224 protein-coding genes, 2 tRNA genes, 2 pseudogenes and 1 riboswitch (2 of these 229 cut by a window edge) are annotated in these 228,496 nt (G+C 52.6%); of the genes and pseudogenes, 83 read left to right on the forward strand and 145 right to left on the reverse strand.

Annotated elements, in window-relative coordinates; genetic code table 11:
* The 4 genes in view from B9Z46_RS03435 to polA are tightly spaced (at most 32 nt apart) and all read right to left on the reverse strand, a layout consistent with a single transcriptional unit that may run on beyond the window.
* On the reverse strand, window positions 1–200 hold the 5' end (the start) of the coding sequence (locus B9Z46_RS03435; protein WP_055360185.1) for a Crp/Fnr family transcriptional regulator. It extends 505 nt beyond the left edge of the window; only the first 200 of its 705 coding nucleotides appear in the window; its start codon is at window positions 198–200; its stop codon lies beyond the left edge, outside the window.
* A gap of 21 nt (window positions 201–221) precedes the next feature.
* Window positions 222–962, reverse strand: a complete 741-nt coding sequence (locus B9Z46_RS03440) for a sulfite exporter TauE/SafE family protein (RefSeq protein ID WP_108254528.1) — start codon at window positions 960–962, stop codon at window positions 222–224.
* 32 nt (window positions 963–994) lie between these two features.
* Window positions 995–1,879 carry an NUDIX hydrolase family protein gene (locus B9Z46_RS03445; protein ID WP_055360183.1) on the reverse strand — a complete coding sequence of 295 codons (885 nt, stop codon included), beginning with the start codon at window positions 1,877–1,879 and terminating at the stop codon, window positions 995–997.
* Window positions 1,879–4,662 carry a DNA polymerase I gene (gene polA / locus B9Z46_RS03450; RefSeq protein WP_108254529.1) on the reverse strand — a complete coding sequence of 928 codons (2,784 nt, stop codon included), beginning with the start codon at window positions 4,660–4,662 and terminating at the stop codon, window positions 1,879–1,881. The genes B9Z46_RS03445 and polA overlap by 1 nt, the downstream gene beginning before the upstream one ends.
* Window positions 4,663–4,801: 139 nt before the next feature.
* On the opposite strand from polA, the gene B9Z46_RS03455 reads away from it, so the two are divergent.
* Window positions 4,802–5,758 (forward strand): homoserine kinase, encoded by a 957-nt coding sequence (locus B9Z46_RS03455; RefSeq protein WP_108254530.1) that lies wholly within the window; start codon window positions 4,802–4,804, stop codon window positions 5,756–5,758.
* Complete coding sequence (locus B9Z46_RS03460) at window positions 5,755–6,543, forward strand: BPSS1780 family membrane protein (RefSeq protein ID WP_055360180.1); 789 nt, start codon at window positions 5,755–5,757, stop codon at window positions 6,541–6,543. The genes B9Z46_RS03455 and B9Z46_RS03460 overlap by 4 nt, the downstream gene beginning before the upstream one ends.
* Window positions 6,544–6,587: 44 nt before the next feature.
* On the opposite strand, the gene B9Z46_RS03465 is transcribed toward B9Z46_RS03460, so the two are convergent.
* Together B9Z46_RS03465 and B9Z46_RS03470 are read right to left on the reverse strand one after the other, a co-directional pair.
* Window positions 6,588–7,064, reverse strand: a complete 477-nt coding sequence (locus tag B9Z46_RS03465) for a peptidylprolyl isomerase (protein ID WP_055360179.1) — start codon at window positions 7,062–7,064, stop codon at window positions 6,588–6,590.
* 24 nt (window positions 7,065–7,088) lie between these two features.
* Window positions 7,089–9,386: a UvrD-helicase domain-containing protein gene (locus tag B9Z46_RS03470; protein ID WP_055360178.1), complete on the reverse strand. Its 2,298-nt coding sequence runs from the start codon at window positions 9,384–9,386 to the stop codon at window positions 7,089–7,091.
* Between the two features lie 179 nt (window positions 9,387–9,565).
* Between B9Z46_RS03470 and B9Z46_RS03475 the strand changes: the two genes are divergently transcribed.
* Entirely contained in the window at window positions 9,566–10,543 is a 978-nt protein-coding gene (locus tag B9Z46_RS03475; protein ID WP_108254531.1) for a GMP reductase, read from the forward strand.
* A gap of 4 nt (window positions 10,544–10,547) precedes the next feature.
* On the opposite strand, the gene B9Z46_RS03480 is transcribed toward B9Z46_RS03475, so the two are convergent.
* Both B9Z46_RS03480 and B9Z46_RS03485 read right to left on the reverse strand, forming a co-directional pair.
* A complete protein-coding gene (locus B9Z46_RS03480; RefSeq protein WP_108254532.1) occupies window positions 10,548–11,960 on the reverse strand; it encodes a sensor histidine kinase in 1,413 nt (470 codons plus the stop codon).
* 2 nt (window positions 11,961–11,962) lie between these two features.
* Entirely contained in the window at window positions 11,963–12,679 is a 717-nt protein-coding gene (locus tag B9Z46_RS03485) for a response regulator transcription factor (RefSeq protein ID WP_108254533.1), read from the reverse strand.
* A gap of 91 nt (window positions 12,680–12,770) precedes the next feature.
* Here B9Z46_RS03485 and B9Z46_RS03490 point away from each other — a divergent pair, with 91 nt between their 5' ends.
* The 3 genes from B9Z46_RS03490 to B9Z46_RS03500 all read left to right on the forward strand — a co-directional run bounded on the left by B9Z46_RS03490 (window position 12,771) and on the right by B9Z46_RS03500 (window position 15,871).
* On the forward strand, window positions 12,771–13,730 hold the full coding sequence (locus tag B9Z46_RS03490) for a tripartite tricarboxylate transporter substrate binding protein (RefSeq protein WP_108254534.1): 960 nt from the start codon (window positions 12,771–12,773) through the stop codon (window positions 13,728–13,730).
* A gap of 97 nt (window positions 13,731–13,827) precedes the next feature.
* The gene (locus B9Z46_RS03495) at window positions 13,828–14,355 is read left to right on the forward strand and encodes a tripartite tricarboxylate transporter TctB family protein (protein WP_108254535.1); all 528 of its coding nucleotides are present in this window, start codon (window positions 13,828–13,830) and stop codon (window positions 14,353–14,355) included.
* A 16-nt stretch (window positions 14,356–14,371) separates the two neighbouring features.
* Window positions 14,372–15,871 (forward strand): tripartite tricarboxylate transporter permease, encoded by a 1,500-nt coding sequence (locus B9Z46_RS03500; RefSeq protein WP_108254536.1) that lies wholly within the window; start codon window positions 14,372–14,374, stop codon window positions 15,869–15,871.
* A gap of 4 nt (window positions 15,872–15,875) precedes the next feature.
* On the opposite strand, the gene B9Z46_RS03505 is transcribed toward B9Z46_RS03500, so the two are convergent.
* The 4 genes from B9Z46_RS03505 to dcd form a co-directional block, all read right to left on the reverse strand.
* A complete protein-coding gene (locus B9Z46_RS03505; RefSeq protein WP_108254537.1) occupies window positions 15,876–16,748 on the reverse strand; it encodes an alpha/beta hydrolase in 873 nt (290 codons plus the stop codon).
* Window positions 16,749–16,760: 12 nt separating this feature from the next.
* Window positions 16,761–18,959 carry a TonB-dependent siderophore receptor gene (locus B9Z46_RS03510; RefSeq protein ID WP_108254538.1) on the reverse strand — a complete coding sequence of 733 codons (2,199 nt, stop codon included), beginning with the start codon at window positions 18,957–18,959 and terminating at the stop codon, window positions 16,761–16,763.
* 91 nt (window positions 18,960–19,050) lie between these two features.
* A complete protein-coding gene (locus B9Z46_RS03515; RefSeq protein ID WP_108254539.1) occupies window positions 19,051–20,520 on the reverse strand; it encodes a DEAD/DEAH box helicase in 1,470 nt (489 codons plus the stop codon).
* Window positions 20,521–20,540: 20 nt separating this feature from the next.
* A complete protein-coding gene (dcd, locus tag B9Z46_RS03520; RefSeq protein ID WP_055360172.1) occupies window positions 20,541–21,110 on the reverse strand; it encodes a dCTP deaminase in 570 nt (189 codons plus the stop codon).
* Window positions 21,111–21,297: 187 nt separating this feature from the next.
* On the opposite strand from dcd, the gene B9Z46_RS03525 reads away from it, so the two are divergent.
* Window positions 21,298–22,269, forward strand: a complete 972-nt coding sequence (locus B9Z46_RS03525; protein ID WP_108254540.1) for a tripartite tricarboxylate transporter substrate binding protein — start codon at window positions 21,298–21,300, stop codon at window positions 22,267–22,269.
* 7 nt (window positions 22,270–22,276) lie between these two features.
* Here B9Z46_RS03525 and B9Z46_RS03530 read toward each other — a convergent pair whose 3' ends face one another.
* Window positions 22,277–23,389: a BMP family ABC transporter substrate-binding protein gene (locus B9Z46_RS03530; RefSeq protein ID WP_108254541.1), complete on the reverse strand. Its 1,113-nt coding sequence runs from the start codon at window positions 23,387–23,389 to the stop codon at window positions 22,277–22,279.
* A gap of 156 nt (window positions 23,390–23,545) precedes the next feature.
* Here B9Z46_RS03530 and B9Z46_RS03535 point away from each other — a divergent pair, with 156 nt between their 5' ends.
* Entirely contained in the window at window positions 23,546–26,311 is a 2,766-nt protein-coding gene (locus B9Z46_RS03535; RefSeq protein WP_158268390.1) for a pitrilysin family protein, read from the forward strand.
* 60 nt (window positions 26,312–26,371) lie between these two features.
* On the opposite strand, the gene B9Z46_RS03540 is transcribed toward B9Z46_RS03535, so the two are convergent.
* The 12 genes from B9Z46_RS03540 to B9Z46_RS03595 all read right to left on the reverse strand — a co-directional run bounded on the left by B9Z46_RS03540 (window position 26,372) and on the right by B9Z46_RS03595 (window position 37,431).
* On the reverse strand, window positions 26,372–26,836 hold the full coding sequence (locus B9Z46_RS03540) for a hypothetical protein (protein WP_108254543.1): 465 nt from the start codon (window positions 26,834–26,836) through the stop codon (window positions 26,372–26,374).
* A gap of 72 nt (window positions 26,837–26,908) precedes the next feature.
* Window positions 26,909–28,279, reverse strand: a complete 1,371-nt coding sequence (locus B9Z46_RS03545; RefSeq protein ID WP_108254544.1) for an ATP-binding protein — start codon at window positions 28,277–28,279, stop codon at window positions 26,909–26,911.
* A 3-nt stretch (window positions 28,280–28,282) separates the two neighbouring features.
* Window positions 28,283–28,939, reverse strand: a complete 657-nt coding sequence (locus B9Z46_RS03550; protein WP_055360167.1) for a response regulator — start codon at window positions 28,937–28,939, stop codon at window positions 28,283–28,285.
* A 14-nt stretch (window positions 28,940–28,953) separates the two neighbouring features.
* On the reverse strand, window positions 28,954–29,631 hold the full coding sequence (locus B9Z46_RS03555) for a cytochrome b/b6 domain-containing protein (protein WP_158268391.1): 678 nt from the start codon (window positions 29,629–29,631) through the stop codon (window positions 28,954–28,956).
* 34 nt (window positions 29,632–29,665) lie between these two features.
* The gene (locus tag B9Z46_RS03560; protein ID WP_158268392.1) at window positions 29,666–30,142 is read right to left on the reverse strand and encodes a diheme cytochrome c; all 477 of its coding nucleotides are present in this window, start codon (window positions 30,140–30,142) and stop codon (window positions 29,666–29,668) included.
* Window positions 30,139–30,555 carry a DUF1924 domain-containing protein gene (locus tag B9Z46_RS03565; RefSeq protein ID WP_108254547.1) on the reverse strand — a complete coding sequence of 139 codons (417 nt, stop codon included), beginning with the start codon at window positions 30,553–30,555 and terminating at the stop codon, window positions 30,139–30,141. The genes B9Z46_RS03560 and B9Z46_RS03565 overlap by 4 nt, the downstream gene beginning before the upstream one ends.
* Window positions 30,556–30,678: 123 nt before the next feature.
* Window positions 30,679–31,800: a BMP family ABC transporter substrate-binding protein gene (locus B9Z46_RS03570; RefSeq protein ID WP_108254548.1), complete on the reverse strand. Its 1,122-nt coding sequence runs from the start codon at window positions 31,798–31,800 to the stop codon at window positions 30,679–30,681.
* Window positions 31,801–31,843: 43 nt separating this feature from the next.
* A complete protein-coding gene (locus B9Z46_RS03575; RefSeq protein WP_108254549.1) occupies window positions 31,844–32,764 on the reverse strand; it encodes an ABC transporter permease in 921 nt (306 codons plus the stop codon).
* Window positions 32,764–33,828: an ABC transporter permease gene (locus B9Z46_RS03580; RefSeq protein ID WP_108254550.1), complete on the reverse strand. Its 1,065-nt coding sequence runs from the start codon at window positions 33,826–33,828 to the stop codon at window positions 32,764–32,766. The genes B9Z46_RS03575 and B9Z46_RS03580 overlap by 1 nt, the downstream gene beginning before the upstream one ends.
* The gene (locus B9Z46_RS03585) at window positions 33,815–35,335 is read right to left on the reverse strand and encodes an ABC transporter ATP-binding protein (protein WP_108254551.1); all 1,521 of its coding nucleotides are present in this window, start codon (window positions 35,333–35,335) and stop codon (window positions 33,815–33,817) included. Before B9Z46_RS03585 ends, B9Z46_RS03580 begins: the two co-directional genes overlap by 14 nt.
* Before the next feature lie 70 nt (window positions 35,336–35,405).
* On the reverse strand, window positions 35,406–36,032 hold the full coding sequence (locus B9Z46_RS03590) for a Crp/Fnr family transcriptional regulator (RefSeq protein WP_108254857.1): 627 nt from the start codon (window positions 36,030–36,032) through the stop codon (window positions 35,406–35,408).
* A gap of 55 nt (window positions 36,033–36,087) precedes the next feature.
* Window positions 36,088–37,431, reverse strand: coding sequence for a glycerate kinase (locus B9Z46_RS03595; RefSeq protein WP_108254552.1), 1,344 nt, complete (start codon window positions 37,429–37,431; stop codon window positions 36,088–36,090).
* Between the two features lie 59 nt (window positions 37,432–37,490).
* On the opposite strand from B9Z46_RS03595, the gene B9Z46_RS03600 reads away from it, so the two are divergent.
* Window positions 37,491–38,906, forward strand: coding sequence for an 8-oxoguanine deaminase (locus B9Z46_RS03600; RefSeq protein ID WP_108254553.1), 1,416 nt, complete (start codon window positions 37,491–37,493; stop codon window positions 38,904–38,906).
* Window positions 38,907–38,943: 37 nt separating this feature from the next.
* On the opposite strand, the gene B9Z46_RS03605 is transcribed toward B9Z46_RS03600, so the two are convergent.
* Together B9Z46_RS03605 and xdhC are read right to left on the reverse strand one after the other, a co-directional pair.
* Window positions 38,944–40,164: a urate hydroxylase PuuD gene (locus B9Z46_RS03605; RefSeq protein ID WP_108254554.1), complete on the reverse strand. Its 1,221-nt coding sequence runs from the start codon at window positions 40,162–40,164 to the stop codon at window positions 38,944–38,946.
* A 40-nt stretch (window positions 40,165–40,204) separates the two neighbouring features.
* The gene (gene xdhC / locus B9Z46_RS03610) at window positions 40,205–41,023 is read right to left on the reverse strand and encodes a xanthine dehydrogenase accessory protein XdhC (RefSeq protein ID WP_108254555.1); all 819 of its coding nucleotides are present in this window, start codon (window positions 41,021–41,023) and stop codon (window positions 40,205–40,207) included.
* An 85-nt stretch (window positions 41,024–41,108) separates the two neighbouring features.
* Here xdhC and B9Z46_RS03615 point away from each other — a divergent pair, with 85 nt between their 5' ends.
* Entirely contained in the window at window positions 41,109–41,624 is a 516-nt protein-coding gene (locus B9Z46_RS03615) for a hypothetical protein (protein WP_199220536.1), read from the forward strand.
* A gap of 6 nt (window positions 41,625–41,630) precedes the next feature.
* Here the strand turns inward: B9Z46_RS03615 and xdhB are convergent, their stop codons facing one another.
* The 3 genes from xdhB to uraH all read right to left on the reverse strand — a co-directional run bounded on the left by xdhB (window position 41,631) and on the right by uraH (window position 45,906).
* Complete coding sequence (gene xdhB, locus B9Z46_RS03620; protein ID WP_108254556.1) at window positions 41,631–43,985, reverse strand: xanthine dehydrogenase molybdopterin binding subunit; 2,355 nt, start codon at window positions 43,983–43,985, stop codon at window positions 41,631–41,633.
* Window positions 43,986–45,461 carry a xanthine dehydrogenase small subunit gene (gene xdhA / locus B9Z46_RS03625; protein ID WP_108254557.1) on the reverse strand — a complete coding sequence of 492 codons (1,476 nt, stop codon included), beginning with the start codon at window positions 45,459–45,461 and terminating at the stop codon, window positions 43,986–43,988.
* Between the two features lie 91 nt (window positions 45,462–45,552).
* The gene (gene uraH, locus B9Z46_RS03630; protein ID WP_108254558.1) at window positions 45,553–45,906 is read right to left on the reverse strand and encodes a hydroxyisourate hydrolase; all 354 of its coding nucleotides are present in this window, start codon (window positions 45,904–45,906) and stop codon (window positions 45,553–45,555) included.
* Window positions 45,907–45,968: 62 nt separating this feature from the next.
* On the opposite strand from uraH, the gene B9Z46_RS03635 reads away from it, so the two are divergent.
* The 10 genes from B9Z46_RS03635 (at window position 45,969) to B9Z46_RS03680 (ending at window position 56,655) form a co-directional block, all read left to right on the forward strand.
* Window positions 45,969–46,643: a GntR family transcriptional regulator gene (locus tag B9Z46_RS03635; RefSeq protein WP_108254559.1), complete on the forward strand. Its 675-nt coding sequence runs from the start codon at window positions 45,969–45,971 to the stop codon at window positions 46,641–46,643.
* Window positions 46,640–47,596, forward strand: coding sequence for an allantoinase PuuE (gene puuE / locus B9Z46_RS03640; RefSeq protein WP_055360150.1), 957 nt, complete (start codon window positions 46,640–46,642; stop codon window positions 47,594–47,596). Before B9Z46_RS03635 ends, puuE begins: the two co-directional genes overlap by 4 nt.
* Window positions 47,593–49,356, forward strand: a complete 1,764-nt coding sequence (uraD, locus tag B9Z46_RS03645; protein ID WP_108254560.1) for a 2-oxo-4-hydroxy-4-carboxy-5-ureidoimidazoline decarboxylase — start codon at window positions 47,593–47,595, stop codon at window positions 49,354–49,356. The genes puuE and uraD overlap by 4 nt, the downstream gene beginning before the upstream one ends.
* Before the next feature lie 15 nt (window positions 49,357–49,371).
* Entirely contained in the window at window positions 49,372–50,646 is a 1,275-nt protein-coding gene (locus tag B9Z46_RS03650) for an ArgE/DapE family deacylase (RefSeq protein ID WP_108254561.1), read from the forward strand.
* A 155-nt stretch (window positions 50,647–50,801) separates the two neighbouring features.
* Complete coding sequence (locus B9Z46_RS03655) at window positions 50,802–51,836, forward strand: ABC transporter substrate-binding protein (RefSeq protein WP_108254562.1); 1,035 nt, start codon at window positions 50,802–50,804, stop codon at window positions 51,834–51,836.
* 34 nt (window positions 51,837–51,870) lie between these two features.
* Window positions 51,871–52,689 (forward strand): ABC transporter ATP-binding protein, encoded by an 819-nt coding sequence (locus B9Z46_RS03660; RefSeq protein ID WP_055360146.1) that lies wholly within the window; start codon window positions 51,871–51,873, stop codon window positions 52,687–52,689.
* A gap of 11 nt (window positions 52,690–52,700) precedes the next feature.
* A complete protein-coding gene (locus tag B9Z46_RS03665; protein ID WP_055360145.1) occupies window positions 52,701–53,468 on the forward strand; it encodes an ABC transporter permease in 768 nt (255 codons plus the stop codon).
* A gap of 137 nt (window positions 53,469–53,605) precedes the next feature.
* Complete coding sequence (locus tag B9Z46_RS03670) at window positions 53,606–54,175, forward strand: hypothetical protein (RefSeq protein ID WP_108254563.1); 570 nt, start codon at window positions 53,606–53,608, stop codon at window positions 54,173–54,175.
* An 11-nt stretch (window positions 54,176–54,186) separates the two neighbouring features.
* Complete coding sequence (locus tag B9Z46_RS03675) at window positions 54,187–55,812, forward strand: ion transporter (RefSeq protein WP_108254564.1); 1,626 nt, start codon at window positions 54,187–54,189, stop codon at window positions 55,810–55,812.
* Window positions 55,813–55,824: 12 nt separating this feature from the next.
* Window positions 55,825–56,655, forward strand: a complete 831-nt coding sequence (locus B9Z46_RS03680) for an urease accessory protein UreD (RefSeq protein WP_108254565.1) — start codon at window positions 55,825–55,827, stop codon at window positions 56,653–56,655.
* Here B9Z46_RS03680 and urtE read toward each other — a convergent pair.
* From urtE to urtA, 5 genes are all read right to left on the reverse strand, one after another.
* Window positions 56,652–57,359, reverse strand: a complete 708-nt coding sequence (urtE, locus tag B9Z46_RS03685) for an urea ABC transporter ATP-binding subunit UrtE (RefSeq protein ID WP_108254566.1) — start codon at window positions 57,357–57,359, stop codon at window positions 56,652–56,654. The two genes, B9Z46_RS03680 and urtE, sit on opposite strands and share 4 nt — an antisense overlap.
* An 11-nt stretch (window positions 57,360–57,370) precedes the next feature.
* The gene (gene urtD, locus B9Z46_RS03690; protein WP_108254567.1) at window positions 57,371–58,249 is read right to left on the reverse strand and encodes an urea ABC transporter ATP-binding protein UrtD; all 879 of its coding nucleotides are present in this window, start codon (window positions 58,247–58,249) and stop codon (window positions 57,371–57,373) included.
* The gene (gene urtC, locus B9Z46_RS03695; protein WP_369907408.1) at window positions 58,246–59,355 is read right to left on the reverse strand and encodes an urea ABC transporter permease subunit UrtC; all 1,110 of its coding nucleotides are present in this window, start codon (window positions 59,353–59,355) and stop codon (window positions 58,246–58,248) included. Before urtC ends, urtD begins: the two co-directional genes overlap by 4 nt.
* Window positions 59,356–59,365: 10 nt before the next feature.
* The gene (gene urtB / locus B9Z46_RS03700; protein ID WP_369907409.1) at window positions 59,366–60,976 is read right to left on the reverse strand and encodes an urea ABC transporter permease subunit UrtB; all 1,611 of its coding nucleotides are present in this window, start codon (window positions 60,974–60,976) and stop codon (window positions 59,366–59,368) included.
* Between the two features lie 72 nt (window positions 60,977–61,048).
* Complete coding sequence (urtA, locus tag B9Z46_RS03705) at window positions 61,049–62,320, reverse strand: urea ABC transporter substrate-binding protein (RefSeq protein ID WP_055361884.1); 1,272 nt, start codon at window positions 62,318–62,320, stop codon at window positions 61,049–61,051.
* A gap of 337 nt (window positions 62,321–62,657) precedes the next feature.
* Between urtA and ureA the strand changes: the two genes are divergently transcribed.
* The 8 genes from ureA to B9Z46_RS03745 all read left to right on the forward strand — a co-directional run bounded on the left by ureA (window position 62,658) and on the right by B9Z46_RS03745 (window position 68,170).
* Window positions 62,658–62,960 carry an urease subunit gamma gene (gene ureA / locus B9Z46_RS03710; RefSeq protein ID WP_055360138.1) on the forward strand — a complete coding sequence of 101 codons (303 nt, stop codon included), beginning with the start codon at window positions 62,658–62,660 and terminating at the stop codon, window positions 62,958–62,960.
* A gap of 10 nt (window positions 62,961–62,970) precedes the next feature.
* Entirely contained in the window at window positions 62,971–63,294 is a 324-nt protein-coding gene (locus tag B9Z46_RS03715; RefSeq protein ID WP_055360137.1) for an urease subunit beta, read from the forward strand.
* A gap of 2 nt (window positions 63,295–63,296) precedes the next feature.
* Window positions 63,297–65,039 (forward strand): urease subunit alpha, encoded by a 1,743-nt coding sequence (gene ureC / locus B9Z46_RS03720; RefSeq protein WP_108254569.1) that lies wholly within the window; start codon window positions 63,297–63,299, stop codon window positions 65,037–65,039.
* Window positions 65,040–65,058: 19 nt separating this feature from the next.
* The gene (ureE, locus tag B9Z46_RS03725; protein ID WP_108254570.1) at window positions 65,059–65,610 is read left to right on the forward strand and encodes an urease accessory protein UreE; all 552 of its coding nucleotides are present in this window, start codon (window positions 65,059–65,061) and stop codon (window positions 65,608–65,610) included.
* Complete coding sequence (locus B9Z46_RS03730; RefSeq protein ID WP_233245898.1) at window positions 65,561–66,274, forward strand: urease accessory protein UreF; 714 nt, start codon at window positions 65,561–65,563, stop codon at window positions 66,272–66,274. Before ureE ends, B9Z46_RS03730 begins: the two co-directional genes overlap by 50 nt.
* On the forward strand, window positions 66,268–66,924 hold the full coding sequence (gene ureG / locus B9Z46_RS03735; protein WP_055361883.1) for an urease accessory protein UreG: 657 nt from the start codon (window positions 66,268–66,270) through the stop codon (window positions 66,922–66,924). The genes B9Z46_RS03730 and ureG overlap by 7 nt, the downstream gene beginning before the upstream one ends.
* Before the next feature lie 91 nt (window positions 66,925–67,015).
* A tRNA-Ser gene (locus B9Z46_RS03740) sits at window positions 67,016–67,103 on the forward strand.
* An 83-nt stretch (window positions 67,104–67,186) separates the two neighbouring features.
* Window positions 67,187–68,170: a tripartite tricarboxylate transporter substrate binding protein gene (locus tag B9Z46_RS03745; protein WP_108254860.1), complete on the forward strand. Its 984-nt coding sequence runs from the start codon at window positions 67,187–67,189 to the stop codon at window positions 68,168–68,170.
* Between the two features lie 25 nt (window positions 68,171–68,195).
* Here B9Z46_RS03745 and ccmI read toward each other — a convergent pair whose 3' ends face one another.
* From ccmI to B9Z46_RS03795, 10 genes are all read right to left on the reverse strand, one after another.
* Window positions 68,196–69,479, reverse strand: a complete 1,284-nt coding sequence (ccmI, locus tag B9Z46_RS03750; protein WP_108254572.1) for a c-type cytochrome biogenesis protein CcmI — start codon at window positions 69,477–69,479, stop codon at window positions 68,196–68,198.
* Complete coding sequence (locus B9Z46_RS03755) at window positions 69,476–69,967, reverse strand: cytochrome c-type biogenesis protein (RefSeq protein WP_233245899.1); 492 nt, start codon at window positions 69,965–69,967, stop codon at window positions 69,476–69,478. Before B9Z46_RS03755 ends, ccmI begins: the two co-directional genes overlap by 4 nt.
* Before the next feature lie 18 nt (window positions 69,968–69,985).
* Window positions 69,986–70,573: a DsbE family thiol:disulfide interchange protein gene (locus tag B9Z46_RS03760; RefSeq protein ID WP_108254573.1), complete on the reverse strand. Its 588-nt coding sequence runs from the start codon at window positions 70,571–70,573 to the stop codon at window positions 69,986–69,988.
* Between the two features lie 18 nt (window positions 70,574–70,591).
* Complete coding sequence (locus tag B9Z46_RS03765; RefSeq protein ID WP_108254574.1) at window positions 70,592–72,517, reverse strand: heme lyase CcmF/NrfE family subunit; 1,926 nt, start codon at window positions 72,515–72,517, stop codon at window positions 70,592–70,594.
* 65 nt (window positions 72,518–72,582) lie between these two features.
* Complete coding sequence (gene ccmE / locus B9Z46_RS03770; protein WP_108254575.1) at window positions 72,583–73,029, reverse strand: cytochrome c maturation protein CcmE; 447 nt, start codon at window positions 73,027–73,029, stop codon at window positions 72,583–72,585.
* A complete protein-coding gene (gene ccmD / locus B9Z46_RS03775; protein ID WP_108254576.1) occupies window positions 73,026–73,220 on the reverse strand; it encodes a heme exporter protein CcmD in 195 nt (64 codons plus the stop codon). Before ccmD ends, ccmE begins: the two co-directional genes overlap by 4 nt.
* Window positions 73,217–73,975 (reverse strand): heme ABC transporter permease CcmC, encoded by a 759-nt coding sequence (gene ccmC / locus B9Z46_RS03780; RefSeq protein ID WP_055361880.1) that lies wholly within the window; start codon window positions 73,973–73,975, stop codon window positions 73,217–73,219. The genes ccmD and ccmC overlap by 4 nt, the downstream gene beginning before the upstream one ends.
* 18 nt (window positions 73,976–73,993) lie before the next feature.
* On the reverse strand, window positions 73,994–74,662 hold the full coding sequence (ccmB, locus tag B9Z46_RS03785) for a heme exporter protein CcmB (RefSeq protein WP_108254577.1): 669 nt from the start codon (window positions 74,660–74,662) through the stop codon (window positions 73,994–73,996).
* Window positions 74,659–75,273, reverse strand: a complete 615-nt coding sequence (gene ccmA, locus B9Z46_RS03790) for a cytochrome c biogenesis heme-transporting ATPase CcmA (protein ID WP_108254578.1) — start codon at window positions 75,271–75,273, stop codon at window positions 74,659–74,661. The genes ccmB and ccmA overlap by 4 nt, the downstream gene beginning before the upstream one ends.
* Before the next feature lie 81 nt (window positions 75,274–75,354).
* Entirely contained in the window at window positions 75,355–75,825 is a 471-nt protein-coding gene (locus tag B9Z46_RS03795) for a hypothetical protein (protein WP_108254579.1), read from the reverse strand.
* A gap of 136 nt (window positions 75,826–75,961) precedes the next feature.
* On the opposite strand from B9Z46_RS03795, the gene B9Z46_RS03800 reads away from it, so the two are divergent.
* Window positions 75,962–78,301 (forward strand): xanthine dehydrogenase family protein molybdopterin-binding subunit, encoded by a 2,340-nt coding sequence (locus B9Z46_RS03800; protein WP_108254580.1) that lies wholly within the window; start codon window positions 75,962–75,964, stop codon window positions 78,299–78,301.
* Between the two features lie 70 nt (window positions 78,302–78,371).
* On the forward strand, window positions 78,372–78,728 hold the full coding sequence (locus B9Z46_RS03805; RefSeq protein ID WP_231717691.1) for a hypothetical protein: 357 nt from the start codon (window positions 78,372–78,374) through the stop codon (window positions 78,726–78,728).
* Window positions 78,729–78,792: 64 nt separating this feature from the next.
* Here B9Z46_RS03805 and hemW read toward each other — a convergent pair whose 3' ends face one another.
* From hemW to rph, 3 genes are read right to left on the reverse strand one after another with little or no spacing between them, the layout of a single operon-like run.
* Window positions 78,793–79,998, reverse strand: coding sequence for a radical SAM family heme chaperone HemW (hemW, locus tag B9Z46_RS03810; RefSeq protein ID WP_055360123.1), 1,206 nt, complete (start codon window positions 79,996–79,998; stop codon window positions 78,793–78,795).
* 3 nt (window positions 79,999–80,001) lie between these two features.
* A complete protein-coding gene (gene rdgB, locus B9Z46_RS03815) occupies window positions 80,002–80,604 on the reverse strand; it encodes an RdgB/HAM1 family non-canonical purine NTP pyrophosphatase (RefSeq protein WP_055360122.1) in 603 nt (200 codons plus the stop codon).
* Window positions 80,605–80,608: 4 nt separating this feature from the next.
* On the reverse strand, window positions 80,609–81,370 hold the full coding sequence (gene rph, locus B9Z46_RS03820; RefSeq protein ID WP_108254581.1) for a ribonuclease PH: 762 nt from the start codon (window positions 81,368–81,370) through the stop codon (window positions 80,609–80,611).
* A gap of 117 nt (window positions 81,371–81,487) precedes the next feature.
* On the opposite strand from rph, the gene B9Z46_RS03825 reads away from it, so the two are divergent.
* From B9Z46_RS03825 to B9Z46_RS03840, 4 genes are all read left to right on the forward strand, one after another.
* The gene (locus B9Z46_RS03825) at window positions 81,488–82,405 is read left to right on the forward strand and encodes a YicC/YloC family endoribonuclease (protein ID WP_108254582.1); all 918 of its coding nucleotides are present in this window, start codon (window positions 81,488–81,490) and stop codon (window positions 82,403–82,405) included.
* Window positions 82,406–82,424: 19 nt separating this feature from the next.
* The gene (gene gmk, locus B9Z46_RS03830) at window positions 82,425–83,045 is read left to right on the forward strand and encodes a guanylate kinase (protein WP_055360119.1); all 621 of its coding nucleotides are present in this window, start codon (window positions 82,425–82,427) and stop codon (window positions 83,043–83,045) included.
* A gap of 20 nt (window positions 83,046–83,065) precedes the next feature.
* On the forward strand, window positions 83,066–83,266 hold the full coding sequence (rpoZ, locus tag B9Z46_RS03835; protein WP_055360118.1) for a DNA-directed RNA polymerase subunit omega: 201 nt from the start codon (window positions 83,066–83,068) through the stop codon (window positions 83,264–83,266).
* Window positions 83,267–83,504: 238 nt separating this feature from the next.
* Window positions 83,505–85,736: a bifunctional (p)ppGpp synthetase/guanosine-3',5'-bis(diphosphate) 3'-pyrophosphohydrolase gene (locus B9Z46_RS03840; protein ID WP_233245927.1), complete on the forward strand. Its 2,232-nt coding sequence runs from the start codon at window positions 83,505–83,507 to the stop codon at window positions 85,734–85,736.
* 41 nt (window positions 85,737–85,777) lie between these two features.
* Here the strand turns inward: B9Z46_RS03840 and greB are convergent, their stop codons facing one another.
* Together greB and B9Z46_RS03850 are read right to left on the reverse strand one after the other, a co-directional pair.
* A complete protein-coding gene (greB, locus tag B9Z46_RS03845; RefSeq protein WP_055360116.1) occupies window positions 85,778–86,341 on the reverse strand; it encodes a transcription elongation factor GreB in 564 nt (187 codons plus the stop codon).
* Between the two features lie 103 nt (window positions 86,342–86,444).
* A tRNA-Arg gene (locus B9Z46_RS03850) sits at window positions 86,445–86,521 on the reverse strand.
* Between the two features lie 216 nt (window positions 86,522–86,737).
* Here B9Z46_RS03850 and B9Z46_RS03855 point away from each other — a divergent pair.
* Genes B9Z46_RS03855 through B9Z46_RS03870 form a run of 4 tightly spaced genes read left to right on the forward strand, consistent with a single transcriptional unit; the run spans window position 86,738 to window position 89,603 of the window.
* A complete protein-coding gene (locus B9Z46_RS03855) occupies window positions 86,738–87,538 on the forward strand; it encodes a transporter substrate-binding domain-containing protein (protein WP_108254584.1) in 801 nt (266 codons plus the stop codon).
* A 6-nt stretch (window positions 87,539–87,544) separates the two neighbouring features.
* Window positions 87,545–88,207, forward strand: a complete 663-nt coding sequence (locus B9Z46_RS03860) for an amino acid ABC transporter permease (RefSeq protein WP_108254585.1) — start codon at window positions 87,545–87,547, stop codon at window positions 88,205–88,207.
* Window positions 88,208–88,219: 12 nt separating this feature from the next.
* Complete coding sequence (locus tag B9Z46_RS03865; RefSeq protein ID WP_055360114.1) at window positions 88,220–88,873, forward strand: amino acid ABC transporter permease; 654 nt, start codon at window positions 88,220–88,222, stop codon at window positions 88,871–88,873.
* Complete coding sequence (locus tag B9Z46_RS03870; protein ID WP_055360113.1) at window positions 88,866–89,603, forward strand: amino acid ABC transporter ATP-binding protein; 738 nt, start codon at window positions 88,866–88,868, stop codon at window positions 89,601–89,603. The genes B9Z46_RS03865 and B9Z46_RS03870 overlap by 8 nt, the downstream gene beginning before the upstream one ends.
* An 8-nt stretch (window positions 89,604–89,611) precedes the next feature.
* Here B9Z46_RS03870 and B9Z46_RS03875 read toward each other — a convergent pair whose 3' ends face one another.
* A complete protein-coding gene (locus tag B9Z46_RS03875; protein WP_055360112.1) occupies window positions 89,612–90,631 on the reverse strand; it encodes an aromatic ring-hydroxylating dioxygenase subunit alpha in 1,020 nt (339 codons plus the stop codon).
* Window positions 90,632–90,724: 93 nt separating this feature from the next.
* Here B9Z46_RS03875 and B9Z46_RS03880 point away from each other — a divergent pair, with 93 nt between their 5' ends.
* From B9Z46_RS03880 to B9Z46_RS03920, 9 genes are all read left to right on the forward strand, one after another.
* Window positions 90,725–91,228 (forward strand): nucleoside deaminase, encoded by a 504-nt coding sequence (locus tag B9Z46_RS03880; RefSeq protein WP_055360111.1) that lies wholly within the window; start codon window positions 90,725–90,727, stop codon window positions 91,226–91,228.
* A gap of 202 nt (window positions 91,229–91,430) precedes the next feature.
* Window positions 91,431–92,018, forward strand: a complete 588-nt coding sequence (locus B9Z46_RS03885; protein ID WP_108254586.1) for an NAD(P)H-dependent oxidoreductase — start codon at window positions 91,431–91,433, stop codon at window positions 92,016–92,018.
* Complete coding sequence (locus B9Z46_RS03890; RefSeq protein ID WP_108254587.1) at window positions 92,015–93,250, forward strand: amidohydrolase family protein; 1,236 nt, start codon at window positions 92,015–92,017, stop codon at window positions 93,248–93,250. The genes B9Z46_RS03885 and B9Z46_RS03890 overlap by 4 nt, the downstream gene beginning before the upstream one ends.
* Before the next feature lie 20 nt (window positions 93,251–93,270).
* Window positions 93,271–93,720 carry a RidA family protein gene (locus B9Z46_RS03895; RefSeq protein WP_108254862.1) on the forward strand — a complete coding sequence of 150 codons (450 nt, stop codon included), beginning with the start codon at window positions 93,271–93,273 and terminating at the stop codon, window positions 93,718–93,720.
* A gap of 27 nt (window positions 93,721–93,747) precedes the next feature.
* Window positions 93,748–94,605: a creatininase family protein gene (locus tag B9Z46_RS03900; RefSeq protein WP_108254588.1), complete on the forward strand. Its 858-nt coding sequence runs from the start codon at window positions 93,748–93,750 to the stop codon at window positions 94,603–94,605.
* A 138-nt stretch (window positions 94,606–94,743) separates the two neighbouring features.
* Entirely contained in the window at window positions 94,744–95,688 is a 945-nt protein-coding gene (locus tag B9Z46_RS03905) for an ABC transporter substrate-binding protein (protein WP_108254863.1), read from the forward strand.
* Window positions 95,685–96,482 (forward strand): ABC transporter ATP-binding protein, encoded by a 798-nt coding sequence (locus B9Z46_RS03910; protein WP_108254589.1) that lies wholly within the window; start codon window positions 95,685–95,687, stop codon window positions 96,480–96,482. Before B9Z46_RS03905 ends, B9Z46_RS03910 begins: the two co-directional genes overlap by 4 nt.
* Complete coding sequence (locus B9Z46_RS03915) at window positions 96,479–97,303, forward strand: ABC transporter permease (protein ID WP_108254590.1); 825 nt, start codon at window positions 96,479–96,481, stop codon at window positions 97,301–97,303. Before B9Z46_RS03910 ends, B9Z46_RS03915 begins: the two co-directional genes overlap by 4 nt.
* Before the next feature lie 25 nt (window positions 97,304–97,328).
* Window positions 97,329–98,705, forward strand: coding sequence for an FAD-binding oxidoreductase (locus B9Z46_RS03920; RefSeq protein WP_108254591.1), 1,377 nt, complete (start codon window positions 97,329–97,331; stop codon window positions 98,703–98,705).
* Window positions 98,706–98,729: 24 nt separating this feature from the next.
* Here the strand turns inward: B9Z46_RS03920 and B9Z46_RS03925 are convergent, their stop codons facing one another.
* On the reverse strand, window positions 98,730–99,845 hold the full coding sequence (locus B9Z46_RS03925; protein WP_108254592.1) for a VWA domain-containing protein: 1,116 nt from the start codon (window positions 99,843–99,845) through the stop codon (window positions 98,730–98,732).
* A gap of 62 nt (window positions 99,846–99,907) precedes the next feature.
* Here B9Z46_RS03925 and B9Z46_RS03930 point away from each other — a divergent pair, with 62 nt between their 5' ends.
* The 5 genes from B9Z46_RS03930 (at window position 99,908) to B9Z46_RS03950 (ending at window position 104,580) form a co-directional block, all read left to right on the forward strand.
* Entirely contained in the window at window positions 99,908–100,840 is a 933-nt protein-coding gene (locus tag B9Z46_RS03930; RefSeq protein ID WP_108254593.1) for a S1C family serine protease, read from the forward strand.
* A 94-nt stretch (window positions 100,841–100,934) separates the two neighbouring features.
* Complete coding sequence (locus B9Z46_RS03935) at window positions 100,935–101,894, forward strand: MoxR family ATPase (protein ID WP_108254864.1); 960 nt, start codon at window positions 100,935–100,937, stop codon at window positions 101,892–101,894.
* Window positions 101,884–102,777: a DUF58 domain-containing protein gene (locus tag B9Z46_RS03940; protein ID WP_108254594.1), complete on the forward strand. Its 894-nt coding sequence runs from the start codon at window positions 101,884–101,886 to the stop codon at window positions 102,775–102,777. The genes B9Z46_RS03935 and B9Z46_RS03940 overlap by 11 nt, the downstream gene beginning before the upstream one ends.
* Window positions 102,778–102,808: 31 nt before the next feature.
* Window positions 102,809–103,762, forward strand: a complete 954-nt coding sequence (locus B9Z46_RS03945; protein ID WP_158268393.1) for a VWA domain-containing protein — start codon at window positions 102,809–102,811, stop codon at window positions 103,760–103,762.
* A gap of 59 nt (window positions 103,763–103,821) precedes the next feature.
* Window positions 103,822–104,580 (forward strand): tyrosine-protein phosphatase, encoded by a 759-nt coding sequence (locus B9Z46_RS03950; RefSeq protein ID WP_108254865.1) that lies wholly within the window; start codon window positions 103,822–103,824, stop codon window positions 104,578–104,580.
* On the opposite strand, the gene B9Z46_RS03955 is transcribed toward B9Z46_RS03950, so the two are convergent.
* The 10 genes from B9Z46_RS03955 to pstS all read right to left on the reverse strand — a co-directional run bounded on the left by B9Z46_RS03955 (window position 104,572) and on the right by pstS (window position 114,312).
* Entirely contained in the window at window positions 104,572–105,324 is a 753-nt protein-coding gene (locus B9Z46_RS03955; RefSeq protein WP_108254596.1) for an ABC transporter substrate-binding protein, read from the reverse strand. The genes B9Z46_RS03950 and B9Z46_RS03955 overlap by 9 nt on opposite strands.
* A gap of 35 nt (window positions 105,325–105,359) precedes the next feature.
* Entirely contained in the window at window positions 105,360–105,737 is a 378-nt protein-coding gene (locus B9Z46_RS03960) for a hypothetical protein (protein WP_146179216.1), read from the reverse strand.
* A 53-nt stretch (window positions 105,738–105,790) separates the two neighbouring features.
* Entirely contained in the window at window positions 105,791–107,746 is a 1,956-nt protein-coding gene (locus B9Z46_RS03965) for a PhoX family phosphatase (RefSeq protein ID WP_108254598.1), read from the reverse strand.
* A 68-nt stretch (window positions 107,747–107,814) separates the two neighbouring features.
* Window positions 107,815–109,182, reverse strand: coding sequence for a phosphate regulon sensor histidine kinase PhoR (gene phoR, locus B9Z46_RS03970; RefSeq protein ID WP_108254599.1), 1,368 nt, complete (start codon window positions 109,180–109,182; stop codon window positions 107,815–107,817).
* Between the two features lie 7 nt (window positions 109,183–109,189).
* Window positions 109,190–109,912: a phosphate regulon transcriptional regulator PhoB gene (phoB, locus tag B9Z46_RS03975; RefSeq protein ID WP_108254600.1), complete on the reverse strand. Its 723-nt coding sequence runs from the start codon at window positions 109,910–109,912 to the stop codon at window positions 109,190–109,192.
* Window positions 109,909–110,607: a phosphate signaling complex protein PhoU gene (gene phoU / locus B9Z46_RS03980; RefSeq protein ID WP_055360095.1), complete on the reverse strand. Its 699-nt coding sequence runs from the start codon at window positions 110,605–110,607 to the stop codon at window positions 109,909–109,911. The genes phoB and phoU overlap by 4 nt, the downstream gene beginning before the upstream one ends.
* A gap of 16 nt (window positions 110,608–110,623) precedes the next feature.
* Window positions 110,624–111,400, reverse strand: a complete 777-nt coding sequence (pstB, locus tag B9Z46_RS03985) for a phosphate ABC transporter ATP-binding protein PstB (RefSeq protein WP_055360094.1) — start codon at window positions 111,398–111,400, stop codon at window positions 110,624–110,626.
* Window positions 111,401–111,416: 16 nt separating this feature from the next.
* The gene (gene pstA / locus B9Z46_RS03990) at window positions 111,417–112,274 is read right to left on the reverse strand and encodes a phosphate ABC transporter permease PstA (protein ID WP_055360093.1); all 858 of its coding nucleotides are present in this window, start codon (window positions 112,272–112,274) and stop codon (window positions 111,417–111,419) included.
* On the reverse strand, window positions 112,271–113,251 hold the full coding sequence (pstC, locus tag B9Z46_RS03995; RefSeq protein WP_108254601.1) for a phosphate ABC transporter permease subunit PstC: 981 nt from the start codon (window positions 113,249–113,251) through the stop codon (window positions 112,271–112,273). Before pstC ends, pstA begins: the two co-directional genes overlap by 4 nt.
* A 38-nt stretch (window positions 113,252–113,289) precedes the next feature.
* A complete protein-coding gene (pstS, locus tag B9Z46_RS04000; RefSeq protein WP_108254866.1) occupies window positions 113,290–114,312 on the reverse strand; it encodes a phosphate ABC transporter substrate-binding protein PstS in 1,023 nt (340 codons plus the stop codon).
* 261 nt (window positions 114,313–114,573) lie between these two features.
* Between pstS and ppx the strand changes: the two genes are divergently transcribed.
* Window positions 114,574–116,091: an exopolyphosphatase gene (gene ppx / locus B9Z46_RS04005; RefSeq protein ID WP_108254602.1), complete on the forward strand. Its 1,518-nt coding sequence runs from the start codon at window positions 114,574–114,576 to the stop codon at window positions 116,089–116,091.
* On the opposite strand, the gene B9Z46_RS04010 is transcribed toward ppx, so the two are convergent.
* The 7 genes from B9Z46_RS04010 to B9Z46_RS04040 all read right to left on the reverse strand — a co-directional run bounded on the left by B9Z46_RS04010 (window position 116,070) and on the right by B9Z46_RS04040 (window position 122,794).
* Window positions 116,070–116,531 (reverse strand): histidine phosphatase family protein, encoded by a 462-nt coding sequence (locus B9Z46_RS04010; protein WP_108254603.1) that lies wholly within the window; start codon window positions 116,529–116,531, stop codon window positions 116,070–116,072. The two genes, ppx and B9Z46_RS04010, sit on opposite strands and share 22 nt — an antisense overlap.
* A gap of 17 nt (window positions 116,532–116,548) precedes the next feature.
* Complete coding sequence (gene ppk1, locus B9Z46_RS04015) at window positions 116,549–118,633, reverse strand: polyphosphate kinase 1 (protein WP_108254604.1); 2,085 nt, start codon at window positions 118,631–118,633, stop codon at window positions 116,549–116,551.
* A gap of 127 nt (window positions 118,634–118,760) precedes the next feature.
* A complete protein-coding gene (locus B9Z46_RS04020; protein WP_108254867.1) occupies window positions 118,761–119,798 on the reverse strand; it encodes a glycosyltransferase family 1 protein in 1,038 nt (345 codons plus the stop codon).
* A complete protein-coding gene (locus tag B9Z46_RS04025; RefSeq protein WP_108254605.1) occupies window positions 119,795–120,676 on the reverse strand; it encodes a UDP-2,3-diacylglucosamine diphosphatase in 882 nt (293 codons plus the stop codon). The genes B9Z46_RS04020 and B9Z46_RS04025 overlap by 4 nt, the downstream gene beginning before the upstream one ends.
* On the reverse strand, window positions 120,676–121,515 hold the full coding sequence (locus tag B9Z46_RS04030; RefSeq protein WP_108254606.1) for a GNAT family N-acetyltransferase: 840 nt from the start codon (window positions 121,513–121,515) through the stop codon (window positions 120,676–120,678). Before B9Z46_RS04030 ends, B9Z46_RS04025 begins: the two co-directional genes overlap by 1 nt.
* Window positions 121,516–121,664: 149 nt before the next feature.
* Window positions 121,665–122,096, reverse strand: coding sequence for a DUF3237 family protein (locus tag B9Z46_RS04035; RefSeq protein WP_108254607.1), 432 nt, complete (start codon window positions 122,094–122,096; stop codon window positions 121,665–121,667).
* Complete coding sequence (locus B9Z46_RS04040) at window positions 122,093–122,794, reverse strand: DUF599 domain-containing protein (protein ID WP_108254608.1); 702 nt, start codon at window positions 122,792–122,794, stop codon at window positions 122,093–122,095. The genes B9Z46_RS04035 and B9Z46_RS04040 overlap by 4 nt, the downstream gene beginning before the upstream one ends.
* A gap of 109 nt (window positions 122,795–122,903) precedes the next feature.
* On the opposite strand from B9Z46_RS04040, the gene B9Z46_RS04045 reads away from it, so the two are divergent.
* Window positions 122,904–123,419, forward strand: a complete 516-nt coding sequence (locus B9Z46_RS04045; RefSeq protein ID WP_108254609.1) for a hypothetical protein — start codon at window positions 122,904–122,906, stop codon at window positions 123,417–123,419.
* Entirely contained in the window at window positions 123,419–124,231 is an 813-nt protein-coding gene (locus tag B9Z46_RS04050) for a hypothetical protein (RefSeq protein WP_233245901.1), read from the forward strand. Before B9Z46_RS04045 ends, B9Z46_RS04050 begins: the two co-directional genes overlap by 1 nt.
* Before the next feature lie 36 nt (window positions 124,232–124,267).
* Here the strand turns inward: B9Z46_RS04050 and B9Z46_RS04055 are convergent, their stop codons facing one another.
* The 5 genes from B9Z46_RS04055 to B9Z46_RS04075 form a co-directional block, all read right to left on the reverse strand.
* A complete protein-coding gene (locus B9Z46_RS04055) occupies window positions 124,268–125,752 on the reverse strand; it encodes an amidase (RefSeq protein WP_108254610.1) in 1,485 nt (494 codons plus the stop codon).
* Window positions 125,753–125,754: 2 nt separating this feature from the next.
* Window positions 125,755–126,762 (reverse strand): tripartite tricarboxylate transporter substrate binding protein, encoded by a 1,008-nt coding sequence (locus B9Z46_RS04060; protein WP_233245902.1) that lies wholly within the window; start codon window positions 126,760–126,762, stop codon window positions 125,755–125,757.
* Between the two features lie 12 nt (window positions 126,763–126,774).
* On the reverse strand, window positions 126,775–127,911 hold the full coding sequence (locus B9Z46_RS04065; protein ID WP_108254611.1) for an FAD-binding oxidoreductase: 1,137 nt from the start codon (window positions 127,909–127,911) through the stop codon (window positions 126,775–126,777).
* A gap of 97 nt (window positions 127,912–128,008) precedes the next feature.
* Window positions 128,009–128,860 (reverse strand): alpha/beta fold hydrolase, encoded by an 852-nt coding sequence (locus B9Z46_RS04070; protein WP_108254612.1) that lies wholly within the window; start codon window positions 128,858–128,860, stop codon window positions 128,009–128,011.
* A 2-nt stretch (window positions 128,861–128,862) separates the two neighbouring features.
* A complete protein-coding gene (locus tag B9Z46_RS04075) occupies window positions 128,863–129,855 on the reverse strand; it encodes a tripartite tricarboxylate transporter substrate binding protein (RefSeq protein ID WP_158268394.1) in 993 nt (330 codons plus the stop codon).
* 88 nt (window positions 129,856–129,943) lie between these two features.
* Here B9Z46_RS04075 and B9Z46_RS15040 point away from each other — a divergent pair, with 88 nt between their 5' ends.
* On the forward strand, window positions 129,944–130,906 hold the full coding sequence (locus tag B9Z46_RS15040) for a LysR family transcriptional regulator (protein WP_158268395.1): 963 nt from the start codon (window positions 129,944–129,946) through the stop codon (window positions 130,904–130,906).
* Here B9Z46_RS15040 and B9Z46_RS04090 read toward each other — a convergent pair.
* The 6 genes from B9Z46_RS04090 to B9Z46_RS04115 form a co-directional block, all read right to left on the reverse strand.
* Window positions 130,903–131,628 (reverse strand): FadR/GntR family transcriptional regulator, encoded by a 726-nt coding sequence (locus B9Z46_RS04090; protein ID WP_108254615.1) that lies wholly within the window; start codon window positions 131,626–131,628, stop codon window positions 130,903–130,905. The two genes, B9Z46_RS15040 and B9Z46_RS04090, sit on opposite strands and share 4 nt — an antisense overlap.
* Window positions 131,629–131,696: 68 nt before the next feature.
* Complete coding sequence (locus B9Z46_RS04095; protein ID WP_233245903.1) at window positions 131,697–132,674, reverse strand: Bug family tripartite tricarboxylate transporter substrate binding protein; 978 nt, start codon at window positions 132,672–132,674, stop codon at window positions 131,697–131,699.
* A gap of 39 nt (window positions 132,675–132,713) precedes the next feature.
* Window positions 132,714–133,820, reverse strand: coding sequence for a phosphotransferase family protein (locus B9Z46_RS04100; RefSeq protein ID WP_108254616.1), 1,107 nt, complete (start codon window positions 133,818–133,820; stop codon window positions 132,714–132,716).
* 41 nt (window positions 133,821–133,861) lie between these two features.
* Window positions 133,862–135,049, reverse strand: coding sequence for an ROK family transcriptional regulator (locus B9Z46_RS04105; RefSeq protein ID WP_199220538.1), 1,188 nt, complete (start codon window positions 135,047–135,049; stop codon window positions 133,862–133,864).
* A 23-nt stretch (window positions 135,050–135,072) separates the two neighbouring features.
* Entirely contained in the window at window positions 135,073–135,513 is a 441-nt protein-coding gene (locus B9Z46_RS04110) for an RbsD/FucU family protein (RefSeq protein WP_055360079.1), read from the reverse strand.
* Window positions 135,507–136,289: an ATP-binding cassette domain-containing protein gene (locus B9Z46_RS04115; RefSeq protein WP_055361868.1), complete on the reverse strand. Its 783-nt coding sequence runs from the start codon at window positions 136,287–136,289 to the stop codon at window positions 135,507–135,509. Before B9Z46_RS04115 ends, B9Z46_RS04110 begins: the two co-directional genes overlap by 7 nt.
* A 185-nt stretch (window positions 136,290–136,474) precedes the next feature.
* Between B9Z46_RS04115 and B9Z46_RS04120 the strand changes: the two genes are divergently transcribed.
* The 3 genes from B9Z46_RS04120 to queC are packed head-to-tail and all read left to right on the forward strand — an operon-like array spanning window position 136,475 to window position 139,160.
* Window positions 136,475–137,440 (forward strand): sugar ABC transporter substrate-binding protein, encoded by a 966-nt coding sequence (locus B9Z46_RS04120; protein WP_055360078.1) that lies wholly within the window; start codon window positions 136,475–136,477, stop codon window positions 137,438–137,440.
* Between the two features lie 19 nt (window positions 137,441–137,459).
* Window positions 137,460–138,404 carry an ABC transporter permease gene (locus tag B9Z46_RS04125; RefSeq protein WP_055360077.1) on the forward strand — a complete coding sequence of 315 codons (945 nt, stop codon included), beginning with the start codon at window positions 137,460–137,462 and terminating at the stop codon, window positions 138,402–138,404.
* A 33-nt stretch (window positions 138,405–138,437) separates the two neighbouring features.
* Window positions 138,438–139,160: a 7-cyano-7-deazaguanine synthase QueC gene (gene queC, locus B9Z46_RS04130; protein ID WP_108254618.1), complete on the forward strand. Its 723-nt coding sequence runs from the start codon at window positions 138,438–138,440 to the stop codon at window positions 139,158–139,160.
* Here queC and fdhF read toward each other — a convergent pair.
* The 3 genes from fdhF to B9Z46_RS04145 are packed head-to-tail and all read right to left on the reverse strand — an operon-like array spanning window position 139,145 to window position 144,643.
* Window positions 139,145–142,003, reverse strand: a complete 2,859-nt coding sequence (gene fdhF, locus B9Z46_RS04135; RefSeq protein ID WP_108254619.1) for a formate dehydrogenase subunit alpha — start codon at window positions 142,001–142,003, stop codon at window positions 139,145–139,147. The two genes, queC and fdhF, sit on opposite strands and share 16 nt — an antisense overlap.
* On the reverse strand, window positions 142,004–143,734 hold the full coding sequence (locus B9Z46_RS04140) for an NADH-ubiquinone oxidoreductase-F iron-sulfur binding region domain-containing protein (RefSeq protein WP_233245904.1): 1,731 nt from the start codon (window positions 143,732–143,734) through the stop codon (window positions 142,004–142,006). It lies immediately after the preceding gene.
* Window positions 143,735–143,758: 24 nt separating this feature from the next.
* Window positions 143,759–144,643 carry a LysR family transcriptional regulator gene (locus tag B9Z46_RS04145; protein WP_108254620.1) on the reverse strand — a complete coding sequence of 295 codons (885 nt, stop codon included), beginning with the start codon at window positions 144,641–144,643 and terminating at the stop codon, window positions 143,759–143,761.
* 92 nt (window positions 144,644–144,735) lie between these two features.
* Between B9Z46_RS04145 and B9Z46_RS04150 the strand changes: the two genes are divergently transcribed.
* From B9Z46_RS04150 to yghU, 6 genes are all read left to right on the forward strand, one after another.
* Window positions 144,736–145,524: a class III extradiol ring-cleavage dioxygenase gene (locus B9Z46_RS04150; RefSeq protein ID WP_108254621.1), complete on the forward strand. Its 789-nt coding sequence runs from the start codon at window positions 144,736–144,738 to the stop codon at window positions 145,522–145,524.
* A 9-nt stretch (window positions 145,525–145,533) separates the two neighbouring features.
* Window positions 145,534–146,088, forward strand: a complete 555-nt coding sequence (locus tag B9Z46_RS04155) for a cytochrome b (protein WP_108254622.1) — start codon at window positions 145,534–145,536, stop codon at window positions 146,086–146,088.
* The gene (locus tag B9Z46_RS04160; RefSeq protein WP_108254623.1) at window positions 146,085–146,657 is read left to right on the forward strand and encodes a YceI family protein; all 573 of its coding nucleotides are present in this window, start codon (window positions 146,085–146,087) and stop codon (window positions 146,655–146,657) included. The genes B9Z46_RS04155 and B9Z46_RS04160 overlap by 4 nt, the downstream gene beginning before the upstream one ends.
* A 23-nt stretch (window positions 146,658–146,680) precedes the next feature.
* On the forward strand, window positions 146,681–147,259 hold the full coding sequence (locus B9Z46_RS04165) for a YceI family protein (RefSeq protein ID WP_108254624.1): 579 nt from the start codon (window positions 146,681–146,683) through the stop codon (window positions 147,257–147,259).
* A gap of 76 nt (window positions 147,260–147,335) precedes the next feature.
* Complete coding sequence (locus B9Z46_RS04170) at window positions 147,336–148,562, forward strand: DUF4010 domain-containing protein (RefSeq protein ID WP_108254625.1); 1,227 nt, start codon at window positions 147,336–147,338, stop codon at window positions 148,560–148,562.
* A 76-nt stretch (window positions 148,563–148,638) separates the two neighbouring features.
* Window positions 148,639–149,511 (forward strand): glutathione-dependent disulfide-bond oxidoreductase, encoded by an 873-nt coding sequence (gene yghU, locus B9Z46_RS04175; protein WP_055360067.1) that lies wholly within the window; start codon window positions 148,639–148,641, stop codon window positions 149,509–149,511.
* Between the two features lie 42 nt (window positions 149,512–149,553).
* Here the strand turns inward: yghU and B9Z46_RS04180 are convergent, their stop codons facing one another.
* Window positions 149,554–150,420, reverse strand: coding sequence for a sterol desaturase family protein (locus B9Z46_RS04180; protein ID WP_108254626.1), 867 nt, complete (start codon window positions 150,418–150,420; stop codon window positions 149,554–149,556).
* On the reverse strand, window positions 150,421–150,663 hold the full coding sequence (locus tag B9Z46_RS04185; protein WP_108254627.1) for a glutaredoxin: 243 nt from the start codon (window positions 150,661–150,663) through the stop codon (window positions 150,421–150,423). It abuts the gene before it with no gap.
* A 133-nt stretch (window positions 150,664–150,796) separates the two neighbouring features.
* On the opposite strand from B9Z46_RS04185, the gene B9Z46_RS04190 reads away from it, so the two are divergent.
* Window positions 150,797–152,041: a hypothetical protein gene (locus B9Z46_RS04190; protein ID WP_108254628.1), complete on the forward strand. Its 1,245-nt coding sequence runs from the start codon at window positions 150,797–150,799 to the stop codon at window positions 152,039–152,041.
* A gap of 15 nt (window positions 152,042–152,056) precedes the next feature.
* Here B9Z46_RS04190 and B9Z46_RS04195 read toward each other — a convergent pair whose 3' ends face one another.
* Genes B9Z46_RS04195 through flgB form a run of 13 tightly spaced genes read right to left on the reverse strand, consistent with a single transcriptional unit; the run spans window position 152,057 to window position 163,526 of the window.
* On the reverse strand, window positions 152,057–152,752 hold the full coding sequence (locus B9Z46_RS04195) for an OmpA family protein (RefSeq protein WP_108254629.1): 696 nt from the start codon (window positions 152,750–152,752) through the stop codon (window positions 152,057–152,059).
* A gap of 6 nt (window positions 152,753–152,758) precedes the next feature.
* Window positions 152,759–153,637: a flagellar motor stator protein MotA gene (gene motA, locus B9Z46_RS04200; protein WP_108254630.1), complete on the reverse strand. Its 879-nt coding sequence runs from the start codon at window positions 153,635–153,637 to the stop codon at window positions 152,759–152,761.
* Window positions 153,634–154,455 (reverse strand): flagellin, encoded by an 822-nt coding sequence (locus tag B9Z46_RS04205; RefSeq protein WP_108254631.1) that lies wholly within the window; start codon window positions 154,453–154,455, stop codon window positions 153,634–153,636. The genes motA and B9Z46_RS04205 overlap by 4 nt, the downstream gene beginning before the upstream one ends.
* Window positions 154,456–154,473: 18 nt before the next feature.
* Window positions 154,474–156,057, reverse strand: coding sequence for a flagellar hook-associated protein FlgK (gene flgK, locus B9Z46_RS04210; protein ID WP_146179218.1), 1,584 nt, complete (start codon window positions 156,055–156,057; stop codon window positions 154,474–154,476).
* 17 nt (window positions 156,058–156,074) lie between these two features.
* Window positions 156,075–156,446 (reverse strand): hypothetical protein, encoded by a 372-nt coding sequence (locus B9Z46_RS04215; protein WP_108254633.1) that lies wholly within the window; start codon window positions 156,444–156,446, stop codon window positions 156,075–156,077.
* Window position 156,447: 1 nt separating this feature from the next.
* Window positions 156,448–157,557, reverse strand: a complete 1,110-nt coding sequence (locus B9Z46_RS04220) for a flagellar basal body P-ring protein FlgI (protein ID WP_199220539.1) — start codon at window positions 157,555–157,557, stop codon at window positions 156,448–156,450.
* A 10-nt stretch (window positions 157,558–157,567) separates the two neighbouring features.
* Complete coding sequence (locus B9Z46_RS04225; protein ID WP_108254634.1) at window positions 157,568–158,287, reverse strand: flagellar basal body L-ring protein FlgH; 720 nt, start codon at window positions 158,285–158,287, stop codon at window positions 157,568–157,570.
* Complete coding sequence (gene flgG, locus B9Z46_RS04230; RefSeq protein ID WP_108254635.1) at window positions 158,287–159,111, reverse strand: flagellar basal-body rod protein FlgG; 825 nt, start codon at window positions 159,109–159,111, stop codon at window positions 158,287–158,289. Before flgG ends, B9Z46_RS04225 begins: the two co-directional genes overlap by 1 nt.
* Before the next feature lie 26 nt (window positions 159,112–159,137).
* Window positions 159,138–159,881, reverse strand: coding sequence for a flagellar basal-body rod protein FlgF (flgF, locus tag B9Z46_RS04235; protein ID WP_108254636.1), 744 nt, complete (start codon window positions 159,879–159,881; stop codon window positions 159,138–159,140).
* Window positions 159,882–159,911: 30 nt separating this feature from the next.
* Window positions 159,912–161,978: a flagellar hook-basal body complex protein gene (locus tag B9Z46_RS04240; protein ID WP_108254637.1), complete on the reverse strand. Its 2,067-nt coding sequence runs from the start codon at window positions 161,976–161,978 to the stop codon at window positions 159,912–159,914.
* 41 nt (window positions 161,979–162,019) lie between these two features.
* Window positions 162,020–162,697 carry a flagellar hook assembly protein FlgD gene (locus B9Z46_RS04245; RefSeq protein WP_108254638.1) on the reverse strand — a complete coding sequence of 226 codons (678 nt, stop codon included), beginning with the start codon at window positions 162,695–162,697 and terminating at the stop codon, window positions 162,020–162,022.
* 11 nt (window positions 162,698–162,708) lie between these two features.
* Complete coding sequence (gene flgC / locus B9Z46_RS04250) at window positions 162,709–163,113, reverse strand: flagellar basal body rod protein FlgC (protein ID WP_090129186.1); 405 nt, start codon at window positions 163,111–163,113, stop codon at window positions 162,709–162,711.
* Complete coding sequence (gene flgB, locus B9Z46_RS04255) at window positions 163,110–163,526, reverse strand: flagellar basal body rod protein FlgB (protein WP_108254639.1); 417 nt, start codon at window positions 163,524–163,526, stop codon at window positions 163,110–163,112. The genes flgC and flgB overlap by 4 nt, the downstream gene beginning before the upstream one ends.
* A gap of 247 nt (window positions 163,527–163,773) precedes the next feature.
* Between flgB and B9Z46_RS04260 the strand changes: the two genes are divergently transcribed.
* Window positions 163,774–164,898, forward strand: a complete 1,125-nt coding sequence (locus B9Z46_RS04260) for a flagellar biosynthesis protein FlhB (protein ID WP_108254640.1) — start codon at window positions 163,774–163,776, stop codon at window positions 164,896–164,898.
* Here B9Z46_RS04260 and B9Z46_RS04265 read toward each other — a convergent pair.
* From B9Z46_RS04265 to fliF, 12 genes are read right to left on the reverse strand one after another with little or no spacing between them, the layout of a single operon-like run.
* Entirely contained in the window at window positions 164,888–165,667 is a 780-nt protein-coding gene (locus B9Z46_RS04265) for a flagellar biosynthetic protein FliR (RefSeq protein WP_108254641.1), read from the reverse strand. The two genes, B9Z46_RS04260 and B9Z46_RS04265, sit on opposite strands and share 11 nt — an antisense overlap.
* Before the next feature lie 3 nt (window positions 165,668–165,670).
* Complete coding sequence (locus tag B9Z46_RS04270) at window positions 165,671–165,940, reverse strand: flagellar biosynthetic protein FliQ (RefSeq protein ID WP_108254642.1); 270 nt, start codon at window positions 165,938–165,940, stop codon at window positions 165,671–165,673.
* A 1-nt stretch (window position 165,941) separates the two neighbouring features.
* Window positions 165,942–166,703: a flagellar type III secretion system pore protein FliP gene (gene fliP / locus B9Z46_RS04275; RefSeq protein ID WP_233245905.1), complete on the reverse strand. Its 762-nt coding sequence runs from the start codon at window positions 166,701–166,703 to the stop codon at window positions 165,942–165,944.
* A complete protein-coding gene (locus B9Z46_RS04280) occupies window positions 166,700–167,089 on the reverse strand; it encodes a flagellar biosynthetic protein FliO (RefSeq protein ID WP_158268396.1) in 390 nt (129 codons plus the stop codon). Before B9Z46_RS04280 ends, fliP begins: the two co-directional genes overlap by 4 nt.
* Before the next feature lie 60 nt (window positions 167,090–167,149).
* Complete coding sequence (fliN, locus tag B9Z46_RS04285; RefSeq protein WP_108254644.1) at window positions 167,150–167,551, reverse strand: flagellar motor switch protein FliN; 402 nt, start codon at window positions 167,549–167,551, stop codon at window positions 167,150–167,152.
* Window positions 167,551–168,597, reverse strand: a complete 1,047-nt coding sequence (locus tag B9Z46_RS04290; protein ID WP_108254645.1) for a flagellar motor switch protein FliM — start codon at window positions 168,595–168,597, stop codon at window positions 167,551–167,553. The genes fliN and B9Z46_RS04290 overlap by 1 nt, the downstream gene beginning before the upstream one ends.
* A gap of 12 nt (window positions 168,598–168,609) precedes the next feature.
* Window positions 168,610–170,547, reverse strand: a complete 1,938-nt coding sequence (locus B9Z46_RS04295; protein WP_108254646.1) for a flagellar hook-length control protein FliK — start codon at window positions 170,545–170,547, stop codon at window positions 168,610–168,612.
* A 50-nt stretch (window positions 170,548–170,597) separates the two neighbouring features.
* Window positions 170,598–171,032: a flagellar FliJ family protein gene (locus B9Z46_RS04300; protein ID WP_108254647.1), complete on the reverse strand. Its 435-nt coding sequence runs from the start codon at window positions 171,030–171,032 to the stop codon at window positions 170,598–170,600.
* On the reverse strand, window positions 171,029–172,408 hold the full coding sequence (locus tag B9Z46_RS04305) for a FliI/YscN family ATPase (RefSeq protein ID WP_108254874.1): 1,380 nt from the start codon (window positions 172,406–172,408) through the stop codon (window positions 171,029–171,031). The genes B9Z46_RS04300 and B9Z46_RS04305 overlap by 4 nt, the downstream gene beginning before the upstream one ends.
* Window positions 172,409–172,434: 26 nt before the next feature.
* Window positions 172,435–173,148: a hypothetical protein gene (locus B9Z46_RS04310; RefSeq protein ID WP_108254648.1), complete on the reverse strand. Its 714-nt coding sequence runs from the start codon at window positions 173,146–173,148 to the stop codon at window positions 172,435–172,437.
* 13 nt (window positions 173,149–173,161) lie between these two features.
* Window positions 173,162–174,265: a flagellar motor switch protein FliG gene (locus tag B9Z46_RS04315; protein WP_108254649.1), complete on the reverse strand. Its 1,104-nt coding sequence runs from the start codon at window positions 174,263–174,265 to the stop codon at window positions 173,162–173,164.
* Complete coding sequence (gene fliF / locus B9Z46_RS04320; RefSeq protein ID WP_369907410.1) at window positions 174,262–176,025, reverse strand: flagellar basal-body MS-ring/collar protein FliF; 1,764 nt, start codon at window positions 176,023–176,025, stop codon at window positions 174,262–174,264. The genes B9Z46_RS04315 and fliF overlap by 4 nt, the downstream gene beginning before the upstream one ends.
* On the opposite strand from fliF, the pseudogene B9Z46_RS15300 reads away from it, so the two are divergent.
* From B9Z46_RS15300 to fliE, 4 genes and pseudogenes are all read left to right on the forward strand, one after another.
* Window positions 175,966–176,100, forward strand: a pseudogene (locus B9Z46_RS15300) (hypothetical protein); the annotation flags it as partial. The gene fliF and the pseudogene B9Z46_RS15300 sit on opposite strands and share 60 nt — an antisense overlap.
* Window positions 176,101–176,271: 171 nt before the next feature.
* Window positions 176,272–177,390, forward strand: coding sequence for a PAS domain-containing sensor histidine kinase (locus tag B9Z46_RS04325; RefSeq protein ID WP_108254651.1), 1,119 nt, complete (start codon window positions 176,272–176,274; stop codon window positions 177,388–177,390).
* Window positions 177,391–177,404: 14 nt separating this feature from the next.
* Entirely contained in the window at window positions 177,405–178,814 is a 1,410-nt protein-coding gene (locus B9Z46_RS04330) for a sigma-54 dependent transcriptional regulator (protein ID WP_108254652.1), read from the forward strand.
* Between the two features lie 20 nt (window positions 178,815–178,834).
* Window positions 178,835–179,161, forward strand: a complete 327-nt coding sequence (fliE, locus tag B9Z46_RS04335) for a flagellar hook-basal body complex protein FliE (protein ID WP_108254653.1) — start codon at window positions 178,835–178,837, stop codon at window positions 179,159–179,161.
* Window positions 179,162–179,170: 9 nt separating this feature from the next.
* On the opposite strand, the gene B9Z46_RS04340 is transcribed toward fliE, so the two are convergent.
* The 6 genes from B9Z46_RS04340 to B9Z46_RS04365 form a co-directional block, all read right to left on the reverse strand.
* Window positions 179,171–179,536, reverse strand: coding sequence for an EscU/YscU/HrcU family type III secretion system export apparatus switch protein (locus B9Z46_RS04340; RefSeq protein ID WP_158268397.1), 366 nt, complete (start codon window positions 179,534–179,536; stop codon window positions 179,171–179,173).
* A complete protein-coding gene (locus B9Z46_RS04345) occupies window positions 179,529–180,506 on the reverse strand; it encodes a hypothetical protein (protein WP_108254655.1) in 978 nt (325 codons plus the stop codon). Before B9Z46_RS04345 ends, B9Z46_RS04340 begins: the two co-directional genes overlap by 8 nt.
* Before the next feature lie 45 nt (window positions 180,507–180,551).
* Window positions 180,552–181,013, reverse strand: coding sequence for a flagellar export chaperone FliS (gene fliS / locus B9Z46_RS04350; RefSeq protein WP_108254656.1), 462 nt, complete (start codon window positions 181,011–181,013; stop codon window positions 180,552–180,554).
* 17 nt (window positions 181,014–181,030) lie between these two features.
* Window positions 181,031–182,296 carry a flagellar filament capping protein FliD gene (fliD, locus tag B9Z46_RS04355; RefSeq protein WP_108254657.1) on the reverse strand — a complete coding sequence of 422 codons (1,266 nt, stop codon included), beginning with the start codon at window positions 182,294–182,296 and terminating at the stop codon, window positions 181,031–181,033.
* 22 nt (window positions 182,297–182,318) lie between these two features.
* Window positions 182,319–182,702 (reverse strand): flagellar protein FlaG, encoded by a 384-nt coding sequence (locus B9Z46_RS04360; protein ID WP_108254658.1) that lies wholly within the window; start codon window positions 182,700–182,702, stop codon window positions 182,319–182,321.
* A 64-nt stretch (window positions 182,703–182,766) separates the two neighbouring features.
* Entirely contained in the window at window positions 182,767–183,834 is a 1,068-nt protein-coding gene (locus B9Z46_RS04365) for a flagellin (protein ID WP_108254659.1), read from the reverse strand.
* A gap of 157 nt (window positions 183,835–183,991) precedes the next feature.
* Here B9Z46_RS04365 and flhA point away from each other — a divergent pair, with 157 nt between their 5' ends.
* The 4 genes from flhA to B9Z46_RS04385 are packed head-to-tail and all read left to right on the forward strand — an operon-like array spanning window position 183,992 to window position 188,822.
* Entirely contained in the window at window positions 183,992–186,079 is a 2,088-nt protein-coding gene (flhA, locus tag B9Z46_RS04370; RefSeq protein WP_108254660.1) for a flagellar biosynthesis protein FlhA, read from the forward strand.
* Between the two features lie 13 nt (window positions 186,080–186,092).
* A complete protein-coding gene (gene flhF / locus B9Z46_RS04375) occupies window positions 186,093–187,385 on the forward strand; it encodes a flagellar biosynthesis protein FlhF (protein ID WP_108254661.1) in 1,293 nt (430 codons plus the stop codon).
* On the forward strand, window positions 187,385–188,143 hold the full coding sequence (locus B9Z46_RS04380; protein WP_108254662.1) for a hypothetical protein: 759 nt from the start codon (window positions 187,385–187,387) through the stop codon (window positions 188,141–188,143). The genes flhF and B9Z46_RS04380 overlap by 1 nt, the downstream gene beginning before the upstream one ends.
* 1 nt (window position 188,144) lies before the next feature.
* Window positions 188,145–188,822 carry a FliA/WhiG family RNA polymerase sigma factor gene (locus tag B9Z46_RS04385; RefSeq protein ID WP_108254663.1) on the forward strand — a complete coding sequence of 226 codons (678 nt, stop codon included), beginning with the start codon at window positions 188,145–188,147 and terminating at the stop codon, window positions 188,820–188,822.
* 11 nt (window positions 188,823–188,833) lie between these two features.
* Here the strand turns inward: B9Z46_RS04385 and B9Z46_RS04390 are convergent, their stop codons facing one another.
* From B9Z46_RS04390 to B9Z46_RS04430, 9 genes are read right to left on the reverse strand one after another with little or no spacing between them, the layout of a single operon-like run.
* Window positions 188,834–189,226, reverse strand: coding sequence for a hypothetical protein (locus B9Z46_RS04390; RefSeq protein ID WP_108254664.1), 393 nt, complete (start codon window positions 189,224–189,226; stop codon window positions 188,834–188,836).
* Between the two features lie 29 nt (window positions 189,227–189,255).
* Window positions 189,256–189,579, reverse strand: coding sequence for a flagellar biosynthesis anti-sigma factor FlgM (flgM, locus tag B9Z46_RS04395; protein ID WP_108254665.1), 324 nt, complete (start codon window positions 189,577–189,579; stop codon window positions 189,256–189,258).
* Window positions 189,580–189,587: 8 nt separating this feature from the next.
* Window positions 189,588–190,286 carry a flagellar basal body P-ring formation chaperone FlgA gene (gene flgA / locus B9Z46_RS04400; protein ID WP_108254666.1) on the reverse strand — a complete coding sequence of 233 codons (699 nt, stop codon included), beginning with the start codon at window positions 190,284–190,286 and terminating at the stop codon, window positions 189,588–189,590.
* On the reverse strand, window positions 190,283–191,419 hold the full coding sequence (locus tag B9Z46_RS04405) for a hypothetical protein (RefSeq protein ID WP_146179220.1): 1,137 nt from the start codon (window positions 191,417–191,419) through the stop codon (window positions 190,283–190,285). The genes flgA and B9Z46_RS04405 overlap by 4 nt, the downstream gene beginning before the upstream one ends.
* The gene (locus B9Z46_RS04410) at window positions 191,400–193,013 is read right to left on the reverse strand and encodes a hypothetical protein (RefSeq protein ID WP_108254668.1); all 1,614 of its coding nucleotides are present in this window, start codon (window positions 193,011–193,013) and stop codon (window positions 191,400–191,402) included. Before B9Z46_RS04410 ends, B9Z46_RS04405 begins: the two co-directional genes overlap by 20 nt.
* Complete coding sequence (locus B9Z46_RS04415) at window positions 193,006–193,437, reverse strand: hypothetical protein (RefSeq protein ID WP_108254669.1); 432 nt, start codon at window positions 193,435–193,437, stop codon at window positions 193,006–193,008. Before B9Z46_RS04415 ends, B9Z46_RS04410 begins: the two co-directional genes overlap by 8 nt.
* 14 nt (window positions 193,438–193,451) lie before the next feature.
* A complete protein-coding gene (locus B9Z46_RS04420; protein ID WP_108254670.1) occupies window positions 193,452–193,907 on the reverse strand; it encodes an NINE protein in 456 nt (151 codons plus the stop codon).
* Window positions 193,908–193,914: 7 nt separating this feature from the next.
* Window positions 193,915–194,607 (reverse strand): hypothetical protein, encoded by a 693-nt coding sequence (locus tag B9Z46_RS04425; RefSeq protein ID WP_108254671.1) that lies wholly within the window; start codon window positions 194,605–194,607, stop codon window positions 193,915–193,917.
* Window positions 194,600–195,319: an SURF1 family protein gene (locus tag B9Z46_RS04430; RefSeq protein WP_158268398.1), complete on the reverse strand. Its 720-nt coding sequence runs from the start codon at window positions 195,317–195,319 to the stop codon at window positions 194,600–194,602. The genes B9Z46_RS04425 and B9Z46_RS04430 overlap by 8 nt, the downstream gene beginning before the upstream one ends.
* 87 nt (window positions 195,320–195,406) lie before the next feature.
* Here B9Z46_RS04430 and B9Z46_RS04435 point away from each other — a divergent pair, with 87 nt between their 5' ends.
* A complete protein-coding gene (locus B9Z46_RS04435; protein ID WP_108254673.1) occupies window positions 195,407–195,628 on the forward strand; it encodes a twin transmembrane helix small protein in 222 nt (73 codons plus the stop codon).
* A 39-nt stretch (window positions 195,629–195,667) separates the two neighbouring features.
* On the opposite strand, the gene B9Z46_RS04440 is transcribed toward B9Z46_RS04435, so the two are convergent.
* The 6 genes and pseudogenes from B9Z46_RS04440 to B9Z46_RS04465 all read right to left on the reverse strand — a co-directional run bounded on the left by B9Z46_RS04440 (window position 195,668) and on the right by B9Z46_RS04465 (window position 200,627).
* On the reverse strand, window positions 195,668–196,549 hold the full coding sequence (locus B9Z46_RS04440) for a cytochrome c oxidase subunit 3 (RefSeq protein ID WP_055360060.1): 882 nt from the start codon (window positions 196,547–196,549) through the stop codon (window positions 195,668–195,670).
* Window positions 196,550–196,563: 14 nt separating this feature from the next.
* Window positions 196,564–196,776 carry a DUF2970 domain-containing protein gene (locus B9Z46_RS04445; protein WP_055360059.1) on the reverse strand — a complete coding sequence of 71 codons (213 nt, stop codon included), beginning with the start codon at window positions 196,774–196,776 and terminating at the stop codon, window positions 196,564–196,566.
* Window positions 196,773–197,318 (reverse strand): cytochrome c oxidase assembly protein, encoded by a 546-nt coding sequence (locus B9Z46_RS04450; RefSeq protein ID WP_108254674.1) that lies wholly within the window; start codon window positions 197,316–197,318, stop codon window positions 196,773–196,775. The genes B9Z46_RS04445 and B9Z46_RS04450 overlap by 4 nt, the downstream gene beginning before the upstream one ends.
* A gap of 29 nt (window positions 197,319–197,347) precedes the next feature.
* Window positions 197,348–198,979 (reverse strand): cytochrome c oxidase subunit I, encoded by a 1,632-nt coding sequence (ctaD, locus tag B9Z46_RS04455; RefSeq protein ID WP_108254675.1) that lies wholly within the window; start codon window positions 198,977–198,979, stop codon window positions 197,348–197,350.
* A gap of 100 nt (window positions 198,980–199,079) precedes the next feature.
* Window positions 199,080–199,886, reverse strand: a pseudogene (coxB, locus tag B9Z46_RS04460) (cytochrome c oxidase subunit II); the annotation flags it as partial.
* 72 nt (window positions 199,887–199,958) lie between these two features.
* A complete protein-coding gene (locus tag B9Z46_RS04465; RefSeq protein WP_108254677.1) occupies window positions 199,959–200,627 on the reverse strand; it encodes a c-type cytochrome in 669 nt (222 codons plus the stop codon).
* 198 nt (window positions 200,628–200,825) lie between these two features.
* Between B9Z46_RS04465 and cyoE the strand changes: the two genes are divergently transcribed.
* Window positions 200,826–201,707: a heme o synthase gene (gene cyoE / locus B9Z46_RS04470; protein ID WP_055361866.1), complete on the forward strand. Its 882-nt coding sequence runs from the start codon at window positions 200,826–200,828 to the stop codon at window positions 201,705–201,707.
* Window positions 201,708–201,823: 116 nt separating this feature from the next.
* A complete protein-coding gene (locus B9Z46_RS04475; protein WP_108254678.1) occupies window positions 201,824–202,564 on the forward strand; it encodes a DUF2189 domain-containing protein in 741 nt (246 codons plus the stop codon).
* Here the strand turns inward: B9Z46_RS04475 and B9Z46_RS04480 are convergent.
* Window positions 202,561–204,816, reverse strand: a complete 2,256-nt coding sequence (locus B9Z46_RS04480) for a cation-translocating P-type ATPase (protein WP_233245906.1) — start codon at window positions 204,814–204,816, stop codon at window positions 202,561–202,563. The genes B9Z46_RS04475 and B9Z46_RS04480 overlap by 4 nt on opposite strands.
* A 39-nt stretch (window positions 204,817–204,855) precedes the next feature.
* Between B9Z46_RS04480 and B9Z46_RS04485 the strand changes: the two genes are divergently transcribed.
* Window positions 204,856–205,053: a cation transporter gene (locus tag B9Z46_RS04485; RefSeq protein WP_108254679.1), complete on the forward strand. Its 198-nt coding sequence runs from the start codon at window positions 204,856–204,858 to the stop codon at window positions 205,051–205,053.
* On the opposite strand, the gene B9Z46_RS04490 is transcribed toward B9Z46_RS04485, so the two are convergent.
* Window positions 205,050–205,934: a LysR family transcriptional regulator gene (locus B9Z46_RS04490; RefSeq protein WP_108254680.1), complete on the reverse strand. Its 885-nt coding sequence runs from the start codon at window positions 205,932–205,934 to the stop codon at window positions 205,050–205,052. The genes B9Z46_RS04485 and B9Z46_RS04490 overlap by 4 nt on opposite strands.
* A 110-nt stretch (window positions 205,935–206,044) precedes the next feature.
* Between B9Z46_RS04490 and B9Z46_RS04495 the strand changes: the two genes are divergently transcribed.
* The 3 genes from B9Z46_RS04495 (at window position 206,045) to B9Z46_RS04505 (ending at window position 209,755) form a co-directional block, all read left to right on the forward strand.
* Complete coding sequence (locus B9Z46_RS04495; protein ID WP_108254681.1) at window positions 206,045–207,043, forward strand: tripartite tricarboxylate transporter substrate binding protein; 999 nt, start codon at window positions 206,045–206,047, stop codon at window positions 207,041–207,043.
* 2 nt (window positions 207,044–207,045) lie between these two features.
* The gene (locus B9Z46_RS04500) at window positions 207,046–208,221 is read left to right on the forward strand and encodes a M20 aminoacylase family protein (protein ID WP_108254682.1); all 1,176 of its coding nucleotides are present in this window, start codon (window positions 207,046–207,048) and stop codon (window positions 208,219–208,221) included.
* 10 nt (window positions 208,222–208,231) lie between these two features.
* Window positions 208,232–208,319: riboswitch (glycine riboswitch) on the forward strand.
* 158 nt (window positions 208,320–208,477) lie between these two features.
* Window positions 208,478–209,755 carry a D-amino acid dehydrogenase gene (locus tag B9Z46_RS04505; RefSeq protein ID WP_108254683.1) on the forward strand — a complete coding sequence of 426 codons (1,278 nt, stop codon included), beginning with the start codon at window positions 208,478–208,480 and terminating at the stop codon, window positions 209,753–209,755.
* Here B9Z46_RS04505 and B9Z46_RS04510 read toward each other — a convergent pair.
* Genes B9Z46_RS04510 through B9Z46_RS04540 form a run of 7 tightly spaced genes read right to left on the reverse strand, consistent with a single transcriptional unit; the run spans window position 209,689 to window position 215,758 of the window.
* Complete coding sequence (locus B9Z46_RS04510) at window positions 209,689–210,093, reverse strand: hypothetical protein (RefSeq protein WP_108254684.1); 405 nt, start codon at window positions 210,091–210,093, stop codon at window positions 209,689–209,691. The two genes, B9Z46_RS04505 and B9Z46_RS04510, sit on opposite strands and share 67 nt — an antisense overlap.
* Before the next feature lie 5 nt (window positions 210,094–210,098).
* On the reverse strand, window positions 210,099–211,019 hold the full coding sequence (locus B9Z46_RS04515; protein ID WP_108254685.1) for an SMP-30/gluconolactonase/LRE family protein: 921 nt from the start codon (window positions 211,017–211,019) through the stop codon (window positions 210,099–210,101).
* Window positions 211,020–211,040: 21 nt separating this feature from the next.
* The gene (locus B9Z46_RS04520) at window positions 211,041–212,015 is read right to left on the reverse strand and encodes a tripartite tricarboxylate transporter substrate binding protein (protein WP_233245907.1); all 975 of its coding nucleotides are present in this window, start codon (window positions 212,013–212,015) and stop codon (window positions 211,041–211,043) included.
* Window positions 212,016–212,039: 24 nt separating this feature from the next.
* Window positions 212,040–213,107 carry a cyclase family protein gene (locus B9Z46_RS04525; protein ID WP_108254687.1) on the reverse strand — a complete coding sequence of 356 codons (1,068 nt, stop codon included), beginning with the start codon at window positions 213,105–213,107 and terminating at the stop codon, window positions 212,040–212,042.
* 13 nt (window positions 213,108–213,120) lie between these two features.
* Window positions 213,121–214,062 (reverse strand): NAD(P)-dependent oxidoreductase, encoded by a 942-nt coding sequence (locus tag B9Z46_RS04530; RefSeq protein WP_108254688.1) that lies wholly within the window; start codon window positions 214,060–214,062, stop codon window positions 213,121–213,123.
* On the reverse strand, window positions 214,059–214,739 hold the full coding sequence (locus tag B9Z46_RS04535; RefSeq protein ID WP_055360042.1) for an RraA family protein: 681 nt from the start codon (window positions 214,737–214,739) through the stop codon (window positions 214,059–214,061). Before B9Z46_RS04535 ends, B9Z46_RS04530 begins: the two co-directional genes overlap by 4 nt.
* A gap of 23 nt (window positions 214,740–214,762) precedes the next feature.
* Complete coding sequence (locus tag B9Z46_RS04540) at window positions 214,763–215,758, reverse strand: tripartite tricarboxylate transporter substrate binding protein (protein WP_055360041.1); 996 nt, start codon at window positions 215,756–215,758, stop codon at window positions 214,763–214,765.
* 92 nt (window positions 215,759–215,850) lie between these two features.
* Between B9Z46_RS04540 and B9Z46_RS04545 the strand changes: the two genes are divergently transcribed.
* Window positions 215,851–216,618 (forward strand): IclR family transcriptional regulator, encoded by a 768-nt coding sequence (locus B9Z46_RS04545; protein ID WP_055360040.1) that lies wholly within the window; start codon window positions 215,851–215,853, stop codon window positions 216,616–216,618.
* Between the two features lie 57 nt (window positions 216,619–216,675).
* Here the strand turns inward: B9Z46_RS04545 and B9Z46_RS04550 are convergent, their stop codons facing one another.
* From B9Z46_RS04550 to B9Z46_RS04570, 5 genes are all read right to left on the reverse strand, one after another.
* On the reverse strand, window positions 216,676–217,896 hold the full coding sequence (locus B9Z46_RS04550) for a M20 aminoacylase family protein (RefSeq protein WP_055360039.1): 1,221 nt from the start codon (window positions 217,894–217,896) through the stop codon (window positions 216,676–216,678).
* A gap of 8 nt (window positions 217,897–217,904) precedes the next feature.
* A complete protein-coding gene (locus B9Z46_RS04555; RefSeq protein WP_199220540.1) occupies window positions 217,905–218,888 on the reverse strand; it encodes a TauD/TfdA family dioxygenase in 984 nt (327 codons plus the stop codon).
* A 39-nt stretch (window positions 218,889–218,927) separates the two neighbouring features.
* The gene (locus tag B9Z46_RS04560; RefSeq protein WP_108254689.1) at window positions 218,928–219,464 is read right to left on the reverse strand and encodes a PaaI family thioesterase; all 537 of its coding nucleotides are present in this window, start codon (window positions 219,462–219,464) and stop codon (window positions 218,928–218,930) included.
* A 200-nt stretch (window positions 219,465–219,664) separates the two neighbouring features.
* Entirely contained in the window at window positions 219,665–220,528 is an 864-nt protein-coding gene (locus B9Z46_RS04565) for a hypothetical protein (protein ID WP_146179221.1), read from the reverse strand.
* Between the two features lie 33 nt (window positions 220,529–220,561).
* A protein-coding gene (locus tag B9Z46_RS04570) for an Ig-like domain-containing protein (protein ID WP_108254691.1) crosses the window boundary here: on the reverse strand, window positions 220,562–228,496 show its 3' portion. 45 nt of this gene lie beyond the right edge of the window; only the last 7,935 of its 7,980 coding nucleotides appear in the window; its start codon lies off the right edge, out of view — the gene reads right to left on this strand; it ends in the stop codon at window positions 220,562–220,564.

Genomic DNA, 228,496 nt, shown 5'->3' on the forward strand with positions numbered 1-228,496 from the left:
CGCAGCGTGAACACGCCCAAGGCTTTGTCGCCTTCTGAATAAAGCAGCCCTCCAACCGGATAGGCCATGTCATCAATGGGCGCGTGAATGAGCCCAAAATCATCCTCATTCAAATCGGCAAACAAAACCAGATCGCGAATGCCGCATGAACGGCAATCGGAAGTACCTTTCCAAGCTGATTCAACATGAATGGGGATCATTTGATTTTCTCAATTCACAAGTCATGAATATAACCCTCGCAATGCCCTGGCGCACAGCACAAAGCCACTCAAGCACAAGAAGCCGTAGATAAAGGGGCGAAGCACAGCTGCTGAAATCCGCTTAGAAACCCAATGTCCAAGTCCAACGCCCAATAACGCAAACGGCATCAAGCTGGCCAGCGCAGTCCAGAGCGCTACTTCCGCCAAGCCACCTGTTGCGCCTACCATGCCAAGCGCGATGGAAGACAATCCAATGATGGTCATGGGCATGGTCGCGCGAATTAGAAACGGATCGGCCACGCGCTGCGACAACCACGACATGACCACAGGCCCTGCCGTCCCAAACATGGTTTCTACCAAGCCCATGGCAAATCCTGCAAAGTGCAAGCCAGATGAACTCACGCGAACAGCTGTTGCCGCGCCGCTCAAGCCTTTCCAACCGATAAAGATGACATAGCCGCCCAAGATCAACAAAAGCCACTCACCCTGAGTCCAGCGAATTAACCCAATGCCCGCCAAGGCACCGACCACCACCGAAGGCAGCAAAGGCGGCAACTCACGCCACATCACCTGCTTGAAATTCAGACCCGTGTGCAAAACAGCTGCAGGCACATCGATCAACAATACCAAGGGCACCACAAATGCCAGCGGCCAATGCCATGCCAACAAAGGCACAATGATCAATGCTGAACCGAAGCCAGCCGTGCCCAGAACAAAATAGCCTGCAAAAATCACGGCCACGGAATAGAGGCTGATGTCCATGACTTTAGCTTTAAGAAAATTTGCGTTGACGCTCAAGCATGCGCAATTGCGTGCAACACCGCATGCGCAATCACGCAAGACGCATCGACGGTCATGCTTTTGGAAGCGATGGCCTGAACCACTTGCTGCGGTGCCAGTAAATTGAACTCCGCCACTTCACCATCTTGGTTAACCGGCTGAACATCGGCAGGCACCACCAAGTTGTAGACCCACAATGTTTCGTGATGCCAACCCCTGGCCACCGAGCGGCAGGTGGTCACCTGGCCATTGGCAACAGCCGTCGAGGCTAGCGCCTCCGACAAACCAGCCTCTTCTGCCATTTCTCGAACACAGCACAGCTGCAAGGACTCGCCCACGGGCAAACCGCCTGCCGCAATGTTGTCAAGCATGCCGGGATCCGTTGGTTTGGTGAGAGAGCGCCGACCACACCACACAAAACCGTCTTCGGTGAATCCATTGACATGCACCGCATGGCTGCGCAAACCAAAGAACCGATAGGCTGCGCGCTCCATTTCGAATGCAGCTTGGTGTGCATTTGTTGGCTCGATACATTGGCCATTGAACATGATTTCTGAATCGGGCCAGAAACTGAATTTTTCATTGCGCCAGCCGGTCACATGTCCGAGGTCACGCAACTCAATCGCCAAACTTTGCAAAGCTGCGCTTCGAGTAGCATGCGTATGCTCTGGCGTATCCCACACCAAGCCATGCGGCACACTTGTCCAGTCTTTGCGAATGGACAGAATCACTTTGGCATGGGCCGGTGTGAGATAACCCGCAGGAGAATGTGCGCTGCCCAAATACCAAGGCATGGCATCCTCTGGCAAGGGCTGTTTGGCCTGCTGCAGACATTGCTGCAGCACCTGCCGATCAGCATCTCCCAAAGCTTGCAGAAATTTTTGAATGCAGCTTTTCATCAGTGCGCTTGATCCCAATTCAGGCCCACACCCACTTCAGCGAGCAATGGCACCTTGAGGACGGCTACATCCGCCATCCATTTCGGCACGGCCACTTTGAGCCATTCCACCTCGTCCTCTGGCACTTCAAACACCAATTCATCGTGCACTTGCATGATCACTTTGGTTTTGCGTTGCTCACGGTCTATGCCTTCTTGGACGGCGATCATGGACAGCTTGATTAAATCAGCAGCTGTGCCTTGCATGGGCGCATTGATGGCTGCGCGCTCGGCACCCGCACGCCTTGGACCGTTGGGCGAATTGATTTCAGGCAAATACAAGCGACGGCCAAACACCGTTTCAACGTAGCCTTGGGATTTGGCCTGCTCGCGCGTCTCGTCCATGTAGCGCTTTACGCCTGCAAAGCGCTGGAAGTAACGCTCGATGTAATTTTTGGCGGCACCGTTGTCGATGCCCAATGCTTTGGCCAAGCCAAATGCACTCATGCCGTAGATCAAACCGAAGTTAATGGTTTTGGCATAACGACGCTGTTCACTTGACACTTGGTCTGGCGTTAAACCGAATACTTCTGCTGCAGTGGCTTTGTGCACGTCCAAGCCTTGGTGGAACGCTCTCAGCAAGGCTTCATCGCCACTGAGGTGCGCCATGATGCGCAATTCAATTTGCGAGTAATCGGCACTGGCAATCAAGCTACCGGCGGGTGCCACAAAAGCTTCGCGTACTTTGCGGCCTTCGGCTGTACGAACGGGAATGTTTTGCAAGTTGGGATCGTTGCTAGACAAACGTCCTGTGACCGCAACGGCTTGCGCATAGTGCGTGTGGACCCTGCCCGTTCTAGGTAAGGCCATCTGCGCCAGCTTGTCGGTGTAAGTGCCTTTAAGTTTGGACAGACTGCGGTGTTCCAAGATGCGCGCTGGCAAGGGATAGTCCTCGGCCAATTTCTCCAGCACTTCTTCATCGGTACTGCGTGCACCTGTGGCGGTTTTTTTAATGACTGGCAAACCCAGCTTGTCAAAAAAGATTTCCCCCAGCTGTTTGGGGCTGCTCAAGTTGAAAGGCTGTCCAGCGATTTCGTAGGCTTCCGTTTCGAGCTGTACGATGCGCTGACCCAACGCTTGGCTTTGCGCCGCCAGCGTGGGGCCATCGATCAGCACACCATTGCGCTCAATGCGAAACAAAGCTTCGCTGGTGGCAATTTCAATGTCGTAGATGGCGCGTAATTTGGCGTCGGCTTGAATGCGAGGCCAGAGCACCCCATGCACTTCCAAGCACTGGTCTGAGTCTTCACAAGAATACTCAGAAGCTTTTTCCACATCGACTTGTGCAAATGAAATTTGGTGCGCGCCTTTGCCACACAAATCTTCATAGGTAATGCCCGTTCTACCGACGTGGCGTAGCGCCAAGCTACTCAGGCTGTGCGGTTTGTGAACCTCAAGCACATAACTTTGCAACATGGTGTCATGCGCATAGCCGCGAACTTCGATGCCCACATTGGCAAACACATGGCGGTCGTATTTGATGTGCTGACCTACTTTGAGTTTGAGTGGGTTTTCTAACCAAGGCTTGAGCTTGGCCAATACTTCGTCCGTCGGCAATTGCACTGGTGCATCGGGGCCGTCATGGCGCAAGGGCAAGTACGCAGCTTCGCCAGGCTTCACGCTCCAACTGATGCCCACCAATTCTGCACGCATGGCATCTAGGGACGTGGTTTCCGTGTCAATGGCCACCACCTCTGCAGCCTCTAACTTCAGGAGCCATGCGTTGAATTGATCCCAAGTCAAAATAGTTTCGTACTGTTTGTCACCCGTCACCGTGACCACGGGTTCGGGCTCTGCGAACAGATCGTCCTGCGGCACAAAGGCTGGCTTGGCAGGTTTGCCTGAGGAGGATTCAGGTGAGCCTGTACCTCGGCTTCTAACCAAACCTTTGAAACCAAATTTTTCGTAGAAGGCCAACAGGTTCGCTTCATCAGGCTGCCCCAAGCGAATGGTTTCAAGCGATGGCAATTCGGGTACGTAGCCGTTCAAATCGCAATCAGTGCGAATTTTCAGAAGCTGACGACCTGTCGGCAACCAATCGACGGCCTTGCGCAGGTTCTCACCCACCACGCCCTTAACTTCATCAGCATGCGCCATCAAGTTGTCTAAGGAGCCGTACTCCAGCAACAGCTTGGCCGCCGTTTTGGGGCCTACTTTTTGCACACCAGGGACGTTGTCCACGGTATCGCCCACCAAAATTTGGTAGTCCAGCATCAGACTGGCAGGGACACCAAACTCTTCTTGCACCCCAGCCAGGTCTCGGCGCTTGCCGTTCATGGTGTCGATGATGGTGATGTGCTCGTTGACCAACTGGGCCAAGTCTTTGTCACCGCTGGACACTATGACTTCGATGCCATGCGATGAACCCACAGCGGCCAAAGTACCAATCACGTCATCGGCTTCAACGCCCGGTACATCCAGCACTTTCCAACCCATCAAGCGAACCAATTCTTGGATGGGTTCAATTTGCGAGCGCAAATCGTCGGGCATGGGGCTGCGGTTTTGCTTGTACTCGGGGTAAATCTCGTCGCGAAAGGTGGGGCCCTTGGCATCGAACACACACACCGCATACTCGGCAGGGATGTCTTTGCGCAAACGCTCCATCATGTTGATCATGCCGCGAATGGCGCCGGTGGCAGGACTGGCAGGGTCGCCAGGAACTGCACGCAAATCGGGCATGGCATGGAAGGCACGGTACAGATAGCTGGAGCCATCGACCAACAGCAGGGTTTTCTTGTCGCTCATGCCCCAATTGTGCCTGTCCTCGGTGGGTTTTGCCGAGGCCTTGGGGGTCAAATTTGGGGTCAACAGCCCCTACAATCTGAGCATGCGTTTCGCAATGCCTTCGGGCCCCTGTTTCACCCTTTTGACCCACCCATAAGCCATGGCTGTTTTTACGCCCGTTACTGAAGAACAAGCCGCCGAGCTCATGTCCCAACTGGGGCTTGGCACACTGACCGAGTTAAGAGGCATTGAGGGTGGCATTGAAAACACCAATTACTTCGCCACCACCGACCTCGGTGACTACGTGCTCACGCTCTTCGAGCGCCTGAATCACGAACAGCTGCCGTTTTATTTGTTTCTGATGAAACATCTTGCCGAAAAAGGCATCCCGGTTCCCAATCCTGCAGCCAACCGCGATGGCGACATTTTGCATACCGTTTGCGACAAACCCGCCGCAGTGGTCAATCGCTTGGAAGGCAAAAGTCAGTTGGCGCCCGAAGCCATTCATTGCGCTGCCGTCGGCGACATGCTGGCCCGCATGCACTTGGCAGGCGAAGATTACAACCGCAGCCAACCCAACCTGCGAGGTTTGACTTGGTGGAATGAAACGGTGCCAGTGGTCTTGCCGTATTTGGACGAGGCTCAAGCTGGCTTGTTGCAAAGCGAGCTGGCCTACCAAAATCACATCGCGCAGAGCGCAGCCTACCAAGCTTTGCCCAAAGGCCCTGTGCACGCCGATCTGTTTCGCGACAACGTGATGTTTGACGGCGAGAAGCTCACCGGCTTTTTTGATTTCTATTTTGCGGGCGTAGACACTTGGCTGTTTGATTTGTCGGTGTGCCTGAACGATTGGTGCATCAACTTGCCCACCGGCGAGCATCATGCCGAGCGCGCACAAGCCATGTTGAATGCCTACCAAGCGGTGCGCCCTTTGCGGGCCGCAGAGCGACAGTTGCTTCCCGCCATGCTCCGCGCGGGTGCTCTGCGTTTCTGGATTTCTCGCCTCTGGGATTTCCATTTGCCCCGCGATGCCGCCATGCTCAAACCGCATGATCCCACCCATTTCGAACGGGTATTGCGTGCCCGTTTGGCATCACCGCTTAAGCTCTGGGCATGAAGCTTCACATCGTTCCAGCCAAACAAGGCTTGGCTTGGGTTCAACAAGGCATTCGCACTTTTTGGCGTCAGCCCTTGGCCTTCACGGGCTTGTTCTTTTTGTTCATGGCTTGGGTCTCTGTGCTGTCCATGATTCCGGTCATTGGCGCTGCCCTGGCCTTGGTCATCCTGCCAGCTGCCACATTGGGTCTGATGGTGGCCACCGAGCAAGCGGCTTCTGGCAAATTCCCCATGCCCATGGTGCTCATGATTGCCTTTCGCGCAGGTCAACAACGACTCAAGGCCATGCTCATTTTGGGACTGCTTTATGCAGCAAGCTTTTTAGCGGTGATGCTCATTTCGGCCATGGTCGATGGCGGTGGTTTTGCCAAGGTGTATTTGGCCAATTCACCCATCACACCCGAAGTTGTCAATGCTTCTGATTTTCAAATGGCCATGTGGTTGGCCACCGTGCTCTACATCCCTTTGTCCATGATGTTTTGGCACGCCCCTGCCCTGGTGCATTGGCACGGCGTTCCGCCGGTTAAAAGCATGTTCTTCAGTGCTGTTGCCTGCTGGCGCAATTTGGGTGCATTTGCCGTTTACCTGTTGGCATGGATTGTGGTTTTCGTGGCAGGTGCAACCGTCATCTTGATGGTGAGCAGTGCCTTAGGGGGCAACGATCTATCGGGCGCTGTCTTAATGCCTGGCGCTTTGCTCATGGCCGCCATGTTTTTCACATCGGTCTACTTCAGTGTCAAAGATTGCTTTGACCTGCCATCCCCCGGCAGCGAAACACAAGCCTAAAAAAAAGCCTGCATCAGCAGGCTTTTTTAATGCGAAGCATTCAATCAATGGTGGTGTCCATGCGCACCATGGACGTGACGGTGTTCAATCTCTTCTTGAATGGCCGCGCGCACGTCAATCACGTTCAATTGGAATCGCAGAGTTTGGCCAGCCCAAGGGTGATTGCCATCGAGCATGACCGTATCGCCTTTGATTTTGACGACATTGAAAATGGCTTCACGGCCATCAGGCGTGCGCCCGCGCAATTGACCGCCCACTTTCACGCCAGGTGGAAAATCTTTTTTGGGCATGGTTTGCAGCAGGCTTTCGTCGCGCTCACCAAATGAATCGGCCGCCGACAAAACCAAGGTGGTTTGGTAACCCTTTTCTTGGCCATCCAAAGCTTCTTCAATTTTGGGCAAGGTGTTTTCGTAGCCGCCATGCAAATAGGCCATAGGCTCTTCGGCGGCTTCTAACAATTTACCTTGTGCATCGGACACTTTGTATTTCAAGGTCACGACGGTGTCTTTTTCAATTTTCATGTTGTCTTCTTCCTAAAATTCAATTCATTCAACGGGCGTCAACTTGGCCACCGACAAGGCCAACCACTTGACCCCATGACGTGGGAAATTCACTTGGGCCCGCGCATCAGCGCCAGCACCCTCCACAGCCAACACTTTGCCTTCACCAAACTTGGTGTGAAACACTTTCATGTTGGCTTTGATGCCATGCGAAGGCTCTGATTTTTGCACAGGCACAGGCGGGCTTTTGTAAGTCTCGGCCGAGCCCAAACTGCTGTGGCCCCACGCAGGTTTAGCCTGGAAGGCCTGGGCAGGCGAAGCCCAGCCCCCACCCAAACCCGTTGCAAAGCCTGGATTCTTGGGCGTGATCCACTTCAAGCAGTCTTCTGGCAGTTCGTCCAAAAAGCGGCTTTTCAGGTTGTAGCGCGTTTGACCATGCAGCATGCGCGTTTGCGAATGACTAAGGTACAAGCGTTTGCGGGCACGTGTAATGGCCACGTACATCAGCCTTCGCTCTTCCTCCAAACCGTCGTAATCGTTCATCGAGTTTTCATGAGGGAACAAGCCCTCTTCCAAACCGCTGATGAACACCGCATCAAATTCCAGGCCCTTGCTGGCATGAACAGTCATGAGTTGGATGGCATCTTCGCCCGCTTGCGCTTGGTTGTCACCGGCTTCCAGCGCTGCATGCGTTAAGAAGGCCGCCAAGGGTGACATCACTTCGCCATCTTCCGCGTTGGGCGCCATGTCTTGGGCCGTGGCTTCGGCATCGCGGCCAAAGCCCTCTTGTGTCACAAAACTCTCTGCCGCATTGACCAACTCTTCCAAGTTTTCTACGCGGTCGGCACCTTCTTTTTCTGTCTTGTAATGCTCAATCAAGCCCGTTTTGTCCAACACCAATTCAATGATCTCTCGCAATGTCATGCCAGGCGTTTGCTCCCGCATCACATCGATCATGGCCACAAAACTGGCCAACTTGGCGCCCGCTTTGCCAGCGGTGGTACTGACCGCGTCGTGCAGGGAGCAGCCCAAGCCTTTGGCCGCATCTTGCAATTGCTCCACACTGCGCGCGCCAATGCCGCGCGGGGGGAAATTCACAATGCGCAAGAAGCTGGTGTCGTCGTTGGGATTTTCCAAAATGCGCAAATAGGCCAAGGCGTGCTTGATTTCGGCACGTTCAAAGAAGCGCAGACCGCCATAAACTTTGTAGGGCACACCCGCATTGAACAGCGCCGTTTCCATCACGCGACTTTGCGCATTGCTGCGGTACAAAACCGCCACTTCTTTGCGCGTGAAGCCATCGCCCTTGACCAGTTGCCTGATCTCATCAACCAACCACTGCGCTTCGGCAAAATCGCTGGTGGACTCGTACACCCGCACTGGCTCGCCGGCGCCTTGATCGGTGCGCAAGTTTTTGCCCAAGCGATTTTTGTTGTTGCCAATGAGCGCATTGGCTGAATCCAAAATATTGCTGTAGCTGCGATAGTTTTGTTCCAGCTTGATTTGATGCTGCACACCAAATTCACGCACAAAGTCGGCCATGTTGCCCACACGCGCACCGCGGAAAGCGTAAATGCTTTGGTCATCGTCACCCACTGCCAGCACCGCGCTGCCATGCTCTGCGGGCAAGCCTGCAATCATTTTGATCCAGGCGTATTGCAACTTGTTGGTGTCTTGAAACTCATCAATCAACACGTGTTTGAAGCGCGCGCGGTAATGCATGCGAATGGCTTCGTTGTCGCGCAGCAGCTCGTACGACCGCAGCATCAATTCGCCAAAATCCACCACACCTTCTCGCTGGCATTGGTCTTCGTAGAGTTGGTAGATCTCAACTTTGCGGCGGGTTTCATCGTCGCGCACATCCACGTCTTTGGGACGCAGTCCATCCTCTTTGCAGCCTGCAATGAACCACTGCAATTGCTTGGGCGGAAAACGTTCATCGTCGACGCCATGCTGTTTGCACAAACGTTTGATGGCCGACAACTGATCTTGCGTGTCCAAAATTTGGAAGGTTTGCGGCAAGTTGGCCATTTTGTAATGGGCCCGCAAAAACCGATTGCACAGGCCGTGGAAGGTGCCAATCCACATGCCCCGAACATTGACGGGCAGCATGGCCTGCAAGCGGAGCATCATCTCTTTGGCGGCCTTGTTGGTAAAGGTCACGGCCAAAATACCGCCCGAGCCTACCTGCGAGGTCTGCAACAACCAAGCGATTCGAGTGGTCAATACCCGGGTTTTGCCCGAACCGGCCCCCGCCAGAATGAGGGCCGACTCCGAAGGCAGGGTGACAGCCCGCAATTGCTCGGGGTTCAGGTTGTTCAACAGGGGCGTTTGGTCATACATCCCCCAATTGTAGAAACTCCTGAAGCCTTGTTGGCAAAAAGCAAAACAAAACGAGTAGAATCAGTCACCGGGCCCAAGATTCTTGCGCCCGGTTTTTTTTGTCCAAAAACGGGACAGACCAAACCGGCCAAGCCAAGCGCTCACTCGTTCTTTCAACGATCCTTTTGGAGCTTGGTTAAATGGAAATTTTTGATTACGACAATATCTTGTTGCTTCCTCGCAAATGCCGCGTGGAAAGCCGTTCAGAGTGCGACGCTGGTGTAGAGCTGGGTGGCCGCAAATTCCGTCTGCCGGTGGTACCGGCCAACATGAAGACGGTGGTGAACGAAGAGATTTGCGCATGGATGGCGCAAAACGGTTACTTTTATGTCATGCACCGCTTCGACTTGGACAATGTCAAATTTGTCCGCCACATGCATGCCAAAGGTCTTTACGCGTCCATCTCTTTGGGCGTCAAAGCACCCGATTACGACACCGTGAACCAACTGGTGGCCGAGGGCCTCACCCCCGAGTACATCACCATCGACATTGCACACGGCCATGCCGACAGCGTGCAAAAGATGATTCACACCCTGAAAGAAAAGCTGCCCAAGTCTTTCATCATTGCTGGCAACGTGGGCACGCCCGAAGCCATCATTGATTTGGAAAACTGGGGTGCAGATGCCACCAAAGTGGGTATTGGCCCTGGCAAGGTTTGCATTACCAAGCTCAAAACAGGTTTTGGCACCGGCGGCTGGCAACTTTCTGCCCTTAAATGGTGTGCTCGTGTGGCCACCAAGCCCATCATTGCCGACGGTGGCATCCGTGAGCACGGCGACATTGCCAAGAGCATTCGTTTTGGCGCCACCATGATCATGATTGGTTCGATGTTGGCAGGTCACGAAGAGTCGCCTGGCGCCACCGTGGAAGTGGACGGCAAGCTGTACAAAGAGTACTACGGCTCGGCTTCCGACTTCAACAAGGGCGAGTACAAGCACGTGGAAGGCAAGCGCATTTTGGAGCCGATCAAGGGCAAGCTGGCCAACACCCTGATCGAAATGGAACAAGACACCCAAAGTTCCATCAGCTACTCAGGCGGCACCAAGCTCATGGACATTCGCAAAGTGAATTACGTGATTTTGGGCGGCGACAACGCAGGTGAACACCTGCTGATGTAATCCATCAAGTCTCAGCAGCTCGTTTGAACTGCACTTCGCAGTTCAAACCGCTGTTGGCACCTGGCATGGGCTCGTTGGTGAGTTTGATTTCACCGTTCAAGGATTGCACAATGCCCAAGCAAATAGACAGCCCCAAGCCACTGCCGTGGCGCGTATCTCCCGCCGAAAACGGTTGAAACAAGCGCGCTTGCAGGTCGACCGACAACCCGGGGCCTTCGTCTCGTAAGTTCAAAATGACACGCCCATCCAAACTGGCAATGCTCAGTTTCAAACGGCCTTGTAAAGGGCTGTGACGGATGGCGTTGTCAAGCACATTGCGCGTGAGTTCGCGCAGCATCCAATCGGGAGCCTGCACCTTGCTAGGTTCGGTACTGATTTCAAAATCCAAATTTCGCTCGGCCATCAAAGGGGCCAACTCTAAGGCCACTTCCCGCGCCACCACCGCAAAATCGGTGATGACAGTTTGAGAGGATGCCGACAATTGCTCTACCTTGGCCAAAGCCAACATTTGATTGACCAGCTGCGTGGCGCGGTCAATGGTCAAGCCAATGTCGTGCAGGGCTTGTTCGCTGTTCAAATCGCCCCGCTGCGCCGATTGCACTTGCAACTTCAAAACCGTCAAGGGTGTTCTGAGTTGATGCGCGGCATCTCGCACAAAACCTTTTTGTTGCGCCAACAGCGATTGCAGTTTTTGCATCACATGGTTGGTGGCTTGAATCAGCGGTTGAATCTCTTGTGGCGCATCTGCAAAAGACAAAGGCGCCAAGTCGTGCTCAGATCGATTTTCCAAATGCTCCGACAATTCTCGAACCGGTTGCGTGGCCCTTTGCACCACCGCGACCACCACCAACGCAATGATGGCCAACAACAAAGCTTGTCGCCACAAGGTTCCGACCAACAATTCGCGAGCTAATGATTGGCGCAGTTCCAGAGTTTCCGCCACTTGAATGACCGCCATCGCGCGGCCTTTGTCACTCACCACGGGTTGTAGCAAGGTCGCCACACGCACATCTTCGTTTTGATAACGGTCGTTGTAAAAATCAACCAAGGCAGCATAGGCCGGCTTGGCAGGGATTTGCCCCTTCCATGAGGGCATATCGGCAAAGCCAGAAACGATGGTCCCATTCAAATGCGAGACCTTGTAATACAGCCGACTTTGATTGTCTGCTTCAAAGGCTTCTGTGGCGGCATAGGGTACGAGGGCCCTGATTTTGGCGGCTTCATCGTAGCCCTCAACATCCAATTGCTCGCTGATGGTCTTGGCTGAGGCCAGCAAACTTCTGTCGTAGGCGACATCCGAGGCGTTCAAGGCTTCTTCGTACAAACTCCATGCGTTCAAACCCACCAACAAAAGCACAGGCATCAAAATGCCCACCAGCAATTGCTGTCGCATTGAAATTTTGTTGACAGAAAACATGTTCAGTTGGCCGCTTTCAGCAAATAGCCCAAGCCGCGCAAGGTGACCAAACTGATGCCCGTGTCTGCCAACTTTTTACGCAAGCGATAAGCCACCACTTCAATGGCTTCAAATTGCACATCCAACTCATCGGGAAATACAGCGCTGAACAAACGTTCCTTGGCGACCGCCTGGCCTGCATGGGCCATGAGCGCATGCAACATGGCCACTTCTCTAGGGGTCAACTCCATGGCCTGTTGGTGAAAGTAGGCCACCCCGTTCAAAGTATCCAAAGAAATGGCCCCCATCTGAAGGGTGGTTAGCCCACTTCGTCCTGGCACCCCTTCTCGATCTGAAGCCGAGACAGACTGTTGGACACTTTTGGCGCGTCGGTACAGCGCATTCAAGCGCGCTTCCAATTCGTCCAAGTCAAACGGCTTGGCCATGTAATCGTCAGCGCCAGAGTTCAAACCCAATACTCTGTCGCCCACAGTGGCACGCGCTGTGAGCACCAGCACTGGCGTGGTGAATCCCTGTTGGCGAATTTGAGAAACCACAGTCAAGCCATCGCCATCTGGCAAGGTCAAATCCAGCAAGGCCACATCGGGCCGAAGAGATTGCCAAAGGTTCAAGGCTTGGGCTGCTGTGGATGCCGACGTGACCTGCAAACCACGCCGCGACAAACTGCGGACCAGGTTTTCTTGCAAATAAGGGTCGTCTTCGACCAACAGCAAACGCATGTATCAGTACTTTCCCTAGGATTTTGGACAGCCAATTGACAGTTTAAAAGAACATCATTGGTCATCGATTTTGCACTCAAAAGGAGACACCATGCGCCGCGATCAGTTCATCAAATCAGTTTTAGCATTGGCAGCAGGCTCTAGCTTCGCATTGCCTTCAATGGCAGCCGCCAACATCAAAATGATGATTCCCGCCAATCCAGGCGGTGGCTGGGACACCACAGGCCGCGCCTTGGGCAAAGCCTTGCAAGACGCAGGCGTGGCCAGCTCTGTCACTTATGAAAACAAAGGCGGTGCAGCCGGCATCATTGGCTTGGCGCAATACGCCAATGCCACCAAAGGCGATGGCAGCTCCCTCATGGTGATGGGCGCTGTGATGTTGGGCGGCATCATCACAGGCAAGCCGCCTGTTAGCTTGGACAAAGTCACTCCCATTGCCCGTTTGACCAGCGAGTACAACGTGTTTGTGGTGCCCGCCAATTCCCCCCTCAAAACCATGAAAGATGTGGTTGAGCAAATGAAGAAAGACCCAGGCAGCGTCAAGTGGGGCGGCGGTTCACGTGGCTCCACAGAGCACATCGCAGCGGCCATGTTGGCACGCGAAGTGGGCGTGGATGCAGCCAAAATCAACTATGTGCCTTTCCGTGGCGGCGGTGAAGCGGTTGCAGCCATCTTGGGCGGCAATGTCACTGTGGGCGGCAGCGGTTACAGCGAGTTCCAACAGTACATTGAAACTGGCAAGATGCGCGCCATTGCGGTCACATCACCCAAGCGCCTCAAAGGCATCAACATCCCCACCATGATTGAGCAGGGTTACAACATTGACATCGGCAACTGGCGCGGCGTCTATGCACCTGCTGGCCTCACAGCCGCTCAGCGTAAAGATTTAACCGACATGGTTTTGAAAGCCACCAAATCAAAATCTTGGGCTGAATCACTCGAGAAAAACAACTGGACACCCGCATGGATGCCCAACCCCGAGTTTGATGATTTTGTGGACCGTGAATTTGCAAGCTTGCGCGCCACCATGGTCAAGTCAGGCATGATCTAAAACAACATTCGTTGTGACGGGTGACAGTTCAACGAATGAATGTGTCACCTCAATCTGGGTCCCACGGGACCCAGACTTTTTTGAAAGGCCAACAGCCATGTCCGAACAAACTGCTTCTCCAAATTCTTCACAATCCCCTACTCAAATTGGCATTGCACTTTTGGGTTTGGCGCTTTCCTTCCTCATGATGTGGGGTGCTAACGGCATTTCCTCCGAAGCGGGTTACGCAGGTGTGGGCCCCAACTTTTTGCCGTGGGTGGTGGCCATTTTTTTAGCCGCCTGTTCCGCTTGGTTACTGTGGGAAGCACTCACCGGCGGTTATCGCCACATGCCTGAAGCCTCCGGCGCTGAAAGTGCCGATTGGCATGCATTTGCCTGGGTTTCAGCAGGCGTCTTGGCCAACGCAGCTTTGATCAATGTGGCTGGCTTTGTGCTCAGTTGTGCGCTGTGTTTTGTCTTGGCTGTGCGCGGTCTGCGCGTCTCACAAGGCGAGGCAGCCGGCAATCTGTCACAAACCCTCAAAGACTGTGTCTTGGGTTTCCTAATTGCCGCGCCAGTTTTCTGGCTCTTCACTTTGTTTTTGTCCATCAACTTACCCAATTTAACGGGCACGCCTTGGCTCTAAACCCAGAAAGCACATCATGTTAGACACTTGGAATCATTTGCTCTCGGGATTTGCCACAGCGGGTACCCCCATCAACTTAATGTGGGCCTTTGTGGGGTGCGCCTTGGGCACGGCCATTGGCGTCTTGCCAGGCCTTGGCCCAGCGGTGACAGTGGCCATGCTTTTGCCCATCACGGCACAAGTTGAACCCACCGCCTCCATGATTTTCTTCGCCGGAATTTATTACGGCGCCATGTACGGCGGCTCCACCACGTCCATCTTGCTCAACACCCCCGGCGAAACCGGCACCATGGTGACGGCATTGGAAGGTTTCAAAATGGCCAAAAATGGTCGCGCTGGATCGGCCTTGGCCACAGCGGCCATTGGCTCCTTTGTGGCCGGCACATTGGCCACCATTTTGGTCACTTTGTTTGCGCCGGTGGTGGCGGAGTTTGCCGTCAAATTAGGTCCACCCGAATATTTCTGCATGATGTTGTTGGCCTTCATCACCGTCAGTGCTGTGTTGGGACAAAGCACCGTTCGCGGACTTACGGCTTTGTTCATCGGATTGGCCCTGGGCCTCATCGGCATGGACCAAATTTCTGGTCAAGTTCGTTACACAGCTGGCATTCCCGAATTCATGGATGGCATTGAAACCGTGCTGATTGCCGTCGGCTTGTTTGCGGTGTCCGAAGTTTTGTACAACGCCATGTACGAAGGCAAAAGCAGCACCGACATGAACCGACTCACGCGCGCACAAATGACGCCCTCAGAATGGCGCAGATCTTGGCCTGCTTGGTTGCGCGGCACTGCCATTGGCTTTCCTTTTGGCACCATTCCAGCCGGCGGTTCAGAAATTCCAACCTTCTTGAGTTATGCCACTGAAAAGAAGCTGTCTAAACACCAAGAAGAATTTGGCACAACAGGCGCCATTGAAGGTGTGGCCGGCCCCGAGGCTGCCAACAACGCAGCCGTCACAGCCACCTTGGTGCCCCTGCTGACCTTGGGAATCCCAACGTCAGTGACTGCGGCTATTTTGCTATCTGCGTTACAAAACTATGGCATTCAAGCCGGCCCCCAACTGTTCCAAACATCGTCAGGCTTGGTCTGGGCCTTGATTGCGTCCCTCTACATTGGTAACGTGATGCTGTTGGTCTTGAACTTGCCGCTGGTGGGACTCTGGGTCAAACTGTTGAAGATTCCCAAACCGCAGTTGTATGCTGGCATTTTGATCTTTGCTACGGTAGGTGTGTATGGCATGCGTCAAAGCAGTTTTGACCTGTTCATCATGTACGGCTTTGGGCTGTTGGGCACGCTGATGCGCCGCTACGACTTTCCGGTTGCACCGGTCATTGTGGGCATGATTTTGGGCCCCCTGGCCGAAGCTCAAATGCGCAACGCCCTCTCGATTGGTGAGGGACATTGGTCAGTCTTCTGGGACCGTCCAATGTCATTCTCACTGTTGGCTGTTGTGGTGATCTGTTTGGTCTTGCCACCTGCGTGGACAGCCATTCAGAAAAGACGCAACGCGACTTAAGCGATCATGAAGACAGCTGAATCAGCTGCTTCATCAAGGCACTCAGTCGAGTGCCTTTTTTTGTGAGGTCTGTCACGATGCTGAAGTGATTCAAGCCTGCCAAGTCCTCACATACCGGCACAGTTTTAGGACCCCAGGTTTGATGAATCAAACGGTTGTGTCGCAAAAACTCGGCACTCTCGTCACCGCCTGCCACGGTGTACAGCACGCCTTTCTTAGGGCGTGGCCACAGGGCTGGACTGGCCATTTGAGCATGCTGGGCGGTGAGCTTCAAAGAATCTTGCAAAAAGGGGGTTTTGCGAAGTGGCGTCAGGTCGTACAAACCTGAAATAGACAATGCTTTTTGAATCCAATGCTCAGGGATGCTTTTGTCCACCTGCTTCCAATTGCAAGCAAGCAACATGGCCGCCAAATGCCCCCCAGCAGAATGACCTGCCACTACAACGTGATGTGGATTGCCACCGTGTTTGGCAATGTTGTGCCAAGTCCAAGCCAAGGCTTTGACCATTTGTTGCGCGATATCGGGAATGGTGACCGGTGCCTCTGGCGTGCCTGGGCACAGCGCGTAGTTCACCACCACGACACATGCGCCCATGGCGTGCAATGGCGGCGCGACAAACGAGTGATCGGCTTTGTCTAGGCTGCGCCAATAGCCACCGTGAATGAACACCACTACAGGCGCGTTAGCTTGCTTGGCTGGAAAGATGTCGAGCCTTTCATTGGGACCATCGCCATATGCAATGTCCAATGTGCATTGGAGCGAGGCACGCGCATCGTATGAGGTCTGAGCCCAATTCGCGAAGTGTGCAGCATGGTCTGGCACCAGCGCACGGTTGTTGTACATGCTGTCATACCAAGCGGCTGTTGGGGTACTCATGAGATTCCTGGTTTAAATTTTCATTTCCATGCGCACTTGGACATTTTGCCAATTGCGCGTGTTGGTATTGGCTGTCTCAGAGAAGCCACTGCCGATGTAGGTGGTGCCCGTCAAATAATCGCGAGGCGTCAAGTTACTGATCGTGACACGCAGGGCTGTGGCCGGATTGAATTTCCAGAGGCCATACACATCGACCACACGTTTAGAGCCTTGATAAACCCATTGCTCTTGCGTGCGACGGGTGGTGTAGTCAGGGTTGATGTTGATGTTGCCGCCCACGGTCAGAGGGAAGGCTCGAATGCGGTAGTCACCACCCAAATTGGCGGTCATCTTAGGTTGCTGGTCCAAACGGTTGTTGGGTCCTAAAACATCCAACACACGGGAGTTAAAGAAACTCAAATTGCTTCGAATGTCCACAGGGGGCACAGCTGTCCACACTTGATCCAAGCGAAACTTGGCTTCTAACTCAATGCCCTGTGTGATGGCATCTCCCACGTTTTGCGGACTGGACACAAAGCGTCTCTGTCCGGGCGCCCAAACCGTGTCGTAGCGCTCGCTGGTGACATATCGAATCAGGTCGCTGATGTTGCGTCTGAACACGTTGGCACTCAAGACACCACCATCGGCCAAATAGCGCTCGACGGCCACATCAATGCCTGTTGCCAGCTCGGGCTTCAGGCCAGGATTGCCAATGCGGTCTGGTCGTGTGGGGCTGTTGGTCTCGCGAGACAAAGCCGTGCGCGCCACCAAATTGAACAAGGTGGGCGTTTTGTAACTGCGCGTGAGACTCATGCGAACCTGATCGCGACTTTCGGGCACAGGCTTCCAAACTGCATGCAACAAGGGCGTTAGCACGCCACTCTTGTTGCGTTTTTCCCCCTCTTCATTCACACCTTCAGTCAAGATGCTTTCGTAGCGCAGACCTGCATGTGCGCTCCAATTAGGGTTGATTGACCATTCGTCCTGCGTATAGAGGGCCCAGCGCTGGGTGCGTGCGCGCATGTTGCCTGCATCGTCAGCAACTTCAGCCACAGCATCCTCGCTTCGACGCACACCTTCCAATTCAACACCACTCACAAATTGGTGGCCGTTGCTCAAAACTTGCGTCAATTTGCCATTCCAAGACTGCGACAGATCTTTGAAACTTTGCGACTCTTGGAGGGTGTTGAGCAAGCCCGTTGAACCCAATTCAAATTGATTGAATTGAGATTTGAAATGCGACTCACCCAATCCAAATTTGAATTCAAAACGCGTGTCTGCAGAAAAGCGCTGATTCCATTGACCGTTTAAACGGGTCATCACAAATCGGTTGTTGGTGGTGGTGTTGGCACTGTCGAAGGCAACAGCTTGTGCGATGCCACCCATTGATTTGTTTTCTGACAAATCAACATGGCCCCGACTGTTGAACTCCGAATAAACCATGAAAGGCATCAGCACCAGCGTCTTGCCTTGTTCGCCACGCCACATCAAACGCGCATTGGCATTCAGACTTTGTCGTTGTCCTAAGCTTTCTGTATTGCGCTCTCGGTGAGAAGACCATGCAGGCATTCTGCCCAAGGCGTCGACATCGGTGTCAGTCAGGGTGGTGTTCTCTTCGGGACGCCAATTGTTGAGGGCCGATACCGTGAAAGTGCCATTCAGGGCTTCTGATTTGATGTTGTGAACCCAGTTCAAACCTTCAGAGCGATGTCCGTTTTCAAAACCCGCACCCACTTTCAAATCATCCGGATTGGCACGCAACCCTTCGCGCAACACGATGTTGATGGTGCCCGCAATGGCGCGCGCACCTGTTTCGGCAGTTGGTGCACGAAGGATCTCAACTTTTTCAATCATCTCGGGCGTGAGCGAGTCAATTGAAAAGCCGGGCGGAACCCGCTGACCATCCATCAAAATTTGGGTATAGCCACCGCCCAAACCCCGCATGCGAATGGCGCCGCCGCGTCCAGGGGCACCTTGAATGGTGACGCCCGGTAAGCGTTTAAGTACCTCGCCCAAAGTGCCATCGCCTTGCTTGTCGAGCTCCTCGCGCCCAATCACAATCTTGGCCGCAGTCGATTGACGGCGCTCTTCGGTATCGTTGTCGCGGTTGCTTTTGATCTCAACGCGGCCCATGTCTTGGACAGGCGTGTTGGGTGGGGGCGTTTGCTGCGCCCAGCCCCAAGAAGACGTTAAAGAAACGAGGGCCAGGACGGCAGGTTGTTTGAAATTCATCCCCCCATTTTGACAGGGGAATGTAAAGGATTTATTTCGGGAAAACCTCACCCAAGGCTTGTGGGCTGAATTGCGCGACTAGATGACGAGATTACTCGCCAGACTTGAACAAAGCAGCAACTTTGCGCTTGGGTTTGATGTTGGCAGACAAGCCGGGGCGTGCTGCCACTGATTTGGGTGTGGCTTCCCAAGAGGCAGGGCCACTTTGCGCCAAAGCAGGCTCTTGCGCCTCATAGGGCTTTTCAAAGAACGGGTCTCTGGAAACCTGAGCGGGACGGAAGCTGCTACGGCGATCGCCCTCTTCTTCACGACGACGCTCGAACCCGCGTTCTGGGTGGCGCTCATCTCGGCGCTCGCCACGACCTTCGGGTCGGCGCTCATCACGGCGGCCTTCACCGAAGTGGTTGCGAGAACCCTCATTTTCCAAGGGGTAGGTTTCAACTTCCAACTTGTTCTTGATCAGCTTCTCGATGTCGGCCACCAAACGCATGTCGGACGGCGACACCAAGGTGACGGCCAAACCGGATGCACCTGCACGGCCCGTACGGCCAATGCGGTGGACGTAATCTTCTGCATTGAACGGCACATCAAAGTTGAACACAGCGGGCACATCTTTGATGTCCAAACCACGCGCAGCCACATCTGTACAGACCAATAAATCAACTTCGCCTTTTTTGAAAGCCTCGAGGGCTTTCAATCGCTCGTCCTGTGATTTGTCACCGTGCAATGCAGCGGTTTTGAGACCCTCACGTTCGAGTGATCGCGCCAAGCGACCACAACCCAATTTGCTGTTCACAAAAATGAAGGCTTGCTTGATGCCGCGCTGATTCAAAACTGCTTTAACGACACGACGTTTGTCATCGTCTTGGGCTGCGTAAAAACGCTGCTCGACGGTCGATGCTGTTTCGTTGGGACGGGCGACCTCAATGGTGATGGGGTCCTGCAGGTAGCTGCCGGCCAAGCGCTTGATTTCGGGCGAGAACGTGGCCGAGAACAGCAGCGTGGTGCGCTGCTTGGGCAAGAAACTCAAGATGCGTTGCAGGTCTGGCAAGAAGCCGATGTCGAGCATACGGTCGGCTTCATCGAGCACCACATATTCAACTTGATTGAGCACCGCGTTTTTGGCTTCGATGTGATCGAGCAATCGGCCTGGTGTGGCCACCAAAATCTCAACGCCTTTTTTAAGCTCAAGGGTTTGGGGCTTCATGTCCATGCCACCGAACACCACAGCGCTGCGCATCTGTGTGTACTTGGCGTACATCTTGATTTGCTGCGCCACCTGATCGGCCAATTCGCGCGTGGGCAAAAGCACCAAGGCGCGCACAGGATGACGTGCGGGTGAGGTGGATGTGTTTTCGTGCTTGAGCAAACGCTGGAGCAGCGGCAGCGAAAAAGCAGCGGTTTTACCGGTACCTGTTTGCGCAGCGCCCATCACGTCTTTCCCGGTCAAAACCACAGGAATGGCCTGGGCTTGAATGGGGGTCATGGATTCGTAGCCCATTTCGGCTACGGCACGTGCCAGCGGTTCAGCCAGCGATAGATTTGAAAAAGATGCGGTCATTAACCCGCTATTGTCGCACTTTAAGTCTTGGGCAGGGTTACGCCCACTTGACCTTGGTATTTTCCGCCCCGATCTTTGTAGCTGGTCTCGCAAACCTCGTCGCTTTCAAAGAACAAAACCTGGGCACAGCCCTCTCCCGCGTAGATCTTGGCTGGCAGGGGGGTGGTGTTGCTGAATTCAAGGGTCACATAGCCTTCCCACTCGGGCTCAAAAGGGGTGACATTGACGATGATGCCGCAACGCGCATAAGTGCTTTTGCCCAAACAGATGGTCAGCACGTTGCGAGGAATACGAAAGTACTCCATTGTGCGAGCCAAAGCAAAACTGTTGGGCGGAATGACGCAAACATCGGAATGGATGTCGACAAAGCTTTTTTCGTCAAAGTTTTTGGGGTCGACCACCGTGCTGTAGATGTTGGTGAAAACCTTGAACTCGGGCGCGCATCGAATGTCATAGCCATAACTGCTGGTGCCATAGCTCACGATTTTTTCGCCAGCGGCGTTTTTTCTCACTTGGCCCGGCTCGAAAGGCTCGATCATGCCGTGCTCTTCAGCCATGCGGCGAATCCATTTGTCGCTTTTGATGCTCATCGCTCAGTCTTTCCAACAGTCTTTGAATGCAAGTTCGCATTGTAAAGTGCTATGGCCGTGCAGTGTAGACCCGTTGAAACGTGAGCAGATTTCAGACCCTGTGTGCCCTGAAATCGAGAAGGGATACAGGGGGTGGGATAAACTTTGGAGCTCACATTGAGCAATATCTCACCACCGAGAGCACCCCATGAAAAGACGCACCCTCCTCCAAGCCAGTCCATTTTTGCTGGGCTTGCCCGCCGCAAGCGAAGCGCAAACGGCCTACCCCAACAAGCCCATTCGCTACATCGTGCCCGTGGCCGCTGGCGGTGGCTCTGACATGGTGGGACGCGCCCTTTGCGAGCGTTGGGCCAAAGTTTTGGGACAGTCTGTGGTGGTGGACAACATCGGCGGCGGCGGCGGCGTCATTGCCTCGCAAAACACAGCTCGCTCTGCCGCCGACGGCTACACTTTGATGCAAGGCTACGTGGCAACTCATGGCACCTCCCCCGCCACCCGTAAACTGCCCTACGACGCAGAAAAAGATTTCACGCCCATTGGCATGATCGGCTCTACGCCCAATGTCCTGTGTGTCAATACCAATTTGCCACCGCAAAACATCAAGGCTTTTTTAGAATACGTCAAACAAAACCCCGGTCGCCTTTCTTATGGTTCTGCAGGCGCGGGCTCTCTGACGCACTTGACGGCTGAGTTGTTCAAACTGCAAACCAACAGCTTCATGGTGCACATTCCTTATCGCGGCATTGCACCGGCCATCACCGACCTCATTGGTGGTCAAACACAAATGATGTTCCCAGGTTTGGCAGCAGCCTTGCCGCATATTCGCAGTGGCCGCATCCGTGCACTTGCCGTCACAGGCACCAAGCGTCACCCTCAAGTCAAAGACATTCCCACGCTGGAAGAGGCGGGTCTCAAAGGCTTTGATGCCCAGCAATGGTATGGCGTGGTGGGACCTGCCAACATGCCAGCCCCCATTGTTAAAGTACTCAACGATGCCATGTTGAATGTGCTGTCACAACCAGACTTCAAAGAGAAATTAAGTTCAGAGGCCGTTGAATTGATGCCTATGAAGCCGGCTGAGTTTGCGGCTTACATGAAGGCCGACTTGGCCCGTTGGACGCAACTGGCCAAAGCTCGCAACATTCAATTGGACAGTTAAGTGTCCCTTACGGCGTGACCTTGCCCACCACGCCTTCGACCAAATAATTCATGTTCAGAATTTGCACTGGCGTCAAAGCTTGGCCTGCGGCCACCACGGGCTTGCCTTCGTTGTCCTTGATGGGGCCATGGAAAATCTGACGTTTCCCCAGAACAATGTCTTTTTGAATTTGCTGAATTTCATTGCGCACTGAGTTGGACATCTTGGGGCCAAAATCGCCGACGCGAATCATGCCCTCCTTCAAGCCACCACTCGCATTGCCCGTGCGCCATTGCCCACTCTGGACATCTTGCACACGCTGCGTGTAGTAGTTGCCCCACTCATGCATCACAGCCATCAGTTGCGCATCGGGCGCCACTTTGCGCATATCGGAGTGGTAGGCAATCGCCATCTTGCCGCGTTCTTGCGCGGCCACCATCACTGCGTTGGTAGCGGTGTGAAATGTGATCACGTCGACAGACTGATTGAACAAGGTCATGGCCGCATCTCGCTCTTTGGCAGGATCAAACCAGGCATTCAGCCAAACCACTTTGACTTGCGCTTGGGGGTTCACAGAGCGCATGCCCAAAGTGAAGGCATTCAAACCTTGCAGCACTTCAGGAATGGGGAAACCTGCCACATAACCCGCCACATTGGACTTTGTCAGGCGACCGGCCGCCACACCCGCTAGATAACGACCCTCGTAGTAACGAGCGTTGGCCACGGCCACATTCACGTCAGTTTTGTATCCCGTGATTGATTCAAACTTCACATTGGGAAATTCTTTCGACACTTTCAGCGTTGGTTCCATGTAGCCAAAGCTGGTGGTGAAAATGATGTCATGGCCTTGCTGTGCCAAGTCGCGCACCACGCGCTCCGAGTCCGCGCCTTCGGCCACGTTTTCAACCACAGTGGTTTTGACTGAGTTGCCCAATGACTTTTCAACCGCCTTGCGGCCTTCGTCATGTTGGTGAGTCCAACCGGCCTCAAAGACAGGTGTCACGTAAACAAAGGCTGCTTTGACAGGCTTGTTGCCAGACGAGGCTAAGGCCTGTGCAGGCTGTGCCGCAGTGGCAGTTAAAGGAAAAAAGGGAGATAAAAAGCAGGCGGCCGCGATCACGGCAGCGAGGTTTTTGTACATGGTAGTCCTCTACATGGCTTCGGTTGAACAACATCAATGGCCGCCGAAGCGCAGACATTGAAACATCAAAAACACTTGCAAACCCTTGCAAATGCAGGCTGTATTCTAATGCAGGTGTATAAAGTTCAATTTTGTTTTGCAAAGTGTGGGTTCGACATGCATGTTCGTTTGATTCCTAGCGCCCTCCTCGCCGCTTGCCTTGTTTCACCCGCTGCCACATGGGCGCAAACGCCCGCCAGCACCTCTAGCACCGCCGTCACTCCCATCAGCGCACTGAAAGCAACAGCTCAGGTTGAAGGCATTACCGAATACCGACTGCCCAACGGCTTGCGCGTGTTGTTGGCCCCCGATGCTTCCAAGCCCACCACCACAGTCAATGTCACCTACTTGGTGGGCAGCCGTCACGAAAACTATGGCGAGACGGGCATGGCCCATTTGCTTGAACACATGGTGTTCAAAGGCACGCCCAAGTTTGGCAATCTGTTGCAAGAGCTCGCCAAGCGCGGCATGGATTTCAATGGCAGCACTTATTTCGACCGCACCAATTACTACCAAACGTTTTCTGCCAACCCAGACAATTTGAAATGGGCCATCGAAATGGAAGCCGACCGCATGGTCAACTGCTTCATTGCCCGCAAAGACTTGGACTCCGAGTTTTCTGTGGTCCGCAACGAAATGGAAAGCGGCGAGAACAGCCCCTTCATGTCGCTCTGGCGAAGCATGGCGGCCACTGCCTTCGATTGGCACAACTACGGCAAAGCCACCATTGGCGCGCGCTCTGACGTTGAAAACGTCAAGATTGAAAACCTGCAAAACTTTTACCGCAAGTACTACCAGCCCGACAATGCAGTGTTGTTGGTCGCCGGCAAATTTGACCCTGACGCCACCTTGGCACTCATTCAAAAAGAATTCGGCGCCATCCCCAAACCCACGCGCATCTTAGAGCCCACCTACACCCAAGACCCCGTTCAAGATGGCGAGCGCGAAGTCACGGTTCGGCGTACGGGCGACACCCAACTTTCTGCCGTGCTTTATCACACCGCACCCGGAAGTCACATCGATTCAGCGGCGCTCGCGGCACTCTTTGAGGTGCTGGCCGACACGCCCAATGGTCGACTGCACAAATCTCTGGTTGAGAAAAAACTGGCAGTCAGCGTCAACGCCATGAACTTTGATTTGGCTGAACGTGGCTACGTGGTTTTGATGGCAGAGCTCAGCAAAACGCAAAGTTTGAACAATGCCCGAAAAGCATTGCTCAGTGAACTCGAGGGCATTGCCCAAAAGCCGATCACCGAAGCGGAATTGAAACGCGCCAAGGCCAGCCTGCTGAGTGCCATCGACAAAACCATCAATGATCCCCAAATGTTGGCTGTGCAACTCTCCGAGTCCATTGCCAATGGCGATTGGCGCTTGTTCTTTTTGCAACGAGACCGCATAGAAAACTTGACAGTGCCCCAGCTTCAAGCCGCGGCGCTCAATTATTTCAAAGCCAGCAATCGCACCTTAGGCCAATTCATTCCCACCAACACCCCTGATCGCGTCAAAGTTCCCGAGACAGTTGACGTGGCCAAACTGGTCGCTGACTACAAAGGTAAAACAGCCGCCAGCGAAGGTGAAGTGTTTGATGTTGCCCCCGCCAACATTGAAAAACGCACACAGCGCTTGGCACTTGCCAACGGCATGAAACTCATTCTCACACCCAAGAAAACCCGAGGCGAAACAGTCAGCGGCTATTTCACTTTGCGTTTTGGTGACGAGAAGTCTTTGTTCAATCAAGCCACCACCGCCAACCTCACAGCCCACATGCTGATGCGCGGTACGGCACAACTGCAACGCGCAGAGATTGCAGCCAAATTGGATGAACTCAAAACACAATTGGAAGTGACGGGTGGCGGTCAAACAGTCAGCGTTCGGTTCGACACCCTTCGCAAGAACTTGCCGGCCGTTTTGAGTTTGGTCAAAGACATCCTTCGTGCACCCAGCTTTCCCGCCAAAGAGTTTGAATTGTTGGTGGACGAAAGCACGGCCAGCTTAGAAAGCCAACGCAGTCAACCCAATGCCAAAGGTTCACTGGCCATGGCATTGGCCTTGGAGGTCTATCCTCAAGGCGACATTCGTGCGACACGCAGTTTGGACGAATCCATTGCCGCTCTCAAAGCCGCAAAGCTAGCGCAAGTGAAGCAATTTCACAGTCAGTTTTACGGCGCTAACAACAGCGAATTTGCGCTGGTAGGCGACTTTGACAGCGAAGCCGTCAAAGCCCAACTCCAGCAATACTTTGGCAATTGGAAAAGCGCCAAAAGCTACACCCGCTTAAAAGCAGAACCTAAGCCCGTCAAAGCGCAAACCATCCAACTTGAAGCACCCGATAAAGCCAATGCTTTTTTCATTGCAGGCCTGCCCTTGTTGTTGCAAGACACCGACCCCGACTTTATCCCCCTGCAATTAGCAAATCGAATTTTGGGCGGTGGCACCAAGTCTCGGCTCATGGACCGTCTGCGACAAAAAGACGGTATCAGCTACGGCGCCGCCAGCCAACTCAGTGTCAGCGCGTTTGAACGCTCTGCGATGTGGGTGCTTTACGCCATCTATGCCCCCCAAAACTTGGGCAAACTTAAAAGCAGTGTTCAAGAAGAATTGGCAAAATTTGCCAAAGACGGCGTCACTGCAGAAGAACTGGCCGATGCCAAAAAAGCTTGGCTAGAGGAACGCAAAATTGGCCGCGCACAAGACGCTTCATTGGCTGCAGGTCATGTGGCGCAAACTGCCGCCAACCGCACCATGGCCTTTGTTGAAAAGAACGATGCGCGCATCGAATCAAGCACCCTGGACGAGGTCAACGCGGCCATTCGCAAACACCTTGAGCCCAACAAGTTCTTGAATGTTTATGCGGGTGATTTTGTCAAGCAAGGCGACAAATAAATCAGTTTTTAAATAAAAAAACCGCTGCAACAGCAGCGGTTTTGGCAATGCCAGGCTTCATTACAAAACCAAATCCGTCAAACTGAGTTGGGTCACTCCGACCAACTCAATTTGAAATTCAGCAGCCATTTTCAAGTCATGGTCCATACCGTCTTTGACTTGATCTTTTTCACTTAGGCCATTCCATTGATCATCGCAGGTGTTGCCACGCCACAGATCATCATTGTCGGAACCTGAAGTCGAATGAGCGTATGAGTTGACTGTTGTACTAGAAGTGACAGCGGCAGCGCTATAAGTCTTGGTCATTTTGGCAAAAATACCATCACCATCGATGTCGCTGAAAATAGTAGTTTCAATACGGCCATGTTCTGTTTCAGTTTTAACGATGTTGTTGCCATCGACTGACCAGCTTTCATCGCGGTCTATTTTTTCAAATTTAGCGCGGCCGTTTTTAATTTCGTAAACGGCTGTCACTGCGCCGTTGACAACTGTAAATTGATAACCCTTGTTTGCGTCGTTGCTCATATTGTTCCCTTTGATTGCAATGAAATTGCTTTGCTGAGAACTGAAATTTAACGAGGCCAGATGAAGCCAAGCTTAAGAGACAACTTTGCGGTCTTTGGGCCAAACCATGACCACTTGCAATCCGCCAAAATTGGGACTGGTACCCAATTGAACTTTGATTCGGTTCAATTGTGCAATTCTGCGAACAATCGACCAGCCTAGGCCACTGCCTGTGGCCTCGGTGCCAAGCACTCTGAAAAACCGATCACCCAAACGCACGCGATCGGACGCCGACATGCCAGGGCCACTGTCTTCCACCGTCAGCATGGGTTCGGGGCCGTCCTGCCAAGTGACTTGCAATTGGGCACCCTCGGGGCTGTAACGGCTTGCGTTGTCAACCAAGTTGCGAACCACGATCGACAACCATTCGGGTTTGACATTCAGCAACAATTTATCTGGCGCTTCAAAATTCAAGCTTTGGTGCTTGGCAATCCACGCGTGTCCAGACTCGGCCAATTGTTGTCGGGTTAGTGCAATCACATCGACAGCCTGCTGGCTGAGCGTGTCTTCATAACGCTCGGCAGCATCTAAGCGTGAAAGTTCTAACAGTTGTGAAATGAGCCGAGTTGCACGGTCACAGCCATCCATAAGGGCTTGCAATGCTTGCTTTTGCGCCCCTGCCTCTGTGGCGCCCATGGCCACTTGCGCTTGCATGCGAATGGCAGCCACAGGCGTTCTCAATTCATGGGCTGCATCTGAGGTGAATTGACGTTCGTTGGCCATTTGAACTTCAACCCGTTTGAACAATTGGTTCAAAGCTTGCACCAAGGGTTGGACTTCTTTGACGGCCTTGGCTTCTTCAAGTGCTTGCAAGGATGCAGCTTTGCGCAAGCCAATTTCTTGACTCAAATGCCGCAGAGGTCCTAGGGATACGCGAATAGACCACCATATGAACAAAGCCATTAGCGGAAAGACCAAAAGTAATGGCACGATGGCACTTTCTAGGCCCGCATACAAAATATCTTGACGGTATTTACCAAGCTCGGCAACATGGATCCACACGTCTTTTTCTTGCCCCTGCGTACTGAAAATTCGCCAGACGTCCCCATCGACCTTGCGATCAATGAGACCACTCTCGCCAGGTTGCCTAAAAGGTGTTGTGGGCGCTTTTTCTGAACGCGCAACAAGCTGACCTTCATGCCAAACTTGATAGGCTACACGAGGCTGGTATTTGTGCAGGGTGGGACTGGTGGTGAAGTCCCTGTCGTTTTCGTGGCCATCACCCGACTGAACAACGAGGAAAGAAGCTGTTTGAGCCAGATGGGCATCGAGCAATTCATTGAGTTCGTGATCGGTTTCATACCAAGTCAGGCCCAACACCAACAACCATGCTGCAGCCGTGACCAACAACAAAGATGCAAGGAGACGAGATTGCAGCGAAGGACGCTTGTCAGTTGAGTGCATGGCCTATTTTGGCATGACGTAACCCACGCCACGAATGGTTTGAATGAGGTCATTGCCCAACTTGCGCCGCAAATGATAGATGTGCACCTCAACCGTATTGCTGCTAACTTCGGTGCCCCAACTGTAGAGGTGTTTTTCCAATTGCTCACGGGTTAAGACATGACCCGCATGCATCATGAAGGTGAACAACAGGTCAAACTCTCGAGCAGACACATCAACTGGCTGGCCCTTTAGACTGACCACCCGCGCTGTCGAATTGAGTTGGACATCCTTGACACTGATGGTGCTTTGAATTTCACCATGGGAACGTCTGACCAATGCACGCAATCTTGCAGCCAACTCTAACAAGTCGACAGGCTTGATCAAATAATCGTCAGCGCCAGCGTCCAGCGCTTCAATGCGATAAGACACCGCATCTTGCGCCGTCAAGATCAGGACGGGTGTTTTGATTTTCTTTTGACGAACTTTTTGGAGGCACATCAAGCCATCTTGGCGCGGCATACCCATGTCCAAAATAACCGCCTCGTGCACCTGTGTCATCATTTCTCGCTCGGCAGCCACACCATCTCGCACCCAGTCCACCTGAAAGCCGTGCTGCCCCAGGCCCGTTTTGAGGCCTGAACCCAATGTTTCATCGTCTTCTGCCAACAATACACGCATGGTGTGGATTTGCCTCAGGTCAATTGAAAAAACAAGAACGACACGACTGCCATGCCAAGCAAGACGGCCACCCACACATGATTGCTTTGAGCCACATCGGGACCCGCGCCATCGCGGCGGCCCGTCCACATGGGGCGCAAACCTTGTGATTTTTTGCTGAGTACCATTAGCATGACCAAAGCGATGTGCAAAAGTACAGCCATTAATAAAAAATTGCCAAAAAACTCGTGGATTTCAGACATCCAATCGCCACTGATTTCATTGTAGATCGCATAACCCGAAAGCGTGATGAAAATAGAAATCAGGAATGTACTGAAAGCGGCAAGCGTTAAAACAATGGAAGACCACTTGCGAAAAGTTTGGGCGTTCCACTTCAACACGGCCTCTGGAAAATTCTGAAAGTCATTTATAAGTTCCTTCAGGGCTTCCAGCTTTCGCCAAGCAACACTGAGCCTAGATTGACGGGGACCGAACATTCCCCAAAGCAAACGAAACACAACCAAGCCAAACAAGGTATAGCCCAAGCTCACGTGCAGCAGCCTGAATCGCTCGCTTTCAGCCGTCATGTAAGCCCCTACAAAAGAGAGCGCCATGAAGGTGTGAAACATACGCATGGGCATTTCAACAATGCGCCTGCTGGGTGTGCAGGTCTTGGCGGATGGTGCCAATGTATTCAAGGTGTGATGAGTCATGGTGATTACTTTTTCCGAGTACTTGGGAGGTCCATCAAAGCGGAATGCGGACACGGTCGTCTTCAAAGTCGCCCATGTCTGCGCCTTGGTGGCATGCTTGACATTGCGCTTTGCCATTGATTGACTTGCGCGTCCAAACGGCTTTGTCGATCTTGCGGTGCTTCTTTTCAAACCATGTGGTGGTGGTCAACCTGTCGCCGGGTGATGAAGCCTCAACTCGCTTGTAGGTACCGCCTTGCGCTTGCAGCCAAGCGCCAATTTGACGTTCTGTTGCTTTGTCTAAGGATGCATCTGTGCCGAAATGTTTGTCTAAACCGCCCATGATGCGTTGCCATGACGGTTTAGACAGCATTGCTGGGGGATAAGCCATGTGACAAGATGCGCATTCAGTTTTATAGGCTGGCAACACGGTGGTGGACATGAGGGGTTTGTCAGCCATGGCCAGAGGCAACGTGCCAAACACCAAGGCGGCACAGAGGCAGACTCGCTGGGTCCAATTGTGAAAAGTCATTTCAAGTCCTTCAGGTAAGCCACAACATCTGCCTTTTCCAACGGCGTGCATTCTCGGTTCAGAACGTCTTTGCAGTTTCTGCGGAACCACTTTTCAACTTTGGCCAAATCAGAAAATCGCTCGGCGTTGACCATGGGCGCCAATGGCAAAATGGGTTTGCCCGTGCTGGCATGTCGACCAGGCAACAAGGGCGACGCGCCGTGGCAAGAAGCACAGCTCAATTCATTGACCGACTTGGCATTGAAAAAATGTTGCCCACGCAGGCGGTCGGCCTTTTGTCCAGCCGCTTGCTGATACTGCGTTAAGAGCGCATCAGGATTGGTATCGCCTGCAATTGCTGAACCGATCCAGAACACAGCAACGACAACAGCCCATAAGCTGCGACGTAAATACAAGGTAGGTGATGAAGTCATGACGTGATGTTGACCAGGTCATCTGAAGCCATTCTTAAGAGCTCATCAGAATTGAAAGCTGCAGGCCATGAAAAAAGCCGCGCTTCTTGCGAAACGCGGCTTTTTTGTTGAGGACTGAGTGGATCAGTTTGGCACTTTGCCTTCCACGCCTTTGACGTAGAACTTGATACCGCCCAAGAACTTGTCGTCAGCCACTGCGTCTTTGGCCAACACTTCTTTGCCGTCCTGGCCCACGATAGGACCCTTCCAGATGGCGAAGCTGCCATCTTTCAGACCGGCTTTGATTTCTTCCACTTTCTTCTTGGCATCTTCAGGCACGTCGGCTGCAACAGACACCATGTCGATGGCGCCTTCTTTCACGCCCCACCAGCTTTGGCCAGTCGACCATTTGCCTTCGAGAGCTTCACCCACGGCCTTGATGTAGTAAGGTGCCCAGTTGATGACCGCAGAACCCAAGTGAGCCTTAGGACCGTAGGCTGTCATGTCGGAATCCCAACCGAAAGCACGCTTGCCCATTTTTTCGGCAGTTTGCAACACAGCAGGTGAATCGGTGTTTTGCATCAACACGTCAGCGCCGCCGTTGATCAAAGCGGTTGCAGCTTCTGTTTCTTTGGGTGGATTGAACCAGTCGTTCACCCACACCACTTTGGTCTTCACTTTGGGATTGACTGACTGTGCACCCATTGTGAAGGAGTTGATGTTGCGAATCACTTCAGGAATTGGGATAGAGGCCACAACGCCCAAGGTGTTGGTCTTGGTCATCTTGCCTGCAATCACGCCAGCCATGTAAGCACCTTCGTAGGTGCGGCTGTCGTAGGTGCGCATGTTGTCGGCAGTTTTGTAGCCGGTGGCATGCTCAAACTTGATTTCTTTGTTGTCGGCGGCGACTTTCAACATGGGTTCCATGTAACCGAAAGTGGTACCGAAAATGAGTTTGTTGCCTTGACCGGCCAAGTCACGGAAGACGCGCTCTGCGTCAGCGCTTTCTGGCACTTTTTCAACAAAGCTGGTGACGATTTTGTCGCCGAATTGTTTTTCAACGGCCTTGCGCGCGTTGTCGTGTGCAAATGTCCAACCACCGTCGCCCACAGGGCCAACGTAGGCAAACGCCACTTTCAGGGGTTCAGCCTTGGCTGCAGCGGCAGGCTTGGCCTCTTCTTTTTTGCCGCAAGCTACCAAAGCAGCTGCTGCAACGAGGGAGATCGCGGCGATTTTAAGAACCGACCGCTTGTTCAGTACTGTCATGAAATTTCCTTTATGGATGAACAGGGTTGCACGAGAAAAAACATTATGAACCGGGATGGAAGGGTTTGCCTAGTGAAGCTGGCATGTTGATGCGAATCCAAGCCGGATTTCGTGAGATCAGCGCCAGCACCACAATGGTGGCAATGTACGGCAAAGCCGTCAGCCACTGGCTGGGCACTTGCACGCCCAAACCTTGCAAGTGGAATTGAAGCATGGTGACCCCACCAAACAAATAAGCACCAAGCAAAATCCGAGCCGGTCGCCAGGTTGCAAAGGTGGTCAGGGCCAAAGCAATCCAGCCCTTGCCAGCCACCATGCCCTCAACCCAAAGCGGCGTATAGGCAATCGAAATGTAGGCACCTGACAAACCGCACAAAGCGCCACCAGCCACCACCGCATAAAAACGAATGCGACGCACCGAATAGCCCAGTGCATGCGCCGATTCGGGGGATTCGCCCACCGATCTGAGCACCAAACCTGTGCGAGTTTTGTAGAAGAACCACATCAACCCAAAGACAAAAGCAATCACGCCATAGACCAGGGGGTGCTGCTTGAAGAAGGCAGAACCCACGAGAGGAATGTCCGCCAAAAATGGGATTTCAAAGCTGGGGCGCTGAGGTAACTTTTCTTGGACATAGCCAATGCCCACAAACGCAGAAAAGCCCACACCAAACAAACTGAGCGCCAAGCCTGTGGCGTATTGGTTGGTGCTAAGGTAAATCACCAAGACACCAAAGACAGCGGCCAACACAGCCCCCGCACCCATGCCCGCCAAAAAACCTAGCCAATCACTGCCGGTGTGCACCACGGTTGCAAAGCCTGCAATGGCCGCACACAACATCATGCCTTCGGCGCCCAGGTTGACCACCCCCGCTCTTTCGTTGATCAGCAAACCCAGGGCAGCAATGGCCAAGACCGTGCCTGCATTCAATGTGGCCGCAACCAACAATGCGTACGATTCCATCACACCCTCCTGCTCTGCCAACGCAGGCGATAGGCCACCAGCGTGTCACACGCCAACAGACTGAACAACAACAAGCCTTGGAACACGCCTGTGATGGACTTGGGCAATCCCATGCGCGACTGCGCCAGTTCACCGCCAATGTAGAACATGCTCATGAGCACTGCCGAAAACACCATGCCCACAGGATGCAAGCGCCCCACATAGGCCACGATGATGGCGGCAAAGCCATAGCCAGCTGGCACATAAGGTGTTAATTGGCCTAAAGGGCCCGCTACTTCAAGGGCACCGGCCAAACCGGCGGCACCGCCCGATACCAACAAGGCGGTCCACAACGCCCTGCGAGAAGAAAAGCCAGCATAGCGTGCAGCGGCTGGCGCCAACCCGCCCACTTGCTGCGCAAAGCCTGCACGCGTTCTGAACAAAAAGATCCAGACAGCCGCCACACCGATCAGCGCCAAAATGAGGCCCACACTGACGCGAGAGCCCGACATGAGGCGAGGAATTTGGGTGACCGCTTCAAAGGTTTTGGTTTGCGGAAAGTTGTACCCCGCGGGGTCTTTCCAAGGACCATAGACCAAGTAGCCCAGCACCATGTCAGCCACATACACCAGCATCAAGCTGACCAAAATTTCGTTGGCGTGAAACTTGTCCCTGAGCCAAGCGGTGATCGAGGCCCAAAACATGCCGCCCGCAACACCCGCCAAAACAACGGCCACCACAATCCAACGGCCTGTTTCTTTGTCGGCCAGCATGGCCACACCACCAGCGGCCACAGCACCCATAACAAACTGGCCTTCAGCGCCAATGTTCCAAACATTGGAGCGATAACAAACTGCCAAGCCCAAAGCAATGACCAACAAGGGCGTGGCTTTGACCATCAATTCGCCCAAAGCATAGGCCGACTTAAGGGGCTCCCAAAAAAACATTTGCAGGCCACGCACGGGATCTTTGCCCAGCAGCACAAACAAACCAATGCCCAAGGCCACCGTGATGACCAAGGCCAACAAAGGTGAGGCATAACGCCACACCTTGGAGTCCTGAGGACGCAACTCAAGCTTGAGCATGGGCCTCCCACAAACCACTCATCCACTCACCAATTTGCGCAACGGTGGCCTCTTTTCGGTCAATCGAGGGAGACAACTTGCCATTGGCCATGACATACAAGCGGTCAGAAATCTCAAACAGCTCGTCCAACTCTTCACTGACCACCAACACCGCACAACTGGCATCGCGAAGCGCCAGCAACTCGCCGCGAATTTGCGCAGCTGCGCCAACGTCCACACCCCAAGTGGGTTGGGACACCAACAGCACTTTGGGGTTGGCATCGATCTCTCGGCCCACAATGAATTTTTGCAAATTACCGCCCGACAAAGACTGAGCGGCAGCTTGTGTGCCATTGGCTTTGACGTTGAAGCGGTCGATGATATTTTGGGCTTGTGTTTGCAGCACTTGCGTGTGAATCCAGCCACTCTGAGCAATGGCCTCACCGCGTGTGAGCAGCATGTTTTGCGCCAAACTTAGCGAGGGCACAGCACCGCGGCCAAGGCGCTCTTCTGGCACAAAATGCAAACCCGCTTGGCGGCGCTCGTCTGGCCCTGAATGGCCAACTGCTTGCCCTTGCAATTGAATCTTTTGGGCTTGTGCACGCGTATCCTCACCCGACAAGGCATACAACAATTCACGTTGACCATTGCCAGAGACGCCGGCAATGCCCACCACCTCACCGGCACGAACCTGCAAACTGACTTGCGACAAATCGACGCCGAATTGGTCTTCTTTGGGCAAAGACAAATTCTTCACTTCAAACAACACAGCGCCTGGCTGGCGGTCTTGGTAAGTTAGGGCTGGCGGCTCTGCGCCAATCATCAAGCGACTGAGCGACGCATTGGATTCTTCACGGGGATCGCAGACACCCGTCACTTGGCCGGCTCGAAGCACCGTACAGGCCGTGCACAGTTCGCGGATTTCATGCAATTTGTGGCTGATGTAGAGCAAGCTACAGCCTTGGCTGACCAATTTCTTAAGCACCACAAACAGCTTGTCCACCGCTTGGGGCGTGAGTACCGAGGTGGGCTCATCCAAGATCAGCAATTGAGGCTCGGTAAGCAAGGCCCGAATGATTTCAACCCGCTGCATTTCGCCCACGCTTAAGGTGTGGACTGGACGGGAAGGATCAATGTCCAAGCCGTATTCGGCCGCTTTCAAACTGATGCGGGCCGTGACTTCTGAAAGTTTGAGCGACTTGTCCAAACCCAGCCAGACATTTTCAGCCACGCTGAGGGTGTCAAACAAACTGAAATGTTGAAACACCATGCTGATGCCCAAAGCACGGGCTTGCTGGGGATTGCGAATGTGAACGGGCTGGCCGTTGTATTGAATTTCACCCTCATCCGGCTTGACAGAGCCGTAGATGATCTTCATGAGGGTGGATTTGCCAGCGCCGTTCTCGCCTAAGACGGCATGTGCTTCACCCGGTCTCACCGACAAGGACACCGAGCGATTGGCGACCACGCCGGGGTACCGCTTGGTGATGTTGGACAGTGACAATCGCGCTGGCTCAGGGGAATGCATGGAATTCTCAAAGTTCGATAAATTCTATCGATCTTTGAGACCCCAAGCCTCCCAAGCGGGGTGAATCTTTTTAAATACCTGCCAAGGACTGCAAACCCGTGGGATCGAGCAGGTTCAGCACCCTGCCGCCGCCACTGATGAGCTTGCGCTCCCTCAAATGCTTGAGCAGCCGTGAGAAAGTTTCAGGGGCAATGCCCAGTTGTGCGGCAATGAGTCGTTTGCGGTCTCGCAAGATGACCGCCATGCTGCCCTGTGCATCGGTAGGTTCGGCGTGCCGCAGCAGCCATTCGGCAAAACGGGCATCGGCATCCTTGGCTAAACGGCTCACAGCCACCTCGATCTGCTGCCTTTGGGCTTTGGCCAAATCCAGCATGAGGGTGTGCACCGGTTCGGGCAAGTTCTTCAAATGACTTTTGAATTGCCCCAAAGGCATGGCCTGGAGCGTCACAGGACTTTCGGCTAGCGCATCGACAGCGTGCGGCAGTCCCAACATAGTAGCCGCAGCCTCCAGCCAAAAGGGACCTTCCACCACGCCCAGTTGATGCACCATTTCACCGTTCTCAATCACCCCGAAGGCAACACGGCCACTGAGCAAATGCAAAGCCTTGCTGGCCGCTTGACCCCGTCGCAACAAGACCGTGCCAACTGGCAGGTCTTCAGCCGGAGTGGGGATGATGGTGAGAACGCGATTCAACATGCGCCGAATTTGCCAGAGCCTTGGCTCGGGCGTGTTGACGCACATCAATCATTTGTCACAACACCAAAATGGCGCGGAAGTCGTTCACATTGGTGTGCGTGGGCCCCGAAAACACCAAATCGTTGAGTGCCTGGAAATAACCGTAGGCGTCGTTGCAGCCCAAATGCTCATCCAAATTGACGCCCGCCTGCTGCGCCCTAAGCAAGGTGTCTGGGGTCACCATGGCGCCAGCGTTGTCTTCAACCCCGTCAATGCCGTCGGTGTCTGCAGCCAAAGCCCACACACCAGCTTGCGCTTGCAGTCCCTGTGCCAAACCCATGCAAAACTCGCCAGCGCGTCCGCCGCGCCCTTCTCGTGGCTTGGCCCCGCCTTTGCTGGCGTTGTTGCGAACTGTGACAGTGGTTTCGCCACCGCTCAAAATGACACAGGGCTTGACGAAGGGACTTTTGCCATGTGCACTGGCGCGCGCCAAGGCTGCATGAACTTTGCCCACTTCGCGCGATTCACCTTCAATTTCATCGCTCAACACATAGGCCCGCAAACCTTTGGACTCTGCCAAGGCAGCGGCGGCCATCAAAGATTGTTGAGGCGTTGCAATGAGGTGAACCGAGGTGTTGGCAAACATGGCATCACCTGGCTTGGGAGATTCCCAGGCACCACTTTCCAAAGCCTGTTTCACCGCAACTGAAATCTCGATGTTGTAGCGCTGCAAAATGTCGAGGGCGTCTTGGCACGTGGTGACGTCGGGCACCGTGGGGCCACTGGCAATCACGGAAGGGTCGTCGCCTGGCACATCACTGATGGCCAAGGTCACCACCTTCGCAGGTGCGCAGGCTGCAGCCAAACGCCCCCCTTTGATGCGAGACAAGTGTTTGCGGACACAGTTCATTTCGCCAATGTTGGCACCGCTTTTCAACAGCCCCTGATTGATGCTTTGTTTTTCAGCCAGGCTTAAGCCTTCGGCCGGCAAAGTGAGCAAAGCAGAGCCCCCGCCAGAGATCAAAAACAAGACCAAGTCATCCTTCGTCAAACCTTTTGTCAGCGCCAAAATTTCTTCGGCTGCAGCCAGTCCTGCGGCATCGGGCACGGGGTGTGAGGCTTCGACCACTTTCAAGCGGGGCGCCACGCCTTCAGGGCGTTGGGGGGTATGACCGTAACGGGTGACCACCATGCCCGACAAAGGCGCATCTTGGGGCCACAAGGCTTCGACGGCATGGGCCATGGCACCGGCCGCTTTGCCTGCGCCCAAAACCAGGGTACGACCTTTGGGTGCAGCAGGCAAGAACGCAGGCGTGTTTTCCAAAGGCAGCGCCCTGGTCACGGCGGCATCAAACAATTGGCGCAAAAAAGTGCGGGGGCTTGACGCAATGTCGGGGTGAATTGAAATGGGATCACGCATGCAGCAGAGTGTAGTGTCTGACTTGAGTCCGATCAATTTCTTCGTGCAAAATCATTGCCATGACCACCTTGCTCATTCACAACGCTCACACCATTGCCACGCTCAACGACGCGGGCGATGAACTTCGCAACGCCTCCATCTTTGTCAGAGACAACTGCATCGAAGCCATTGGCCCTGCCGACAGCTTGCCCAAAACAGCAGACAAAGTGATCGACGCCCAACACCATGTAGTGATTCCAGGCATGGTGAACACACACCATCACATGTGCCAAAGTTTGACGCGCGCCATTCCAGCCGTCCAAAACGCCGAGTTGTTCAGCTGGCTCACAGGCTTGTATCCCATTTGGGCAGGTCTTCAGCCCGAGATGATTTACGCCAGCACGCAAACCGCCATGGCCGAATTGCTGCTGTCGGGCTGCACCACCAGCAGTGATCATTTGTACATCTACCCCAATGGCGTGAAGTTGGACGATTGCATTGCCGCTGCCCAAGAAATTGGCATGCGTTTTGTCGCCACCCGCGGCAGCATGAGTGTGGGCCAATCCAAAGGCGGCCTGCCACCCGACCGTGTGGTGGAACAAGAAGATGCCATCTTGAAAGACACACAACGCCTCATTGAAACTTATCACGATGCCTCACATGGCGCCATGACACAAGTCGCTGTGGCACCCTGCTCGCCTTTCAGCGTCAGCCAAGACCTCATGCGATTGTCGGCAGAGATGGCACGCCACTATGGCGTTCGCCTGCACACGCACTTGGCCGAAAACGACCATGACATTGCCTACAGCCTCGAGAAGTTCAATCGCACACCCACGCAATATGCCGAAGACCTCGGTTGGTTGGGCGACGATGTGTGGCATGCCCACTGCGTCAAACTCGACGACGAAGGCATCTCACTCTTTGCCGCTACGCGCACCGGTATTGCACACTGCCCATGCAGCAACATGCGCTTGGCCAGCGGCATTGCCCCTATTCGCAAAATGATCGAAGCCGGCGTACCCGTGGGCTTAGGCGTTGACGGTAGCGCCAGCAACGATGCGGCGCACATGGTGAATGAAGCACGACAAGCCATGTTGTTGGCCAGACTGCGCAAGTCGCTTGAAGCCCCGCAAGTCAATGCCGAAGGCAAAACCATTTTTGGCTGCGACACCGCCCCCATGGAAATGACGGCGCGCGACGCACTGCGCTTGGCCACGCGCGGTGGCGCCGAGGTCTTAGGCCGCAAGGACATTGGGCAGTTGACGGTGGGTTACTGTGCCGACATGGCCTTGTTTGATTTGCGCAGCCTCAGTTTTGCTGGAGGCGCCGTCCATGATGCCATTGGCAGTTTGATGTTGTGTGCCAGTGCGCCTGCCGCCTACACGGTGGTCAATGGCCAAGTGGTGGTGAGCGAGGGTCAACTCACGCGCGTTGAATTAGGTCGGGTGATTGAGCGACACAACCAATTTGCCATGCAATTGGCGGCAGGTCACTGACCTGCAACTGCCAGGCTTTCTCCAACAAGCTTTGGCTTCAGTCCAGTTTGGCGCCAGCCAAGTACCAGGACGCGATGGTGTCTCGTTCTTCTTGCGTGATGCCTGTTGCATTGTTCATTGGCATTTGCTTGGTCACGCTCACCTGTTGGTAAACGTTTTGCGCGTTCAACTGAATGCCTTCAAGCGAATCTAAGCGCACATTTTTCATTTGCACTTGGGCGCCGTGGCAGCTGAGACATCGCTGATCGATGACGGATTTGACTTGGGCAAATGTGGCGGGCTTGGCTTGCGCATTCGAAGGCGCGCTGGCTGGTGAGCCCCAGGGTGCCATGGCCAAGATCACAGCCACAATCAAAGCCACACCCACTGCCGCAAAGGGCCATGGATTTTTGGCACGGCCCAAATGGTAGCCGTGACGCTGAACGAAGAACTGACGAATTAAAGCGCCTGCAAACATCAGCACAAACAAAATCAACCAACGCTGGGGGTGCGTGTACAAAAAGCTGTAGTGATTGCTCAACATGGCAAAGATCACGGGCAGCGTGAAATAGGTGTTGTGCACACTGCGCTGCTTGCCGCGTTTGCCGTGAATGGCCAAGGCCATGGCGTCGTATTTTTCGCCGGAGGTCATGGCGGCCACCACTTTGCGCTGACCTGGAATGATCCAAACAAACACATTGGCACTCATGGCCGTGGCAATCATGGCGCCCACCAACAAGAAGGCGGCACGTCCCGCAAACAATTGACAGGCCAACCACGATGCAAAGGCCACCACGCAAAGCATCAAGCCGGCAACGATCAGTTCACCATTCTTTTTAAAACCGAACAGGCGGCAGACCGTGTCGTAAACAAACCAAAACGCCACCAAGAAACCCAGCGCGGCTGAAATGGCCATGGCGGGCGACCAGTCCATCAGGGACTTGTCGATCAAATAAGTGCTGGCGTTCCACAAATACAGAACCGTGAAAAGCGCAAAACCAGACAACCAAGACGAATAGCTTTCCCAATAAAACCAATGCAGTTTGGTGTGAATTTTCTTGGGCGCCACCATGTACTTCTGCGGGTTGTAAAAGCCGCCACCATGCACGGCCCACATGGCACCGTCCACGCCCTTTTCAAGCAAGTCGGGCGAGTTGGGTTTCAGCAGATTGTTGTCGAGAAAGACGAAGTAAAACGACGACCCAATCCATGCGATCACGGTGATCACATGCACCCATCGCAACAGCAAATTAAGCCAGTCCAGTAAATAGGCGTCCATGTTCAATTTCCAAATTGTTTACCGAAGTGTATACAATTTTTCAAGCTTGCAACAGCTGTGCCGCCACTGCCACTGCAATCACTTCAGGTTCTTTGCCTGTGATACCGGGTACACCGATGGGGCAAGTGACCTGTTGGCACTCTTCTTCTGTAAAGCCTCGCTCGACCAAGCGGCGCTTGAAGGTTGCCCATTTGGTGGCACTGCCAATGAGGCCAATGAAGGCCAAGTCCTTGTGCTGACGCTGCCGCTGTAAACAGGCGGCCACCACATCCAAGTCTTCAGCGTGGCTGAAACTCATGATCAAGACACGGCTTTGAGGTGCCAATTCAGGCACGGCAGCCTGCACCGGATTGGAGTGCTCACAGACCACCTGGCCTGGCACATCCGCAGGAAAAATTTCATCGCGGCTGTCGATCCACCGAACATGAAATGGCAATGGCGCCAGCACCTGAACCAGTGCTTTGCCAACGTGCCCGCCACCAAACAAGGCCAGTGGCCGAAATCGTTCAGCAGCTTGCGCTTGCATGAGTGCTTGCAAACGCGGAGCGTCCTGGATTGTCACCCCTTCAAACTTCAAGACCAAAGCACCGCCGCAGCATTGTCCCAAACTGGGGCCTAAAGCAAAGCGTTTTTCAAAGGGCAAAGGAGCATGAGCATCGGACGCTTGCAGGCATCGACGGGCTTCTGCAATGGCCTCAAACTCCAAATGACCACCGCCAATGGTGCCTAAAAAATCATCTGCAAAAATGGCCATGACAGTGCCTGCACCGCGTGGCACAGAGCCTTGCGCTTGCAAGACCGTGATCCACACGGCAGGGGCATGTGCCAATTTCTCAAGAAGCGCGGGAATCCAATGCACGGAAGACGACTTTCAATTTGGGACTGTTCAAACCACACTGTACAGTGACAGAATGGGCCATTGCGAAAGAGGGGACAAATTTCAAATGACATTCACCGATGCGGCACGCCATTCTCTTCTGTACCGCGGCCTAGGCTGCGCTTTCATTGCAGCTTGGTTGGTGGGTTGCAGCACCCCACCACCGCCGCCTCAAGCTGCTGTAACGCCACCTGCCCCCGTTGTCATCAAACCCATCGAGCCTGCCAAGCCACAATTACCCACCTCCAACGCGCGCAATGCCCATGAGTACCGCGTTGATGCGGCCAAGCATCTCTACCAACTCAATGGCGCACGCATCTTCAAAGGTCGCATGCCGCCCATGCTCTATGCCGTCGGTGTACTGGACGTCGAGGTCGACAAGCAAGGGCAAGTCACGCGCACTTATTGGGTGAGAGCGCCAGGCCATGCCCCCGAGGTCATGAAAGAAATTGAAAAGACGGTGCGTCAAGCAGCCCCCTACCCTGTTCCGGCGCACCTGAACAAGGTGGTCTATTCAGACGTTTGGCTCTGGCACAAAAGCGGAAAGTTTCAGCTTGACACGCTCACAGAGGGTCAAGACTGAAACGGTTTAAACAGCCGCTTTGGCTTTCTCGCAAGTCATCAAAATCTTCTCGGGTGTTGCAGGCGCGCTCATGTGAACCACGGTTTTGTGGTCGGCACTGGCGCTCACAGCATCACGCAAGGCAAAGAAAGTTGACAAGGCCAGCATCAAGGGTGGCTCACCTACAGCTTTCGAATTGAAAGGCGTTGGCTTCAAATTGCTGCCGTCAAACAAGGTCACATTGAAGTGCTCTGGAATGTCGCCAGCCACTGGGATTTTGTAAGTGCTAGGGCCATGCGTGAGGAACTTGCCCTTCTTGTCCCAAATGCACTCTTCCATGGTAAGCCAGCCCATGCCTTGCACGTAGCCGCCTTCAATTTGGCCTTTGTCGATGGCAGGATTGATGCTCTTGCCAGCGTCGTGGACGATGTCCACGGCTTTGATCCAATATTCGCCTGTGCGCGTGTCAATTTCAACTTCACTGACAGAGGCGCCGTAGCAGTAGTAATAGAAGGCATGACCTGTGAGGTTGGCAAAGTCGTACTTAATTTCGGGCGTCATGTAGAAACCCGTGACCGACAAGCCCACACGGTCTAACCAAGCTTGCTTAGCCACCGCTGTCCACTCAACAGACTTGCCACCGCCGTGTGCCATGCTGTTGGCAAAGCTCACATCGGATTCCTTGCAGCCCAACATGTTGGCGGCCACTGGCGCCAAGCGCGCGCGCATTTGCGCCGTGGCATTCATGATGGCAGCACCATTGATGTCTGCGCCGCTGGAAGCAGATGTTGCAGAAGCGTTGGGCACCTTTTGTGTATCGGTGCCAGTGACTCGCACGTATTTGATGTCGATGCCCAAACCATCGGCGCACACTTGCGCCATCTTGGTATTCAGGCCCTGACCCATTTCGGTACCGCCATGGTTGCAGCTGACCGAGCCGTCCATGTAAATGTTGAGCAAGGCGCCGCCTTGGTTCAGCATGGTGGCCGTGAAGCTGATGCCAAACTTCAAGGGTACCAAAGCCAAACCACGCTTGCGGCGCTTGTTCACTTTGTTGAAGGCATTGACGCTGTCGCGGCGCTCGCGGTATTTGGCTTCTGAGGCCACTTGGTCAATCACCTTGTCGCCCACCCAATCGGCAATGGTCTGACCGTATTGCGTCACCATGGTGGCGGGGTTGCCAGAGACTGCGGGGTCTTTGTAGATGTTGAGCAAGCGCACATCCAAAGGATCTTTGCCAATGTCATTGGCAATTTGCTCAATGACAGTCTCAATGCCAAACATGCCCTGAGGACCACCGAAACCACGGAAAGCGGTGGCGCTTTGCGTGTTGGTTTTGCAGCGGTGGCTGATCAGTTTCAAATTGGGAATGTAGTAGCAATTGTCGATGTGCAAGCAGGCACGATCGTTGACAGGACCAGAATAGTCGGTGCTGTATCCGCAGCGTGACATGAGGGTGATGTCAGCACCCAAGATGCGGCCTTCGTCGTCATAACCCACTTCGTAGTCAATGCGGAAGTCGTGACGCTTGCCCGTGATCATCATGTCGTCGTCGCGGTTCACGCGCAACTTCACAGGACGCTGCAATTTGAACGCGGCCAAGGCGGCACTCTGGCTGAAAATGCTGGCATTGCCCTCTTTGCCGCCAAAGCCACCGCCCATGCGGCGGCAAATCACTTCCACGTCGTTGGTGCTGAGGTTCAAGGCCGATGCGGCTTCTCGCTGATTGCCATCAGGGTGCTGCGTAGAACAGTACAAGGTGAGTTGACCATCTTCACGCGGCACGGCGTATGTAATTTGGCCTTCCATGTAAAACTGTTCTTGCTGACCGGTTTCGGTGCTGCCCTTGACTTTCCGAGGTGCTTTGGCAATGGCTTCGGATGCATTGCCGCGCGTGATGCCTTTGGCGGGCATGACAAAACTTTGCGCTGCCATGGCTTCGTCAATGGTCAAAATGGGCTTGAGTTCTTTCACCAACACTTTGGCGTTGTGCGCAGCTTCGCGGGCATAGAGCATTTCTCGTGCGACCACCACGGCCACAGCTTGTCCAATGAACTCGACTTTGCCAACAGCCAAGAAAGGATCGTCGTGAATGATAGGGCCACAATTGTTTTCACCAGGGATGTCTTTGGCGGTGTAAACAGCCACCACACCATGCGCTTTCAAAATGGCTTCGCGGTCAATGCCGTCGCCAATCAGTTCGCCATGGGCCACAGGTGATTTGATGATGGCGGCATACAAGGTGCCCGCCAATTCAGGCATGTCATCGGTAAAGGTGGCACCACCCGTCACGTGCAAATGCGCAGACTCATGAATGACATCGGTGCCTTGTTGCAAACCAGACACGGGCAATAAATTGTGCAAAGAAATGGGCGCGTTCATTTAAGCCACCTCAGTCGTTTGTTGTTCAATGAAATCGATCACCAAGTTGCGGGCGACCAATGAGCGGTAAGCCCAGGTAGCGCGCAAACCATCGCGTGCCACAAAGCTGGCAGCAATGGCCGCATCCAAGTCAGACTCTTTCACATCGGCAGGCGCTTTGCCTTCCAACACGGCTTCCAACTTGGGCGCACGGCAAGGTGATGGTGCCAAGCCGTTGTAGGCCAACTTCACGTTGCTCAACTTGCCACCCTTCAAGGTGTAAGTGATGGCAGCACAAGTGGCCGAGATGTCTTGCTCAAAACGCTTGCTGACTTTGTGGGCACGGAAGACTTGACCGGCTTGAGGCTTGGGCAAAACCACAGCTTCAATGAACTCGCCAGCTTGCAAAACCGTTTGTTTTTGGCCAGTGTAGAACTGGTCCAAAGACACTGTGCGAGTTTTGTCGCCACGGCGCAAGGTGAGCGTGGTGCCCAAGGCCATTAGGCAGGGCATGGAATCACCAATGGGTGAACCATTGGCAATGTTGCCTGCCAAGGTGGCTGTTGAGCGAATGGGGGGCGAGCCAAAACGGCGCAGCACTTCGGCAAAGTCTGGGTAAGCCTTGGCCACCAGGCCCTCGACTTCGGTGAGGGACACCACGGCGCCAATGTGCCAAGCTTGTGGCGTGTCTTTCACCTGCTTGAGTTCGGCCACATTGCCCAAGTACACGATGTGATCTGGGCGTGAGAATTGTTTGTTCACTTGTAAGCCCACTTCGGTGCTGCCTGCAAGCAAGGTCGAGGTGGGGTGTTTGACCAAGTAGTCGGCCACTTCGGCCAATGTGGCGGGTGAGACAAACTCATTGCCTTTGCGTGTGCGAACCACGGGCTGAACAATGATGTCGCCTTCCAAACTCAAGGTTGGCGTGGATGCGCGTTGAATTTCTTTGAGCAAAGGCACGTCGGCTGCATCGTCAAGCTTCAGTGCAGCCTTGTTGCCACAGGCTTTGGACGCCGCATCCAAAATAGGGGCGTAGCCAGTGCAACGGCACAAATTGCCGCTGAGCGCATCGCTCACTTCTTGACGCTTGGGCGAAGGGTTGACTTGCACCAAATTCACCAAGCTCATCACGATGCCTGGGGTGCAGAAACCGCATTGGGAGCCATGGCAATCGATCATGGCTTTTTGCACAGGATGCAAACTGCCGTCGGGTTTTTTGAGGCTCTCCACCGTTTTGATGGACTTGCCATCCAAAGAAGGCAGCAATTGGATGCAGCTGTTGACGGCTTTGTAGTTGACCGCATTGCCGCTGTCATTCAAATCACCCACCATCACCACACAGGCGCCGCAATCGCCTTCTGCACATCCCTCCTTGGTGCCAGTGCGATGCAATTGTTCGCGCAGGTAATCTAAAACGGTGGTGGTGCGGCGCACGCCTTGGGCTTCGACGATTTGGCCGTCAAGCACGAAACGCACGGTGTTGGTCACTTGGCTCATGGTGGAAAAGTTTGGGGGTTGATTCAAAACAAGTTTGATTTTAGGGAGTTCACCCCGTTCTAGGGCGAAATCGACCAGAAATAATTGCGATTTAAGAGCCGCGGTAGGTCGAGTAACTCCAAGGGCTGACCAAAAGGGGCACGTGGTAGTGCTCAGCCACATGGGCCACCCCAAAATCGAGCGTCACCAGGTTCAAAAAGGACGGTTCAGGCAGCTGAACACCCTTGGCCTTGAAATAGGCGGCCACATCAAACACCAAGCGGTAGGTGCCCTTTTGCAAACTGGCGTTGTCGTACAGGGGCCCGTCTGGATTGCGGCCATCGGCATTCAGGTGAAAGGTCTTGACCAAGGTGGCAAATTGGCCCTCGGTGGTGTAGAGGCTGACCTGCATGCCTGCTGCGGGGCAGCCGTGCATGGTGTCTAAAACGTGTGTACTCAAACCCATGATGTGTCTTTCCTAAAACTTGTCGACTGAAAGTGTATACACTTTTGGCTTTTGAAGCTATCATGACTTTCATGGAAACCTCATCGACCCACGCCATTGTCAGTGCGCTGACCAAAGCCATTGTCGAGCATCGCCTGATGCCAGGCTCCAAATTGGCTGAGCAAAAACTGGCCACCCATTTTGGGGTGTCCCGAACCTTGGTGCGCCAAGCCCTGTTCCAGCTGTCCCAAAATCGCCTCATTCGCATGGAGCCAGCGCGCGGCGCTTTTGTGGCCGCCCCGTCCGCCGACGAAGCCAAACAAGTGTTTGCGGTTCGCAGAATGCTGGAGATTCAAATGACGCGCGAATTTGTGCGCGACATCACGCCGGCCAAAATTCGCGCCCTGAAGGCCCACACCAAACAAGAGAAAGAAGCTGTGGCGCAAGAGGATGTGCACGGCCGCACCGAATTGCTGGGCGATTTTCACGTGCGCATTGCCGAACTCATGGGCAACCATGTGTTGGCGCAAATTCTGGGCGAACTCATTTCTCGCTGTGCGCTGATCACACTGATGTACCAATCGCTGAATGCCGCACAGCACTCCGCACACGAACACGAAGCCATCGTGGAAGCCATGGCCAAAAAAGATGTGGAGCTGTCTGCAAAGCTCATGGAAGAACATTTGATTTTTGTTGAGAACAGCCTCAGCTTCGACAAAAAAATTCCCACCCACGACATTTCGCTGGCCCTGTCATGACCTATTCCGCTTACGACTCTACGGCGCCCTACCCGCGCGATCTTCAAGGTTACGGCCGCACACCACCCCACGCACAGTGGCCTGGTCAAGCGCGCATTGCCGTGCAGTTCGTTTTGAATTACGAAGAAGGTGGCGAAAACTCTGTGTTGCACGGCGATGCAGGCTCCGAACAATTTTTGTCAGAAATGTTCAACCCTGCCAGTTTTCCAGAGCGCCACATCAGCATGGAAGGCATTTACGAATACGGCTCGCGAGCCGGTGTCTGGCGCTTGTTGCGTGAATTTGAAAAACGCAAACTGCCTCTCACGGTTTTCGGTGTTGCCACTGCGCTGCAAAAACACCCCGACGTGTTGGCAGCTTTTCAAGAATTGGGCTACGACATTGCTTGTCATGGCTTGAAATGGATTCACTACCAAAACATTGACGAGGCCACTGAACGTGCGCACATGGCCGAGGCCATGGACATTTTGCAAAAGCTCAGCGGAGAGCGTCCGCTGGGTTGGTACACCGGCCGCGACAGCCCCCGCACGCGACGCTTGGTAGCCGACTACGGCGGCTTTGAATACGACAGCGATTACTACGGTGACGACCTGCCCTTTTGGATGAAGGTTGAAAAAAGCGATGGCCAAGTTGCACCGCAATTGATCGTGCCCTACACCTTGGACTGCAACGACATGCGCTTTGCATTGCCCCAAGGTTATTCACATGCAGACCCCTTCTTTCAGTACATGAAAGACACGTTTGATGCGCTCTACAAAGAAGGCGATCCTCAAGGTTTGAACCGCCCCAAGATGATGAGCATTGGCATGCATTGCAGGCTCTTGGGCCGTCCAGGTCGCATCACCGCTTTGCAACGATTTTTGGATCACATTCAAGCCCATGACCATGTGTGGGTATGCCGACGCCTGGACATTGCGCGTCATTGGAAAACAACCCACCCCTACACACCATGACGCTTCAATTAGAACAACTCAACAAAGCCTCCACCGAAGAAGCTTTGCAGCTGCTTGACGGTTTGTACGAGCACTCGCCCTGGATTGCGGAAGGCGCGCTCAAAATGCGACCCTTCGCTTCTTGGGCCCATCTGAAACATTGCATGGCACAGGTGCTCAGCGATGCCGGTCGCGAAGCCCAAATTGGGTTGATCCGCGCTCACCCCGAACTGGCTGGCAAGGCCATGGTGCGCAAAGAACTGACTGCGGAATCTACCAACGAACAAACCAAGGCAGGCTTGACGGAATGCACCGCAGAAGAGTTTGAAAAAATTCACAAACTGAATGCGGCCTACAAGCAAAAATTTGGCTGGCCTTTCATTTTGGCGGTGCGAGGCCCTCGTGGTGTCGGGTTGAACAAACACCAAATCATCGCTAGCTTTGAGCGTCGCCTGCACGGCCATCCCGATTTTGAATTGGCCGAGTGCTTGCGCAACATTCACCGCATTGTTGAAATTCGCTTGAACGACAAAACCGGCTGTCACCCTGACCAAGGCGATGAAGTGTGGGACTGGCACGAAGCATTGGCACAGCACAGCGACCCAGGTTTCAAAGAGAACGGCCAACTGACCGTGACTTACCTCACCCAGGCCCACCTGGCTTGTAGCGCCAGCATTCAGAGCACCATGAAATCTGCGGGTTTTGATGAGGTGTATGTGGACGCAGTGGGCAACGTGGTGGGGCGTTATCACCCTGCACAAGATGGCGCCAAGTACTTGCTCACAGGCAGCCATTACGACACCGTGCGCAACGGCGGCAAATACGATGGCAGATTGGGCATTTATGTGCCGATTGCCTGCGTCAAGAAATTAGCTTCAACAAAATCTCGTCTGAAATTTGGCATTGAAGTGGTGGCCTTTGCAGAAGAAGAAGGCCAACGCTACAAGGCCACCTTCTTGGGCTCGGGCGCCTTGGTGGGTCAATTCAACCCCGCTTGGCTGGACCAAATGGACGTCGATGGCGTGTCCATGCGAGAGGCCATGAAGCAAGCAGGTTTGAATGAACACGACATTCCCAAAATTCAACGCAATCCAGCAGATTACCTAGGCTTCATCGAAGTTCACATTGAGCAAGGCCCTGTGCTGAACGAGATGAACTTGCCCTTGGGCGTGGTCAGCTCCATCAATGGCAGCGTGCGCTATTTGTGCGAAATGATAGGCACTGCCAGCCATGCAGGCACCACCCCCATGGACCGCCGCCGAGATGCGGCCGCAGCGGTTGCTGAACTGGCGCTGTTCATGGAAAAGCGCGCCGCTCAAGATGGTGACTCGGTTGCCACGATTGGCCAACTCCAAGTGCCCAATGGCTCGATCAACGTGGTGCCTGGCAAATGCCTTTTCTCGATGGACATGCGCGCGCCCACCGACCCACAACGGGACGCGCTTGAACGCGATGTCTTGCAAGCCTTGGACGACATTTGCGAACGTCGCGGTTTGGTCTGCAAACGCGAAGCAACCTTGCGTGCCCCGGCCGCACCTAGCGCACCCGAATGGCAAAAGCGTTGGGAGAATGCGCTGAAAGACTTGGGCGTGCCCTTGTTTGTGATGCCAAGCGGTGCCGGCCACGACGCCATGAAGTTGCATGAGGTGATGCCCCAAGCCATGTTGTTCGTGCGCGGCGAAAACAGCGGCATCAGCCACAACCCTCTGGAATCCACCACCACAGATGACATGCAGTTGTGCATCGATGCCTTTGCCCATGTCCTGCACCACCTCGCTTAACATTTTCAAAATCACATGACTGCCTCCACCCAACAATACGCTCAACTCGATCAATGGATCGATGCCCACTTTGATGAGCAAGTGAAATTTCTGCAAGCCTTGGTTCAAGTGCCCACAGACACACCGCCTGGCAACAATGCACCGCATGCAGCCAAGACCACCGAACTCTTGAAAAGCTTGGGTTATGTGGCTGAGCAATTTCCAGTCCCTGAAGCAGAGGTCAAAGCCTACGGTTTAACCTCACTCACCAACCTGATTGTTCGCAGACCCTTTGGTGCAGGCGGCAAAACCATTGCTCTGAATGCACACGGCGATGTGGTGCCTCCCGGTGAAGGATGGACCCATCCTCCCTACGGTGCTGAAATTGAAAATGGCCACATGTATGGCCGCGCCACTGCAGTCAGCAAATGCGACTTCTCTACCTTCACCTACGCACTTCGCGCGGTTGAAGCCTTGCGCGATCAACAGCAGTTGGCACTCAAGGGCAATGTGGAATTGCACTTCACTTACGACGAAGAATTTGGTGGTGAAAAAGGCCCAGGTTGGTTGCTAGACAAGGGCGTCACAAAACCTGATTTGATGATTGCGGCTGGTTTCAGCTATCAAGTGGTCACGGCCCACAATGGCTGCTTGCAAATGGAAGTGACGGTTCACGGCAAGATGGCTCACGCAGCCATTCCGGAAACAGGCGTGGATGCTTTGCAAGCGGCGGTTCACATTCTGAACAAGCTCTACGCGCAAAACAAACGCTACCAACAGATCACCTCCAAAGTTGAAGGCATCAACCACCCCTACTTGAATGTGGGCCGCATTGAAGGCGGCACCAATACCAATGTGGTGCCCGGCACGGTCAGCTTCAAACTCGACCGCCGCATGATTCCAGAAGAAAACCCTCAAGAGGTGGAAGCCAACATTCGCGATGTGATTGCGCAAGCTGTAACGGAATTCAACCAAGGCCGCGCTCAAGATGCGCAAGTCCGCATCGACATCAAACGCTTGCTCATGGCGTACGCCATGAAGCCGCTGGCAGGCAATGCGCCTTTGGTCCAGGCCATCCAACAACATGGAAGCGACATCTTTGGTGAACCCATTCCTGCCATGGGTACCCCCCTCTACACCGACGTGCGCTTGTACGTGGAAAAAGGCATTCCTGGCGTGATCTACGGTGCAGGCCCCCGAACCGTGCTGGAATCCCACGCCAAACGCGCCGACGAGCGCCTGAATTTGGAAGATTTGCGCAAAGCAACCAAAGTGATCTCACGCACCCTTTTGGACTTGCTTCAGGGCTGAAGAACCAACTTAGGGCGTTTGCGACAACTTTTTAACCGATTTACGTCAAAAATCGTATACAGTTTGAAACACAAACGCCCTTCGAACCCCCCTCATAATGGCATTGATATTGCTTGTTGTTTTGCAATCTTTTGTCATACCCTTTTGGAGCTTTCATGAAAAAACGTTTCTTGCTTAAAACTACTGCAGCCTTGTTGGCTGCCTGCACATTGGGCTTGGCCCAAGCTCAAACAACGCCCATCAAGTTCCAATTGGACTGGCGCTTCGAAGGTCCTGCGGCCTTTTTCTTGACACCCGTCGCCAAGGGTTATTTCAAAGATGCGAAATTGGATGTCACAGTTGACGCAGGCAACGGTTCTGGCGGTGCGGTGACACGTGTGGCCTCTGGTAGCTACGACATTGGCTTTGCCGACTTGGCCGCGCTGATGGAATTCCACGCCAACAACCCCGACGTGCCCAACAAGCCTGTGGCCATCATGATGGTCTACAACAACACGCCTGCTTCTGTCATGGCGCTGAAAAAATCTGGCATCAAAACACCCGCCGATTTGGCTGGCAAGAAATTGGGCGCACCTGTGTTTGATGCAGGACGCCGTGCATTCCCCATCTTCCAAAAAGCCAACAACATTGGCAACGTGGCATGGACAGCCATGGACCCCCCATTGCGTGAAACCATGTTGGTTCGCGGCGATGTCGATGCCATCACAGGCTTCACCTTCACCTCTTTGCTCAACATCGAAGCACGCGGTGTGAAGGCCGATGATGTGGTGGTCATGCAATACCCCGATTTCGGCGTGAAGCTCTACGGCAACGTGATCATTGCCTCCCCCAAAATCTTGAAAGAAAATCCAGCCGCTGTGAAGGCCTTCTTGTCTGCTTTCACCAAAGGTGCGAAAGACGTGATTGCCAACCCTGCAGCCGCCATTGCGGATGTCAAAGCACGTGACGGCATCATCAACGTGGAATTGGAAACTCGCCGTTTGCAGTTGGCCATCGACACCGTCATCAATAGCCCCTCTGCCCGCGAAGAAGGTTTTGGTCAAGTCAAGGGCCCACGTTTGGCTTTGATGGCCTCCCAAGTTTCTGATGCCTTCAATACCAAAACCCGCATCAAGGCAGACGATGTGTGGAATGGTTCTTTCTTGCCTAGCGCCAAAGAACTCGACATCTTGCCTAAGCCCAAGAAGTAAATTCTGATCTCCTGATTGAACAAGGCGGCCTGTTTTGAGCACTCCCAATTTCGTTGATTTTCAAAATGTTTGGTTGGCCTACAACGACGAGTTGTTGGCCCAAAATCACTTTGCAGTTGAAGACATCAATTTGCAAGTCAAACAAGGCGAATTCATTGCCATTGTGGGTCCATCGGGCTGCGGCAAGTCCACCTTCATGAAGCTCACCACGGGTTTGAAAAAACCCAGCAAGGGGCAAATCATGGTGGACGGCCAGCCCGTCACAGGCCCCTTGAAAATCAGCGGCATGGCTTTTCAGGCGCCTTCTTTGCTGCCTTGGCGAACCACCCTCGACAACGTCTTGTTGCCTCTGGAAATTGTGGAGCCTTATCGCTCGCAATTCAAACAACGCAAGCCAGAGTTTGTCGAGCGCGCTCGCAAGTTGCTACAAACCGTTGGCTTGGCGGGTTACGAAGATAAGTTTCCTTGGCAACTGTCGGGCGGCATGCAACAACGCGCCAGCATCTGCCGCGCTTTGATTCATGAGCCCAAGATGCTGCTGCTCGACGAGCCCTTTGGTGCCCTCGACGCCTTCACACGCGAAGAGTTGTGGTGCATCTTGCGCGATCTTTGGACCGAACAAAAATTCAACGTGATTTTGGTCACCCACGATTTGCGCGAGTCGGTCTTCTTGGCTGACACCGTTTACGTGATGAGCAAAAGTCCAGGACGTTTTGTGGTCAAGCGAGAAATTGATTTGCCACGTCCACGCGATTTAGAAGTGACGTACACCCCTGAATTCACCAGCATCGTTCACGATTTGCGAGGGCACATTGGTGCCATTCGCAAAGCCGGTGCGGTCATCAACCAATAAGCAGGTGATTTGTGAACAAGAAAACGCTCGAAACATCTGCACCCTGGATTTTGTTGGTGCTCACGCTGCTCATTTGGCAAGGCCTCTGCAGTTTCTTCAACGTCTCGGAATTCATTTTCCCCAGCCCCTACCGCATTGCGCAGCAAACCATCGAGTTCCGTGATGTGATTGCCGCCCATGCATGGCGCACCTATTGGGTCACCATGGCGGGCTTTGGCATTGCCATCGTGGTGGGCGTCTTGTTGGGCTTTGTCATTGGCAGCTCGCGTTTGGCCTATGCTGCGGTCTACCCGCTCATGACCGCCTTCAATGCATTGCCCAAGGCAGCCTTCGTGCCCATCCTGGTGGTTTGGTTTGGCATTGGCATTGGCCCCGCCATCCTCACAGCCTTCTTGATCAGCTTCTTCCCCATCATGGTCAACATCGCCACCGGCTTGGCCACCCTTGAGCCTGAACTCGAAGACGTGCTCCGCGTGTTGGGCGCCAAACGTTGGGACGTCTTGGTCAAAGTAGGCCTGCCCCGCTCCATGCCTTACTTCTATGGCTCCTTGAAGGTGGCCATCACATTGGCCTTTGTGGGCACCACGGTTTCCGAAATGACAGCGGCCAACGAAGGCATCGGGTATCTACTGATCTCAGCAGGTTCTGCCATGCAAATGGGCTTGGCCTTCTCGGGTTTGGTGGTGGTGGGCGCCATGGCCATGGTGATGTACGAGCTTTTTAGTTACATTGAGAAGCACACCACCGGATGGGCTCACCGCGGCTCACACAACGAATAAAGCCAAAGCTTTCGGCCTTATTTTCAGATCGGCTCTAAAGGCTTGACCTTTCGAGCCGATTCCCTACGATGCACCGTTAAAACGCCAAGCCAGTTCGGCTTGGTCTTAACGCGTCCTTGCAGCAGGGAGTTTCTTTCATGACCACAACAGACGAGCATCAAGATCAGGCCAGGCCGGCAATCGTTGACCCGGGCACCCCCAATATCTGGGACATTCTGTTCTTGCTTCTCTTGGCATTCGCCTTAGTTTGCGTGGCTTGGGTGGGCGTGTTGTCGCATGAAGAGGGCAACAAGAATGAAATCACCAAACAAAATGGCGAAGCTTGGGTGAAATGGCTCAAGGACAACAGCGAACCCCGAATGCAAGAAGACTTTGCCATCGAAAGTTGTGCGGCCAGTGCCATGGAACGACGTCGCTGGGGCGATTGTTACAACGACATTCTCGAGAATGTGAAAGAAATCAAGGTTCTTAAGAATGCCTTCACTGGTGAATCTTTGACCTTCATTGCAAAGTGCGATCCGAAAGACAGAAGCACCATAGGCAACATCAGTTTAGAAAAAATAGTGCCCACACCGCCAGGTTCAGCAGTACCCACAGTTGCATCCCAATTGGTGGACATTGACGCCATCGATACGAAGATAGCCCTCAAAGTCACAGTATGTGACAAAGGTGGTTATCCCATCAAAGTTGACGAGTTTGAGTTTTAAGAGGTTTCAACATGGAAATCAAAAACATTGAAGCCCAACTGCTGAAGCACGAAGCAGAAATTTCGAGTGACCTGCCATTTCGAAAATGGCTATATGCATGGCTGTTAGACCCTCACATTGAAGGCAACTACCAAAAAACCATCGAACATTGGATTGGCTTGCTGATTGTGGCCAATTTGTTCGCACTGGTGTTCGAACATATCCCTGCCATTTATGAACCCAATCAATTTTGGTTTCATTACTTCGACGTAGCATCCGTCATCGTCTTCTCCATCGAATACATTCTTCGGCTTTATTTGGCGCCAGAAGACGACGAATTTAAAAAGCATCGCTTTTCCCGTCTGCGATACGTCAGCAGTCCTTTTGCGCTGATTGACCTCATTGCCATTCTGCCCTTCTTCTTGCAAGCCTTCGTCTCGATCGATTTGCGCTTCTTGCGGTTCCTGCGCTTGCTGCGAATTTTGAAACTTTTCCGAGTTTTAATTCCCGCCGTCAAAGAGTTCAGAAAAGCCAACCAAGGCAGAACCTTCCGCCAAAAAGTCCATGCGTTGGTATTCCCCAGTGAATTCGGTGGTGAGTTGCACCACATATTTGACACCTTCATTGTCATTTGGGTGGTGATTTCCGTGATTGCTGTGGTTTTGGAATCTGTGCACAGCATTCACTACCTGCTGAACCTTGAATTTCTGATTTTGGATGCTATTGCGGTGAGCGTGTTCACCATGGAGTATCTTTTGCGCTTGTATTGTTGCGTGGAAGAACCGGGTTATCAAAAAGCCGTAGCCGGCCGTTTGAAGCTGGCCAAGTCAACATCATCCATCATCGACCTTTTGGCCATCGCACCCTTCTTTCTTGAAGTGTTTTTGCACCATTTGTTCGACTTGCGATTCATGCGAGTTTTCCGACTGCTGCGACTGCTCAAATTGACACGCTACACAGGGGCCACTCAATCATTGTCAAAGGTTGTGGCACGGGAATGGCCCGTGATGGCGGCATCTGCATTCATCATGTTGCTTCTGGTTGTCATGACTGCCAGCTTGGGTTATCTCTTTGAGCACGAAGCGCAACCTGAAAAATTTGAAAACATTCCCCAATCCATCTATTGGGCTGTGATCACATTGGCTTCGGTGGGTTACGGTGACATATCACCTGTAACGCCCGCTGGGCGCGCCATGACCATTGTGCTGGCGCTGATCGGTATTGGTATTTTTGCCATCCCGGCGGCCTTGCTGTCAGCAGCTTTTGCCGACCAACTGAAGTCAGATCGCGAAGCGCTCGTCAACACCATCTACGAAATGCTTGCAGATGGGCACATTGATGAAGAAGAAGCGGAATTCATCAAATCAGAAAGCAAGCGTCTTCACCTGACCGATGACGATTTGCGGCGCTTGGTCGACAAAGCCAAAAAAGAACGTGAGTTGATGGACGACGTGTCGATCTTGCCTTTGCATAAAATAGCATCGAATCCCGAACACACCATTGAGCACTTCAAATATCTGCTGGGTCAAATCAGGCAACTGAATTTGCTGGCCGACCAAGAACAACTCAACGAAACCTTGGACAAGCCTGACCGCTTGACCTCTTCCGATAAACAACTGTGGCGCTTGATCAACCGTCAAGAAGCACCACCCACCTGAAGACAAGCATGTATGGCATGGCGCGCTGAACTCCAATTGGATTACACACTCGATTCACAGCGCACCGTTGCCAGACATTCGCATCAGGGTCCGCTGCGCATCCTCAAAAGCCTTTACCCCGAAGGCGACGCCATTTGCCACAACGTCTTGGTACACCCACCCGGGGGTTTGGTTGGCGGTGACACCATCGACATTCAAATCTCTGTTGCTTCTGGTGCCCATGGTTTGGTCAGCACGCCAGGCGCCACACGGTTTTACAAATCAGGCGGCCATCCGGCCTTGCAACAAGTTGTTGCCCATGTCGCCGATCAAGCACGGCTTGAATGGTTGCCCTTAGAGGCCATTGCCTACAACGACTGCGAAGGCACCAACCGAGCTGTATTCAACTTGGCGCCAGGCGCTGAATTAATCACATGGGATGTGACCGCACTGGGTCTGCCCACCTCGGACCAAGCTTTCAAGCAAGGCCATTTTCAACAGCACCTGGAAATTCCAGGGGTTTGGTTGGAACGTGGCAACATTCAAGGCACCGATGCGCGATGGCTCAACAGCCCACTGGGTTTGGCCGGACAAAAATGTTTGGCCAACTTGGTCTTTGCGTGTGGATCGCCCATTGCCGCTGAACGCGCAGAACGCGCCTTAGAGGCCGCACGGCTGGTGATAGAGGCTCACCCCTTGAAACTGCAGGCAGGCATCACCTGTGCTCACCCGCAGGTCCTTGTGCTGCGTGTCATGTCGCCTTTGGTAGAACCCACCATGGATTTGCTGAAGCAAGTCTGGGCAACTTGGCGCCACACCCTGTGGAACCTGCCCAGCGTGCCGCCCAGAATTTGGAGCGTTTAAATGGCCACCAACTGTCGAATGCCCTTGGCCTGCATTTCATGGCCCGGGCCTCTGGCAATCACTTCGCCGCGTTCCATGACCAAGTAAGCATCGGCCAGTTCTTCGGCAAAGTCGTAGTACTGCTCGCACAGCAACACGGCCATGCGCTGACCCTGCATGCCTTCATCCGCCAGCTTTCGAATCACGCGGCCAATGTCCTTAATGATGCTGGGCTGAATGCCTTCTGTGGGCTCATCCAAAATCAGCAACTTGGGCTTGGCGGCCAAAGCGCGCGCAATGGCCAACTGCTGTTGCTGTCCGCCCGACAGGTCACCGCCACGGCGGTGCAGCATTTGTTTCAAGACAGGAAATAGTTCAAACAATTCCGCGGGAATGGGCGTGCCACCAGGCTGTGTGGCCAGACCCATCATGAGGTTTTCTTCAACCGTCAGCCGTGCAAAGATCTCGCGGCCTTGCGGCACATACCCCACACCCGCATGAGCGCGCTCGTAGGGCGTCGCCTTGGTGAGGTCTTGCCCACCTAAAACCACCGCGCCACTTTTGATGGGCACCACACCCATCAAGGACTTGAGCAACGTGGTTTTACCGACGCCATTGCGCCCTAGCAACACTGTCACTTCGCCCTGTTTGGCTTCCAAACTCACATCGCGCAAGATGTGCGAACCACCGTAGTACTGCTGAATGTTATTGACCGTTAAATTCATATCACCTCGCCTCAACGGCCCAAATAAACTTCAATCACACGCTCGTCCGCTTGCACTTGGTCCAGGGTGCCTTGTGCCAGCACAGAACCATCGCACAACACAGTGACGATGTCAGAGATCGTTTTGATGAAGCCCATGTCGTGCTCCACCACCATCAAAGAATGCTTGCCTTTCAAGGTCAAGAACAACTCGGCAGTTCTTTCGGTTTCGTGATCGGTCATGCCGGCCACGGGTTCGTCCAACAACAAGAGCTTGGGGTCTTGCATCAGCAACATGCCAATCTCGAGCCACTGTTTCTGACCGTGACTTAGATTGCCCGCTTGCGTCAACACACTGTCGGCCAAATGAATGGTGTGCAAGACCTCCGCCAATCGGTCTGATTGCATCGAGTCCAACTTGAAGAACATGGACGCTTTCACACCCTTGGGTGTTTTGAGCGCCAGCTCCAAGTTTTCGAAAACGCTGAGTTGCTCAAACACGGTGGGCTTTTGGAATTTACGACCAATTCCCAATTGCGCAATCTCGGGTTCGTTGTGGCGCAGCAAGTCGATGGTGCTGCCAAAGAACACTTGACCTTCATCTGGGCGCGTTTTACCCGTGATGATGTCCATCATGGTGGTTTTGCCAGCGCCATTGGGGCCAATGATGCAGCGCAACTCACCAGGGGCAATGTCCAATGACAATTTGTTGATGGCTTTGAAACCATCGAAGCTGACGCTGACGTCTTCCAAATACAAAATGCGACCGTGCGACACGTCCACTTCCCCAGGCGTGTGAATGCGACCATAGCTGGCATCGCGTCCGCCCGATTCAGTGGCTGTCGAAGAATAGGCTTCTGGGGCATGCGCAGCGGCACGCTGCGCGCCTTGTTTCATGAGGTCAGGGGTCATGAACGGCCTCCTTTCAATCGCTGCACCAAGCCCACCACACCCTGTGGCAAGAACAAGGTCACGGCAATGAACAAAGCGCCTAAGAAATACAACCAAAACTCTGGTGCAGTGACTGTCAGCCAACTTTTGGCACCGTTGACCAAGAACGCACCCACCACGGGACCAATCAGACTGCCACGGCCACCCACTGCAGCCCACACGGCAATTTCGATCGAATTGGCAGGGCTCATCTCACCCGGATTGATGATGCCCACTTGGGGCACATACAAGGCACCCGCGACACCGCACATGACAGCAGAGATCACCCAGATGCTGAGCTTGTAGGGCAAGGGTGAATAGCCAGAGAACATGACACGGGACTCCGCATCACGAATGGCTTGCAAAACGCGTCCAAATTTGCTGCGAATGAGCCACCGGGCCATCAAGAAAAAGCCGAGCAAGGTGATGCCGGTCAACACAAACAAAATCATGCGCATGTTGGGTGTGGCCAAAGGCAAATCCAAAATCCGTTTGAAATCGGTAAAGCCATTGTTGCCACCAAAACCGGTTTCATTGCGGAAGAACAAAAGCATGGCCGCAAAGGTCATGGCCTGCGTGATGATGGAAAAGTACACCCCTTTGATGCGCGAGCGGAAGGCAAAGTAACCAAACACGCCCGATACCACCGCAGGCACCAAAACGATCAACAAGAGTGTGGCCACAAAGCTGTCCGACAACATCCAATGCCACGGCAACTCTTTCCAATCTAAGAACACCATGAAGTCGGGCAAGTTGCTTTTGTAATTGCCATCGGTGCCAATCTGGCGCATGAGGTACATGCCCATGGCATAGCCGCCAATGGCGAAAAACAATCCGTGGCCCAAAGACAAAATGCCGGTGTAACCCCAGATCAAATCCATGGCCAAAGCGCAAATGGCGTAGCACATGATTTTGCCAACAAGGCTGACAGCGTAATCGCTGAAATGCAACCAGTGACCCTGTGGCACGACCAGGTTCATCAAGGGAACGCACAGGCAAACAAACAACAATGCCACCCAGAAGGCTGTCCAGCCTTTGCCCGTGAACAAAGGTTCACGACCCGGCAATTCAATTTTTGAAGTATTCAAGTTTGTCATCTCAAGCCTCTGCACTCCGACCCTTCATGGCAAAAATTCCTTGCGGGCGTTTTTGGATGAAGATGATGATGAACACGAGGACACAAATTTTGGCCAGCACGGCACCTGTCACACCTTCCAAGAGCTTGTTGACCAAGCCCAAGCCAAGGGCTGCATACACAGTGCCAGCCAGTTGCCCCACACCGCCCAACACCACCACCATGAAGGCATCGACGATGTAGTTCTGTCCTAAGTCAGGCCCCACATTACCCACTTGACTGAGGGCACAGCCCGCCAGGCCAGCAATACCCGATCCCAAGGCAAACGCATACGTGTCAATGCGCGCCGTGTTCACGCCCATGCAGGACGCCATGGGACGGTTTTGCGTGACACCGCGAACAAACAGACCTAAACGTGTTTTGCCAATCACCAAAGACATGGCCAGCAGCACAGCCGCAGCAAAAGCAATGATCACCAAGCGGTTGTAGGGCAATGTCAAATTGGACAAGACTTGAATGCCGCCACTCATCCAAGCGGGGTTTTCGACACCCACGTTTTGCGCGCCGAACAAAGAGCGTACCGCCTGCATCAAAATCAAACTGATGCCCCATGTGGCCAATAGAGACTCCAAAGGCCGGCCATACAGATGACGCAAAACGGTGCGCTCTAAAAATGCACCCACCAAAGCAGATGCCAAGAAAGACAAAGGCACAGCCAGTAACAGGTAGGCATCAAAGTAACCCGGCAAATACTGACGGAAAAGCACTTGCACCACATAGGTGGCGTAGGCGCCAATCATCATCAGCTCGCCGTGGGCCATGTTGATCACGCCCATCAAACCATAGGTGATGGCCAAGCCCAAGGCCACCAGCAAAAGAATAGAACCCAAGCTAGCGCCAGTGAATAGCGCACCCAGGCGTTCACCGTTTTTCAGGGCACCTTCAATGGCTGTGAGTGATTTGCGAAGCTGTGCTTTCACTTGAGCATCGGTCTCTTCAGCCAAGCGTTGATTCAACAGAAGTTGCGTATCGGGCGTTTGACTCTCAGCCAAACGCTGCGCTGAAGTCAAGCGAACAGCCGCGTCGGTATCGCCCAATTGGGCTGCCGCTTTGGCAAGTTGTAAAAGGTTTTTGAGGGAAGCGTCTTGCTCTTGTGCTAATGCTTTGTTCAGCATAGGCAACTTGCTGGCATCAGGTTCTTTGAGCAAGGCCTTGATAGCCTGCTGACGCATGGCGGTGTCTGCACTGAATAATTTCAGCGCAGCCAATGCCGTTTCAATTTCGCCGCGAAAGCGGTTGTTGCTCACCACATCTTGTGCATCGGCGGGCAAGTCTTGTTTTTGCCCCGTAAGTGGATCGAGTGCTTTGCCAGCGCCAAAGCTGTCTCGCACAATCCAAATTTTGTCGCCTGCAACTTTGACCGCATCGTCGGCCAAAGCTTGCAGGAACACCAAGGTGTTTTCATCGCCCTGCGCCACCACTTTGTTCAGGGTTTCAATTCTTTGATCGGTCTCTCCGTCAACCAATCCTTTCATCTCTGCCAGGCTCATGGCCTTTGCAGGGCTGGCCATGAAGGTCATTGCCAAAGATGAAACCAGGATGAAGATCACTGGCCAAGTTCTAAATCGAATCATGTTTCGTCTTTGCGAAATTCAAAAAAAAGAGAAAGGACGACGCCGTCCTTCCTCTAGGACGAGCTTCAAAAATTACTTCTTGACAGGTTCGTCAGGCTTCACGTCGTTGCCAGGAATGTAAGGGCTCCATGGCTTGGCTTTCACAGGACCTGGTGTTTTCCAAACCACATTGAACTGGCCGTCGGCTTTGATTTCGCCAATGAACACAGACTTGTGCAAGTGGTGGTTTTTCTCATCCATCTTGGATGTGATGCCACTTGGCGCTGTGAAAGTTTGACCTGCCATGGCAGCAATCACTTTGTCTGTTTCAGTTGACTTGGCCTTCTCAACAGCTTGCTTCCACATGTTGATACCAATGTAGGTGGCTTCCATCGGGTCATTGGTCAAAGGCTTGTCTTTGTGACCAGCGATGTTTTTAGCCTTGGCGTAAGCAGCCCACTTTTTGGTGAACTCGTCGTTGGCGGGGTTCTTGATGCTCATGAAATAGTTCCATGCAGCCAAGTGACCGACCAAAGGCTTGGTGTCCACACCACGCAGTTCTTCTTCACCCACAGAGAATGCAACCACAGGCACGTCTTTGGCCTTCAAGCCTGCATTGCCCAATTCTTTGTAGAAAGGCACGTTGGAGTCACCGTTGATGGTGGACACCACGGCTGTTTTACCGCCAGCTGAGAATTTCTTGATATCAGCCACGATGGTTTGGTAGTCAGAGTGACCGAAGGGCGTGTATTTTTCGTCGATGTCAGACTCTTTCACGCCTTTGCTCTTCAAGTAAGCGCGCAAAATTTTGTTGGTGGTACGGGGGTACACATAGTCAGTGCCAAGCAAGACCCAACGCTTGGCAGCGCCGCCGTCTTTGCTCATCAAATAGTCAACAGCTGGAATGGCTTGCTGGTTAGGTGCAGCGCCTGTATAGAACACATTCTTTGACAACTCTTCACCTTCGTACTGCACGGGGTAAAACAGCAAGCCGTTCATTTCTTCAACCACGGGCAACACAGATTTACGTGACACAGAAGTCCAGCAACCGAAGATGACAGACACTTTGTCTTGACCCAAGAGCTGCTTTGTTTTTTCTGCAAACAAAGGCCAGTTAGAAGCAGGGTCAACCACCACGGGTTCCAATTTCTTACCCAACACACCGCCTTTGGCGTTGATTTCATCGATGGCCATCAACACGGTGTCTTTCAACACGGTTTCAGAAATGGCCATGGTGCCAGACAAGCTGTGCAAGATGCCCACTTTGATGGTGTTAGAGGTTTGAGCTTGTACTGAGAAAGACAAGCCACCTGCCACAAGCGCAGAAGCCAGGGCCAAGGCTTTGAGATTGCCACGACGATTCAACATAAGAGCACTCCAATCAGAAAAAGAAGGTTGGTAAACAAGCGAAGAACTGCAACGCTGTGTCACCTTCTGCAAGGGCTGTGCCAACCCATTGGTTTTCCCTTGGTTTCAGAGGGAACAAAAATGAATCATGTGAAATTTCTTAAACTTAATGCCTAGAGGTCATGCAGCGACATGCACGCGACATCGGCCTGAATGAACCAATTTTGTGCATCGCAAACCAAATTGCACCAAAAAACTTCGCGCACAGTTGCGGTGCAAGACTTGGATTCAGAATTTCTTGGGGCATGCTAGTTGCTTGAGTTAAGCTTGAATCTGATTTTCTAAAGAGTGCACCATGGAACTCACACCCCGCGAAAAAGACAAACTCCTGATATTCACGGCCGGCCTTCTGGCTGAAAGGCGAAAAGCCCGGGGCCTCAAGCTCAACTACCCCGAAGCTGTGGCCTACATCAGCGCCGCCGTCATGGAAGGCGCCCGCGATGGCAAAACTGTGGCGCAGTTGATGAGTGAGGGCCGCACCCTGCTCACCCGCGCAGACGTGATGGACGGCATTGCCGAGATGATCCCCGACATCCAGGTGGAAGCCACCTTCCCCGACGGCACCAAACTGGTGACCGTGCATCAACCCATTGTTTAAGGACGACACCATGATTCCCGGTGAACTGATCACAGACGACGGTGTGCACACCCTCAATCCAGGCCGCAGAACCCTCACGCTGGTGGTGCAAAACGGTGGCGATCGCCCCATTCAAGTGGGATCGCACTACCACTTTGCTGAAACCAACGGTGCCTTGGTCTTCGATCGCACGGCCGCCCAAGGCATGCGCTTGAACATTGCAGCAGGTACAGCGGTCCGGTTTGAACCCGGCCAGCAACGCACCGTTGAATTGGTGGACTACAGCGGACATCGCGAGGTCTATGGCTTTAGAGCATTGGTAAACGGCGCATTGCCTGCCGCAAAAGGAAATTGATCATGGCGACCATTGGCAAACGCGCTTACGCAGAAATGTTTGGCCCCACCGTGGGTGACCGAGTTCGCTTGGCCGACACAGACTTGTTGATCGAAGTTGAAAAAGACTTCACCTTGTTGGCGGGCGGTTACGGTGAAGAAGCCAAATTTGGCGGCGGCAAAACCATCCGCGACGGCATGTCGCAATCACAACGAACACGCGATGGCACGGGCACAGGCCCGCAAGCGGGCGGCGCGGTCGACACCGTCATGACCAATGCCTTGATCATCGATCACTGGGGCATTGTGAAGGCCGACATTGGCCTCAAAGGCGGCCGCATTGTAGCCATTGGCAAAGCAGGCAACCCTGATACGCAACCCGGCATTGACATCATCATTGGCCCCGGCACCGAGGTCATCAGCTGCGAAGGCAACATCATCACCGCTGGCGGTATCGATACGCACATCCACTTCATTGCCCCTCAGCAAATTGAAGAAGCTTTGGCCAGCGGCGTCACCACCATGATCGGTGGCGGCACGGGCCCAGCCACTGGCACCTTTGCCACGACCTGCACACCCGGCGCATGGAACATCGAGCGCATGATGCAAGCGGCTGATGCCTTTCCCATGAACTTGGGATTTCTCGGCAAAGGCAATGCTGCATTGCCCGGCTCACTGCATGAACAAATCAATGCAGGCGCCATTGGCCTGAAACTTCACGAAGACTGGGGCACCACACCTGCCGCCATCGACAACTGTTTGAACGTGGCCGAAGAAACCGACACACAGGTTGCCATTCACACAGACACCCTGAACGAATCTGGTTTTGTGGAAGACACCGTGGCAGCCTTTAAAGGGCGCACCATTCACACCTTCCACACTGAAGGTGCAGGCGGCGGTCATGCCCCCGACATTTTGAAAGTGGTGGGCGAAGCCAATGTGCTGCCTTCCTCTACCAACCCAACGCGACCCTACACCATCAACACCCTCGATGAACACGTGGACATGCTGATGGTTTGCCATCACTTGGACCCGTCCATTGCCGAGGACTTGGCATTTGCCGAAAGTCGCATTCGCAAAGAAACCATTGCTGCCGAAGACATCTTGCATGACTTGGGTGCCATCAGCATGTTCAGCTCCGACAGCCAGGCCATGGGCCGTGTGGGCGAGGTGATTTTGCGTTGCTGGCAAACGGCTCACAAAATGAAAATGCAGCGCGGCAAGTTGCCGGGCGACACGGATCGCAACGACAACGCGCGCGTCAAGCGCTACATCTCCAAGCTTTGCATCAACCCCGCCATCGCGCACGGCATCAGCCACGAAGTGGGCAGCATTGAAGTAGGCAAGTGGGCCGATTTGGTGGTCTGGAAACCTGCATTCTTTGGCGTCAAGCCTGCGCTCATTCTGAAAGGCGGCTTCATTGCCATGGCGGCCATGGGTGACCCCAATGCCTCCATCCCAACGCCTCAGCCTGTGCACTACCGCCCCATGTTTGGCAGCTATGGGGGTGCGTTGGCGCGCGGGTCACTCACTTTCGTTTCGCAGGCCGGTCTTGCAGCTGGCATTGGTCAAAAGTATGGTTTGCAAAAAACCTTGTCTGCCGTCAAAGGCATTCGCGGTGTGGGCAAGCGTCACATGATTCACAACGACTACGCCCCCAAAATGGAAGTGGATGCGCAAACCTATGCGGTGCGTGCAGATGGTTTGCTGCTCACGTGTGAGCCAGCCGTGAGCTTGCCCATGACGCAGCGTTACTTCTTGTTCTGATCAGGCGCCCGGTCTTTCCATGCTCACCTGCTCAAAAGTAATTGCACAAGGTCAAGGCTTGGCGCAGGCGCTGATCAAGCGCGCGCCAACGGTGTCTTTGGATTGGGACGTTCGACAAAAGAGCCGTTTTCAAACAGAAGACTCCACGGGTCGCGTGCTGTCAGTGTTTTTGCAACGCGGCCATGTGGTGCGCGGCGGTGATGTATTGGTGGCAGACGATGGCAGTTTGATCAAGGTGGAAGCAGCGCCGCAAACTTTAATGCGCATCACAGCCTGCACGGCACATGGCTCTCCCTTTGATCTCACACGCGCGGCCTATCACTTGGGCAATCGCCATGTGCCCATTGAACTTCACCCCAATCACCTCCAAATTGAACCCGACAACGTGTTGGCAGAAATGCTTCGCGCCATGCATTTGATGGTGAACACTGTAGAAGAAGCATTTGAGCCCGAAGGCGGCGCATATGGTTCTCACCATGGCGGGTCAGGTCACAGCCACAGTGACGAAGCAGCGCACGGTCATGGACACGACCACGCTCACGGCCATTCACATCACGACCATGGCCACTGAACTTCTCCAACTCATTTGGTTGGCTTCGCCTGCTTTGCCGGTGGGCGGCTTCTCTTATTCTGAAGCCTTAGAAGCTGCCATCGATCACGAGCACGTCCATGACGAAGACTCCTGTGCAGATTGGCTGGCCGATCAACTGCATCTGTCGCAGGCCCGAGGTGACATGGCCCTGATGGCGCAAGCCATTCCCGCTTGGCAAGCCATGAACACCGATCGATTGAAAGATTTAAGCCAGTGGGTTCACACCACTCGCGAAACGCACGAAATGCGATTGCAAACCGAGCAAATGGGCAGGTCCCTGTTGGACTGGTTGCGCATTCAAAACAAAGCCACAGAGACCGCATTAAAGCTGTGCAGCGAAATGCGCCCCACCTACCCCATGGCCATGTCTTTGGCCTTGTCGCTGGCCAATGCACCGCTAGATCAAGCGCTTCAAGCCTATGCCTTTGGCTGGGCCGAAAACATGACGCAAGCCGCACTCAAAGCAGTTCCCTTGGGCCAGGTATCTGGCCAAAAAATACTGGCCCGCTTGGCCCAAGAAATTCCCGATGCTGTGCAACACGCCATCGCTTTAAGCGATGACCAACGCCAAGCTTTTTGTCCCATGCTGGCTGTGATGTCGGCCAGACACGAAACCCAATACTCCAGACTCTTTCGATCATGACTGCACTGCACCACATTCCCAACCGCACCAAAAAACTGCCACCCCTTCGCGTGGGCATAGGCGGCCCTGTAGGCTCCGGCAAAACCACCCTCTTGGAAATGCTCTGCAAAAGCATGCGCCAAAAATGGGACTTGGTGGCCATCACCAACGACATCTACACCAAAGAAGACCAACGCTTGCTCACCGTCAGTGGCGCGCTGGATGCCGATCGCATCATGGGCGTTGAAACCGGCGGCTGCCCGCACACCGCCATTCGCGAAGACGCGTCCATCAACCTTGAAGCCATCGACCGCATGCTGAAAAAATTTCCGAACGCCGACGTGGTGTTCGTGGAAAGCGGTGGCGACAACTTGGCCGCCACATTCAGCCCCGAACTGTCCGACCTCACCATCTACGTGATTGACGTGGCCGCCGGCGAAAAAATCCCCCGCAAAGGCGGCCCTGGTATTACCAAGAGCGACCTCTTCGTCATCAACAAAACCGACCTGGCCCCCTACGTCGGCGCCGACCTCGACGTGATGCATGCCGACACCACCCGCATGCGCACCACTGCCAAAGGCCTCAAACCCTTCGTCATGACCAACCTCAAAACCCAAACCGGCCTGGCCGACGTCATCGCCTACATCGAAACCCAAGGCATGCTCGTTTAATTTAAATGGGGTCAGATCAACATTAATTTTCGCCCTCGCTGCCTGAAACGCCCCAATTTGAGCCTAGAACGCGGTTACAATTCCACCCGCTGGAAGTGTGGCAGAGTGGTCGATTGCACCGGTCTTGAAAACCGGCGGCTCGAAAGGGTCCGTGAGTTCGAATCTCACCGCTTCCGCCAGTTACAAACCCTAAGCAATTGATTTGCTTAGGGTTTTTTTGTATCTATGCGATTTGTGCACAATGCAGTTCAAGGAGAAACACATGTTGAAACGACACCTGAACCAAATCACTGTGGCGCTCGCCTTGGCCGCCACCTTGCCGCTGAGCTTTGCGCAAAGCGCAGCGCCTTCTTGGCCCTCCAAACCCATCAAGTTGATAGTGCCCTACGCTGCTGGCGGTCCAGCCGATGTGGTTGCACGTGAGTTGGCATTGGTCCTCACCGCAGATTTGAAACAACCCGTCACCGTCGAAAACCAAGGCGGCGGCATGGGCGTGCCGGCCCTGGGCGTTGTGACACGTGCAGAACCCGATGGACACACCCTGCTGTTGGCCGCGTTTGGCAACATGGTGCTGCAACCTATGTTGAGCAAAAAAGGCGGCGCAGATTTGGTCGCCAAACTCAAACCTGTGTCGACCATCTCTACAGGCCCTCACGTGTTGGTGGTCTCAGCCAAGCTGCCCGTTAAAAACATTCCCGAATTGATCGACTACGCGCGCGCCAACCCAGGCAAAGTGAGTTTTGCATCGGCAGGCACTGGTGGCACCGCGCACTTGGGCATGGAAATGTTCAAAGCACTTTCCAAAACGGATGTGATTCATGTGCCCTATAAAGGCAGCGCAGGCGCTGTGAACGATTTGATTTCCGGCGAGGTCAGCGCCATGTTCAGCAGCTTGCCTTCTCTTCAAGGTTTGGCCGACAAAGGCTTGGTCAAAGTGTTGGCAGCCACGGCACCCAGCAAATCCAACGCCACCAAATCCTTGCCCCTCATTGGTTCGGCATTGCCTGGCTTTGACTACACCACGTGGTACGCCATGTACGCACCACTGGCCACCTCCAAGCCTGTGGTCGATGCCATCAACAGCGCCCTTACCAAGGCTTTGAAAACGCCCGCCTTGGTGGCCAAAATTGAAGCTGCCGGCACTGAACTGCAAGCAGGCTCACCCGAAGAAGTGCAAGCCTGGACTCAGCGGGACACCGAGAAGTGGTCGCGCGTCATTCGCGATGCCAAGATTGCCATTGAATAAAGTGCAAGGGCATTGATCCAGGAGATCAAGGAATCTGATCCTTGATTTCCAGCTTCAAGCCTTTGGCGCCCACTTTCACTGGACCTAAAGTACCCGCCAAATCGCCCGACTGTGGCATGGCGTTGCCCGACTTAGAAACACGCACCTTAACCAACACTTCACCAGCGCCCGAGAGTTTTCGATCGGGTGTCATGGCGGTGGAATCGTCCAGTGTGAAGGCCAAAGGCAGTTGGGCGACTGTTGTTTTGAAGATAGCCAAAGGCATGCGCTCACCATTGGCTGGTGTGGCATAAATGAACACCACATCAGAAGGCTTCACCTTGCCCTTGAGTGCTTCCGCTATGGCAACTTGACCCGACACAGTCAAGCCAGTGCTTGCGGCACCGGAAGTGTTAGCAGAAGGTGCTGCGACAGGCATCTGCGCGGCATTCATCTGAGCCGAAGGACCCTTGGCAACTTGAGCGGGCATGCCCAGTTTTTGCTGAACTGAGGCAATGGCCTCGTCTAAGCCGGGCACATCAGGATTGTCGGCCGCCAAGGGCTTGCGGGCTTGTTGCCAATACTTCAAAGCATCGGCAAATTTTTCGTGCGAGTAAGAGGCGCTTCCCGCCATCAACAAGGCACCATAGTTTTGCGGGTCGCGTTGCAGAATGTCACGAATCACATTCCAAGGCTCACCTTCAAAGTTGCCTTGTGATTTCATGGCCAACACTTCCACGCGCTCAAGCTTCAAATCGTCATCCGCAGACAACTTCAAAGCGCGGTCATAGGCTTGCACGGAAGCATCAAACTTCTCGAGGGTGCGGTAGGTTCGGCCCAACATCACCCAACCCTGAAGGTTGTCGGGCTTGTCGTTTAATTTTTGAGCCAAGCTTTCGGCCATTTGGAGCAATTGGGTGGGATCAACCTTGTCGTTAGATTGAACGGCCATGGGATTGAGTGCATCGGGCTCACCTACCCACATGTACATGCCCACCGCTGACAAAGGCAAGGCCACGGCCACCAACACAGCAGTCCACAAGGCCGGCTTTTCTTGTTTCGCGACAGGATCGTCTTGTGCGGAAGTGTCCTCCAACAAACGCATGCTTAATTCATCGCGTGACTGTTGCCACTCGGTATCGCTGATGTGGCCACTCTCATGCTCACGGTCAAGGTCCGCAATTTGATCTCGGTAAACCTTGGCATTGGCTTTGGCCTGACTGGCATGCGTCACCACGGGACGTTGACGCAGCAAGACCCACATCAAAACGCCAGCCACACACAACACCATGCCCAGCGCCAACACAACAAACAACACATTGGCACTCATGATGCGTCTCCAGACTTCAGAATTTCTTGAACCTTGCGTCGATCTTCTTCGCTCAGTTGTTGTTGAAGGGGCTTCTCCGTTTGGCGTTGACGCAAGTAAAGGGCCATGCCCACAACACCGAGGACCAATAGCAGAAAGGGGCCAAACCACAAGACCCATGTGAGGGGTTTCACTTCTGGGCGATACAGGACAAAGTCACCGTAGCGCGTCACCAGATATTCTTTGATTTGCGTATCGCTTTTGTTGTCCCGAATGAGTTTCCTCACCTCTTCGCGCAAATCGTTGGCCAACTCAGCACGTGAGGATGCCAAGGACTCGTTTTGACACACCAGGCAACGCAACTCTTCAGAAATGTGAATCAAACGTTTTTCAACCAGTGGATCTTCTGCCAAGGGCGCGGCTTCTTTGGCTTGCACAGCGGAAAACGCAGTGACCATGGCAAAGGCCATGACTGCCAACAGCTTGAAACAGGGGGCATTCAATGTCATGAGAGCTTTCACAATGCTTTAGGAAGCATTCAATTTCTGCACCAAGGGCAAGATGGTGGATTGCAGCAAATCCGGTGTGACCACGCCCACGCGCTTGTAACGAATGACGCCTTCTTTGTCGATCACATAAGTCTCTGGCACACCGTAGACACCATAGTCAATGCCGACACGGCCATCCAAATCCAGGACGGACAATGCATAAGGATTGCCATGGCGGCTGAGCCACAACTGACTGCGCTCACGTGCAAGTTTGAGTTTTTCTTCAGGCGTGAATTTGCGACCTGCAGGCTCGTCTTGCGCTTGCACTTCTTTGTAGCTCAAGCCAACGATGGGCAATTGATTGGCCTTGGAAAAGGCCACCAACACAGGATGCTCTTCGCGGCAAGCCACACACCAAGTGGCCCACACATTCATCATCCAAACTTTGCCCTTCATATCTGCCGGTCCAAATTTGGGTGCGTTGGCATCCAAGGTATAGAGCTCAAAAGCAGGCGCAGGCTTGCCGACCAAGGGGGATGGAATTTCACGCGGATCGCGGTTCAGACCAACCGCCAGAAAGGCGACCAATCCAAAAAAAAGGACCAAGGGAATTAAAAACTTTTTCACAACATGCCTCCAGGCGGCTTAGCTCAAACTGTCAGCCGATTTGCGATAGCGTCGATCACTGACGGCCAACAAGCCACCCAAGACCATCAAGATGGCGCCGTACCAGAGCCAGGACACAAAGGGCTTGTAAAACACCCGCACGCTCCACTGCGGTTTGTCGCCTTCAATCGATTCACCCAAGGACACATAAAGGTCGCGGAACAAACCGGAGTCGATGGCCGCCTCGGTCATGGGCATGGCTGATGAGAAATACTTGCGCTTCTCGGGATGCAACAATTCCAGGAATTGATTGTCTTTGCTAACCTTGATTTCACCGCGAATGGCTTTGTAATTCGGGCCATCCACATTGGAAACTCCCACCAATTCAAAGTCGTAGTTCTCGATGGTCACGGTGTCGTTCAAACCCATGCGAACATCACGCTCCACCTCGTAGCCTTTGACCAAGGTGACACCCACCACCACCACCGCAATGCCCAAGTGTGCCAAATGCATGCCCCAGAATGAGGGCGGTATGCGGCCTGGTTTTTTGACGCGGTCCACAATTTGCAGGATCAAGCCCACAAACACCCAAGTGGCCAAGGCCATGCCCATGGCGCTCAGCCAATTGCCTTTTTCGGTGAAGGCCCAAATGAAGACAGCGACCAGCACGGCTGCCAACGCAGGAATGCGCATGGCAAGACCCAAGGTTTTCCAACGAGCCTCACGCCAGTGTGCAATGCCGCCTGGCACCATCAGAAACACCACGGGCACCATCAAAGGCACAAACACCGCATTGAAATAAGGCGCACCCACAGACAACTTGCCCAAGTTCAAAGCATCCACGATGAGCGGGTAAACCGTACCCAACAAGACCGCGCCCGTGGCAACCACCAACAACACACTGTTGGTGAGCAGCATGGACTCACGCGATACCAAACCAATCTTGCCACCCAATGTCGCTTTGGGTGCACGCCAGGCAAACAGCGTGAGTGAGATGCCCACCACCAAAGCCAGGAAGATCAAGATGAACACACCGCGGCGAGGATCTGCGGCAAATGCGTGAACCGATGTCAACACACCGGAGCGAACCAAAAATGTGCCGAGCAATGACAATGAAAATGCGCCAATGGCCAACAGCACCGACCAAGCTTTGAAACCACCGCGCTTGTCGGTCACCATCAAAGCGTGAATGAGGGCAGTGCCAAACAACCATGGCATGAGCGAGGCGTTTTCAACAGGGTCCCAGAACCACCATCCGCCCCAACCCAACTCGTAATAGGCCCACCAGGAGCCCAGCGCAATGCCGGCTGTCATGAAAACCCACGCCACCACCGTCCAAGGACGTGACCAACGCGCCCATGCCGCATCCATGCGACCGGACAACAAAGCGGACAAGGCAAATGCAAATGCGACCGAGAAGCCCACATAGCCCATGTACAACATAGGCGGGTGAATGACCAAACCGGGATCTTGCAACAAGGGGTTCAAGTCACGACCATCTGCCGCAGCGGGCAGCAAACGCTCAAATGGACTGGAGGTGGTCAAGATGAACATCAAAAAACCAGTCGACACCCAACCCAAAATGCCAATGACGCGTGCCACCATGGCCAAGGGCAAGCTGCGAGAGAACAATGCAACGGCCAGAGTCCAGCCTGCCAACATCAACACCCACAACAACAAAGACCCTTCGTGGCCACCCCAGACCGATGCAAATTTATATTGCGAAGGCAGCAAGGAGTTGGAGTGCTCGGCAATGTACTTGATTGAAAAGTCATCGGTCAGCGCGCCGTGTGCCAACACACCAAATGAAAGTGCGATCAACAAAAACTGCAAGACTGCAGCAGGCCTTGCCAAGGCTTGCCAACGCTGATGGTCGTTGACCGTTCCGGCCAACGGCAAGAGACCTTGAATCAGCGCCACGCATGCTGCCAAGATCAAGGCAAAGTGGCCAATTTCTACAATCATTCCAGACTCTTTTCTATGGGTGCACTAAGACTTCACATGAACAGCTTCATGTGAAGTCTTCAAATTCAGGGTTTAACGGAGGCTGCTGCTTTCGCAGCTGCAGCTTTGTCCAAAGCATGTTTGGCTTCGGGCGGCATGTAGTTCTCATCGTGCTTGGCCAAGACCTCGGAGGCCGTGAATTGCTTGTCGTCCGACAATTTGCCTTGCGCCACGACGCCCTTGCCTTCTTTGAACAAATCGGGCAACAAACCTTTGTAGGACACAGGCACATCGTGCGCAAAATCGGTCACCACAAACTGCACGTTTTCGCCATCTTTTTTCAAACTGCCGTCCTTCACCATGCCACCTACTCGAAAGGCACGGCCTTGGGGTGCCTCACCTTGAGACACTTGGGTGGGCGTGAAGAAGAACACCAAATTACTTTGAAATGCATTCAAGACAAACATGCCTGCGATGGCCAACGCTGCGACAGCCGCAGTGATGAGCAAAAATCGTTGATGCCGCGGTTTCATCCCTGCCAATCCTTTCCTTGCGTTTGTGCAGCAGCCAGCTCTTGTGCCACTTGCGACAGCGCCTTGGCGCGTGCCTGCTGAACCCACCACATCTCAATGATGATGAGCGCTGCGGTCACGCCAAAACTTCCCCAGACATACACGCCATAGCCACCCATGGCCCAAAAGTCTGACCAACTGTTCCAAATCATGATTGCGCCTCCATGGCCTTGGCTTTAACTTCAGGCAAATCGGCCACCCACTGCGCATGACGCTCCCGAATCAAAATGATGCTTCGGACACGGTACAAAGCCATGGCAATGGCGTACATCCAAAATGCAACACCCATGATCAACATGGCTTCCAACATGATTTGCGCCATGCTAGAGCCTTTGGTCAGTGACACAGAAGCACCCTGATGAAGCGTATTCCACCACTTCACAGAAAAATAAATCACGGGCACATTGAGAGCCCCTACCAAAGCCAAGATACCGCCCGCTTTGTCTGCACGGCGCGGATCGTCAATGGCACTGGTTAAGGCGATGTAGCCCAGATACAAGAAGAACAAAATCAACTCAGACGTCAAGCGAGCGTCCCAAACCCACCAGGCACCCCACATGGGTTTGCCCCAAAGCGCGCCAGTCCACAGCGACAAAAATGCAAAGATGGCGCCTGTGGGCGCGAGTGCGCGGCCCATCATGCCGGACAAGCGGGTGTTGAAAGTCAAACCCAACAATGCCCAAAAAGCCATGGCCAAGTAAATCACCATGGACATCCAAGAAGCGGGCACATGCACAAAGATGATTCGGTAACCCTCACCTTGTTGAAAATCGGTGGGCGCCACAAACATGCCCAGCCACAAACCCCACACCGTTAAACCAGTGGCCAACAAAGCAAACACTGGCCACAACTTTCCCGCTAGCGGATAGAAGTTTTGAGGCGAAGCGTAATGAAAAAGTTTTTGCATCATTGGGTTAACCCATTCTTATGATTCAAGTGCAATTCGAAGTGATGCTGCGCTGGCCCAGGGGCTGAACACAGCGGCCACCAAAGCCATGGCCGCCAAGATGGACAAGTGTGCTGAAGCACCCAAACCACTGATTTCAGCTTGAACAGCACCTGCACCAAATACCAAGGCTGGCACATACAAAGGCAAGACCAACAGAGACAACAAAACATCGCCACCGCGAACACCCAGCGTGAGCGCAGCGCCAATGGCTCCGATGAGCGACAAAATGGGCGTCCCCAACAACAAGCTGAGCGTCAAAATCCAAAGGGCATTGGCCGACAAGTCAAATTGCAAACCCAAAACAGGCGCCAACAGCACCAGCGGCAGTCCCGACAGCAACCAATGCGCCAAAATTTTGGCGGCCACCAACATTGACAAACTGTTGGGCGACAGGGCCATTTGCTCCAGCGTGCCATCGGCATGGTCGGCGGCAAACATGCGCCCCAGGGACAGCATGCTGGCCAACAGTGCACCCACCCACAAAATGCCAGGCGCCACCAAGCGCAAAGTGTTCATTTCGGGACCAATTCCCAGTGGGAACAAAGCGGCCACCACCACAAAGAAAAACACTGAGGTGATGACTTCGTTCTTGCGCCGAAGGGCCAAGGTGAGATCGCGTCGTACGATGGCAACAAAGGCGCTCATGCCGTCAACCTGTAGCTAAAGCCCACGCCGCCCAAGCTCACGGCCTGGTGGCTGGTGAGTAACACCATACCCTGATGGGCCAAATGGCTGTTGATGACCTGCGTCAACGCGTTCTGAGCAGCGGCATCCAAGGCCACAAAAGGTTCATCCAAGATCCACAGCTTGGCAGGACTGACCAGCAAGCGTGCCAGCGCCGTACGCCTTTTTTGACCTTGCGACAACACCCTCACAGGCAAATGCTCTCTGCCGCGCAAGCCCAACTGCACCAAGGCTTTCAAGGCATCCTCAGGCTTTAGGGGGCGGCCTGCGACGGCCGCATCGGCGCGCAGGTTTTCCATGGGGGTCAGATCTTCTTTAAGGGCCAATTGGTGACCCAAATAAGCCAAATCGGCACGAAAAGCCTCTGGATTTTGAACCACAGGCTGGTGATTCCAAGTGATTTCGCCCTCTTCAAGGGCACTCAGGCCGCATGCCAAACGCAGCAGGCTGGTTTTGCCAACCCCATTGTCACCTTCGAGGTGCAGCCACTGGCCGGGTTGGAGGGTGAAAGAAACGCCTGAAAACAGCCGTTTGTCACCCTTTGAGCAAGAAAGATTGGAAACACTGAACATGTAGCTGAATCATCGCAGAACAAGACCATTCAGAATTGATTCAGGTCAAAAATAAAGGGTCAATTGACTAAGCCTTTGATTTTAACTGCCCGCGTTGTTGCCTGCGTCGGATCCTGCATTCGCAGCCAACTCTCTTGCCTGCTTTTCGGCCTCAGCCTTTCGATACAAACTCAACACATTGGGCAGGCGTTCCAGCATTTCAACCCACTCATATTCGTAGGGTAATCCGATCCAATCGCCATTGGCCTTCAAGCCTGCAATGCATGCTTTGATTTTGTGGCGCGCCACATCAAAGCTTTGCAACTCTGCCTCGGACAAAGACTCTCGTTTGTTCTTTGAAATGTCTGCTTCTAGCAAGACCAACACATCGTGCTGAATGGCCAGTTCGTGCTTGAGAGACTCTGAAGAACGAGGGCCTGTATGAGGATGCTGGATTTCCTCGAGTTTCTCTGTGATTTCTTTGAAGTTTTGTTGCGTCTGAAAGTAAAAAATCAAAAACCCAGCGAGCAAGATGAACAGCACGCACAAAACCAACAACAAAAAATTGTCCATACAGGACCTCACTTCATAGATTGGGTTTCATCCTACTCAAGAGTTTGGCTTGGGGCAACTTGGCCGATGTCCTGAATTCCCCTAGCTGCAAAAGTGCGGCTTCAAAGCTACACTGCAGCGCAAGGAGTACCTGTTTGTGAACCACCCCACCCCCCACCTCTCTTCAGAGCAAGAAATCGCCCGCTTTGGCAGCGGCAAGGCCGTCCAACGACTTGAAGATCAGCAATTGCTGCTAGGTGCCGGGGTGTATGCCAACGACGTCAGCCTGCCCAACCAATCCCATTTGGTCTTTTTGCGCTCGCCCTACCCCCACGCCAACATCACCCGTTTAGACACCCAAGCAGCCAAAGGCATGCCGGGCGTTTTGGCGGTTTACAGCGGGCAAGACCTGTTGGCTGCTGGCATCAAACCATTGGCGCGCCCCATGAATTTCAAGCGGGCAGACGGCAGCCCACTTTCGTCAACCACCCGTCATATTTTGGCCACCCAGACCGTGCGCTTTGTGGGCGAGCCCATTGTGGCCGTGGTTGCAACATCAGAAGAACAAGCTCGCAACGCCATCGAGGTCATCGAGATTGAATTCGATGCCTTGCCAAGCGTCACCACCCTGAGCGATGCGTTGGCCCCCACCGCGCCTCTTTTGACAGAAGCACCCGACAACCGTGTTGCCGAAACCCGATATGGCGACGCACAAGCCACCCAGGCGGCCTTTGACCAAGCCGCCCACGTGGTGCACCTGAATATCGTGAATCAACGCGTGGCAGCCCTGTCCATCGAACCTCGCAGTGTTTTGGCCTACCCAGACCAAGGCCGCTTGCACATCCGCATGAGCAGCCAAATGCCAACAGGCGTTCGCAATACAGTTTCTGACCTGCTTGGCATCGACAAGGAAAAAATTCGCGTCATCGTGGGCGATGTCGGTGGCGGTTTTGGCATGAAAACTGGCGCATACGCCGAAGATGTGGTCACCGCATATTGCGCCCACTCGCTTCAACGGCCCGTCAAATGGATCGCCGACCGCAGCGAAGAGTTTCTCAGCAGCTCACATGGCCGTGACATTCAAACTCAAGCCGCCTTGGCATTGGCCGCGGACGGCAAAATTTTAGGTCTTCGCATTGAAACTTTGGCCAACGTGGGGGCCTATCCCACCATGACCGGCTTGGCCATCCAAATGATGATCGGCCCTTGGGTGCAGAGCAGCGTCTACGACATTCAAACCATCGACTACCACTTCACCGGCGTGATGACCAACACCGCCAGTACGGGCGCTTACCGTGGCGCAGGTCGCCCTGAAGCTATTTACAACATCGAGCGTTTGATCGACGAAGCCGCTCGCGTCAGCGGCATTGACCGCGTGCAATTGCGCCGCCGCAACTTCATTCAACCATCGCAAATGCCCTACAAGAACCCCATGGGTCAGGTGTATGACACCGGTGCGTTTGAAATGATCATGGACCAGGCTATGGAAAAAGCCGACTGGGCAGGCTTTGCACAACGCGAAGCGGCCTCCAAAGCCAAAGGCCTGTGGCGCGGCTTGGGCATTGCCACTTTCTTGGAGTGGACGGGTGGCAATGCCTTGGAAGAAAACGTGCAAGTGCAAATTTTGGCCGACGGCACCATTGAAGTGGCCTCGGCAGTCAACGCCATGGGTCAAGGCATCGCCACCTCCTTGGCCCAATTGGTGGTGGATGTTTTTGGTGTCGACATCTCGAAGGTTCGCGTCATTTTGGGCGACACAGACCGCGCCAATGGCTTTGGCAGTGCCGGCTCCCGCTCACTGTTCACAGGCGGTTCAGCGATGCGTGTCGGCGCAGAAAAAACATTGGACAAAGCGCGAGATTTGGCAGGTCAAGCGCTAGAAGCATCGCCTGCCGATTTGGCCTATGAAAGTGGCCGTTTCAGCGTGAAGGGCACCGACTTGAACATCAGCCTGGCCGATTTGGCCAAGCGCCAGCCCGAAGGCCGAATTGAGTTGCAATCCAGCACCACCGCCAGCGGACCCACATGGCCCAACGGCTGCCACATTTGCGAAGTAGAAGTGAACCCCGCCACTGGCGAATCTTGCGTGGTGTCGTACACCTCCATGAACGATGTGGGCCGCATCGTCAACCCGATGATTGTGGAAGGCCAATTGGATGGCGGCGCCGTTCAAGGCATGGGACAAGCCTTGTTAGAAGGCTTGGTCTACGACTCAGAAAGTGGTCAGTTGGTGACTGGAAGTTTGATGGACTATGCCGCACCGCGTGCAGACATCATGCCGCAAATGTTCCATACATTTACCAACCAAACAGTGCCCAGCACCAACAACGTGCTTGGCGTCAAAGGGGTTGGCGAATTGGGAACCATTGGTGCAACACCTTGCGTGGTGAATGCGATTGCAGATGCGTTGGCACGCAATGGAAATTCACAAAAATCACAAAATCTACAAATGCCGCTAACTCCTTTTAGATTGTGGGAATTACTTAACGGCGCATGAATCTAATTCACAAAGAATGGACACTTTGCTACTATTTCTCAGATGCGAGGATTAGAATCAAAGTATGACCATGAAGAGCACCACAACCGCCAACGCCTATCTGCGATTTTTGCAGCTAGCGCGTGGCCTTCAGCAATTGCCTGACGCGCCGCAGTTAGACGCCAACGAAAAAGCTTTGCTTGAAGAAGTGGCACTGCGTTGGTTTGAAAATAGAACCATGACGGTTCGCGAAGCCATCGGCTTGGCGCACTTGGGTTCACCTGCAACTTTGCACAAACGCATCACACGTTTGCGCCAAAAAGATTTGCTGATGACTTTCAATCAGCCTGAAGACAAGCGCGCCAAGTACCTCATCCCCACCGAAAAAACCATCGCCATGTTTGGTGACTTCGGCAAAAAGATGAACTCAGTCATGGCAACTGCTTAATTCAAACTCAGCGCTGATGTGCTGCACATTGGCGCTGCTCATTTGCACCGTTCATCTGAACTGTCTAGCGATCTGCCAAAAACAAAGCTTGCAGATCGCTTAAAAAATCAAAGCCTCGTTCTGTGGGCCAAACCCGATTCAAGTCCCTGGCAATGAGTTGCTTGGCTTCGGCCTTGGCCAAACCTTGTTGAATGGACGTCATGGCCAGTCCCGTGCGTGCCATGTAGTCGGCCAAACTAAAGCCCTCTTTCAAGCGCAGCGCATTGAGCATGTATTCAAACGGTAACTCTTCGCGAGCCACTTCTGCGTACTGTGTCACCGGCGCACCTTGCAGGGCTTGCACAAGGTACAACTGCGGCTCACGGTAACGCACATAGCGCATCACGCGGTGCGCAAAACTGAGCTTGCTGTGCGCGCCAGCACCAATGCCCAAGTAATCCCCAAACTGCCAGTAGTTCAGGTTGTGCCAGCAGCGGTGTCCTGGCTTGGCATAGGCCGACACTTCGTAGCGCTGCAAGCCCGCTGCGCCCGTCATGTCGGTGATCAAATCCATCATCGCGTAAGCATCGTCATCCTCAGGTAAGACCGGGGGATGTTTGGCAAACATCGTGTTAGGTTCGATGGTGAGGTGGTAGATGGAAATGTGCGGCGGCTTGAAGCTCAAAGCGGTTTGAATGTCTTGCGTCAAATCGGCCAAGCTTTGTCCCGGCAGTGCATACATCACATCCAGATTGAAAGTTTCAAAGGCACTCTGTGCTTCGGCCACAGCCGCCATGGCCTGATCGCTGTTGTGCACACGGCCCAGCGCTTTCAAATGTGCGTCGTTGAAACTTTGCACACCAATGGACAAGCGCGTCACACCTGCAGCACGAAACGCCTTAAAGCGATCTTTCTCAAACGTGCCAGGGTTGGCCTCCATGGTAATTTCTGCTTCGGCCTCCAAAGGCAAGCGCGCACGAATACCACTGATCAATCGATCGATGCTGGCAGGCTCAAACAAACTGGGTGTGCCGCCGCCAATGAAGATGCTGTGAACAGGACGGCCCCAAATCAGCGGCAAGCTGGCTTCTAAGTCGGCCAGCAGCGCATCGATGTAGCGTTGCTCTGGCATGCCCTGCGCGTTGTCGCGCCACTCGTGCGAATTGAAATCGCAATACGGACATTTCTTGATGCACCACGGCAGATGCACATACAGCGAGAGCGGTGGCAAGGCCTGCAATTGCAACAAGCCAGGCCGCATGGCATGCACCACATCAAAAGGATGGCTCATGCTTTAGAGGCCCCAGCGTTCACGCATCAATGCCACCATGGCCTGTGACGAGCGGCCCCGATGGCTGTTGGCATTCTTCACTTCTTCAGGCAACTGTGCAAACGTTTGACCAAACTCTGGCAACCACAAAATAGGATCAAAGCCAAAGCCATTGGTGCCGACGGGTTCGCGCGCAATCTCAACCACCACCCGCCCCACTGCAATCAAAGGCTCAGGATCTTCGGCACTGCGCAGTGCGACCAGGGTGCTCACCATGGCTGCACGGCGGTTATCGACCTGCGCCATTTGCTCAATTACAGCGCGCACGTTGTTGGCATCCGATTTCTCATAACCAAACTGCGTGCAGTAGTAAGCGGTGTCTACACCTGGCAAGCCACCAAATGCATCAATGCACAAACCTGCATCGTCTGCCACAGCCGGCAGACCACTTTGTGCAGAGGCATGGCGTGCTTTGGTCAAGGCATTTTCAACAAAGGTTTTGTAAGGCTCTGGCGCTTCCGAAATGTTCAACTCAGACTGACGCACCAACTGCACATTCAGCACGCTGAACATGCTTTGCAGTTCGTTCAATTTGCCTGCGTTGTTGGAAGCCAAAACCATTTTCATGACATCAAGCGCCTGCGTGAACGTGTGTTTGACGTGATTGCTTTTGCAATTGCACCAACTCGGCAATGCCCTTCTCAGCCAGGGCCAACAAGCTGTCCATTTCTTTGCTTGTAAAGGCCACACCTTCGGCGGTGCCCTGCACTTCTACAAAGTTGCCAGCACCGGTCATGACCACGTTCATGTCGGTATCGCATGATGAGTCTTCGGTGTAATCCAAATCCAGCAAAGGTGTGCCGTCTTTCAAGCCCACCGAAATGGCCGCGACCGAATCAATGATGGGAGACTCTGTGAGCTTGCCTTGGTGCATGAGCCAATCGACGGCGTCTTGGGCGGCCACAAACGCACCCGTGATACTGGCTGTGCGAGTGCCGCCATCGGCTTGCAGTACATCGCAATCCAAATGGATGGTGCGCTCACCCAGTTTTTTCAGATCAAACACGGCGCGCATGGAACGGCCAATGAGGCGTTGAATTTCTTGTGTGCGGCCACTTTGTTTACCGCGTGCTGCTTCGCGGTCACCGCGTGTGTGTGTGGCGCGCGGCAACATGCCGTATTCAGCCGTCACCCAACCTTCACCACTGCCCTTTTTGTGACCAGGCACTTTTTCTTCAACCGAAGCAGTGCACAACACGCGTGTGTCGCCAAATTCGATCAACACAGAGCCTTCGGCATGAACGGTGTAGCCCCGCGTGATTTGGACCTTGCGCAATTGATCTTGCTTGCGATCATGGGCGCGTTGAAAGTTGGAAGAATTGAGAGTGGTCATGGATGTGATCGCTGGTTGAATGTTTGAATGAACGCGTTAGATCGACATTCAAGATTAGTTTGAGATAATCGCCGACTGAACCGCAGCCCTTTGTCTGCCGCATCCTAGAAAGAATTCATGCCAGTTTACAGTATGACCGGATACGCCAGCGTGCAATCCAGCACGCCCGCTTCAGAGAGCGGCACCGACACAGCGGCCACGGCAGCTGTGCGTTTCGGTCTTGAGATACGTTCCGTGAACAGCCGCTTTCTAGACCTCAGCTTTCGACTGCCCGACGAGCTGCGTCATACCGAACCGGCTTTGCGTGAGCACATCACACAACACATCAAGCGCGGCAAAGTGGAAGTGCGTGCGGTCTATCACAGCACCCAAGACAATGACCTGGCCGACCCCTCCATTGGCACCTTGCAAAAACTGGTGGGTCTGCAAAACAAAATTCAAAGCTGGCTGCCCAACGCGCGCGACCTGAGTGTTTCCGATGTCATCAAGTTGGCCTCGCACGAAAAATCAGGTGCGGGTCTTCAAGACGCCGACCTCATGCCTTTGGCCACACAAGCGGTCAAAGCCCTCAAAGATGCCCGCGCCCGTGAAGGTGCCCGCTTGGCTGAGATGCTACAAGACCGCATTGGGCAACTGCGCACGCTGGCAGAACAAGCAGCGCCCCTGTTGCCACAATTGGTTGAGCAACAGCGCCAGCGTTTCATTGACCGCTGGAACGAGGCCATGGCTTTGTCGGACGGCAATGTGTCATCCGACGTTGCAAAAGACCGCGCTTTGACGGAAGCCACGGCTTTTGCCATTCGCATCGATGTGGCCGAGGAGCTCACCCGACTGGCATCCCACTTGGACGAAATCAGCCGCCTCGTCAAAAAAGGCGGCGACATTGGCAAACGCCTTGATTTCCTCATCCAAGAACTCCACCGCGAAGCCAACACCTTGGGCTCCAAGTCGGCGGCCCTCGAGCTCACCAAAATCTCCGTCGACATGAAAGTCTTGATTGAGCAAATGCGTGAGCAGGTGCAAAACATCGAATAAGTTGACTACACTCCTTGCCATGGAATATCCTGGAAACCTCTACGTCGTAGCTGCCCCCAGTGGTGCGGGCAAGTCCAGCCTGGTCAAGGCCCTGATGGAGCTTGACACCCGCGTTTTGCCCTCGGTGTCGCACACCACCCGCGCGCCAAGAGGCCAAGAAAAGCACGGCCGAGAGTACTTTTTTGTCTCTCAACAAGAGTTTGACGCCATGGTGGCCGCCGACGCCTTTGTGGAATGGGCCAATGTGCACAGCCACCGCTATGGCACCTCCAAGAAAATGCTGGAAGAGCGCATGGCACAAGGCTCCGACGTCATTTTGGAGATTGACTACCAAGGCGCCATCCAAATCCAAAAGATGTACGCCAATGCCATCCTCATCTTCATTCTGCCCCCCAGCTGGGAAGAATTGCGCAGCCGCCTGGAGCGCCGAGGCGAGGACAGCACCGAAACCATCGAATTGCGCCTGCAAAATGCGGCCATTGAGCTGGCCCAGGTCAAAGAATTTGACTTCGTTATAATCAACGAAGTTTTCGATCGCGCCCTGTTTGACCTCAAGGCCATCGTGCATGCCCAGCGCCTCAAGTACATTGCCCAGCGCCGGGCCCGTGCCGAAACTTTCGAATCCCTCCATATCACCTGAATTACTTACCGGAGACCGTCATGGCCCGCATCACTGTTGAAGATTGCTTGGAACAGATCCCTAACCGTTTCCAATTGGTATTGGCGGCCACTTACCGTGCTCGCATGCTGAGCCAAGGCCACACCCCCCGCGTCGAGAGCAAAAACAAGCCAGGCGTCACGGCCCTGCGCGAAATTGCAGCCGGCAAAGTTGGTTTGGAAATGCTCAAAAAAGTAAACTAATTTCTACACCCAGCCAAACCGTTCTGGTTTGGCACCATCAGCCCCAAAGTTTCAAAACCTGGGGCTTTTTCACGCCTGAAATTCGCAAATTTGTGAGGGCAAGTCCTCAGGCTTTCTGAAGACGGCCCTCTCGCGTTACATTTGAGCCATGCGCGCAGCTTTTTCTTCTATTTTTAACAGTTCCGGTAGTACTTCAATACCCGGAAAGCGCGACAACGCACACAACATTCAAGCGGGCATGCCCTCCGCCAGCGCAGCCAACGCGGCGGCCGCCAGTTTTGCAGCCTTGGTGGCCCAGCTAGGCTACTTGTCAGCTGCCGACATTGAACTGGTCCGAAAAGCCTATCGGTTTGCAGACGAAGCACATTTAGGCCAACTGCGCAAAAACGGCGAGCCCTACATCACGCACCCTATTGCAGTGGCCACGCAGTGCACCGAGTGGAAACTCGATGCGCAAGCCTTGATGGCAGCGCTGATGCACGACGTGATGGAAGACTGCGGCGTCACCAAAGCCGATCTGATTGAAAAATTTGGTTCCTCCGTGGCCGAATTGGTGGACGGGCTGACCAAGTTGGACAAGCTGGAGTTCAACACCCGCGAAGAAAACCAGGCCGAGTCCTTCCGAAAAATGCTGCTGGCCATGGCGCGCGATGTCCGTGTGATCCTCATCAAGCTGGCCGATCGCACGCACAACATGCGCACCATGTCCGACATGCCGCGCGAAAAGTGGGGTCGCATATCTTCTGAAACTTTGGAAATTTATGCGCCGATTGCGCACCGCTTGGGCCTGAACCAAACCTACCGTGAACTTCAAGATTTGTCGTTCCGATACTCTATGCCTTGGCGCTACAACGTCTTGGCCAAAGCCGTTGCCAAAGCACGCAACCGCCGGCGCGACCTGATTCAAAAAGTTCAAGGCGAGCTCGAGTCTACGTTTTCTCAAGCAGGCATGGATGTTCAAATTTCTGGCCGAGAAAAAACGCTGTACTCCATTTACAAAAAGATGGATGGCAAGCACCTTAGCTTTGCACAAGTGACCGACATTTATGGCTTTCGCTTGATCGTGCCCTCGGTCATTGATTGCTACACCGCCTTGGGCATCTTGCACCAAATGTACAAGCCCGTGCCTGGCCGATTCAAAGATCACATCGCCATTGGCAAAGTCAACGGTTATCAGTCTTTGCACACCACCTTGGTGGGCCCCTCGGGTGTCAACGTTGAATTTCAAATGCGCACAGAAGCCATGAACGTGGTGGCCGAATCGGGTGTTGCTGCGCATTGGCTCTACAAAGACAAAGGCTCTAACGACGGTGCATCTGAACGCTTGGGCACGCAGTGGCTGCAGTCACTGCTGGACATCCAAAAAGAAACACGCGATGCCTCCGAGTTTTGGGATCACGTCAAAGTGGACTTGTTCCCAGATGCTGTTTACGTGTTCACGCCCAAGAGCCAAATCATGTCCTTGCCGCGTGGCGCCACGGTGGTTGATTTTGCGTACATGATCCACAGCAACATTGGGGACCACTTGGTCGCCGCCAAGATCAACAACCAACAAGTGCCCTTGCGCACCGAGTTGAAAAACGGTGACGTCGTTGAGGTTATGACGGCCCCTGTGTCCTCGCCTAATCCATCGTGGCTTGGCTTTGTGCGCACTGGCCGTGCGCGCTCACGCATTCGCCATCACCTTAAAACCATGGCCAACAGCGAGTCCATGGACTTGGGTCTCAAACTTCTCACGCAAGCTTTGCGTGCAGAAGGCATTGAGAAGATGCCAGACGATCCGTCTCTCTATCAAGGCTTGTGGGAAAAATTGTTGCGCTTCACCGGCAACAAAAACCGCAGCGATTTGTTGGTCGATGTGGGCTTGGGAAAACGCATTGCCAGCATTGTGGCCAAGCGCATGGCGGCCTTGCTGTCCGAAATGGGCGAAAAGCCCGATCCATTGCTGATGACGCGTGAGCGCTTCATGGCGCACGAGACCGTGTCTCAAGGTGCCATCATGCTCGACGGCACCGAAAACGCCTCGGTGGTTTATGCGCGCTGCTGCCACCCCTTGCCTGGCGACAAAATCATTGGCTACCTGGGCCGCGGTGAAGGTTTGGCCGTGCACACAGCCGATTGCAGTGTGGGCCAAAAACTTCAACAGAAAGACAGCGAACGCTTCATTGGTGTTGAGTGGTCAGACGAGCCCTTGCGCAATTTCGAAACCAGCATCAGCGTCACCGTGGTCAACACCAAGGGTGTTTTGGCGCGGGTGGCAGGCACATTGGCCAACTCCGAGGTCGACATCATTCATGTTGAAATGGGACAAGCCAGTGCGCAAGATGCAGCCGAAAACACCTTTGTGATTTCAGTGCGCGACCTGAGCCATTTGGAAACTGTGCTGCGCAATTTGAAGCGCACACCTGCTGTTTTGAATGCTGAGCGCATCACGCACCGAGCTCGCGGTCAAAGCGCACCCGACGCATAAAAAAACCCTCTGACTTTCGGGGGAGGGTTGATTTTTTGAACTTAAGCACTTGGCTTGGGATAGGCAACTTCCAACACTTCAATTTCACGCACCCCTTGCGGGGTGACCAATTGCAAGACATCGCCCGTGCGTGACTTCAGCAAGGTGCGTGCAATGGGAGACACCCAACTCACCTCGCCTTTGAGACTATCTGCTTCGTCGATGCCGAGAATGGTGACCGTGCGTTCGTCGCCACGCTCTTCGGCGTAAGTGACCGTGGCACCGAAAAACACCTGGTCTTTGCCATGGTGTGCACTGGGATCGGTGACCTCAGCAATTTCCAGACGCTTGGTTAGAAAACGGATGCGCCGATCAATCTCGCGCAATCGTTTTTTACCGTAAAGGTAATCGCCGTTTTCGGACCGGTCACCATTGCTGGCGGCCCAATGCACGATGTCGACAATTTTGGGGCGCTCTTCGTCTAGCAAGCTGAACAACTCTGCCCGCAAAGTGGCATACCCCTGGGGGGTCATGTAGTTGCGGCTTCCGGCTGGCAATGGCGGCAGGCTGGGATCTTCCCCATCATCTGAATCCGCATCGGTTTCGCGCGTGAATGCTTTGCTCATGGCTTTCGAAAAAGAAAACGAAAATGAATGGTGAAAATGGAATACACAAAGAAAAACAGCCTAGGGGCGTAAGCCTCTAAGCTGTGTTCTAGAATCGAAATTCTGGTGCGGCTGGCAGGAATCGAACCCACGACCCCTTGGTTCGTAGCCAAGTACTCTATCCAGCTGAGCTACAGCCGCGAAGCTGTAGATTATAGCATGGGTTTTTGGGTATCCTCAAACACGGCTTAAAAATCCAAACAAATCCCCAAAAAAGGGCAGCCAGATCCGATCTAAGGGTTTGACTGATTGAATTTGGTGCACGGCCCTTTCAAAATGCCCCTTCAATACCTTCTTTGGGCGGCACAGGTCTTGCAACCTCCTCCAATTAAGTTTTACTTCACTTGGAGATGTTTCATGCAATTCAACTTTTTGGCCAAGCGCCGTCTCACCCTTGCACTGTTGGCCGGCTTGGCCCTGACCGGTGCCACAGCACAAGCCCAAACCGCATTAGACGATGTACTCAAAGCCAAAGTCATCAAGATTGCCATCCCCACCGACTACCCGCCCTACGGCTTTGTAGGCATTGACCTGCAACCTCAAGGCTTGGACATCGACATGGCCAACTACATTGGCCAAAAAATGGGCGTCAAAGTTGAATTGATTCCCGTGATCAGTGCCAACCGCATTCCTTACCTGCAAACCAAAAAAGCCGACTTGGTTATTTCCACTTTGGGCAAAAACCCAGACCGCGAAAAAGTGATCGATTTCACAGCGGCCTACTCGCCTTTCTTCCAAGCCGTCTTTGCTTCTAAAAGCTTAAGCATCAAGAGCTTCAACGACTTGGTGGGCAAATCAGTGGGCGTCACACGTGGCGCCATGGAAGACCAAGAATTGGCCAAAGTGGTGCCTGCAGGCGTTGATGTCAAACGTTTCGAAGACAACAATGCCACCATCTCGTCCTTCATTTCAGGCCAAGTGCAAGTCATTGCCACCGGCGCATCTGTGGCCGGCACCATCATGACCAAGAATCCTGGCTTGAACACCGAGTACAAGTTGTTGCTCAAAGACTCCCCCAACTTCATTGGCGTGGCCAAAGGTGAAGACAAGCTGCGCTTGAAAGTGAACGAGATCATTGCGCAAGGCCGCAAAGCTGGCGACATCGACAAGATGTCGCAAAAGTGGTTGGGCCGCCCTGCTGGCGATCTGCCACTTTGATGCTTCATGCGCATTGAACTGGATTTCATCAGCGTCCTGATTGAATGGCCGCTGTTGGTGAAGGGTGTGGCCTGGACCATCGGGCTCACCAGCATTTCCACCCTCCTCGGTCTTGCACTGGGCATCGTGTTGGCTTGGTCACGTGTGCATGGGGCGCTGCCCCTGCGCGTGTTGGCTGGCACTTATGTGGAGCTCATTCGCAACACGCCCTTCATCGTTCAGTTGTTCTTCGTCTACTTTGGCCTGCCCGCGATGGGCTTGCGACTGTCGCCAGAAACCGCGTCGATCATTGCCATGGTGATCAACCTGAGCGCGTATGCCACTGAAATCATACGCGCTGGCATTGAGGCCACGCCCAAGGGGCAGATTGAAGCAGGCATGAGTTTGGCCTTAACGCCAAGCCAAATTTTCACGCACGTGGTGTTGCCGCCTGCGCTGCGCAAGGTCTGGCCTGCCTTGGTGAGTCAAATCATCATAGTGATGCTGGGCTCAGCGGTGTGCGGTCAAATATCCACAGAAGAATTGAGCCATGCGGCCAACCTCATTCAAAGCCGCAACTTCAGAGCCTTTGAAGCCTTCATCATTGCCACGCTCACCTATTTGACGCTGGCCGTGGCACTGCGCCGATTGCTCAATTGGTTGGGCCCGCGTTTTCTTTTTGGTCGCTGAAGAGGAAAAGACATGGTTGATTTTTCTCTTTGGGACATCTTCAGAAACTTGCTTTTAGCTTTGCGTTGGACAGTGGTTTTGTCACTGATCGCTTTTGCAGGTGGCGGCTTGATGGGATTGATGCTCTTGATTGCACGTTTGTCGCATTTCAAATGGGCAAGGGTCTTTGTCAATGTTTACGTTCAATTGTTCCAAGGCACACCTTTGCTGATGCAATTGTTTTTGGCTTACTTTGGCATGGCCTTGATTGGCATCGAAACTTCTCCGTGGTTGGCCGCCGGTGTTGCCCTCACCTTGTACAGTAGCGCCTTTTTGGCAGAAATTTGGCGCGGCTGCGTTGAAGCCATTCCCAAAGGACAGTGGGAAGCCAGCCAAAGTTTGGCCTTGAGCTTTATGGAGCAATTGCGCTATGTGATCTTGCCGCAGGCTTTCAAAATTGCCATTCCACCCACGGTGGGCTTTTTGGTTCAAGTGATCAAAGGCACCGCCTTGGCGTCGGTGATTGGTTTCATTGAGCTCACCAAAGCGGGCACCATGATCACCAACGCCACCTTCAAACCCTTCTTGGTCTACAGCTGCGTGGCCTTGTTGTATTTCGCACTGTGCTACCCCGTGTCTTACTTTGCCAAACATCTTGAACGAAAGGTCCAACGTGGACATGCATGAACCCCTGCTCGCCATTCAAGGGCTGCGCAAAAGCTTTGGCGACAACGAAGTCCTCAAAGGCATTGACCTCCAAGTGCAGGCGGGTGAAGTCATTGCCATCATTGGCAAAAGTGGTTCGGGCAAAAGCACATTGCTTCGTTGCATCAATGGTTTGGAAACTTTTCAAGCAGGCACCCTCACTGTGGACCGACAGGCGCTTTTGCACCATGACGCCAACGCGATGCGGGCACTCCGCCAAAAAGTCGGCATGATTTTCCAAAGCTTCAATTTGTTCCCGCATTTGAAGGTGGGGCAAAACATCATGCTGGCCCCCGGCTTGGTGAAGCAACAAGACAAAACCTCAGCTGAATCCAAAGCCCGCCAACTTTTAGACCGCGTGGGCCTGGCAGAGAAGTTCGACGCATGGCCCGATCAGCTCTCGGGTGGGCAACAACAACGGGTGGCCATTGCCAGAGCATTGGCCATGGAACCTCAAATTTTGCTGTGCGATGAAATCACATCGGCACTGGACCCCGAATTGGTTGGCGAAGTGTTGCTGGTGGTGGAAAGCTTGGCAGAAGAAGGCATGACCCTTCTGATGGTGACGCACGAAATGAACTTTGCGCGCAAAGTGGCCGATCGCGTGATCTTCATGCACCAAGGGCGCGTGCATGAAAGTGGCACGCCCGCTGAATTGTTTGGCAATCCCCAAACCCCAGAGTTGGTGCAGTTCTTGTCTGCTTTGGGCTGATTCAAAATTCAACGATGGACTTCTACTTCGCCATGCTTGGCCAGCAGTTCCATCAATTTCTTGCGAATCAAGATACCGGGGCGGTCTGAATCCATGGAAAACTCCACGCCACGCCGACGCATGTCAACCACGGCATCGTGATCCGTAGACTCCAAGATGTCTTTGTCCTCACGCGTGATCACTTCATCGAAGTGAATGAGCATCTCGGCAGGACAATCGGCTTCTGTATCGTTTCGAAACAGCCATTGACACAGTTGAATGTGGCCATCGTCAATGGGAGTAAAACAATTGATGATGATGTGACGGATGCCGCTGGGGTATTCAATGTCCAAGCGCCTTGAAAAAGGCAAATAGTAGGCGTTGCGCATGTGCCTTGTGGTGATGGGATCCTGAACACCACTGATGCGCTGAAACTTCTCTGGATTGACCGCCTCGATGACAGTCTCCGCTTCAAAACCAATTTCTGATTCATGCAATTCGTATTTGCTGGGCTTAGGGCTTGCAGCCACGCCAAAGGTGGCTTTGTGAACAAAACTGAAATGCGCGTTGTCGAATGAATTTTCCAAAGCCCTGACGGGACTGGTGGCCCAGGTTTCATAAAACTGAAAAATGGTCCTGTACTGAGGGTTGTCAAATTCAGGAACTTCAAATATGTCGGCAATGGGGTCTTCCAAGGCAACCCATGCATAGCCGTAGCGCGCCACACAATGAAATGCTTGGGTTCGATAGTCAGATGGAATTTCGCGATCGGCTGCGTACTGAGGGATGACGACCACTTTGCCTACGCTGTTGTACTGCCATCCATGGTAAGCACATTCAAGGTTGCCATTTTTGCACTGACCTTTGCTGAGTTTAGCGGTGCGGTGGCAGCATCGGTCAGCGAGTGCAGCAGGTTGGCCCTGGGCATCCAGAAATAGAACGATCTTCTCGCCTAACAAGGTAAAGGGTTTCGGGCCTGAAGCAAGTTCAGACAGCGGCATCACGGCGTGCCAATATTTTCGAAAAATAGCTTGTTGTGTGACCAGCATGAAAGAGCTCCTCTGCAAATTGTCCTGCAAAACCTGGGCCAAGCAGTTGGCACGTCGTGTGCATCACAAGTGCCTCAATCTAAGGAGTGTGCCATGTCTCAATACCCCACAGAAATGAAATTGTCAGACACTGACGCCACCTATTTGCGCGACGCCATTCGCATGTCTGCAGTCGCCCGAGCCAGAGGCAACCGGCCGTTTGGTGCGGTGGTCATCTCCAAGCAGGGCGAGTTGTTGGCAGAAGCCTTCTGTAACACCACCGAAACAGGTGACTGCACAGGCCATGCAGAAACTACGGCTGTTCGAATGCTCAGCCCCAAACATGCCAGGTCCGTCTTGGCAGAAGCGACGCTGTACTCATCGGCAGAGCCTTGTGTGATGTGCGCAGGCGCTATTTTTTGGTCGGGCATTCAGCGCGTCATCTACGGCATTGATGCAGAGCGGCTTCGCATTTTCAGAGGTGAACTGCTTGAACAAAAAGACGCTGAGCTGTCTTGCAGAGATGTCTTCAACGCCTCTTCACATCCCATTGAATGCATTGGCCCTGCCTTGATCCATGATGCCAGTCAAGTTCACGAAGGCTTCTGGAAATCCTAAAGTGTGCATGGCTGCACCAAAGCTGGATGCACGCCTCACAAGGGTGCGCCAGAACGGTGCGAACGAGCACGTTCCTGTCTTTGAATGAAACTGTGCGGCACACTCCGTGAATTTGAACATGGCACGCGGCTTGCAATGACCAAAGCGTGAGCGCATCTGCATCTCCAGATGCCCGCATCCGTACTTAGAGGCACTTTGAGTCATGCGTGTTCTGGTCATTTATTGCCACCCTGTTGAATCAAGTTACAACGCAGCACTTCACGCAGAAGTTGTGACGCAACTCAAGTTGGCGGGACACGAAGTCGACGATTGCGACCTCTACGCAGAAAATTTCAACCCCGTCATGAGCCGCGAAGAGCGACTGGGTTATCACGAAGTGCCCGACAACGAAAAGCCAGTGCAAACCTACGTTGACAGATTGCGCAACGCAGAAGCTTTGGTGTTTTGCTTTCCAACTTGGTGCTTTGGCTTGCCTGCCATGCTCAAGGGCTACTTCGACCGTGTGCTGATGCCCGGTGTGGCCTTTGACTTAAGCGACCCCCAAAACGTCAAGCCATCCCTGACCCACATCAAGCGCATATCCGCTGTGGTGACCTATGGCAGACCCCGCTGGACGGCTTGGTACATGGGCGATCCTCCCAGAAAAATCATCACCCGGTATTTGAAACTGCTGACAGGTGGTGGCAGCCGTGTGGACTATCACGCGCACTATCACATGAACGTGGCCACCCCTTCCTCCCTCTCTCAATTCAAAGCCAAGGTGAGTCAAGCCATGGCGACATTCGCATGACACCCCATCCCGCTAACTCTTCTTTTTTACTCAAAGGTGCTCGATTGCCCCAATGGGTGAACACGCACTCAACCGACAAGTTGGTGGACATCGCCGTGGTGAATGGCAAACTCGAGAAGATTGAAGCGGATTCCGCCAACCCATTGGGCTTGCCCATCTGGGACATCCAAGGCGCACTCACGCTGCCGCTGATGGTGGATGCCCACACGCACCTCGACAAAACATTGACCAAAAGCAGAATGGGCGACATCACCCCAGGTTTGCTAGGCGCCATTCAGGCCATGATGAGCGACCGCGCGCACTGGACGCCAGAAGATGTTTACCAACGTGCCAATCAAGGTCTCACGTGGTCCTTTGAGGCGGGCGTCCAACACTTGCGCACGCACTGCGATTGGTGGGAGCCCAAGGCAAAACCTATCGCTTGGCAAGTGCTGCGTGATTTGGCCTCTGACTGGCAGGGCAAGATCGCCATCGAACGCGTGAGCCTCATCCCCTTGCATTTGTACGCCGATGCCGCGCAAGCCCAAAGCTTGGCCAAGCAAGTGGCCGCCAGCGGGCCCGGTGCACTGTTAGGTGGTTTTGTGCACACCAGCAACTGGGATTTGCAGGCCTTGAAAAATCTGTTTGCCGCTGCCCAAGCCGAAGGTTTGAATGTCGACCTGCACATGGACGAGGAACTGAACCCTGCGGCCCAAGGTTTGTTGCGCGCAACCGAAATCATGCGCGACATTGGCTTTGAAGGTCATGTGGTGTGCGGCCATACCTGTGCGCTGTCTGCACAAGACAGCTTACTGGCCTTGCGCACACTCGACGAAGTGGCCAAGGTCAACATGAGCTTGGTCACACTGCCGATGACCAACCTTCTGCTGCAAGATGCCGTGACAGGCAAAACACCAACCAAGCGTGGTCTGACCTTGGTACAAGAGGCCCGCGCACGCCACATACCCGTCATGGTGGCCAGCGACAACGTCCAAGACCCCTTCTGTACCTTTGGCAGTTACGACCCCTTAGAGGCACTGAGCACTGGCGCTTTGGCAGCTCAATTGCCGCAAGTGTTTGACGATGCCACGCAAAGCATTTGCCGCACCGACTGGCTCACCGGAGATGCACAAGACGCACCTTTCCAAATTGGATCGGCCGCCAATTTCATGGTGTTTGAGCAAGCCAATCTGTGGGGCTTCCCCTCGCAAACGCACAAACGGCTTGTGGTGCGAAACGGCTTTCTTGCTTGATCACTCGGATGAACACCCCCATGAACAACATTGCACAACCCTTGGCCCGTTACGCCGCATGGCGACGCGCAGGCGATTACGTATTTCTCTCTGGCGTGATTGCCGTGGATCCACAGGCAGGAAAAATTGTCAAAGGCTACAGCGATATTCCTAGCGAAGCTGCCCAACAAATTGGCCAAACGGGTGAGTTCTCAACCGACCACAAAGAAGGCCCCATCTTGGCGCAAAGTTGGTATGTCTTGAACAGCATTCAACGCACAGTGGAAAGTGCTGGCGGCCAAATGTCAGATGTCTTCAAGTTGGTCCAGTACTTTAAAAACCTCGACCACTTTCCGCTTTACAGCCGCGTTCGCAAACAGTTTTTCCCTGGGGACCCACCCGTTTCCACCGTCGTCGAAGTGAGCGGCATGCTGCCCTCTTCAGACATCTTGATCGAAGTGGAAGCCACGCTGTGGTTGCCATTGCGCTAATGCATTCATCCCACTCAACAGAACACCATGCTTCACGCCTACAACCCTCCCAGTCGTTACCTGCCTTATTTGAGCTGGACAGAAATTGCAGCGCTGCCCGACAAAGCCAACACCGTGATTGTCTTGCCTACTGGCGCCACCGAACAGCATGGCCCTCATTTGCCCTGTTCTGTGGACACCACCATCAGTGCAGGCGTTGTGGGACATGCACTGGCTCGCTTGCCAGACCACGTTCCCGCTTATGCCATGGCACCCATCACTTATGGCAAGTCTGAGGAACACCTCCACTTTCCAGGCACCATGACCCTGACGGGAGAAACCTTGCTGGCCACCATGAACGAAATTGGTGAGTCGGTTTATCGCGCTGGTTTTAGAAAGTTGTTGATTGTGAATGGCCATGGCGGTCAACCCCAAGTCATGGAAATCTCAGCACGCGAATTGCGTCTGCGCCATGGCGACTTCATTGTGGTGCCCAGTTTCACTTGGCGCGTGCCTCACAGTGCGGGAAAGTACCTGTCTGACAAGGAAAAAAAGCTGGCCATGCACGCAGGTCATGCAGAAACTGCACTGATGTTGGCATTGGCCCCCGAAACGGTGCACATGGACAAGGCGGTGACCAACTATCCCGCAGAGTTCCCCTCTAAATTATTGTCACCCGATGGTCGCCCAGCGTGTGCTTGGAGCGCCAGAGACTTCGGCACCAGCGGCATCATTGGCGATCCATTGCCTGCCACCCGCGAGCAGGGCCTGCACATCTTGGACTCATTGGCCAACAGCTGGGCACAGGCCATGACAGAGCTTCACGAACTGACATGGGCACCTCGCGCAGAGCCCACTTGGGGCCGAGCACAACACCAAGGCCACATCCAAGACGGATTGGCATGAAAGATGCAGTTCACACATGGATCCAATTCCGTCACCTGTTCATTCAAGCTTTTTCACATTGAGGAGTTCATCTTGAAACATTTCCGCTTCAAATCTTCGACCGCTGCAGCCGTGCGCACAAGTCTGTGCATTGGACTCATGAGCCTTGTCGGTCTTCAGCCTGTGCAAGCGCAAGAAAAATTTACCTACATGACCAACTGGTACGCGCAAGCAGAGCACGGTGGCTTTTACCAAGCTGTTGCCACTGGCATTTACAAAAAGTATGGCTTGGATGTGACCGTCAAAATGGGCGGCCCGCAAGTCAACATCGTTCAATTGATGGCAGCAGATCAAGCCGATTGCGTCATGGGCTCAAGCGATTTGCAAATGATTCAAGTGCGCGAGGGTGGTGTGCCCGTGACCACCGTGGGTGCGGTGTTTCAAAAAGATCCACAGGTTTTGATTGCACATGATGATGTCAAGAAGTTTGAAGACCTGAAGGGCAAAACCATTTTGATTGCTTCTTCAGCGCACCGTGGTTACTGGCCTTGGTTAAAAGCCAAGTTTGGCTTTACAGATGCACAAACGCGCCCCTACACCTTCAACATTCAACCCTTTGTAGCCGACCCCAATGTTGCGCAACAGGGCTACCTCACGTCTGAGCCTTTCGCTATTCAAAAAGCGGGCGTCAAAGCCAACACCTTGATGTTCAGCGATTTTGGTTATCCCGCCTACGCAACCACGATTTCTTGCATGGACAAAACGGTTCAAACCCGCACCAAGGCCGTGGCTTCATTTGTCAAAGCTTCGATGGAAGGCTGGAAGAGTTATTTGGCCGATCCAGCACCCGCCAATGCTTTGATCAAGAAAGACAACCCCAACATGACCGATGAACAATTGGCTTACAGCGTGAGCAAGTTGAAAGAAATGGGCATGGTCACAGGCGGTGATGCGGCCAAGATGGGCATTGGCATCATGACCGATGTACGCGCCAAAGCCAGCTACGATTTCTTGGTCGCTGCCAAACTGATCGACCCTGCCAAGGTTGAAATGAGCAAGTCATACAACTTGAGTTTCATCAAAGACGCCAAGGTGATGCCTTGATCCACGCACCTGCCCCCGCAGTTGAGGTTTTGTCCGCCAACAAAACCTACAACAATGGCACACAAGCCTTGCTGCCTGTGGACCTTCGCATTGAAGAAGGTGAGTTTGTCACTTTGCTAGGACCTTCTGGCTGTGGCAAAAGCACCTTGCTCAAGATGGTGGCAGGTTTGTTAGAGCCCACCGACGGCCGATTGTTGCTCTGGCGCAAGCCGGTGCAGCAATTGGCTGAATCTGGGAAGAAAATGTCTTTCGTCTTTCAGTCGCCCACGCTCATGCCGTGGGCCTCTGTTGAGAAGAATGTCAGATTGCCATTGGAATTGGCAGGCGTCGACAAAGTCATTGCCGACGAAAAAGTCAAAGAAGTTCTGGCCTTGGTGGGCCTGTCTAAATTTGCGAAAGCATTGCCGCGTGCCTTGTCGGGTGGCATGCAAATGCGTGTCTCCATTGCGCGGGGTTTGGTCACCGATCCCGACTTGCTGCTGATGGACGAGCCGTTCGGGGCCTTGGATGAAATCACCCGACACCGTTTAGACGCTGAGTTGCTAGAGCTATGGCAAAAGAAAAAACTCACCGTGATATTTGTCACGCACTCCATTCACGAGGCCGTGTTCTTGTCCAACCGCGTGGTCATGATGGCCGCTCGCCCAGGTCGCATTGTGGAAGAGTTTGTCATTCCCGATGCTTACCCTCGCACTTCTGACTTCATGGTCTCAACCGCATTCAGCCAACATGCCAAAAAACTGCAAGACAGTTTGATGCGGGCCAGTGCAGGCCAGGAGGCCCACTTCTCATGAACGCACCACAAGTTGCTCAACTGATTCGACCTTGGGCACACAACCCAAAAGTTCAAAAAGTCATCTATCCCATCTTGGTGGGTTTGTTCTTGATCATCATTTGGCAAGGCTTGGTCACAGGCTTGAACTTACCGCCTTACTTGGTGCCATCGCCCCTCTTGATGATGAAAACCTTGTTCACCGATTGGGCGGCGCTGGGATTGGCGCTGTGGGTTACCGTCAAGATCACTTTGTTTGCTTTTGCGGTGGCAACCGTCTTAGGCGTATTGATTTCGTTTGTGTTTGTCCAGAGCAAAAGCATTGAAGCGGCCTTTTTCCCCTACGCAGTTTTGCTGCAGGTCACGCCGATTGTGGCCATTGCGCCACTCATCATCATTTGGGTCAAAGATCCCACTTTGTCGATGGTTATCTGCGCCTCGCTGGTGGCCTTGTTCCCCATCATCAGCAACACCACACTGGGCCTTCGCAGTGTCGAGCCCGATTTGCAAAGTTATTTCAAATTGAACCGCGCCAACCGCTGGCAAGTTTTGTGGCGTCTGCGCATCCCCAGTGCTTTGCCGTTTTTCTTTGGCGGTCTGCGCATTTCCAGCGGCCTGTCCTTGATTGGCGCCGTGGTGGCCGAATTTGTTGCAGGCACTGGCGGTACGGGTGCTGGCTTGGCCTATCAAATTTTGCAAGCTGGTTTTCAGCTCAATATCCCTCGCATGTTTGCATCACTGCTCCTGATTTCATTGACTGGTGTTTTTCTGTTCCTCTTCATGTCTTGGCTGTCTCGCAAGGCTTTGGGTGGATGGCACGCCAGTGAAGTGATTGGCGAATAAGCATCGAATCATTGAAGGAATTTTCATGTCCAGCACGCTCTTAGAGCCATCCACCACAGCCCACGATTTGCCAGCCATGCTGCCCAGCGTGGAATGGATCACCGACACAGCAAGAGTCGCCAGACTGTCGCAAGACTTTGCTTGGTTCTCACCCATTTTGAAACGCGACTTGGCTGGTAAGACAGGCGACGTGGTGGCTCGGCCGCGCAGTGAAGAAGAAATTCGCCAAGTGGTATCGGCCTGCGCCATTGCCAAAATCCCCTTGACCATTCGCGGCACCGGCACTGGCAACTACGGCCAGTCCACCCCTTTATTTGGCGGCGTCATTTTGGACCTCAGTGGGTACAACGCTTTTTGCTGGGTGCGCAGCCAAGTGGGCCGCGCACAAGCGGGCATTCGCTTGTCTGAGTTTGATGCTCAAGCGCGTCCGCATAGCATGGAATTGCGCTGGTTACCCTCCACCTTCAGAAGTGCCACCTTGGGTGGTTTGTTTGGCGGGGGCTTCGGTGGTGCAGGCTCTATCAACTACGGCCCCTTGGCCGCCCCCGGCAATGTGTTGGGTGTTCGTGTGATGACGGTCGAGCCTGAGCCTCAAATTGTGGAACTGCGCGGCGCAGACGCCATGCTGCTGCACCACACCTACGGCACCAACGGCATCGTGCTAGAACTCGAGGTGGCATTGTCACCTTGCGTGCCTTGGTCAGAATGTGTGGCGCAGTTTGAATCTTTTGACCAGGCTTTGGAGTTTGCAAGCAAATTGACCAAAGCACCAGGCTTGATCAAAAAAGAAGTCTCATTTTTGGCAGCGCCCATCCCCACCTACATGGCCCCGCTAATGCCTTTATTCAATGACAAGCAGCATGCTGTCATGATGGTTTTGGCACCCCAAAGCGTTGAAGGCGTGGAAGATTTGGTCAAGTCGTTTGGCGGTGTATTTTGTTACAACAAAACGGCTGAAGAAGTCTTATCTTCTAACCGCACCTTGATTGAATACACCTGGAATCACACCACGCTGCATGCCCTGAAGGTCGACAAAAACTTCACCTACATTCAAAGTGGATTCACACCTGCCAAACATGTAGAGCAAGTCAAAGCCTTGGAGAAAGAACTCGGCGGTGAAGTCCTCATGCACTTGGAATTTCTGCGAACCAAAGAAGGTGATTTCAACTGCAGCGGTTTGCAACTGATCCACTACACCTCTGAAGCCCGTTTGAACGAAATCATGGCCATCTACCGTTCACATGGTGTGCAAATCAACAACCCACATGTGTACATTGTGGAAGACGGCAAACAAAACAACCTAGACCCTGCGGTGGTCAAAATGAAGGAACGCTTTGACCCGATGGGTTTGCTTAATCCCGGAAAACTGCGTTCATGGGCCAGTCGCGAAGTGCGACATTGAAGATTTGGATTGAACCGCGCGCACTCATTCTGCAAGACTTAAATTTTTGCCCGTTTGAGGCCCCATCCGAAACCACAACGCAGACAACATCAGTGCCATCGCAACCAACAAAAGCGCGGCGCCCGCTAACAATGCAGTGATTTCGGTATCGCGTTTTTCCAAAGTGAATTGGGTGGACAAGTGTTGATAGACTTTTTTCAAGTCTTCGGCTGACCCTGCTTTGAAGTAGTCTGCTTCAGTGATCTTGGCCACCCCTTTCAGGGCTTCTTCATCGACTTGGGTGAAGAACGAATAGCCTTCGTAGCCAGGAATAAAGCCATTGGGCGTTCCAAATCCCACTGTGTAGACACGCACGCCTAAGTCTGCAGCCATCTTGGCTGCCAACAAGGGATCGGGGCCCGTTGTTCTTCGTCCATCAGACAACAAAACAATCGCACCGCCCTTGTAAGAGCCTGGCGGTTCAGGCGTGCGCTGTTTGGCTGCAGGCTTTGCATCCAAGCTTCGCGCGCCACCAGCCGCCCCACCACTGGCGCCATTGGATGATGCATCGCCATACCCATAGGGATTGGGTTTGTATAGCGCAGCCTCTAAATCAATGTTGGCCTCGGGTCTGAGGGTGGCCAGCGACAACAACAAGCCGCTGCCCGTGGCGGTTCCCCGTTGCAATTGAAAACGATCAATGGCGGCAACCAACTCTTCCTTTTGCGTGGTCACGTGCTGCACCACTTGCGCATTGCCCGCAAAAGAGATGATGCCCACCCGAACATTGGCTGGTAAATCTTGTAGAAATTCTTTGGCTGCCTTTTGGGCTGCCTTGATTCGACTGGGCTCGACGTCCTCGGCCAGCATGCTTCTTGACACATCCATGGCCATGATGAGGGTCATGTAGTCGGCTGGCAAAGTGACTCGGGCCATGGGCCGGGCACTGGCCAGCAACAAGAGGGCCAAGGCCAAGGCCAACAGCGCAGGCGGAACGTGACGGCGCCAAGGGGATGGCGTGTCCATGTTTTGCAAAATCCAAGAAACCGCAGAAAAAGTAACAACCTGCTTGCGTCGCCTTTTAAGTAGCCAAAGGTAGCCTCCTACCATCAAGGGCATGAGCAGCAGTGACCAGAGCATGAAGGGCTGAAGAAATTGCATCGCCATCAGGGTTTTAGCCAGTTACGTCAATTTGACATCGAGGCTTATGCTATCGTTTATTTATGAAAAGAGAAGCGGTTTTTAGCAAAAGCCCGCGACCTGCAGGTTCAGATAAACACGCGCCAACTGAACCCAGCCCACTTACTTCCCAAGCCAATTCAAAGCCCAGCACCCCAATTCATAGGGGATTGAACAAGCTCAAATCCGGTTGGCGTTGGGATTTCCTGGCCGTCTTTTTGATGGGCATTGTTTGTAGCCTTTTGGCTGTAGGTGTTTTTTCACCCGCGTTGCAATGGCGCCCCGCATTGACGCAAAAAGACATTGATGCAGCTGTTTTACACACCTTGCAAACCAAAGATTTACCGTCAGCCAGTGCCAAAGCTGCCGCATCGATTCAAGGTGCGGTGGTGCATGTGCAAGCCTATGTGGCTGATCCTAAAAATAAAGATTCAGACATTGAAAGTGGTGTGGGCACTGGGATTGTGATCAAAGATGACGGCACCATCCTGACCAACTTTCATGTGGTGTCCGGCGCTAAAAAATTGCGCGTCACTTTTTTCGATGGCACGGAATCAGATGCCACGGTAATTGGGGTTCAAGCCGACAAAGACTTGGCCGTCTTGAAGCCGCAAAAAATTCCTGATGATTTGGAGCCCGCCATTTTGGGCTCCAGCCAACAATTGGCGCCGGGCGATGGTGTGGTGGCCGTTGGCTTTCCGTTTGGCATCGGTCCTTCTGTTTCATCGGGTGTGGTGTCAGGTTTGAATCGGCAATTCAAATCGCAGGATGGCAAACAAAATCTAAGCGGCTTGATTCAATTTGATGCTGCGGCCAACCCCGGTAATTCTGGCGGCCCCTTGATCAACATGTCGGGCGAGGTGGTCGGCATTGTGACGGCCATCCTCAATCCAACTTCAGCGCGCACCTTCATTGGCATTGGCTTTGCCACCACCATTGAAAGTGCTGGCAGTGCCGTGGGCTTACCCCCTTTCTAGATTCAAAGGAGACAACATGACTGTTTCATCGGACACATGGCGTGGCAAAGGCAGCGCTTCCTCTGGCTTCCAACCTGAAGCGGCGGCAGCCCAGATGCAAAGGCTGATGTACGAGGTCAAGCGGGTGGTGGTGGGTCAAGATGCGTTTCTCGAGCGCGTCTTAATTGCACTGCTAGCGCAGGGCCACTTGCTCATTGAAGGCGTGCCTGGATTGGCCAAAACCTTGACGGTGAACACCTTGGCCAAAACCCTGAACGGCAGTTTCAACCGCATTCAATTCACCCCCGATTTGCTGCCCGCCGATTTGGTAGGCACACGCATCTTCAATCAGCAAACCAGTGAATTCAGTACGGTGTTGGGCCCCGTGTTTGCCAACCTGCTGTTGGCCGATGAAATAAACCGCGCCCCCGCCAAAGTACAAAGTGCTTTACTGGAAGTGATGCAAGAACGGCAGGTCACCATTGCTGGGCAAACGCATCGCGTGCCCTCGCCTTTTTTGGTCATGGCCACGCAGAACCCGATTGAAACGGAAGGCACATACCCGCTGCCTGAAGCCCAAGTGGACCGCTTCATGATGAAAGTCTTGATTGACTACCCCAGCGAAGACGACGAATTTGTGATTGTTCAACGGGTCATTGCCGGTGGGGCGCAAGTGACGGGCGTCATCAGTCCTGAAGAGCTCCAAGCGCTGCAAGTGCAGTGTCGTCACTGTTACGTTGATCCCAGTTTGATTCACTATGCCGTCAAGCTCATTTCTGCCACACGTTTCCCCTCGCGCTATGGCTTGGAAGCTTTACAAGGCTACATCAGCTTTGGTGCCAGCCCACGCGCCAGCATAGGCTTGATCGAAGGTGCACGCGCACTGGCCTTGCTGCGTGGCCGCGATTACGCCTTGCCGCAAGACTTGAGCGATTTGGTGCCCGATATCCTCAGGCATCGATTGGTGCTGTCATACACAGCCTTAGCCGAGGGCAAAACCGCAGACGCACTGATTCAAGAGATCATGAAAGCAGTGCCCATGCCAGACCAACCCTTGGAGGCGCATGTCCGCTGAAGCGTTACTACAGCAACTGGAGTGGACGGTGTTGCGCCGTTTAGACGGATTGCTGCAAGGAGATCACAAAACCTTGTTCAGAGGTTCGGGTGTCGACTTGGCAGATTTGCGCGAATACCAAGCCCACGACGACGTGCGGCACATCGATTGGAATGTTACAGCGCGGATGCAATCACCCTATGTGAGGGAACACCAAGAGGACCGTGAAATCAGCGCATGGTTTTTATTGGACTTGAGTGGCTCCATGGATTTTGGCAGCGGCAACAAAAGTAAACGACAAATGATGATGCAATTTGTCGGTGTCATGGCCAAGTTGCTGATGAAGCGTGGCAATCGCATCGGTGCGCTGTTATTGAACCCTGCAGAAACGGATGGCTTTCAATGCATTCCCCCACGCATGGGACGACGTCACTTGCTTCATCTGCTGCATGTTTTAGAAACATCCCCCAACATTCAAATAACACACCAAACCAACTTGAATGAATGGTTGGCCCGAGCCAACGGACTGATCAAACGCCGATCCAGTGTCTTTGTGGTGTCTGATTTCATGGGTCAATTCAATTGGGCTTCGGAGTTAAGCGCCCTAGGAAGAAGACACGACACCGTGGCCACGCGCTTGTTCGATCCAGCAGAAATGAATTTGCCCAAGGCAGGCTTGATGTTGCTACAAGATTCAGAGACTTCCGAGCAGTTGTTGCTGGACACTGCCAATACCAAATTCAGACATCGTTATGCCCAATTGGTTGAAGAGCGTGAAATGCAGTTGGCCACGTGTTTTGCGCAAGCTGGCGTCGATGCCCTTGAACTTTCCACCAACGAGGACATGGCCAACGCCTTGATGCGTTTCTCGGAATTGAGAAAGCGGAGAGTCTGGCGTGCCTGATTTAAGTTCGCTCCAATTCTTGTGGCCTTTCATGCTGTATGCATGTGTTGGCGTACCGATCTTTGCCGTCTATTACGCTTATCGAACCCAGCGAATTCCCCCGCTTGTCTTGTGTTTGGGTTTACTGTTGCTTTGTGCAGCCATGGCGCGGCCTCAAACAGTTCTAATGACGCCTCTGCGCGAAGCTACAGTCATGCTGGTCATTGACACCTCTGGCAGCATGCGCGCCAAAGACTTGAAACCCTCACGAATTGAAGCCGCGCAGCAGGCTGCACAGCAATTCATTCAAGACAAACCCAGCCGTCTGCGCGTTGGATTGGTCACCGTCGCAGGCACGGCCGCTTTAGCCCAAGCCCCCACAGAAGAGCGGGATGTCTTGTTAAAAGCCTTGGAATATTTACCACTGCAATATGGCTCGGCTTTGGGTACAGGTTTGTTGGTGTCACTCGAAGCACTTCTGCCTGGCGCAGACATCGATGCACAAAAAATCATCAATGAAGCTTCGGAGATGGGCGGTAAAAAAGCCAGCGACACGGGCAAGTCCTTGGACGACAAGGCCAAACCTGCAACCGAGGCATCGACAGGTCGCGGCAAAAACATGGCCATCGTTTTGATGAGCGATGGCCAGAGCAACATGGGACCTGAATTGCTCAAAATGGCCGAGCTGGCAGCCAAGCACGAAGTCAAGGTTTACACCGTAGGCATTGGCACCACAGAGGGCGATGTGGTTCACATTCAAGGTCGAAGCATGCGGGTGAAGTTGGAAGATGAAGCCCTTCAAAAAGTTTCGGCCCTCACGCAAGGTGAATACTTCAAAGCGGACAGTTCCGAGGGGTTGAAAAATATCTACGACAAACTGGGCTACAAGCTGCGGTTTGAGAAACGTGCCATGACTGAGATCAGTGCCCAAGTGGCTTTGCTGGGCATGCTCTTGATTTTGATCAGCCTTGTCCGCAACTTTGCACGGATGGGCAAAATTATCTAAACGCTGCATCCTCATTTGGCGCGAGGGCTTTGAAAGAATTTCGCGTTAACATTCAAACCATGTCCATGCACAGCCCCCACGACCTCTCTCGCCGCCATATTCCACTTAACGGCGCCTCTAACTTCCGCGACTTGGGTGGCTATGTGGGCCACGAGGGCCACCCTTTGAAGTGGCGCAAAATTTTCAGATCAGACCATTTGGCCGCGCTGGATCACCAAGATCTTGCGCAATTGAAAGCATTGGGCATTGCACGCAGTTTTGATTTCAGAGGCGTTCAAGAAAGCCAAGCGCAGTCTTATCAGTGGCCCGACATCCAAAGGCACAGCCTCAGCATTGAGCCCACTGTGGTGCAACGCCTTCAAGCACAACACCTCACCGGCAAACCCCTCACGGCAGCCGATGCGCTCGATGCCATGCAAACCACTTACCGTGATTTTGTGCGTTCAGATTCGCATCGCTTTGCGCAGTTGTTTGAACACTTGCTAGACAAGCCCGACCCCCTGCTCTTTCATTGCACTGCTGGCAAAGACCGAACGGGCTTGGCTGCTGCGCTGGTGTTGTCTGCCTTGGGCGTTTCAGAAGCCGACATCTGGAAAGACTACCTGCTCACCAACAAACTCTACAAGCGCAACAGCACGGGCGCCTTCACCCTCTCGCCCGATGTCTTGAAGATCGTATGGGAAGTGCAAGAGAGCTTCTTGAAGGCATCACTGGAAGTGATCCACCAAGACCATGGCGGCATGCACAACTACCTCACCCAAACATTGGGCTTAACGCCCGCAGCCCTGCAAAAGCTGCGCGCCACCTATTTAGATTGAGTTGGCAGGCGCCACAGCGGCACCTTCAATTTTGTGCCGCGCCAAAGACTGCGCCACAAAGCCTGAAGCCTTCATCTCTTCCACAAACTTCTTGAGGTAAGCCTGCGCCTCGGGGCTGCGTGTTTTGGGTAAACCCATGGCTTGCTCAATCACCATGAAACGCCCTGGTAGCAAGCGCAAGTTGGGCAAGCGTTTGGCGTCCATCTCCAATTGCTGCTTCACACCCGCAGCCACTTCTAATTTTTCTGAGATGAAATAATCAACTGTGGTTGGGGAAGTTGGTGCACGATGGATTTCTGCGTTCTTAATTTCACGTGTCAAGAACAAGTCATAGGCACTGCCCTTGCCGACGGCAATGCGAATGCCCTTCTTGTCGACTTGGTCGTTGCTGGTGAGTGGTGAATTGTTGGCCACCAAATAGCTGCCCTCAATCAATACATAGGGCCCCGTGAACGAAATGCCTTGTCCGCGCACTGGGTCGATGGCAAAGAAGCCGAAGTCGGCTTTTTCATTTGTCACCGCCTCGACTGATTTTCCAGCCGCATCAAACACCACCAAACTCAAGGGCACGCCCAAACGTTTGGCCAACTCTGTCGCCAAATCGATGGAGACGCCCACAGGCTGCCCATTGGCATCTTTGTTGGCCAAAATGGGATTGCCCAAGTTGATGGAGGCGCGCAAGGTGCCCGTAGGGGCAAAAGCTTGTACCAAAGCAGGTGTAGGTTGTGGGTGCGCAGAAATCATGGTCAATAATAAAGCAGATGAATGAGGTCAGAGAATCATTGATTTTTCAAAGGATTGATGCATTCATCAGATCCCTTGCGTTTAAAACATGAGCAGGTTAATGCGTAGGCCTTCATCGTGCCCTTCACCACATTCATGCTGGCGTTTCGGGTGGCGTTTCCTGGAATGGCGAACTTAGGCACAAACTGTTTGCCCACCGACTTGCCGTCGTTCAAATCCACATTGGCCGCCCCGCATTGAATGGGGCCCTTGAGGCCATTAACCAACTCAAAAATCAAAGTCTGATCGTCGCCTTTGGCCCAACCCGCATTGACTTTGATTTTTTGAAGTTCTGACTTGGAAAGTGCGACTTCAGTGACATCGTCGCTGCCGAAAGGGTTCCAAGCCAAGGCACAAATTGGCATTGCTAGCATCAAAAAAAAGGTCATGACTCGCATGACCTTGATTCTATCGTCGACCAGGCAAATTAAGCCTTGGTCAGGCGCATCTGCGTCAGTTCAGCAGTGAGGTAGCCCACCGCAGCACCGAACTTGTCCTTGTAGTTGGCTTTGATGAGAGGATCCAGAGTCGACTTCACCGTGTTGTGAATGCCGCCCCAGTCGCCCGCATGTTGGAAGTTACTCATGATGTAGGTCCAACCATTCAGCTCATCCACGGCATGCAAGCCCGTAGACTCGCCACCCGCAGGAATTGACATAATGCGCGACAAAACTTTGGTGTCAATGTTATAAGCCCACAAGAAATTGTTCACGTGCTGACCACTGTCCTCCCCGATGAACAAGGTGCGAAGTGTTTCAGAGAACTTCAAGTTGTCTGGGTTGGCAATTTTCTCAGGATTGGCCGTATTGCCCAAGGTATCCGCAGTGATGTCTTCACCTGTGATCAATGCTTTGGTATCAACAGGCATCCACTCGCTGTTGATGGCTGCGCCCGCAGTGTCTTTCAAGCCGCCCTTCAAATTCAGCGCCATCACAGCACCTGCATTCAAAGACTTGGGAATGCTCACGCCATTGCCCACTGTGTTGTAGGCATTGCCAGCTACCATGGAAGCAATGCAATTCTGCAAAGCAGAGTAAGCCACTTTGTCCTTGATGTTGACTGTTGTGCCTTCCATCTTGCTAAAGCCCATTGAAGCACCCACCAGTGAAGCGTAACGATGGGTTTCAAGGAATGCGGCAGCTTTTTCCATGCCAGGCATTAACTTGATCCATTCAGTTTTACCGTTGGCATTGACCTTGGTGTAAGACGCATCTTGTGGGTCTGTGGTCGACACAGCCATGATGTCGGTGGGCTTCAATGTTGTGGCCAATGTCTTGATCTCGGCACTGGTGGCAGAACCCAATTTGATCCATGTCAGTGGCGCTGCCGGTGCGGCAGGATCAATCGAGAATCCTGCACCCACTTTGGCAACGTACAAAGTACCGGCGCTCAAGTCCTTCTCTTTGTCGGCCACAAAGACAAAGTAGCCACTGTTGGTGGCATCGTCACCCATCAAGACTGTACGGTTGTCGGGCATCACCTGAACCAACTCGTGTGAAATTCGGCCCAAGTTGTAATGCTTCTTGATGGATGCTGTGCCATCAGGATTGACCGTCACTTCAGGCATGTGGCCATAGTTGTAGGGATTGGCTGCTGTTTCTGAACCGTAGAGGTTTTTACTGAACGCTTTGAATTGCGCATCCGTGGCTGCAGTGAAAGCATTGGGTTCGTACTCTTCACTCGACAAATGTGTACCCCATGGCGACAAACTGGCGCCGCAGGTAATCCACAAGCCATTGACACTGGATGTGTCCACGTTGTGGTACTTCACCAAACTCAATTTTCCAGTAGCAGGATCTTGGTCCAAGGTCAACACAGCAATGGGCGAAGGCAATTTGCCGTACATGCCCGTCACGCCATCTTGCGCCCAAGTGGTGTATTCAAATTGAACGACAGCAAACACGGGGTTGCCTTTAACGCCGGGTACATTGGCGTTGGGCACTGTGAGCAAGGATGTACCGTCTGGCGAGTCAGAGAAGTACTGGCGCTCCTTACCAGCCACCGTGGTGTCCATGATGGGTTTGTTGTTGATGTCGTAATAGCCACCCGACAAAACTTTGCCGCCCTTACCATCAGAGACCAAATCGCCGGTGACAAAGAAGGGTTGATAGCTGAGCTTGTAGCTTTGCTGCGAGCCATCACTGAAATTCAGGTTCAAGGATGAACCAACAGTGGTGGTGGCCATTTGTGCAGCATTGGCCAATGTTGGTGCTGGCATGGCGGTGAAGGAGGCGCTGACAAAGCTGGCCAGTGTTTGCGTGGTACCGCCACATGCGGTCAGCATCATGCTGGCACCGCTAAACGATGTTGCCAGTGGTAGCAAAGGTGCACCAGCAAATGTTTGCAGCCATTGACGGCGATTGAATTGAAGCGACGAAGTCATAGAATTCCTAAAATTGATTCAGACAAAATTGCAGTTGACATTTGCAACTGCAGTGTCAATGTCTCAAATCAAGATGAAGAATGCGTGACTTCCAGATGAAGATCTGATGAATTTTGCAACACTTCAAGTGTGCGCGATTCTGGGAATATCAAAGAAAACTTGGAGCCTTTTCCAAGCTCACTTTCGATGCGCAATTCGCCGCCATGACGCTGCATGACGTGCTTGGTAATGGCAAGACCCAGCCCCGTACCACCCGACTCTCTAGAACGGCTTCGATCCACGCGATAAAAGCGTTCAGTCAATCGGGGTAGATGTTCTGGTGCAATGCCAGGCCCTGTATCTTGAACAGAGAACTGCAAACGTTGATCTGGCAATTGAGCCCAGATGCATGTGACAGTTCCATCTTGCGGTGTATAACGCACTGCATTGTTGATCAAGTTGGTGACGGCACTGTAAATTTCATGTCGGGACCCTATCAAACGCCATTCCTGTGACATTTCAAAACGCAATGTTTGCGTCAAACGACCCTCGACAGAGTTGGCGACAGACAAGCCCTTGGCTTCTGCTTCAGCTGCGCCCATTAACTCACTCAGCATAAATTGCTCTGTCATCAGAGGCAACGGACTGCCCTCCAATTGAGAGAGCGTTAAAAGGTCGTTCACAAGCCCTTGCATACGACTGGCTTGGGTCGACATTAAATCTAAAAATTTAACTCTGTCCTCAGGCTTTAAATCCAGCGTTTGCAAAGTCTCAATGAAGCCACTCAATACAGTTAAAGGCGTTCTGATTTCATGCGACACATTGGCCACAAAATCACGCCGCATGGCCTCAGCTTGCGCCAAGGCTGTCACGTCACGTGACAGCAATAATTGGCGATTTTCACCATAGGCATGTAATTGGACAGATAACTTTACGCTGTATGACAAAGAAGAGGAACGCCCTTCAATGATCACTTCGCCATCATGCGTTTCTTGCAAATAATATTTCTTGAAGACGGGGTCACGAACCAAATGAACGACGTGCTGCATCACATCACGTTTGGTATCGAATCCCAAATGATGTGCCGCCGTTTGATTGCACCACTCAATTCGGCCTTCAGGATCGAGCAACACCACGCCATTGGGAGAGGCTTGAATGGCTGATAAAAAATCGAGAAGGCGCTTTTGATGTGATTCCGTTTGCTTCTTTTGATCGTTCAATATTCTGCGCAAGCGATCAATCAAATCACCCCACAAGCCACCCAATACTGGCGGCTCCTGGACGGTGTTATGGCGCAACCAATTCGAAATCTTTTGCCCACGCCACAAATCTTTGAAAATCGTAAAGAGTGCAAATGCAAGCGCAGCCGCAAGTGCGCCCAAAGTCCGGGCATACCAAAAGCCCATCACGCCCATGACCATCAGCCAAAAAAGCAAGCCTATAAATCGTGGAAACATGCTGCGGTCAGTTGGAAGTCGCGTTGGAAGCAGGAGATGAAGACGACAATTCAGTCAAACGATAACCCGCGCCTCGAACAGTTTCAACCATTGCACCGGCGGCGCCCAGCGCTTCCCGCAAGCGCTTCACATGGACGTCGACGGTCCTTTCTTCGATGAACACATGATCGCCCCAGACACGGTCTAAGAGTTGCCCCCTACTGTGTACGCGCTCTTTGTGCGTCATGAAATATTGAAGCAATTTGAATTCTGTAGGACCCAATTTGAGAGGTTGATCTTGAAAAGTAACGCGATGCGTATCAGCATCCAAGATCAATTCATTCATTTGAATACGGCCACCCGATTGCTCTGGCGCGCGTCTTCTTAAGACCGCACGAATTCGCGCCAACAATTCTTTGGTAGAAAAGGGCTTAACGATGTAATCGTCCGCACCAGAATCCAAACCCGCAACCCGATCAGACTCCTCGCTTCGGGCGGTCAGCATGATGATGGGGATGTCCTTGGTGCGCGCATGATTGCGCCATTTTTTTGACAAGGCCAATCCACTTTCACCGGGCAACATCCAGTCGAGCAAAATGACATCGGGCAGCACATCGTCCAATTCCTTTTGCGCCGTCACGCCGTCCATGGCCCAAAAAGGCTGGAAACCATTGTGTCGCAAGTTGACAGCAATCAGCTCAGCAATGGCTGGCTCGTCTTCAACAATCAAAATGCGTGGCAAATTTCTCATTTAACTGCAGACTCCACATCTGCAAATGCAATGTGACGCACATCAGCGCCTTTCACCACGTAAATGATGAACTCTGCAATGTTCTTGGCGTGATCGCCAATTCGCTCAATGGCTTTGGCGATGAACAACAAATCCAAACTGGCCGAGATGGTTCGCGGATCTTCCATCATGTAAGTGACCAATTTGCGCACAAAACCGTCAAACTCTGCATCGATCAGATCGTCCTCTTTGAGAATGCTCACGGCTTCCGCTACATCTAAACGTGCAAATGCGTCCAGTGCCTTGCGAAGCAGTCCAGAAGCCAAATCTGAAGCAATGCGCAATTCGGAGGCAGGCAGGAAACGTGCATTGCCACTGGCGCTAATGGCTTTAACCATGCGGGCAATCTTTTCTGCCTCATCGCCTACACGCTCTAAGTTGGCGGTCATTTTGGAGATAGCAATCAACAAGCGCAAGTCGCGCGCGGTGGGTTGCCGACGGGCAATGATGGAAGACAGATCGCGGTCAATCTCAACTTCCATTGAATTGATTTTCTCTTCGCCTGCGATCACTTCATCTGCCACCTCATTGCTGAAATGTGACAAGGCATAAACGGCATGGCGGATTTGCGTCTCAACCAGCCCACCCAACTCAAGCACTCGGCTAGAGACACTGCCCAACTCATTGTCAAATTGACTGGAAATGTGCTTATCCATTTTTGAGGTCTCCTGATCAGCCGAAACGGCCAGTGATGTAATCTTCGGTTTCTTGACGGGCAGGCTTCATGAAGATTTGGTCAGTTTCACCAAATTCCATCAACTCACCCAAGTACATGTACGCGGTGTAATCGGAAACACGTGCAGCCTGCTGCATGTTGTGCGTCACAATGACCACGGTGTATTCACTCTTCAAGGTGTGAACCAACTCTTCTACCTTGCCTGTTGAAATGGGGTCCAACGCGGAGGTGGGTTCGTCCAGCAACAAAATGGAGGGCTTCACAGCAATACCGCGCGCAATGCACAAACGCTGCTGCTGGCCACCCGACAGTGACAAACCGCTTTGGTTCAGCTTGTTTTTGACCTCATCCCAGATGGCTGCCTTTTGCAATGCCCATTCGACGCGCTCGTCCATGTCACTGCGTGACAATTTTTCGTACAAGCGAACACCGAAGGCGATGTTGTCGTAGATGGACATAGGAAAAGGCGTAGGCTTTTGGAACACCATGCCGATGCGTGAACGCAACAGGTTCAGGTCTTGCTTGGGATCCAAAATATTCTGACCATCAAACAAGATCTCACCCTCTGCACGCTGGCCAGGATACAAGTCGTACATCCGATTGAGCGTGCGAAGCAATGTGGACTTGCCACAACCTGATGGTCCAATGAACGCCGTGACGGTGTTCTTCTGGATGTTCAGATTGATGTGCTTCAGGCCTTGAAATGCACCGTAGTAGAAGTTCAAGTCGCGAACTTCTAGGATGGTTTCTTTGGATTCAGGTTTTGAATTCATGTTCAATCAGGTTAATTTAAGCAGCTACTTTTTCGCGAAACACAACGCGGGCGATGATGTTCAAGGCGAGTACAGTGAGGGTGATGAGCAATGCGCCTCCCCATGCCAAGTTCACCCAGTTCTCATAGGGACTCATGGCAAATTGGAAAATAACCACTGGCAAATTGGCCATGGGTTTGGTCATGTCCATGTTGAAGAATTGGTTGTTCAACGCCGTAAACAACAGGGGTGCGGTTTCACCACTAACCCTTGCCAACGCCAACAAAAGCCCCGTCATCACGCCACTGCGTGCAGCTTTCAAGACCACTGACGTCGAGACTTTCCACTTGGGTGCGCCCAACGCAAAAGCAGCCTCTCGCAAACTCACGGGAACCAATTTCAGCATGTTCTCTGTGGTGCGAACCACCACAGGAATGGCAATCAAGGTCAGTGCCACGGTACCGGCCCAACCCGAAAAATGTTTACTGGGCACCACGACCATGGCGTAAACAAACAAACCAATCACGATAGAGGGTGCCGACAGCATGATGTCATTCACAAAACGTGTGATCGAAGCCAATCGACTGCGATCTCCGTATTCGGACAGGTAGACACCTGCCAAGACACCAATGGGCGTGCTGATCAATGAGCACGACACCACGATCATCAAACTGCCCACGATGGCATTGGCCAAGCCGCCACCGTCAGATCCCGGTGCAGGCGTACTTTCTAAGAACATCGACAGATGTATTGCTGAAAAGCCCTTCAGCAATAAGATGCTCAAAATCCAAAATAAAAATCCCAAACCAATGGCCATGGCGGACATCGACAACACCAAGCCAATCAAGTTGACGCGCTTACGGCGGGCGTAAATAGAAGGGTCCATGTTGCTCATGTCTTCAAACCTTTCTTGGCTTCGGCGCGTGACAGCATCCATTTGGCCAAAGACAAGACCACCAAGGTGATCACAAACAGCGCCAAGGCCAGCGCGAACAAGGAAGCGTAGTGCAAACCTGGCTCTGCTTCGCCAAACTCATTGGCCAAGGTGGATGCAATGGAGTTACCTGGCGAGAACAAGGAAGGCGACAGCTTGTGTGCATTGCCAATCACAAACGTGACCGCCATGGTTTCACCCAAAGCACGGCCCAGACCCAACATGACGCCGCCCACGACGCCGGTCTTGGTGTAGGGCAACACAATTTTGGTGACCACTTCCCAAGTGGTGCACCCAATGCCATAGGCAGACTCTTTGAGAATGGGTGGCACGATTTCAAAGACATCGCGCATGACAGAGGCAATGAACGGCAAAATCATCATGGCCAAAATGAGGCCAGCCGCCAAAATGCCAATGCCATTGAAGGCACCGGTGAACAAAATGCCGATCACTGGAATCTGACCCAGTGTGGATGCCAATGCAGGTTGAACATATTCTGCAAACAAGGGCGCAAATACAAACAAACCAAACATGCCGTAAATGATGGAAGGCACAGCCGCCAACAGTTCAATGGCTGTTCCCAGGGGACGGCGCAATCTCATGGGGCATGTTTCTGTCAAAAATACGGCAATGCCAAAGCTGAGCGGCAAGGCAATCACAATGGCAATGGTGGCCGTAACCACCGTGCCAAAAATAGCAATCAAACCACCGAACTGAGAATTGATGATGTCCCATTCAATGGTGTAAAAAAACTTCAAGCCAAATGTTTGCAACACTGGCATGGAACTGACGAACAACGAGACGATGATGCCCGTTAATGCCACCAAAGTGGACAAGGCAAAAACCAAGGTGGTTTTCTCGAAGAAAAAATCTTGCCACCGCTGCCAGCGCAATACGCTCTGGCGGTGCGAGGTCATCAAATCGTCTGCATTGTTCATGTCTAACTTCTAGAAACATACAAATTTAAATTTGCACTTTATTTGGCGTTGATTTTGTTCCAAACGTTTTTACGAATGAAGTCGGTCGTTGCGTCAGGCATTGGCACATATTCCAAATCAGCGGCCATTTTCTTGCCTTCTTTGAAAGAGAAGTCAAAAAACTTGATCACTTCAGCAGCGTTGGCTTTGTTGGCAGGATCTTTGTACATCAAGATGAAAGACGCGCCGGTGATGGGCCAAGACTTGGCACCTGGTGCATTGGTCAAGTAGATGCCCATGCCTGGAACTTTGGACCAGTCGGTATTGGCTGAAGCCGCAGCAAATGTTTCATCATCAGGCGCTACAAACTGACCCGCTTGATTGCGCAGATTCAAATGCGACATGTTGTTTTTCTTGGCGTAAGCGTACTCAACGTAACCAATGGCGTTTTTGATACGGCTCACGTTAGCAGCAACGCCTTCGTTGCCCTTGCCACCTACTGAGGAGGCTGCTGGCCACTTAACTGCAGCACCAGCACCCACTGTTGATTTCCAGTTGGCATTGACTTTGGCCAAGTAGTCAGTGAACACGGCAGTTGTACCAGAACCGTCTGCACGGTGAACCACCGTGATGGCGGCATCAGGCAATGCAACACCAGGATTCAAATCAGCAATGCGCTTGTCATTCCATTTGGCAATGACACCGGCAAACACATCGGCCAACAACTCACCTGTCAATTTCAACTGACCTGGCTTGATGCCTTCAATGTTCACAACGGGCACCACACCACCAATGATGGCGGGGAACTGGACCATGCCATCTTTTTCCAAATCTTCAAAGCTGACGGGTGCGTCTGTGGCGCCAAAGTCCACTGTTTTGGCTTTGATTTGCTTGATACCACCCGATGAACCAATCGACTGGTAATTCATGCTGTTGCCAGTCTTGGCTTTATAGGCTTCTGCCCATTTGGCATAGATGGGGAACGGAAAGGTTGCGCCAGCGCCCGTAATTTCGGCTGCCATGGCAGTGGTGGCCAGCACGGACAAGCCCAATGCGGATACCCAGGTTTTGATCTTTAGCATGTTGAATCCTTGATTCAGAGGTTGAAACTCAGCGGTCAATGACATCGAAAAGCCGATGGAGACTTGTCTGTCACAAGGCAACTTTAGTGACCGATTGTGACAAATTCATGTCAAATTCCCTACTTCTTTGTTTAATTTCCTTCGATCAAGCGCCTCTCCTGGCCAATAAACTCTTGATTTTTCAGATTGTCATGAAAATGACAAAAAACAGACACAGAATGCAGTCATTCATTCTTGACACATCTCTAGCAGTACGCCCCCATGCAAAACGGACAACTTGTCGCCGCCGTCGATTTAGGCTCCAACAGCTTTCGCCTGGAAATAGGGGTCTACGAAGAGGGGCATATTCGCCGGGTGGACTACCTGAAAGAAACCGTCAGGCAAGGCAATGGCTTAGACGCCGACCGCATGCTCTCCAAAGAAGCCATGCAAAGGGGTTGGGATTGTTTGGCACGTTTTGCCGAAAGATTGGCAGGGTTTGAACCTGAATTTGTCCGCGCTGTTGCCACGCAAACGCTCAGAGAAGCCAGAAATCGGGATGTTTTCCTGATTCAAGCCACCACCATTTTGGGCTTTCCGATCGAAGTCATTTCTGGGAAAGAAGAAGCGCGGCTCATCTACGTTGGCGTGGCGCACAGTTTGCCGCAGTCCAATGAAAAGCGCCTGGTCATTGACATCGGCGGACGTTCAACCGAAATGATCTTGGGACGGGCTTACAAACCCAACACGATGGAGTCGTACAGGGTGGGCAGCGTCAAATGGTCCATGAAGTACTTTGCCAATGGTGTGTTCACCAACGCCTCCTTCAGCAAGGCTGAAATAGCGGCCAAAGCGGTTCTGGATGAAGCATTGAGCCTCTACCCTCGCAATGCATGGGAAACAGCCTACGGCTCCTCTGGAACGGTCGGTGCCGTAGCGGATGTTCTGGCTTCTGCAGGCTGGCCAATGGGAAAAATTACCCGCGAAGGCTTGGACTGGCTCAAAGAAAAACTCATCAAGGCTGGCAATACTGAAGCGCTTAAATTGGAGGGTGTCAAAGATGATCGAAAGCCCGTCATTGGCGGTGGCTTGGCCATCCTGTATGCCTTGTTTGATTTGCTGGGCATCGAGGAAATGCAGGCGGCACAAGGCGCTTTAAGACAAGGCGTTTTGCAAGATTTGCTCGACCGACTCGAGAAAAACGAAAACACAGATTTGCGCAGTTCCATGGTGACGGCACTGGCCAGTCGATTTGCGGTTGACTTGGCCCAAGCAGACAGAGTTTCTAGGACAGCTCGCTGCTTGTTTCAAAGCATTCAAGCTTCAGGTTCTAAAAAAACCAATCGCTTGATGCAACTTGAAAATAAAATGACATGGGCCGCCCAGTTACTTGAAATCGGGACACGCATTTCGCACAGTGACTTCCACAAGCACGGTGCTTATATTTTGGACAACGCCGACCTCACAGGCTTTTCAATGCCTGAATTGCACAGATTGAGTCAATTGATTTTGGGCCATCGGGGTAAGTTGAAAAAGCTAGATGCAGAATTGCGAGACGAAGACTTCGTGTGTCAACTCATGAGCCTTCGTTTGGCTGCCATACTGTGTCACGCTCGCCGAGAGCCAGACTTGGAAGGTTTGGTTTTCAAGCGAGCATCCAGTGGACACGAGTTTGTCATTCAGTGCCCTGCGACATGGGCGCAACTGTGGCCTCAATCAGCCCATTTGCTGCAAGAAGAATGTGAAGCTTGGCTTAAAACCCATTGGCAACTGAAGGTTCAAATCAGCTCGGGCGTTTGAACAGAAACAACGACGGTTTGTGGAACGCCATCGCGCACACGGCTTCGCAACCACCAGACTGCGCCTTTTCTGACCGGCAAGTCATTGCCCGGCATGCCTAGCAAATAGGCGATGCAATGCCCGATCACAGGTTGATGACCCACCACCACCACCGACATTTTGGAATGAGGCCACCCGACTGCCTCTAGCAATTCAACGGCAGAGGCATCTGGCAACAAGTCTGACTTTAATTTGTATTTGCGACCCAAAGCACGCGCTGTTTGTTCTGCCCGGGTTGCGGGGCTGCTGATCACGCGCACACCCTCGGGCAATTGACGGTCAAGCCAGTGGCCTATTTTGGCAGCCTGCTTTTCGCCCTTGGGCGTCAGCTCACGCAACAAGTCCTCTTGACCGTCCACTGCGTCCAATGCATCTGCATGACGCCAAAAAATCAAGTCCATGATCAACTCATTTGAAATCAAGAACTGCTGACGTATTGCTGCATCAACAATGCCTGAGCACTTTGAATTTTTTGGCCATTCTTCTCTACGCGGTGATACTGTCCATCGGCCTCCAAGGTCCAAGCATTGCGCGTGTCATAGAGGTATGCCAACAGACATTCGTCAATGATGCGCCTGCGCAGAACAGGATCGACCACTGGCCATGCCAACTCAATGCGCCGTGTCATGTTGCGACTCATCCAATCGGCACTGGCCAAGTACAAGGATTGCTCATCGCCTGCTTCAAAGTAGAAAACCCGCGAATGCTCCAAGAAGCGTCCAATGATGGATCGAACACGAATGTTCTCCGTTTGACCAGGAACCCCAGCGGGCAACATGCATGCACCGCGCACGATCAAATCAATTTGTGCACCTTGTTGACCTGCCCTGATCAATGCATGAATCAGACTAGGGTCTGTGAGCGCATTCATTTTGACAACAACCCGGGCACTCAACCCATTGGCCGCAGCAGCCCCCACTTGATCAATTTTCTCAATCAATTTGCGCTGCATGTGAAACGGTGCAGTGATCAATTTGCTCATGCGACTCAGGCGCGAAGGACTGGCCAAATGAACAAACAAGCGGTCCATGTCACCCGTCATGGCTGTATCACACGTCAGATAACTGAGGTCAGTGTAGAGCTTGGCAGTGCGGGGGTTGTAGTTGCCCGTTGACATGTGGCCATAGCGCTTCAATGCGCGACCTTCTTGCCTTGTGACCAGAAGCATTTTGGCGTGTGTTTTAAGGCCCACCACGCCGTACACCACCTGTGCACCCACCGCCTCCAGTTGTTCCGCCCAATTGATGTTGGCCTCTTCGTCAAATCGCGCTTTCAATTCAACAACGGCCGTCACCTCTTTGCCACGGCGAACCGCTTCACGCAGCAAGTTCATCATGGCAGGATCGCTGCCAGTGCGGTAGATGGTTTGTTTGATGGCCAAAACCTGCGGGTCTTCAACTGCTTCTTTCAAAAAGGCCAAGACGCCATCAAAACTTTCAAAGGGTTGATGAATCAGAATGTCGCCTTGACGCATTCGCGCCATGATGGATGCACCCTTGGTCAATTGCTTGGGGTAGCACGCTTTGTAGGGTGAAAACAAGAGCTTGGGCTCGTCCACCAAGTCAATCAATTGGCTGAGTCGAACCAGGTTCACCGGCCCTGCTACGCGAAAGAGCGCACTGTCTGGCAAGTCAAATTGCTTTAACAAAAAGTCTGACAGATGCACCATGCAACTGTCAGAAACTTCCAAGCGCAAGGCTTGGCCATAGTGACGGTGCTGAAGGCCGCGCCTGAGTGCAGTTCGCAAGTTTTCAACATCTTCTTCATCGACTGACAAATCGGAGTTGCGAGTCACCCTGAATTGCGAGAAATGCACCACCGAGCGTCCAGGAAAAAGTTCTGACAAATGCGCGCGAATCACACTGGACAACAGCACAACCGATACATTTTTACCTGCCACTTTGGCTGGCAAGGGAATCACACGCGGTAATACCCGGGGCACTTTCACAATGGCGATGTCATTGGTTTTGCCAAAGGCATCTTTGCCCGACAACTGCACAATGAAATTCAAAGATTTGTTGGCAACCTGAGGAAAGGGGTGCGCAGGATCTAAGCCTACTGGGACGAGAAGAGGACGAACCTCTCTTTGAAAGTACTCGGCAACCCACTTGCGCTGAAGGGGGGTTCGTTCACCATGCGACAGAATTTTGATACCGTGCTTTTGCAATTTTGGGAGCAGCACGTCGTTGTACAACCTGTACTGTTCATTCACAACAACGCGTGCATGCTCATACAAACTGTGAAACGTGTCCTTGCGGTAGGGGCCTTTCGACTCATCAGACCTGAAGGCTGCCATGTGCAAGTCGGCGCGAACCTCAAAAAACTCATCTAAATTGGATGAAACAATGCACAAATAACGCAGTCGCTCCAACAGTGGCACTTCAGGTCGTTTAGCCCAATCGAGAACACGTTCATTGAAGGCAAGAATGCTTTCATCCCTGTCTAGGAGTGGCACATCGGTCTGTCCAGACCGCTTTTTTTCGATAGAACCGGGTCTGAGCAAAGCGACCTCCCTTTGTAATCATTTGCCGACGCCTCTTCACCAGAGGCCTTGGATCTCGCTCATTCTTTCGAGACCAGATGTCAGATTGATGACAAGAACATGAAGATTTGGCGTCACCCTACGCCTTTCAAGCCTCTCTGACCGTTATCTGGCGCACATAACTGACAAATAACTGCGAAGCTCTTGCCCAACTGAAGTCGTATGCGCGATCTCTGGCTGCCTGGCGAGGTACCTGCAAGGCTTGCCGCGTCGCTTCTGCCAAGTCTGGATGCAGTACCCCACCCAGCACATCCCCGGAGGACGCCGTTAGCACTTCAAAGGGACCATCGACAGGAAATGCCGCGACAGGCGTACCACATGCCATGGCCTCGAGCATGACCAATCCAAAAGTTTCATTTCGGCTGGGAAAGACAAAGACATCCGCAGAGGCATAAACACGTGCCAACTCTTTTCGGGGCAGCAGGCCTAGCCAAGTGACATCCGGGTACTTGGCTTTCAGATCTGCTTCCAAGGGCCCCACACCGCAGACCACCTTGCTGCCCTCAAAGGGCATTGCCAAATAAGTTTCAATGTTCTTTTCGTAGGAAACACGACCAACGAACATGCTGATCGGCCTTTTTAAATGCGCAAGTTGATCGTCTAACTGGCACTCTTGCGCATATTCAAACAACTCTGTGTCAACACCATGTGTCCAGAGTTTCAAGTTTTGAAAACCACGTTGTGTCAGCAGATTCAAGACACCTTGCGTCGGCACCATCACGCCTGATGAGGGCTTGTGGAAATGCCGAAACAAGGCATAGCCCATCCAAAGCGGTATGCCTGCAGCTGCCTTCAAGACCTCGGGGAAGCGCGTGTGAAAAGCCGTTGTGAAGGGCCATTTTTTCTGCTGACACAGGCCCCGTGCAGCCCACCCCAATGGACCTTCTGTCGCAATGTGAACTGCGTCAAATTTTTCAGAGGCCATCATGGCCGCCATCTGCTGACGGGGTCTAACCGCCAAATCGATGCCTGCATAGCCAGGGCAAGGGCGCGTCTTGAACAAGCCAGGATGGATCACCGTCACTTGATGACCCAACTTGCTCAACTCTCGAACCAACTCAACCAGCGTGGTGACTACGCCATTGACTTGCGGCATCCAGGCATCGGTGATGAGCAGCAACTTCACGCGGTCACCCAACTTTCTGAGCTCGATTTCTCGCCTGCTTGCACCAAGGGCCCCTCATGGACGTCCAAAGTAGAACCGTTGGGATTGAATTTCAAAATTTCCAAGCGACCATCGGCATGCTCTACCAAGGCACTGCAACTCTCCACCCAATCGCCATCGTTGCAATACAGCATCCCATCAATATTGCGAATTTCTGCGTGATGGATATGACCACAGACCACACCTTGATATCCCAGCTTTCTTGCCTCGTTGGCAACGGCAACCTCAAAGTCAGAAATAAAGTTCACCGCTTTCTTGACCTTCAGTTTGAGGTAGGCAGACAAGGACCAATACGGCAATCCCAACCTGGCCCTTAACTGGTTCAAATAACGGTTCAGTTTGAGTGTGAGTTCATACAAACTGTCGCCCACATAGGCTAGCCATTTGGCACACTGAATCACGCCGTCAAAGTAATCGCCGTGAATCACCCACAATTTTTTGCCATCTGCTGTGACGTGAACAGCTTCTTCTCTGATTTCAATGCCACCAAACGAGTGATCCAAAAAGTGACGGCCAAACTCATCATGGTTGCCTGGCACAAAAATCACCTTGCAGCCTTTTCTGGCTTTTCTCAGTAATTTTTGCACCACATCATTGTGGCTTTGGGGCCAATACCATTTGCGTCGAAGCTGCCAGCCATCCACGATATCGCCGACCAAATACAGGTTGTCGCAGGTGTAGTTTTTCAAGAATTCCAACAAGGCATCAGCCTGACATCCTGGGGTTCCCAAGTGCAGATCAGAAATGAATATAGAGCGATAGTGCGTTTTAGAACGCGTCGCCCATACATTCGACTCGAGGTAATGTTCCTGACCAGATTCATGTTTTGCGTATCGCATCAAACACCCTCAAAGTGTTTGCGGTAACGACGCGGCAGATCACCGACACGCATCATCATGGGCAAATCGGCCGTGTTGAAATCAGGATCCCAAGCCGGTGCGCCCAGCACCTTGGCACCCAATCGAATGTAGCCTTTGATCAGCGCAGGCGGCTCGATGTTCAACTGTGAATTCAATTCATCAATCGGCAATGGCAAGCGCGGCCGAACATGAAACTCGACGGAAGACAGCGCTTCGGACTTCAATTGCTGCCATACGCTGGCCGCAACATCACCACTGATCATGCCGCTGTGCAGCATGGGAATGCTGGCACAACCGATCATGGTGTCTAGCTGGTTGCGGGACATGAACTCAAACAAGGCGCCCCAGAGGCTTAAGATGACACCGCCATGCCGATAGTCTGTATGAACGCAGCTACGGCCCAGCTCCACCATGCGCTCTCTGATGTGACGCAAGCGTGTCAAATCAAATTCAGTGTCGGTGTAGGTGCTGCCAGCACGTTTGGCTTGCGCAGGCGTCAAGACGCGGTAGGTGCCAACAACTTGTTGCGAAACAGCATCTCTTACCAGCAAGTGTTCACAGTAATCGTCAAACAAGTCAATGTCATGGCCTTCAAGCGTGACAGGTAACCGAGCGCCCATTTCCGTGGCAAAAATGCTGTAACGCAATCGCTGGGCTTCTCTGACTTCATCTTGGTGCTTGGCCCAACTGACTTGAATCAGCGAATTTGAAACGGACTTTGAATCCTTCGAAGCTTGTTCATGAGAGCTTGGATGAAGAGACCCCCGAGGCAATGCAATGGGCGACAAGGGGAATGTCGGGCTTGGCAATTCTTTCATGATCAGCTCCCAAGTGTGGTTTAACTTGGTAGGTGATCATGAGGTCAAGCCATTTCAGGCATGTTTCATTTGCATGAAATATTCATGACAACGAAATGGTGCGAAGGCTGTCCGCCTTCTAATCAAGATTTCAGCTGAATTGAGGTGATTCAATTCACTTGATAGACGCGAATTTTCACTGCCATCCTGGCTGGTTTCAGAGACTCCAGCGTTCCTACAAACACCCGCCGGTTCAACCACTCATAGTTGCCGGAAGGGGCTCGAAACTTCACCACAGATCGGGCGTAACGATGCTCAGGACTGGGCATGTCGATGGTGACCTGATTGTGAACCGTGATGATCACGCCATCATCTGTTTGCATTTCATAAAGCGCATCAAGTTCCTTGATGCCATCAGGCCTCAACAACTGCCGATCGGCACCCCCAGGCAATATCTTGCCTTGCAGCAAAGGGCCTTTGAACTCGCCCCCTCTTATGTTCACAATGTACCGTTGCCCCACTGGGCTTTGGCCCAAGCTTTGGACCTCTTCTATGTCGGCAATGGCTTCATAAACAAAATCGCAGCGTGGCGCATCACTCATGATTCATCCTTCAAAACTTCGAGTACTTCCGATTTGAATTCGCGTCCGTACAAGATGAGCACCACCAAAGCAGTTGCCAGCACCAATGCAATGGGCGAAAAAAACCAGGCCATGGCTGCGAATGAAAAGTAATAAGCGCGCAAACCGTCGTTGAAAGTTTCAGCAGCTGCGCTGACCAGATTGCCTGCACGCTCTGCAAACTTTGCGCGATCTTGTCGCCCTTCTGAAAACTCCTTGGGAGGCGGCATCGCACCTATCACCAAAGCCACAAAGGTGTACTGCCGCATGGACCATGAAAACCGAAAGAAGGCATACACAAAGATGCCAACCAGCACCAGCACCTTGAACTCAAACACCAAGAGGGGTGTTTGCTCGGCAAATGGAATCTCTCGAACCAGTTCAGCGGCCTTGTCTGTGGTGCCCAAAAGCGCAAACAAACCGCCGATGATGATGATGGAGGTTGAAGAAAAGAAAGATGGCGTGTGCGAGAGGTTTTGGGTGATCAAGCCATCCAGCATGCGCGGGTCGCGCGCGGTGGCCTGCATCATCCACAGTTGCCGATAGTGGTTGGTGGTGGCGATGAGGGTCATGTTGCGTTTGCCGTTCACACGCGCAAACCAGGCATACCCAATCCAAAGGCCGAAAAACAGGGCCATGGCCAACCAGTCGGCCCAAGGCAAAAGTGTCAAAATTTTCATGGCACTATCCTAAACTGAAACTGCCTCTTTAGGTCCTGATGACGGACATTCATGAATAGAATGAGTGCACTCATGCCCGTCTTGTTACAGCTCAGTTACCCCAAATGAAATGACAATTTATTGGGTCATCGCTTACTTCTTGGTGCTCGCTCTCACCTTGATTTACAAAACCCCTATTTTGCGGGGGCCGTGGCTGTTTTTGTTGCGCTCTTTTTTCCCCAATTGGAAGTTCTTTCATGCCGTGGGCTACGTGCCGCATCTCTATGCGCGTGCCGCTACCACCAACGCCAAGGGCGAACAGGTATGGTCTGAGTGGACGCATCTGTACCCACGCACACGCCAAAGCATTTGGCATCTGGTTCACAACCCGCAAACCAATTTGGGGCTGGCACAGCAAAACCTGATCGATCATTTCTGGGCCGATCTGAACGATGCACCAGATGGCTGCGACCCTCGCGCTTTTGTCAGCTATCAAATGGTGGCGCACTTCGTCAATGGCGTTTTGAAATCTGAACATCCCCAGCACACGCACACCCAGTTTGAATTGCGCATGCTGATGGACAGCACCACAGACACTATTCACAGCCACGTCATGATGACTTCTCCCGTCGAGGTTCGAACATGATGCTGGACTGGAACTCGCCCTACGTCTTGAGTACCCCCTTGGCTGTTCGGTGCTTGGAGTTACTCTTTGCATGGAGCGCCGGCATTCAAACCTTGGAGTACTGGCGCATGCGGCCCGCCATGCAAGGGGATGGTTTGTGGATCTGGTCCATTCAGCGACTAGACATCCCCAATCCTTGGATGCGCGAATTGTTGGATGCCTTGTTTTCACCCAACATGTTCAGTTCATTGCTGGCCCTGCGGTTGATTGCACTGCTCAGTTTGGCAACACAAGGCAGCCACCTGCTGAACATCGGCTTTCTGTTCACCAGCAATTTAGCCCTGCTGATTCGTTGGCGCGGTGCATTCAACGGCGGCAGCGATTTCATGACCTTGGTGGTGCTCACGGGTTTGCTGATTGCACAAATCGTGAGTGACTTGGCGGGGCCTAATTTAGGATGGCGGGCTGGATTTTGGTACATCACCATCCAGTCCATCACGTCTTACTTCATGTCGGGATCGGTGAAGTTGCTTAGGCGCGAATGGCGCAATGGCCATGCCATGACCATCTTTTTGAATGCAGCCATCCATGGCCCTCTCAGCAAAGATCACTGGCTTCGCAAACCCTGGTTGGCGGCTCTGGGTTCTTGGGCATTCATCGTGTGGGAGTGCTTGGCCCCATTGGCCTTGCTAGATGCAAGACTGGCTGTGGTGTTTTGCCTGATTGCCGCAGTGTTTCACTTCTTGGTTTTTTGGTTCTTTGGTTTGAACCGATTTTTTTGGGCATGGATGGCTACATTCCCAGCCATCATTTGGTGTGCTGGGCAGATTTAAGCAGCTCAGATTCGCCTCTGTGGACTTTAGGTCAAATTATGAAGACTTCAAAATCGGAGGGTGCGTCACGATGTCTTTCAGGTTGACCGACGATTGACGTAAGCGATCTTGATCTGGTTTTGGCCTTGCGGTGGCTTTGTTCGAAGCCAACGCCATTTCCAGTGCGTGGGACATGGCCAATAACTTAGCGTCTTGTCGCAACTCACCAATCAATTGCAAGCCAAAAGGCATGCCATTCAGATCAACACCGCATGGCAATGCCAAAGCCGGGTTGGTGGCCAGGGTCACCACATAGGTCAACTCTAGCCACTGGTAGTAATTGTTCATGGCATGCCCGGCCACTTCCTTGGCATACAACTCAGTCCAAGGAAAGGGTGACAAAGGTGTGTTAGGCGCAATGATCAAATCAAAATCTTGAAACTTCTTGGCAAACTGACGCATCAATTGCGTTTGCGCCAAATGCGCCATGGCCCGATCGCCCAAAGAAATTTGCTCGGCGATGGCCAGGTTGGCGCGAACGTTGGGACCGAGGGTGTCGGGCGGGTTTTTGACGGGGTCACCAAAGGCGGCAAAGAAACTTTCGGCGCGCAACACATCAAAGGTGCGGTGCGCATGCGCCACCTCAAACGAAACTGGTTCGCAACGTTTTACCAAAGGTTTGATGGCATTGATTCGTTTGCGAAATTCTTCGCGAATGCCAGGGTCAACATGGCACAAGTCAAAGTCTTCCGTATAGCCAATGCGAAGTTGCGACACATCCACTTCTGGCAAGGGCCAGAAAGGGCCAGGGCTCAGGTCGTAAGACAAGGGGTCCATCGGATCTGCGCCTAAAGATGCGGCCATCATGAGCGCGGCGTCGTCCACTGAACGTGCCATGGGGCCCAACACCGAAATGGCAGACCATCCTAAGGCTCGGGTGTCATTGGCCACCGCACCTGGTGAAGGCCGCAGGCCCACAATGCCGCACAGTGCAGCAGGAATGCGCAACGAGCCGCCGGTGTCAGAACCTGTGCAAATGGGAAACATGTCGACGGCCAAAGCGGCCGCAGAGCCCCCCGAAGAGCCCCCTGCATTGAGTGCAGGATTGAAAGGATTGCCTGTCGCACCCCACACCGGGTTGCGCGAGTTCGCGCCGGCGCCCATGTCAGGCACATTGGTTTTGGCGGTGACGATGGCACCCGCTTGTTTCAACTTGGCCACATAACTGTTGTCGGCTTTGGGCACATTGCCGCGCAAACCAACGTTGCCGTAGGTGGTGAGCAAGCCGGCCGTCTCTTGCAAGTCCTTCACGCCCATGGGCAAGCCGTGCAGCAAGGGCAACTCAGCTTGCTGCATGACCTGGGCTTCTGCCTGCTTGGCGGTCGCTCGGGCACGCTCAAAGTCTGCGGCCGTGACAGCATTGATGTGTGGATTGAGTGCTTCAATGCGCGCAATGCACGCGTCCATTAACTCGACGGGTGACAGTTCTTTGCTGCGAATCAGGGCACGCAATTCGACAGCAGATTTTTCAACAAGTGTCATGGTCAGTCCGCCGTGATTTTGGCGCGGTGCACATACGCACGAAGCAGTGGCAATTCGGTGGCCACGCGTTTGTCGTAAGACTGCGGTGCTTCAAATGCCACTTCTAAACCAGCGCGCTCCAAATCACGTTTTGAGTTGGGATCTTTCAGAATGTCCTGGATGGTATTGGTTAACTTTTGACTCACAGCCTTGGGCAGTCCTCGTGGCGCCACGATCACAATCCACGGCACCATTTCATAGCCAGGGTAGCCCGCCTCAGCAATGGTGGGCACTTCGGGCAAGGTCGATGAGCGCTGTGCAGAGGTGACCGCAATGGCTTTGACTTTGCCTGCGCGCAACATGGGAAGCGCAGCGACATTGGTGTCAAAAGTGAACTGAATTTGACCACCAATCAAATCGGTCATGGCCGGCGCGCTGCCTTTGTAAGGCACATGCAAAATGTCCACACCCGCCATGTACTTGAACATCTCACCCGCCAAATGCGATGTGGTGCCACTGCCGAATGAACCAAAGGCAAACTTGGCGTTGGGCTGGTTGGCTGCAGCGACAAGCTCTTTCACAGTTTTCACAGGTACATTGGGGTTGGCCAATAACACCAAAGGCGACGATCCAATGCCGGCCACCGATTCAAAATTCTTAGCGGGGTCATAAGGCAATTTGACCTTGATGGCAGGATTGACCGTGAAGGTAGTGTTGGAGCTGATCAACAAGGTGTAACCATCCGCTTGTGCTTGCGCCACTTCGGCTGCACCGATGACCGTGCCTGCACCCGCTTTGTTTTCAACCACAACCGGCTGACCCAAGCTTTTGGTCATGGCCTGCGCCATGATGCGACCAATGATGTCAGTGGCACCACCCGGTGGGTATGGCACCACCAGACTGATCGGTTTGCTGGGGTAGGCCGCTTGGGCCATGGCGCCAGTGACGGTGCTGAGTGCACCCATTGTGAATGCGCTGATCACCAAGCCATGCAGGCTGGTTTGCAGCCATTGTCGTTTTGAATTGTTCAAAGTCGTCTCCTTTTATTTTCTCAATCGTTGGACGTCAAACATGCTGGCATCGACGCCGCATGCTTCAAGCTCAGGGGTGATAACTTGCTGCTGAAGCAAACATGCTGCCAAACTGGAATAGCCCGCTGCACTTTGAATGCCGTAGCCGCCCTGCCCTACCAACCAAAAGAATTGAGGACAAGCATCGTCAAAGCCAATTACCATTTCGCCGTCTGGGGCAAATGTGCGCAAGCCCGCCCAGGTGCTGGTGGGCCGATGGATGTTCAAATTTGTCGCGGCCATGATGCGGTCGATGCCCAGCGCAATGTCCATGTCCTCTGGCAAGACGTCGTGCGCAAAGGTGTCGTCTGCATTGGCAGGCGAGCCAAACAGCTGACCGGCATCGGGTTTGAAATACCAGTCTTCTTCAATGCCGACAATTGCTGGCCATGCTTTGGTGTCAGTGCCCTCCGGCGCTTTGAAGGTAAAAGCACTTCGTCGGCGTGGCACCAAGCCAATCGGTTTGGCGCCCACAATGCTGGCAACAGCATCACCCCATGCACCGCTGGCATTGACCACACATTTGGCACGCACTTCGGTACCATTTTGTAGTCGTAGACACCAATGATCTTGCACAAATTTCGCTTCGACCATTTCGGCATTGCACTGCAAGTGGCCGCCTTCTTTTTGAAAACCTTTGAGAAATCCTTGAAGCAGTGCATTGACATCAATGTCTTGTGAGTCGGGGTCCCACAAGGCGCCAAGCAGCTGATCGGGTTTGAGGCAAGGCGCCAGCGCCAAGGTTTGTTGAGCTGACAAATGTGCGAGGTTGGGAATGCTTTGTCCCAACTCTTCGGCGACGTGTCTTAAAGCTTCCGCTTGGTCTTGTTGAGCCACATACAGTGCGCCCCTAGGGCTGAGCAATGAATGCGCTGAAAACTGTGGCGGTGGTGCTGTATAAAACTGCCGGCTGGCACGCGTCAAGGCTCGCACACCGGGTGGCCCATAACTCTCCATGAACATGGCAGCCGACCGACCCGTGGTGTGATAGCCAGGCTGTGACTCTCGCTCCAACAACACAACCGACGCTGAAGGTGCCAAGCGATACGCGACAGAAGCCCCGGCCATCCCGCCGCCCACAATGGCAAAGTCATAAAGGGGCGTTGTCATGACTTGCCTTGGCGGATGAAAAGCGCTGTGTTCAGAATCTTCATGGCCAAATTATGAGCCAAGAAACCCCGCATTTGAGCAGCCCTGCGCAGCCAATTCAAAGCGTCGAGAATTCTGCCACAAAAGCCAACACCGTGGTGTTGAAAAATGCCGCTTGCTCTCGACTGACGCCATGACCGGCACCGGCCACACGCACCGCTTTGGCGTTGGGCATCGCGACGACCACGTTGTCGAAGATGGCCTTGTGCACAGGCTGCGTATTCAAACCTGACATCAACAGCACAGGCATTGGCAAAGCCGCCAATTGTTCAGGCGAAATGAGAGGAAACTCATCGCTCGACAACGCGATCATTTTCATGGCTTGCAAATTCTGCAAGCGCTTGTCCATGGCCGCGCCAGATGACACTGCCGAAGTGGCCCCATTGATGCCACCCGTCATGATTTGCGCGGCACGAACATCGTCACCAGCTCTAAACGCGGCATTGGCCGGCTCAATGGTGCTTGTGCGAAATGCTTCGGCGATATCTCGGCCTTCGGGCGTGAAATACGCATACTTCATCATGGGCGGCTCAACGGCCACCAGCGCTTGAATGCGTTGTGGCGCTTGAACGGCAAGGGCCAAAGCAGTAAAGCCACCATAAGAGCTGCCCACCAAGATGGCCTTGTCAATGCTGAGCAAGTTCAATAAGTGCTCAAGGTCTAGTGCTTCGTCCAACGCCGAATGGTGCGGCGAGGATTGATGGTTCTGATTGGGAAAACTGAACCGGCGGCTGTAAGAGATGCAATCGAAGTGCGCTGTAAAAGCAGACCACTGCGCTTCCCATGAGCGCCAGTCCCCCATGGCGCCATGAATGAAGATAAGGGGAACGCCTTTGCCAGCGCGCACGCCGTGCAACTCGATGCCATTGGGCAAAGCCCATCGCTGCACAGCCAAAGATTCAAAGCTCACGTTCAAACCTCTGACTTGATGTTGTTGTCTTTAATGAGCTTGCCCAACCGAGCGTATTCAGATTTGACAAAGTCTTGCAAGGCTGGACGAGCGCTATAGCGTTCTGGCGCAGCCATTGCCAGCTCGTTGAGTTTTTGCGCAATGGCGGGTGTGTTCTTCACCTTCAACCATGCGCTTGACAGTTGATCCACCACAGCAGGCGGTGTGGCGGCAGGTGCAAACACAATGATCCAGCCGAGGTACTCAAAATCCTTCACCCCCATTTCATGCACCGTGGCGGTGTCGGGCATGGAGCTAACGCGTTCTTTGGTGGTGACCGCCAACAAGCGCAACTTGCCCGATTTCACATGGGCCATGGCCACATTGGGGGCTGTGAACATCACTTGAATTTGACCTGCCAACAAATCAACCACGGCCTGGCCGTCACCCTTGTAAGGGATGTGCGTCATTTTGATGCCCGCTAGGCCATTGAAATACTCTGTGCACAAATGGCCAGATGAGCCATTGCCACCGGACCCATAGGTGAGCTGATTGGGATTGGCTTTGGCCAGTGCAATCAATTCTTTGACGTTGTTGGCCTTCACAGAAGGATGCACAACCAGGACAAACGCACCCGCACCCAACATGGTGACTGGTACCAAATCACGCATCGGGTCGTAGGTGATTTTGGAGAACATGTGCGGCATCACCACAATGGAGGCTGGGCCAGAAATCAACAGCTGATGGCCATCTGCAACGCCCTTCACCACTTGATCTGCGGCCGGCATGCCACTGGCGCCTGGCTTGTTCTCAACAATGAAGTTTTGCCCCATGCCGGGCCCAATCGAATCGGCCAAGACACGCGCCAAAAAGTCTGAAGGCCCACCTGGAGGTGAGCCCACCACCAGCTTGACTGCTTTTTGCGGATAGCTCTGTGCCCAAGCCACGCCAGCACCCCAAGTGCTGGCAATGCCTGCTGCCAAGGCTGCAGTTAGTTTTCGACGGGTCAGTGTCATGGGAGTCTCCTTTTGTTTTGACGCATTGTGGATTGCTATTTGCTCGAAGAGAAATAGAATTGGCACCTTAGGTATAAGTAACACTGATATGTCAATTTCCGCCAAAGTTCTGCTCAACCGCCTGATGTCCAAAGCCAGGTTTCGACATTTCGAAGTCTTGGTTCGCCTCACTGAACTGGGCAGCGTCAAACGCACCGCTGAGTCCATTGGCATGACCCAACCGGGCGTGACGCAGCTGCTGGCCGACTTGGAAGACTTGTTGGAAGTGAAACTGTTTCATCGTCATGCGCGGGGCGTGATGCCCACACAAGCCTGCCAAGACTTGCTGCCCATGGCTAGGCAATGCCTGCTGGGTTTGAGCACCAGCGCAGAGGCCATTGCCGACAGGTCTACTTTGGGACAAGGTGTGGTGCGCATCAAAGCCTCAACCGCAGGCATCAATGGCTTGTTGGTAGAGGCTGTGCCAGCGTTGAATGCCCAATTTCCTGGCATTCAGCTGCACATTCACGAAGCCGAGCTGAACGAGCAGTTTGCGTCCATCAGCCAAGGCGACATTGAAATGGGGGTGTGTCGCCAACCCGCACAAAGCCCTGCAGGCTGGCAGTTTCAAGCTTTGATGGCCGATGAATTTGTGGTGGTCTGCAACCCCTCACACCGCCTGGCCAAAAAGTCCAAAGTGACATGGAAAGAATTGAGCCAGGAAACTTGGGTCTTGTCCCCCATCGGTTCGGCCGCGCGCGAAAAATTCGAAGCACTCAGTCAACAGTACAAATTCACGCCCAACACCTGCCACGTGATCACGCGGGTGTCGTCCATGACCTGGGCCATGATGCAGCAAAGGCCGCTGCTGACGCTGGTGCCCGCCAGTGTTTTTCAGCAGTTGAAAAATGCACAGCAACTGACCACGGTCAATTTGAAAGAGAAAATTCCGTTTGACCCCTTGGGTTTGTTGTTGCCCGAAAGAGATGCCTCATTGGCCACGCAATCGGTTGCCAACTTTCTGCGCGATTATTGCCAGCAACACCACAAACTGAAAAGCAGTCGAATTTAATCAGATTCAGGAATGGGCGAGTTCATGTCCAAACCGACAAATTCCAAACCGCGTTTGTGGTCCATCAGGTGCTTTTGTGTCCACGCAACGGCAGACTCGGCATCGTGTTTTTTCAAGGCATCGTAGACATGGCGGTGCGCTTCCAACAATCGCGCACCCGATTGCGGCAACGCTGGCGCAATGGCTGCATATCCCGAACGCATCAACAAGCTAACGGGTGCGCGTGCCAATAACAAGGCCTGGTTGTGCGTCGCTTCGGCCACCAAGGCATGGAATTCGATGGTGGCACTGATGGGCGACTGGCCTGCATCGACCAAGTCGGCTGTTTTGTCCAAGTTGATCTTCAACAGTGCCAACTCAGCTTTGCTGATTCGCTGTGCGGCCAAGTGGGCGCACATTGGCTCTACGGTACAAGCCACTTCCCACACGTCTCTGAAGGTCACTTGACGCATGCGCAAAGCTCGTTCGGCGGCATGGGCCAAATCACGGTGCTGGGGAATGGTCACCACCAAACGCTTGCCCATTCGCTTGAGCAAGCCCTCTTGTTCCAGCTGACGCAAGCCTTCACGAATGGTGGAGCGATGCACGCCAAATCGCTCGGCCAAATCGGACTCGGTTGGAAACGCTTGACCTTCCAAAATTTCGCCACGCACGATGCGTTGCCGTAAATCGTCTGAGACCACCCGGTAGGCAGGGGTCATTTGAAGTTTAGGAATGTCCATTGTGTGTCAAGCCGTTCAAGATGCTTGATTGTAGGAGCCAGCTGGGCTGACCCCTACACTACACAACATCAATCTGCTGTAAAGCCAGATGCCTTGATGATGGGCTCCCATTTTTTGGCACTTGCATTTTGACGGTCAATCAATTCTTGCGGTGATTTACCGACAGGCAAAAAGCCCATCACATTGAGTTTTTCTTTGACATCGGCCTGGGTCATTATTTTGGCCAGTGCTTGGTTCAAAGTGGCCACAGTCGCGGCAGGTGTGTTGGGCGGTGCATACAGGGCATTGAAACCCATGCCAGTGACATTGGGATAGCCCAACTCTGCGAAGGTGGGTACTTCTGGCGCTTGCGGAATGCGCGCATCGGAGGTCACGGCCAAAATTTTGATCTTGCCTGCACGGTGTGCTTCAACTTGGCTGGTGGCTACATCGATAGAGGCACTGATTTGACCGCCCATCAAGGCCAGCATGATGGGGGCACTGCCTTGGTAGGGCACGTTCATCATGGGCACATCGATGGCTTGCCCCAACAAAATGCCATAGAAGTGGTGCGGTGCGCCCAAAGCGGGAATGCCGTAGTTAGCCTGCTGTGGATTTTTCTTGGCCCATGCCACGTACTCAGCCCACGTATTGACCTTGGGCGCAGTGCCCACCGCCAAACCAAACGCAAATTCAGCGACTGTTCCAACAGGGACCAAGTCTTTCTTCACATCGTAGTTCAACTTCTTAAATGTGAAAGGGTAAAACGAGGTGAGTGCGTCAGGGCCCAGCATCAGGACACTGCCATCGGCAGGCGACATTTTCAAAACATCGACTGCAATGCGTCCACCCGCCCCCACTTTGTTTTCCACCACCACAGAGCGGTTCAATTCTGTTTTGAATTTGTCAGCCAGCAAACGGGCAATGGCATCAAACGAGCCACCGGCTGGGAATCCCACCAAAATTTTCACAGGCGCATCTTGCGCCTTTACTGGCATGCCTGCTGTCAGGCCAAACAACCCGGCCATCAATGCGGTGCTCAACTTGCGTCGTGTTAAAAATTTCATGTTTGTCTCCTTTGAGTAAATGGATGATTTCTCGAACCTTCAAACATCCCACCGGGGTGCTTGTCCTTGCGCAATAGCCCAACCGCATTTGGCGACGCCTTGGGCCATGGCTGCAATTTCTTTGGCCGTACTGCTCGAGGCCATGCCTGCGCGTTCGCGCTGTCCAATACCCTCCAAGATGGCACTTAAACGAAAGAAGTTAAAGGCCAAATAGAACGGCCATTCCTGGCGCAGTCGCGCGGTGTCCAATTGAAACGCTTGGGCGTAGTGGGCGATGAACTCTTGCTCTGAGGGCAAACCCAAACTTTGCCAATCCTGGTCACAGTACCCCCGCAAAACGCCAGAGGGCATGTGCCAAGCCAATGTGCTGTAAGACAAGTCACTCAAGGGATGACCCAAAGTGCACAACTCCCAATCGAGCACGGCCACCACCTCTGGCCGTGTAGGGTGAAACATCAAATTCTCAATCCGGTAATCGCCATGCGTGATGACTGTGTCGTGTGCACTGTCAGCCCCCTCGGGAATGTTAAGAGGCAACCATGCGGCCAGTTTGTCCATGGCATCCACCGGGGCCAAGCGTGCGGCGGTGTATTGCTGCGTCCAGCGCTTGATCAAACGCGTGTAGTAGCCCTCGTGTCGACCAAAATCTGACAAACCCAAACGTCGCCAATCGACTTGGTGCAACTGCGATAACACGTTGCTGGCAGCTTCAAAGTATGCCCTGCGTTCAGCCGTTGGTACTTCGGGCAATGTGGCATCTCGAAAGATTCGCCCCTCGACATAGTCCATGACATAAAAAGCCACACCGAGGATACTTTCGTCTTCACACAAGACGCGCACCCGTGGCACGGACACAGACGTGTGTTGCAAAGCTAGAAGAATGCGGAATTCACGCTCAATGGCATGCGCAGAGGGCATCAGTTGCGAAGCCGGCGCTGGCTTGGCCCGCAACACCCAAGATTTGTTCTTGCACTTCAAAATCCAAGAAGGGTTGGACTGCCCGCCTTCAATTTTGGTCATTTGCAATGACGCATCGACGCCTGACACTCGCGGCTGCAGGTATGCCACCAGCGCAGCCTTGTTCCAATGCTTGGCCGCGGCTGGCTTCGCATCGACGATGGCTTCAGGGTCTAGAGTCAGGTCCATGAAACAATTGTCGGACAATCCGGCAATTATTCTTTTTAGGACTAACCCTGATCTTGTTTCAAGAAAATTTCTTTGTCTGGAAAAAACTGGCTGTGCATAGGCAGCAAGGCGCCGCCCAGTGCGCGCGCATGCGCACCCACTTGGCCTTTGAGCAATGCCGGCTGATGAATACCATCAAAACGGTACTGCGCCAACTTGCTTTGCGTGGCGGCCATCAAGGCGGTCATTAAGGGCTCACCCAAAGAGCCGTCTAACACAACCGCATCTAAATCTAATAAGGCGGCGGAAGTGGCCACCGACATGGCCAAGGACTCGCTGGCTTGCGCCAACCAAGCCTGCGTCAGCCCTTCATAAGCCGGGTTCATGATGTGTTCTTGATGCACCAGCAACGGGTCATGCCCTGCCGCCATCAAGGCTTGCTCCAATTGCCAGCCCGAAGCCATTTGCAAAAGCTGCGGTGGCATGCCTGAACGTTCTGTTGACAAACCCACAGGCAAAGAGCCGATGGCGCCAGCATTGCCTCGTTCACCATTCACAATGTGGCCCGACATGACCAAGCCACCACCAATGAAGGTACCCACAAACACATACAAGAAACTGCGAATGCGCCGCCCCTGCCCTTGCAACAGTTCGGCCACACACGCGGCCGTGGTGTCTTTGGCAAACACCACCGGCAAGTTGGTGAGTTGTTGAACCTGCGCTTGCAGATCAATGTGCTCCCAGCGCGTCAGCGCTTGAGCGGCCTCACCGCCCATCAGGTCAGCCCATTTGTGAAGCGACAAAGGCGCAGTCAAGCCCACACCGACCACACGCGACCAATGTTCGCCCATGCGCTTTTCGAGCGTTTTCAAACCTTTGGCAATGGCAGCAAACAAAGCATCGGGTTCAGGGAATTCGTAGTGCACTTCGATGCGCTGCACTTGCTCGCCACAAAAGTTGGCGACCAACAACTCCAAACTGCGACGCCCCACCTGAATGCCCACGCTGAACGCACCTTCGGGGTTCAAAGACAAGGGCACGGAGGGCTGGCCAATCTTGCCGCGAACGCGGGCTTGCTTGAGCAGCAAACCTTCATCCATCAAACGGCTCACGATGATGGCCACCGTTTGGGTTGACAGTTGGGTCAAGCGCGCCAGATCGGCTTTGGGAATGGCACCGTGGTGGCGAATAGCTTGCAACACAATTCGCTCATTGAACTGACGCATGCCCACATGGTTGGAGCCCCGCATGCGGTGAGAAGAAGCGCTTTTGTTCAAAACAGAATCACACCTTTGCAAAACATCGCATTGCCGTAGGCCGTGCCTTCACCGGTTTGAACCAGCAAACTGGCGCTTTTGATTTTGTCGTAAAACGCAAACCGTTCCACCGATTCGACGTGTGATGGATGCAAACCTTCCGCCACCGCCAAATCAATCACCGCTTGCTGCGCTTCCGTAGCATGGCCTTCTGGACTGTTGCACACCCGCATGAAAGCCACGGGTTGCGCCACATCTGCCGCTAATGGAAAGACTGACAAGACAGCTTTGCAGACACGCTCAAGTGAATGCCCAGGCAGGCGAACCACGGGCTTGCCCTGACTCAAATAATCGGCGGTGAAATTGGCATCCACCACAGCCACCCACTCGCCGTGCCCCATGGCGCTCAAATGCATGAGCAACTCTGGCGTGAGCAGTGGATCAATGCCTTTCAACATGCGACGCTCGCTTCAGATTTCAAGGACGCTGGATCGATGGCACCGGTGATCAAGCCCACAATTTCTTCGGGGCTGGTTTCACGTGTGAGACGGCTACAAATGATGCGCCCCTGACGGAACACCCAGATGCGATCGACCAAGTCAAACACTTGGCGTAAGTTGTGGCTGATGATGATGAGGGGTATGCCTTGTTGCTTCAGACCTTTGATGATCTGCTCCACGCGCGCTGTTTCTTGTACACCCAAGGCCGCAGTGGGTTCGTCCAAGATGATGAGTTTCTTGGCAAAACCTGCGGCACGCGCAATGGCCACACATTGGCGCTGGCCGCCCGACATGCCGCGCAAACTTTCGGACATGTCCTGAATCTTCACACCCGTGGTGGCCAACATGCTGGCCGATTGTTCGCGCATGGCCTTGTGGTTCAAGATGGACAGAGGGCCCAAGTTCAAGCGGGTGATTTCACGGCCCAAGAAAATATTGGCTGGCACATCTAGGTCTTCGGCCAAGGCCAAGGTTTGGTAAACCGTCTCGATGCCTTGATCTCGTGCGTCCAAGGGCGATGCAAAACTCACCTTCTGGCCCTCCAGCAAGATGTCGCCCTCGTTGGGTTGCTCCACACCGGTGATGAGCCGCACAAAGGTGCTTTTGCCTGCACCGTTGTCCCCCACGATGGCGGCATGCTCCCCTGGCAACAGCTGAAAATGCGCATCGGTGAGCGCTTTCACGCCCCCGTAGTGCTTAGTTAAGTGGTTGATTTCTAAAACAGTTTTTGACATTTTCAAGGTCCAAAAGGGGTGCAGCACGCGCTCAAGCTTTCTATGGGTCGCAAGCATCGCGGATTTTCAAAAACATTGCATTAGTAAAACTACTAGGTTTACTTAGTCGGCTTTTCGATTCAAATACACCGGCAGTCAGAAAAAGGAATTTCTGGCTTCATAACCTCAAACAACGGAGATACCCCATGATCACAAAACGTACTTTTGGCCGTTTGGCCATTGCGGCAGCTGCAGCCACTTTGTTCACCTCGGCCATGGCGGCCGACGTGACCGTGGCCTACATCACCAACGGCAACACCAATGAAGGTTGGACCCTGATCAACGGCGGCGCCAAGAAAGCTGGCTCTGCACCTGGCGTCAAGTTCATTGAACTGGCCGCCGAAAAAGGTGAGCTCTCCAAACAACTGGCCATCGTGGAAGACATGATCACGCGCAAGGTCAACGCCATTGCCATCGCCCCTGTTGATTCAGCAGGCATTGCCCCTGCCATCAACAAAGCTTTGGCCGCTGGCATTGCCGTGGTGGCAGTCGATACAGGCATCACCGGTGCCAAGATCACTTCGTATGTGGCGACCGACAACATCAAAGCTGCCAACGTGCAAGGCAAGTGGGCCGCTGGTGAGATCAAAGATGGCGACACTGTGATTTACGTCACAGGCGACCAAGGTCAGTCCACAGGTCAAGAGCGCAAGAAGGGTTTCATTGACGCCTTGAACGCTGGCCGTAAGAACGTGAAGATTGTGGAAGTGCCCACCACATGGGACCAGACCATGGCGCAAAACGGCGTGGAAGCAGCTCTTCGCAGCAACCCCAATGCCAAGGTGATTGCTTGCGCATGGGACGGCGGTGCATTGGGCGCAAAAGCTGCATTGATGGCTGCAGGCAAAAAACCAGGCGACATCAAAATCGCAGGCTTTGACGGTTCACCCGGCGGCTTGGACATGATGAAGCAAGGCTGGCAACAAGCGAACGCGGCACAAATGTTGGCCAAGATTGGTCAAGTGGGCGTGGAAACTGCCGTCGCTGCCGCACAAGGCAAAAAGGTTGAAGCCCGCATCGACACCGGTTCATTCTTGGTGCTGCCCTCCAACGTGGACAAATTCGCAGCCGACTCCGGCGTGGGTCAGTTCATGAAAGTCAAAGCCAAGTAATTCAAGATCGCTCTCAGACATGAAATCAATCACCCGACAAGAATGGTACGGCGCCCTGGTGGCAGTGCTCGTATTGGGCGCACTGCTCACAGTGGCTTCACCGTACTTCTTAACGACTGGCAATTTGTCCAATATCTTGGTGCAAGCCTCGGTCATTGCCTTGTTGGCGGGCGGTCAAACTTTTGTGATCTTGACTGGCGGCGTGGATTTGGCGGTGGGCGCGCTCACCGCCTTGGCCGGCGCAGTGGCCGGCCACTTGATGATCAAGGTGGGCGTCGATCCTTATGCGGCCATGTTGGTGGCATTGGGCATTGGCGCTGCAGTGGGTTTGTTCAATGGCTACTTGGTGGCGTTTGTGGGCATTCCCGCCTTCATCGTCACCTTGGGGGGCCTGACCTTGTGGCGCGGATTGGCGTTTGACCTGACGGGTGGCTTTGACAACGCTGGCTTGCCCGATCCCCTGCCCTTCTTGGGCTACGGACAAGTGTTGGGCATTCCCATGCCCACACTGATCACGGGCATCTTCTTTGTGGTGATGGCCTTCATTTTGTCGAGCACCAAAATTGGCCGCTATGTGTACGCCATGGGCTCGAATGAAATGGGCGCGCGCCAAGTCGGCATCAACATCCGTTGGTACAAGCTGGGTGTGTACGTCATCTCGGGTTTGTCCTGTGCATTGGGCGCCATTGTGTTGATGGCCCGCATGGATTCGTCTAGCGGCAAGATGGCGCAGATGTTTGAACTCGATGCTATTGCCGCAGTCATCCTGGGCGGCACCTCTTTGTTTGGTGGACGCGGCAGCATTTGGGGCAGCTTGCTCGGTGCTGTGTTGATCACCATGATTCGCAATGGCATGAACTTGATGGAAGTTTCTCAGTTCAAGCAGATGATGGCCATTGGCGCTGTGGTCATTGTGGCGGTCTGGATTGATGTGATAAGGCGCAAGCACCTGTTAAAGAAATAAAATTGCCAGAACTTCAGCTTCTGCGCAATTTCAATGTCCACTTTCAACACCTCTGCCCTTGTCCTGTTTTCAGGTGGCCAAGACTCCGCCACCTGCTTAGCCTGGGCACTTGAAAGATACGAGCGCGTTGAAACCATTGGCTTTCAGTATGGCCAGCGACATGTTATTGAACTGTCTTGCCGAGAGCATTTTTTAAAAGGCATTCAACAACAATTCCCGCAATGGGCACACAAGCTGGGCGAAGACCACATGCTAGACCTCAGCTTGCTAGGGCAAATCAGCAACACGGCTCTCACAGCAGACAAAGCCATTGAGATGCAGCAAAACGGCTTGCCCAACACCTTTGTGCCAGGTCGCAATTTGTTGTTCCTGACCTTTGCCGCCACCATTGCGTACCGTCGCCAGCTCAAAATGATTGTGGGCGGCATGTGCGAAACCGATTACTCTGGCTACCCAGACTGTCGTGACGACACCCTCAAAGCACTCCAAGTCGCTTTGAGCTTGGGCCTAGACACTCGCTTGGTGCTCGAGACACCCTTGATGTGGCTCGACAAAGCGCAGACCTGGAACATGGCAGAGAAATTAGGCGGACAGGCTTTGGTTTCTTTGATTGAAGAAGAAACTCACACTTGCTACTTGGGTGACCGCACGCACCGCTACGCTTGGGGTTACGGCTGCAACACCTGCCCCGCTTGCGATTTACGTCGCACAGGGCATGAGCGTTACCAACTAGATCGCCCTCAAGCAGGCGCTTGAAAAAATCCCACAGCTTCCGACAATTGACCACCTGCCTTGACTGCAATGGCGCAATATTTGAATTCGGGAATTTTGCCAACCGGGTCAAGCGCGGCATTGGTCATTAAATTGGCAGCCGCCTCGTAATAAGCAAAGGGTACAAACACGGCGCCTTGCGGTGTGCCATCGTCACGGCGAACCCGCAAACACACTTCGCCACGCCGTGAGGTCAAGGTGATGACGTCGCCCGCATTCACTCCCAAGGACAGCAAATCAGCACCACACAAAGACGCCGTTGCTTCAGGTTCAATGGCATCAAGCACGGTGGCTCTTCGCGTCATGCTACCCGTGTGCCAGTGCTCGAGCTGCCTGCCCGTGATCAGCACAAAGGGATATTGCGCGTCGGGTCTCTCATTGGCAGGAATGCTGTCAGCTGGCACCAAATGAACCCGGCCATCGTCCGTTGCGAAATGGTCTTTGAAGACGATGGGCTCGCCAGGGTCGTCTTCTGTCAGGCAGGGGTACGTGACACTGGACTCGCGCGCCAAGCGATCCCATGAAATGCCGCTGATCACTTCGTGCATGGCCTGGCGCATTTCTTCGTAGACCGCCGCCACACCATGGTGCTCACCTTCATAGTGCCAATTCAAGCCCATGCCTTTGGCCATTTGCTGAACGATCCACAAATCAGCCTTGGCTTGGCCCGGTGCATCCACAGCTTGTCGACCCATTTGCACCATGCGGTCGGTGTTGGTCACAGTGCCCGTTTTTTCTGGCCATGCTGTGGCAGGCAAAACCACATCGGCCAGCCATGCGGTCTCGGTCATGAAAATATCTTGCACCACCAAGTGTTCTAGCGATGCCAGCGCGTGCCTAGCGTGATTCAAATCCGGATCACTCATGGCGGGGTTTTCGCCCATCACGTACATGCCGCGCACTTTGTGCGGATCGCTGTCATCAGCCAAGGCCTTGTGCATGATTTCCACAACGGTGTAGCCGGGTTGACTGTCTAAGGGGGTGTCCCAAAACTTTTCAAACCAAGCGTGGGCATCGGGGTTAGAGACGCGCTGGTAGTTGGGGTACATCATGGGAATGAGGCCCGCATCGCTGGCACCCTGCACATTGTTTTGACCGCGCAAAGGGTGCAGGCCTGAACCCGGTTTGCCAATCTGCCCTGTCACTGTGACCAAGGCAATGAGGCAACGCGCATTGTCGGTGCCGTGCACGTGTTGGCTGACACCCATGCCCCACAAAATCATCGCCGCTTTGCTGGTGGCAAATTCACGCGCGACTTCACGCAACGTTGGTGCCGGTACGCCGCATATGGACGCCATGGCTTCGGGGCTATAGCCCTGAATGTTTTGCTTCAGTGCTTCGTAGTTGTTAGCACGTGTTTGAATGAAATCCTGATCGACCAAGCCCTCTTCAATCACGGTGTAGATGAGCGCATTGAGCATGGCCACATCGGTATCGGGCTTGAACTGCAATGTGCGCCAAGCGTGTTTGCCAATGTCGGTGACACGGGGGTCTGCCAAGACAATTTTAGTGCCACGCTTGGCAGCATTTTTCATCCAGGTGGCGGCCACAGGATGATTGGCAGTGGGGTTGGAACCTATGACCAAAATCAAGCCAGCATGTTCCACATCGTTCACTTGATTGCTGACGGCGGCAGAGCCTACGCCCTCTAGCAATGCAGACACGCTAGAGGCATGGCATAAGCGCGTGCAATGGTCGACATTGTTCGAGCCAAAGCCAGTGCGCACCAATTTTTGGAACAAGTAGGCTTCTTCGTTGCTGCCTTTGGCCGAACCAAAGCCTGCCAAAGATTTAGGGCCGTGCACATCGCGCAATTGTTTCAATTTGCCAGCACCTATGGCCAGCGCCTCTGCCCATGTGGCTTCCCTGAAAACATCCGCCCACTGCGATGCATTGCGATTGAGGTTTTGAATTGCTTCTGGGTTCTTGGGCACGCCCACCTTGCGAATGAGCGGAACAGTGAGTCGCTGCGGGTGCTGAATGTAGTCAAATCCAAAACGTCCTTTGACACAGAGGCGATTGTGGTTGGCGGGGCCATCTCGCCCCTCCACACTCACAATGCGATTGTCTTTCACGTTGTAAGTGAGCAAGCAGCCCACACCGCAGAAGGGACACACAGAGTCGATTTTTTTGTCAACCACTTGCGAGCCCACTTGCGTCTTGGGCATCAGTGCCCCGGTAGGGCAAGCCTGCACACACTCGCCACAAGCTACGCAACTGCTACTGCCCATGTCGTCTTGCACATCAAACACAATTTGACTGTGCGCACCGCGATGTGCATAGCCGATGACATCGTTCACTTGCTCTTCACGACAAGCACGAACACAGCGGTTGCAATGAATGCAGGCATCCAAGTTGACCGCCATGGCCGGATGCGAGACATCAGCCGATGGCTGCTCGCGCCGCAGACTTTGAAGTTCAGGTCTGACCGTGACGTTCATTGCCTGCGCCCAATCGCTCAGCTCACCATGTTGCCCTGCTTCTGTCCATTTATAACCCTGATCAGGCATATCCGACAGCAACAGCTCCAACACCATCTCTTGGCTCTTTTTGGCGCGAAGGCTTTGGCTCAAGACCTCAAGGCCTGGGGTGACATTGCGGCAGCAGCTGGGGGCCAGCGTTCTTTCACCTTTGATTTCCACCACGCATGCACGGCAATTGCCATCTGCGCGCATGCCTTCTTTGTAGCAGAGGTGCGGAATCTCAATGCCATGTCGCTTGGCCGCATTGAGAATCGATTCACCTTCAAAGCCGACCACGGTTTGGTCATTGAGTTTGAATTCAACGCTAGGTGGCGCCAGCAATTCTTTGGACACAGGGGCGTTCATTTAGATGATCTCCTGTGGGAAATATTTTTGGACACTTCGAATGGGATTGGGGGCCGCTTGACCCAAACCGCAAATCGAAGCATCGGTCATCACTTGGTTTAAATCTTCCAAGGTGGTGGTGTCCCAAACAGGGGCTTGCATCAGCTGAACAGCTTTGGCCGTTCCCACGCGACAAGGCGTGCACTGTCCACAACTTTCGTGTGCAAAGAAGTTCATCATGTTGAGCGCAGCTTGCCGTGCTGAGTCTTGATGACCCAACACAATGACCGCCGCTGAACCAATAAAGCAGCCATAGGCTTGCAGGGTGTCAAAGTCGAGTGGAATGTCATTTAAAGATGCAGGCAGAATGCCGCCAGAAGCACCGCCGGGCAAGTAGGCGTAGAACTTGTGACCTTCTTGCATGCCACCGCAATACTCTTCGATCAACTCTGCAATGGTGATGCCTGCAGGCGCCAGCTTCACACCTGGCTTTTTGACACGCCCACTGACACTGAAGCTGCGCAAACCTTTGCGATCATGACGGCCATAGCTAGAGAACCACTCAGGTCCTTTTTGCACAATGTCGCGCACCCAATAAAGCGTTTCAAAGTTGTGTTCCAGCGTCGGCCTGCCAAATAAGCCGACCTGTGCAATGTAAGGCGGCCGCATGCGGGGTTCACCCCGTTTGCCTTCAATGCTTTCAATCATGGCAGACTCTTCGCCGCAAATGTAAGCCCCAGCGCCTCGGCGCAATTCAATCTTGGGCAAGGCAACAGGCGCATTGGCTTGAAGACTGGCCAGTTCTTTTTCGAGAATGTTTCTGCAGCCATGGTATTCGTCGCGCAAATAAATGTAAATGGCATCAATGCCCACCACATGGGCTGCCACCAGCATGCCCTCCAAAAACCGATGGGGATCTCGTTCTAAATAAGTTCTGTCTTTGAAGGTGCCTGGCTCACCTTCATCAATGTTGACGGCCATCAAGCGAGGCGCAACTTGCTCGCGCACAATGCGCCACTTGCGACCCGCTGGAAATCCTGCACCGCCTAAGCCGCGCAGACCTGAATCCTCCATGGCTTTCAAGACGGCTTCTGTATCTGAAGTACCTTTGTCCAACGCTTGAAGCAATTCGTAACCACCATCGGCCACATAGGCATTGAAGTCAATGTAGTCGGGCACCACAGCTTCAATCGCTTTCGCTTGAACGGCTTGCATCACTTGGTCTACGGACGCATGCCCTATTTCATGTTGATGCACCACGGCAACCGGCGCTTGCTCACAACGACCCATGCAAGGCGCTGCGACCACTTTGACCTGATCAGCACCCAGCGATGCCTGCAACTTGCCAAGCAATGTGGCCGCACCCGCCATGTCACAGCTCAGTCCGTCGCAGACACGCACTGTGAACTGTGGCGCTTGCTCACCATCTTGAAGGACTTCAAAGTGGTGGTAGAACGTGGCTACCTCATAAACTTCGGCCATGGCCATGTTCATTAACTTGGCCAATGCCACCAAGTGACGCTGATGCAAACCGCGGTGCGTGTCATTGAGCTTGTGCAGATGCTCAATCAGCAAATCGCGCCGCTCCTTGAGAACGTCGGACGCCATGCCCAGCAACTGCTGGACCTCTTGCAGCGAAGTCTCGTCAGCTTGTCGACCCTTGAGCTGCCGCCTTTGGCGAAGTTGAAGCGCCATCTCTTCAGCACTTGCCAAAGTGACGATGGTGTGGGATTTGATTTCTTCTCGTGTCATGCTGTCTCGATTTTAGAGGGCGTTTCAAGATTTGAGCGCAGCTGACAAGTACTCAATCAACACCGAAACCCGATGCGGGATATAGCGATTGCTGGGCAACACAGCGTAAATGCCAAGCGGGTCCATCGCATATTTTTTCAAGATTTCAACGACTTCACCAGCGTCTAAGAATGGTTGTGCAATGAAATCGGGTTGTCGCGTGATGCCGATGCCCGCAGCCGTTGCCTTCATCAGAGCCTCACCATTGTTGGCCATCATGCGTCCTCTGATGGGTACGTTGAAGTTGCTACCGCCCGCTTCATAAATCCAGTTCGCTGGCTTCATGTCCATGGAATAGGCCAGGCACTCATGGTTTTGCAAATCACGCGGATGCTTGGGTGTGCCGTGTTGCGCCAAATAGTCAGGCGACGCCAAGGTGAGGATTTTGCAGGCGCCTAATTTGCGAACGATGTCGCTGGGGTCCAAGTTGGCCGTGATGCGAATCGACACATCAATGCCTTCTTCAATCAGGTTGGAGCGCCTGTCCGAGAAGTCCATGCTGAGTTGAATGTGTGGGTGCAGCTTGGAGAACTCCGCCAAAGTGGGCATGAGCCGCTGCAATCCAAAGCTAAGCGGCAGCCCCAATCGAATGCGCCCGCGTGGCTCCACTTTCTCTTCAGAAAGGCTGGTCTCGGCGGCATCCACCATGTTCAAAATGACACGGCAACGCCCGAGATAAGCCGCACCCGCTGTGGTCAAGGTGAGGCTGCGCGTGCTGCGAACAATCAACTTGCTGCCAAGTTGTTTTTCCAGCCCAGCAATTTGGCGGGTGATCATGGATCGCGCGACATTCTGCTGATTGGCAACAGCTGTAAAACTGCCCGCTTCAGCCACGCGCACGAAAACTTGCATTGCGTTGAATTTGTCCATTGTTGCTAATTTTGCAACAAATATTTGCAAATTAGCTACTTTTTTAAAACTAATTTAAAACCTACAGTTCGCCCATCCCCTTGGAGACCTGCATGGAAACCCTTCGCAACGCCATTTTTGTGCCTCACGGCGCGCCCACCTTTGCGCTAGACCCTGGCGCAGCAGGCGCTGCCATGAGTCAATTGGCCAGCCAGTTGCCTACACCTCGCGCCATCATCGTGGTCAGCCCTCACTGGGACACGGCCGTTCCCACGGTTAGCACGGCCACACAACTGGAAACCATTTACGACTTTTACGGATTTCCTGAAGCGCTGTACAAAATCAAATACCCCGCAACAGGCTGCCCTGAGGGCGCCCAAGAAGTGGTGGCAGCTTTGCAAAAGCGCTTTGACAACGTCGCGACCGATCCCACACGTGGCCTTGATCACGGTGCCTGGACACCCCTGCGTCAAATGTTTCCCGATGCCGACATTCCCATCATTGCGGTGTCGATTCAAAGCCATGCCGGCACGGCCCATGCGCTGGCCATGGGCGAGGCTTTGGAAGAACTGACGCACAAGGGCTTCTTGGTCATTGGCTCTGGCAACATCACGCACAACTTAGGTGATTACCGAATGGCCGCCATGCAAGGCGGACAAACACCCGCCTATGTTCAGAGTTTTGCCGATTGGGTGGAAAGCGAACTGACAAATCACCATGTTCAGCGCATGATGGACTATCGTCAGCATTCGCGCGAAGGTGTTCGATCGCACCCCACTGAAGATCATTTGTTGCCTTTGTTTGTGGCAATGGGCGCCGCAGGCAAAGATGCCAACGCCAAAGCTTTCTATCGCGGCATCAGCAGTTATGTCATTGCGATGGACGGCTACACATTCACTTAAAGGCACGACATGAATCGCAGTACTTACTCCCCCGTCGCCAAAGCCCTTCACTGGGCCATGGCACTTGGTATTTTTGGGTTGGTGGTCTTGGGCAGCATCATGAGCGACATGGAATTCTCGCCCGAGAAGTTGCAATATTTTTCTTGGCACAAATGGGCCGGCGTGAGCATCTTTGCACTGGTTTGGGTTCGCTTGGTATGGCGCTGGATCAGCCCACCCCCGCCCTATGCAGAAAGCATGTCTATCAACATGCAGCGTTTGGCGCATGCTGGTCACATTGCTTTGTACGTCTTGATGCTGATCATCCCCATCTCGGGCTGGCTGATGAGCTCGGCCAAAGGTGTGCAAACCGTGTGGTTTGGCGTTTTACCCCTACCTGATTTGATTGGCAAAGACAAAGCACTGGGTCACTTACTCGAAGAGGTACATGAAACTTTGAGCTGGACCTTGGTGACCCTGATTGCAGGTCATGTCTTGGCATCATTGAAACACCACTTCATCGACCGCGACGACACACTGCGACGCATGGCCCCCTTCATCAAACCCAAACAAGACGCATCATGACATCACGCATCCTCAAATCCACTGGAACTGCATTCGCCGCCGTGCTGCTGACCTTCAACGCTCACGCCGTTGAATACAAAGCCATTGACGCGGCCAAAAGCAACGTCGCTTTCAGCTACAAGCAAATGGGCGTTGGCATGGACGGCAAGTTCAAAAAGTTTTCAGCGCAACTGAACTTTGACCCCACCAAACCTACAGCCGCCAAAGCCACTTTGGAAATCGACTTGGCTTCTATCGACACTGGCTCTAGCGAAGCCGATCAAGAAGTGACAGGCAAGTCATGGTTTCACACCGCATCATTCCCCAAAGCCGTCTTTGTGAGCAACCAAATTAAACAAACAGCTGCCAATCAATTTGAAGTGGCAGGCAAATTGACCATCAAAGGTCAAACCAAAGACATCAGCTTTCCATTGAAACAAACTGCACAAGGCAATGTGGGGGTATTCAATGGCAGCTTTGTGATGCGCCGCGCCGATTTCAACATCGGTGAGGGCATGTGGGCCAAGTTCGACACTGTGGCGAACGAGGTTCAAGTGAATTTTCAAATCACCGCTCTCGCGAGCAAATAATTTTTTAAACCAGGAGCTTCTCTATGACAAAACTCAACCGCATCGCCGCCGCTTTGGCTTTCACAACTTTGGCTGTGACCACTGCCATGGCCGCGCCTAAAACCTTTGAAATCGACGGTTCACACACCTTTCCACGTTTCTCTTACTCTCACTTCGGCTACTCCACACAAGTCAGCCGCTTTGACAGCACCACAGGTACGGTGGTCTTTGACGCCGATGCCAAGACGGGTTCTGTCGACATCAGCATCGACATGAAATCAGTCAACACTGGCTTTGCCGATTTCAATGGCCACATTCAAGGTGAAGATTTCTTGGACACCGCCAAGTTCCCAAAAGCAACATTCAAGTCCACCAAAGTGAACTTCCAAGACGGTAAACCCGCTTCCATTGAAGGCCAATTGACCATCAAGGGCATCACCAAAGCGGTGACCTTGACGGTGACTTCATTCCAAGCCATGGCACACCCCATGCTGAAGAAGGACGCCATTGGTGCCAATGCCTTTACCGTGATCAAGCGCTCTGAATTCAACGCTGGCAAGTACGCACCTTACGTGGGTGACGAAGTGCGCATTGACATTGCTTTAGAAGCCATTCAAAAGTAATTGGTCTGATTTATTCAGTCATCTTGTGACGATCGTCAATCTACCCATGATGGCATATGAGGCATAAGATGACTGAATGGCCTTCCAAGAACAAAGCTTTGGTTTTTTAACAGCCCTGTGCATCGGCTTTCTCATCGGCATCGTCCGTGAGAGATTGCACCAGCCTGGCGTCATGATGGCAGGCGTTAGAACGCACACTGTGGCTGCGCTGATGGGCGCAGTGGCATTCCATTTCGGAATGCCCATTTTCACCATCACTTTGATTGTCACTGGCTGCTTGGTCGCAGTTGCTTACTTCAAATCTTTCCGATCCGATCCCGGCATGACAGGTGAGGTCTCATTGGTCATGACCGTGCTACTCGGCGGGCTGGCCATCAGCTCCTCTCCATTGGCAGCGGCATTGGGTGTTGTCGTTGCAGGTTTGCTCTTCCTCAAAAAACCACTTCGCAAATTCAGTCAAGAATTGATCTCGGAGCAGGAGCTGGAAGATGCCTTGATCCTCTTTGCGGCGGCCTTGATCGTCTTGCCACTGCTTCCCCAAGAGGCCATCGACCCGTGGGGCGCGCTCAAGCCCTTTGGCATCTGGAAAGTGGTCGTGATCATCATGTGCACGGGCATGTTGGGACATCTGGCCATTCGCTTAACAGGGCTCAACTATGGCTTGCCCATTGCGGGATTTTTATCTGGCTTTATTTCGTCAACGGCTGCGATCATGGATTTAGGGCGCAAAGCCAAAGATGACCCCACACTCACCAGCATCGCTTGCGCTTCCGCGCTTCTCTCTACGATGGCTTCACTGATCCTGTTTGCACTGGTTCTTGGCGCAAGTTCCTTGGTACTTCTGAAGTCTGTCGCACTGCCTTTGTCGTTAGGCAGTCTCAGCTTATTGTCAACTTCTGCATTTCTTTTTCAAAAACAAATGATCAGACGTGATGTTTTGCCAACAAGCACCCAAGAAGCATTTCAACTCAAACATGTCTTTGTCATTGCTTTCAGCATCAGCAGCATCAGCCTCTTGTCTGCGTGGATTGGCGCTATCTTCGGTCAAACCGGCACGCTCATTTCTGCCGTCATCATTGGTTTTGCAGAAATTCATGCGGCAGCCTTCAGCATTTCGCAACTGGCGCTACCACAGCAAGAGATTTCTGCAATGGCGCGCTGGGGTGTGGTTGCCATTTTGGCTGCCAGCGTTCTTTCCAAATCGGCTCTGAGCTTTGTCAGTGGCGGAAAAAGTTATGGCCTCAGAATGACAGGCGCACTGATCGTGTTCATCAGCACCACCGCCATAGGACTCTTGTTTTGAGAAAAACTCGTACTTTCCCAGTTTGAATCCGCCACAATCTCATGTACGCTTGCATCCAATTTCGATGAGGTTCAACATGTCTGATACACCCTACGTCCCCCCCAAAGTTTGGACCTGGCAAAAGGCCAATGGCGGCCGATTTGCCAACATCAATCGTCCCGTCGCGGGCGCTACCCACGAGCAAGCACTGCCCCGTGGCAAACACCCTCTTCAACTTTATTCTTTGGGTACACCCAACGGCATCAAAGTGACCGTGATGTTGGAAGAGTTGCTCGAGCTGGGCCACACAGGCGCTGAATATGACGCCTGGTTGATTCGCATCAACGAAGGCATGCAATTCAGCTCCGGCTTTGTGGGCGTCAATCCCAACTCCAAAATTCCAGCGCTGCTCGATTGCAGTGGGCCAGAAGACATTCGCGTTTTTGAATCGGGTTCCATCCTGTTTTACCTGGCTGAAAAATTCAAAGCCTTCTTGCCTACCGATGTGGTCAAGCGTACCGAATGCATGTCATGGTTGATGTGGCAAATGGGCAGTGCACCTTATTTAGGCGGCGGCTTTGGCCATTTCTTTGCCTACGCACCTATCAAAATTGAATACGCCATTGACCGTTTTGCCATGGAAGTCAAGCGCGAGCTCGATGTGCTCAATCGCCGTCTGGCCGATCATCGCTTCATTGGTGGTGACGACTACACCATTGCCGACATGGCCATCTGGCCTTGGTATGGCAGCCTGGCCAAAGGCGAACGTTACGACTCGGGCGAGTTTTTGCAAGTTCATGAGTACACCAACGTCATTCGTTGGGCTGATGAAATTGAAGCCCGCCCAGCGGTCAAACGAGGGCGCATGGTGAACCGTGTGATGGGCCCGCTGGAAACACAGTTGCACGAGCGTCACGATGCCAGTGATTTCCTGCATAAGACGCAAGACAAGCTACAAAAGCCTGACTAATGCGCTTAAAAAAAGTAGCGCCGTAAATCGGCGCTACTGTAATCACTCATCTTCTGCGTAAATTTTGCCGCCAAATTTGAGGGCGGAGTATTCGCGCTTGGACTGAAAAAGTGGGTAGAACATTTGGTGATACCAATGTTCTTGTCCAAACAATTGATCGTCTTTGAGCCCCACTTGTGCAGGATACTTTTGAGTGATGTGGGCAGAACCAAAAATGATGTCCCAAATGAACAGCAAGTTACCAAAGTTGCCCTTGTAATGTCCCACACCGTCTTTTTGCGTGATGGCATGGTGCGCCCAATGCGTAGCCGGTGTGGAAATGGTTCTCTCGACAACCCACATCACAGGACGCAAGGCTGGAATTTTGTACAAGGGCTCGTCCCAGCGCCATGCACAATGAGCGCCCACAATGACGGTGAGTTTGACGACGACATACAGCGCATAAACCAAACCACCCACGCCCAAATAAATGAGCACACCCGCCAACCACAGGCCAGGCATCATGAGGTAGTAGAAAAAATTATTACGGAAAGTAATTCGAATGCTCATGTACTGTGCTGAGTGATGCGCACGGTGCAAGGGCCAAAGCAGGGGCGAGTGTGAAAGACGATGCCACCAATACTGCGTCAGGTCATCACATAAAATCAAAATGCCCGCCATGCCCCACCACGGCCAGTCGGCCAAAATATCTTTGTACTCGGGTGCCAACCAAGCACCCAGCTTGGCAGTGACCAGCATGGCCAATGGCTGTGAAATGGCCAACAAACTCAGGAACATGAAAAGTTCCAGCTTGGTGTCGTTGGCAGTAGCGTGAACGGTGTTTTTGTAGCGACGGCTGATGATTTCAGTGGCGGCAAAGCCCAAAATCATGCAAAGGACCAAGGCATTTTGAATTTGAGTCGCGTTCATTTATTGGCTGAGTTGCGCCAAGGCCGCCTGCAATCCTGCCAGTCCTCCCACGCGCTGGTCGTTGATGAAAACTTGAGGCATCTGACGGACAGATGGGCCGCATTTTTCATAAAAAGCCATGCGCTCGGCTTCGTCATCAATTTTGATTTCCTCGTACGCCAAAGAGCGTGTTTTGAGGAGCATTTTGGCGGACTCACATTGTGGGCACGCGGACTTGGAATAAACGACAATTTTCATAGACATGTTGAGGCTTCTTTAAACAAAACTAAAGTGTTCAATTCGGCAAATTCTAATGGGAGAATCATTGACCACCAAAGAGAATGATAATTGGATCTTTACCTCGACTTGAAACATTTTCAAGAAAATACATCGATCTATGCCAGACATTAATGTCCTAAGCAACGATTCTCAGACTGATATTTTTTTCAGAGCTGTAGATCGCTTGCAATTGGAAAGTTTTCTCGGCGCATTGAGTCAAGACCATAAAAGTCTCGCAATCATCAGTCCCTATACGGAATTGCTTCAATATTACGGCGATGTTGTCATTCGCCGATTGAACAAAAAATTTCCAAATGTACCCATGGAAATATTTGTTGCAGACGATACAGATGCGATTCTAGAAAGATTCAATGTCATCTTGAACGACTTATCGTTTGATGAAGCCACCAAGGCAAGGCAATTGAATCAGCCGGAGAAAATTCTAGTCATTCAAGAAGCCAAAAAGCTAGACACGCGCCATTTAGAGTTGCTGGTACAGCTCATCCAGAATTTCCCGGGTGCAGGTATCTGCGCACTGCTGCTGCTTGAATCTTCCGCCCCTCAAAGTTCAAATATTTTTCGAGATAACAGTCGCTTTATAACTTGGACCCCCGAACTTCCTACACAAGAACAAAAAAAGAACCTATTCGACGCCGCCAAAAAAGTCGGTCAAGAAGACATGGTTTCGAACTTTTTTGCGCAACTTTCTCATGCTGAAAAAAGAAATGTTCAACAATCTAATACCAATGCATCGGCCATCCAGGTGGCCAATACTTCAGGAATCAAGGCTAAAGACAAAGAGACTAAGGACACTAAACCCACTGCCATATGGCCTAAGCTGATTATTGGTTTTGGTTTACTGGCAATTACACTCGGCGTTACTTTTGTACTGCACCCAGAAACAGGCGCAAGCCTATTGACCGTTTTCAAACTTCAATCGAAGGCGCCAATAGTCGAAACCATGACCCCGCCTAAAGTAAGTCCACCCGATACTTTAGAGCCAGAAGTTGTCATGACTGAGTTGCCGGAGCAAGCGACCCAAGGCTTGAATTGGCTGTTGAACCTTCAGCCGGATCAGTATGTCCTTGAGTACAAGACTTTTGAGAAGATAAGTGAAGCCCAAACCTATTTAAAAAGCCAAGCTAGCTTAAAGCGTGCGTACGTTGTGCCGGTTTTTCTTGAAAATCAACCTTATTCACACTTCATGGTTGTGGACGGTCCCTACCCTACAGCAGAGGCGGCCAGAATTGCAGCAAATCGTTCGTCGATGCTTTCAGACATAACGATCGAGAAAATTTCAAGTCTGATTGAATTTATTGACTTGAAGAAGCAGCAACATTGGAACGGGTCAAAGCCAGCCTAAGTAATTTAAAAATTACTACTTTTCTACATCATTCATCATCAAGTCGCGCTTAACCTTGAGCGGCGGCAGAATGGTGATAGAAATTCTGCGGTTGATGGCGTTGGTTGGGTCATCGGGCAAAGTCGGCACGCTGTCACCATAGCCAATGACTTGTGCGATTCGGTCAATTGAAACTTTTTGCGCCACCAATTCTCTGCGTGCGGCGTTGGCACGTTCTCCTGACAATTCCCAGTTACCGTAACCCATTGCACCGCCTGAATAAGGCGTTGAGTCTGTGTAGCCTTCAATTTTCAATTTGTGTGTGGGACACATGTCCACCACAGAGGCAATTTTTTGGAATTGTTTTTTGGCAAATTCCGACAGCGTGGTGCCACCCTTTTGGAACATCGGCTCACGCGTGTCCAGCAGGGTCACTTTCAAACCTTCTTGGGAATACTCAATTTGCAATGGGTTGTTGCCAGACTGCAAAACCTGATCTTCGCTGATCTGTTTTTGCAAGGCCGCGTTCAAAGGGTCTAAGCAGGTCTTGTCAAAGCGTTCACGTTCTGAGACCAAGTCAAACAGTAGAATCCAAACCACAATGAAAAAGGCCATCAGCACGGTGACGAAGTCGGCGTAGACCAGCTTCCAGTTGCCATGCGCAGCATGTCGTTTTTCTCTCTTTGGAGGGCGTCCTCGCCTGACGACCGGCTCTGTTTTGCTAGTGGCCATTTGTTTTTAACCGCGAAGACTGGTTCCAGAGGTCGACAAAACGCCAGCTTCAAGTTCTGACATGCTAGGACGTTGGTCCGTGAAGAGAACTTTTCGACCGTACTCAACAGCCACCAAAGGCGAAAAATTGCTGTAGTACGCAATCAGAATTTCTTTAACAGCTTCAAATGGTTTGACATCTGAAGCTGCATTTTGTTCAAGAGTACGCGCAATGGGTGCAAACAAAGCGTACGCGCTGAACACCCCCAGCAAGGTGCCTGTCAACGCAGAGGCAATGCTGGCACCAATTTCACCAGGCGACTTGCCCAATTTAATAGAGGCCAAAGTGTGAATCACACCGACAATGGCGGCCACAATACCGAATGCGGGCATACTGTCAGACAAAGTGATCATTGAGTCTGAAGGCTCCAGAGACTCTTGGTTCAAGACCTCAATTTCTTGCGCCATCACAGTTTCAAGCTGGCTCAAGGTGACAGTGCCATCCATCATCATTCGGAAATAATCTGTAATAAATTCCAACAAGCGATTGTGTTTGAGTACGGCTGGGTACTTTGCAAATAACGCACTTGTGCTTGGCGCTGTAATGTCTGCCTCAATCGACAAAGATCCATCGCGCTTTATCTTTTGAAGCAGTTCGAACATCAGGCACAACAACGCTAAGTTGGCTGTCTTATTGGTCTCAGCTCGCACAAAAATTCGACCAAAAGACCTGATCAAGTTCTTCAAATTGCGCCATTTATTGGACGCAACCAAGGTTCCCGCTGCAGCGCCGAAAATAATCAAAAACTCCTCCGGAACCCAGAGTTGAGTCGCCTCCCCACCCAGCCAAACAAATCCGCCAAATGCAGCTGTAAAGGCTATAAGCCAACCAATTGGAATATTCATAATTTTTGAAACAAAGTGTTGACGTCAAGTTTGGTCATGACAGATTGGGCCGCCTGCAGCAGCGCATTGGATTTAACCAAACTGGCAGTGGCCGTCGCTAAATCGGTGTCGAGCAAATTACTTCTTTGCAACTCTACATTGGTTTTTTGAACTTCTGCAGACTCGGTGGCTGCGTCCAATTGGTTTTGGAGCAAACCCGTCTTAACCTGTGCGCGGGTCACTTGCTTCAAGACAGCTTGGATGTTTTCCATGTCGGCATCTGAAGGCGCAGTGCCTGCGTCCAGCTTGACACGAATGCCATTCATCACAGCTAAGACATCTTGCCCGGTCACCATGACTTCGTTGAAGCTGATACCCGTTTCCAATTGAACGGCAGGTGCGACCAAAGTAGAGGGCACAGGTTCATCACGGAAAATATTCTGACCGTTGGCATCTTTGGCATTGGCAAATTGGGAAACAGCATCACGTAAAGCTGCAGCCTGCTGGCCCAACAACTTTCTATTGTCAGTTCCCAATGCATCGTTTCGTGCTTGAACCATCATTTGCTGAAACTTGGTCAGCGCGATGTTGATGCTGTTCAACTGTGCGTCGCTTGAAGTCAAAGACGCATTGATGTGATCTTGATTCACTTTGAACATGGCAAATTGCGACTTATCCCATGCAATTTGAACACCCAAGCCGGCAGCCAAGGCATCGTCAGAGGCTAATCGGTATTTCTGGCCCGAAGAAATTTGTCGTTGCGCCTCCACGACATCCGAAGTATGTTGTTGGATCGATTGCAAACTGCTGTCGAATACCTGTTGGCTGCTAATTCTCATAATTTAAGATCTCGCGGATTAACTGGACAGCATGCCCAGCAAGGTATCGAACATTTGACGTCCCGTTTGCATTAATTTGCTAGAGGCGTTGTAAAGCTGCTGGTACTTTACCAAATTGGCCGCTTCTTCATCCAAGTTCACGCCGGTAATGGCTGACTTTTGCTCATTCAATGTTTTTTGCAAAGCCTCATTGGCTCTGTTGTCGTTTTTCCAAGTGGCCACCGTGGTGGCAATGCTGCTGGTGATGAAAGTCAGCGGTGACGAAAAAGTTTCGCGCAAATGCTCTATAGAAGCAGAAGCTGTGGCATCTAAGTTGGTAAATTGTGACGTATCAAAGGTACCGACAACGGTGAACAACCTGGCATCCAATTCTGGTTTGGTTAAATTCAATTCAACCGAGGTTTTGTAGTGACTGCTTTGTGGGTTTGAAGCTTCCACAATGTCTGCATAACTGTCGTCAGGCCCGGCACCACCAGCAGGTCTGAACAAGTCCGTCAACAAAGAGCCGCCCGTAATGGGTGGTGCACCGCTGGCAATCGCTTTAAAGCCAAAGATGGGCGCAATAGACCCACCTGTTGCACTGACGGCAGTGTTAACTTTACGAACCAATTGAGCAGCCAACAAATCAATGCTCTTTTGGACATTGGGGACAAAATTCTGAATGAGATGAATGTAAGCACCGGCCTTGCCTTCTTGAAGCAAGCTTTGACTTGGCATCAGAATGGTGTTGGCACCGTTGTTGGACATCACTTGACCCTTCACGATCGGAATCAAAACTGGGTTCCTAGCATCCTGCGAGGCCACCTTAATTTTCAAGCCAGTCAAAGGCAGATCACTGCGCACAGGCGATGTACCCGACTCGTTGGCAAAAGTATTGGCAATTTCTCTGTCAACCAAATGCTGACCACTGATCATGAAACTGGCAGTACCATCTTCGTTGATCAACGTGGCACCGCCCACCAAATCTTGCAACTTGGCCACAATTCGGTCGCGTTCATCGAGTAAATCTGCCGACGGGTAAGCAAGTCCAGGTGTGGACGAAGATCTGATTTTCGCATTCACGGATGCAAGTTGTGGCGTTAAGGTGTTCGCTTGGTTCAGTACATCCGCCAAGGCCACAGAAGCATTGCTAGACATTTGCCCTACTAATTCAGCCATGCCCCGAATGCGATCAGCCACCTGACGAGCGGTACCGATCAAACTTTGTTGATACGCAAAATTGCTCGGCTCATTGGCAATCGAACCTGCAGCATTGAAGAAATTACCCAATGCAGTTGCAATGGATGTGGCTGGGTCTGTCAACATGGCGTCGAGGGGCGCAACCGATTGAACCAAGGTCTGCGTGTAGGTGGTCTTGCTCTGCTGCGATAAGACCTGCCCTTGCAGCAGATTGTCAAAGTAACGACTAAAGCCTTCAACGGCAAATGAGGTACCGGTTAAGTCAATGGATGTAGGCGACATGCCATTGATACGGGGATTGGACGTACGGCGCACATAACCGTCGATGGAGGAACCCGTCACGTTTTGCGATGTCACCATCATGCCCGCCTGCGCAGATTGCAGGCCAGCCATGGCGCTATCGAAAAGGGCAGCTGTTCTCACTTGTTAATTCCGTAAGGTCAATTCGCAGGGGCCAAAAGGCCTGCAGACAGGTTGTTATCTGGTTTTACGGCATTCACACCTGAAGTGATTAACTTCGCAGCCTGAACTTGACGCAACATTTGATCTGCCATGGACTTGCCAAATCCGAAACCGCCCTGCGCAGCCAATTGGTTGGCCATTTGTTCATCGGCCATTTCAAGGTACGCCGCATTACTGCCCTTGTTGGTTTCACCCAGTGCCGAAGTTCTGACTTCCTTCAAAAATTGACGCAACAGCACAGCCTCAAACTCTTGAGCGCTCTGCTTGATCTTCTTCACCTGTGGCGAATCAGCCACTGGCGGTGTAATGGGCTTGGCTGAAATCAAGCCAGAAATGACGAGGTCTGCCATGTCAAATGACTTCCAACTCAGCACGCAAAGCGCCTGCTGATTTCATGGCTTGCAGAATCGACATCAGGTCTTGTGGTGTAGCCCCCAACATGTTGATGGCTCTGACCACTTGCTCCAACGAAGCACCTTCTTCAACTTGAATCATTTGACCAGCAGGTCCTGCATCGATGTTGACACGGTCATTTCTGACTGTGACTGGACGCGTGCGTGACATCAATGAGGGTGTTGAAAGTTGATTGCTTGTCTGAACACGAATGGTTAAATTGCCGTGCGTTACAGCAAATGGCGCCAATCGAACCGATTGATTCACTACGACAGAACCTGTCCGTGCATTGACGACCACTTTGGCGATATCAACAGACGACTCAACATCAAGCTCCAACAATTGCGCCATGATGTTCATTCTTTGTGTTCGATCAGTGGGCACTCGTACTGCAACAGTACGCGCATCAACTGGCAATACATCTTGCGGACCCACCACGCGCTCCAAAGCCTCGACCGCACGTTTGGTTTGGACGTAATCTGCTTTGTGGAAATTAAATTCAATCAACTGACTTAAATCAGCTTCTGGTGCCGATTGCTCGACAATGGCACCGCCTGGGATGCGCCCTGAAGACAATTGGTTCACGGCGGTCCTGGCCAGCGATGTGGCCACTGATGCGCCAGGAATCACCACCGAACCTTGGGCTTGACCATACACCTGACCATTGGCTGCGCGCAGGGGCGTCATGAGCAAAGTACCACCGCGCAAGCTGCGTGCGTTGGCCAATGAAGAGACCGTCACGTCCATGGCCTGACCCGGCCTGGCCAACGCACCCAATTCGGCAGTCACCATCACTGCAGCAGCATTACGGGCTTGCAAATTGACACCCACTGGAACTGAAACGCCCAATGAATTGAGCATGGTCACGATAGTCTGACCGGTGACTGGATTGGGGCCAGCGCTGTCGCCCGTACCATCCAGCCCTACAACCAAGCCGTAACCAATCAACTGATTGGGTCGTTGACCCGAGACCACTGCCATGTCTTTAAGACGCTCAGCCCAAACCATGTTGGTAGAAATGATGACCGCCAATGCCAAGCAGCTTTTTAGAATGAAACGCAAAGTCATGATTGAAACCTCAGTTAGGCGAATAACGTACAAATAATTTTGTCAACCAACTTGGGCTTTTCACTTCATCGGTAATGCCAGCACCACGATATTCAATGCGAGCGTCAGCCACTTGAGATGACAAGATGGTGTTTCCTTGAAGGTTCACAGGAGAAACAATGCCGCCAAATCGAATGACTTCTTCTTCGGTACCAACAGCCAAGCGTTTTTCGCCTGCGACGTTTAAGTTACCGTTTGACAAAACCTCTAGGACCGTCACGGTAATGGTGCCGCTGAATTGATTTGAAGCTGAAGAAACACCTTTGCTGTCAAAATTTGAACCGCCACTGTTGGTCATACCTAATTTTGCATCGCCACTTGCTGCGCTGCTGGTTGTTCCAGATCTGCTCTTAGAAGCGTTCATCCCAAAACTGGCATTGTTGGCTGAGCTTCGGCTTGCAGAGGTACCGCCATCTTTGCTAGCCCGAGTGGTTTCGTTCAACAACACCGTCAATGTGTCGCCCACGCGAGCTGCACGACGATCTTCGAACAAACCGCGAAACGCAGCAGGACTGACTTGCGCTGCAGGCACCAATGATCCTCGACTGGCCGTGGTCATTTCCTGAGGCTGTGGGCGAATGGTCGTTTCGCTTTTCAGCAAAGAAGGTTTTGCCTGCGATGGCAATTCCGCACATCCCGTCAAAACTGTGAGAGCAGAAAGTACAGTCAGCAACAATGCAATTTTTTTCATCACAGTTGTCCTAATTTTTGAAGAATCTGATCAGAAGCGGAAACTGACTTGGCGGTAATTTCGTAGGCGCGCTGCGCTGCGATCAAGGACACCAATTCTTCAGCAACATTCACGTTAGATTGTTCTGTGTAGTATTGATTGACAGCGCCAAAGCCGTCATAACTAGGAACACCCATCTGCGGCTCACCAGAAGAAGCCGTTTCAAAATACAAACCGCCGCCGCCCGTTGACAAACCAGCGGGATTGACAAAGTTCGCCATGGCAATGTGACCTGCCACAATAGGATCGGTGGTACTGGGACCGTAATAGCTCACGGTACCGTCACTCCCCACCACCACAGCAGTGGCATTTCCAGGAATCACAATGCCGGCCGAATTCAGCGAACCCGCTTTGCCGCCCACACTGCTTTGACTCATGACCACATTGCCTGAGGCTGTCACGATTTGACCTTTGTCATTGCGCATGAAATTTCCAGCACGGGTGTAGGCCGTACCATTGCCTGTTGCAACCGTAAAGAACCCATTGCCGCTGATGGCCATGTCTAAGGGGTTTTGGCTTTGCAACAAAGAGCCTGCGCTGTTAATGCGCTGCGTGGCAGACACTCTTGAACCATTACCTGCTTGCAAACCCGTGGGAAGGTAGTCCCCACTAGAGTCTTCCATCAAGCCTGGACTGCGTAAATTTTGATACAACAAATCTTCAAAGACTGGACGCACACGCTTGTAGGCTGTCGTCGAAACGTTGGCCAAGTTGTTGGAGATCGTGTCCAGGTTGGTCTGCTGTGCATCCATACCTGTTTTTGCGGTCCATAGAGATCTCAACATGGGTTAACTCCTGATTTCACTGGGCCTTAGACCCGAGACAAGGACATCAAGGTCCCTGCTGATTTTGAATTTTGTTCTGCCATTTGAACTAAACGAATGTTCAAGTCAAATAAACGATTTTGAGCAATCATCTGCACCATGGCTTGCGCAGCATTCACATTGCTACTCTCAAGTGAGCCTTGCAAAATTTGCACTTCATCTGATGCTGGCAATGCTTCAGATGCAGTGAACAAACCATCGGCTTGGCGCTCTAAATCTTGCGGTGCTGGATTGACCAACTTCAGCCGTGCAATGGCTGTCTCATTCAATTGCCCTTGTAGCGTCACCCAAACAGCGCCGTTGGCCTGAATTTGAATGTTCTGACTGCCTTCAGGAATTTGAACAAAGCCGTTTTGATCGTTTAAGACCCTTTGACCTGTCGTCGTAGTTAAGAAACCACGGGAGTCCAACTGAAATTTACCGGAGCGGGTGTAAGCCTCTTGGCCATCTGCCCGCAGAACCGTGAACATCCCTTGATCTTGAATTGCCAGGTCCAAAGGATTACCAGTGGGGGTGACAGAACCATGCGACCAATCGGCACCGGGCGTGGAGTCGACCACAAAAGTCCGTGAATCAGCACTTGCGCCATCGATAGGCACAGCACGAAAAGTCGAAAGCATTTCACGGAAACCCGGTGTTTGCAGGTTGGCCATGTTGTGCGTGGTGGTCGCAAGCTGCCCCATGGCATGCTTAGCGCCAGTCATTGCCGTGAATGCAAAACGATCAATCATGGTTCAGTGCCGTTCAATTGAGAGATTGGCTTAGCTGACCATCTGCAAAGTGTCGCGCAGCGTTTGGTCAAAAGCTTTCATGCTTTGTGAGTTGGCGCTGTACGAGCGTTGCAAGACCATCAAACGAACCAGTTCATTGGCCAAATCCACATTAGAAGATTCAAGCGCTTGTCCTTTGACGTCGCCAAAGATGCCAGTGCCAGCACGGCCGACAACCACACCTTCAGCAGATTGCTCTGTACCAGACTCAATAGAAGCTGCAAAAGCATTTTTTCCCACTGGGATCAAACCTTCTGAATGCTCGAAGTGAACCAAGGCCACTTGCCCCACAAATTGCTGTTTACCCGTGCCATACACACCCACAATGCGGCCTTGGTTGTCTACAGTGACATTGGTCAAACGTGCCAATGGCTCGCCATTTTGTGTGCTGTGTGTAATTTGGAATGCACCTGCTTGCAAGCTTGTGTCAGACAAGTCCAAATCAATGACCAAATCTGAACTACCACCCGCTTGGTTGGTGACACGTGTGGAAAGTTTGGTCGTTGTTTTAAAGGTGGGGTTACCAGACAATGAATCGGTAACGAGTGAGTCAATGTTTCGGCCACCTATGAAATTCAACAATGAGACCGCTTTATAACCACCATTGATGCCTTGAGTATCGGGTGTCAAGTGACGGTTTGACGTGGTGTCAGCATCTTGATAATCATAAAATTTATTATCTAAAGATGAATAGACTTCGACACGCGCCATGGTGGTGGTCAGGTTTTCGCCTGAACTCTTTCGGTTGGTTGCACCTTGCACAGTAATTTCTGTGCCATCTGGTGTGACCAACGTCATGTTCAGTGCATGTTTCACAGTGACTGCTGTGCTGGTGCTTGTAATGGCTTTTGAAAGTGTTACAACAGAGCCATTGATAGCAATAATGGTTGCACCCGTATCTACCGCGGGTGACCCCATGTAAACCTTGTCACCAAGTTTCATATCTGCAACAGTGCTCAAAGTCATGGTTGTTGCTGCAGTTGGTGCGCTGTTGGCTATGGCAGTTAAGTCTGGATCATAAAAAGTAACAGCTGCACCATTGGGCACCGAAATAGTGCCAGCATTAGCAACGTTAATGGTTGTTCCGCCTGCCGTGTGAGCACCCACAACTGCGCCAGAATCTACGCCGTTGATGAAGATTTTCTTACCTGCTACTGAAACATTCGTTCCAGCCAAATTAGGGGCAGAAGAAAGTGTGAAAGAAGTTTGGCCGCTGACCGTAACGTTACTCATGGCAGCTGCCATGGCTGGAGAATCTACTCGGAGCAATGACTCTTTGTTCAAGGTCACCAAGGTTGCGCCCAATGTATTGGGCGAAGAAGATGGGCCTGGGCTGTAGGTGTAGCCAGAACCGTCCGCTTTAGATTCAATGGTCAATGTGCCATCAGAAACGCGACGATAGTAAACCTCTAGGGTGTGTGAGTTGCCTTCGTTGTCGAAAACAGTTTGCGAGGTTTTGTTGTTGTAAGTTGCTTGCGTAGGATCAAAGGCTACGTTGGCAGTGGTCGTGAAAGCTTGCGCTTTGGAATCCAACAAGGCGGCAATGTGCGACGTGGTGGTTTCATTACCAGGCAAATTGCTGTCAGGCATGCGCAGCAAACCATTGTTTTTGATCAGGTCATCGGTCACAGAGTTGCCATCCAATGAAGGCTGGTAACCCGTCAGGTACATGCCATTTTCATTGACGATGTAACCTTCTTTGTCAATGTTAAATTGACCATTGCGTGAGTAATACACAGCTGAAGGATCAACGCTGCCAGCGCCACCAGAGCCTTGTAACAAACGGAACATGCCTTTGCCACTGATGGCCAAGTCCAATGGATTGGCAGAGTTGGTAATCGTACCCTGCAGCATAGGACGGCGAACGCCCAATGACTGTGTCCCCATGCCCACACGTGCTTGGTCAGCCGGGTTAATGGCCTTCACAAATTGGTCAGCAAAAACATACTCACCAGCCTTGTAACCAACGGTGTTGGCGTTGGCAATGTTGTTACTGACGGTGTCGATGGCAAGCGATGTGTTTTGCAAGCCAGAGAGTGCCACGGTGTAATTGCTCATTTCAGGGTCCTCAGGTAAAAATTAGGTAGATGTTGGGGAGTTCAAATGGCCAGCCATTTGAGAATTTCGGAAGACAAAATATGACGACCATCGCTCAAGCCGACTTGCAGGTCAGAGCCTTCTTGTCCAATGCTGGCCACCATGGCGCCAACATAAGAAGCTGGATAGGTTTCTTTGCCTTGGGAATCGGTGGCTGTCAGCTCAACGGTGTACATACCTTGCGCAACTTGCTGACCAGCGTCGTTCGCACCGTCCCAGATGAAATCTGTGATGCCAGAGGCTGTTGCGCCAAAATCAAAATGATTCACCACTTGGCCGTTGACGTCACGGATAACCGCCTTCAGAGAAGTGGCGGAATTGTCCAACTTGGCAGCCATGCTGATGGGGTTGCCTGCGTAGTAGGCTTTTGAACCTGAAGCCAATGCAGTTTTACCAACGCTAGAAGCCAAATTCATGAAGTTGGCAGATTGCATTTGCGCAACCAAAGAATTAATCGATGTGTTGAGCTTGTTAATGCCATCTACTTGATTCAAAGACGCCAACTGCGCTGTCATCGAGGCGTTGTCCATTGGGTTCAATGGGTCTTGATTCTGAAGCTGCACAGTCAGCATCTTCAAAAAGTTTTGTGACAAGTCTTTTGCCGAAGTGCCGTTGCTGGTTGAGGCAGCTGGCGCTTTGCTTGGGTCATAGACTGGAATGTCGCTAATGCTGGTAGACATTGATATTTCCTTTATTTGCCAAGATCAAGCGTCTTGAGTAACAACTGCTTGGTGGTGTTCATCATTTCCACGTTGAATTGATAAGCACGCGAGGCAGACACCATGTCCACCATTTGTTCTGCGGGGTTCACGTTGGGCATGACCACATAACCTTGCGCATTGGCCAACGGGTGGCCAGGGCGATATTCCATGCGGGGTGCTGCGTCACTTTCGACAATGCGTGCAACTTTGACGCCCTGCCCTGCATGCCCGTTGCGGGGTTCAGCTTGGAACACAGCATGGCGTGCACGATAGGGCTGACCATCTGCACTGACCGCAGTTTCTGCATTGGCCACATTGGAGGCAATCAGGTTCAAGCGCAAAGACTGCGCGACCAAGCCCGTTGTGCCTACATCAAAAGTTCCCATCAAGCTCATGAGGGTTGTCCTGTAATGGCAGACAAACGCGTCCGCAAGGTTGAACCCAAAAAGCTCAAGGCACTTTCAGTGAACATCGAGTTCTTCACAAAGTGTCCACGCTCAATGTCTGGGTCAACGGTGTTGCCATCGACTGACGGTTGAACGGGTACACGAAACATTTTGTTAGGACCACCCACGCGAACAGGCACAGCAATGTGCGCTTGGTGTGTTAAGTCAAGTCCTAAAGACGTTGGATCCATTTGACCCTTCAAGCGGGCCTCAAGGACAGATGGAAAATCAATATCGCGAGCTTTGTAGTTGGGTGTGTCTGCGTTCACCAAGTTTGAGCTCAGCACTTCATGGCGAAAGCTGCGCAACTTGAGTGCGGTCTCACCAAATGCTAGCGGGTCAAAACGAGGTACGGTGTTCACTTTAGATTCCGGTTCTACAAAAGTTGTTTGGAGATACCTTCGCAAACCCCGTGCCAACCCTCAAAACCCCCGCAAAAGCCCGTTTAGGGCCATTTAAGTGGTACAAATGACCGAAATCTCAAGGAGAGGCTGCTTTCGCGGCAAAATTTGCAGGCTCGGTCTGAAGCCACTTGGAAATTTATGCCGGGCAAAATTAATGCACTTAGGCCTCTCTCGGCTTTGAACATATCGAAGGACTTGCGTAGATTTGGCTGAATCTTCAGACACCAGCGAAGAAAGACAACTAGACCCTACAGAGCGGCGAATAGAACGTGCGCGAGAAGAGGGTCAATTTGCACAATCTCGTGACCTCACCACCCTCATCGTGCTGGTGTTGTTCACTGCCTTTCTTTTAAGTGCCGGTGGCGCTTTGATGAATGGCCTGGTGGCCCTGGTGAAAGCCGGTTTAACCTTTGACAAGAGCGACGACTGGCAAGATCATTTGCTGGCTTGGGCCATGGGCCCATTGACCCAAAGTTTCTTATGGGTCTTAGCCATCATTGTGCCGCTCTGGCTTGTCACATCGCTGGCCCCCCTGGCACTGGTGAAGTTCAGGCCCGTCTGGGCGTTCAAGATGAATCCAGGTCGACTTGATCCGATTGCGGGTCTCGGCAGAATTTTTTCGACCCAAACACTCACTGAGGTTTTTAAAAACATCCTCAAAGTGACCGTGATTTTTGGTGTGGGTGTGTTGTATGTCATGAGCCTGTTCAATAGCCTCAGCGTTCTAGCTCATCAAGATATCAATCAAGCTCTTTACAACAGTGTTGGCTTGATTGAAACCGGTTTGCTACTGTTGCTCATGCCCATTGTGATCGTGGCTGGCGTGGATGTGGCCATTCAATGGTTCAATTTCCAAAAGCGCATGAAGATGAGCCCAGAGGAAATGAAGCAAGAAATGAAGGAAAGCGAAGGCTCACCTGAATTGCGCAACCGCATGCGGCAACGCCAACGTCAAATTGCAACGTCCAGAATGATGTCCGCCTTAGAAAAGGCCGACGTGGTGCTTGCCAACCCAGACCACTACTCTGTGGCACTTCGCTACGATCCTGAAAAAATGCGTGCGCCCATTGTGGTGGCCAAAGGTGTGGACGAAGTGGCCCTTGTCATTCAAACCTTGGCGCGGGAACACCAAGTACCCATTGCGCGCATTCCGCCACTCGCCCGAATGCTGCACCGTCATTTGAAAGTAGGAGAGCCCATTCCTGCTGCCTTGTTTGAAGCAGTGGCCAAGGTCTTAGCTTGGGCCTACGAGTTAAAGCAAGCGACTGGCCCTAACGAACTGCCTTTACCAGAGATTGGCGCTTTGCCAGAGATAGCGCCTAAGGTTTGACCAACAAGCCAGCGCGAATCAATTCAAACGGTGATTCCAAAGCGCGTTGTACCAAATCGCCAAACGAAGGCAGCAACAAAGTTAGCACCAAAAACGCCACGGGAATCATGATGGCAAAACCCACAGAAAACAAGTTCATCTGTGGACTCACGCGGGCCAACACGGCCTGTGTCATGTTGAACAAGAAATAAATGACGATGGCGGGCAAAGCCAAGATCAGGCCAAGTGCAAAGGCTTCTTGAAACAAGACCAAGACCGAGCCCCAATGCCAAGCTTCAGGCCAAGTTCCCAAAGGCAGCACCAAGAAGCTTTGAATCAACACTTCCAGCATGACCAGATGCACATTGAGTGAAAAAGCCAAGGCCAACGTCAGCATGCCCAACAACTCACCCACCAAGCCAGATGCCAAATTGGGGTCGTGCTGCAAGGTGGCCGCAAAGCTCAAGCCGGATTGCTGCGACAACACATCGGCCAGCATGTCCACGGCCGTCAACCCCACGCGAATCATCCAACCCGATGCCAGTCCAATGGCAAGCTCAATGAAAACAAGAGAGTAGCCTGGTGGCAAGTCGGCCAAATTGGGCAAGTTTTTTTGAACCAAAGGCAGCAAAGAAAACGCCAGCACCAAGGCCAACAAAACACGCAAGCGCAAAGGGGCTGCACGGAATGCAAACAGCGGCATCGCTAAAAAGCAACCCAGCAAACGCACAGAGATGAGCATCCAGACAGTGACCGTCTGCGTCATCCAATCTGGACTAATGGGCAACATGGCTTAGCGCAAGAAATCGGGCAATTCCATGATCACCTCGCGCAGGTAATCCACAAACAGCGCCAAGCTAACAGGGCCGGCGACCAATAGCACCAATGCAATCACCAGCAGTTTGGGAATGAAAGCAACAGAGCTTTCATTCACGGAGGTGGCGGCTTGCAAAATACCAATGATCAAGCCAACGACCAAGAGTGCAATGAGGACGGGGCCACTTAAAACAAACGCCATCCACAGCGCTTTGAAGGTCACTTCAATGACGAGGCCTGAGTCCATGTCAGGTCACCTTGAAACTGTTGACCAAAGAAGCTGCCAGCAATGACCAGCCATCGGCCAATGCAAACACCACCAACTTCAAGGGCAAGGAGAACATCATGGGCGAGACCATGACCATGCCCAGCGATGTCAGGATACTGGCCACTGCAAAGTCAATGGCCAAGAAAGGCAAGTAGATCAGAAAGCCAAACAAGAAGCCGGTTTTGATTTCTGACACCGCAAATGCAGGAATCAATAAGGTCATGGGCACATCAGCGCGCGTTTGAATGGGCTGCCCCCACAAGCGCACAAACAAATTGAGATCGTCTTTGTTGGTCTGCGACAGCATGAATTGCTTTAACGGCTCAGAGCCAATGGTGACCGCTTCCTCAAACCCAATCTTGCCCGCAGACAAGGGCAAATAGGCATCGTTGTACATGGCCATGAACACAGGATTCATGACAAACAAGGTTAAGAAAACCGCCAGGCCCACCAACACCAGATTGGGCGGCATGCTTTGCAAACCCAATGCTTGGCGCAGCATGGAGAACACAATCAAAATGCGAATGAAGCTGGTCATGAGCATCAACGCTGCAGGCAAGAAAGACAGTGCGGTGAGCGCCAGAAGAGTTTGAACTGGTACGGCGTAAACCGTGCCTGCTTTGGAGGAAGTTGCGGTGACCAAGGGTAAGTTTTGCGCCATGGCAACGCCACCCAACGCCAACAAGGTCAGTGCTAACAAGGCCTTCAGCCAGCCCGAGGCCATGAATTTTTGGAAGTTCATGCGCCGGTCTTTCCAGAAAGCAGCGCCTGCAATTGGCCTGCGAAGCCAGCGGGCAAGACTCCGTTGCCCAATGTGGGCTCAAAGCTTTCTAATTCTGTGAGGTAAGTGATTTGACTGGGTGTGTGGCCCAAGGCCAATATGCGATCGCCCATTCGGACCACCAGCAAGCGCTCTCTGGGGCCGACTGGGAAAACTGCCAACAGTTGAATCTGTCCGCCTGTGGCTGTTCCTTGAGTGCCTCTGCGGTAGAGCCACACCACCACAGCCACCAGTACCACCAACATCGACAAGGTGACCAAGCCTAGCCAAGCACCACCCCAGACAGAAGATGAACTGGCCGGGGCCTGTGCCGCACTGCTGAAAGGTGCCGCTGTCTGGGCCTGCACGCTCCAAATGAAAATTCCAAAAAGGGTTCCAACTAAGGTGCGTGCATGAAATTTCATAAGTTACCGACTGGTTTTTCGTAATCGTTCCGAAGGTGAAATGATATCAGTCAGACGGATACCATAACGATCGTTCACAATAACGACTTCTCCCTGGGCAATCAAGCACCCATTGACCACCAAATCTAGTGGATCTCCCGCATGGACATTGAGCTCAATGACCGAGCCCTTGTGCAGGGCCAAGAGTTCGCCAATGGACATCTTGGTTCGGCCTAGCTCGACCATGACTTTGACCGGCAAGTCCATGATCATGCCCACATCACGAAGGCCAGAATCCGCCGAATCGGTGGCTTCTAAATTCTCAAACGTGGCTTTTTGTACCGTGCCTGTGGCGGGTGCGTTTTTGAGCCAACGAGTCAGGTCGTCGGCTGGGGTGTTCCCGCCCAAGTTAGAAAGTCCGTCCATCACTGGGCTCCCTCATTTTTTTGGATTTGATCGGCCAGTTGGTTCAAGGCTTCTGCTGCAGAGTTCAGATCAGCGCGGGCTTGCTCTGGCACGACAGATTGAGCACTCAACAACTCGTTACCTGTCAAGCCAGCAGGGTTGTTCGCTGTCGTTTCGTAGTAACTATGCTGTTCATTGATGTGCTCTACTTTGAGTGCGTAGTGACCGTTGCGAACACCATACCGTCCGTTCAGAATGCTCACACCATCGGCCATCAGACGCACAGGTTCTGACAATTCGATCGGCAATACCTGACCGATGGACAGCGACAAAAGCTGAGCCACTGTTAATTCTTTTTCACACAGTACCGCAACTGCATCAACCATGGTGGAATGCAATTGATGCTGCAAGCTTCGGCTCCAAGCCACAGACTGCGTGGCTGAGCTTTCGCTTTGTGTTTCGTCTTGATTCAAACATTCAAGGGCGCGTCGTGGCATGCACAAATTGACGTTCAACTGAACGTTGTTGAATGTGATGTGAAATTGAGCATGCAAAACACCGTCTTGCATGGCTGCAAGGCGCAAAGCTGACATCTGCTGCTCTTGACGCAAGGGCTTCATGCGAATGGGGTACATCGCTTGCCATGCAGATTCATAGGCAGTAGCCAGCGACTCCATTAAACGTTGACGCACACCCAATTCAATGTGGGTCACACGGCGCGGTAAATCACGCACAGGAATGCGCCCTGCGCCTCCAAAGATGCAATCAACAGCAGTTGCAACCCAGCGACTGTCAAAGCTCCAAGCACAAAGGGATTGCATGGCTTCGATTTCAAAAACCTGAATATCGGCGTGGGTCGGTACATCTTTCAGGTATTGCTGATAGCTCTTCAGTTCAATATCGCCAATGTGGACTTGCACAACTGCGGGAACCAAAGCAGACAAAGATTTGCGCCATTGCGCCAAAAATTGCATGTGCAATGACTCGACCTGTTCGCGATTCCAGTCAATGCCAACAAACGCGTCTTTGGCAAAGGGGAAATGCACGGGGGTTGATGATGAATTCATGTTGGGTCAGTCTTAAGCGTACAAATAGATTTGGTTGCCATTGTTAGGCCGTGATCTACCCGCATTTTGAGGTCGCGCGGAGTCAACCAAGGTCTCTGGAAGCTGATTATCAAAACCAGCGTCATTGGATGAGCCGTCGAAAACCTGCGAAGAAGATTGCTGATTTTGGCGCATGTCCAATTGCAAGTTCAAGCCCATTTGCTGAAACTGCTCTTGTAGCTGTGGTGCACTTTGCTCCAAGCGTGTCTTGGTGGAGTCGCTCACACCTTCAACCCGCAAATAAGCGCCACCTTTGTCGTCTAACTTCAATTCGATGGTGAACTTACTTTGGTCAGGCGGCGTTAATTCCATCACCACATGACCACCACCTTGTTTGACCATGCGCTGAATTTCAACCTGAACAGCGCCTGCGTCCAAACGAACTTCGTGCGGCATGACGGGGCGTGGCACCTCTTGGTTCTTTAAGGCCACCCAATCCATCACCGTGGTGACGGGGCGCTGCGCACCGCCCACCAAGCTGCTGACAAACGTAGAAGATACCTCTTCAAAGCTCTTGGTGGCAGATGGCGCGATATCTGAATTAGCGCGTGACATCTCCACAGATTGTGCTTGGAGGTCAATTGCTTGTTGGGCAGCGTTGAGCTTGATGCTACCAGCGTCACCCTCTTGATCGCCACCCAATTTGGCATCGAACTTTAAGGCAGATTCTTCAACACTGCTGGCTGACTTTTGAACGACATTTGGCTTGTCTGTATCAGCAACATCGAGGTTGTCGGTTGCTAAATTCGCAGCGTCTTCAACAGTTTGCAACTTTGCTGTGACGGCAACAGGTTGGCTTTTCTGAGCAACTTCAGCGCCTGTCAATTGCACATTCACCAGTGTGCTGACTGGCGCTTGCGCCAATGTCGATTGAACAGGCGCATTAGGGTTCAAGCTTTGCGAGGTAATTGCCTCTGCAGTGATTTCCGAGCTGACCATTGCCCCATCCGAAATTTGCGCTGTCACATTCGTGAGTGACGCATCGACAGCATGGATGTTCGTTGAATCTGCTTCATTGGATGTCGCCGCTGCCGGTTGAGCTTGGGATGCCAATACAGCAACTGCTTGCGTCGCAGTTGGCGAACTGTTGTTGGGCACACTCACCAAAGCCGCTGCTTCGGGGCCAGGCACCGTCACTTCTGCCTTGGCCATTTGTTGGATCGCGGTAGTGGTGACAGGCTGAGCATCAGACTGAGCCCTACCGTCCAATGACAAAGTACTGACCGCATTGGTTTGAACGCTGGTGCCAAGGTCTTCTCTAACTTGAGACAAGGCCTGGCTCAAATCGCTGTTCGCAGCAGTCTGCGTGCTATGCACATCACTTGTCAAGACTGGGTTGGCGGCTTTGTCTGCACCTGTTGCGTCGATAAATGCCTGCGGCACAGCGCCAGTGTCTGCAGCATTGGATTGAAGTGAAGCATTGGCTGCCAAACCGCCAGCTTGGGCGACAGCATCTACAGCAAGATCTGTCGCGGTGTTTGAGGCTACTTGTTGCGAAGTCACAGCCACTGGCAAGGCAGCGCCCGCCATCTGCGCCGCCAGTGCAGCAGCTGCCATGTCGGCCGCTAAATTAGGATCGGCGAGTTTCAAATCTGCGGTCTGGTCTAACGGAATCTGCTCAGTGGTCTCTGCCTTCAGACCTTGTGATGCAAGGGCAAAATTTGCATCCCCCACGGCGTTTAGCAACACATCGGCCGGCAAAATTTGCAGGTCTAGCAATTTTTCATCAGCAGGATCTGCGTCTATTTGAGGTCCGCTTTGACCGCCTTCTGCAACCGAAGTCACGGGCTGCATTGCATTGGCCAGCTCCTCTGTGAAGCCCGTGTCTATTGGGTTTGCAGCAGGATCTTGCGCGTCAGTGACGGTGCCTGAAAATTGAACGGTTGATGGGTTGGTAACAATAATTGCCATGGTTGAATTTCCCAAAATGTAACCATGTCATGCAAATTAGATGCCACCCTTCACGAAGATCGATGCCGAGCCTGTAAAACGTCTTCTAAGGTCTTCTCGTCTTGTTGGTCCAAGGCCTTTTGCTTCAGCCGTTGCCGATTGGCCATGAAGCTCTCAAAAGTCTTCAGTCGCTCAGCGTCTTGTTGCGCCTTGGTCATTGCCTCTTTGGTTTGAGCCTGGAGATTCTGAATTTCAGGCACTTGTGAGGCTGCCGTGGCACGTAGCTTCTGCCCAAAGCTGGCCTGTGTTTGAAGGTGCAACACGGTATCGCCCTTCTGCGCAGTATTCATCCACTGCGACTCGTACTCATTGGCATACGACTCAATTTGCGCGTTGAAGCTGCTCACACGGTCCAATTCAGCTTTGACCATTTTTGACTTGGCCACCGACCTGTCTTTGCGCATTTTGAGCATCTGCTGCAAGACTTGAAAGGCGCGACCACTCATAGCTGCGAGGCCCTCGCAAGGGTCAACAGTGCCTCAATGCTGCCGTCTATGTCGGCCACCATGTGAGAGTCTTGCTGTAAAAATGTTCGAATGTGTGACCACAGCTTTAGAGCTGCGTCCAGGTCTGGGTCTGAGCCCGCCATGTAAGCGCCCATAGCCACCATGTCACGGCTTTGCGCATGCCGACTGATCAACTGCTTAATGCGTCGCGCAGCCAGGACATGTTCGGGGCTTGCCACTTTGGGCATCACCCTTGAAATAGATTTCTCAATGTCGATGGCCGGGTAATGACCAGCATCGGCCAGCTCGCGCGACAAAAAGATGTGCCCATCTAATACACCTCGTGCAGCATCCGCTACGGGGTCATGCACATCATCACCTTCTAACAGTACGGTGTAAAAAGCCGTTAAGGAGCCCTCGTCTTTTTCACCATTGCCCACGCGCTCTACCAAAGCTGGCAATCGACCAAAGACGCTGGCCGGATAGCCCCTCGCAACGGGTGCTTCGCCTAAGCTCAGTCCAATTTCACGTTGGGCCATGGCATAACGGGTCAGTGAATCCACAATCAAAACCACATGCTTGCCTTGGTCGCGAAACCATGTGGCCACATCGGTGGCGTATTCAGCACCTTTGGCACGTGCCAACGGCGATGTGTCTGCGGGCGATGCCACCACCACAGCGCGCGCACGAGAGGTCTCGTCCAATTGGTCGTCACAAAACTCGCGAACTTCTCGACTGCGTTCGCCCACCAAGGCAATCACAATCACATCGGCCACACAATTGCGCGTCAGCATTGACAACAAAACACTTTTGCCCACGCCAGAACCTGCAAACAAGCCCAGGCGCTGCCCGCGGCCAACCGTCAACATTGAATTGATGGCCCTGACCCCTGTGTCCAAGGGTTCATGAATGGGTGCACGTTTCAAAGGGTTGGGCGATGCAGGCCGTGTGAGGGCGTCGGTCCAAGTAGCACCGCCCAAACCATCCAATGGACGACCTAAGCCATCTACCACACGGCCTAACAGCTGTGGGCTAATGGGCAGCGAAGCGATGCCCTGGCGCATCTGGTAACCCTGAGGGCCTCTCTGCGGCGTAAGCAGCGGATACACCACAGCACCTGGTGAAAGTCCATTGACCTGATCAAATGCCATGAGGTAAGTGGTATTGCCTTCAAAGCCAATGCACTCGGCATCGATCCACATGTTTTGTCGACTGTTCTCAACACATGCGTGGGAGCCGATAGGAAGTGGCAAGCCCTCCACTTCAATCATCAAGCCTGAAACGCGTTTCACACAACCTTCGCGCACTGACAAAGGTAGCTGCGCCAGCTTGGCGCGCTGCGACTGAACAAACGCTTCTAAATCTACGGTGCTCACTGCGGGGCCTGTGATGTTCAAACCGATCAAACTTGACCCGGCCCAGAGTGAGGCAACAGGCCAAGCGCACTGCGAACCAGGGCTTCACGTGCACGACTGCCCACGTCTAAGCGCGTACCCTCCACTTGAACATAGGCATAGCCTGCACTGAGTTCTGGATCTGCCCTGACCACTGCCGTAAAGGGCATGTCGGGGTCTTGCAGTAATTTTTCCCAAGCTCCCAATTCAGCGGCGGGCACACCCACTGTCAAGCTTTGACCGGGTCGTGGCAATCGCAACAAAGCTTCTTGCACAGCAGCCACAAACACAGATCGGTCCATTTGCTCTTTGCCAGCCAAACGCAAGGCAGTTTCGTAAACCCACTCAGGCAAGGCTGTTTGAAATACATCGGGCAAACCCGCCAGTCTTTGCAAGACTTGCTTCAAAGATTGGCCCAATTGCTCAATGTCTTGGGCACCGCTTTGATAGCCTTGCTGGTAACCCGTTTGGAAACCCTCTTCTCGGCCTTTTTCAAAGCCCTCTTCTCTTCCCAATGCGGCAGCTTGTTGACGTCCTTCTACCAAGCCTTCTTGCAGGCCCCGGGTAAAGGCTTCTTGATAGGCCTTGGCGCGAATGTCTTGAATTTCGTCAATGGTGGGCAGGGTAACACCCGACACCGGCATGGAGGCCGCCGAAACCTTCACGCTGGCAGCTTGCGGGGCTGGTTCAGCGTCAAATGAAGGCGGGGTCCAGCGGTCCATTACACGTTAATGCTTAGGCCATGCCTGTCGATGCATCAGCACCCACACGGTCCAGTGAAACCAATTTATTTTCTTGCAAACTGCGCGCCAACTGCACGACTTCGCGTTGCTTCGATTCAACTTCTTGAACGCGCACGGGCGGCAGTCCGTCCATTTCAAAGCGCAAGCGGTCAGCTTTGCTCTTGGTCACATTGGACAACATAAAGTCACGCACAGCTGGACTAGCACCTTTGAGAGCTATCAACAAAACGTCATTACCCACTTCCGCCAAAATTCGCTGCAAAGACTGAGGTGCAATATGCAAGAAGTCGTCAAACTTGAAGATCCGTTCTGAGATTTGGTCCGCCAATTTTGGTGAATGCGCACGAATACTTTCAAGTGTTTTCTTCTCAATGCCACCTGAGAATAAACTTAAAATTTCAGCAGCCGGCGCAGCACCGCCAATACCGCCCATGTGCGACACAGCATCAGCTCCAATGGTGCGCTCCAACATGTCGTTCAACTCAACCAAAGCGGTTGGATCAACTTGATCCAGCATGGCAACGCGCAACACCAATTCGTCACGCATTTGTTCGTCAAATTTCTCTAACACTGCGGCAGACAACTCAGAAGGAATCAGCGACAACAAAGTTGCCACCACTTGTGGATGCTCTTCTTTCAAATGAAAATGCAATTGATCTGGCGTCACGTTGCTGATCAAGTCGAGAGCTGGTACGTTTTGCGCCAAAGGATTTGAGCTCTGAGGCATTGGCCATAGGTTCGGTACTTCACCTGAAAACTTCTTCACCAATGCCGAAACAAAGGCCTTCGGATCAAACGGCACTTGCTTGCGATGCTCCGTAACGTTCTTGAAATTTTCAAGCACATCGATCATCACATCGCGGTCTAAACTGCGCACCGTTGCCAACAAAGATGACACTTTCTGCGCTTCAGCTGGCGAAAATGTTTTGATCAAATCACCTGCAACCTCAGGGCCCATGGCCATCAGCACAATGGCGGCACGTGAAGGGCCGTCGAGTGACTTAATGCCAGCGCTGCCTGCGTCAGGCTTTTGCAAGCCCTTGCGCAATGCACCGCCCAAGATGTTGGGGCTGTAATTTGTAGCCGTGGTGTTCATGAAAGCTCCTGCTGTCCTGATTGCGGCTCTGATGTCCAAGCGCGAAGCAGCAAGGCAGCTTCTTCTGGCTGATCTTTGGCATAAGAAATCACGTAATTAACCAACTCATCAATCTTGGCCTTGCTGGCAATCTCTTTTTCACGCATGCGCTCATTCAGCTCTTGGATTTCTCGCTCAACGCGTTCTTCCCTGGCTTTCTTGGCCTCTTGTTGAACGGCCCATGTTTCTTCTTGTAACTGCATCTCTTCACGTAAGCGATCAATTTCACTGATCTCTGGCAATGGCGGTTCAATGTATTCTGGTTCAACGGGGGACGGTGGCTTTGGCCACAACAAGGGACGCAAAATTGCAAAGTAAGCAAACAACACGGCCAAAGCAATGGCGCCATACCTCACCAGTTGCGAGACAAGATCTGAATTCACAATGGAAGGTGGCACAACGGGCTCCTCTGAGAAAGGCAAGTTCATCACACTGACCGTATCGCCTCGGGCTTGAATGTAGCCAATGGCATCCTTCACCAGGCTGTTGATCTTTTGAATCTCTTCAGGCGTATAGGCCAGCTTGCGGCCCGCCGTGGACGCTGCACCTTTTTCATATTTATTGTCCAAGACAACCGCAGCAGAAACGCGCAGCAATTTACCTTTGCTTGATTTAAGCTTTTCAATGGCACGGTCTACTTCATAGTTGACGGTTTGTTCCTTGCGATAATTGGAATCATCTGCAACTGCCACACCTGTTTCAACGCTACCAGGCGCGCGCAGATTGCGTGGCCTTCCATCTGCTTGTGTTTGCACTTGGTTAACGATGGGCGCTTCGGGAGGCTGAGGCGGTTGGTTGGTCAATGAGCCCGGAATACCCCCCGCACCAGATTTGCTACCACCTGCATCAATCGACTGCTGGCTGCGAATAGCTTGAGGATTAGGTGGTGAGTTTTTACCGTAGGTTTCTGAAGTGCGTTCACGTTCGTCGAAGTCAACATCGACCGTCACTTGCGCACGGAAACCATCTTTACCGGCCAAAGGCTCCAAAATAGAAGACAAACGACTGGCAAGTGCAGCTTCAATTTCAGCGGTGTACTTCAACTGCGAAGCATCCAAGCCCGCTAAACGATTGGCATTGGAGCCCAACACACCACCCTCTGTGTCCATAATGGCAACGTCTTGCGCCTTCATGCCAGGCACAGCAGAACTGACCAATCTAGAAACAGCCGCAATTTGTGCAGGATCTAAAACACGGCCAGGATGCAAAGTCAAAATGACGGAAGCAGTTGGACGCTCTTGCTCACGAACGAATGCGGAAGGCTTTGGCACTGCCAAGTGAACTCGGGCCGACTTCACTTGACCCATGGAACTCACACTGCGCGCCAATTCACCTTCCAGGCCACGCAAATAGTTCACCCGCTCCACAAATTGACTGGTGCCAAACTTTTGGTTTTCCAGCAATTCAAAACCAACATTGCCAGCCTTTGGCAAACCTTGACCCGCCAGCTTCAAGCGCGTTTCGTAAACCATGGCCTGCGGCACCATGATGGCCGCACCACCTTCAGTAAACTGATACGGCACGTTCATTTGCTGCAGTGACGCCACAATGGCAGCGCCATCACCATCGTTCACATTGGTGAAAAGAACACGGTAGTCTTGATTGCTTTTGACAGACGACAAGCCAATGCCCACTGCCAATACCAAGCCCAGGACGCCAGCGCCCATGAGCAAACGTTGATTGGTGGTGAGGGCCTGGAAACGCTGTGTCAGCGTGTCCAATGGAGAAGATGGCGCAGCAGAAGTGGCAGTGTTACCTGTGTTACCCATGGACAACACGACTGCATCACGATCTAAAGGGAGATCTTTGGGAGCGTCCAAGTACTGAGCCTCTCTAGAAATTCAAAAAGGGTATCAAGTAAATCTCCTTCACTTGATACATTTATGCAATATGTATTTTATGATAGCTTGCTTGTATTCTTACCGTTATTACCAATTTTCGTTGGGAAATTAACAACAAACACTTAAATGTCAGAAACCCCAAAAACAGAGCAGCCGGCCAAAGCCAGTGAACTTGCTGGGGCATTTGAATTGTTTGTCGAAGCCTCACAGGCTTTGGAGCAACAGTACGCGACCCTAAGCCGCAAGGTCGAGGACCTCAGCGCTGACTTGGTTCAAGCCAACGACCGCCTGACCGTCTTGCTCAACGCCTTGCCAGCGGCGGTGGTTCTGATTGAAAACGACCTCATCAGCCATTACAACCAAGCAGCCGCCCAACTGATCAATGGCCTGCAAACAGGCACCCCATGGCACACGCCTTCCAGTTGGCGGCCGGGCAATGGTCCTGACGAATACCATCTCAACACCCCCTCGGGCACACGCACCCTGCAAGCGCAGCGCGTGCAAGATGGCCAGCGAAGTGTGATTCAAATTCAAGACATCACTGCGAACTTGCGCACCCTGGAAGAAAGCGAACGCGTGGATCGTCTGGCCGCCATGGGCAAAATGTCGGCAGGCATTGCCCATCAACTTCGCACCCCCTTGTCGACCGCCCTGCTCTATTCCTCGCATTTGTGCACGCCAGATTTGGGTGCCGAAGACCGCGTGAACTTTGCGCAGAAGCTTCAAAATCAACTGGTTCATTTGGAAAAAATGGCCGGCGAAATGCTGCAGTTCGTGCGTGCCAGACCGCAAAAAACGCAGATCATTGCCCTGGATGAACTGGTCCAAGAAGCCATGCAAACCCTTGAAGGTTTAAGCCAATCCAAAAAGGCCGTCATTCAAGCCGAGCTGAATGCCGCAGATTGCTTGGTCAGCGTAGAGCGGCCCTCCGTGGTCTCGGCCTTGGTGGCCATTTTGGAAAATGCCATTCAACATTCCAGCGATGGGCAGACCATCCATGTGCGCACACAGGCTGACCATTTGCGCGGCATGCTCACCATTGAAGACAACGGCCCAGGCATTGCGTCCGATATGTTGCCGCGCTTGTTCGAACCCTTCGCCACCAACCGCGTAACGGGTACGGGCCTAGGCTTGGCCATTGCCCAAAACGCCATTCGCAGCCACCGCGGCGAAATCAATGTTCAAAACAAAGCCGAAGGCGGCGCCCTCTTTACCGTCGCATTGCCGAGCATGGCCAACCTCTAATTCAGTCGCAATCCATGTCCTCCATCACACCGTTCCAAATTCTCCTGGTTGAAGACGATACCGATTTGCGTGAAGCCATCAGCGTCACCTTGCGCTTGGGCGGCGTAGAACATCGCGCCTTTGAATGCGCAGAAGATGCCTTGCCCGCCATCGATCCCGAGACCGAACAAATGCTGGTGACTGACTTTAGGTTGCCAGGCATGAACGGCTTGCAACTGCTGGCCCAGGCCCGCGAACGCCATCCTCAACTGCCAGTGGTGGTGATGACGGCCTATGCCGATACGCAACTGGCAGTTCAAGCTTTAAAGGGCGGCGCCCGAGATTTCTTGATCAAGCCCTTCATGCCGCAGCAACTTTTAGAGGTGATTGCTCGTCACAACCCCAGCCCCAAGCCGGCAAAAACAGGGTTGGATACGGAAATCATTGCAGCCGACCCGGCAATTCTTGCCGTTAAGAACCGCTGTGAACGGGTGGCAGGTACCGGTGCCACGGTACTTTTGACCGGTGAATCAGGCGTTGGCAAAGATGTTTTTGCCAAACAAATTCACCAACTTTCCGAGCGCCGCAACAAGCCCTACGTGGCCATCAACTGCGCAGCCATCCCCGAAAACCTGCTCGAATCCACCCTCTTTGGTTATGAAAAAGGCGCCTTCACGGGTGCGGCCAAAGCCCAGCCTGGTAAGTTTGAACAGGCCAACGGCGGCACCCTTTTCTTGGACGAAATTGGCGAAATGCCACTTGAATTGCAGGCCAAACTGCTTCGAGTTTTGCAAGACCAAGTGGTGGAAAGGCTGGGCTCTTTGCGCTCCATCCACTGCGATGTGCGCATTGTGGCGGCCACCAACCAAGACCTGCAGCAGAGAGTGAAAGACGGCAAATTCCGCGAAGATTTGTACTTCCGATTAGCGGTCTTCCCCATCCGCATTCCACCGCTGCGGGAACGCCAAAACGACATCCTGCCCTTGGCTGAACATTTCTTGGTTCGCTACGGCCGCACCATGGGCCGCCAAGGCTTGAAACTGTCTGCCGCCAGCCAACATGACCTGACCCACTACGCCTGGCCGGGCAATGTGCGCGAATTGGAAAACGCCATTCAACGCGCCCTGCTTTTGAGCGACGGTGACATGATCGAGCCTGCCGACATTGAATTGCATGGCAGCCAAACAACTTCCCAGTCAGCTCCGTCAGCCACTTCAGCACAGCCAACCGCTTTGGATGGCACACCTCTTGCATACGTTTCAGACCAAGAAAGCACCAGTTCGGGTGCCCAAGACATGGACTCCATTGAAAGAGAACACATTTTGAAGGTTCTCAAACAAGTGGGAGGCAACCGCAAGGAAGCCGTGAACATTCTGGGATTGTCCGAAAGGGCTTTGCGCTACAAGCTCAAGGCCTACAAAGAAGCTGGTTTTCTTTTTGAATAAATTGAATTAAGATCCAACGCATGTCGAACAACGCACTCGAATCCTTGTCCAGCCAGATGAAAGTCATGGCAGATATGGCTGCGGGCCAGCTCAACTCAACGGCCGCCCTGCCCGCCGCTGGTGAGCCCGACTTCCAAGACGTCCTCAAAAAAGCCGTCTTGTCTGTGAACGAAGCGCAAAACGTGGCGCAAGCCAAAGTGCAAACTTTCTCCACTGGCGAAAGCAACATGACCCTTGAAGAAGTCATGGTGTCATTGCAAAAAGCCAACTTGTCTTTCCAGACCATGATTGCCGTTCGCAACCGCTTGGTCGATGCGTACAAAGAAGTCACCAACCTGCAGGTCTAAAGCTTCGGCTTAATTTGCGGGCGTCTCTGCAGCCTGAGGGTTTGCAACTTTCTCTAAATTTTTGGCAGCCACTTCTGCTTTCAGCTGCTGCATGTCGGCATCGTTCAACTTGCCATCCATCTCATAAGCCCAAGCCAGCACTTGCGCCACAGCCGCAAACAACTCGGGCGGCACCCAGGCGTTAACGTCTAGCTCCATCAGGAAAGCCACCAAGCTAGGCTCGGTGCGAGTGGGAATACCCAAAGCTTTCGCTCTGTCCAAAATGGCTTGCGCCAATTCGCCTTTGCCTTGCGCCAGTACGCGGGGTGCTGGCATGCCGGGTTTGTAACCCAAAGCCACTGCTTGCATGACGGTGTCAGGTGGTGCGCTAGCCATTGGGCGCCTCGGAATCATTCACCAAAGTTTCCAAACGGACATCTGAAATACCACTGGCTTTCAGGTCTTGCAAAAGGGACGACACATGATTTGTCCAATGGCCCTGCGCTTCGCTTGCGTGGGCAATTTGAAGTGACAAATCTTCACCCCATTGAGAACCCGTAATGCGAATGCGGCCCAAATTGGGAAGCTCAACTTCCACTTTTAAAAGGGCGCCTTTTTCCAATTGCGCTGGCTTGTTGGCTGCATTGCGCCAGGCATCTTCACGCACAATGCGCATGGGAACGCCTGGCGCCAAATCGGCTTGCCACATCATCTGACCTTGCGTTAGCATGTGCGCGGCTTGTTGCGCGTTGTCATTGTCTGGCTCTAACGCTGCCACCCATTTTCTGAGTTGGGCCGTGGTATTTTCCGACGAGGGCTGCGCTATGGCCTGGAACTCTTTCACCACGCCAAGAGAGTCGTGAACTTGCGTTTTTTGTTTGTTCGGCAACCAAGCTTCACTTAAACGTTGCGCGGCAAACGAATTACTGCTGGCAATTTGCTGATAGATGTTGACCAACACTGGCATCACATCGCCCGATGGCGACGGTGCTGCATCTGGGGTGATGCGTTGAATGCGCGCAAACTTGGTCAATGCCAACGCAATCCAAGTCGCCAAGCCCTGCGTCATTAGTGGATGCACTTCACCATTTCGCAAAGCATCGGGGTCTGGGCCTTGCGGCTCAAAACCTGTCAGGGCCAACACCTTGACTGGCTCGGGATCGGATGTTGCAGCTAAGGAGTTTCTAGAAGCCTGAGATGGATCACCTTGCAACACAGGTTGCGTCCATTGCAATGCAACTCGACTGTCTAGGTGCTGTGCGTCTTCAGGAATACCTGGCACCGCTGTAACAGGCGTCACAGGCTTGGCCTCTAACAACTGCGTCAGTGGCAGATGAAGGTCTGGGGTTTGAGCAGGAATGAACATGGGCCAAGCAATTGAAAAAGCTCAACCCTTCAGGGAAAGTTCCCCTTAGGCTGCCATGGCAGAACCCACTGATCGTGCTTCAGCGCCAGCCATACCCATGGGCTGATTGGCTGCTTCGAAGAGATCATTGGTGAGTCCGGCATGTTCACGCCATGCCTCTGCCAAGGGTTGCAATGCATTGATGACTCCTTGCAGCATGCTTGGATCGCGGCGAAGACGCGCTTGCATAATTTCACGACTGGCCCAGTTGTAAATAGCCGCTAAGTTTTCTGCAATTTCACCGCCTTGCTTCTTGTCAAGGCAGGCTTCTAAACCGGTCACGATCAAGTCAATGGCCTTGGTCAGAGACTCGGACGAATCTGCACCTTCGGCCATTTGCAATTGCGCACTGCGTAAATGGTCCAACAAACGTTCGTACACCATCACCACCAAGTCAATGGGTCTGGCTGACGACACAGAAGTTTCACGTTGTGTGGCCGCATAGGCACGATGAGAACGCATTGTCATGGCGATACCTTGGTACTTCAATTGTTTTTCTGAGAGGCGGTGAGGCCATCGAGTGCACTTTTAAGTGAAGTGCTGGTGCTGTTAAGTTTGAAAAGCAAAGCGTCAAGTGCTGCGTACTGAGCTGTGTATCGAGCCTGTACGCTGACCAATTTATCTTGCAGTGCCGTTTTGCGAGCATTCAAATCTTTCTGAACTTGCTGCTCGTTATCGATTCGCTCTTGCAATACGCCACCGCTGGTCAACATTTCTGTAATTCGTGTAGAAAGATCTTTGCCACCGCTGTAACCTATGACCAATCCGTTAGCCAGCCTAGATTGCAAAGTAGTTGCTTTGTTGAAAAGTGTGTCGTCTACAGCCAATTGACCGTTGTCTTGGAGTTTGATACCCAAAGCGGACAAGTCATTCGCACCGGCCAGCGCCGTTCCACCTGTGCCAGTTAATGGCGTCATAAGACCATTGAGCAACTCACGCATCATGCTGCTCACAGCAAAGTCGCTGTTCAAAATGCCACGCGTGGATGCGTCGGCGCTGGATTGGGTTTGTGCTTTATAAAAAGACTGCAGATCGTTATAAGCCTTGACCAATGCATCTAATTTTGGACGCGCAGACGATTCCGCCTGGGCTACCGTCAAAGTAATGGGCGCGGCGGTTTGCGCTTTAAGATTCAATGTAACGCCCGTTAAAACGTCAGTCACTGAATTGGAAGATCTCACAAAATCAATACCATTCAACTTGAAGTTTGCATCTTGTGCTGGCTGATCAATGCTTGCATTGGCAACACCCGTCAAATCAAAACTTGCAGACGTCCCTGTCGCTTTGGCCTTTAGTGACAATACATATTGGTTGGCTGACGTTCTAAAAACTGTGGCATCGGCCGCAGATTTAACTGCACTTTGACTTGCATTGTTGTACCAAGCCAATGCTGCTGCTTCATTGGTAAAGCCAGACACATGCCAAATTGCAGGCAGGGCTAACTGGCTAACTTCCACCTGATAACTACCCGCTACTGCAGTGTTATCCAACTGCGCAGAAGCTACGTTTTCATTGCTCACACTGGCAGACCACGCAGAAAAATTGCTGGGCGTTTGCAAATCATCAATTGCAGCTTTCAGCGAAGAAAGTTGCCCTTTGAATTGACCCAGAGTACTGATCTTGACATTGGACGTGCTGATTTTTGCATCAAGCTTAGTCAGAGGCTTGTTCTCAACCTCCATCAATTGGCTAACGATGCTGGCAACATCCAGCGAACTGCCCGTGGTGCTGGTTGTGGATGTAACGGCCATTATTTGAATACGCGCTGTGCGTTCAAGCTTTTTGGTTAACCATCACGCTGCCCAGCATCTCAAAAGTGCGCGCAATGCGAAGTAACTCTTCTGATGGCAAAGTTCGAATGACGTCACCTGAATCAGGATCAACCAACTGAACCACCATGTAGCCAGAAGACTCGTCTTTAGAGACCCGAACAGATCGCTGTTGAGAGGAAATGAAATGCTGTATGTCTTCCATGGCTGCTTCTGCAGCCTGCTTCACGTCCTGGCCAAATTCATGAATGCTAGCTTTGACCTGGACTGGCGGCGCACTGACGACCTTTGACACGGCCTCCGCATCTTTAGTGGGGGCCGGCTCATTGAGAATCGGTTGCGCCGCAAAAACGGCCGAACTCAGATTGACATTTTGTACCGGATCCATGGCTTCACTCCGTGAGGAAACCCTGCTCGCAGCCTAAAGGCCACGAGCAAGAGATAACCCAATATTACTTCAAAAGTGTCAGGATCACATTAGGCATTTGATTGGCTTGGGCCAACATTGCCGTTGCTGCTTGCTGCAGGATTTGACCTTTTGTCAGTGCAGCAGTCTCTGCAGCGTAATCAGTGTCGATCACGCGACTTTTAGCAGCTGATAAATTACCAGACAACTCCGTAATATTGCTGACTGTGTAATCCATCTCATTTTGATAAGCGCCCAATAGGCTCCGCTGGTCATTGAGATTTTTAATGTATGTTGTTGCCTGCGTGATAACACTATTAAATTGTGCAGTAGTCGGGGTTGTTCCGTCTATTGCCTCAACAGCAGAATTCACATCATTTGCTTGCCCAGTTCCGCCTGAAGACATCTGAAAATAGTTTGCCTTAATAATGGCGTCTGTTGTTGTCACACCATCAATTTTGGCAGCATCACCTGCACCACCGGTAAATGTATGCGGAACATAACTTCCATTCACGGAAGTGAAAACAGTTTTTGTCGCTGCAGCATTTGCAGTTAAGTAAGCATTGTCAATTGCAGTGTAAGTTGGTGTTCCAGAACCAAGACTCTTAAATGCAACTTTACCCAAATTTATGACATCGGTTGCTTTCTGGCTATTTTGAATCACAAATTGTGTTCCAGTGGTGACAGATTTATCTACACTTAGCAATGGATTACCGGCAAAGTTGGTTCGGTCGGAAATTAAATTAATTGCTTTAATCAATTCTTGCATCTGAGTCTTAATGACCAATCTTCCATCAGAATTCATCGTTTCTGTAGCTGCTTGTGTAGCAAGGTTCAACATTTTTTGAGCCATGTCCTGAGCTGCTGCAATTGCACCTTCAGCGGTTTGCACCATAGAAATGCCGTCATTCAAATTGCGGATGCCCATGTTGGCGCCGTTAATTTGTGTAGTTAGTAAATTAGCCACACCCAAACCAGCCGCGTCATCACGCGCACGGTTAATGCGCAAACCAGAAGACAAGCGCTCGACTGAGTCGGCCATCTTGCTCTGTGCGCCCAAAAGATTCTTAGAAGCCCACAAAGAGGCAACATTGGTATTTAAAACAGCTGGCATGAAATGCTCCTGATGAGTTTGGAAGATATCGGGGGCTGCTTATCCAGTGGCCCTCAGGTAGATTTACGGCCACCCATCCAAAAGCGTTTAGCGTTTTTAAAAGAATTTGTGATTTCCCTCTATAAATCGTTAATATCGATAGAATTAACACCCATAAATGAATACTTTTCTGTCCAAATTCACGGAGTATTTGAGGCCGTCCGCTCAAGCCGCTGTACCGGTCTTGGTGCTGCTCATCCTGGTGATGATGCTGGTGCCTCTGCCGGCGCTCCTTTTGGACATGCTGTTCACGCTCAACATTGGCATGGCCATCATGGTGTTGATCGCTGCGCTGAACATCAAGAATTTCAAGGACTTTGTGTCCTTTCCCACCCTTTTGCTGGTGACCACCCTGATGCGTTTGTCGCTGAATGTGGCGTCTACGCGCATTGTGTTGTTAGAAGGCCACTCTGGCACCGACGCCGCCGGTAAGGTCATTGAGGCTTTTGGCAAGTTCCTGATTGGGGGCAATTTCACGGTGGGCGTGGTGATCTTTATCTTGATCACCATCATCAATTTTGTGGTAATTACCAAGGGTTCAGGCCGGGTGGCCGAGGTTTCAGCCCGCTTTGCCCTAGATTCCATGCCCGGCAAGCAAATGGCCATTGATGCCGACCTGAATGCCGGCCTGATCAAGCAAGACGAAGCCAAGCAGCGCCGGGCCGAGGTGGCCCAAGAGGCCGACTTTTTTGGCTCCATGGACGGTGCCTCGAAGTTTGTGCGCGGCGACGCCGTGGCGGGCATTTTGATTCTGATCATCAACCTGGTGGGCGGATTGGTCACCGGCATGATCACGCACAACCTGAGCTTCAGCAAAGCGCTCACTATGTACGGCACGCTCACCATTGGTGACGGTCTTGTAGCGCAAGTTCCGGCTTTGATCATTTCTACTGCAGCAGGTATTTTGGTCACCCGTGTGGCCACGGAAGACGATTTCTCTGAGCAACTGTCAAAGCAAATGAACAGCAACCAGAGCGCGCTGTTGATTGCGGGCGGTGTGCTGGGCTTGTTGGGCTTGCTGCCCGGCATGCCGCATTTCACGTTCGTGATTTTTGCGGGCTTGTTCATTGGCTTGGCTTATCTGATTCGCCGTAAAGCGGCCAATGTGGCCAAAGAGACTGCGGTTCAAACCAAGAGCGAAGCTGGCCGCCAAGAACTCGGCTGGACGGATGTGCCGGTGGTGGAGCCCTTGTGTTTAGAGCTGCCCTACCGCCTCATTCCCATGGTGGACAAAGGCGAGGAAAGCGATTTGATCAAGCGCATTCGCGCCATTCGCCGCAAGTTCATCAACGACATGGGTTTCCTGACACCCTCAGTGCACATTCGTGACAACCTGCAACTGCCTGCAGAAACCTACCGGTTCTTGGTCTATGGCGGTGAAGTGGGCCGCGGTCAGTGTTTGCCTGATCGTTTGCTGGCTATTGCGCCTGAAGGTTTAGACCCCATGCCTGGCCTTCAAGTACGCGACCCCTCGTTTGGCATGCCCGCTACTTGGATTGACGTGAAGTCTAGAGACTTGGCCATTAGCCGAGGCCACACGGTGGTGGAGCCTGCCGTGGTGATGGCCACGCACTTAGACACTTTGATTCACCGACACGCCAATGAATTGTTGGGCCGCCAAGAAACACAAGAGTTGGTGGACCACTTCAAAGGCAGCTTCCCCAAACTGGTGGAAGACGTTATACCGAAGGTGGTGTCCTTGGCTTTGTTGCAGCGTTTGCTGCAGCTGTTGCTAGAAGAAGGCATCAGCGTGAAAGACTTGCGCACCATCATTGAGGTGGCCGCCGAACATGCGCCCAAGACGCCTGACCCGCTGGACATTCTGCCTATGGTTCGCCAAGCCTTGCGACGCACCATTGTTCAGCAGGCCTTGGGCAGCACTTTGGAAGCCCGTGTGCTGGGCGTGCAGCCAGAGTTTGAGCGCCTCATTGAACAAGCCATTGGCGGCGCTGCAGTGGCACCCGACGGCGTGATTGAACCTTCATTGATGCGCCTGTTGGTGACAGAAATTTCCACCCACGTGGACGCCATGGAAGCCAAGAACTTGCCGCCCGTGATTGTGTGCAATCCCCGCACCCGCTTGACGTTTGCGCGCATTGTTAAAAAAATACGCAGTCAGGCGCACGTGCTGGCCATGACCGAATTGCCTCTGGAAACAAATTTGACCTTTGAAAAGTTCATTTGTTCTCAGGCCAGCCCCACCTAAAGCGGAGTAGTACATGGGTCCCCAAAAATTCATCGCAGCCAACACCACCGAAGCGCTCAAGCTTGTGCGCCAGCAAGTGGGCGGGGATGCCATGGTGCTGTCCACTCGCGACACACCGCAAGGCGTAGAAATTGTGGCCATCTCACCCGAGGCTTTGAGCAGTTTGTCGCAACGCAAAGAAGGCGCCAGTTCAGATTTTTCTGCGCCAACGATTACGACTTCTATTTCCACCACTTCAAATTCTGTTTTTTCACCAGACACCAGCAATACCGCTGCAGGATTTCCTGCGCCAGCTGCTGTGCCCGCCTCTGCAGCTGACAACCCCACAGCGCCCCAAGTTGAAAAGTTGCTGGCCGAGTTCTCTGCTGTGAAGCAACTTTTGCAAACGCATTTGTCAGCCCGCGCTTGGGATGACATTCAAGCGCAATCGACTGATAAGGCAGAGGCCTTGCGCATTTTGTTGAACGCTGGTTTTTCTCCCCAACTGTGCGGTGAATTGGCCGATGAATTGGCGGCACTGCCTGCAGACCCGAACACACGTTTGATCGATCGCCTGCAAAGTTTGTTAGAACCCAAAATTGAAACACTGGACCCCTTGTCCGTGTTTGATCCAGGCGGCATCTTCGCGTTCATTGGACCTACTGGCGTAGGCAAGACTACCGCCATTGCCAAGATTGCGGCACGCTGTGTGCTGCGGTATGGCCGCGACCAATTGGCCCTGCTCACCACCGATACATTCCGCATTGGTGCGCAAGAGCAACTGAAGGTGTATGCCAAGATCATTGGCGTGCCAGTGGTCACCTTGCGCGACAGCGACGACCTCACCACCAAACTCAACAGCATGAAAGATCGCCGCGTCATCTTGCTAGACACCGCCGGTGTCAGCCAGCGCGATACGCAAATGCTGGAGCAAGCCAAGTTGCTGCTTGAAGGTGCACCTTCGTTGAAACGCATTTTGGTAATGAGCAGCACCACCGACTTGCGCACCCAAGAAGATGTGATCTTGATGCATCAGATGGCCACGCAAAATGAAGCGCAGAAAGCACTCATTGGCGCCATCATTACCAAGACCGATGAAGCCGCACAAATTGGCCCTGTGGTGGATTGCCTCATTCGTCACAAACTGCCGCTGATGTTCTTGGCCAATGGCCAGCGCGTGCCAGAAGATTTGAGCCAAGCCAACACAGCTTACTTGAGCCACCGCGCCTTGCATCCCCGCAGCATTTCTGGCCGCATGGAAATTCCTGATGAGCAAATTTCCATGCACCTCATGGACCAGCTGAACGACTGGATTAAGAATTCGTGATGAGTGACGCGCAGTCTTCCGATTTGATCGACCAGGCTGCTGGGCTGCGCTATTTGTTTGGCAACGCCACGGCGCCAGTTCATGTGCTGTGCTGCCCTTCTAGGCCAGCTCTGACCCTGCCCTTGGTAGATGCACTCAGCAAAGATTTGACGAACGACGGCCAAACCATATTGTGGGTTGACGAAGTTGCATTGAACGACAGAGAGCACTGGCCACTGCCCTGCACTGTGAAGTTTGATCTGTCCAAAAGCATAGAAGGCCATGTGGCACTGGACCAAGGCGTGACCATGCTGTCACCGTCACTTTGGTATGGCTTGTCTTTGCACACCCATCGCATTGCAAGGCCCGTTCAGCCTTTGGCAGCACGCTTAATCAGCAGCAATGTTCGCTTTGACAGCATTGTGGTAAGTGCCGCTTCCAGCAAGCCTGAAAGTTTTGCCAAGTATGGCGCACAGATTCACTTCACGGCTGTGAGTGCTTGTTCGGAAGATCAGTTGCAGCAAACCATGACCTGGATGCAACAAGCACAAGCCAAATGCACCGCTGCTACTTGGGGCATTGTCTTGGCAGGTGACACAGATCAACTGGCGCAAGCTCAGAGTTGGCTGGCACAAACTGCCAAAGCGCACTTGTTGAGAAACGTGCAAGTATTGGGCACTGTGAACACCGAACGAATGAGTGCCGCCTTGGCGGGTGCTTGGACCGGACTGCCAGAGCTGACTGCAACTCTGAAACGCCATTTGCTGATCAACCACTGACATGGCCACCAAGTATCAGCAAGACCTGGGTGAGCAGCTCAAAAAATACCAACCGCTGGTGCGCAGAATTGCGTCACAGATTGGCTCACGACTGCCCGCCAATGTGATGCTGGACGATTTGATTCAAGAAGGCATGACGGGTTTGTTGGATGCGTTGCAGCGCTATGTGCCTCAGCCGAATCAAAGTTTTGAAAGCTATGCCAGCATGCGCATTCGGGGCGCCATTTACGATGCGTGCCGCAAGGAAGACATCTTGCCGCGCAATCAACGTGACAAATTGGACCAGCTGGAAAAAGTAACGCAACGCTTGGAGCAAAGTTTGGGGCGCTTGCCGTCCGAACAGGAAGTGGCGAAAGCCGCAGGCCTGGAATCTAACGAGTACTACCAAGTGCTCGACAGTCTGTTCAACGTGCTGCCCATTGACGACATTCCTGAAAACTTATTGCCCGCTGATTTATCGGCCGACCCGCTGGAGAAGTTTTCCAGCAAACAGTTTTTAGGGCAAGTCGTTGAGATTTTGAAAGATCTGCCAGAGAACCAAAAGATGGTGGTGGCTTTGCACTATCAGGAAGATTTGTCGTACAGAGAAATTGCTGCAGTGATGGACCTAACGCCCGGCCGCATTAGCCAGCTGCATACCCAAGCGATGATTTCAATTCGCGCCATGTTGGGCGCGTGAGCTGTGGCAGCTTAGAACTTGCCCAACAACTGACCGCCACCCAAGAACGACACACCGCCCTCGCTTGAGTAGGTGGCACCCGCAGAAGATTGCGCAGCATAAGCTTGCAGGGCCGCATTGCGCTGCATGGCCAACTTGATCAGGTCTGTGTTGAGCTGATGGTCATCGCGGGCTTGCGTTAAACGGGTGTTGAGTTGTGTTTGTTCGTCTTCGGGCAGCGTGGCAATGAACTGGCGCAAACCTTCCACACCACCGGGGTAGTCTTCCAGTGCCTTCAATGCCATTTGGCTGTTCAAGATGGCAGATTCAAGTCCGGGTAGCGCGTGGTTTTCTAATGTGGTTCGCAGTTCGGACACGGCGGTTGCAACCTGCTCGACCAAATTGTGAGCATGTTGAAGACTCATGTGTGTTGAACCTTTAAATTCAGGAGGGATTAGCCGCGGCCTGCACGAACGGCAGCCACTGCGTTGCCCAACAAATTACCGGCCACTTTTTGGTAGTCAATTTCAAAGGTACCTTCAGCAATGCGCTGGCGAATTTCTTGCACCAAGTCGAGGTCTAATTTGTCGGCGCTGGCAGCGCTGGCGGCCACGGGTTGCGCTTGGGCCACTTTGGCTGCATCGCTCAGGCCGATAACAACAGCAGGTTCGGCTTTGCCGCCTGCAGGTTGTTGCAAAGGCGCAGCAGCAGAACCACCATTCAAGCCAGTGGCCTGTGGTTGTCCCAATCCTCGTACATCATTTACTTTGATAATCATGCCGCACCTTAATCTATCAACACTTCCACGGCACCCTGGGAAACTGCGGTGCCTTGGACAATTTTACCGTCAGAAATTCGAACTTTGACAGAGCTACCCAAAGCAGCCGCCGACATGGCCTGCCCCGAGGTGTCGATGGCAAAGCCTTTGCCCAGCAAAGTGACCCGAACTTGGTCTCCCGATTTAATTACGGCGATTGGCTTCAAATCGTTTAATCGGAGGGGGGTTTGCGCCTGAATGGGGCGGACCAACTCCATGTTTTTGGTCTGTTCTAGGTCTTCCAGCAGGGTGTCACCCATCTTGGTCAGGTCGCCTTCGGCCCATTGCAAGTCGGCCACAGTCAGGGCTTGGCCCTTGCGCAAAGCCTGGTTGGCGACCAGATATCGGCCTTTCACCATGACATACACGCTGACGGGACGCACCCAAGGCCGGCCCTCCTCGCAGTTCAGCGTCAAAAAGAGCTTGCCCCAGGCGCGGTCGCGATTTTGCAAGCTGACCCTGGGCTGCTTCTCGCACATAGGCAGGTCATTCCTTGGCTCGGTCCATTGCACCGAATAGTCGCGCCCTTCCAAAGAAGGATGGGCTTTGAGAAACCGAACGACGGCATCCCTGGCTTGGGAAGTCCAGCCTGCCGCCAAGGCCGAGGTGCTCAATAGACAAGGCAACAACATGGCGCCCAGCAGTCGAAGCAAGCCGAGGGTCTTCATTGCGGCCCTAAGAAATAATAAATTTCACCGGTGCCGTCTAGCGCCACACCGCAAACACCCTCTGGCCGCTCAATGCCCTTAGGCACTTCAAAAACATTCATGTTCTCGGCGGGCAGCATTCGGTCAACTTGCAGGTTCTGGTTGTCGATGCCTGACCGCAACATCAGAGTTCCTGTAAAGCTAGCATCTTCAGAGTCGGGTTGAAATTGCACAAACTGCCCTGCGGCTGCCACGTAGCGTTGCGCGTTTCGCATGAAAGGCATCATGCGCATGCGGGTGAGGCTGCAAGGGAACACCAAGCGAAAACCTTCTGGGGTTCGTTTAATGTGGCCTGCCACTTTTTTAAGGCACTCGCCAATTTGCATATAGTCATCATGCGACAGGCTGGGTGCAACCCAGTCCATGTAAATGGTCAGGCTTCTAGACTGCGCCTTGATGCTTTCTGCCTTGGCGCCGAAGTCTCGCAAAGCGTCGAGTTGTTCAAGCAGCGCTGCGTCTAACCAAATGTCCACCATTTCGTGGGCAGACAGTGGAAACAATTGCGCCAACGGCACTTGGCCCACGCGCAATGACCAATCTTGCAATTCACTGAGCAAGGCGTCCATTTGACGAACCGTGCGTTCGTCGTCACGCTGATTCACAATGCGCGCGTTTTGAATCAAGCTGAGGCCTTTGAGGCGCAGCGCTTTGAAGCCAGGATCTGCAGCGCCCACCAGTTGCGAGCCCACTGCCTTGGGCATGACGGCCTCAAAGTTACTGAGTGACGCAGAGTCTCGTGTGACCAACACTTGCAGCCGAGACAACCAAGGCTCCCAGAGTTTGAGCTGCTTCTCTGCGTTGGGCACTTGGCCCAGCTGAATGTCTTTGATGACTTGAGACACTACGGGCAACAAGCCATTGGCCACATCGATCACGCTGGGTTGACCCAGCGTCATTTGGCGCGCCACATCATCTATGAGACCCGCCACAGTGTCTAACCCTAATATGGACAGCGCTGCAGACAAGTCACGACAGTGCAATGCACCTTGCATCATGTCATCAGAGCCGCCGCGCAAGCTGTGCTGCAAACCTTCCAAGCTGCGCTCGGCATCGGCCACCACCAAACTTAAATGATCATATCGGTTGGTTGACACGCAGCCTCCCGACTTCATTTTCTGAACCCTCTAATTCAAAACGTCGACCTTCTGGCACATCGCCAACAGCCAATTGCAATCGACCCGACAGCTCTTGCAGGTTCATGGCAATGCGCTTGGCTGACGCTTTGAGGTTGTTCACTTGAGACAACAGCTGTTCAATGTCTTGGCCATCACCCTGCGCTTCCGCTTGCTGCAAGCTGTCTTTCAGCAAGGCCACTGAGCGACCTAGGTCGCGCGCTGTCACGAAAACCGTTTGCACAGCTTCGGTAGTGAAAGCCAAGTCATAAACCAAGTTCTCGTGTGTTTGGCCACTGCAAAACTGAAGGTGAATGTTGAGCAACTTTTCGCGCAACAAGTTCAGGTCACTTTCCAGTTCAGCTTGCATGCGCGTGGCAGCACCCCAGGCTTGCTCTTCCATGCTTTTGGGCGGCGCTTCTGCGGGTGATGTGATGGCTTGTTGCATATATTTCAACTTGTCCGTCACGAGCGAAAACTCTGCAGCCAATGCTTCAATGCGTGCAATCGATTGTGTCAAAGGGGCATCCACAGCGCGAACGGAAGCTTCAAGTTGTTGCGTCACTGTGAGCCATTGTTTTGACAGCACGCCCAGTTGGCGACGACGTGTCAAATGACCGGCGGCTGCTGTCAACAAACCAAGCACCATCAAACCAGCGCATGTCATCATGCCTTCAGACACCGATCCCGGAAAAGCCAAACGTGACCAATGGAAAGGAGGTGATGCCAATATGGCTTTAGGCTCAGGCGGCAACTGATTCACAGCAGAATGCAAACGCTCTTGCACCAAAATAACGCGAGCCCAAGTGTCGTCTGCAGTTCGGAGGGACTGCATCACATCATTTTTTGAGAGAAATGCCAACATGTCTTTGGCCACTTTGGCTTTGCCCACGTCTTGAATTTGTTTGGCGTCCAATTCAAGGGCGTCCAATTGGGCGCTGATCTCGCGCCAGTGCGTTTTAGATTTGGCCAATTGGTCCCAAGTGAAAGGCAAGCTTGCTTTGGCGGGTGCATCCGCGGGTAAACCCAGTTGATGCCATTTCAAAACGGCCGCATACAAAGCTTTTGCAGGCGTACCCTCTGCGAATTGCTTTGGATTCACGGGACCTTTGGGTCGATACAAACCAAACAACGCATCACGCAAACTTGCATAGCTCATGAGCATTTCTTTAGACTCGCTCAATATTTTGAGATCATCTAACATGACGTTCACTTTGCCTGGCCAGTTTTGAGCGTCTTTGGTGTCGGGTGCAAGGCGAAGGCCTGCGGCTGCTTTCTGGCCAAACTCTAGCAAGGGCGCTTGCAAAGAAGACAATTGCTCGAAAAGCTCAAGGTTGATTTCTTGGTCTGCTGACACAGCAGTAGAAAGACGCGCAACGACTTCCAAAACTTGGGCATGCGCTTCAGTTAATTTTTCTTGTGTTTTGTCTGGTGCAGGTGCTTCAAAGTTGGCGCCAATCCAAAGGCTGGCGATGACGGTCAAGGTGGCCAACCAAATGCTCACAAACAACGCGGACCAAGCACGGCCACCCAGTTCTTGCTGAACTTGTGCGCTGAGTTTGCGAGCCTCAAGCATGCATTGCTCCGCGGGCTTGTATCAAAAGCCAATCACGACCATCATGTTGCACGGAGGTTGATTTCAGCTCATCCCAGAAAGGGCCCAGCACTTGATGCACACGGCATCCGATGGGTGCGCTGCCAGGCACATTAACAATCAGCGCCCAGCGAAATTCTTCTTGCACCTGGCTGGGCACAGGCTGAGCGCCCAAATCAAAGCATTGCGAGAAGGATCTCATGAAAACTGGGGCACCGTCATGGACTTCAACATCTAAATCGGACTGTGCCGCGTGCGCATTAGAAGGTGATGCCTTGAAAACTGATGCAATGCTAGACAAAGGCAAAGCATAGAAGCCCCCTTGCCACTGAACGCCGATCCATTGGACCGAAGGGCCCCAAGTGGCGGTCGCTTGGCTTTCGCTAGGATCTGAAGGTATCTGCATAGATAGCCGTCATTCTAATGCTGTGCTGTACTCGCTTGCTCTTGATTTTCTAGCTGTGTTTCAAAGTAACGCTGCGTGCCATAAGCGATGGCCGACATTAAGGCCGCAGTACCGATCAACAAGCTAAAAATGATGCCAAAAACAGTAAACCAGTTGCTTTTACCTGCCAAATCCTTGGGATCCGCTTGAGGGTTGAATTGCGCATTCCATTTCTCGGGTGTAGACAAGCCATAAACAATGGCTTGCAAGCTACACGCAGCAATGTGGATGCCAAAAATGGGCAGCAAAACCCAACTGAGTGTGTCGTCCAGACCATAGGCCTGAACACGCTCGAAGCCCCAAACACCCAAGGCAGTAGGGATCGGCATGAACCATCCCAAGGTATCTTGGAGACCTTTTAAATAAAAGCGATGAATTCCCAAAGGGCCCAACACAAAAGTTAGCCAGGTTGCGAGTGTTTTGGATTTCATATAGTTCTTAACGACCTGCTTTGTCCCACGAAACTGATGCGCGCAATAAGCGCTCCACATCGCGTTTCATGTCAACGACAGTTTTGGCATCATCTGGATAGTTGAAGCGCATCATCCAGTTTCCCATTGGATCGATTAAATACAAGTGCTCTTCAAGCGCACGGCCATTTGCAGGCGCCAGCCATTGAGACAGTTGATCTGCAGGCACACGCAAAACAGTTGCTCCCTCAATGGCCGAGAGGAGTTCACCCTTGGGTGCGGCTTGATCGTTCAGCAGCCAAACACGGTCCAAACGGTCACTTTCTTTGTTCAACAATTTGTGCAACTGGCGTTGAACAAACAACAGGCGCTCGCACTTTTCACCGCATTCGCCCGAGCCCACGGCCACCAGTAGCCACTGCCCCTTGAGAGTGACGAGCGGTGTTTCTTTGCCTTGAAGATCTTTGGCACTCCATGCCGGCAGCATGCGTTGTGGCTCAATCAATTCACCGTGGTGCACACGTCCTTCAGGACGGATGACGTAGTAAGTTAAATAAGACAAAACAACAGGTGCAGCGCATGCCAAAAGCACCAACATCATGTACAAACGTCCACCCCGCGTCCGCGAGGATTCAGACAAGGAACTGGATGTGGGTTGCGGTAGATCGTAGACCGTCAAACCAATTGGCTTCAAGTCATCAGGCGATTTGGGGTCAGACATGTTTTCGTTTTTTCCAGACTTGGAACCAAGCAAAGAGAATGAGGGTTAAAGCAGACAAAGCAAACCATTGAAACGCATAACCGCGATTTTTATCGGCACCCGAAATGGATTTTGGCCATTCGCGGAGCAAGCCATCGGATGCGTCGTTTGTTTGCTGAAGTGTTGCAAGCATTGGGAGTTTTGTCTCAAGACCAAACTCTTGTAAGTCGATATTTTGCCTGAGCAGATTAAACCCTTCTTTGACGGGGGCAGGTGCGCCCAACTCCATCAATTTAGATGGTGAAGGAACAACCCGCCCTTGAAGGGTGACTTTGCCTTGAGGTGTTGGAACGGGCGGCAAAAAATCACTGCGCGCGCGGTCACGGGCAACCCAACCCCGTTGCACCAACAAAACAGGGCCATTGCTCAATTGAAAAGGTGTGAGGACAAAGAACCCTGTTTGCGACTTCATGCTGCGGTTGTCGAGGTAGACCGTGAATTGAGGCAACCATTGCCCATCCAGATCTGCACTTCTTTGCATCCAATCTTCGGGCACGACCCCAGAAGCCCAGTCGTCGTTAAGCAAAGCAGGCTCTAATTGGCGTGCCACTGTGATGGCATTCAGTGTTTCTTTGGTTTGTGCACGACCCAATTGCCAAAAGCCTAGCTTGGCTGTGATGCCAGAGACCAACAATGTTGCCAGCAGGATGACAAACCAAGTTTTTGAGAACATCCCAAAATTTGCCCTTTCAGAAGTCATGTTCGAAGTGCTCATCAGAATGTTTGAAAGGTGCTGGCCATTTGAAAGGATAATAGCAGGATGAAATATTGGATCATCGTTGCCTTGATTGGCATTATTGGCAGCTTGCTTGCAGCTGGTTTGTTCATGGTTCGCGGCGGGCCCGATGAGCAAGACAAGGCCAAACGGATGGCCAATGCTTTAACGTGGCGCATCGGCATCTCGGTCTTTCTATTTTTGACTATCATCTTCTCGTACGTCATGGGTTGGATCCAACCCACCGGCATCCCAGTCGGCGCATAAAAAAAGCCCCTTGAAGGGGCTTTTTTAATTGAATTCTGTTTAGAACCAGTACACCACGATGTACAGGCCCAACCACACCACGTCCACAAAGTGCCAGTACCAAGCAGCACCTTCAAAACCGAAGTGGCTGTCAGCTGTGAAGTGACCTTTTTGCAAACGCAATGTAATGACGAGCAACATCAACATGCCCACGAACACGTGGAAACCGTGAAAGCCAGTCAACATGTAGAACGTAGAACCATAGATACCAGAAGACAGCTTCAAGTTGAGGTCTGAATAGGCGTGAGCATATTCGTAACCTTGGCACAGCAAGAAGATCACGCCCAGTAAAACCGTCATCCACATGAATGCGATGGTTTTGCCGCGATTGTTTTCTCGCAACGCATGATGCGCAATGGTCATAGTGACACCCGAAGTCAACAACAAAGCCGTGTTGATGGTTGGCAACCAGAAGGGACCGACAGTTTTGAATTCTTCAATGATCTTGGCTGGAGAGGCTGTTGCGCCGGCGACCATGCTAGGCCAGTCCGCTGTAAATCCAGGCCAAAGAAGGCTGTTAGCTTCGCCGCCCAAATTGGGAACAGCGTGAATGCGTGACCACCACAAAGCGCCAAAAAAGGCCGCAAAAAACATCACTTCGGAGAAGATGAACCAGCTCATGCTCCAGCGGAAGGACTTGTCGATGCGCGCACCGTATTGACCATGCAGGCTTTCGTCGATGGCATCACCAAACCATTGGTACAAGGTGGTCAACCAAATGACCATGCCCATCAACAAAGCATACTTACCCCAAGGACTGTCGTTCACCAATTGGCTTGCGCCCATGATGACGAAAAACAAACCCAAAGATGCCATGGCAGGGTGCCTGGATGGGGCCGGCACATAGTAATGTGGGGCGTTGGCGTGCGAATTGGCACTCATAACTCTTCTCCTACTTAACTCGTGACAAAGTTGACCACGAAGGCCAAAAACGAAACAAACAATAAACCACAAATAATGCCAACGATGACAATTTGCAGAGGTTTGACAGTCAAGAGATCTTGACGGTGCTCAGAACCTTTGCGAATGCCAAAGAAGGACCATGCAACCATGACAAAAGCGCGTAGTAATGATGGGCTTGCCTTAGGGGCTTGCTCAAGATTGCTCATACGCTAGAACCTACCTCAAAAAATGTGTAAGACAAAGTGATGGTCTTCACGTCTTTGGACATTTTGGGGTTGATGTAAAAAGTCACAGGCCAAAGCTTCTTTTCTCCGGGCGCCAGGGTGTACTGATTGAAACAGAAACACTCGACTTTGTTGAAGTAAGACGCCGCCTGTTGCGGGGCATAACTTGGAATGGCTTGCGCTGACATGGTGCGATTTTGAATGTTCTGAAATTCAAACATCACCGTGACCAGCTCGCCAGGATGCACATTCAATGAACGAGTCATGGGGGCAAAGTTCCATGGTCCCCGTACGTTGGTGTCAAACTCCACTGAAATGGTTCTGGAGGTGTCTACCTGCGTATTGAGGGGCATGCCCGCTCGACCATTCATGGAGTTTTTAGACTCGCGCTCGCTCAGTGACAACACATTGGAACCCGTCCACTCACAAAAAGCTTCGTAGAGGGGGACCAACATGTAACCAAATGCAAACATGCCCAAGCTCACCATGAGGAGCTTACGCATCAACTGAAAGTTGGTTTGCATGTTGGTTGTACTGTTAGACAGGTTTGGAATTAACCAATGACCTTGTTGGCGTCAGCATTCAGCTTGGGCGGTGTTTCGTAAGTGTGATGTGGGGCTGGTGAAGGCACTTCCCACTCCAAACCTTCCGCACCTTCCCAAGGTTGTTGAGCAGCTTTTTCACCTTTACCGAGCATGCAAGGCAAGACGATGAAGAAGAAGAAATAAACCTGCGCAAAACCGAAGAAGAATGAACCGACTGATGCAATGGCGTTGAAGTCAGCAAACTGCATGGGGTAGTCGGCATAGCGACGAGGCATACCGGCCAAGCCCAAGAAGTGCATGGGGAAGAATGTGACGTTGAACGCAATCAGAGTCCACCAGAAGTGCAACTTACCGCGTGCTTCGTTGTACATCACACCAGACCACTTAGGCAGCCAGTAGTAGGCGCCAGCGAACATGGCAAACAAGGAACCCGCCACCAACACATAGTGGAAGTGGGCCACAACGTAGTAACCGTCTTGCAATTGCAAATCGATAGGCGCCATGGACAAGATCAAACCTGTGAAACCACCCATGGTGAACACGAAGATGAAGCCCACAGCAAACAGCATGGGGGTTTCAAACGTCATGGAGCCTCTCCACATGGTGGCAACCCAGTTGAACACTTTCACGCCGGTAGGCACTGAAATCAACATGGTGGCGTACATGAAGAACAACTGACCAGTCACTGGCATGCCAGTGGTGTACATGTGGTGAGCCCACACAATGAAGGACAGAATCGCAATAGAAGCAGTGGCGTAAACCATTGAAGAGTAGCCGAACAACTTTTTACGTGCGAATGCAGGGATGATCTGGCTGACGATGCCGAAGGCTGGCAAGATCATGATGTACACCTCGGGGTGACCGAAGAACCAGAAAATGTGCTGGAACATGACGGGGTCACCGCCTGCTGCAGGATTGAAGAAGGTGGTACCAAAGTGACGGTCTGTGAGCGTCATGGTAATCACACCGGCCAACACTGGCATCACAGCAATCAACAAGAAAGCCGTGATGAGCCATGTCCAAACGAACATAGGCATCTTCATGAGCGGCATGTCAGGTGCGCGCATGTTCAAGATGGTGACGATGATGTTGATCGAACCCATGATGGAAGAAGCGCCCAGGATGTGCAATGCAAAAATTGCAACGTCCATGGAGGGGCCCATTTGCATGGTGAGCGGTGCATACAGCGTCCAGCCAGCAGCAGGTGCGCCACCTGGCATGAAGAACGTAGAAGACAACATCAATGCAGCAGGAATCATCAGCCAGAAGCTGAAGTTGTTCATGCGGGCAAAGGCCATGTCGGATGCACCAATTTGCAAAGGAATCATCCAGTTTGCAAAGCCCACGAAGGCCGGCATGATGGCGCCAAACACCATGATCAAACCGTGCATGGTGGTCAATTGATTGAACAACTCGGGGTTGACGATTTGCAAGCCAGGTTGGAACAACTCAGCACGGATGAGCAGCGCCAAAACGCCACCCAACATCAACATGGTGAATGCAAACAACAGGTACAAAGTACCAATGTCTTTGTGGTTGGTCGCGTAGACCCAACGGCGCCAGCCGTGGGGGTGATGATCGTGGTCATCGTGAGCGTGTGAATCGACAAAGCCGCCGTCAGAATGGGAAATGGAACTCATGGTTTACCTCAGTCTTTCAACTCAATCACTTCTTTTCAGAAACAGGCGCTTGGGCTACTTGCGCAGCTGGAGCGGCTTCATTCTTGGCTGCAGCAGGAGCTGCTTCAGCCTTTTTCTTTTGGACCCAAGCTGAGTAATCAGCCTCGGACAGAACTTGCACATTGATAGGCATGTAAGCGTGCTCTTTACCGCACAACTCTTGGCACTGGCCATAGAACATGCCTGTGCGCTCAGCCAAGAAATGGGTGTCGCGTACAAAGCCTGGAATAGCATCTTGCTTGATACCGAATGAAGGCACAGCAAATGCGTGAATCACGTCGGAAGCTGTTGTGATGATTCGAATCTTTTTGCCAACAGGCACAACCAAGGGATTGTCGACTTTCAAGAGGTAATCATCGGGCATGTCACCCTTAGCACCTGCGTTTGACAAGATGCGGTGTGAATTGTCCAAGGATGAAATGAAGGAGATGCCCTCGCCTTCGCCTTTGATGTAGTCATAACCCCAACGCCACTGATGGCCTGTGGCCTTGATGGTGAGGTCAGCATTGGAAGTGTCTTTTTGCGCAATCACTGTTTTGGTGGCGGGAATGGCCATGAAAATCACAATGATGAAAGGCGCCAGGGTCCAAGCAATTTCAACTTTGACAGACTCGTGGAAATGGGCAGGCTTGTGACCCAATGATTTGCGGTGCTTAAAGATGGAATAGAACATCACACCAAAAACAGCCACGAAGATGACCAAGCAAATGATCATCATGAAAACGTGCAAGCTGGCTTGGTCTGCCGCCAACTTGGTTGCGGGTGCATGCAAATTCAATTGGTTGACTGCGGGGCCGCCAGGCAAGTCTTTGACAGCATAGGCAGACGATGTCAAACCAGCCAAAGCAAACGCGCTGCAGTTGGCAATTTTTTTCCAATGTTGGCTCAATTTATTCACTTTAAATCCTCGAAAAACAGGGCAGAAGATGACCAACCGGTATCAACGGAATTTGGACTGAGGAACAACTTTGAGTTCCCCTTGTTGGCTGCCCAAATAATCTGCAATCATTTTGAGCTCGGCCAAAGAATATTGCTTTGCAACGCCGCCCATGACAGCATTGTTACGACCCCAAGTGCTAGAGCCTTCTTCTTTGTAAGATTTCAGTGCCATGTACAAGTAGTCCTTGTGCTGACCGGCCAGCTTGGGGAAATCGGGCGTGGTGGGCTTGCTGTAATTGGCACCGTGGCAACCAGCACAACCGCCTTTGGTCAACAATTCAGCAACCTTTGCAGGCGCAGGGGCAATTTGATCGGGTGCTGGCAAGGTGTTGCCATGCAATTCGTAATAAGCCGATACATCAGCCACATCCTGAGGTGTCAAACCCAAAGCAACACTGCGCATGGTGGGGTGCTTGCGCTCACCAGTTTTGTAGGCATTCAATGCATTGGCAATGTACTTTGCACCTTGTCCAGAAATCATGGGCACTTTGTAGACGGATGGAAAGCTGGCTTGGTAGCCAACAATGCCATGGCAACCAATGCACATGGCAATTTTTTTCTCTCCAGCCTGAACATCACCCTTAAGGTCTTGCGCGACTGACATTTGGCCAGCCATGCCCGCGAACAAAGCTGCCGCAATGGCAAAAGATTTGAAACTCATGGGACGCATTCTGAAAAAATTAGTTGTGGTTGATCTAAATCAAATATTATACATAGTTGGCTCTTAGCGAATAAAGCGCAAAGCGCCTTGCGCATGCCAAGCTTGCCTCGGTAGAACATTACTAAAAACTTACTTCCTGAAAATTTTTAGACTCATATTGAGATCCGCAACTTGCCCTTGAGCGACATTATCCAAACAAAGTCACAAATGAACATTGGCCCCCTTTTTAAACAGTACAACGCACTCACTAAGCCAAGGGTTATTCAGCTGATTGTGTTCTGCGCGCTGATTGGCATGGTGCTGGCTGTACCAGGACTTCCCACGTGGGACGAGTGGCAAAGAATGGCGCTGGCCAGCTTGGGCATTTGGCTGGTTGCAGGCGCAGCAGCGGCCTTCAATTGTTTGGTTGAAAAAACCATTGATGCCAAGATGCGCAGAACATCTTGGCGGCCCACCGCCAAGGGCGAGTTGTCTGACATGCAAGCCCTGATTTTTTCAGCCACGCTGTGCGCCATTGGCTCGTTCATTTTGTTCGTGTGGATCAACCCCATCACCATGTGGTTGACCTTCGCCACCTTCGTGGGCTATGCCGTCATTTACACCCTGATTCTCAAGCCCATGACGCCTCAAAACATCGTCATTGGAGGCGCTTCTGGCGCCATGCCACCTGTCTTGGGCTGGGCCGCCATGACTGGCGAAGTGGGCGCAGAAGCCGCCATTCTTTTCCTGATCATTTTTCTGTGGACGCCGCCCCATTTTTGGGCGTTGGCTTTGTACCGCGTTGAGGACTATCGCAAATCAGGCTTGCCCATGTTGCCCGTCACGCATGGCAATGATTTCACACGGCTGCAAATTTTGCTCTACACCTTTTTGCTGGCAGCGTCTTGCTTGATGCCGTTTGCATTTGGCATGAGTTCTTGGATTTACTTGGCAGGCGCCGTGGTGTTGAGCATCGGCTTCATTGCCTATGCCGTTGCACTGTTTAAAAAATATTCAGACGAATTGGCGCGCAAAACATTTCGCTTTTCGCTGATTCATCTCACGGCGCTCTTTGCAGTACTGCTGCTTGACCACTACATCTTGACTTAAGTCAATTTTTCAGAAGCACTTGGCATTGCGCCACAAGTCTTCATCTAGCGAAACCCCTGATGGTCAGCCAACACCACAGCTGATTAAACTTTGTGCACACCACAAAGAGGTTTTCCATGGCTGCCATTCAATCTGACCTTCCCTTGCTCAGCCCTATGACTTGGCTCATAAAAGGCTCTGAAGACATGCGCAAAACGCATTTTGTGGGCGCTTTTTATGGCTTGGTGTTTGTTGTACTGGGATATGCCCTCGCGCTGGTCTACGCCCATTATTGGAAGGCCACCATGGGTTTGACGGCCAGTTTTTTCTTGCTTGGGCCGATTGTCTGCACGGGGCTTTATGAGTTGTCTCGCCAAGTGCAAAAAGGAGAGGAAGTCAGCCTGCCCAAAAGCATGAAAGCTTGGCTGCCCAATTGGAAAATGATGGGCTTGTTTGCCATCCTGTTGACGTTTCTGATGATTGTTTGGGCGCGTGTTTCCATCGTCTTGTTCGCGCTGTTTGCAGACCAAGAATACCCGCATCTGCAAAGTTTAATTTCTCAAATCGTCGATTTCAAAAACATCGAGTTTCTGCTGGTCTGGACGTGTGTTGGCGCCATTTTTGCATCCCTGGTTTTTGCGATCTCGGTGGTCTCTGTGCCCATGCTGCTAGACCGATCAACCGACACCCTAGAGGCCATCTTCACCAGCGCCAATGCGCTGTGGAACAACGCGCTGGTCTGCTTGCTATGGGCCAGCCTGATCGTTTGTTTCATTGGACTGGCGCTGGTTTTTTTCAAACCTTTGTTGGTGATCACTGCACCCCTGATTGGTCATGCCACTTGGCACGCCTATCACGCCTTGGTCTTGCCCGATTAAGGTTTCCAACGCTTGAGCAGCAAGGCATTGGTCATCACACTGACCGAACTCAATGCCATGGCCGCACCAGCCACTACAGGGCTCAGGTAGCCCATGGCTGCCAGTGGAATGCCTGCAGCGTTGTAGGCAAATGCCCAAAATAAATTTTGCCGAATTTTGGCCACTGTACGCGCAGAAATTTCCAAGGCGCCAGCCACCAAGGCCACATCGCCGCGCATCAACGTGATGCCTGCGGCTTGCATGGCCACATCGGTGCCACCGCGTCTGCCATCGGCATTCAAATTGGCCATGGCCAAACCCACATCCGCAGCGGCCAATGCCGGTGCATCGTTGATACCGTCTCCAACAAAAGCCACCACATGCGGCGCATCAGTTGAATGGGCTTGCAAACTTTTGACCAAGGCTGCTTTATCGCCAGGCAATACTTCTGCAAACACCTCATCAGGTTGAAGTCCTAAACGTGCCGCCATGGCTTGTGCTGCGCCTTTGTTGTCACCCGAAATCATGACCAGCCGAAGTCCGCGCTGACGCAACAACTTCAATGCAGCTTGCACGCCAGGTTTGGGCTCGTCGCCAAACGCCAAGACTGCCAAAGGATTGACGCCAGCGTGCGAGCGCTCAGCCAAGATCGAGACAGTGGCACCGTCGGCCTGCATGCTTGCTGCCTGTGCTTGCCACGGTCCGTCTGGCACATTGAGCGAGTCCATCCAACGCAAGCTGCCCAACAACAAATGGCGGCCCTGCACATGGCCTTCGCTACCAAAACCTGGCACCGCCTTAACGTCGTCAGGCACCACGAACTGCAAGCTCTGTGTTTTGGCGGCTTGCACGACAGCATGCGCCAAGGGGTGTTCACTTCCGCTTTGCAAGCTGGCGGCCAACATCAACAGTTGATCGTCCGAATCAGAGCTTGGCACATTTTGTAAATTGACCGACGTCAAGGAAATCAGCCTTGGCTGACCCACGGTCAACGTACCTGTTTTGTCAAAAGCGACGGTGTCAACTTTGTGAGCAATTTCTAGAGCCTGCGCATCTTTGATCAGGACGCCGTGCTTGGCAGCCACGCCAGTGCCCGCCATGATGGCGGCGGGTGTGGCCAAACCCAAAGCACAGGGACAAGCGATCACCAGCACAGCCACACTGTGAATAAGCGAGACCTCAAGGCTGTGACCCGTGAACCACCAAGCCAACAAGGTGATCAATGCCAACACCAACACCACAGGTACAAACACCGCCGATACCTGGTCCACCAAACGCTGAATGGGTGCTTTGGCGGCCTGCGCATCTTCAACCAAGCGAATGATGTTGGACAACACTGTTGAGGTACCTGTGGCACTGACAGTGACCAGCACGCGGCCCTCACCATTGATGCTGCCACCCGTGATGCGTGCACCCACGCTTTTAGGGACAGGCAAAGGCTCGCCCGTCAGCATGGCTTCGTCAACTTGCGTCTGCCCTTCCAGCACCACGCCATCGGCAGCAAAACGCTCACCAGGCAACACCAGCATGCGATCGCCCACTAACAATTCTTCGATGGGAATTTCGACTTCACCGTCGGCTGTGATGACGCGCGCTTTTTCAGGGCGCAGTGCATGCAAGGCCCGAATGGCATCGGTGGTTTGACGCTTGGCACGTGCTTCAAGCCACTTGCCTAGCAAGACCAGGGTAATGACAACGGCAGAGCCTTCAAAATACAAATGCACCATGTGCCCATCGGCTGCCGTAAGCCACAGCCACATGGACAACAACCACCCGGCTGAGGTGCCAATGGCCACCAACAAATCCATGTTGCCACTGCCAGCCAACAAGGCGTGCCAGCCAGCTTTGTAAAACCGTGCACCCAGAATAAATTGCACAGGTGTGGCCAATAAAAACTGCCACAGCGCAGGCAACATCCAATGCTTGCCAAGTGCATCGCCCAACATCGGCAGAACCAAAGGTGCACTGAGCAACAATCCAACAGCGACCGGACCGAAACCAGACCATGCGCCAGCGGGTGCTTGTTCCAAATGTTCTGGGGCCAAGGGCTCGTAACCTGCATCGCGCACTGCACGTCGCAAGCGGGCTTGCTGTTCTTGCGCATTGAGGGCGCCAGACTCTGGCGACTTCCAAGTGACCCTCGCAGATTCAGTGGCCAAATTCACACTGACGTCTTTGACATCGGTCAACTTTCCGATAGCGCGTTCCACCCGCGCAACACATGATGCGCAGGTCATGCCACCAATACCAATATCGCAGGACAATTCAGACATAGGCTAAGCTTACATCTAATTTATTGAGAGGAGTTGATCATGAACAACACATTTCAAGTTCAAGGCATGACTTGTGGCCATTGCGAAATGGCCGTTAAAAAAGCCATCACCCGTTTAGATCCTGAAGCCAAAGTGGCCATCGACCGACCTGCAGGCAAAGTGGATGTAGAGAGTTCCAAAGCGCGCGAAGAAATTGCGCACGTCATTGCAGAAGAAGGCTACACGGTAGCCGCTTAAAGCGCCGACAAACGCTGTACTGCTGCCTCGCGCAGCACTCTGGCCAAGGGCACTTCCGACCTTGACTTAAGAGAGACCCAGCCAAAGCGGGCATTGGCATTGAGCGCCGGCGTCATCGGCAAGGCCACCAAATCAGGCGCCAGCGCACGAACAGCCAAGACCACGGCCTGCGTGTTTCTGGCCACATCCAACAAACTCGATATTTCTTCGCAGCGCAATTGAATCAGTTGCTCTGGATGTGCTTGTGCACCATATCTTTCAGTCAGCACTCGCGCCACCTCATCACTCAAGGGGGTTGATGCAATGGGGTAATCAAGCAATTGCTCAAACGTGACTTGCTTCAGTTTGGCAAGCGGATGTTTTTTGTTGCACATGAAAGTGCCTGGCAACTCACACAAGGGTTCTACTTTCAAATCAGTCGATGGACTCAGGGAGCGAATGTCCAGGATCAACGCGTCCAATAAGCGCTCTCTGAGTTGTTGAACCAACAAAGTGGTGGCACCCCTGGCAATTTCCAAACGTGCGCCGGGGCATTCATTGGCGACATAGGTTAGGAGGGGTGTCATCCACAAAGCACCGGGGCCGGAGCCCAAACCCAACTTCAATTGACCATGAAGCCCTGTCAACAGGTGCTGGCTGCTCTGCTTCAGGTTGTTGGCGGCATCGAGTAATTCGCGCGCTTGCCCCAAGATGTGATGTCCGAAGGGCGTCAGTTCATTCTTGCGCCCCACTCTGTCAAACAAGGCTTGACCCAGTTCATCCTCCAGAGATTTGATGCTTCGGCTGAGGGCGGGCTGCGTTAGGAACAGTCTTTCAGCCGATTTGCTGAACGAGCCATTGGCGGCCAATTCAATGAAGTGCTTCAGTTGAACCAAGGTCATTGCATTTCTCCATGCATTTAAATCATGCTAAATCATATTAATATGCATTTGACTTAGATTCAAGCCATTTTTAGGATGGGCACACGATTCATAAAAAAGAGGAGACGAAAATGAACTCAGTTGTTGAAAAATATATCAAGAGCGCATCCGCGGTTGTGGGCATGTTGCTCATGGCAGGTACAGTCTTTGCGCAAACCTACCCCTCAAAACCCGTTACGTTGCTGGTGCCTTATCCAGCCGGTGGTTTGTCTGATGTGATTGCCCGTACAGTGAACAACACCTTGTCAAAAAATCTGGGACAGCCCGTGATTGTTGACAACTTGGGCGGTGCGAGCGGTGCGATTGCTGCACAAAAAGTTTTGAGCGCGCCTTCTGACGGTCAAATCATTTTTCAGGGTTCGCCCAACGAATTGATTTTGGCGCCCTTGGCCATCTCTGCCGTTAAGTTCAAAAGCGAAGACTTCCGTTTGGTTCAAATGATCTCTACGGCACAAATTGCATTCTTGGCTCGTAAAGATTTGCCGGTGAGCAATGTGGACGAGTTCTTGGACTATGCCCGTAAAGAAGCACAAGCTGGACGCCCCATCACTTATGCCAGCGTTGGCCCTGGCTCCTTCTATCACCTGTTGGGTGAACACTTGTCCAAAATTTCCAACATCCCCATGACACATGTGCCCTACAAAGGTGGCGCACCCGCCAATCAAGATTTGTTGGGCGGTCAAGTCGATATTTTCTTGGCCCCTTTTGGCAAGAACTATGACGAATTGCAAAAACAAGGCAAGCTCAAGATTTTGGCCATGCTCAACAGTGAGCGTCTGGAGTCTGTCAAGTCTTATCCCGCCATCAGCGAGAGCAAATCTTTGAAGAACTTCACGTTCAACATTTGGACAGGTTACTTTGTGAAAAAAGACACACCTGAAGCCACGGTTCAAGTGCTGCACAAAGCCATTACCGATGCCTTGACAGAACCTTCTGTTTTGGCCGGCATGGAAGCCAACAGCTTGTTGATGGCTAAACCTTTGTCAATGCAAGCTGTGAGCAAAGCTTATACAGATGGCACTGCACAGTTCCGCGCCATTGCCAAGTCCATCAACTTGCAACCGCAATAAGCATGACCTACTTGCGCGAAGCGCTCACCGCCAGAGTGGGTGAATTCATCCAACTCCGGCGTGACATTCACCGCCACCCCGAGTTGGCGTTTGAAGAACATCGCACCGCTGAGTTGGTGGCGTCCAAGCTTGAATCTTGGGGCTACCAAGTTCACCGCGGTTTGGGGGGCACCGGCGTGGTAGGCACACTCAAACGCGGCACCAGCACACGCAGCTTGGGCCTGCGTGCCGACATGGATGCCCTGCCCATTCAAGAGGCCAGTGGCGCCGAATGGTCGAGCACCAAGCCCGGACTGATGCATGCCTGCGGCCATGATGGCCACACCGCCATGCTGCTAGCCGCCGCCCACGAGTTGGCATTAAACAGCGCGTTTGATGGCGTGTTGCACCTCATCTTTCAACCGGCCGAAGAAGGCGGTGGCGGCGCGCTGCGCATGATGCAAGACGGTCTGTTTGACTTGTTCCCTTGCGATGCCATCTTTGCCATGCACAACATGCCTGGCGTGCCTGTGGGCAAATTTGTGTTTCGCAGTGGCAGTGCCATGGCGTCTAGTGACTACGTCACCATTCGCGTGAATGGTACAGGCGGACATGGCGGTATGCCGCATCGCGCAGCAGACTCTTTGGTGGCTGCAGCGTCTATCGTCATGGCTTTGCAAACTGTGGTGTCTCGCAATGTCGATCCACTGCACACCGCTGTGGTGACGGTGGGCTCCATTCAAGCGGGCAAGGCCAACAATGTGATCCCTGCATTGGCCACACTTGAATTGAGTGTGCGCGCTTTGGACCCTGGTGTTCGCAAATTGCTCGAGCAACGCATCAAAGCCATTGCCACATCGCAAGCCGAGAGCTTTGGCTGCAAGGCCGAAGTCGACTGGAAAGAAGGCTATTGCGTGTTGGTGAATTCAGAAAACGAAACCAATTTTGCAAGGCAAGTGGCTTTGGATTTGGTCGGCGCTGAGCGCGTTGTTTTAAATGGTCCGCCTTTAACTGGCAGCGAAGATTTTGCCTTCATGCTGGAAAAAATTCCTGGCAGTTATTTGCTCATTGGCAACGGTGATGGCGACTCCGCGGGCGCGTGCATGGTGCACAACCCGGGTTACGACTTCAACGATGACAACATTGCAACAGGTTCTGACTATTGGATTCACTTGACGAGGGAATTCCTCAAGGTGTAAATTGATCTCATCAGTGGCATCGGGAGAGATTGCTTAAAAGCAACGCCGAAGGAGCAACCGCCCCGGAAACTCTCAGGCAAAAGGACCGATGTCATATTTCATTCTGAAGAGTGGTTTGCGTTTTCGTCCGCAAACCCACCGCAGGAGCAAGCAACACCCCAGCGTGTTGTGAATCTCTCAGGTCCAAAACAGAAGGGGCGCCACTGGCACAGTTGTGTCATGGCTCAACCCTTCGACGTTTTGAAAGATCTGAATCATGAAAACTATTGCCATTGTGGGCGGCGGCATCACCGGCGTCACCACTGCTTATGCACTGGCCAAGCGCGGCTTCTCTGTCACCTTGTTTGAGCGTCACCGCTATGCCGCCATGGAGACGTCGTTTGCCAATGGCGGACAGTTGTCTGCCTCGAATGCAGAAGTTTGGACACACCCCTCCACAATCATCAAGGGCTTGAAATGGATGCTCAAAAGTGATGCGCCGCTGCTGGTCAATCCCAAACCCAGCTGGCACAAAATTTCTTGGTTTGCAGAGTTCATGGCTTCCATGGCGGCTTACGAAAAGAACACCATTGAAACAGCCAAACTGGCTGTGGCAGCACGACAACATTTGTTTGCTTGGGCTGAAGCTGAAAACATTGATTTCGATTTGAAAAAGCAAGGCATCTTGCACATTTACCGCGACAAAAAGGGCTTTGACCACGCAGGCAAAGTTTCTGAAATGTTGGCCAAGGGTGGCTTGCCACGCCATGCGGTGACCCCCGAAGAAATGAAAGCCATCGAACCCACTTTGGCTGGCAAATACTACGGCGGCTATTTCACAGAAAGTGACGCCACGGGAGACATCCACAAGTTCACCAACGGTTTAGCCATGGCTGCAAAGCATTTAGGCGTTCGCACTTTGTATGACCAAGACGTCACCAACATTCAAAGCGACAACAGCCAAGTCAAGATCACGGTGGCCCACTCTGATGCGCCTACCAGCATTCATACGTTTGACAGCGTGGTGGTGTGCGCAGGCGTTGCCAGCAAACAATTTGCTTCACAACTGGGTGACCGCGTCAACATCTACCCTGTCAAAGGCTATTCCATCACGGTCAATTTGAACGACGCTGAAAGCCAAGCAGGCGCACCGCAGGTCAGCTTGCTGGACGACGAGACCAAGTTGGTCACCAGCCGTTTAGGCGACGACCGATTCCGTGTGGCAGGCACTGCAGAATTTAACGGCTACAACCGTGACATCCGCGCTGACCGCATCAAGCCATTGGTCGATTGGGTCAATCAATGCTTCCCCAAAATCAACACCCGCTCCGTGGTTCCATGGGCTGGCTTGCGTCCCATGATGCCCAACATGATGCCCCGCGTGGGTCGTGGCAAAGCTGCCAATGTGTTTTACAACACAGGTCACGGTCACTTAGGTTGGACATTGTCTGCCGTGACGGCAGACATGGTGGCGGAAGTAGTGGCGGCTCAGGCTTCTGCTGAGCGTGCCACGATCATTTCAGGATCGACCAACCTGGCACGTGTGTCCACGTAATAACCGCCGTATTCGGTGTACTTCAAGACAGCACATTGGCATGTGATGCACTTGAAGACGTCGCAGCGGTTGTAGGGAAAGTAGTCCACTGCAATGGGCGCGTTCGGTGAGTCATAGCGCGTACCGTTGGGGTGGAATTCTTCGAAGGTCAATTCCACTTGGCCTTCGGCTAGTTCTTGCCTGAGGGTGCCTGCAGCTTGCATTTGGGCAGCAGGCCAGCGCGCGTCGGGCACGCTTTCCCAGCCTTTGCAGATTTTCAGGGCGCAATTGCAGTGATGCGGGGGGTGAACGGCCAGCGCTTTGAGCTGTTCTGGGGTAAGGAGTTGTTCATTTGACATGCCCCCTATTTTGCGCGATGCAGCAGACAACCGGCCACGGACATGTCGGCCATCAATATGTTGCCATTGCTTGAGTCTGTGCAATACAAGGTTTTCCGGTCTTTGCCACCAAATGCCATGTTGGTGAGAGACGCGCCTTTGGGTCCTGTCAGAATTTCTTCGGGTTCCGCCCAATGTGACAGCACCCACACATAAGCCAGTCCAGGATTGGCCACCAGCAGTCGGCCACTTTCATCCATGGCCAAACCGTCAGGACCACTCGGTCCATAGGATGTGAAAAACTGCCCCACTTTCGACACGCTGCCATCGCTCAACAAAGGCATGCGCCAAACAGCATTGCCGCGCGTTGTAGCGACAAACAAAAACCGCTCATCGGGTGACAGCACGATGCCATTGGGGCTGGGCACGTTGTTCAGCAACAGGTCTAACTTGCCATCGGGCGACAGTCTGTACACCCGCCCAGAGGGGTCGTGCATGCCGGTTTGCCCTTGGTCTGTGAAGTACACATTGCCCCGGGCGTCCAGCACCAAATCATTGACACCTTTGAAGCTTTCGCTGTTGCGACGCTCAAGAAATGCTTTGACTCGCCCCGTTTGAATGTTCAGGCGCATCAAACCGTTTTTGTAATCGGTGACCAGCAACTCGGTCTCGCTTAGAAACTTCATGCCATTGGGCTCACCATCCCATTGCGCCACCAAGTCCCACTCTCCTTTTGGATCAATTCGAAACACACGGCCAAAAGGTATGTCGGTGACGTAGAGGTTGCCATGCGTGTCAAATACCGGGCCCTCCAAAAATGAATCCGCCAATCGCCCGCCCTGATTCACATCGGCCCATTCACTGCGCACGCCAGTCTGCCTGAATTTCTCAGGCATGGCGCTAAATATTTCAAGAGGTCGAATGAGTGGATTTTGAAGCATGATCATGTGGCAACCTTGAGTGCATTGTCACTCTTTTTTAATGCCCGCAGCCTTCACCGTGGCAGCCCATCGCTGGGTCTCGCCTGCCAAGTACTTGCGAAACTCTTCAGGTGTAGAAGCCACAATGCGCGAACCCAGACTGTCGAACTTGCCTTTGACTTCGGGCATAGCCAACACCTCTTTAACCGCAACCTGCAGACGATTCACAATTTCAGGTGAGGTGCCTTTGGGCAAGAAAATACCGTTCCACTCATAAGACTCATAGGGCTTGCCAATTATTTCGGAGACTGTCGGTACATCTGGAAACGCGGGGTTACGTTGCGCAGAAGTAATGGCCAGCGCTTTGACCGTGCCACTTTTGACATGACCACTGATGGCCGGCAAATTGAAAAAACCCATGTCCACTTCAGCGGCAATCACAGCGGTCACCGCCAGCCCACCGCTCTTGTAAGGGATGTGCAGCATGTTGACGCCTGCAGCTTGGTTCATCAACTCAGGTGCCATGTACTGCACCGTGCCTTGCCCACCGGAACCAAAGGTCAATTTGCCAGGCGATTGTTTGGCCGCCTTCAGTAAGTCTTGTGCGGTTGCAAATGTGGAGGTCTTGGGCACCGTCAGCAACATGGGTGTCACACCCACTTGCGTGACAGGAATCAAATCTTTTTCTGCATCGAATGGCATTTTTTGCAAATGCGGATTGATCGACAACGGTGTTGCGTCGTACAAAACCGTAAAGCCATCGGGTGAGGCTTGCGCCACAGCCTGCGCGCCAATGATGCCACTTGCACCTGCTTTGTTCACCACCACGACGGAGGTGGACAGTTTGGTGCCCAAGTGCTGCGCAATCAGCCTTGCCAACGCATCTGCAGTTCCGCCGGGTGCATAGGGCACCACAATGCTCACAGGCTTGCCATCGGGCCAAGCGGCCATGGCTGCGGGTGCGCTCAGTGTGAACGTCACACCTGCTGCCCATAGCAAAGCGTTCATTAATCGTCGGTTCATGTTGTCTTCCTTTTTTCAAATTGTTCAAACTGTCGCAATGGGTGTCACGGGTGATCCTGCTGCACCCGGCAAACGCAAGGGCGGTGCAGTCAGTAAAAATCGAGAGCGCTGATTCGCTCGAAGCCATAGTGCCAATGGCGTGAGCAACCACAACTCACCCAAGTGGATGCCGTTTTTGAACAGGCAATGTTCGTGCAAGGGCAAGCGCGGCCGTTTCATACCAGCGGGCTTGGTGAGTGACACAGCTTGCACCAACTCCACGGCTGGGTTGTCGGCCACCAAGCAGGCCAGACGTGTATCACTGATCCAATTCAGCAACTTTGGATCTTCGCCATCCAGACCACTGCCCGTTTCATTCAGGTGTTGTAGGTCGGGTTGCTTGCGCATGTTCAGCAAGGTGTCTGCAAAACCAGTGTGCAAGCACACCATGTCACCGGCTTCAACATGGACCTTGTCTGCATCCAAAATGCGCATCAATGCGTCATAGCCCACAGCTACTCTTTTGCGACCCACGTGTTTTTCTAAATCAATCAACACACCTCGCCCCTGAACGCCATGTGCCGCCAAATTGGCAACACCCAAGGCGTTTGCATCTGGGTCTGGATAGCGTGCCCAATCGTCTGCAGCAGTTGAATCGGTCGAACCGGGGTGAATCTCAACGCCTGCTCTAAAGCCGTTGTAGAAAACAGCTTCAGCCTCGCCATCACCATCGGCATCAAAGCGGCTGCCCATGTGAGCCAGGCTGTCCCACTGTGTTGAATATTGCGTGTTCATCAGCATGACTTCGTCGCACACGACATCAGTCAAGTTGGGATCTTCTGAGGCGTACGACCAGCAGTAGCCCTGCACACCGGCGCTGACGCCATCGCGCAAAGTACCGAACAAACGCGGGGGCATACGCCGTGCATTCAAAGACCTTCCACCCGGTACATCCAAGGGCAAGGACAAACAAAATGTCAGCCCTACTTTGACCTCCGCAATACCTTGGCGCACCTTGTCTGGCGTGACCAAGTTCATTCGTCCCAAACGATCGTCTGGGCCAAACTCTCCCCAGTGGCTGCCAGGCGGTGCGTTTTTCCAGCGTTGCATCATGATGGCTAGAACCTTATGCAGAAACCGCTTGAGAATATTTACTCAAAACTGCGAGCACATTCTTGGCCGCTCCTACACCCATGTTGATGTAAGCATCGCTGGTAACGCCGCCAATGTGAGGGCTTAAAAAGATTTGTGGCACACCCTGAAAGATGTGAGGCGCTGTCATCGGCTCTACTGCAAAGCTGTCTAGACCTGCGGCAAACACATGGCCACTTTGAACCGCCGCCAACAAGGCGGGTTCATCCACCAAGCCGCCGCGCGCTGTGTTGACCAGCATCACACCAGGCTTGCAAGCGGCCAAAGTTTGGGCATTGATCAACTGCCGGTTTTCTGGCGTGAGCGGGCAATGCAATGAGATGGCATCGGACTCTCGCCACAGAGTTTCAAAGTCAACGGCTTGGATGTAATCGGGCAAGTTTTTGGCGAAGGGGTCAACGCCTAAAACTTTCATGCCCATGGCATCGCACATTTTGGCAAAGCGTTGGCCAATGGCACCCAAACCGACCAGGCCGATGGTGCGGCCATGCAGTTCAACACTTTTGTGCGTTGCTTTGTCCCAAAATCCTGCATGCATGCGCTCGTTCAAGTGCACCACCGATTTGGCACAGGCCAGCAGCAAAGCCATGGCTTGTTCAGCCACAGCAGCGGCATTGGCACCCACTGCAGCGCAGACTTCAATGCCGCGCGCTTTTGCGGCTTCTTTGTCGATGGTGTCGGTGCCACTGCCGTGCTTTGAGATGACTCGCAAAGCCGGTGCCGCGTCCATCACTTCAGCCCCCACACTGCCGTAACGAACAATGATGGCCACAGGATTGTGACGCTGGCACAAAGCGACCATGTCTGACGTCTGCGGTGTTTTGCCTGCATAGACAATTTCAAAATCAGTCAGCAACGCCAAAGCTTGCGATGCCAGATCTGCGCCTGTCACGATGACAACGGGACGTGCACTCACAGCGTTTCGCCTTCTTTCAACACGCCAGCTGCCACCAGCGATGACAGCAACCAAGACGCGCTGGTGTTGCCTTCCTTGATTTGCGCAATGCGTTTGGCCTCGTCCACCACTTTTTTGTCAGCCAAGGGCAACAAGCCAGGCAACTTTTCGCGCTCAACCACCACAATGCCATCGGCATCGGCCAGCACAAAGTCGCCGGGATTGACAGACACGCCACCACAAGAAATGGGATGACCAATGCGGCCACCGATGTTTTTGGTGGGGCCATTGGGATTGGTGCCGACAGAAAAGACGGGGAAATCCATCTCTTCAATTTCCAGACTGTCACGCACAGCAGCATCCACAATCACACCGGCAATGCCCAACTGTTTGCAGGCCGTCATCATGATGGTGCCCATCAACGCGGCAGTTTGATCTGCCTTGCCATCAATCACCAACACATCGCCTGGCTTGGCCATGGCAATGGCGGCATGGATCATGAGGTTGTCGCCAGGGCGAACCTCCACCGTCAATGCCGGGCCCGCCACTTTCATGTGAGGACGCAGCGCACTGATGCGGCCGTGCATCACACCACGTCGGCCCGCCACATCGGCAAAAATAGCCGCCTGATGGACGGATGCTTTTTGCACCAAGTCGGCGGGTACACGTTCAAAATTTTTAACAATATCTTGGCTCATAAAAATCCCAAATTAAAAATTAATCAGTCAGCGCGGGCGCCAGACTCTTTGACAACCTTGCCCCATTTGACGAGGTCATCCCGCATCAGCTTGGCAAATTGCTCAGGTGTACCACCCGTGATGTCCAAGCCTTGATCCCCCAGTTTTTTGCGCAAGTCTTCTGCGCGCAAGGCTTTGTTCACTTCAGCATTCACAGCTGAAACCACCTCTGCCGGCAACTTGGCGGGGCCTAATAATCCAAACCAGGTGGTGGCTTCAAAACCCTTCAAACCAGACTCGGCCACTGTGGGAACATTGGGCAAGTCGTCTGTTCGTTTAGCAGATGTCACTGCCAATGCCCTGAGCTTGCCGCTCTTGATATGACCAATCAGGGTGGGCACAGAAGAGACGTATACCTGCACATTGCCACCGATCACGTCGGTCAAGCCTTGGGCGGCACCCTTATAGGGAATGTGCGTCATGCGAACGCCCGCTTCTTTCTGCATCAACTCAGTGGCCAAGTGCGCCACCGTACCGCTGCCCGAGCTTGCGTAATTGATGGCATCAGGTTGGGCTTTTGCTGCCGCTAACAATTCACCAAATGTTTTGTATGGCGAATTGCTTGCCACCACAAAGACCACGGGTGAACTGCCGATATTGACAATGGGCGTCAGGTCTTTTGAAGGGTCATAGGGCAGCTTGCTGTAGAGGCTCGGATTGATGGCCAAGTTGCTCGTTTGGCCAATGACCAAATTCAAACCATCGGGCGCGGCCTTGGCAATGGCGTCCACCCCAATATTGCCCCCTGAGCCAGGCTTGTTGTCGTAAATGAACGTCCATTTGGTGTTGGACACCACTTTGTTACCTACCTCGCGTGCAATCAAATCAGTGCCACCACCTGCCGGAAAGGGCACAACCACGCGGATGGGCTTCGAGGGCCAGTTTTGCGCAAGAGCGTTGAATGCCAGTGTGGTACCGATCAAAAGAGTTGCCAATGTACCCTGCGTCAAGAGGCGACGCGCCAGCACTGAATGAGTCATATTTGTCTCCAAAAGGGAAGAATTGTTTGAGATGGATTGTTCATTCATCTTTCATTCGATACAATAGTATTTCACACAGTGAAAGATGTTTCATGGCACGAAAATCCAACGCGGCACCCACCACCGATGAACCCCAAAACGACGGCGGCGTCATCGCTGTGAAACGGGCTTTGCAAATTCTGGAAGTCTTTGAAATTGGCGACCAGCACCTTTCACTGGCAGAACTCAGCCGACGAACAGGCCTACACAACACCACCGTTTTGCGACTGGCGCGCACGCTGGCCCTTTCGGGCTACATGGTGCAAAAGGAGGAAGGCACTTGGCGTTTAGGTGCAGCCGCGGGTTGGCTAGGTGCACGCTACCAAGCCGGTTTTGACATCAACGATGTGGTGGAGCCCACATTGCGACAGTTGTCCGCTGAAACCAAAGAGAGCGCTTCTTTTTATGTACGCGAAGGCGATGTTCGCTCATGCATTTCTCGCATCGAAGGACCGCAATCGGTACGCCACCACGTGCGCATTGGCATGCGATTGCCATTGAACTTAGGTGCCCCAGGCAAAGTGATCTTGGCGTTCTCTGGCACAGGCGGGGACGAATATGAAACGATTCGTCGTCGGGGTTATCACATGTCAATGGGAGAAAGAGACCCAGAGGTTTCCAGCGTGGCAGCGCCAGTGTTTGGATTGAACTGGCGACTGTTGGGCTCGATGTGCATTTCTGGCCCGACAGCACGCTTGAGTAAAAGCAAGCTGCAAGTCCATGCGAAGACTGTGATGAACGCGGCCAACCAGTTGTCATATGCACTGGCTGGATCGGCGTCGCAAGAGACACCTAAGGTGATTTCAACTTGGCATCCTTGAGGTATTCGTCAACACTTAAAAGACAGAATACAACAGCGGTTCACTGCCTCTCTCAAACTATGCAGCTTTCAAATAAGCATTGACCAATTTCACCCAATAGCTGGCAGCGATCGGCAAGATCGCGTCATTGAAGTCATAGCCTGGGTTGTGCACCATGCAACCACCTGTGTGGTGATGTTCACCTTGGCCATTGCCCACAATGAGGTAACAGCCAGGGCACTCTTGCAGCATAAAGGAAAAGTCTTCGCTGCCAGTTAAGGGTGCCAAGTTGGGCATGACACCCTTGTCACCCAACCAGTCCAAGGCCACTTGCTTGGCAAAGGCCGTGCTGGCTTCGTCGTTGATGAGCGAGGGGTAGCGCCAGTCGTAATCCACATCGGCCTGCACGCCCATGGTCTGCGCTTGTGATTGAACCAAATCGGTAATGCGCTGTTTGAGCATGGCGCGAATTTCTGGATTGAAAGCGCGCACCGTTAAGCGCATGGTGACATTTTGAGGAATGACATTGGCAGCTTCACCGCCATGAATGGCACCCACAGAAATGACCGCCATTTCACGGGGGTCCACATTGCGAGAGACCACCGTTTGCAAGGCCACCACAATGTGAGCTGCAGCCACCACAGGATCGGCTGACAAATGCGGCGCAGAACCATGGCCACCTTTACCTCGCACTGTGATGTTCACAGTGTCAGACGATGGCATGAAGGCACCCGCGCGGAAACCAAACTGCCCTTCAGGCATGCCCGGCATGTTGTGCAATGCGAAGATGGCATCGCATGGAAACAGTTTGAACAAGCCTTGCTCCACCATCACACGGCCACCACCCAAACCTTCTTCGGCGGGCTGGAAAATCAAATTCAAAGTGCCGTCAAACTGCGGATCTTGCGCAATGCTGCGTGCGGCAGCCAACAAAATGGCGGTATGGCCATCGTGGCCACAGGCGTGCATTTTGCCGGGCAATTGGCTGGCATAGGGCAAGCCTGTGGTTTCTTGAATTGGAAGCGCGTCCATGTCGGCGCGAATGCCCAAGCGCATCTTGCCGGTACCGCGCTTGAGGGTGCCCACCACGCCCGTGCCCGCTAAGCCTCGGTGCACTTCATAGCCCCACTCTTTTAGACGTGCCGCCACCATGTCGCTGGTGGCGTGTTCTTCAAATGCCAATTCGGGGTGGGCATGAATTTGGTGACGCACCTCCACCATCTCTTTGGCCATGTCTTGGATGGCTGGCAAGATGTTTTGCGAGAAGGCGAATTTTTTAGGTTCAACGGGGGCGCTCATCGTAATCCTCAGAGTGTGTTGGGAGGTGGAAATCCATTTCGGCCAGGAAACTCTGGTGCCAACTCTCTGGCATTTGGCATCTTCAACCACAAGCGCAACATTCGTCGACGCTGCGCCACATCGTCATGGTCTTCAAACTCAGTGCGTGAATGCAGCACTGCATAGTTGTTGGCAAACTGAAGATCGCCAGGCTCCATCAACATGTCCACGCGAATTTCGGGTGAATGCATGATGCGGTCGAAACAATCGAGGGCTTCCATTTCCACCTTGGACAAGGGCACGCCTTTGATGTCGCAGCCCAACTCCAGATATTGGCGCAAATAACGGCAACTTAATTTACCCAGGTGATAGCTGAAGATGGGAGACAAGCTGGGCTGTGGTTCACACAAATGTTCAAAGTAAAACATTCGGTAATAGATGCCCAAATACTCAGGATGTTTCTCTAATATTTCGTTGTAGATGCGTGCGACGCTGACCAGGCTGCTGATGCCGCCTTGCTTGGCTTTGCGTACGCACAGCAAGCCCACCACATCCGATGGATCGGAGTGGTAAGGCAAATACAAATTGGTTTGGTACACCCGGGTACGGACATCCTTGGGATCCCCCACTGCAGCCACTTCGCCCAGCAAATCACCGCGCGGGTTTTGACACACGGGCAGTCCTAAGTGCAAGCCAATGCCGTAATACACCGCCTTCAGCTCATCTTCGCTGTAGCGATGCACGGGCAGGCCGCGCCAAAGAGAAAAACCTCGCCCATTTTCCAACTCATCTGACAAAGCGGCGAGCCTTTTCAACAAGGCAGTACCAATGGGAAAATCTTCACGCTCAAAATTTGGAAAGGCACGGCCTTTAGATTTGAGTGTTGCAAGCGCTTCATCCAAAGCTTGAATGTCTGAAGCCTGAAGTTGCTCGATCCAACTGGTGTCGTTTTGAATATCCTGACCCGTCCAAGCTGCTGGACCAGTGACTGGATTTTTCAGAATGATGCTCATCAATGACGCTCCCAACTTGAACACAATACAGAGAAACTTTTACTTCATTTCAAACACAAGACACGTGCAAGATGCATGCGCGTACAGGGTGCCGTCAGGACCTACCAACTTAGCTTGCGCAGTGGCCAACTGGCGACCGCAATGCAACACCTCGGCAATGGCACGCACACGCTCTACCTTGGGTGTAATGGCGCGCACCATGTGGACATTCAACTCTGCCGTGGTGTAACCCCGCCCCACGGGCATTTTGGTGTGAACCGCACAACCCAGAGCTGAATCCAAAAGTGTTGAAGTCCAACCACCATGAATGGTGCCCAAGGGGTTGAAATGCTTGTCCAAAGGGGTTCCTTGAAAGATAGTTTTACCCTCTTCCAAATGGACCAAACAAAAATCCAGGGTTTTGCCAATGGGTGCGGCAGGCAAGTCACCCCGCATGATGGCTTGCATCATTTGTAAACCTGTCATACCTGCAATTTGTTCGCGGGTGGCAGTACCGATGCCGGCGCCTGATTCGTAAGTGGCAATTGCTTTTGCCTCTTCGGCTAACCAAATTGAAAGTTCTGAGCTCATTGTCATCACGCCTGTTTAAAGTTGTCTTGTAGGTTGTGAGGCATCTTAGTTGAGCCGGACAGATACTACTGTCAACCAGTGGGCAGGCCCTTAACAGACATAACAACAGGGATAGATGGGTCACAACATGCGGTTCAAAGGCACATCAGCGGCCGAGCATGTTGGACCGTGGCTTAGACAACCGCTGTATCTACCAAATGGTTTAATTACCGAAATGAATGCCGCAATCCAATTAGCAATTGATTGACATTTCTTTTATGCCATTGTGTTTGGGGCATTTGAGCATCTGGTGATTGAATAGAAGGTAACCATACGCGACCAGCTTGGAACACCAATTGTGTATTCTCTGATAACTGGCGCTCAATCATCAACTTCAGTTGCACCGCCAAACCTGAGTCACTGAGGGCAGCAAAACAATTGCATCCAGAAATAGCCCTGACGTCTGGATACTCCATGTTGGCATAACCAATACCTGCACCAAGCCATGTTCTCCAAGTTGGCAGCAAGTTTTCTTGCAGCTCTTCAGATTCAGCCAAACGGAAAGCACCATTCAAGAAAACGGCATTCACCCGCACAGTATCAAGCGGCGTCACTTTCAATGCACCTACCGAAATAGATTCGCGCTTAGCCTTTGCCCCCCAGAACTCAACTTCTGCTCTCAAAGGCAAACAATCGTCTTCTCTTTCAGAAATGCGCTTGGGCTCCACACCTTCTTTCATCAAGTGATCGACTTGCGGGCATTTATCAGATTGTTGTTTTTGTTCTGCTTCATTGTTTTTTGGCGATCCTAACCACTGTTTACCGATGGCAATGCCATAAACAGGGCCGGCACCATAATTGGCCACACCTTCAAGCTTAACTGGCCCCCCCAAGCTAACGGTCAGAGCTTGATTGCCCGAAGTTCCTTGACCTACCATTCCCTGCACATACCATGCAGTTTCTTGACTTTCTCTGGTTGGTATCTCTTGTTTTTGGCCTGCCGTAATGTCTGCAGCAAACAATGAAGTGCCACTCATAAGAAGAACTACCAACACCGCAGTTGATTGAGCCAATGATTGTAAATATTTCATAAGAATCTCTTTTGTTGATGCAAGTACAAATCTTTAAACAAGGGTTCCGACAATACTCACAGCAGGTAAATCATCAGCTGACCCAAAGACATAAGCACTGCCCAAGTCAACATAACCTTGTGACAATAGGTTCAGTTTTTCGGCTGCAGCCACACCCATGACTTGCGTCACGCCCGATGCATTCAGGTAGGTGTGAACATCAAATGCGCCTTGTCCCGCAGGCAGAACTCGTCCCAGCACAATTTCAGGATGTTCAACATAGCAAGCGTATGGAGGTGGTGCATCTGCTTTGCCATAAAACCAATCGCCCGTAAGAACATTGAGCCAAGCCTTCAGTGGAATCGTCCCCGTCGAGTTGTTATCTAGGGCGTAAAACTGAATTTGATTGTTTTGAGTTGGAGTTGCAGGCTTTAATGACAATGTTCTGTCACCGTTGACTGGGCCAGCCGCAAAGTAAACAGGTATACCCACATCTGTCACATAAACCGTCACATCTTGAACAGTGCTACCCCCTAAGGAATTGGTGGCCTCTATCTGTAGCAGATAGCTGTTGTTATGGTCCACATCTTTTGGCAATTCAAAGTCAGGCTTGGCTTTGAATTGCAACTGGCCATCGGAAGAAATGGTGAATATTTCTTTGTCTGTACCGTTGACAATTTTCCATGTCACTGGCTCGTCAGCCTTGAATTGAGAGACCGGCAAAGTTTGCTCAGGAATTGATTTTTCGCTTGATGCAGAGCCTGGACCTCCTGATGGACCTGTGATGACAGGGCCCTTCACAGCCAGCACACCCGGATCAACAATGATGCCATTGACAATGCCATCTTCGTCACCAGGTCCTCCGTCTGTGAGGGTCAAAACAATTCGGTCAATTTTTCCATCATTGTTGGTATCGAGCAAAGTCGCACCATCAACCAAACCATACATCGCAGCAGGATTTGTAAAGTCTGTCCACGTTTGAGTTTGCGCGTTGAATTTCAAATATGAATTCGCTTTGATTCCCTGCGGAATGTCAATCACCGTTTGAGTCTGCAGGCCCGGTCTGATGTTGACGTCAGCAAGTTGACTTCCAGTGACTGAAGTCACGCTGAAGTTGTACATTGCAGAGACCGCAGCATTTCCTTTGGGCAATGCCACGGCTGGAACAGGTTGCAAACTGATACCAATCAACTGCGCGTTATCGTCCAGTTTCACACCAGAGGGTTTAGTTGCATCCGGTTGACCCGCCATGATGGCACCGAAGCTCGCAGCGGGCGCAGACTTGCCCAGCGTAAAGGCCTCTAAAGAGATTACTGGCAATTGCGCAACGTTATTTTGTTCCCAATCTTTAACACCGTCGCGGTTGTAGTCGCCGCCGTTGGCTGCCAGCTCAACTGAGGGCATAACACCATCCCGATCGGTGACGATGGTGACTGTGACCGGAGCAGAAACCACCACCTGACCAAGATTGTCCAGAACTTGCGCCTGATATGTGTAAGTGCCGTCATCAAGTTGCCCAGTTGGCACATTGATTTTTCCGGTCTGAGCATCGTTCGAACTAACGGGCGCTGAACCAATGACTTCGCCTGTTGGGTCAACCAATCGAGCAACACGTCCAGGTTGCAGATAAGTTCCGCCCTTGAGAGTGAACTCAGGCTCTGTAATACGCGTCACATTGTCCAACTCACCCGTGTCTTTGACCGGATCCAAATTGGCTGTGAATGGAGGGGGTGCTGGTGGTGCTGGTGGTGCTGGTGGTGCTGGTGGTGCTGGTGGTGCGGGCGGAGCGGGCGGCGTGTCGTCGTTCAACCCAGTGTTTGACGTTCCAGTCGGTGCTTGAGTTGTGGGATCGAATGTGAAGATTACACCACCACCCGTGTCATCCACTGTGGCTGTACCAGTCACAGTGGCATTGGATGTATTGCCAGCAGTTAAAGTGAAGGTTTGATCACCCTCCAAAACCGTGTCATTCACAATGCCCATGCGAACATTTAAAACGCCACCAACAGGAATGCTGACAAAACTATTGGTGGTGTAAGGCTGCCAAGCCGAACCGCTCCAATACTCAACCGAATTACCGTAATCCACTGATCCGTCAGATGGTGCAGTGGAACCACCTATTGCAGTTCCATTAGTCAAACTAAGTTTGACAAGTTGACCAACAGCACCACTGACGGCAAAGACAGCTTTGTCCGAAGCCTCATTGACACGAATGTTATTGATCTGCAATGGCCGATCATCATCTAGACTTGAGGGCGTTGTAATGGTTGCTGGTGTGGTTGAGTTGGTTGGCGCCACGTTGGGATAGATGGTGCCATTGCCATCGTCCACAATGGTCGCTGTTCCAACAGCCATCACGCCGCCCAATGTGACACGCAATTCAAACGTTTCGTCTGGTTCGTCTACAGCAGGTGAATCTTGTTCAGCGCCAATGTCCACGCGGACCAAGAGGGTACCACTTGCAGTCGTGACGGAAGATGAAAAGTTTGTCCACTGATTTGCAGTTGCATCCCAGTATTGGATAGGAAGCAATTCATTGATATTGGCATGACCAACGCCTGTATCTTCATAAATTGCCAGGCCTAGCGTGCTGCCTGCTGTTGCAGTTACCACAAACACGGCATATGGTGAAGCTTCATTGACCGTTGGGTTAGAAACACCAATGTTGCTGTCGTTGTCGTTGACGCCTGTTGTTAATTCAACAGGCGTGCCACTGGTCACATTGCCGGTGTATCGCGTGCCATTGCCTACGTCCACGATGGCTACTTGCGCAGAAGCTGAAACTCCTGGGGTTGCACCTGCAGAAATCTCACTAGTAAGACTGAAGGTTTCTGAAGTTTCAAGAACCGAATCCGACTCAGACGTGATGTTGGCTCGGACATAGAATGTTCCATTGCCAGCGCCTACTGTTCCAGGCACCAAAGGTGGCGAACCAGCGTTGTAATCGGTCCAAGTCGTTCCGTTGAAAGAATATTGAAGTGTGAATCCACTAACAGTAGCCTGAGTCGTGCCAGAACCAGCCAAAGACAACAAGACAGGCACACCTTGACTTGCCTGAACCGTGAACATGGCGTATGTTGACGCCTCATTAACGGGTCCGTAACCCGTCACCGTAATGGACAAGTCGTTGTCCAGTGTGACGTTGTTGTCAACAGCACCCGTTGTGTTATCTGGATAGTTATTGCCCGTGCCATCGTCCATGATGACGACGGTGCCGCTTGTTGTTAGGCCACCAGTATTGGTAGCAAGCAAGCCAAACGTTTCGGGACCTTCATAATTGCTGTCGTCCACAATGGCAATACGGACCAGCAATGAAGAACCAGTCATTGTGACCCACTGACCTGCCGTGTAATTTACCCAACCAGACCCGTTGTAGACTTGAACGGAAGCAGTACCGTCTATCAATCCATGGTCAGCATTGACAGCCGTACCATTGACCAAGCTTAACTGAACTTTTTGGCCAGTTTGTCCGCCAACTTTCAACACACCGTACAGTGAGTTTTCATTGACAACGATGCCATTCAGATTGACGTCGTTGGGATCTGTCACTGTCAATGGACGGTCATCGTCCAGCGGATCTGTATAAGTTGTTGAAGGTGTTAAATCTCCAGATGTAAAAATATCACCAGTTCCATCATCTTTGATGGTTCCGGTTCCATCATGACCTGTGCTTGCTTGGTTGTAGGCTGTTAAGGTTAAAGTTTCGGAGCCTTCATTTATTTTGTCTTGCAAAACGGGCAGCCGAACAGACGTTGTGGTTTGCGGCAAAGCAATGTAACTTCCCGCTGTGTAAGTTTGCCAAGCCGACCCGTCGTAGTACTCTAGGTTCTTCAAGGCATCTACGCCAAGAGTGGCTGTGCCATTTGCAACAGCCAATTTGACATACTGACCTGCCACACCCGCCACTGTGAACATCAAATAGGGCGAAGCTTCATTGACTGAAGACCCAGTCACTGTCAAAGGACGGTTATCGGCGTTGACAGTAAGCGTCACCTCATCCACATCAGACAAACCACCAGAATCCAGAGTTTTGATGACCAATCTGTCTGTGCCACTGAACAAGGTGTTGGCCGTGTATTGCAAACTTGCCAAAACTGCATTGACTTGTGCAACGTTAGATCCAGTCAATGTCAAGGTGGAAGTACCAGATCCACTTAAAGTTACGCCAGCACCAACTGTTGCTTGCAAAGTTCCATAAGAAACTGACAGCGTAACGCTGGTCAAACTGTTCTCAATATCGGCCACACTTAATAAAGCGCCACCAGTGAAAGCAAAACCAGTTGAATAAGCAGTTGTTGGCGATGAGTTGAGAACTTGTGTACCAGGAACTGTATTAACAGGCGGATCATTGACGGGGGTCACATTCACAGTCACTGTGTAAGCAGATGCGCTGTAGCCAGTACCGTCGGAAACTTGGAATCCAAAAGTGGTGTAGGCCGTACCAAACTGATCGGTAACGGGCACATAACGCAACTTTCCAGCATTGATATCACTTACAGTAACTTCTTGATTGAGAGTGACAGTAACCCAACCCGATCCTGAGTCATATTGAAGCGTGCCTAAAAGTGGCAGCGTGGTGATTTGCACCTTCGACAAGGCATCACCATCTAAGTCATTGAAGTTTCCGAAATCTGAAGTAGCCAGCACATAGGGCGTGTCCTCTGGCGTTGTAATCAGATCGACACTGCCACTTGGTGCATCGGTGGATGGTGTTACTGTTGGTAAATCATTAGTTGCTTGAATACTTAACTGAAATGAAGCAGATGCACCGGAGGACAATGTGTAAGTTGCAACCGGTACAGGACCTGTGTAGTTGTCAACTGGGTCGAAAGTATAGGTGCCATTTGAAGCGATGGTTAATACCCCTACGCCAGCTATCGTAATTGAACTTCCAGCATTGGCTGATTGCCCTCCCCACTTGTAGCTGGTTAGGGTTGTGGGCACTGCTGAATTAACCAGGTCATTGCTCAGCACATTGGTGGCACCTGAAACGTAAGTTCCAGAATCTTCTGTAACAACGGCCGAATCATCTGTCAAAACAGCTGCCGTTGTTCCATTTGCAGTGATGTAGAGAACTGCCGAGTCGGTGCAAGTACCATCAGAGAGTGTGTAAGCAAATGACTCTACAAATGACTCGTTGTCATTCAACGCATTACTGGTCAATGTATAGGTGTAATTTCCATTGGCAGAAAAGACCAATGTTCCATATTTGCCTGTTAATGTTGTTCCCGCTGCGGCCGAGAAAGACAAGCTAGCAGCAGTCCATGCGACAGCAGAATTAAGTGTTACAGAAGTAATATTTCCACTTGAGTCAGTTGTAATGCCTGTAACTGTTTGGGTCGTTGTGCCATCAGTAACAGTCATACCAGCACTGATAGCTCCAGTTACAGAAGATACATTGACGGTAGTTGAACTTGGCGAATTCGTCCCTTGCAATGTAGAAACTTTGTAATTGCCTGAAGCATTAGCATTAGGCCCAAAACCAACGTAATTGTTAGCACCTGTTGAACTAAAAGCTATACCTTGATCATTGATGAGCAGCGCGTTGGGAAAATTTAGAGTAACGTTTCCAGCGCCATCCTTCGATGCAACTGTCACAGGTACTTGTCCAACGGTCAAAGCAATAATGGTTGTGCCAAGACTTCCACCAGATGCAGTGGCATCTGAATCCCAAAACACATAATCACCAACACCAATTGAACTTGAAGCAGTCAATGAATAAGATGCCGTTCCCGCTGAAGAACCGGTCGCAGCAGCGTTTGAAGATGCAATCGTCAAAGTTGGCGAAGTATCGGGATCCGTGTCATTTGAAATGACATTACCGGTCGCAGTCCCATAACTGCTGCCTGACAGTGCCCCCTCTTGAACCGTGTCGTAATCATTGATGGCATCTGGCGCATCATTTGAGCCCTTAATGACAGCGGTCAAATTTGCGGTGGCTGTACCACCAGCGCCATCGGAAACTGTATAAGAAAAACTCTCAGTCAATACATCGCTAACTCGCAAAGCCTGGACTTTGGTATTGGTGTTATCAGGCAAGTAGACGTATGAGCCATCGGCTCCCACACGCAAAGTTCCGTACAGTCCATTGACCGTTGAATAACTTGAGGTCGATGTGCTGCCACTTGCAACAGTTTTAACATCATTGGCTGCCGCACTGCTAGCTTGTGTTACTCGCAACAGAGACGTGCTTGCATCATCGGTATCGTTTGTTAAGACATTGCCAGATTGGTTGGCACCTGCGTTGGTCAATGTGGCACCAGATTGATCAGTGCCCGTCACATGGCAACCGGACTCCACAGAGAATGCAGCACTGTTGGTGTTGTCATTGTTAGCAACAGGTGCTTGATTGACAACAGTTACGTTGTAAGTCACTGTGTAGGCAGAAGCACTCCATGCTGTTCCGTCACTGACTTTGAATGTGAGCGTCGCGTAAGGTGAACCGTTCTCATTGGTGTCTGGCGCAAAACGAAGCTTGCCAGCAACGATGTCTGCCGCCGTTACTTCTTGCGATGCGGTCACAGAAACCCAGCTGCTGCCGTTGTAGTACTGCAGCAAACCATTGGTGGCCAGAGTCGTAATTTGAATTTTGGCCAAGCTGTCGCCATCGATGTCACTGAACTGACCAAAATCATTCAAACCCAAAACGATGGGGGTATTTTGAGGCGTCGTAACCCAGTCAACAGATCCGGCAGGCGCACCCGAAATAACACTGACTGTAGGTGGATCATTGGCAGGCGACATGGCCAGCGTCAGGTTTGCCGTAGAAGTTAAACCTGAGGGATCAGCAACTGTGTATGTGATAACTGGAACTGGGCCGTTGTAGTTGGCCACTGGCGTGAACGTCCAAGCACCAGCTGAAGTTAAGGTGAAGGTACCTACGCCCGTGATGGTGGCACTGCCAGGGGTGCTTGTGACAGGCACTGTTGTTGTCACACCGCTCAAGGTGTATTTAAATTGTGTGACAACCAGTGAATCGCCGTTCGGGTCAGTGTCATTGGTCATGACACTGCCAGAGCCCGCCACATCCTCGGTAATTGTTGCTGTATCGTTATTGGCAACTGGCGCAGCATTTACGGGAACCAATGAATTAAGGGCAGAGTCAACGCGATCAGAAGATGATCCGATGGCACCCGTTGTAAAGTAACTTTCCTTACCTGGAACTACTAAGATGTAGCCAGTATTGTCTGCAGTTGAACTATCCCCATCAGCATTACCATCGGCTTGTGCGAGCGACAGCGTCGTGAAGTTTGCATCGGTCCACATGTAAAAACCGACAATTACGCCACCTTGTTTAATGGGGCGGCTGATCCAACCATAAATTGTTGATGCACCAATGGTCAATGAAGAAGAAACATCATTGCCGCTGAAAAGTCGACTACTGACGCCATCAGAAACAATACCGCTGGTTGCAACGGGTGATGCACTTACAAATGTATGGTTGTTAGATTCTTTATCAGCGGTATTGGTAACTTGGTAGACTTTACTGAAGGTAAAGGATGCCAATTGGTAGTTCCATGAGTGAAGGGCAAACTCAGAAAACGGGGCCTTAGGTGCCATTTCTCCCAACGACCATTGGCTTTGCCCATCGACACGTCCCAAAGCCATGTCGCTTGCAAAAACCTCAGCACCTGTCAAAGATGCCAACGTCTTGACTAATTTTGAATTGGCGCCAACAGCACAACTCCACAGCGCAATTTGTTTGACCTTCCAGTTGAATAAAAGGATCGCACGTTGGGTTAAGAATTCCGCATCAACCCAAACACCACCAATTTCAAATCCATCCTTCTGACCGTGAGCAACAATGTGCAGCACATCAACGGTGTCTCCCGCAAGAGCCATGCTGATGGCTTGTAAAGGATCAATTGAGCCATCCAAACTCAATGCTGGTTGATTTGAGCTTTCCACCAACTGCAGAATCTCAGCGGACATGCCATCTGCGACGATGAGTTCAACCGCTGCATCCTGTTTTACACCTTGTTGCGCATT

Source organism: Limnohabitans sp. Hippo4 (genome assembly GCF_003063605.1).
GTDB lineage: Bacteria > Pseudomonadota > Gammaproteobacteria > Burkholderiales > Burkholderiaceae_C > Limnohabitans_A.

Bases quoted from the DNA above. Each gene is read 5' to 3' on its own strand.
- B9Z46_RS03440 (WP_108254528.1), bottom strand. From the start codon at position 962: ATGGACATCAGCCTCTATTCCGTGGCCGTGATTTTTGCAGGCTATTTT.
- B9Z46_RS03445 (WP_055360183.1), bottom strand. From the start codon at position 1,879: ATGAAAAGCTGCATTCAAAAATTTCTGCAAGCTTTGGGAGATGCTGAT.
- polA (WP_108254529.1), bottom strand. From the start codon at position 4,662: ATGAGCGACAAGAAAACCCTGCTGTTGGTCGATGGCTCCAGCTATCTG.
- B9Z46_RS03455 (WP_108254530.1), top strand. From the start codon at position 4,802: ATGGCTGTTTTTACGCCCGTTACTGAAGAACAAGCCGCCGAGCTCATG.
- B9Z46_RS03460 (WP_055360180.1), top strand. From the start codon at position 5,755: ATGAAGCTTCACATCGTTCCAGCCAAACAAGGCTTGGCTTGGGTTCAA.
- B9Z46_RS03465 (WP_055360179.1), bottom strand. From the start codon at position 7,064: ATGAAAATTGAAAAAGACACCGTCGTGACCTTGAAATACAAAGTGTCC.
- B9Z46_RS03470 (WP_055360178.1), bottom strand. From the start codon at position 9,386: ATGTATGACCAAACGCCCCTGTTGAACAACCTGAACCCCGAGCAATTG.
- B9Z46_RS03475 (WP_108254531.1), top strand. From the start codon at position 9,566: ATGGAAATTTTTGATTACGACAATATCTTGTTGCTTCCTCGCAAATGC.
- B9Z46_RS03480 (WP_108254532.1), bottom strand. From the start codon at position 11,960: ATGTTTTCTGTCAACAAAATTTCAATGCGACAGCAATTGCTGGTGGGC.
- B9Z46_RS03485 (WP_108254533.1), bottom strand. From the start codon at position 12,679: ATGCGTTTGCTGTTGGTCGAAGACGACCCTTATTTGCAAGAAAACCTG.
- B9Z46_RS03490 (WP_108254534.1), top strand. From the start codon at position 12,771: ATGCGCCGCGATCAGTTCATCAAATCAGTTTTAGCATTGGCAGCAGGC.
- B9Z46_RS03495 (WP_108254535.1), top strand. From the start codon at position 13,828: ATGTCCGAACAAACTGCTTCTCCAAATTCTTCACAATCCCCTACTCAA.
- B9Z46_RS03500 (WP_108254536.1), top strand. From the start codon at position 14,372: ATGTTAGACACTTGGAATCATTTGCTCTCGGGATTTGCCACAGCGGGT.
- B9Z46_RS03505 (WP_108254537.1), bottom strand. From the start codon at position 16,748: ATGAGTACCCCAACAGCCGCTTGGTATGACAGCATGTACAACAACCGT.
- B9Z46_RS03510 (WP_108254538.1), bottom strand. From the start codon at position 18,959: ATGAATTTCAAACAACCTGCCGTCCTGGCCCTCGTTTCTTTAACGTCT.
- B9Z46_RS03515 (WP_108254539.1), bottom strand. From the start codon at position 20,520: ATGACCGCATCTTTTTCAAATCTATCGCTGGCTGAACCGCTGGCACGT.
- dcd (WP_055360172.1), bottom strand. From the start codon at position 21,110: ATGAGCATCAAAAGCGACAAATGGATTCGCCGCATGGCTGAAGAGCAC.
- B9Z46_RS03525 (WP_108254540.1), top strand. From the start codon at position 21,298: ATGAAAAGACGCACCCTCCTCCAAGCCAGTCCATTTTTGCTGGGCTTG.
- B9Z46_RS03530 (WP_108254541.1), bottom strand. From the start codon at position 23,389: ATGTACAAAAACCTCGCTGCCGTGATCGCGGCCGCCTGCTTTTTATCT.
- B9Z46_RS03535 (WP_158268390.1), top strand. From the start codon at position 23,546: ATGCATGTTCGTTTGATTCCTAGCGCCCTCCTCGCCGCTTGCCTTGTT.
- B9Z46_RS03540 (WP_108254543.1), bottom strand. From the start codon at position 26,836: ATGAGCAACGACGCAAACAAGGGTTATCAATTTACAGTTGTCAACGGC.
- B9Z46_RS03545 (WP_108254544.1), bottom strand. From the start codon at position 28,279: ATGCACTCAACTGACAAGCGTCCTTCGCTGCAATCTCGTCTCCTTGCA.
- B9Z46_RS03550 (WP_055360167.1), bottom strand. From the start codon at position 28,939: ATGCGTGTATTGTTGGCAGAAGACGATGAAACATTGGGTTCAGGCCTC.
- B9Z46_RS03555 (WP_158268391.1), bottom strand. From the start codon at position 29,631: ATGACTCATCACACCTTGAATACATTGGCACCATCCGCCAAGACCTGC.
- B9Z46_RS03560 (WP_158268392.1), bottom strand. From the start codon at position 30,142: ATGACTTTTCACAATTGGACCCAGCGAGTCTGCCTCTGTGCCGCCTTG.
- B9Z46_RS03565 (WP_108254547.1), bottom strand. From the start codon at position 30,555: ATGACTTCATCACCTACCTTGTATTTACGTCGCAGCTTATGGGCTGTT.
- B9Z46_RS03570 (WP_108254548.1), bottom strand. From the start codon at position 31,800: ATGACAGTACTGAACAAGCGGTCGGTTCTTAAAATCGCCGCGATCTCC.
- B9Z46_RS03575 (WP_108254549.1), bottom strand. From the start codon at position 32,764: ATGGAATCGTACGCATTGTTGGTTGCGGCCACATTGAATGCAGGCACG.
- B9Z46_RS03580 (WP_108254550.1), bottom strand. From the start codon at position 33,828: ATGCTCAAGCTTGAGTTGCGTCCTCAGGACTCCAAGGTGTGGCGTTAT.
- B9Z46_RS03585 (WP_108254551.1), bottom strand. From the start codon at position 35,335: ATGCATTCCCCTGAGCCAGCGCGATTGTCACTGTCCAACATCACCAAG.
- B9Z46_RS03590 (WP_108254857.1), bottom strand. From the start codon at position 36,032: ATGTTGAATCGCGTTCTCACCATCATCCCCACTCCGGCTGAAGACCTG.
- B9Z46_RS03595 (WP_108254552.1), bottom strand. From the start codon at position 37,431: ATGCGTGATCCCATTTCAATTCACCCCGACATTGCGTCAAGCCCCCGC.
- B9Z46_RS03600 (WP_108254553.1), top strand. From the start codon at position 37,491: ATGACCACCTTGCTCATTCACAACGCTCACACCATTGCCACGCTCAAC.
- B9Z46_RS03605 (WP_108254554.1), bottom strand. From the start codon at position 40,164: ATGGACGCCTATTTACTGGACTGGCTTAATTTGCTGTTGCGATGGGTG.
- B9Z46_RS03615 (WP_199220536.1), top strand. From the start codon at position 41,109: ATGACATTCACCGATGCGGCACGCCATTCTCTTCTGTACCGCGGCCTA.
- xdhB (WP_108254556.1), bottom strand. From the start codon at position 43,985: ATGAACGCGCCCATTTCTTTGCACAATTTATTGCCCGTGTCTGGTTTG.
- xdhA (WP_108254557.1), bottom strand. From the start codon at position 45,461: ATGAGCCAAGTGACCAACACCGTGCGTTTCGTGCTTGACGGCCAAATC.
- uraH (WP_108254558.1), bottom strand. From the start codon at position 45,906: ATGGGTTTGAGTACACACGTTTTAGACACCATGCACGGCTGCCCCGCA.
- B9Z46_RS03635 (WP_108254559.1), top strand. From the start codon at position 45,969: ATGACTTTCATGGAAACCTCATCGACCCACGCCATTGTCAGTGCGCTG.
- puuE (WP_055360150.1), top strand. From the start codon at position 46,640: ATGACCTATTCCGCTTACGACTCTACGGCGCCCTACCCGCGCGATCTT.
- uraD (WP_108254560.1), top strand. From the start codon at position 47,593: ATGACGCTTCAATTAGAACAACTCAACAAAGCCTCCACCGAAGAAGCT.
- B9Z46_RS03650 (WP_108254561.1), top strand. From the start codon at position 49,372: ATGACTGCCTCCACCCAACAATACGCTCAACTCGATCAATGGATCGAT.
- B9Z46_RS03655 (WP_108254562.1), top strand. From the start codon at position 50,802: ATGAAAAAACGTTTCTTGCTTAAAACTACTGCAGCCTTGTTGGCTGCC.
- B9Z46_RS03670 (WP_108254563.1), top strand. From the start codon at position 53,606: ATGACCACAACAGACGAGCATCAAGATCAGGCCAGGCCGGCAATCGTT.
- B9Z46_RS03675 (WP_108254564.1), top strand. From the start codon at position 54,187: ATGGAAATCAAAAACATTGAAGCCCAACTGCTGAAGCACGAAGCAGAA.
- B9Z46_RS03680 (WP_108254565.1), top strand. From the start codon at position 55,825: ATGGCATGGCGCGCTGAACTCCAATTGGATTACACACTCGATTCACAG.
- urtE (WP_108254566.1), bottom strand. From the start codon at position 57,359: ATGAATTTAACGGTCAATAACATTCAGCAGTACTACGGTGGTTCGCAC.
- urtD (WP_108254567.1), bottom strand. From the start codon at position 58,249: ATGACCCCTGACCTCATGAAACAAGGCGCGCAGCGTGCCGCTGCGCAT.
- urtB (WP_369907409.1), bottom strand. From the start codon at position 60,976: ATGATTCGATTTAGAACTTGGCCAGTGATCTTCATCCTGGTTTCATCT.
- ureA (WP_055360138.1), top strand. From the start codon at position 62,658: ATGGAACTCACACCCCGCGAAAAAGACAAACTCCTGATATTCACGGCC.
- B9Z46_RS03715 (WP_055360137.1), top strand. From the start codon at position 62,971: ATGATTCCCGGTGAACTGATCACAGACGACGGTGTGCACACCCTCAAT.
- ureC (WP_108254569.1), top strand. From the start codon at position 63,297: ATGGCGACCATTGGCAAACGCGCTTACGCAGAAATGTTTGGCCCCACC.
- ureE (WP_108254570.1), top strand. From the start codon at position 65,059: ATGCTCACCTGCTCAAAAGTAATTGCACAAGGTCAAGGCTTGGCGCAG.
- B9Z46_RS03730 (WP_233245898.1), top strand. From the start codon at position 65,561: ATGGACACGACCACGCTCACGGCCATTCACATCACGACCATGGCCACT.
- B9Z46_RS03745 (WP_108254860.1), top strand. From the start codon at position 67,187: ATGTTGAAACGACACCTGAACCAAATCACTGTGGCGCTCGCCTTGGCC.
- ccmI (WP_108254572.1), bottom strand. From the start codon at position 69,479: ATGAGTGCCAATGTGTTGTTTGTTGTGTTGGCGCTGGGCATGGTGTTG.
- B9Z46_RS03755 (WP_233245899.1), bottom strand. From the start codon at position 69,967: ATGACATTGAATGCCCCCTGTTTCAAGCTGTTGGCAGTCATGGCCTTT.
- B9Z46_RS03765 (WP_108254574.1), bottom strand. From the start codon at position 72,517: ATGATTGTAGAAATTGGCCACTTTGCCTTGATCTTGGCAGCATGCGTG.
- ccmE (WP_108254575.1), bottom strand. From the start codon at position 73,029: ATGAAACCGCGGCATCAACGATTTTTGCTCATCACTGCGGCTGTCGCA.
- ccmD (WP_108254576.1), bottom strand. From the start codon at position 73,220: ATGATTTGGAACAGTTGGTCAGACTTTTGGGCCATGGGTGGCTATGGC.
- ccmC (WP_055361880.1), bottom strand. From the start codon at position 73,975: ATGCAAAAACTTTTTCATTACGCTTCGCCTCAAAACTTCTATCCGCTA.
- ccmB (WP_108254577.1), bottom strand. From the start codon at position 74,662: ATGAGCGCCTTTGTTGCCATCGTACGACGCGATCTCACCTTGGCCCTT.
- ccmA (WP_108254578.1), bottom strand. From the start codon at position 75,273: ATGTTCAGTGTTTCCAATCTTTCTTGCTCAAAGGGTGACAAACGGCTG.
- B9Z46_RS03795 (WP_108254579.1), bottom strand. From the start codon at position 75,825: ATGGACAATTTTTTGTTGTTGGTTTTGTGCGTGCTGTTCATCTTGCTC.
- B9Z46_RS03805 (WP_231717691.1), top strand. From the start codon at position 78,372: ATGAAGAGCACCACAACCGCCAACGCCTATCTGCGATTTTTGCAGCTA.
- hemW (WP_055360123.1), bottom strand. From the start codon at position 79,998: ATGAGCCATCCTTTTGATGTGGTGCATGCCATGCGGCCTGGCTTGTTG.
- rdgB (WP_055360122.1), bottom strand. From the start codon at position 80,604: ATGAAAATGGTTTTGGCTTCCAACAACGCAGGCAAATTGAACGAACTG.
- rph (WP_108254581.1), bottom strand. From the start codon at position 81,370: ATGACCACTCTCAATTCTTCCAACTTTCAACGCGCCCATGATCGCAAG.
- B9Z46_RS03825 (WP_108254582.1), top strand. From the start codon at position 81,488: ATGCCAGTTTACAGTATGACCGGATACGCCAGCGTGCAATCCAGCACG.
- gmk (WP_055360119.1), top strand. From the start codon at position 82,425: ATGGAATATCCTGGAAACCTCTACGTCGTAGCTGCCCCCAGTGGTGCG.
- rpoZ (WP_055360118.1), top strand. From the start codon at position 83,066: ATGGCCCGCATCACTGTTGAAGATTGCTTGGAACAGATCCCTAACCGT.
- B9Z46_RS03840 (WP_233245927.1), top strand. From the start codon at position 83,505: ATGCCCTCCGCCAGCGCAGCCAACGCGGCGGCCGCCAGTTTTGCAGCC.
- greB (WP_055360116.1), bottom strand. From the start codon at position 86,341: ATGAGCAAAGCATTCACGCGCGAAACCGATGCGGATTCAGATGATGGG.
- B9Z46_RS03855 (WP_108254584.1), top strand. From the start codon at position 86,738: ATGCAATTCAACTTTTTGGCCAAGCGCCGTCTCACCCTTGCACTGTTG.
- B9Z46_RS03860 (WP_108254585.1), top strand. From the start codon at position 87,545: ATGCGCATTGAACTGGATTTCATCAGCGTCCTGATTGAATGGCCGCTG.
- B9Z46_RS03865 (WP_055360114.1), top strand. From the start codon at position 88,220: ATGGTTGATTTTTCTCTTTGGGACATCTTCAGAAACTTGCTTTTAGCT.
- B9Z46_RS03870 (WP_055360113.1), top strand. From the start codon at position 88,866: ATGCATGAACCCCTGCTCGCCATTCAAGGGCTGCGCAAAAGCTTTGGC.
- B9Z46_RS03875 (WP_055360112.1), bottom strand. From the start codon at position 90,631: ATGCTGGTCACACAACAAGCTATTTTTCGAAAATATTGGCACGCCGTG.
- B9Z46_RS03880 (WP_055360111.1), top strand. From the start codon at position 90,725: ATGTCTCAATACCCCACAGAAATGAAATTGTCAGACACTGACGCCACC.
- B9Z46_RS03885 (WP_108254586.1), top strand. From the start codon at position 91,431: ATGCGTGTTCTGGTCATTTATTGCCACCCTGTTGAATCAAGTTACAAC.
- B9Z46_RS03890 (WP_108254587.1), top strand. From the start codon at position 92,015: ATGACACCCCATCCCGCTAACTCTTCTTTTTTACTCAAAGGTGCTCGA.
- B9Z46_RS03895 (WP_108254862.1), top strand. From the start codon at position 93,271: ATGAACAACATTGCACAACCCTTGGCCCGTTACGCCGCATGGCGACGC.
- B9Z46_RS03900 (WP_108254588.1), top strand. From the start codon at position 93,748: ATGCTTCACGCCTACAACCCTCCCAGTCGTTACCTGCCTTATTTGAGC.
- B9Z46_RS03905 (WP_108254863.1), top strand. From the start codon at position 94,744: ATGAGCCTTGTCGGTCTTCAGCCTGTGCAAGCGCAAGAAAAATTTACC.
- B9Z46_RS03915 (WP_108254590.1), top strand. From the start codon at position 96,479: ATGAACGCACCACAAGTTGCTCAACTGATTCGACCTTGGGCACACAAC.
- B9Z46_RS03920 (WP_108254591.1), top strand. From the start codon at position 97,329: ATGTCCAGCACGCTCTTAGAGCCATCCACCACAGCCCACGATTTGCCA.
- B9Z46_RS03925 (WP_108254592.1), bottom strand. From the start codon at position 99,845: ATGCAATTTCTTCAGCCCTTCATGCTCTGGTCACTGCTGCTCATGCCC.
- B9Z46_RS03930 (WP_108254593.1), top strand. From the start codon at position 99,908: ATGAAAAGAGAAGCGGTTTTTAGCAAAAGCCCGCGACCTGCAGGTTCA.
- B9Z46_RS03935 (WP_108254864.1), top strand. From the start codon at position 100,935: ATGCAAAGGCTGATGTACGAGGTCAAGCGGGTGGTGGTGGGTCAAGAT.
- B9Z46_RS03940 (WP_108254594.1), top strand. From the start codon at position 101,884: ATGTCCGCTGAAGCGTTACTACAGCAACTGGAGTGGACGGTGTTGCGC.
- B9Z46_RS03945 (WP_158268393.1), top strand. From the start codon at position 102,809: ATGCTGTATGCATGTGTTGGCGTACCGATCTTTGCCGTCTATTACGCT.
- B9Z46_RS03950 (WP_108254865.1), top strand. From the start codon at position 103,822: ATGTCCATGCACAGCCCCCACGACCTCTCTCGCCGCCATATTCCACTT.
- B9Z46_RS03955 (WP_108254596.1), bottom strand. From the start codon at position 105,324: ATGATTTCTGCGCACCCACAACCTACACCTGCTTTGGTACAAGCTTTT.
- B9Z46_RS03960 (WP_146179216.1), bottom strand. From the start codon at position 105,737: ATGCTAGCAATGCCAATTTGTGCCTTGGCTTGGAACCCTTTCGGCAGC.
- B9Z46_RS03965 (WP_108254598.1), bottom strand. From the start codon at position 107,746: ATGACTTCGTCGCTTCAATTCAATCGCCGTCAATGGCTGCAAACATTT.
- phoR (WP_108254599.1), bottom strand. From the start codon at position 109,182: ATGTTTCCACGATTTATAGGCTTGCTTTTTTGGCTGATGGTCATGGGC.
- phoB (WP_108254600.1), bottom strand. From the start codon at position 109,912: ATGAGAAATTTGCCACGCATTTTGATTGTTGAAGACGAGCCAGCCATT.
- phoU (WP_055360095.1), bottom strand. From the start codon at position 110,607: ATGGATAAGCACATTTCCAGTCAATTTGACAATGAGTTGGGCAGTGTC.
- pstB (WP_055360094.1), bottom strand. From the start codon at position 111,400: ATGAATTCAAAACCTGAATCCAAAGAAACCATCCTAGAAGTTCGCGAC.
- pstA (WP_055360093.1), bottom strand. From the start codon at position 112,274: ATGAGCAACATGGACCCTTCTATTTACGCCCGCCGTAAGCGCGTCAAC.
- pstC (WP_108254601.1), bottom strand. From the start codon at position 113,251: ATGAACAATGCAGACGATTTGATGACCTCGCACCGCCAGAGCGTATTG.
- pstS (WP_108254866.1), bottom strand. From the start codon at position 114,312: ATGCTAAAGATCAAAACCTGGGTATCCGCATTGGGCTTGTCCGTGCTG.
- ppx (WP_108254602.1), top strand. From the start codon at position 114,574: ATGCAAAACGGACAACTTGTCGCCGCCGTCGATTTAGGCTCCAACAGC.
- B9Z46_RS04010 (WP_108254603.1), bottom strand. From the start codon at position 116,531: ATGGACTTGATTTTTTGGCGTCATGCAGATGCATTGGACGCAGTGGAC.
- B9Z46_RS04025 (WP_108254605.1), bottom strand. From the start codon at position 120,676: ATGCGATACGCAAAACATGAATCTGGTCAGGAACATTACCTCGAGTCG.
- B9Z46_RS04030 (WP_108254606.1), bottom strand. From the start codon at position 121,515: ATGAAAGAATTGCCAAGCCCGACATTCCCCTTGTCGCCCATTGCATTG.
- B9Z46_RS04035 (WP_108254607.1), bottom strand. From the start codon at position 122,096: ATGAGTGATGCGCCACGCTGCGATTTTGTTTATGAAGCCATTGCCGAC.
- B9Z46_RS04040 (WP_108254608.1), bottom strand. From the start codon at position 122,794: ATGAAAATTTTGACACTTTTGCCTTGGGCCGACTGGTTGGCCATGGCC.
- B9Z46_RS04045 (WP_108254609.1), top strand. From the start codon at position 122,904: ATGACAATTTATTGGGTCATCGCTTACTTCTTGGTGCTCGCTCTCACC.
- B9Z46_RS04050 (WP_233245901.1), top strand. From the start codon at position 123,419: ATGCTGGACTGGAACTCGCCCTACGTCTTGAGTACCCCCTTGGCTGTT.
- B9Z46_RS04055 (WP_108254610.1), bottom strand. From the start codon at position 125,752: ATGACACTTGTTGAAAAATCTGCTGTCGAATTGCGTGCCCTGATTCGC.
- B9Z46_RS04065 (WP_108254611.1), bottom strand. From the start codon at position 127,911: ATGACAACGCCCCTTTATGACTTTGCCATTGTGGGCGGCGGGATGGCC.
- B9Z46_RS04075 (WP_158268394.1), bottom strand. From the start codon at position 129,855: ATGACACTGACCCGTCGAAAACTAACTGCAGCCTTGGCAGCAGGCATT.
- B9Z46_RS15040 (WP_158268395.1), top strand. From the start codon at position 129,944: ATGTCAATTTCCGCCAAAGTTCTGCTCAACCGCCTGATGTCCAAAGCC.
- B9Z46_RS04090 (WP_108254615.1), bottom strand. From the start codon at position 131,628: ATGGACATTCCTAAACTTCAAATGACCCCTGCCTACCGGGTGGTCTCA.
- B9Z46_RS04095 (WP_233245903.1), bottom strand. From the start codon at position 132,674: ATGAAATTTTTAACACGACGCAAGTTGAGCACCGCATTGATGGCCGGG.
- B9Z46_RS04100 (WP_108254616.1), bottom strand. From the start codon at position 133,820: ATGGACCTGACTCTAGACCCTGAAGCCATCGTCGATGCGAAGCCAGCC.
- B9Z46_RS04105 (WP_199220538.1), bottom strand. From the start codon at position 135,049: ATGCGGGGCTCCAACCATGTGGGCATGCGTCAGTTCAATGAGCGAATT.
- B9Z46_RS04110 (WP_055360079.1), bottom strand. From the start codon at position 135,513: ATGTTGAAAGGCATTGATCCACTGCTCACGCCAGAGTTGCTCATGCAT.
- B9Z46_RS04115 (WP_055361868.1), bottom strand. From the start codon at position 136,289: ATGTCAAAAACTGTTTTAGAAATCAACCACTTAACTAAGCACTACGGG.
- B9Z46_RS04120 (WP_055360078.1), top strand. From the start codon at position 136,475: ATGATCACAAAACGTACTTTTGGCCGTTTGGCCATTGCGGCAGCTGCA.
- B9Z46_RS04125 (WP_055360077.1), top strand. From the start codon at position 137,460: ATGAAATCAATCACCCGACAAGAATGGTACGGCGCCCTGGTGGCAGTG.
- queC (WP_108254618.1), top strand. From the start codon at position 138,438: ATGTCCACTTTCAACACCTCTGCCCTTGTCCTGTTTTCAGGTGGCCAA.
- fdhF (WP_108254619.1), bottom strand. From the start codon at position 142,003: ATGAACGCCCCTGTGTCCAAAGAATTGCTGGCGCCACCTAGCGTTGAA.
- B9Z46_RS04140 (WP_233245904.1), bottom strand. From the start codon at position 143,734: ATGACACGAGAAGAAATCAAATCCCACACCATCGTCACTTTGGCAAGT.
- B9Z46_RS04145 (WP_108254620.1), bottom strand. From the start codon at position 144,643: ATGGACAAATTCAACGCAATGCAAGTTTTCGTGCGCGTGGCTGAAGCG.
- B9Z46_RS04150 (WP_108254621.1), top strand. From the start codon at position 144,736: ATGGAAACCCTTCGCAACGCCATTTTTGTGCCTCACGGCGCGCCCACC.
- B9Z46_RS04155 (WP_108254622.1), top strand. From the start codon at position 145,534: ATGAATCGCAGTACTTACTCCCCCGTCGCCAAAGCCCTTCACTGGGCC.
- B9Z46_RS04160 (WP_108254623.1), top strand. From the start codon at position 146,085: ATGACATCACGCATCCTCAAATCCACTGGAACTGCATTCGCCGCCGTG.
- B9Z46_RS04165 (WP_108254624.1), top strand. From the start codon at position 146,681: ATGACAAAACTCAACCGCATCGCCGCCGCTTTGGCTTTCACAACTTTG.
- B9Z46_RS04170 (WP_108254625.1), top strand. From the start codon at position 147,336: ATGGCCTTCCAAGAACAAAGCTTTGGTTTTTTAACAGCCCTGTGCATC.
- yghU (WP_055360067.1), top strand. From the start codon at position 148,639: ATGTCTGATACACCCTACGTCCCCCCCAAAGTTTGGACCTGGCAAAAG.
- B9Z46_RS04180 (WP_108254626.1), bottom strand. From the start codon at position 150,420: ATGAACGCGACTCAAATTCAAAATGCCTTGGTCCTTTGCATGATTTTG.
- B9Z46_RS04185 (WP_108254627.1), bottom strand. From the start codon at position 150,663: ATGTCTATGAAAATTGTCGTTTATTCCAAGTCCGCGTGCCCACAATGT.
- B9Z46_RS04190 (WP_108254628.1), top strand. From the start codon at position 150,797: ATGCCAGACATTAATGTCCTAAGCAACGATTCTCAGACTGATATTTTT.
- B9Z46_RS04195 (WP_108254629.1), bottom strand. From the start codon at position 152,752: ATGGCCACTAGCAAAACAGAGCCGGTCGTCAGGCGAGGACGCCCTCCA.
- motA (WP_108254630.1), bottom strand. From the start codon at position 153,637: ATGAATATTCCAATTGGTTGGCTTATAGCCTTTACAGCTGCATTTGGC.
- B9Z46_RS04205 (WP_108254631.1), bottom strand. From the start codon at position 154,455: ATGAGAATTAGCAGCCAACAGGTATTCGACAGCAGTTTGCAATCGATC.
- B9Z46_RS04215 (WP_108254633.1), bottom strand. From the start codon at position 156,446: ATGGCAGACCTCGTCATTTCTGGCTTGATTTCAGCCAAGCCCATTACA.
- B9Z46_RS04220 (WP_199220539.1), bottom strand. From the start codon at position 157,557: ATGACTTTGCGTTTCATTCTAAAAAGCTGCTTGGCATTGGCGGTCATC.
- B9Z46_RS04225 (WP_108254634.1), bottom strand. From the start codon at position 158,287: ATGAAAAAAATTGCATTGTTGCTGACTGTACTTTCTGCTCTCACAGTT.
- flgG (WP_108254635.1), bottom strand. From the start codon at position 159,111: ATGTTGAGATCTCTATGGACCGCAAAAACAGGTATGGATGCACAGCAG.
- flgF (WP_108254636.1), bottom strand. From the start codon at position 159,881: ATGATTGATCGTTTTGCATTCACGGCAATGACTGGCGCTAAGCATGCC.
- B9Z46_RS04240 (WP_108254637.1), bottom strand. From the start codon at position 161,978: ATGAGCAATTACACCGTGGCACTCTCTGGCTTGCAAAACACATCGCTT.
- B9Z46_RS04245 (WP_108254638.1), bottom strand. From the start codon at position 162,697: ATGTCTACCAGCATTAGCGACATTCCAGTCTATGACCCAAGCAAAGCG.
- flgC (WP_090129186.1), bottom strand. From the start codon at position 163,113: ATGAGCTTGATGGGAACTTTTGATGTAGGCACAACGGGCTTGGTCGCG.
- B9Z46_RS04265 (WP_108254641.1), bottom strand. From the start codon at position 165,667: ATGTTGCCCATTAGTCCAGATTGGATGACGCAGACGGTCACTGTCTGG.
- B9Z46_RS04270 (WP_108254642.1), bottom strand. From the start codon at position 165,940: ATGGACTCAGGCCTCGTCATTGAAGTGACCTTCAAAGCGCTGTGGATG.
- fliP (WP_233245905.1), bottom strand. From the start codon at position 166,703: ATGAACTTCCAAAAATTCATGGCCTCGGGCTGGCTGAAGGCCTTGTTA.
- fliN (WP_108254644.1), bottom strand. From the start codon at position 167,551: ATGGACGGACTTTCTAACTTGGGCGGGAACACCCCAGCCGACGACCTG.
- B9Z46_RS04290 (WP_108254645.1), bottom strand. From the start codon at position 168,597: ATGAATTCATCATCAACCCCCGTGCATTTCCCCTTTGCCAAAGACGCG.
- B9Z46_RS04295 (WP_108254646.1), bottom strand. From the start codon at position 170,547: ATGGCAATTATTGTTACCAACCCATCAACCGTTCAATTTTCAGGCACC.
- B9Z46_RS04300 (WP_108254647.1), bottom strand. From the start codon at position 171,032: ATGAGTGGTCGCGCCTTTCAAGTCTTGCAGCAGATGCTCAAAATGCGC.
- B9Z46_RS04310 (WP_108254648.1), bottom strand. From the start codon at position 173,148: ATGGACCGCTGGACCCCGCCTTCATTTGACGCTGAACCAGCCCCGCAA.
- B9Z46_RS04315 (WP_108254649.1), bottom strand. From the start codon at position 174,265: ATGAACACCACGGCTACAAATTACAGCCCCAACATCTTGGGCGGTGCA.
- B9Z46_RS04325 (WP_108254651.1), top strand. From the start codon at position 176,272: ATGTCAGAAACCCCAAAAACAGAGCAGCCGGCCAAAGCCAGTGAACTT.
- B9Z46_RS04330 (WP_108254652.1), top strand. From the start codon at position 177,405: ATGTCCTCCATCACACCGTTCCAAATTCTCCTGGTTGAAGACGATACC.
- fliE (WP_108254653.1), top strand. From the start codon at position 178,835: ATGTCGAACAACGCACTCGAATCCTTGTCCAGCCAGATGAAAGTCATG.
- B9Z46_RS04340 (WP_158268397.1), bottom strand. From the start codon at position 179,536: ATGGCTAGCGCACCACCTGACACCGTCATGCAAGCAGTGGCTTTGGGT.
- B9Z46_RS04345 (WP_108254655.1), bottom strand. From the start codon at position 180,506: ATGTTCATTCCTGCTCAAACCCCAGACCTTCATCTGCCACTGACGCAG.
- fliS (WP_108254656.1), bottom strand. From the start codon at position 181,013: ATGACAATGCGTTCTCATCGTGCCTATGCGGCCACACAACGTGAAACT.
- fliD (WP_108254657.1), bottom strand. From the start codon at position 182,296: ATGGCCGTTACATCCACAACCAGCACCACGGGCAGTTCGCTGGATGTT.
- B9Z46_RS04360 (WP_108254658.1), bottom strand. From the start codon at position 182,702: ATGGATCCGGTACAAAATGTCAATCTGAGTTCGGCCGTTTTTGCGGCG.
- B9Z46_RS04365 (WP_108254659.1), bottom strand. From the start codon at position 183,834: ATGCCAGCTGTTTTAAATACCAATGTTGCCTCTTTGTGGGCTTCTAAG.
- flhA (WP_108254660.1), top strand. From the start codon at position 183,992: ATGAATACTTTTCTGTCCAAATTCACGGAGTATTTGAGGCCGTCCGCT.
- flhF (WP_108254661.1), top strand. From the start codon at position 186,093: ATGGGTCCCCAAAAATTCATCGCAGCCAACACCACCGAAGCGCTCAAG.
- B9Z46_RS04380 (WP_108254662.1), top strand. From the start codon at position 187,385: ATGAGTGACGCGCAGTCTTCCGATTTGATCGACCAGGCTGCTGGGCTG.
- B9Z46_RS04385 (WP_108254663.1), top strand. From the start codon at position 188,145: ATGGCCACCAAGTATCAGCAAGACCTGGGTGAGCAGCTCAAAAAATAC.
- B9Z46_RS04390 (WP_108254664.1), bottom strand. From the start codon at position 189,226: ATGAGTCTTCAACATGCTCACAATTTGGTCGAGCAGGTTGCAACCGCC.
- flgM (WP_108254665.1), bottom strand. From the start codon at position 189,579: ATGATTATCAAAGTAAATGATGTACGAGGATTGGGACAACCACAGGCC.
- flgA (WP_108254666.1), bottom strand. From the start codon at position 190,286: ATGAAGACCCTCGGCTTGCTTCGACTGCTGGGCGCCATGTTGTTGCCT.
- B9Z46_RS04410 (WP_108254668.1), bottom strand. From the start codon at position 193,013: ATGCTTGAGGCTCGCAAACTCAGCGCACAAGTTCAGCAAGAACTGGGT.
- B9Z46_RS04415 (WP_108254669.1), bottom strand. From the start codon at position 193,437: ATGCAGATACCTTCAGATCCTAGCGAAAGCCAAGCGACCGCCACTTGG.
- B9Z46_RS04420 (WP_108254670.1), bottom strand. From the start codon at position 193,907: ATGAAATCCAAAACACTCGCAACCTGGCTAACTTTTGTGTTGGGCCCT.
- B9Z46_RS04425 (WP_108254671.1), bottom strand. From the start codon at position 194,607: ATGTCTGACCCCAAATCGCCTGATGACTTGAAGCCAATTGGTTTGACG.
- B9Z46_RS04430 (WP_158268398.1), bottom strand. From the start codon at position 195,319: ATGTTCTCAAAAACTTGGTTTGTCATCCTGCTGGCAACATTGTTGGTC.
- B9Z46_RS04435 (WP_108254673.1), top strand. From the start codon at position 195,407: ATGAAATATTGGATCATCGTTGCCTTGATTGGCATTATTGGCAGCTTG.
- B9Z46_RS04440 (WP_055360060.1), bottom strand. From the start codon at position 196,549: ATGAGTGCCAATTCGCACGCCAACGCCCCACATTACTATGTGCCGGCC.
- B9Z46_RS04445 (WP_055360059.1), bottom strand. From the start codon at position 196,776: ATGAGCAATCTTGAGCAAGCCCCTAAGGCAAGCCCATCATTACTACGC.
- B9Z46_RS04450 (WP_108254674.1), bottom strand. From the start codon at position 197,318: ATGCAAACCAACTTTCAGTTGATGCGTAAGCTCCTCATGGTGAGCTTG.
- ctaD (WP_108254675.1), bottom strand. From the start codon at position 198,979: ATGAGTTCCATTTCCCATTCTGACGGCGGCTTTGTCGATTCACACGCT.
- B9Z46_RS04465 (WP_108254677.1), bottom strand. From the start codon at position 200,627: ATGCGTCCCATGAGTTTCAAATCTTTTGCCATTGCGGCAGCTTTGTTC.
- cyoE (WP_055361866.1), top strand. From the start codon at position 200,826: ATGAACATTGGCCCCCTTTTTAAACAGTACAACGCACTCACTAAGCCA.
- B9Z46_RS04475 (WP_108254678.1), top strand. From the start codon at position 201,824: ATGGCTGCCATTCAATCTGACCTTCCCTTGCTCAGCCCTATGACTTGG.
- B9Z46_RS04480 (WP_233245906.1), bottom strand. From the start codon at position 204,816: ATGTCTGAATTGTCCTGCGATATTGGTATTGGTGGCATGACCTGCGCA.
- B9Z46_RS04485 (WP_108254679.1), top strand. From the start codon at position 204,856: ATGAACAACACATTTCAAGTTCAAGGCATGACTTGTGGCCATTGCGAA.
- B9Z46_RS04490 (WP_108254680.1), bottom strand. From the start codon at position 205,934: ATGACCTTGGTTCAACTGAAGCACTTCATTGAATTGGCCGCCAATGGC.
- B9Z46_RS04495 (WP_108254681.1), top strand. From the start codon at position 206,045: ATGAACTCAGTTGTTGAAAAATATATCAAGAGCGCATCCGCGGTTGTG.
- B9Z46_RS04500 (WP_108254682.1), top strand. From the start codon at position 207,046: ATGACCTACTTGCGCGAAGCGCTCACCGCCAGAGTGGGTGAATTCATC.
- B9Z46_RS04505 (WP_108254683.1), top strand. From the start codon at position 208,478: ATGAAAACTATTGCCATTGTGGGCGGCGGCATCACCGGCGTCACCACT.
- B9Z46_RS04510 (WP_108254684.1), bottom strand. From the start codon at position 210,093: ATGTCAAATGAACAACTCCTTACCCCAGAACAGCTCAAAGCGCTGGCC.
- B9Z46_RS04515 (WP_108254685.1), bottom strand. From the start codon at position 211,019: ATGATCATGCTTCAAAATCCACTCATTCGACCTCTTGAAATATTTAGC.
- B9Z46_RS04520 (WP_233245907.1), bottom strand. From the start codon at position 212,015: ATGAACCGACGATTAATGAACGCTTTGCTATGGGCAGCAGGTGTGACG.
- B9Z46_RS04525 (WP_108254687.1), bottom strand. From the start codon at position 213,107: ATGATGCAACGCTGGAAAAACGCACCGCCTGGCAGCCACTGGGGAGAG.
- B9Z46_RS04535 (WP_055360042.1), bottom strand. From the start codon at position 214,739: ATGAGCCAAGATATTGTTAAAAATTTTGAACGTGTACCCGCCGACTTG.
- B9Z46_RS04540 (WP_055360041.1), bottom strand. From the start codon at position 215,758: ATGACTCATTCAGTGCTGGCGCGTCGCCTCTTGACGCAGGGTACATTG.
- B9Z46_RS04545 (WP_055360040.1), top strand. From the start codon at position 215,851: ATGGCACGAAAATCCAACGCGGCACCCACCACCGATGAACCCCAAAAC.
- B9Z46_RS04550 (WP_055360039.1), bottom strand. From the start codon at position 217,896: ATGAGCGCCCCCGTTGAACCTAAAAAATTCGCCTTCTCGCAAAACATC.
- B9Z46_RS04555 (WP_199220540.1), bottom strand. From the start codon at position 218,888: ATGAGCATCATTCTGAAAAATCCAGTCACTGGTCCAGCAGCTTGGACG.
- B9Z46_RS04560 (WP_108254689.1), bottom strand. From the start codon at position 219,464: ATGACAATGAGCTCAGAACTTTCAATTTGGTTAGCCGAAGAGGCAAAA.
- B9Z46_RS04565 (WP_146179221.1), bottom strand. From the start codon at position 220,528: ATGAAATATTTACAATCATTGGCTCAATCAACTGCGGTGTTGGTAGTT.